Origin of the sequence: Acinetobacter sp. BWR-L5, assembly GCF_039655985.1 — a bacterium.
Classification (GTDB): Bacteria; Pseudomonadota; Gammaproteobacteria; order Pseudomonadales; family Moraxellaceae; genus Acinetobacter; species Acinetobacter johnsonii.
In genome coordinates this window covers 172,431-403,116 of record NZ_JAGFEV010000004.1, presented here as the reverse complement: position 1 = coordinate 403,116, position 230,686 = coordinate 172,431, and the positions used below count along the sequence as shown (strand labels likewise).

206 protein-coding genes, 13 tRNA genes, 1 pseudogene and 1 riboswitch (2 of these 221 only partly in view) are annotated in these 230,686 nt (G+C 43.3%); of the genes and pseudogenes, 127 read left to right on the top strand and 93 right to left on the bottom strand.

Annotated features, from left to right (window positions below):
• Positions 1–197 carry the 5' portion of a hypothetical protein gene (locus tag JZ787_RS09805; protein ID WP_005401008.1) on the bottom strand. 184 nt of this gene lie to the left of the window's left edge, so only the first 197 of its 381 coding nucleotides appear in the window; its start codon is at positions 195–197; its stop codon lies beyond the left edge, outside the window.
• Positions 198–304: 107 nt separating this feature from the next.
• Between JZ787_RS09805 and JZ787_RS09800 the strand changes: the two genes are divergently transcribed.
• Positions 305–709 carry an MAPEG family protein gene (locus JZ787_RS09800; RefSeq protein ID WP_005401007.1) on the top strand — a complete coding sequence of 135 codons (405 nt, stop codon included), beginning with the start codon at positions 305–307 and terminating at the stop codon, positions 707–709.
• Positions 710–826: 117 nt separating this feature from the next.
• Positions 827–1,351: an inorganic diphosphatase gene (gene ppa, locus JZ787_RS09795; RefSeq protein WP_004692877.1), complete on the top strand. Its 525-nt coding sequence runs from the start codon at positions 827–829 to the stop codon at positions 1,349–1,351.
• Positions 1,352–1,455: 104 nt separating this feature from the next.
• Here the strand turns inward: ppa and JZ787_RS09790 are convergent, their stop codons facing one another.
• Positions 1,456–2,748, bottom strand: a complete 1,293-nt coding sequence (locus JZ787_RS09790; RefSeq protein ID WP_346312202.1) for an OprD family outer membrane porin — start codon at positions 2,746–2,748, stop codon at positions 1,456–1,458.
• Between the two features lie 459 nt (positions 2,749–3,207).
• On the opposite strand from JZ787_RS09790, the gene JZ787_RS09785 reads away from it, so the two are divergent.
• Positions 3,208–3,978 carry a TorF family putative porin gene (locus JZ787_RS09785; RefSeq protein ID WP_346312201.1) on the top strand — a complete coding sequence of 257 codons (771 nt, stop codon included), beginning with the start codon at positions 3,208–3,210 and terminating at the stop codon, positions 3,976–3,978.
• A 347-nt stretch (positions 3,979–4,325) separates the two neighbouring features.
• Complete coding sequence (locus tag JZ787_RS09780; protein ID WP_058868716.1) at positions 4,326–5,096, top strand: TorF family putative porin; 771 nt, start codon at positions 4,326–4,328, stop codon at positions 5,094–5,096.
• Positions 5,097–5,167: 71 nt separating this feature from the next.
• Here the strand turns inward: JZ787_RS09780 and JZ787_RS09775 are convergent, their stop codons facing one another.
• Both JZ787_RS09775 and JZ787_RS09770 read right to left on the bottom strand, forming a co-directional pair.
• Positions 5,168–6,655 carry a YifB family Mg chelatase-like AAA ATPase gene (locus tag JZ787_RS09775; protein WP_159127021.1) on the bottom strand — a complete coding sequence of 496 codons (1,488 nt, stop codon included), beginning with the start codon at positions 6,653–6,655 and terminating at the stop codon, positions 5,168–5,170.
• A gap of 65 nt (positions 6,656–6,720) precedes the next feature.
• Positions 6,721–6,948 (bottom strand): accessory factor UbiK family protein, encoded by a 228-nt coding sequence (locus JZ787_RS09770; protein WP_004692854.1) that lies wholly within the window; start codon positions 6,946–6,948, stop codon positions 6,721–6,723.
• 275 nt (positions 6,949–7,223) lie between these two features.
• On the opposite strand from JZ787_RS09770, the gene glnK reads away from it, so the two are divergent.
• From glnK to JZ787_RS09735, 7 genes are all read left to right on the top strand, one after another.
• Positions 7,224–7,562: a P-II family nitrogen regulator gene (gene glnK, locus JZ787_RS09765; protein WP_004281042.1), complete on the top strand. Its 339-nt coding sequence runs from the start codon at positions 7,224–7,226 to the stop codon at positions 7,560–7,562.
• A gap of 59 nt (positions 7,563–7,621) precedes the next feature.
• Entirely contained in the window at positions 7,622–9,016 is a 1,395-nt protein-coding gene (locus JZ787_RS09760) for an ammonium transporter (RefSeq protein ID WP_346312200.1), read from the top strand.
• A 151-nt stretch (positions 9,017–9,167) separates the two neighbouring features.
• Positions 9,168–9,626: a transcriptional regulator NrdR gene (gene nrdR / locus JZ787_RS09755; protein WP_004692852.1), complete on the top strand. Its 459-nt coding sequence runs from the start codon at positions 9,168–9,170 to the stop codon at positions 9,624–9,626.
• Between the two features lie 14 nt (positions 9,627–9,640).
• Entirely contained in the window at positions 9,641–10,744 is a 1,104-nt protein-coding gene (ribD, locus tag JZ787_RS09750) for a bifunctional diaminohydroxyphosphoribosylaminopyrimidine deaminase/5-amino-6-(5-phosphoribosylamino)uracil reductase RibD (protein WP_346312199.1), read from the top strand.
• Positions 10,741–12,039, top strand: a complete 1,299-nt coding sequence (locus JZ787_RS09745; RefSeq protein WP_004692850.1) for a DNA adenine methylase — start codon at positions 10,741–10,743, stop codon at positions 12,037–12,039. The genes ribD and JZ787_RS09745 overlap by 4 nt, the downstream gene beginning before the upstream one ends.
• A 23-nt stretch (positions 12,040–12,062) precedes the next feature.
• A complete protein-coding gene (locus JZ787_RS09740) occupies positions 12,063–12,722 on the top strand; it encodes a riboflavin synthase (protein WP_183174697.1) in 660 nt (219 codons plus the stop codon).
• A 145-nt stretch (positions 12,723–12,867) separates the two neighbouring features.
• The gene (locus JZ787_RS09735; protein ID WP_004692848.1) at positions 12,868–13,416 is read left to right on the top strand and encodes a VTT domain-containing protein; all 549 of its coding nucleotides are present in this window, start codon (positions 12,868–12,870) and stop codon (positions 13,414–13,416) included.
• A gap of 86 nt (positions 13,417–13,502) precedes the next feature.
• Here JZ787_RS09735 and JZ787_RS09730 read toward each other — a convergent pair whose 3' ends face one another.
• The 3 genes from JZ787_RS09730 to JZ787_RS09720 are packed head-to-tail and all read right to left on the bottom strand — an operon-like array spanning position 13,503 to position 16,019.
• Positions 13,503–14,138: a hypothetical protein gene (locus tag JZ787_RS09730; protein ID WP_346312198.1), complete on the bottom strand. Its 636-nt coding sequence runs from the start codon at positions 14,136–14,138 to the stop codon at positions 13,503–13,505.
• A 32-nt stretch (positions 14,139–14,170) separates the two neighbouring features.
• On the bottom strand, positions 14,171–14,578 hold the full coding sequence (locus JZ787_RS09725) for a DNA polymerase III subunit chi (RefSeq protein ID WP_004692846.1): 408 nt from the start codon (positions 14,576–14,578) through the stop codon (positions 14,171–14,173).
• On the bottom strand, positions 14,571–16,019 hold the full coding sequence (locus JZ787_RS09720; protein WP_224467701.1) for a leucyl aminopeptidase: 1,449 nt from the start codon (positions 16,017–16,019) through the stop codon (positions 14,571–14,573). The genes JZ787_RS09725 and JZ787_RS09720 overlap by 8 nt, the downstream gene beginning before the upstream one ends.
• A 158-nt stretch (positions 16,020–16,177) precedes the next feature.
• On the opposite strand from JZ787_RS09720, the gene lptF reads away from it, so the two are divergent.
• From lptF to JZ787_RS09700, 4 genes are all read left to right on the top strand, one after another.
• Positions 16,178–17,278, top strand: a complete 1,101-nt coding sequence (gene lptF, locus JZ787_RS09715; RefSeq protein ID WP_004978580.1) for an LPS export ABC transporter permease LptF — start codon at positions 16,178–16,180, stop codon at positions 17,276–17,278.
• A gap of 2 nt (positions 17,279–17,280) precedes the next feature.
• Positions 17,281–18,351: an LPS export ABC transporter permease LptG gene (gene lptG / locus JZ787_RS09710; protein ID WP_058868725.1), complete on the top strand. Its 1,071-nt coding sequence runs from the start codon at positions 17,281–17,283 to the stop codon at positions 18,349–18,351.
• 122 nt (positions 18,352–18,473) lie between these two features.
• On the top strand, positions 18,474–20,021 hold the full coding sequence (gpmI, locus tag JZ787_RS09705; RefSeq protein ID WP_087014488.1) for a 2,3-bisphosphoglycerate-independent phosphoglycerate mutase: 1,548 nt from the start codon (positions 18,474–18,476) through the stop codon (positions 20,019–20,021).
• A gap of 18 nt (positions 20,022–20,039) precedes the next feature.
• Positions 20,040–21,215, top strand: a complete 1,176-nt coding sequence (locus JZ787_RS09700) for a S41 family peptidase (RefSeq protein ID WP_004692840.1) — start codon at positions 20,040–20,042, stop codon at positions 21,213–21,215.
• Between the two features lie 4 nt (positions 21,216–21,219).
• On the opposite strand, the gene JZ787_RS09695 is transcribed toward JZ787_RS09700, so the two are convergent.
• Genes JZ787_RS09695 through JZ787_RS09685 form a run of 3 tightly spaced genes read right to left on the bottom strand, consistent with a single transcriptional unit; the run spans position 21,220 to position 24,882 of the window.
• Positions 21,220–22,641, bottom strand: coding sequence for a sigma-54 dependent transcriptional regulator (locus JZ787_RS09695; RefSeq protein ID WP_346312197.1), 1,422 nt, complete (start codon positions 22,639–22,641; stop codon positions 21,220–21,222).
• Between the two features lie 15 nt (positions 22,642–22,656).
• The gene (locus JZ787_RS09690; protein WP_346312196.1) at positions 22,657–24,225 is read right to left on the bottom strand and encodes an ATP-binding protein; all 1,569 of its coding nucleotides are present in this window, start codon (positions 24,223–24,225) and stop codon (positions 22,657–22,659) included.
• 21 nt (positions 24,226–24,246) lie between these two features.
• The gene (locus JZ787_RS09685; RefSeq protein ID WP_004692836.1) at positions 24,247–24,882 is read right to left on the bottom strand and encodes a response regulator; all 636 of its coding nucleotides are present in this window, start codon (positions 24,880–24,882) and stop codon (positions 24,247–24,249) included.
• Between the two features lie 215 nt (positions 24,883–25,097).
• Between JZ787_RS09685 and JZ787_RS09680 the strand changes: the two genes are divergently transcribed.
• A complete protein-coding gene (locus JZ787_RS09680; RefSeq protein WP_153041792.1) occupies positions 25,098–26,153 on the top strand; it encodes a serine hydrolase in 1,056 nt (351 codons plus the stop codon).
• A gap of 87 nt (positions 26,154–26,240) precedes the next feature.
• Here JZ787_RS09680 and thrC read toward each other — a convergent pair whose 3' ends face one another.
• The 4 genes from thrC to xerD all read right to left on the bottom strand — a co-directional run bounded on the left by thrC (position 26,241) and on the right by xerD (position 30,731).
• Positions 26,241–27,380: a threonine synthase gene (thrC, locus tag JZ787_RS09675; RefSeq protein ID WP_004692833.1), complete on the bottom strand. Its 1,140-nt coding sequence runs from the start codon at positions 27,378–27,380 to the stop codon at positions 26,241–26,243.
• A 65-nt stretch (positions 27,381–27,445) separates the two neighbouring features.
• Positions 27,446–28,750 carry a homoserine dehydrogenase gene (locus JZ787_RS09670; protein ID WP_168159857.1) on the bottom strand — a complete coding sequence of 435 codons (1,305 nt, stop codon included), beginning with the start codon at positions 28,748–28,750 and terminating at the stop codon, positions 27,446–27,448.
• A gap of 127 nt (positions 28,751–28,877) precedes the next feature.
• Positions 28,878–29,687 carry a DsbC family protein gene (locus JZ787_RS09665; protein WP_004692830.1) on the bottom strand — a complete coding sequence of 270 codons (810 nt, stop codon included), beginning with the start codon at positions 29,685–29,687 and terminating at the stop codon, positions 28,878–28,880.
• Between the two features lie 126 nt (positions 29,688–29,813).
• Complete coding sequence (xerD, locus tag JZ787_RS09660) at positions 29,814–30,731, bottom strand: site-specific tyrosine recombinase XerD (RefSeq protein WP_010325702.1); 918 nt, start codon at positions 30,729–30,731, stop codon at positions 29,814–29,816.
• 180 nt (positions 30,732–30,911) lie between these two features.
• Here xerD and JZ787_RS09655 point away from each other — a divergent pair, with 180 nt between their 5' ends.
• The 5 genes from JZ787_RS09655 (at position 30,912) to ftsW (ending at position 36,029) form a co-directional block, all read left to right on the top strand.
• On the top strand, positions 30,912–31,172 hold the full coding sequence (locus tag JZ787_RS09655; protein WP_010325703.1) for a FeoA family protein: 261 nt from the start codon (positions 30,912–30,914) through the stop codon (positions 31,170–31,172).
• Positions 31,169–33,028 carry a ferrous iron transporter B gene (locus tag JZ787_RS09650; RefSeq protein WP_062033278.1) on the top strand — a complete coding sequence of 620 codons (1,860 nt, stop codon included), beginning with the start codon at positions 31,169–31,171 and terminating at the stop codon, positions 33,026–33,028. The genes JZ787_RS09655 and JZ787_RS09650 overlap by 4 nt, the downstream gene beginning before the upstream one ends.
• Positions 33,029–33,055: 27 nt before the next feature.
• Positions 33,056–33,307 carry a DUF6587 family protein gene (locus tag JZ787_RS09645; RefSeq protein WP_125273417.1) on the top strand — a complete coding sequence of 84 codons (252 nt, stop codon included), beginning with the start codon at positions 33,056–33,058 and terminating at the stop codon, positions 33,305–33,307.
• 159 nt (positions 33,308–33,466) lie between these two features.
• The gene (gene murD, locus JZ787_RS09640; RefSeq protein ID WP_078425932.1) at positions 33,467–34,813 is read left to right on the top strand and encodes a UDP-N-acetylmuramoyl-L-alanine--D-glutamate ligase; all 1,347 of its coding nucleotides are present in this window, start codon (positions 33,467–33,469) and stop codon (positions 34,811–34,813) included.
• A 19-nt stretch (positions 34,814–34,832) separates the two neighbouring features.
• Positions 34,833–36,029, top strand: a complete 1,197-nt coding sequence (ftsW, locus tag JZ787_RS09635) for a putative lipid II flippase FtsW (RefSeq protein WP_010325707.1) — start codon at positions 34,833–34,835, stop codon at positions 36,027–36,029.
• A gap of 152 nt (positions 36,030–36,181) precedes the next feature.
• On the opposite strand, the gene gluQRS is transcribed toward ftsW, so the two are convergent.
• From gluQRS to JZ787_RS09605, 6 genes are all read right to left on the bottom strand, one after another.
• On the bottom strand, positions 36,182–37,102 hold the full coding sequence (gene gluQRS, locus JZ787_RS09630) for a tRNA glutamyl-Q(34) synthetase GluQRS (RefSeq protein ID WP_256350782.1): 921 nt from the start codon (positions 37,100–37,102) through the stop codon (positions 36,182–36,184).
• 2 nt (positions 37,103–37,104) lie between these two features.
• Positions 37,105–37,632: an RNA polymerase-binding protein DksA gene (dksA, locus tag JZ787_RS09625; RefSeq protein ID WP_004692816.1), complete on the bottom strand. Its 528-nt coding sequence runs from the start codon at positions 37,630–37,632 to the stop codon at positions 37,105–37,107.
• 209 nt (positions 37,633–37,841) lie between these two features.
• On the bottom strand, positions 37,842–38,639 hold the full coding sequence (gene cpdA, locus JZ787_RS09620) for a 3',5'-cyclic-AMP phosphodiesterase (RefSeq protein ID WP_218289281.1): 798 nt from the start codon (positions 38,637–38,639) through the stop codon (positions 37,842–37,844).
• A 10-nt stretch (positions 38,640–38,649) separates the two neighbouring features.
• Positions 38,650–39,270: an NUDIX domain-containing protein gene (locus JZ787_RS09615; protein ID WP_346312195.1), complete on the bottom strand. Its 621-nt coding sequence runs from the start codon at positions 39,268–39,270 to the stop codon at positions 38,650–38,652.
• A 75-nt stretch (positions 39,271–39,345) separates the two neighbouring features.
• Positions 39,346–41,238: a phosphomethylpyrimidine synthase ThiC gene (thiC, locus tag JZ787_RS09610; protein WP_346312194.1), complete on the bottom strand. Its 1,893-nt coding sequence runs from the start codon at positions 41,236–41,238 to the stop codon at positions 39,346–39,348.
• A 144-nt stretch (positions 41,239–41,382) separates the two neighbouring features.
• Positions 41,383–41,510: riboswitch (TPP riboswitch) on the bottom strand.
• Between the two features lie 68 nt (positions 41,511–41,578).
• Complete coding sequence (locus JZ787_RS09605) at positions 41,579–42,631, bottom strand: hypothetical protein (protein WP_346312193.1); 1,053 nt, start codon at positions 42,629–42,631, stop codon at positions 41,579–41,581.
• Positions 42,632–42,911: 280 nt separating this feature from the next.
• Between JZ787_RS09605 and JZ787_RS09600 the strand changes: the two genes are divergently transcribed.
• Together JZ787_RS09600 and phoU are read left to right on the top strand one after the other, a co-directional pair.
• Entirely contained in the window at positions 42,912–44,240 is a 1,329-nt protein-coding gene (locus JZ787_RS09600; RefSeq protein WP_346312192.1) for a TolC family outer membrane protein, read from the top strand.
• Between the two features lie 89 nt (positions 44,241–44,329).
• On the top strand, positions 44,330–45,046 hold the full coding sequence (gene phoU / locus JZ787_RS09595) for a phosphate signaling complex protein PhoU (RefSeq protein WP_004692799.1): 717 nt from the start codon (positions 44,330–44,332) through the stop codon (positions 45,044–45,046).
• A gap of 501 nt (positions 45,047–45,547) precedes the next feature.
• On the opposite strand, the gene JZ787_RS09590 is transcribed toward phoU, so the two are convergent.
• Together JZ787_RS09590 and argH are read right to left on the bottom strand one after the other, a co-directional pair.
• Positions 45,548–45,820: an oxidative damage protection protein gene (locus JZ787_RS09590; RefSeq protein WP_004978611.1), complete on the bottom strand. Its 273-nt coding sequence runs from the start codon at positions 45,818–45,820 to the stop codon at positions 45,548–45,550.
• Between the two features lie 12 nt (positions 45,821–45,832).
• Positions 45,833–47,266, bottom strand: coding sequence for an argininosuccinate lyase (argH, locus tag JZ787_RS09585; protein ID WP_058868743.1), 1,434 nt, complete (start codon positions 47,264–47,266; stop codon positions 45,833–45,835).
• Here argH and JZ787_RS09580 point away from each other — a divergent pair.
• From JZ787_RS09580 to JZ787_RS09435, 30 genes are all read left to right on the top strand, one after another.
• On the top strand, positions 47,257–48,411 hold the full coding sequence (locus JZ787_RS09580) for a histidine kinase (protein WP_346312191.1): 1,155 nt from the start codon (positions 47,257–47,259) through the stop codon (positions 48,409–48,411). The two genes, argH and JZ787_RS09580, sit on opposite strands and share 10 nt — an antisense overlap.
• 51 nt (positions 48,412–48,462) lie before the next feature.
• Complete coding sequence (locus tag JZ787_RS09575; RefSeq protein ID WP_004978616.1) at positions 48,463–49,203, top strand: LytTR family DNA-binding domain-containing protein; 741 nt, start codon at positions 48,463–48,465, stop codon at positions 49,201–49,203.
• Between the two features lie 117 nt (positions 49,204–49,320).
• Positions 49,321–50,241: a hydroxymethylbilane synthase gene (gene hemC / locus JZ787_RS09570; protein WP_218289277.1), complete on the top strand. Its 921-nt coding sequence runs from the start codon at positions 49,321–49,323 to the stop codon at positions 50,239–50,241.
• 12 nt (positions 50,242–50,253) lie between these two features.
• A complete protein-coding gene (locus JZ787_RS09565; protein WP_346312190.1) occupies positions 50,254–51,033 on the top strand; it encodes a uroporphyrinogen-III synthase in 780 nt (259 codons plus the stop codon).
• On the top strand, positions 51,030–51,872 hold the full coding sequence (locus tag JZ787_RS09560; RefSeq protein ID WP_346312189.1) for a hypothetical protein: 843 nt from the start codon (positions 51,030–51,032) through the stop codon (positions 51,870–51,872). Before JZ787_RS09565 ends, JZ787_RS09560 begins: the two co-directional genes overlap by 4 nt.
• A 4-nt stretch (positions 51,873–51,876) precedes the next feature.
• Positions 51,877–53,070, top strand: coding sequence for a heme biosynthesis protein HemY (locus tag JZ787_RS09555; RefSeq protein ID WP_346312188.1), 1,194 nt, complete (start codon positions 51,877–51,879; stop codon positions 53,068–53,070).
• Positions 53,071–53,077: 7 nt separating this feature from the next.
• Positions 53,078–53,506 (top strand): thioesterase family protein, encoded by a 429-nt coding sequence (locus tag JZ787_RS09550; RefSeq protein ID WP_004978627.1) that lies wholly within the window; start codon positions 53,078–53,080, stop codon positions 53,504–53,506.
• A gap of 127 nt (positions 53,507–53,633) precedes the next feature.
• Entirely contained in the window at positions 53,634–53,981 is a 348-nt protein-coding gene (locus tag JZ787_RS09545; RefSeq protein ID WP_171056712.1) for an H-NS histone family protein, read from the top strand.
• Positions 53,982–54,178: 197 nt separating this feature from the next.
• On the top strand, positions 54,179–54,889 hold the full coding sequence (gene gspN, locus JZ787_RS09540) for a type II secretion system protein N (protein ID WP_078425920.1): 711 nt from the start codon (positions 54,179–54,181) through the stop codon (positions 54,887–54,889).
• On the top strand, positions 54,889–55,713 hold the full coding sequence (locus JZ787_RS09535; protein ID WP_238893712.1) for a type II secretion system protein N: 825 nt from the start codon (positions 54,889–54,891) through the stop codon (positions 55,711–55,713). Before gspN ends, JZ787_RS09535 begins: the two co-directional genes overlap by 1 nt.
• 39 nt (positions 55,714–55,752) lie before the next feature.
• Positions 55,753–58,110 (top strand): type II secretion system secretin GspD, encoded by a 2,358-nt coding sequence (gene gspD / locus JZ787_RS09530; RefSeq protein WP_346312187.1) that lies wholly within the window; start codon positions 55,753–55,755, stop codon positions 58,108–58,110.
• An 87-nt stretch (positions 58,111–58,197) separates the two neighbouring features.
• Positions 58,198–58,941 carry an FHA domain-containing protein gene (locus tag JZ787_RS09525; protein ID WP_346312186.1) on the top strand — a complete coding sequence of 248 codons (744 nt, stop codon included), beginning with the start codon at positions 58,198–58,200 and terminating at the stop codon, positions 58,939–58,941.
• An 85-nt stretch (positions 58,942–59,026) separates the two neighbouring features.
• On the top strand, positions 59,027–59,695 hold the full coding sequence (locus JZ787_RS09520) for an HAD-IA family hydrolase (protein ID WP_346312185.1): 669 nt from the start codon (positions 59,027–59,029) through the stop codon (positions 59,693–59,695).
• A gap of 111 nt (positions 59,696–59,806) precedes the next feature.
• Positions 59,807–61,300, top strand: coding sequence for an anthranilate synthase component I (gene trpE / locus JZ787_RS09515; protein WP_148826887.1), 1,494 nt, complete (start codon positions 59,807–59,809; stop codon positions 61,298–61,300).
• A 98-nt stretch (positions 61,301–61,398) separates the two neighbouring features.
• Positions 61,399–61,474, top strand: a tRNA-Thr gene (locus JZ787_RS09510).
• 54 nt (positions 61,475–61,528) lie between these two features.
• Positions 61,529–61,612 (top strand) — tRNA-Tyr (locus JZ787_RS09505).
• 41 nt (positions 61,613–61,653) lie between these two features.
• Positions 61,654–61,729, top strand: a tRNA-Gly gene (locus tag JZ787_RS09500).
• Between the two features lie 17 nt (positions 61,730–61,746).
• Positions 61,747–61,821 (top strand) — tRNA-Thr (locus JZ787_RS09495).
• A 147-nt stretch (positions 61,822–61,968) separates the two neighbouring features.
• Positions 61,969–63,159, top strand: coding sequence for an elongation factor Tu (gene tuf / locus JZ787_RS09490; protein WP_010325730.1), 1,191 nt, complete (start codon positions 61,969–61,971; stop codon positions 63,157–63,159).
• Positions 63,160–63,207: 48 nt separating this feature from the next.
• Positions 63,208–63,283, top strand: a tRNA-Trp gene (locus tag JZ787_RS09485).
• A gap of 76 nt (positions 63,284–63,359) precedes the next feature.
• Positions 63,360–63,800: a preprotein translocase subunit SecE gene (gene secE / locus JZ787_RS09480; RefSeq protein WP_004692774.1), complete on the top strand. Its 441-nt coding sequence runs from the start codon at positions 63,360–63,362 to the stop codon at positions 63,798–63,800.
• 7 nt (positions 63,801–63,807) lie between these two features.
• The gene (gene nusG, locus JZ787_RS09475) at positions 63,808–64,341 is read left to right on the top strand and encodes a transcription termination/antitermination protein NusG (RefSeq protein WP_004692772.1); all 534 of its coding nucleotides are present in this window, start codon (positions 63,808–63,810) and stop codon (positions 64,339–64,341) included.
• A 118-nt stretch (positions 64,342–64,459) separates the two neighbouring features.
• Positions 64,460–64,888, top strand: coding sequence for a 50S ribosomal protein L11 (gene rplK / locus JZ787_RS09470; RefSeq protein ID WP_004668262.1), 429 nt, complete (start codon positions 64,460–64,462; stop codon positions 64,886–64,888).
• A gap of 3 nt (positions 64,889–64,891) precedes the next feature.
• Positions 64,892–65,587 (top strand): 50S ribosomal protein L1, encoded by a 696-nt coding sequence (rplA, locus tag JZ787_RS09465; RefSeq protein WP_010325731.1) that lies wholly within the window; start codon positions 64,892–64,894, stop codon positions 65,585–65,587.
• A gap of 301 nt (positions 65,588–65,888) precedes the next feature.
• Complete coding sequence (rplJ, locus tag JZ787_RS09460) at positions 65,889–66,395, top strand: 50S ribosomal protein L10 (protein ID WP_010325732.1); 507 nt, start codon at positions 65,889–65,891, stop codon at positions 66,393–66,395.
• 48 nt (positions 66,396–66,443) lie between these two features.
• Complete coding sequence (rplL, locus tag JZ787_RS09455) at positions 66,444–66,809, top strand: 50S ribosomal protein L7/L12 (protein WP_004692767.1); 366 nt, start codon at positions 66,444–66,446, stop codon at positions 66,807–66,809.
• Positions 66,810–67,110: 301 nt separating this feature from the next.
• Positions 67,111–71,199, top strand: a complete 4,089-nt coding sequence (gene rpoB, locus JZ787_RS09450) for a DNA-directed RNA polymerase subunit beta (RefSeq protein WP_168159389.1) — start codon at positions 67,111–67,113, stop codon at positions 71,197–71,199.
• Positions 71,200–71,340: 141 nt separating this feature from the next.
• Positions 71,341–75,540 (top strand): DNA-directed RNA polymerase subunit beta', encoded by a 4,200-nt coding sequence (gene rpoC / locus JZ787_RS09445; protein WP_010325734.1) that lies wholly within the window; start codon positions 71,341–71,343, stop codon positions 75,538–75,540.
• Between the two features lie 168 nt (positions 75,541–75,708).
• A complete protein-coding gene (locus tag JZ787_RS09440; protein WP_218288810.1) occupies positions 75,709–76,248 on the top strand; it encodes a hypothetical protein in 540 nt (179 codons plus the stop codon).
• A gap of 149 nt (positions 76,249–76,397) precedes the next feature.
• On the top strand, positions 76,398–76,754 hold the full coding sequence (locus JZ787_RS09435; protein ID WP_058868762.1) for a DNA transfer protein p32: 357 nt from the start codon (positions 76,398–76,400) through the stop codon (positions 76,752–76,754).
• Positions 76,755–76,804: 50 nt separating this feature from the next.
• On the opposite strand, the gene JZ787_RS09430 is transcribed toward JZ787_RS09435, so the two are convergent.
• A complete protein-coding gene (locus tag JZ787_RS09430; protein WP_004692760.1) occupies positions 76,805–77,290 on the bottom strand; it encodes a DUF4442 domain-containing protein in 486 nt (161 codons plus the stop codon).
• 116 nt (positions 77,291–77,406) lie between these two features.
• On the opposite strand from JZ787_RS09430, the gene JZ787_RS09425 reads away from it, so the two are divergent.
• The 5 genes from JZ787_RS09425 to htpG all read left to right on the top strand — a co-directional run bounded on the left by JZ787_RS09425 (position 77,407) and on the right by htpG (position 83,206).
• Positions 77,407–78,291 (top strand): alpha/beta fold hydrolase, encoded by an 885-nt coding sequence (locus JZ787_RS09425; protein ID WP_346312184.1) that lies wholly within the window; start codon positions 77,407–77,409, stop codon positions 78,289–78,291.
• A 101-nt stretch (positions 78,292–78,392) separates the two neighbouring features.
• A complete protein-coding gene (locus tag JZ787_RS09420; protein WP_058868765.1) occupies positions 78,393–79,763 on the top strand; it encodes a Na+/H+ antiporter NhaC family protein in 1,371 nt (456 codons plus the stop codon).
• 314 nt (positions 79,764–80,077) lie between these two features.
• Positions 80,078–80,680, top strand: coding sequence for an OmpW family outer membrane protein (locus JZ787_RS09415; RefSeq protein ID WP_201953338.1), 603 nt, complete (start codon positions 80,078–80,080; stop codon positions 80,678–80,680).
• Positions 80,681–80,841: 161 nt separating this feature from the next.
• Positions 80,842–81,186, top strand: a complete 345-nt coding sequence (locus JZ787_RS09410; protein ID WP_087011149.1) for a lysozyme inhibitor LprI family protein — start codon at positions 80,842–80,844, stop codon at positions 81,184–81,186.
• A 100-nt stretch (positions 81,187–81,286) separates the two neighbouring features.
• Positions 81,287–83,206: a molecular chaperone HtpG gene (htpG, locus tag JZ787_RS09405; protein ID WP_346312183.1), complete on the top strand. Its 1,920-nt coding sequence runs from the start codon at positions 81,287–81,289 to the stop codon at positions 83,204–83,206.
• 180 nt (positions 83,207–83,386) lie between these two features.
• Here htpG and JZ787_RS09400 read toward each other — a convergent pair whose 3' ends face one another.
• The 4 genes from JZ787_RS09400 to JZ787_RS09385 all read right to left on the bottom strand — a co-directional run bounded on the left by JZ787_RS09400 (position 83,387) and on the right by JZ787_RS09385 (position 87,261).
• Positions 83,387–84,538, bottom strand: a complete 1,152-nt coding sequence (locus tag JZ787_RS09400; protein WP_346312182.1) for a hypothetical protein — start codon at positions 84,536–84,538, stop codon at positions 83,387–83,389.
• 77 nt (positions 84,539–84,615) lie between these two features.
• A complete protein-coding gene (locus JZ787_RS09395) occupies positions 84,616–86,634 on the bottom strand; it encodes a hypothetical protein (RefSeq protein WP_346312181.1) in 2,019 nt (672 codons plus the stop codon).
• Positions 86,635–86,644: 10 nt separating this feature from the next.
• Complete coding sequence (locus JZ787_RS09390; RefSeq protein WP_017397192.1) at positions 86,645–86,824, bottom strand: hypothetical protein; 180 nt, start codon at positions 86,822–86,824, stop codon at positions 86,645–86,647.
• Positions 86,825–87,099: 275 nt separating this feature from the next.
• Positions 87,100–87,261, bottom strand: a complete 162-nt coding sequence (locus JZ787_RS09385) for a hypothetical protein (protein WP_346312180.1) — start codon at positions 87,259–87,261, stop codon at positions 87,100–87,102.
• 458 nt (positions 87,262–87,719) lie between these two features.
• Between JZ787_RS09385 and JZ787_RS09380 the strand changes: the two genes are divergently transcribed.
• The gene (locus JZ787_RS09380) at positions 87,720–87,920 is read left to right on the top strand and encodes a dodecin family protein (protein WP_004978694.1); all 201 of its coding nucleotides are present in this window, start codon (positions 87,720–87,722) and stop codon (positions 87,918–87,920) included.
• A gap of 98 nt (positions 87,921–88,018) precedes the next feature.
• Here JZ787_RS09380 and JZ787_RS09375 read toward each other — a convergent pair whose 3' ends face one another.
• Positions 88,019–88,708, bottom strand: a complete 690-nt coding sequence (locus JZ787_RS09375; RefSeq protein WP_168159377.1) for a DsbA family oxidoreductase — start codon at positions 88,706–88,708, stop codon at positions 88,019–88,021.
• Positions 88,709–88,943: 235 nt separating this feature from the next.
• Here JZ787_RS09375 and JZ787_RS09370 point away from each other — a divergent pair, with 235 nt between their 5' ends.
• From JZ787_RS09370 to JZ787_RS09360, 3 genes are all read left to right on the top strand, one after another.
• On the top strand, positions 88,944–89,459 hold the full coding sequence (locus JZ787_RS09370) for a hypothetical protein (RefSeq protein ID WP_346312179.1): 516 nt from the start codon (positions 88,944–88,946) through the stop codon (positions 89,457–89,459).
• 144 nt (positions 89,460–89,603) lie between these two features.
• Entirely contained in the window at positions 89,604–90,353 is a 750-nt protein-coding gene (locus JZ787_RS09365) for a hypothetical protein (RefSeq protein WP_184117845.1), read from the top strand.
• 112 nt (positions 90,354–90,465) lie between these two features.
• Positions 90,466–90,738, top strand: a complete 273-nt coding sequence (locus JZ787_RS09360; RefSeq protein WP_005400961.1) for a hypothetical protein — start codon at positions 90,466–90,468, stop codon at positions 90,736–90,738.
• A gap of 57 nt (positions 90,739–90,795) precedes the next feature.
• Here the strand turns inward: JZ787_RS09360 and JZ787_RS09355 are convergent, their stop codons facing one another.
• Positions 90,796–91,494, bottom strand: coding sequence for a hypothetical protein (locus tag JZ787_RS09355; protein ID WP_058868774.1), 699 nt, complete (start codon positions 91,492–91,494; stop codon positions 90,796–90,798).
• A gap of 283 nt (positions 91,495–91,777) precedes the next feature.
• On the opposite strand from JZ787_RS09355, the gene tehB reads away from it, so the two are divergent.
• Positions 91,778–92,644: an SAM-dependent methyltransferase TehB gene (tehB, locus tag JZ787_RS09350; RefSeq protein ID WP_346312178.1), complete on the top strand. Its 867-nt coding sequence runs from the start codon at positions 91,778–91,780 to the stop codon at positions 92,642–92,644.
• 301 nt (positions 92,645–92,945) lie between these two features.
• Here tehB and JZ787_RS09345 read toward each other — a convergent pair whose 3' ends face one another.
• The 3 genes from JZ787_RS09345 to fadB all read right to left on the bottom strand — a co-directional run bounded on the left by JZ787_RS09345 (position 92,946) and on the right by fadB (position 97,952).
• Positions 92,946–93,509 carry a hypothetical protein gene (locus JZ787_RS09345; protein WP_346312177.1) on the bottom strand — a complete coding sequence of 188 codons (564 nt, stop codon included), beginning with the start codon at positions 93,507–93,509 and terminating at the stop codon, positions 92,946–92,948.
• 1,104 nt (positions 93,510–94,613) lie between these two features.
• Complete coding sequence (gene fadA / locus JZ787_RS09340) at positions 94,614–95,786, bottom strand: acetyl-CoA C-acyltransferase FadA (RefSeq protein ID WP_062035204.1); 1,173 nt, start codon at positions 95,784–95,786, stop codon at positions 94,614–94,616.
• 12 nt (positions 95,787–95,798) lie between these two features.
• A complete protein-coding gene (gene fadB / locus JZ787_RS09335) occupies positions 95,799–97,952 on the bottom strand; it encodes a fatty acid oxidation complex subunit alpha FadB (protein WP_346312176.1) in 2,154 nt (717 codons plus the stop codon).
• Between the two features lie 480 nt (positions 97,953–98,432).
• Between fadB and lpxO the strand changes: the two genes are divergently transcribed.
• The 6 genes from lpxO to pgsA all read left to right on the top strand — a co-directional run bounded on the left by lpxO (position 98,433) and on the right by pgsA (position 104,033).
• The gene (gene lpxO / locus JZ787_RS09330) at positions 98,433–99,347 is read left to right on the top strand and encodes a lipid A hydroxylase LpxO (RefSeq protein WP_346312175.1); all 915 of its coding nucleotides are present in this window, start codon (positions 98,433–98,435) and stop codon (positions 99,345–99,347) included.
• Positions 99,348–99,565: 218 nt separating this feature from the next.
• Positions 99,566–99,973: a PH domain-containing protein gene (locus tag JZ787_RS09325; RefSeq protein ID WP_010325754.1), complete on the top strand. Its 408-nt coding sequence runs from the start codon at positions 99,566–99,568 to the stop codon at positions 99,971–99,973.
• Positions 99,974–100,128: 155 nt separating this feature from the next.
• On the top strand, positions 100,129–100,473 hold the full coding sequence (locus JZ787_RS09320) for a DUF2185 domain-containing protein (RefSeq protein ID WP_346312174.1): 345 nt from the start codon (positions 100,129–100,131) through the stop codon (positions 100,471–100,473).
• A gap of 158 nt (positions 100,474–100,631) precedes the next feature.
• Positions 100,632–102,431 (top strand): excinuclease ABC subunit UvrC, encoded by a 1,800-nt coding sequence (gene uvrC / locus JZ787_RS09315; RefSeq protein WP_148826871.1) that lies wholly within the window; start codon positions 100,632–100,634, stop codon positions 102,429–102,431.
• A gap of 113 nt (positions 102,432–102,544) precedes the next feature.
• A complete protein-coding gene (locus JZ787_RS09310) occupies positions 102,545–103,339 on the top strand; it encodes a thioesterase family protein (RefSeq protein ID WP_183174664.1) in 795 nt (264 codons plus the stop codon).
• Between the two features lie 106 nt (positions 103,340–103,445).
• Positions 103,446–104,033 carry a CDP-diacylglycerol--glycerol-3-phosphate 3-phosphatidyltransferase gene (pgsA, locus tag JZ787_RS09305; protein ID WP_004692729.1) on the top strand — a complete coding sequence of 196 codons (588 nt, stop codon included), beginning with the start codon at positions 103,446–103,448 and terminating at the stop codon, positions 104,031–104,033.
• Positions 104,034–104,086: 53 nt separating this feature from the next.
• On the opposite strand, the pseudogene JZ787_RS09300 reads toward pgsA, so the two are convergent.
• Positions 104,087–105,881 (bottom strand): annotated as a pseudogene (locus JZ787_RS09300) (ABC transporter ATP-binding protein).
• A 128-nt stretch (positions 105,882–106,009) separates the two neighbouring features.
• Between JZ787_RS09300 and JZ787_RS09295 the strand changes: the two are divergent.
• Positions 106,010–106,642: an alpha-ketoglutarate-dependent dioxygenase AlkB gene (locus tag JZ787_RS09295; protein ID WP_346312173.1), complete on the top strand. Its 633-nt coding sequence runs from the start codon at positions 106,010–106,012 to the stop codon at positions 106,640–106,642.
• Between the two features lie 6 nt (positions 106,643–106,648).
• On the opposite strand, the gene JZ787_RS09290 is transcribed toward JZ787_RS09295, so the two are convergent.
• The gene (locus JZ787_RS09290; RefSeq protein WP_004692725.1) at positions 106,649–107,419 is read right to left on the bottom strand and encodes an IclR family transcriptional regulator C-terminal domain-containing protein; all 771 of its coding nucleotides are present in this window, start codon (positions 107,417–107,419) and stop codon (positions 106,649–106,651) included.
• 447 nt (positions 107,420–107,866) lie between these two features.
• Between JZ787_RS09290 and JZ787_RS09285 the strand changes: the two genes are divergently transcribed.
• Genes JZ787_RS09285 through JZ787_RS09275 form a run of 3 tightly spaced genes read left to right on the top strand, consistent with a single transcriptional unit; the run spans position 107,867 to position 111,200 of the window.
• Positions 107,867–109,948, top strand: coding sequence for an FUSC family protein (locus tag JZ787_RS09285; RefSeq protein ID WP_346312215.1), 2,082 nt, complete (start codon positions 107,867–107,869; stop codon positions 109,946–109,948).
• Between the two features lie 2 nt (positions 109,949–109,950).
• A complete protein-coding gene (locus tag JZ787_RS09280) occupies positions 109,951–110,157 on the top strand; it encodes a DUF1656 domain-containing protein (RefSeq protein ID WP_005400946.1) in 207 nt (68 codons plus the stop codon).
• 35 nt (positions 110,158–110,192) lie between these two features.
• Positions 110,193–111,200 (top strand): HlyD family secretion protein, encoded by a 1,008-nt coding sequence (locus tag JZ787_RS09275; RefSeq protein ID WP_346312172.1) that lies wholly within the window; start codon positions 110,193–110,195, stop codon positions 111,198–111,200.
• Between the two features lie 123 nt (positions 111,201–111,323).
• On the opposite strand, the gene ruvX is transcribed toward JZ787_RS09275, so the two are convergent.
• From ruvX to recN, 3 genes are all read right to left on the bottom strand, one after another.
• The gene (gene ruvX, locus JZ787_RS09270; RefSeq protein ID WP_062035179.1) at positions 111,324–111,767 is read right to left on the bottom strand and encodes a Holliday junction resolvase RuvX; all 444 of its coding nucleotides are present in this window, start codon (positions 111,765–111,767) and stop codon (positions 111,324–111,326) included.
• Positions 111,760–112,314 carry a YqgE/AlgH family protein gene (locus tag JZ787_RS09265; RefSeq protein ID WP_087527061.1) on the bottom strand — a complete coding sequence of 185 codons (555 nt, stop codon included), beginning with the start codon at positions 112,312–112,314 and terminating at the stop codon, positions 111,760–111,762. The genes ruvX and JZ787_RS09265 overlap by 8 nt, the downstream gene beginning before the upstream one ends.
• Positions 112,315–112,426: 112 nt before the next feature.
• Positions 112,427–114,088, bottom strand: coding sequence for a DNA repair protein RecN (gene recN, locus JZ787_RS09260; protein ID WP_346312171.1), 1,662 nt, complete (start codon positions 114,086–114,088; stop codon positions 112,427–112,429).
• 391 nt (positions 114,089–114,479) lie between these two features.
• On the opposite strand from recN, the gene JZ787_RS09255 reads away from it, so the two are divergent.
• From JZ787_RS09255 to JZ787_RS09245, 3 genes are all read left to right on the top strand, one after another.
• Positions 114,480–114,803 carry a pyrimidine/purine nucleoside phosphorylase gene (locus JZ787_RS09255; protein WP_004692718.1) on the top strand — a complete coding sequence of 108 codons (324 nt, stop codon included), beginning with the start codon at positions 114,480–114,482 and terminating at the stop codon, positions 114,801–114,803.
• 142 nt (positions 114,804–114,945) lie between these two features.
• Complete coding sequence (gene rlmB, locus JZ787_RS09250; protein WP_004692717.1) at positions 114,946–115,695, top strand: 23S rRNA (guanosine(2251)-2'-O)-methyltransferase RlmB; 750 nt, start codon at positions 114,946–114,948, stop codon at positions 115,693–115,695.
• A gap of 32 nt (positions 115,696–115,727) precedes the next feature.
• Positions 115,728–116,645, top strand: a complete 918-nt coding sequence (locus JZ787_RS09245; RefSeq protein ID WP_346312170.1) for a DMT family transporter — start codon at positions 115,728–115,730, stop codon at positions 116,643–116,645.
• Positions 116,646–116,659: 14 nt separating this feature from the next.
• Here the strand turns inward: JZ787_RS09245 and coaE are convergent, their stop codons facing one another.
• Genes coaE through pilB form a run of 4 tightly spaced genes read right to left on the bottom strand, consistent with a single transcriptional unit; the run spans position 116,660 to position 121,095 of the window.
• On the bottom strand, positions 116,660–117,259 hold the full coding sequence (gene coaE / locus JZ787_RS09240; protein WP_224216451.1) for a dephospho-CoA kinase: 600 nt from the start codon (positions 117,257–117,259) through the stop codon (positions 116,660–116,662).
• 6 nt (positions 117,260–117,265) lie between these two features.
• A complete protein-coding gene (locus JZ787_RS09235; RefSeq protein WP_346312169.1) occupies positions 117,266–118,126 on the bottom strand; it encodes an A24 family peptidase in 861 nt (286 codons plus the stop codon).
• Positions 118,126–119,352, bottom strand: a complete 1,227-nt coding sequence (locus JZ787_RS09230) for a type II secretion system F family protein (protein ID WP_159152946.1) — start codon at positions 119,350–119,352, stop codon at positions 118,126–118,128. The genes JZ787_RS09235 and JZ787_RS09230 overlap by 1 nt, the downstream gene beginning before the upstream one ends.
• A gap of 30 nt (positions 119,353–119,382) precedes the next feature.
• Positions 119,383–121,095: a type IV-A pilus assembly ATPase PilB gene (gene pilB, locus JZ787_RS09225; RefSeq protein WP_168159359.1), complete on the bottom strand. Its 1,713-nt coding sequence runs from the start codon at positions 121,093–121,095 to the stop codon at positions 119,383–119,385.
• Positions 121,096–121,374: 279 nt separating this feature from the next.
• Here pilB and tpiA point away from each other — a divergent pair, with 279 nt between their 5' ends.
• The 11 genes from tpiA to JZ787_RS09170 all read left to right on the top strand — a co-directional run bounded on the left by tpiA (position 121,375) and on the right by JZ787_RS09170 (position 128,626).
• A complete protein-coding gene (tpiA, locus tag JZ787_RS09220; protein ID WP_168159358.1) occupies positions 121,375–122,166 on the top strand; it encodes a triose-phosphate isomerase in 792 nt (263 codons plus the stop codon).
• Between the two features lie 13 nt (positions 122,167–122,179).
• A complete protein-coding gene (gene secG, locus JZ787_RS09215) occupies positions 122,180–122,509 on the top strand; it encodes a preprotein translocase subunit SecG (RefSeq protein WP_004692710.1) in 330 nt (109 codons plus the stop codon).
• A gap of 53 nt (positions 122,510–122,562) precedes the next feature.
• A tRNA-Leu gene (locus JZ787_RS09210) sits at positions 122,563–122,647 on the top strand.
• A 49-nt stretch (positions 122,648–122,696) separates the two neighbouring features.
• Positions 122,697–122,773 (top strand) — tRNA-Met (locus tag JZ787_RS09205).
• A gap of 75 nt (positions 122,774–122,848) precedes the next feature.
• Positions 122,849–122,925: transfer RNA gene (locus JZ787_RS09200), tRNA-Met, on the top strand.
• A 68-nt stretch (positions 122,926–122,993) separates the two neighbouring features.
• A tRNA-Met gene (locus tag JZ787_RS09195) sits at positions 122,994–123,070 on the top strand.
• An 89-nt stretch (positions 123,071–123,159) separates the two neighbouring features.
• A tRNA-Met gene (locus JZ787_RS09190) sits at positions 123,160–123,236 on the top strand.
• A 228-nt stretch (positions 123,237–123,464) separates the two neighbouring features.
• Positions 123,465–123,989: a ribosome maturation factor RimP gene (gene rimP / locus JZ787_RS09185; RefSeq protein ID WP_346312168.1), complete on the top strand. Its 525-nt coding sequence runs from the start codon at positions 123,465–123,467 to the stop codon at positions 123,987–123,989.
• 39 nt (positions 123,990–124,028) lie between these two features.
• A complete protein-coding gene (gene nusA, locus JZ787_RS09180) occupies positions 124,029–125,513 on the top strand; it encodes a transcription termination factor NusA (RefSeq protein WP_004692706.1) in 1,485 nt (494 codons plus the stop codon).
• A gap of 9 nt (positions 125,514–125,522) precedes the next feature.
• On the top strand, positions 125,523–128,222 hold the full coding sequence (gene infB, locus JZ787_RS09175; protein ID WP_010325772.1) for a translation initiation factor IF-2: 2,700 nt from the start codon (positions 125,523–125,525) through the stop codon (positions 128,220–128,222).
• A complete protein-coding gene (locus JZ787_RS09170) occupies positions 128,222–128,626 on the top strand; it encodes a ribosome-binding factor A (RefSeq protein ID WP_004978763.1) in 405 nt (134 codons plus the stop codon). The genes infB and JZ787_RS09170 overlap by 1 nt, the downstream gene beginning before the upstream one ends.
• Before the next feature lie 400 nt (positions 128,627–129,026).
• Here JZ787_RS09170 and JZ787_RS09165 read toward each other — a convergent pair whose 3' ends face one another.
• The 15 genes from JZ787_RS09165 to JZ787_RS09095 form a co-directional block, all read right to left on the bottom strand.
• Complete coding sequence (locus tag JZ787_RS09165; protein WP_004692702.1) at positions 129,027–129,425, bottom strand: Na+/H+ antiporter subunit G; 399 nt, start codon at positions 129,423–129,425, stop codon at positions 129,027–129,029.
• An 11-nt stretch (positions 129,426–129,436) separates the two neighbouring features.
• Positions 129,437–129,712 carry a monovalent cation/H+ antiporter subunit F gene (locus tag JZ787_RS09160; protein WP_004692700.1) on the bottom strand — a complete coding sequence of 92 codons (276 nt, stop codon included), beginning with the start codon at positions 129,710–129,712 and terminating at the stop codon, positions 129,437–129,439.
• Positions 129,709–130,230, bottom strand: coding sequence for a Na+/H+ antiporter subunit E (locus JZ787_RS09155; RefSeq protein ID WP_004692699.1), 522 nt, complete (start codon positions 130,228–130,230; stop codon positions 129,709–129,711). Before JZ787_RS09155 ends, JZ787_RS09160 begins: the two co-directional genes overlap by 4 nt.
• Before the next feature lie 2 nt (positions 130,231–130,232).
• The gene (locus JZ787_RS09150; protein ID WP_114836918.1) at positions 130,233–132,041 is read right to left on the bottom strand and encodes a monovalent cation/H+ antiporter subunit D; all 1,809 of its coding nucleotides are present in this window, start codon (positions 132,039–132,041) and stop codon (positions 130,233–130,235) included.
• Positions 132,041–132,406, bottom strand: coding sequence for a Na+/H+ antiporter subunit C (locus tag JZ787_RS09145; protein WP_004692695.1), 366 nt, complete (start codon positions 132,404–132,406; stop codon positions 132,041–132,043). Before JZ787_RS09145 ends, JZ787_RS09150 begins: the two co-directional genes overlap by 1 nt.
• A gap of 1 nt (position 132,407) precedes the next feature.
• On the bottom strand, positions 132,408–135,248 hold the full coding sequence (locus tag JZ787_RS09140; RefSeq protein ID WP_346312167.1) for a monovalent cation/H+ antiporter subunit A: 2,841 nt from the start codon (positions 135,246–135,248) through the stop codon (positions 132,408–132,410).
• 362 nt (positions 135,249–135,610) lie between these two features.
• Positions 135,611–136,975, bottom strand: coding sequence for an AAA family ATPase (locus JZ787_RS09135; protein WP_346312166.1), 1,365 nt, complete (start codon positions 136,973–136,975; stop codon positions 135,611–135,613).
• Between the two features lie 38 nt (positions 136,976–137,013).
• Positions 137,014–138,516: an AAA family ATPase gene (locus JZ787_RS09130; protein ID WP_346312165.1), complete on the bottom strand. Its 1,503-nt coding sequence runs from the start codon at positions 138,514–138,516 to the stop codon at positions 137,014–137,016.
• Positions 138,517–138,527: 11 nt separating this feature from the next.
• Entirely contained in the window at positions 138,528–139,310 is a 783-nt protein-coding gene (hisIE, locus tag JZ787_RS09125; RefSeq protein ID WP_087011214.1) for a bifunctional phosphoribosyl-AMP cyclohydrolase/phosphoribosyl-ATP diphosphatase HisIE, read from the bottom strand.
• A 189-nt stretch (positions 139,311–139,499) separates the two neighbouring features.
• A complete protein-coding gene (locus JZ787_RS09120) occupies positions 139,500–140,786 on the bottom strand; it encodes an NAD(P)/FAD-dependent oxidoreductase (RefSeq protein ID WP_346312164.1) in 1,287 nt (428 codons plus the stop codon).
• Between the two features lie 261 nt (positions 140,787–141,047).
• Positions 141,048–142,124, bottom strand: coding sequence for a patatin-like phospholipase family protein (locus JZ787_RS09115; protein ID WP_062035151.1), 1,077 nt, complete (start codon positions 142,122–142,124; stop codon positions 141,048–141,050).
• A gap of 162 nt (positions 142,125–142,286) precedes the next feature.
• Entirely contained in the window at positions 142,287–143,906 is a 1,620-nt protein-coding gene (locus JZ787_RS09110) for an AarF/UbiB family protein (protein WP_346312163.1), read from the bottom strand.
• Positions 143,907–143,918: 12 nt separating this feature from the next.
• Positions 143,919–144,590 carry a hypothetical protein gene (locus JZ787_RS09105; protein ID WP_168159349.1) on the bottom strand — a complete coding sequence of 224 codons (672 nt, stop codon included), beginning with the start codon at positions 144,588–144,590 and terminating at the stop codon, positions 143,919–143,921.
• Between the two features lie 23 nt (positions 144,591–144,613).
• Entirely contained in the window at positions 144,614–145,558 is a 945-nt protein-coding gene (gene ubiE, locus JZ787_RS09100) for a bifunctional demethylmenaquinone methyltransferase/2-methoxy-6-polyprenyl-1,4-benzoquinol methylase UbiE (protein WP_010325783.1), read from the bottom strand.
• 167 nt (positions 145,559–145,725) lie between these two features.
• On the bottom strand, positions 145,726–146,430 hold the full coding sequence (locus JZ787_RS09095; protein ID WP_279739478.1) for a hypothetical protein: 705 nt from the start codon (positions 146,428–146,430) through the stop codon (positions 145,726–145,728).
• 196 nt (positions 146,431–146,626) lie between these two features.
• On the opposite strand from JZ787_RS09095, the gene JZ787_RS09090 reads away from it, so the two are divergent.
• A complete protein-coding gene (locus JZ787_RS09090; protein ID WP_346312162.1) occupies positions 146,627–148,054 on the top strand; it encodes a phosphate--AMP phosphotransferase in 1,428 nt (475 codons plus the stop codon).
• A 56-nt stretch (positions 148,055–148,110) separates the two neighbouring features.
• Here the strand turns inward: JZ787_RS09090 and JZ787_RS09085 are convergent, their stop codons facing one another.
• Complete coding sequence (locus tag JZ787_RS09085; protein ID WP_234963127.1) at positions 148,111–148,653, bottom strand: hypothetical protein; 543 nt, start codon at positions 148,651–148,653, stop codon at positions 148,111–148,113.
• A gap of 178 nt (positions 148,654–148,831) precedes the next feature.
• Here JZ787_RS09085 and JZ787_RS09080 point away from each other — a divergent pair, with 178 nt between their 5' ends.
• The 3 genes from JZ787_RS09080 to recD are packed head-to-tail and all read left to right on the top strand — an operon-like array spanning position 148,832 to position 158,092.
• Positions 148,832–152,512, top strand: coding sequence for an exodeoxyribonuclease V subunit gamma (locus JZ787_RS09080; RefSeq protein WP_346312161.1), 3,681 nt, complete (start codon positions 148,832–148,834; stop codon positions 152,510–152,512).
• A 3-nt stretch (positions 152,513–152,515) separates the two neighbouring features.
• Positions 152,516–156,268, top strand: a complete 3,753-nt coding sequence (locus JZ787_RS09075) for a UvrD-helicase domain-containing protein (protein ID WP_346312160.1) — start codon at positions 152,516–152,518, stop codon at positions 156,266–156,268.
• A gap of 39 nt (positions 156,269–156,307) precedes the next feature.
• Positions 156,308–158,092 (top strand): exodeoxyribonuclease V subunit alpha, encoded by a 1,785-nt coding sequence (gene recD / locus JZ787_RS09070; protein WP_346312159.1) that lies wholly within the window; start codon positions 156,308–156,310, stop codon positions 158,090–158,092.
• 698 nt (positions 158,093–158,790) lie between these two features.
• Here the strand turns inward: recD and JZ787_RS09065 are convergent.
• Positions 158,791–160,089, bottom strand: coding sequence for a serine hydrolase domain-containing protein (locus tag JZ787_RS09065; protein ID WP_346312158.1), 1,299 nt, complete (start codon positions 160,087–160,089; stop codon positions 158,791–158,793).
• Between the two features lie 251 nt (positions 160,090–160,340).
• Here JZ787_RS09065 and rpsO point away from each other — a divergent pair, with 251 nt between their 5' ends.
• The 3 genes from rpsO (at position 160,341) to JZ787_RS09050 (ending at position 164,336) form a co-directional block, all read left to right on the top strand.
• Positions 160,341–160,610, top strand: a complete 270-nt coding sequence (gene rpsO, locus JZ787_RS09060; RefSeq protein ID WP_004692669.1) for a 30S ribosomal protein S15 — start codon at positions 160,341–160,343, stop codon at positions 160,608–160,610.
• 260 nt (positions 160,611–160,870) lie between these two features.
• Positions 160,871–162,958, top strand: coding sequence for a polyribonucleotide nucleotidyltransferase (pnp, locus tag JZ787_RS09055; RefSeq protein ID WP_171056729.1), 2,088 nt, complete (start codon positions 160,871–160,873; stop codon positions 162,956–162,958).
• A gap of 142 nt (positions 162,959–163,100) precedes the next feature.
• Entirely contained in the window at positions 163,101–164,336 is a 1,236-nt protein-coding gene (locus JZ787_RS09050; protein WP_004978806.1) for a magnesium transporter CorA family protein, read from the top strand.
• A gap of 120 nt (positions 164,337–164,456) precedes the next feature.
• Here JZ787_RS09050 and JZ787_RS09045 read toward each other — a convergent pair whose 3' ends face one another.
• From JZ787_RS09045 to JZ787_RS09015, 7 genes are all read right to left on the bottom strand, one after another.
• Positions 164,457–164,717, bottom strand: a complete 261-nt coding sequence (locus tag JZ787_RS09045) for a YdcH family protein (RefSeq protein WP_004692664.1) — start codon at positions 164,715–164,717, stop codon at positions 164,457–164,459.
• Positions 164,718–164,789: 72 nt separating this feature from the next.
• Positions 164,790–165,146 (bottom strand): chaperone modulator CbpM, encoded by a 357-nt coding sequence (locus tag JZ787_RS09040; RefSeq protein ID WP_004978810.1) that lies wholly within the window; start codon positions 165,144–165,146, stop codon positions 164,790–164,792.
• A 10-nt stretch (positions 165,147–165,156) separates the two neighbouring features.
• Positions 165,157–166,110, bottom strand: coding sequence for a DnaJ C-terminal domain-containing protein (locus tag JZ787_RS09035; RefSeq protein WP_346312157.1), 954 nt, complete (start codon positions 166,108–166,110; stop codon positions 165,157–165,159).
• A 145-nt stretch (positions 166,111–166,255) separates the two neighbouring features.
• The gene (locus tag JZ787_RS09030) at positions 166,256–166,708 is read right to left on the bottom strand and encodes a DUF2147 domain-containing protein (RefSeq protein ID WP_087011234.1); all 453 of its coding nucleotides are present in this window, start codon (positions 166,706–166,708) and stop codon (positions 166,256–166,258) included.
• 200 nt (positions 166,709–166,908) lie between these two features.
• Positions 166,909–167,784 carry an Hsp33 family molecular chaperone HslO gene (locus tag JZ787_RS09025; protein ID WP_346312156.1) on the bottom strand — a complete coding sequence of 292 codons (876 nt, stop codon included), beginning with the start codon at positions 167,782–167,784 and terminating at the stop codon, positions 166,909–166,911.
• Between the two features lie 50 nt (positions 167,785–167,834).
• On the bottom strand, positions 167,835–169,676 hold the full coding sequence (locus JZ787_RS09020) for a monovalent cation:proton antiporter-2 (CPA2) family protein (RefSeq protein WP_010325794.1): 1,842 nt from the start codon (positions 169,674–169,676) through the stop codon (positions 167,835–167,837).
• Positions 169,677–169,758: 82 nt separating this feature from the next.
• Positions 169,759–171,981, bottom strand: coding sequence for a primosomal protein N' (locus tag JZ787_RS09015; RefSeq protein ID WP_168159340.1), 2,223 nt, complete (start codon positions 171,979–171,981; stop codon positions 169,759–169,761).
• 152 nt (positions 171,982–172,133) lie between these two features.
• On the opposite strand from JZ787_RS09015, the gene gspF reads away from it, so the two are divergent.
• The 4 genes from gspF to JZ787_RS08995 all read left to right on the top strand — a co-directional run bounded on the left by gspF (position 172,134) and on the right by JZ787_RS08995 (position 174,930).
• Positions 172,134–173,339 (top strand): type II secretion system inner membrane protein GspF, encoded by a 1,206-nt coding sequence (gene gspF / locus JZ787_RS09010; protein WP_346312155.1) that lies wholly within the window; start codon positions 172,134–172,136, stop codon positions 173,337–173,339.
• Positions 173,340–173,372: 33 nt separating this feature from the next.
• The gene (gene gspG / locus JZ787_RS09005; RefSeq protein ID WP_010325797.1) at positions 173,373–173,810 is read left to right on the top strand and encodes a type II secretion system major pseudopilin GspG; all 438 of its coding nucleotides are present in this window, start codon (positions 173,373–173,375) and stop codon (positions 173,808–173,810) included.
• Positions 173,811–174,093: 283 nt separating this feature from the next.
• Complete coding sequence (locus JZ787_RS09000; RefSeq protein WP_004978824.1) at positions 174,094–174,429, top strand: hypothetical protein; 336 nt, start codon at positions 174,094–174,096, stop codon at positions 174,427–174,429.
• A 162-nt stretch (positions 174,430–174,591) separates the two neighbouring features.
• The gene (locus tag JZ787_RS08995; protein WP_346312154.1) at positions 174,592–174,930 is read left to right on the top strand and encodes a tRNA-binding protein; all 339 of its coding nucleotides are present in this window, start codon (positions 174,592–174,594) and stop codon (positions 174,928–174,930) included.
• Positions 174,931–174,996: 66 nt separating this feature from the next.
• Here the strand turns inward: JZ787_RS08995 and lnt are convergent, their stop codons facing one another.
• On the bottom strand, positions 174,997–176,556 hold the full coding sequence (gene lnt, locus JZ787_RS08990) for an apolipoprotein N-acyltransferase (RefSeq protein WP_346312153.1): 1,560 nt from the start codon (positions 176,554–176,556) through the stop codon (positions 174,997–174,999).
• Positions 176,553–177,392, bottom strand: coding sequence for a CBS domain-containing protein (locus JZ787_RS08985; protein WP_004978829.1), 840 nt, complete (start codon positions 177,390–177,392; stop codon positions 176,553–176,555). Before JZ787_RS08985 ends, lnt begins: the two co-directional genes overlap by 4 nt.
• A gap of 212 nt (positions 177,393–177,604) precedes the next feature.
• On the opposite strand from JZ787_RS08985, the gene tusA reads away from it, so the two are divergent.
• A complete protein-coding gene (gene tusA / locus JZ787_RS08980; RefSeq protein WP_004692640.1) occupies positions 177,605–177,862 on the top strand; it encodes a sulfurtransferase TusA in 258 nt (85 codons plus the stop codon).
• Positions 177,863–177,934: 72 nt separating this feature from the next.
• The gene (locus JZ787_RS08975; RefSeq protein ID WP_218288774.1) at positions 177,935–178,462 is read left to right on the top strand and encodes a hypothetical protein; all 528 of its coding nucleotides are present in this window, start codon (positions 177,935–177,937) and stop codon (positions 178,460–178,462) included.
• A gap of 153 nt (positions 178,463–178,615) precedes the next feature.
• Here the strand turns inward: JZ787_RS08975 and JZ787_RS08970 are convergent, their stop codons facing one another.
• Positions 178,616–180,328, bottom strand: coding sequence for an electron transfer flavoprotein-ubiquinone oxidoreductase (locus JZ787_RS08970; RefSeq protein WP_346312152.1), 1,713 nt, complete (start codon positions 180,326–180,328; stop codon positions 178,616–178,618).
• A gap of 191 nt (positions 180,329–180,519) precedes the next feature.
• Here JZ787_RS08970 and JZ787_RS08965 point away from each other — a divergent pair, with 191 nt between their 5' ends.
• From JZ787_RS08965 to JZ787_RS08945, 5 genes are all read left to right on the top strand, one after another.
• Entirely contained in the window at positions 180,520–181,131 is a 612-nt protein-coding gene (locus JZ787_RS08965; protein ID WP_183174630.1) for a DUF1285 domain-containing protein, read from the top strand.
• 47 nt (positions 181,132–181,178) lie between these two features.
• A complete protein-coding gene (gene murI / locus JZ787_RS08960; protein WP_224467591.1) occupies positions 181,179–182,048 on the top strand; it encodes a glutamate racemase in 870 nt (289 codons plus the stop codon).
• Between the two features lie 131 nt (positions 182,049–182,179).
• The gene (locus JZ787_RS08955) at positions 182,180–183,205 is read left to right on the top strand and encodes a DUF4062 domain-containing protein (RefSeq protein ID WP_087011252.1); all 1,026 of its coding nucleotides are present in this window, start codon (positions 182,180–182,182) and stop codon (positions 183,203–183,205) included.
• 68 nt (positions 183,206–183,273) lie between these two features.
• Positions 183,274–184,296 carry a ferrochelatase gene (gene hemH / locus JZ787_RS08950; RefSeq protein ID WP_234950771.1) on the top strand — a complete coding sequence of 341 codons (1,023 nt, stop codon included), beginning with the start codon at positions 183,274–183,276 and terminating at the stop codon, positions 184,294–184,296.
• A gap of 12 nt (positions 184,297–184,308) precedes the next feature.
• Positions 184,309–184,953: an MBL fold metallo-hydrolase gene (locus JZ787_RS08945; protein WP_004978841.1), complete on the top strand. Its 645-nt coding sequence runs from the start codon at positions 184,309–184,311 to the stop codon at positions 184,951–184,953.
• Between the two features lie 51 nt (positions 184,954–185,004).
• On the opposite strand, the gene JZ787_RS08940 is transcribed toward JZ787_RS08945, so the two are convergent.
• Both JZ787_RS08940 and JZ787_RS08935 read right to left on the bottom strand, forming a co-directional pair.
• Complete coding sequence (locus JZ787_RS08940; RefSeq protein WP_184117806.1) at positions 185,005–185,184, bottom strand: hypothetical protein; 180 nt, start codon at positions 185,182–185,184, stop codon at positions 185,005–185,007.
• A 165-nt stretch (positions 185,185–185,349) separates the two neighbouring features.
• On the bottom strand, positions 185,350–185,523 hold the full coding sequence (locus JZ787_RS08935; protein WP_004692619.1) for a DNA gyrase inhibitor YacG: 174 nt from the start codon (positions 185,521–185,523) through the stop codon (positions 185,350–185,352).
• Positions 185,524–185,608: 85 nt separating this feature from the next.
• On the opposite strand from JZ787_RS08935, the gene JZ787_RS08930 reads away from it, so the two are divergent.
• The 3 genes from JZ787_RS08930 to JZ787_RS08920 are packed head-to-tail and all read left to right on the top strand — an operon-like array spanning position 185,609 to position 187,952.
• A complete protein-coding gene (locus tag JZ787_RS08930; protein ID WP_346312214.1) occupies positions 185,609–186,268 on the top strand; it encodes an SAM-dependent methyltransferase in 660 nt (219 codons plus the stop codon).
• 3 nt (positions 186,269–186,271) lie between these two features.
• Positions 186,272–187,483: a TIGR03862 family flavoprotein gene (locus JZ787_RS08925; RefSeq protein ID WP_346312151.1), complete on the top strand. Its 1,212-nt coding sequence runs from the start codon at positions 186,272–186,274 to the stop codon at positions 187,481–187,483.
• A gap of 58 nt (positions 187,484–187,541) precedes the next feature.
• Positions 187,542–187,952 (top strand): GFA family protein, encoded by a 411-nt coding sequence (locus JZ787_RS08920; protein WP_062035103.1) that lies wholly within the window; start codon positions 187,542–187,544, stop codon positions 187,950–187,952.
• Between the two features lie 58 nt (positions 187,953–188,010).
• On the opposite strand, the gene JZ787_RS08915 is transcribed toward JZ787_RS08920, so the two are convergent.
• Both JZ787_RS08915 and JZ787_RS08910 read right to left on the bottom strand, forming a co-directional pair.
• On the bottom strand, positions 188,011–188,571 hold the full coding sequence (locus tag JZ787_RS08915) for a hypothetical protein (protein ID WP_346312150.1): 561 nt from the start codon (positions 188,569–188,571) through the stop codon (positions 188,011–188,013).
• Between the two features lie 12 nt (positions 188,572–188,583).
• Positions 188,584–189,363, bottom strand: a complete 780-nt coding sequence (locus JZ787_RS08910; protein WP_346312149.1) for a class I SAM-dependent methyltransferase — start codon at positions 189,361–189,363, stop codon at positions 188,584–188,586.
• Between the two features lie 122 nt (positions 189,364–189,485).
• Between JZ787_RS08910 and JZ787_RS08905 the strand changes: the two genes are divergently transcribed.
• From JZ787_RS08905 to JZ787_RS08895, 3 genes are all read left to right on the top strand, one after another.
• Entirely contained in the window at positions 189,486–190,772 is a 1,287-nt protein-coding gene (locus JZ787_RS08905; RefSeq protein ID WP_234950767.1) for a hypothetical protein, read from the top strand.
• Between the two features lie 120 nt (positions 190,773–190,892).
• On the top strand, positions 190,893–191,087 hold the full coding sequence (locus JZ787_RS08900; RefSeq protein ID WP_159152981.1) for a hypothetical protein: 195 nt from the start codon (positions 190,893–190,895) through the stop codon (positions 191,085–191,087).
• A gap of 124 nt (positions 191,088–191,211) precedes the next feature.
• Positions 191,212–192,168 carry a 2-hydroxyacid dehydrogenase gene (locus tag JZ787_RS08895; RefSeq protein ID WP_346312148.1) on the top strand — a complete coding sequence of 319 codons (957 nt, stop codon included), beginning with the start codon at positions 191,212–191,214 and terminating at the stop codon, positions 192,166–192,168.
• A gap of 48 nt (positions 192,169–192,216) precedes the next feature.
• Here the strand turns inward: JZ787_RS08895 and JZ787_RS08890 are convergent, their stop codons facing one another.
• The 6 genes from JZ787_RS08890 to glyQ form a co-directional block, all read right to left on the bottom strand.
• The gene (locus tag JZ787_RS08890; protein WP_159152983.1) at positions 192,217–192,780 is read right to left on the bottom strand and encodes a hypothetical protein; all 564 of its coding nucleotides are present in this window, start codon (positions 192,778–192,780) and stop codon (positions 192,217–192,219) included.
• 169 nt (positions 192,781–192,949) lie between these two features.
• Positions 192,950–193,471 (bottom strand): hypothetical protein, encoded by a 522-nt coding sequence (locus tag JZ787_RS08885; protein ID WP_159152984.1) that lies wholly within the window; start codon positions 193,469–193,471, stop codon positions 192,950–192,952.
• A gap of 299 nt (positions 193,472–193,770) precedes the next feature.
• A complete protein-coding gene (locus tag JZ787_RS08880) occupies positions 193,771–194,160 on the bottom strand; it encodes a hypothetical protein (protein ID WP_004978867.1) in 390 nt (129 codons plus the stop codon).
• A gap of 272 nt (positions 194,161–194,432) precedes the next feature.
• Entirely contained in the window at positions 194,433–195,269 is an 837-nt protein-coding gene (locus tag JZ787_RS08875; protein WP_168158030.1) for a hypothetical protein, read from the bottom strand.
• A 411-nt stretch (positions 195,270–195,680) separates the two neighbouring features.
• Entirely contained in the window at positions 195,681–197,750 is a 2,070-nt protein-coding gene (gene glyS / locus JZ787_RS08870; RefSeq protein WP_346312147.1) for a glycine--tRNA ligase subunit beta, read from the bottom strand.
• A complete protein-coding gene (gene glyQ, locus JZ787_RS08865) occupies positions 197,750–198,739 on the bottom strand; it encodes a glycine--tRNA ligase subunit alpha (protein WP_010325817.1) in 990 nt (329 codons plus the stop codon). The genes glyS and glyQ overlap by 1 nt, the downstream gene beginning before the upstream one ends.
• Before the next feature lie 260 nt (positions 198,740–198,999).
• Between glyQ and JZ787_RS08860 the strand changes: the two genes are divergently transcribed.
• Together JZ787_RS08860 and JZ787_RS08855 are read left to right on the top strand one after the other, a co-directional pair.
• Positions 199,000–199,413, top strand: a complete 414-nt coding sequence (locus tag JZ787_RS08860; RefSeq protein WP_346312146.1) for a lysozyme inhibitor LprI family protein — start codon at positions 199,000–199,002, stop codon at positions 199,411–199,413.
• Positions 199,414–199,523: 110 nt separating this feature from the next.
• Positions 199,524–200,621: an HPP family protein gene (locus JZ787_RS08855; protein ID WP_346312145.1), complete on the top strand. Its 1,098-nt coding sequence runs from the start codon at positions 199,524–199,526 to the stop codon at positions 200,619–200,621.
• A gap of 94 nt (positions 200,622–200,715) precedes the next feature.
• On the opposite strand, the gene JZ787_RS08850 is transcribed toward JZ787_RS08855, so the two are convergent.
• Complete coding sequence (locus JZ787_RS08850) at positions 200,716–200,991, bottom strand: PspC domain-containing protein (protein WP_004692583.1); 276 nt, start codon at positions 200,989–200,991, stop codon at positions 200,716–200,718.
• A 284-nt stretch (positions 200,992–201,275) separates the two neighbouring features.
• Between JZ787_RS08850 and JZ787_RS08845 the strand changes: the two genes are divergently transcribed.
• Entirely contained in the window at positions 201,276–201,920 is a 645-nt protein-coding gene (locus tag JZ787_RS08845; protein ID WP_346312144.1) for a hypothetical protein, read from the top strand.
• Positions 201,921–202,063: 143 nt separating this feature from the next.
• Here JZ787_RS08845 and JZ787_RS08840 read toward each other — a convergent pair.
• The 5 genes from JZ787_RS08840 to JZ787_RS08820 form a co-directional block, all read right to left on the bottom strand.
• A tRNA-Lys gene (locus tag JZ787_RS08840) sits at positions 202,064–202,139 on the bottom strand.
• Between the two features lie 102 nt (positions 202,140–202,241).
• Positions 202,242–202,317, bottom strand: a tRNA-Lys gene (locus JZ787_RS08835).
• Between the two features lie 19 nt (positions 202,318–202,336).
• Positions 202,337–202,412, bottom strand: a tRNA-Lys gene (locus JZ787_RS08830).
• Between the two features lie 130 nt (positions 202,413–202,542).
• Positions 202,543–204,384, bottom strand: coding sequence for a long-chain-acyl-CoA synthetase (locus JZ787_RS08825; RefSeq protein WP_346312143.1), 1,842 nt, complete (start codon positions 204,382–204,384; stop codon positions 202,543–202,545).
• 170 nt (positions 204,385–204,554) lie between these two features.
• The gene (locus JZ787_RS08820) at positions 204,555–208,037 is read right to left on the bottom strand and encodes an Rne/Rng family ribonuclease (RefSeq protein WP_346312142.1); all 3,483 of its coding nucleotides are present in this window, start codon (positions 208,035–208,037) and stop codon (positions 204,555–204,557) included.
• 758 nt (positions 208,038–208,795) lie between these two features.
• Between JZ787_RS08820 and JZ787_RS08815 the strand changes: the two genes are divergently transcribed.
• Both JZ787_RS08815 and JZ787_RS08810 read left to right on the top strand, forming a co-directional pair.
• A complete protein-coding gene (locus tag JZ787_RS08815; protein ID WP_114392489.1) occupies positions 208,796–209,734 on the top strand; it encodes an RluA family pseudouridine synthase in 939 nt (312 codons plus the stop codon).
• Between the two features lie 271 nt (positions 209,735–210,005).
• Complete coding sequence (locus tag JZ787_RS08810) at positions 210,006–210,674, top strand: HAD-IA family hydrolase (RefSeq protein WP_078425254.1); 669 nt, start codon at positions 210,006–210,008, stop codon at positions 210,672–210,674.
• Between the two features lie 260 nt (positions 210,675–210,934).
• Here the strand turns inward: JZ787_RS08810 and JZ787_RS08805 are convergent, their stop codons facing one another.
• Entirely contained in the window at positions 210,935–211,612 is a 678-nt protein-coding gene (locus tag JZ787_RS08805) for a DUF1345 domain-containing protein (protein WP_004692572.1), read from the bottom strand.
• Between the two features lie 306 nt (positions 211,613–211,918).
• On the bottom strand, positions 211,919–212,818 hold the full coding sequence (hcaR, locus tag JZ787_RS08800) for a DNA-binding transcriptional regulator HcaR (protein WP_346312141.1): 900 nt from the start codon (positions 212,816–212,818) through the stop codon (positions 211,919–211,921).
• Positions 212,819–213,136: 318 nt separating this feature from the next.
• Here hcaR and JZ787_RS08795 point away from each other — a divergent pair, with 318 nt between their 5' ends.
• The 4 genes from JZ787_RS08795 to JZ787_RS08780 all read left to right on the top strand — a co-directional run bounded on the left by JZ787_RS08795 (position 213,137) and on the right by JZ787_RS08780 (position 218,476).
• Entirely contained in the window at positions 213,137–214,075 is a 939-nt protein-coding gene (locus JZ787_RS08795; protein WP_346312140.1) for a cation diffusion facilitator family transporter, read from the top strand.
• Positions 214,076–214,145: 70 nt separating this feature from the next.
• The gene (locus JZ787_RS08790; RefSeq protein ID WP_346312139.1) at positions 214,146–215,201 is read left to right on the top strand and encodes an MBL fold metallo-hydrolase; all 1,056 of its coding nucleotides are present in this window, start codon (positions 214,146–214,148) and stop codon (positions 215,199–215,201) included.
• A gap of 433 nt (positions 215,202–215,634) precedes the next feature.
• A complete protein-coding gene (gene katG, locus JZ787_RS08785; RefSeq protein WP_346312138.1) occupies positions 215,635–217,827 on the top strand; it encodes a catalase/peroxidase HPI in 2,193 nt (730 codons plus the stop codon).
• A gap of 139 nt (positions 217,828–217,966) precedes the next feature.
• Positions 217,967–218,476, top strand: a complete 510-nt coding sequence (locus tag JZ787_RS08780; protein WP_218288749.1) for a hypothetical protein — start codon at positions 217,967–217,969, stop codon at positions 218,474–218,476.
• A gap of 120 nt (positions 218,477–218,596) precedes the next feature.
• Here the strand turns inward: JZ787_RS08780 and JZ787_RS08775 are convergent, their stop codons facing one another.
• Positions 218,597–219,214, bottom strand: a complete 618-nt coding sequence (locus JZ787_RS08775) for a TetR/AcrR family transcriptional regulator (RefSeq protein ID WP_346312137.1) — start codon at positions 219,212–219,214, stop codon at positions 218,597–218,599.
• A 78-nt stretch (positions 219,215–219,292) separates the two neighbouring features.
• On the opposite strand from JZ787_RS08775, the gene JZ787_RS08770 reads away from it, so the two are divergent.
• Positions 219,293–220,945, top strand: coding sequence for an acyl-CoA dehydrogenase family protein (locus JZ787_RS08770; protein WP_346312136.1), 1,653 nt, complete (start codon positions 219,293–219,295; stop codon positions 220,943–220,945).
• A 6-nt stretch (positions 220,946–220,951) separates the two neighbouring features.
• Here JZ787_RS08770 and JZ787_RS08765 read toward each other — a convergent pair whose 3' ends face one another.
• The gene (locus JZ787_RS08765; RefSeq protein WP_346312135.1) at positions 220,952–222,088 is read right to left on the bottom strand and encodes a DUF389 domain-containing protein; all 1,137 of its coding nucleotides are present in this window, start codon (positions 222,086–222,088) and stop codon (positions 220,952–220,954) included.
• Between the two features lie 267 nt (positions 222,089–222,355).
• Positions 222,356–222,808 carry an Lrp/AsnC family transcriptional regulator gene (locus tag JZ787_RS08760; RefSeq protein ID WP_346312134.1) on the bottom strand — a complete coding sequence of 151 codons (453 nt, stop codon included), beginning with the start codon at positions 222,806–222,808 and terminating at the stop codon, positions 222,356–222,358.
• A 151-nt stretch (positions 222,809–222,959) separates the two neighbouring features.
• On the opposite strand from JZ787_RS08760, the gene JZ787_RS08755 reads away from it, so the two are divergent.
• Together JZ787_RS08755 and JZ787_RS08750 are read left to right on the top strand one after the other, a co-directional pair.
• Positions 222,960–223,574, top strand: a complete 615-nt coding sequence (locus JZ787_RS08755) for a LysE family translocator (RefSeq protein WP_346312133.1) — start codon at positions 222,960–222,962, stop codon at positions 223,572–223,574.
• Between the two features lie 188 nt (positions 223,575–223,762).
• Positions 223,763–223,951: a hypothetical protein gene (locus tag JZ787_RS08750; protein WP_004978921.1), complete on the top strand. Its 189-nt coding sequence runs from the start codon at positions 223,763–223,765 to the stop codon at positions 223,949–223,951.
• A gap of 6 nt (positions 223,952–223,957) precedes the next feature.
• Here JZ787_RS08750 and ptsP read toward each other — a convergent pair whose 3' ends face one another.
• Entirely contained in the window at positions 223,958–226,255 is a 2,298-nt protein-coding gene (gene ptsP, locus JZ787_RS08745; RefSeq protein ID WP_004978924.1) for a phosphoenolpyruvate--protein phosphotransferase, read from the bottom strand.
• Positions 226,256–226,336: 81 nt separating this feature from the next.
• The gene (locus tag JZ787_RS08740) at positions 226,337–226,819 is read right to left on the bottom strand and encodes an RNA pyrophosphohydrolase (protein ID WP_004692547.1); all 483 of its coding nucleotides are present in this window, start codon (positions 226,817–226,819) and stop codon (positions 226,337–226,339) included.
• A gap of 182 nt (positions 226,820–227,001) precedes the next feature.
• Here JZ787_RS08740 and JZ787_RS08735 point away from each other — a divergent pair, with 182 nt between their 5' ends.
• The 3 genes from JZ787_RS08735 (at position 227,002) to JZ787_RS08725 (ending at position 228,681) form a co-directional block, all read left to right on the top strand.
• Positions 227,002–227,652 (top strand): HAD family hydrolase, encoded by a 651-nt coding sequence (locus JZ787_RS08735; RefSeq protein WP_004692545.1) that lies wholly within the window; start codon positions 227,002–227,004, stop codon positions 227,650–227,652.
• 212 nt (positions 227,653–227,864) lie between these two features.
• Complete coding sequence (locus tag JZ787_RS08730; protein WP_346312132.1) at positions 227,865–228,110, top strand: DUF2789 family protein; 246 nt, start codon at positions 227,865–227,867, stop codon at positions 228,108–228,110.
• Between the two features lie 70 nt (positions 228,111–228,180).
• Positions 228,181–228,681: a DUF2628 domain-containing protein gene (locus JZ787_RS08725; protein ID WP_346312131.1), complete on the top strand. Its 501-nt coding sequence runs from the start codon at positions 228,181–228,183 to the stop codon at positions 228,679–228,681.
• Positions 228,682–228,739: 58 nt separating this feature from the next.
• Here the strand turns inward: JZ787_RS08725 and JZ787_RS08720 are convergent, their stop codons facing one another.
• Complete coding sequence (locus tag JZ787_RS08720) at positions 228,740–229,597, bottom strand: LysR family transcriptional regulator (protein WP_218288742.1); 858 nt, start codon at positions 229,595–229,597, stop codon at positions 228,740–228,742.
• Positions 229,598–229,756: 159 nt separating this feature from the next.
• Positions 229,757–229,993 carry a DUF2061 domain-containing protein gene (locus JZ787_RS08715; protein WP_004692541.1) on the bottom strand — a complete coding sequence of 79 codons (237 nt, stop codon included), beginning with the start codon at positions 229,991–229,993 and terminating at the stop codon, positions 229,757–229,759.
• Positions 229,994–230,493: 500 nt separating this feature from the next.
• On the opposite strand from JZ787_RS08715, the gene leuC reads away from it, so the two are divergent.
• Positions 230,494–230,686 carry the 5' portion of a 3-isopropylmalate dehydratase large subunit gene (gene leuC / locus JZ787_RS08710; RefSeq protein WP_346312213.1) on the top strand. 1,241 nt of this gene lie beyond the right edge of the window, so 193 of the gene's 1,434 nt are visible here — the first part of the coding sequence; the start codon lies at positions 230,494–230,496; the stop codon falls past the right edge of the window.

Sequence of the window (230,686 nt, the reverse complement as noted above, 5' to 3'; positions counted from 1 at the left end):
ATCCCGACCATCCAAAATGCAATGATCAGCATGACCAGTGTGCCAAGAGTCGAACCAATATTCATATTGGCACAAATGACCGCCAATAAAAATGCAGTAACGGGAAGCACAATCTTTAAAACACGATCCACTTGGCGTTGATGTTGACGCTGAATTTCGAGCACGTCGAACATTTCTTTTTGATCAGGGCTAGCCATGCAGGAGTCTCATCGGGAAATTATAAAAACACTATAATTTAACCAAATTTATCCTCGGAATGCCATGCTATGATAGCCTTTGAAATGATCTTGATGAGAAAAAACCAATGCAAAGCATTAGCGGGATTATTTATCTCATTTTAATTGCTTGTTTACTGCCTTACGTATTTACAATCATTGCTAAAAAAACAGCAGGATTTCGCGCCAAAGATAATCAACATCCGCGTGAATTTCTCGCCAAAACGACTGGTCTGGCTGCACGTGCCAATGCGGCACAGCAAAATAGTTTTGAGAGTTTACCGTTATTTATTGCCGCTATCTTAATGGCTGAATATATGGTGATTCCGCAAGTGGTCACCATGACGTTTGGTATTGCCTATCTTGTCTTTCGTGTGGTGTATGGCATTTGCTATTTGGCCAATTGGTCGACGCTTCGATCGATCGTTTGGCTGTTGTCACTGCTTTGCCCAATTTGTTTATTATTGTTGGTCATTCGACTGACGATGGGCTAAGTGCGAAACATACATATTTTCACCCAGTGGATGTATAATCGCAGAAATATTTTTTTCTCAAAAACCGTTATAATCGATGCGGTTTTTAAAAGATTTAACTTGTTAAAGAGTGATGTTATGAGCTACAGCAATATCCCTGCGGGTAAAGATGCACCGAACGATATCTACGTGATCATCGAAATTCCTGCAAATGCAGCACCAATCAAATATGAAATTGATAAAGATTCGGATGCACTTTTTGTAGATCGTTTCATGGGGACAGCAATGTTCTACCCAGCGAACTATGGTTATGTACCAAACACCTTGTCTGAAGATGGTGACCCATTAGATGTACTTGTTGTAACGCCACATCCAGTTGAACCAGGCTCAGTAATTCGTTGCCGTCCTGTGGGTAAATTGAACATGGAAGATGACGGTGGTATCGATGCGAAATTAATCGCAGTTCCACATGACAAGTTAACGCCAATTTATAAAGACGTGAAAGAATATACCGATCTTCCACCTTTACTCATTCAACAAGTTGAACACTTCTTCGCTCACTATAAAGACTTAGAGCCAGGGAAGTGGGTTAAATTAACAGGTTGGGAAGGTTCTGAAGTTGCTAAGCAAGAAGTGCTTAAAGCAATCGAAGCAGCAAAATAATCCTGTCTGTGAAGCCTTGATTGAACTGTGTTTGATTGTAGGCTTCAATAAAAAAACCTGCACAATGTGCAGGTTTTTTTATTAGATTAGCTTTTCCGTAGAAATTAGAAGAATTTCACAGGAATGTCTAACCAAATACGCCATTCGTTGGTGTCTGGCATGTAGTAATCGTTTGCGTAAGCATCATCATTACGATAGTGAGAGTAACGTAAACGTAAGCTTGCATCTTTAGCAAAACCAGATTGAACTGTATATTTCACTTGGTTAAAGAGTTCGCTTTCTTTCGCGTTGTCATCAGTTGCTGTATCAATATCCCAACCATAAACATATGCAGTCGTCCAGCTTAGACCAGGAACGCCGTAACCTGCAAAATCTAGGCTATATTGAACTTGCACAGACTTCTCACCACGACCGTTAAAGTCTGAAAGGTAAGAGTTTGGTAGATAAATACTTTGGAAACCGTCGGCATTTTCACCGTATGCATAGCCTGTGTTACCAGTGCTTTGTTGGTAAGCAAGCATAACATTGTGTGCATCTTGGTTATATGTACCAGACAATGCCCAAATATTGTTACTGCGGTCAGATGAAGTGCTAGGTAACGTAGAAGATAATGTGCTCGCGCCTTTATCCCATTCAGTGTGATAGCCACTGAAGTCATAGGTCAAAGAGCTGTTGTTTGCCAAAGCTTGCTTATAGTTGGCATTCACATAGTGACGATCTAATGTATCTTTGCTGTCTAAGCCAAAGTAAGATGCATTGAATGCATCATTAAACTTATATTTTGCACCCCAAACCACAGCACGGTCTAAATGGTTACCATCAGTATTGATTTGGTGTGACATTTGGTCTTTAGTAAATTTACCCGCTGTTAATTCAAGACCATTAATCTCACGACTTGTAGCCAAAACACCTTCAAAGTATTCAGGCACTAAACGTGTTGTGTTACTTGCTAGTACTGGTAAGTCTAGAACGTGTGTACCGTAACGTACTTCAGTATTTGAAATACGTGCTTTTACGATACCGCCACCACGTGTCCAGTAGTCATACGCATCTTTTGTGCCATCAGCATTGTTTTGCGGATGTGTTGGGATCATTTGGTTGTCAGTGTGACCATTTTTCCCCAATTTAAATGATGTATCGCCAATAATGCCGACACCAAAGCCAACGATACCTTGAGTATAACCAGACTCAATTTTAACCATTGCGGTTTGAGCTGCTGAACTTGTATCAGCTGCACCATTTTTCTTGTCACGGGTTAAATAACCTGTACGGAATAGCACTGATCCTTCAGCGTCTTCAACGAAACCTTTAGATTCACTTTGCTCACTCGCAAAAGCTGTTGATATCAGTGCAGTTTGTACTAAAACTGCTAATGCTAATTTTTTTGTGTTTTGCATTGGGGAGCGAACCTTATACAAATTGGATGGAAAGAGAACAGCAATTGTATAAGTAATCGCTGAAAAATTGTCATTTTTATTTAACATATTCAACTAAAGTAATGCATTTTTTTGTAAGTGATATGTTTGAAATATTTTAATTTTGGTTAAAATATTTGGTTTGCTAAAATAAATCTTTATAAAACATTGAATTATTTTTCTCTTCTTAATTCTGTTTTTTGCTATGTATTGCAGAATATAATATATAGACTGTGAGGTCATTTTAGCTTATGAATCAAAGTGTTCAGTCATTTCTAATCTTTTGGAATCAGCTCAAAATCACCCATAGCTAGATTGGCAAACGATGAATTACACAGCAGTTACCTAAGTAAAATTGACCCATTGTTAAAAAATGGCTTTAAAATTTATGGGTATGGAATCAGTAAATGATTCATGTCTAAAGAGATTTTGAGAGCTTAAATGCATAAAAATTCACATAAAACTGCACTATTTTTAATTTTTTTCACTGGCAGTGTGTCGGTCAACGCAAGCGAGCCCCAGCAACAAAGCTCAAAAGGTGTGCTCAGTGGAAGCCTTGCTGTGCTCAGTCAGTATATCTATCGTGGGGGGATTGAAAATGACCAGCCTACCTTGCAAGCAGGGCTTGAATATGAACATGCATCGGGTCTATATGCCGGTTATTGGGTTTCCACACTGAATTATGATGCAGCGGATATCAGCAAAGATCACGGTGTTGAGCATGACTTTTATATGGGTTATGCAGGCACACTCAGTCCAGATGTAAGCTACCGCTCGCATATTGTGACTTATTTATATAATGATGGCGGCTCGGTCTATAGTGAGGATCGCACAGAACGCCGAAGTACAACTGGAGCGGAATTTGTAAATAGTCTGAGCTATAAAGACTTTGATGTAGGCGTCACGGTGGCTTTAGTGGATGTGAGCTATGCCAACGCGGGCGATACTTATTTAAGCCTTGCACATCATTATGCCTTTCCACAAAACTTTCAATTCAATAGTTCAATTGGTGCATCGATTTATCGTCAGCATGATGATGCCATACTCACTACAGAGAAGAACTTTACTGTTAATGAAGTTCGCTTAGGCCTGAGTAGGCCCTTTGCAGAGACAGGGATCGAGATGTCTGCGGATTATATTTATGGTGTGCATAATCGTATGGGCGAGGATTTAGAAGACCATCTGGTGCTAGGTTTAACTTACAACTTTTAAATGTTACAGATATAAAAAGTGCATCCAGATCGGTTGGGGATGCACTTTTTTTATGCACTTAAAAACGTACGTTCCAAAGATGAGTCTCAAAATAGCGCATATTGTAAACAATTATGTTTGCTTGATGGGCTTGGCTTCAATTCACCGCGAAGATGTTTAACGATCAAGCTGAGGGTGAGCTCAATTTTTTATATTTTATATAATTTTAACAAAAACAATAATTTATGATTATTTTGTAAAAGGCGTATCTGATGTTGAGTTGAATGTGGCATAGCTATTGCTACTACCTACATGAGTTTATCGAAATAACCAAAAAAACGTCGGATACGATGTGGGGGAATCAAACAATGAAATTTGCACTTAAAGCATTATCTTTAGCTGTGGTGGCTTCAGCTTCTACATTCACTTTCGCAGATGACGAGCCAGCATTACCGTTTGGTTTCTCTTTTAGCGGAAGTGCTGCTGTAACAACCGACTATCGTTTCCGTGGTTTAACTCAAACCCAAAATGATCCAGCGGTACAAGCGGGTTTTACTTTGGCACATGACTCAGGCTTGTATTTAGGTCTTTGGGGTTCAAATGTTGATTTTGGTGAAGGTTCACCGAGCTTAGAGCTCGATCCATCGATTGGTTTTGCAACAACATTAGAAAGCTTTGCCAGCAAGCCAGTGCTTGATGTGGGTATGGTGTACTACAACTATCCAAGTGCAGATGATCTGAACTGGTTAGAGTTTTATGGCAAATTAACCTTTGCGAGTGTCTTCACTGAAGGGGACAGCCTACTGACTAATGTAAACTATACCAATGACTATGTTGCAGCAGATACAGACAGCTGGAACATCAATGCTGGTTATGCAATTCCATTTGGTTCAACGGGCTTTGGTGGTGTCGCGAATGTGGGTTATACCGTGGTCAGTGATGAAGATAAATATTCATTTGGTGATGATGACAATTATGTCGATTGGAAAGTGGGTGTGACCTATGCATTCCAGTCTATTCCTGGTGCAACAGCAGAATTGGCAGCAGTAGGAACAAATATCGATACTGATAATCTGGATCATGTGACAGCACGTGGTGTAGAAACAGGTGCAGTATTTACTTTAACTAAAACGTTCTAAGTTTTCGCATCTTCAAACCCCCTCTAGTCCTAAGGACTAGAGGGGGTTTTCTATGTGGAATTTAGCGATTTTTAGGCATTTTGCTGTCGGTAGGAGAGAGCTTCAGTCAAATGTCCTGTTTGGATGTGCTCTGACTGGGCCAAATCCGCAATGGTTCTGGCCACTCTTAAAATCCGATGATAACCCCGAGCAGACAAATTTAAACGCTGCTGTGCTTTTTCAAAGATTAAAGCCGCTTGTCCATCTAGTGGTGCGAACTGTTCGAGTTGTTTGGGTGATAATGCCATATTGAGACAAGCTTGGCGCTGCATTTGCCATTGATAAGCTTGAATCACACGTTCACGTACAGTTGCTGAGTCTTCCACAGCTTGTGTATCTTGCAATTCAGAAGCATGCAAGGGTGGTACATCAATATGTAAATCAATTCGATCCAGCAAAGGCCCGGAAATACGGTTTTGGTAGCGCTTAATCGCCTCGGCTGAGCACTGGCAACGGCTATCTTGATTAAAAGCATAACCACAGGGACACGGATTCATTGCAGCAATCAGTTGGAAATTGGCAGGAAAGGTGATCTGCCGTGAAGCACGTGAAATCACAATCTCTTTGGCTTCAATCGGCTGTCTTAAAACCTCTAAAACTTTGCGGTCAAACTCTGGTAGTTCATCTAAAAACAGCACGCCTTTATGTGCCAAAGTAATTTCACCAGGTTTGGGTTGTGACCCGCCACCGACTAAGGCAACCGCAGAAGCTGTATGGTGTGGTGCACGAAATGGCCGCTGTCCAAAAGGATGTTGATGATTGGCCACCGAGTAAATACTTGCCACTTCTAAATTCTCTTGCGTGTTCAAGGGCGGTAAAATACTGGCTAAACGTGAAGCCAATAGGGTTTTCCCTGTCCCTGGCGGTCCTTTAAATAGCAAAGAATGACCACCTGCCGCCGCAATCTCTAAGGCACGTCTCGGACGCAGTTGACCTTTAACATCGGCCAAATCAAATTTGTAGTGCTGTGAGGCTTTTAGCGCCGTGGGTTGAAACTGTTGGATGAGATGGTTTTGCGACAGATGCTCACAGACTTGTTTTAAATGTTGCGCTGCAAATACTTGAAAGTTCGGCAGTTGAGAGGCTTCTTGCGCATTGGCCTCCGGTAAAATCAGTTGATGTCCAGCTTGCTGGCAGGCAATCGCAATACTTAAAGTACCTGAAATCGGTCGCAGTTGCCCATCAAGTGCCAATTCACCTATAAATTCAAAATTTTCAGTTCCTTGTTCGGGGAGCTGACCAGAGGCAATTAAAATACCCAGTGCAATAGGCAAATCCAACCGTGAGCTGTCTTTGGGCAGATCTGCAGGTGCAAGGTTGATGGTGAGGCGTTTAGTCGGAAACTGAAAGCCACTATTGATAATGGCGGAGCGTACCCGATCTTTGCTTTCCCGAACGGCTGCTTCAGGAAGCCCCACAATGGTTAAAGAGGGTAGTCCTTGGCTCAGATGAACTTCAACTTCAACCGAAGGTGCGTGTAAACCGAGCAAAGCTCGAGTGTAAATTTTGGCAAAAGACATCTTTTGTTCCATTATAGTGCATTATTTTAATTCGTTATGCGTCTTTTGTTGCACCAAACAGGTGCTCATTTTTTGTTCTGAATGCGTAACTCTAAAGCTTCCACTTGTTTCAATAAATCATTTAAACGCAAATTGGCATTATTCAGTGCAGTACGTTGACGTTCAATTTCATCTTTGGAAACCAAATCCATCTTGGTGACTGCTTCATTGAGCAGTGCGCGTAAATTATGTTCTAAGTCTTGTTTAGGTTGTTCGACTTGTTCCAGTATGGCTTGTAATAAAGTTTCAATCATTTCTATATCCAACAGTTGGAGAAGTGACAGCAGTGTACCATTGCTGCTTCTGACTCTATAGCCTTTCAGATGAAATATGATTTCATCGATTGTAAAAAAATCATAAATCTTCGACTAAAAAACCTGAATTTTGAAGCTCAAAACGCATTTAAATGTATAGAATAGGGTATAAAGAAAACTCATGTCAGACTTTCTTTTCCCCCCAACCTAAGAATTTTTGGCATGAAATTTGAACATAAAACCTTACTGGTGAAATAAGCCGAAGGAAAACAAACATGAAGCTCGTAACTGCAATTGTAAAACCGTTTAAATTGGATGATGTGCGTGAAGCACTGTCTGAAATTGGTGTTCAAGGAATCACGGTAACTGAAGTCAAAGGCTTTGGTCGTCAAAAAGGTCATACTGAACTTTATCGTGGCGCTGAATATGTTGTTGATTTTTTACCAAAAGTAAAAATCGAAATCGCGATCAGTGATGAAATGGTCGACGCGGTGATTGAGTCAATCACACGTGTGGCTAGTACAGGAAAAATTGGCGACGGTAAAATTTTCGTCACGAATTTAGAGCAAGTCATCCGAATCCGTACAGGTGAAACAGGTGCCGATGCCGTTTAATTTGGCATGAAGTTTGCTGAGTAACACATAACTCGCACAAATTAGGTTGGGGGATACGAATGAAAAAGATGCTATTCGCGCTGAGCTTATCTGGCGCACTTTTAGGTGGTTCTGTTGCTTGGGCTGAAGAAGCAGCAACAGCGCCAACGCCATCAGAACAAGTCACAGTGGTTGAAACAACGGATGTGGCTGCTCCAGCGGTTGAAGCCGTTGCTGCTCCAGTAGAAGCACCCGCACCTGCAGAAGAAGAACCAACATTAGACACAGGTGATACGGCGTGGATTTTAGTTTCCACAGCACTGGTTTTATTAATGACCATTCCAGGTTTAGCGTTATTCTACGGCGGCATGGTTCGTAAGAAAAACGTCTTAAGCACAATGGCACATAGCTTTGTTGCTGCGGCAGTAGTGAGTATTGCATGGGTTATCATTGGTTATACATTGGCCTTTGGTGAGGGCAATGCCTTTATCGGTGGCTTAGATAAGTTCATGCTGACTGGGATTACCACAGACGCACTCACAGGGACGATTCCTGAAGTTCTATTCGTTATTTTCCAAATGACCTTTGCCATCATTACCGTTGCCATTATTAGTGGTTCAATTGCAGAACGGATGAAATTCGGCGCATTTATCGCTTTCATCTCGATTTGGGTAGTCGTGGTTTATGCACCAATTACTCACTGGGTATGGGGCGGTGGCTGGTTAGCAAATGATGGTGCACTCGACTTTGCTGGCGGTACCGTTGTACACATCAACTCAGGTGTGGCAGGTTTGGTTGCTGCATATATGCTCGGCAAACGTATGGGCTTAGGCCGTGAATCAATGGCTCCACACAACTTGGCATTAACCGTTGTGGGTGCAAGCTTACTGTGGGTCGGTTGGTTTGGTTTCAATGGTGGTTCTGCATTGGGTGCAAACGGCTCAGCAGGTTATGCATTGCTCGTGACTCAAGTAGCAGCAGCAGCAGCGGCAATCTCTTGGTTAATTACTGAAAAAGTTGCACGTGGTAAAGGCTCAGTACTCGGTGCTGCATCTGGTGCGGTTGCTGGTCTGGTAGTGATTACACCAGCAGCAGGCTTTGTGACTGTCGGCGGTGCACTGGCGATGGGTTTAATCGGTGGTGTGGTGTGCTTCTGGGGTATCAGTGCATTGAAACGTGCTTTAAAAGCCGATGACTCTTTAGATGCGTTTGGTTTACACGGCGTGGGTGGTATTGTCGGTGCAATCTTAACAGCATTCTTTGCAAGCGATTTCATCATGGGTGACAAAGCACCAAGTGATGTGATGTATCAACTTTGGGTTCAAGTTGAAGGGGTATTGGCAACGATCGCATACTCAGCAGTATTAACCTTCATTATCTTAAAAGTGATTGATCTGGTGATTGGAATTCGCGTTGAATCTGATGATGAACGTATGGGTCTAGACTTGAGCCAACACGGCGAACGCGTGGACTAATCAATAGAATAATAAATCAACAGTATAATCAATATATTGTGTGAAACAGCCCGAAAGGGCTGTTTTTTTTCTATATCTAGCGTAAAACTCTACAAAACAGCGAATTTTTGCTACACTCTAAAACCATTCAAATTTGTTCAATTTAACCACTATGCATTGTCCATTTTGCAACGCCGAAGACAGTAAAGTGATCGACTCACGTTTGGCCGCTGAAGGTTGTCAAATTCGTCGTCGTCGTGAATGTATTAGTTGTGGTGAACGATTCACAACCTTTGAAAGTTATGAAGTGGTCATGCCTCGTGTGATCAAGTCGGATGGCAAAAGTGAACCTTTTGATGAAGCAAAATTGCGTCGTTCCTTGATGCATGCTTTACAAAAACGTCCCGTGACGCAAGAGCAAATTGAAACCGTCTTGAGCGATATTCAGCTACAAATCCGCCGTTTAGGTGAGCGTGATGTGAAATCACGCACCATTGGTGAAATTGTCATGCAATCTTTATTTTCGTTAGATCATGTTGCGTATGTGCGTTTTGCATCGGTCTATCAAGACTTTCAAGATGTCGACGCCTTTCGCCACCAAATTGAACAAATGCAACAACGTGAACATTAAGCGAGTTGGCATCCATGTCTGAATTACAGTCTAATGCTTTACATGCTGACCAAGCTTGGATGAAACAAGCGATTGCTTTAGCACTGCAAGGTCAATACAGCACCAAGCCAAATCCAAATGTAGGCTGTGTCATTGTCAAAGATGGGCTGTTGCTGGGGACAGGTTATCACCCTAAAGCGGGTCAGCCACATGCAGAAGTTTTTGCGATGCGCGAAGCGGGCGAACAGACCCAAGGCGCAACGGCTTATGTCACTTTAGAACCTTGTGCACATTATGGGCGTACACCGCCGTGTGCCAAAGGTTTGGTCGAGGCAGGTGTGGCGCGCGTTGTGATTGCCTGTCCAGACCCCAACCCCTTGGTGGGTGGTAAAGGGGTACAAATTTTAAAAGAAGCAGGCATTGAGGTCGATGTCGGTATTTGTCAAACCGAAGCACATCAGTTGAATGCTGGTTTTTTAAAAGCTATGGCTACTGGCATGCCTTATGTGCGTTTAAAAGTTGCCTCTAGTTTAGATGGTCGAACGGCGATGGCTTCGGGCGAGTCGAAATGGATTACAGGCCCAGACGCACGTTTAGATGTTCAGCATTTTCGTGCCATTTCTGGCGTCGTGATCACGGGGATTGAAACCGTATTGGCCGATGATCCTCAGCTCAATGTTAGACAGCTTCAGGGTGTTGCGGATCTGACAACGGTTGTACAACCGAAACGTCTGGTGTTAGACCGTCAAGGCCGCTTGCCGCTGACGGCCCAAATTTTACAGCAGCCTGATACCGTGATGGTGATGGGGCCTTATCGGCAAGCATTGGCCGATGTAGGCGTGATACAGTTTGCTGTACAGCCTTTAGATCAGTTATTAAAGCAGTTGGTTCAATCGCATCAGATTTACGATGTCATGGTTGAAGCAGGTGCAACGTTATCGACGGCTTTTTTACAAGAGAAGTTGGTCGATGAAATGATTAGTTATGTAGCACCGACCTTATTGGGTCAGTCTGCACGTGCAATGTTCAATGCTGAGTTTTCTCAGATGGCAGAGCAACTCCGCTTTAAGCTTATGGATGTCACACAATTGGGTGATGATGTGCGCTTAACGCTTATCCCTTCTCAAGAGTCATTATGAGTTCAGAGTCTACGGTTTATCATAAACGTCGTCACGCGGCACGTACCACCGATGAATATCTCTTTCATCAACTTGTTCCTTATTTGGGGAATAAGCGCCGTCTGTTGCATCTGATTTTAGAGGCGCTTGAGAGTACAGGGACTTTAAACCGTGCAGATGGTCGTGCGCCTATTTTTGCCGACTTCTTTGCGGGTTCGGGCGTGGTCTCGCGTTTGGCGCGTCAAAATGGTTATCGCGTGATTGCCAACGACTGGGAACCGTATAGCCATGCGCTGAACCATGCCATTTTGGCTTGTACCGAAGCGCCTGCATTTAAAGAGTTGGGTGGTTATCAAAAAGCCATTGATTATTTAAACCGATTGCCTGAAGTTAAGGGCTGGGTAACGCATAATCTGTGCCCGCGAAATGATGAAATCTATGATCCAAGCCGAGATCGTTTGTTCTTTAAGCGTCGCAACGGCATGCGCATTGATGCGATTCGTCAGCAAATTGCCACATGGCAGGCACAAGGGGCAATCGATGATGTGGAGATGTCTGCTTTACTGGCACCGCTGCTGTATTCAGCCAGTTTTGTCAGCAATACTTCCGGCGTCTTTAAAAGCTTCCACCACGGTTGGGGCGGTAAAACCCAAACAGCGCTAGAGCGGATTGAATCCTTGTTGTGGTTGACTCCAAGTCGTTTTAGTGAAGTGGGTGATAATAAACAAAAGAACCCGATGGCTGAAATGTGGTGTGTCGATGCGCAGCATTTGGCAAACCAAATGAGTAGTTTTGAGGTCGATGTGGCCTATCTAGATCCACCCTATAACCAACATGCTTACAGCAGTAACTATCATGTCTTAAATGCTTTAACGCTATGGGATCAGGTGGATTTGCCGACACCAGACACCAAAGGTTTTAAAAGCGGAATTGACCGTGCGTGGCGCAAAGAGCGCCCGAGTCCTTATAACTCGTCAAAGTACGCCAAAGAGGCATATGAAAAATTACTGTCCACCATCAATGCACGTTACATTCTGACCAGTTATTCAACCGATGGTAATATTGAAGCAGGGGACTTGCTCAAAGCCAATTTGGAGCGAGGTCGCGTGACTTTATTAACGCAGGATGTACCGCGTTATCGCGTGAGTAAGCAGCGTCAGTCTGAGCGTGCGCGTGTGTTAGAGTTTATTGTGATCACCGATACCCATGCCAAGTCAGGTCCGCCAATTCGTCAACTGCTTGGGCAGTTGTACCATTATGCCGAATTGGGCGGGGTCGATACATCTGGGGTCACGACACAGTTGGCGCTGTGGTAAAAATATAGAGGTAGAAATCAGAAATGTTTACAGGGATCATCGAAAGTCTAGGCACAGTTGAAAGCGTACAAAATGTCGGTGGCGATGTGCGTTTGCGCATTGGTACGGATCTGGATATGTCAGATGTACATTTGGGTGACTCGATTGCCACCAATGGCATTTGCCTCACAGTGATTGACTGGGGTGAGCACTGGTATGCTGCCGATGTCTCACGTGAAAGTTTGAACCGAACCACACTGACCCACTGGAAAGTTGGACAACGTGTCAATGTGGAAAAGGCGATGTTGCCCACCACACGTTTTGGTGGACACATTGTGTCAGGTCATGTCGATGCTGTGGGTGAAATCACGGTTGTGCGTGAAGATGCGCGTTCGCTTTATTTTGAAGTGACTGCGCCAGCTGAGATTGCACGTTACTTGGCAGAAAAAGGCTCGATTACGGTCGATGGGATCAGTTTAACCATTAATCATTTGCGTGGGCGTATTTTAAGCCTCAATTTAATTCCGCATACGGCTGAACGAACCAACATTGGAACGTGGAAGGCTGGCAGTCAAGTGAACCTTGAAGTGGATGTGTTAGCACGCTACATTGAACGTCTGATGATGGGTGACAAAGCTGCGGAAACTCCCTCACAATCTAAAATTAGTTTAGACTTTTTGGCACAAAATGGTTTCTTGAAATAGAAAAATCGTTTAGATTGCAGCAAGAATAGACAAAAGATGAGCTCCCTATTTGCCCAAAATGAGGGAGTTTTTCTTTTGAAATGAATAGGTAAGCAATTGAGTATGATGAAAGATAGTACGCAGTTCATTGCACGGATAGGTGACAATGATTGATTTTTTTCTCCATCTAGAACAATTATTGCCCGTACTGCTTGCAGAATACGGCCTTTGGATTTATGCGATTCTTTTTCTGATTATTTTTGCAGAAACGGGCTTCGTTTTTATGTTCTTTTTGCCGGGTGACAGTTTACTGATTGCCATTGGTGCCTTATGTTCCAGCTCGGATTTAATCCATATCCATACCATGGGTATTTTGATGATGATTGCTGCGGTGTTGGGTTATATCGTCAATTATTATACCGGTCAGAAGCTGGGCTTTAAATTTGCCCATCAGCATTCGCGTTGGCTGAAACCCGAATATATGATGAAGACCAATCAATATTTCTTAAAGCATGGCGGTAAAACCATTTTAGTGGCACGTTTTATTCCTTTTGTACGTTCTTTCGCGCCTTTTGCTGCGGGCGCAGGGCATATGAGCTTGGCGACTTTTATGTGGTACAACGTGACCGGTGGCCTGATTTGGATTGGTAGTTTGTTGGCGATTGGTTATGGTGTGGGCAATACCTTATCGTTTATGGTTGATGTGTTGGTTTGAGATCGAGACAGACCACATCAGCCGAGAAAAAACAAGGGTGCATAAAAAAACTCACCGAAGTGAGTCTGAGTGGAAACCAAGGCCTGTTAGGCAGAGTTGGATACCACTTCATCAGAAAAGTCTGAATTTTTCAAAATATAGTCAATTTCTTCTTGAGCCGCGGCTTGTAGCTTACTGCGATAGCTGGCGACGGACTCTTCAATTAAGGTTTCCGCTTCAAGCTCTAAACGTAAACGCACACTTTCTAACTCAGACAAAATTTGTGAATCATCAATACCAAATTTACCTTTGGCATAGTCCAGAGCTTGTTCAGGTGTTTTCTCGTAGCGTGCGGTGTAGCTCGAAATTTCCTGATCGACACTTTGACGCATCACATTTAAAGCTTGGGTTTGCTCATTGAACTGACGGATCTCATCTTCTTTGAGGCTATCCGCATAAGCTTCCTGCGCTGCGCGTTTGTCTGCCAGTGATTTTTCCAACGCTTGTTGTTTACGAATTCGTGCTTCTTCAATCAGCTGTGCTTTCAGATCGGCATACGCTTGTTCAATTCTTTGGGTAGAGACGGCTTGAGCGCGTTGGTCTTGTTCAATCCAACTGTGTAAACCTGTTTCAGGTTTGAGTACATCGCAGACGCGACTCAGGTCATCAATAAAGGCCTGACGAACAGCATCAGGTACATTTAACCAGCGCTGTTTAAAATCTGGACCAACATTCAATGCCACTAAGCATCTCCTTATTTAGACGGGGGAATCATTTAAAGCTTGAAGGTTCGAGCTTCAACCCCGAGACGTCTATATTGTTTAAATTTTTCACGACCTTGTTGTTTGGCCGATTCGTTATTTTCAATAATTTCTATAATGTGGCTAAATTTTTCGAACTGTTCAAGAGCTTGATCGTTAAAATTGAACACAATCCAATCGGATTGCTCAGGCAGTTGGGCTGAGATACAAATGCGCGCATCGATTTGATCAATGCCATGCGGAATAAAGCTCGTGTCATCAAAACTCCACAAACGTTCATCCAATTGCTGTTGTAGTTCAGGGTCGCTTGCATACAGCCAGATTCGCTCTGGCTGACGCAAGATTTTACGACATAAACGACAAGCACTTTCGACTTGTCGTTCAGGACTTTGTTCAAATAGATAAAAGCTAATATTAGCCATTAGACTGCGCACGATGAGCTAAGAATTGCATCAATAAGGGTACTGGGCGACCGGTTGCCCCTTTATTGGCACCCGAGTTCCATGCTGTACCTGCGATGTCCAAATGCGCCCAGCGGTAATCACGGGTGAAACGTTGCAAGAAGCACGCTGCAGTTACAGCACCAGCTTTAGGCCCGCCAATATTGGCAATATCGGCAAATGGAGAGTCTAGCTGTTCTTGATAGTCATCAATCACAGGCATGCGCCAGACGCGGTCAAAGCTATTTTGACCTGCTTCAGATAGTTCGGCCGCAAGTTTGTCATCTGGGGTAAACATACCTGTTAAGACTGAACCGAGTGCCACGACACAGGCGCCCGTTAAGGTTGCAATATCAATGACCAGTTCAGGGTTAAAGCGTTTTACATAGGTCAATGTGTCGCACAGCACCAAACGACCTTCTGCATCGGTATTTAAAATTTCAACGGTTTGACCGCTCATGGTGCTCACGATGTCACCCGGACGTGTAGCTTTGCCTGAAGGCATATTTTCAGCTGCCGCAATCGTACCTACGACATGAATGGCTAAACGTGATTCACATAGAGCACGGAGTGTCCCTAGAACGGATGCTGCACCACACATGTCATATTTCATTTCATCCATACCAGCGCCCGGTTTCAATGAAATGCCACCTGTATCAAAGGTGATTCCTTTACCGACCAAGACCACTGGGGCTTCAGTACGTTCAGCTTGATACTCAAGGGTAATGATACGACCTGGGCGGTCTGAACCTTTGCTCACCGCAAGGAAGGAATGCATGCCCAGATCAGCCATTTGTTGCTCATCAAGGACATTAACACGGAGTAGGTCAGGATATTGGGCTGCCAGTTCTAAGGCTTGCTCTGCCAAATATTCAGGGAAGCAGATATTGCCCGGACGGTTGCCTAAGTCACGTGCAAAGCTTTGACCTGACTGCACAGCTTCAATCAGTTTAAGTTGTGCAGCATTCAGCGGCGACTCAGCGGCAATCAGGCTGATCTGTTCAAGCGCGTTGTCGGCTTTTTTCGATTTGAATTCATCAAAAGCATATGCCGCTTGCGTCAAACTGAGGGCAAATAAATAATGGAGTTCAGCTGGAAGAGCTGAAAGGTCAAGACTGATGTGTTTGAATTTTTTTTGTGAAGCTTTGATAATGGTTTGAGCAATTTTCACCAGCTTTGCTGCTTGTAATTCAGCGGCTTTACCCACCCCGATCAAGGCTGCATTGGGGCTTGCTGGAATTTGACCAATGAGGCTCAAAGTTTCATTGAATGCGGCTTTAAACTGAGTCGCTTCAATTAAGTTGTTTAAATCATTAATTTGATAAGCATTTGCAAGGTGTTGCGTGTTTTCAGAATCTACTAATATCAACAAAAATTGGCTAGACGTATTCTCTGTGAATGACGTATTAATAGAGAGTTTCATAAGTTTTATTTAAGCCTTATAAAGTTTGAAAATGATTAAACCACTGAAACATTAACATGAATAGAGTTGCAAAGTGCAACAAGAGTACAGGTTTTATATTTTCACTATTCGGGTAAACTAGCGCTAGTTTTTATTCACCTATTTTTGGAAGAATTAATTTGATTATTCGGCGTTATCTGGTCAAACAAGTGGTGTCGACATCCTTGGTTGTGATCGCCTTATTGACCTTGATCATGATGGGCGGTCGTTTGATCAAGTATTTTGGCGTAGCCGCGCAGGGTCGCTTAGATGCAGGTATTTTATTTAGCATTATTGGCTATCGTTTGCCTGAATTTTTAACACTGATTCTTCCTCTAGGCTTTTTTATTGGGCTGATGCTGGTTTTTGGTCGTCTGTATGTCGATCATGAAATGGCAGTACTCAATGGCAGTGGCGTCAGTCGTAATCAATTGGGGCGACTGCTGATTCCTATGACCGTGGTGTTTCTTGCTGTTCAAGCCGTGCTGATGCTTTGGATGGCGCCGTGGGGTGTTCGTCAGTTTGAGCAGCTCACCACCAGTCAGGCGGTGCGTACTGGTTTTGATTTGGTTCGACCCAAAGAGTTTATTTCATCGGGGCCTTATACCATTTATGCGGGTGACTTATCCGAAGACCGTAAGAACCTCAAAGATATCTTCTTCTATCAACGCGCTGAAGCAGAAGGTAAGCCTGATGTGATGATTTTGGCCAAAGAAGCCACGCGGGTTGAAATTGAAAATGATCCCGCCAATGTGGTGGATTTGGTGCAAGGTCGCCGTTATGAAATTTATCCGGGACAGCCGCGTTATAGCCAAGCCGAGTTTCAGTCTTATCGCCTACGTTTAGAAAATGATAAAGAAGCGAAGTTTGAAAGTGCCGATGTTGAAGCACTGTCCACCATGAAACTTTGGGATAATCGTCATGATCCTGTCGTGGCGAGTGAGTTGGGCTGGCGTATTTTTGTACCGTTTGCCATTGTAGTGGCGTTGCTCCTCGCTGTGGCTTTATCTGAAGTGAGTCCACGCCAAGGACGTTACTTAAAGCTGTTCCCTGCATTGCTTATTTTTGCCAGTTTAATCGTGGCGCTGATGGCCATTAAAACCCGAGTCAGTAAAGAAGAAATGGGGATTTGGGCTTATCCAATGATCTTGGTGATCTATGCGATAGCAGCGGCTTTGTTTTCGCGTAAACAAAAGCTGGCCCCGAAAATTAAGAAAACATTACAACGAGCGGGGTCTTAATCATGTTCGCACGTCGTATAGTCGCAAAACATGTGACCAAAACCACCGCGATGGCGATGCTGGGTGCTACCGCTATTTTATCGGTCTTGCAAATTCTGTTTACCTATTTGGGTGAGCTAGGCTCCCTGAAAGAAGGTTATGGTGCTTGGGATGCTTTACGTTATGTACTGTGGGGAGCACCGCAATATCTCTATGAGATTCTACCGATTGCCGCGTTAATTGGCTCGGTATTGGGCCTCGGCACTTTGGCTTCAAACAGTGAGCTGATTGTGATGCGCTCGGTGGGGGTGAGTCTTTGGCGGATTGTTGGTTGGGTGATTCGTTCGGCTTTAATTTTGGTGGTACTGTCATTCGCTTTAAGTGAATGGGTGATTCCTTATACCAATGAGCAAGCCAAAGGTGTGAAAAGCCATCGAACTGCGGCTGAACTTGGTGAAGTACGTGGTTACTGGACACGAGAAGGGCAGCGTTTTATTTATGTCGATTATGCCAACTCTCAAGGTCAGCTGAAAAATGTGCAAGTGGTCGACTTTGATAATAATGCTCGTTTGAAAGGCGTTTTAAATGCTGAGCAAGGTCAGTTTGTGCAAGATGGTCATTGGATTTTAGAAAATACGGCCCAAGTTGATTTGCTGCCGACAGGCAATGCTACGGCACAAAAGGCCGCTGAAACGCCTTTGGCACTGGCACTGCAGCCGAAATATGTGCACATGGTGACGATTGACCCTGAAGACCTTTCACCGAGTCAATTGGTCAGTTTCATGAGCTATATGCATGAATACAGCCAAGTGCCTAAAACTTATCAGTTGGCTTTTTGGCAGAAAGTGGCCTCTCCATTTGCCTTAATTGCTTTGGTGTTGATTGCTTGTTCCTTTATTTTTGGCCCACTGCGCCAACAATCGATGGGCTTTCGTTTGGTGATTGCACTGTTTACAGGCCTAGGTTTCTTTTACCTACAAGACTTCTTGGGTTATGCAAGTTTGGTGTATTCACCTTCACCCGCATGGTTTGTTTTTGTGCCGATTTTACTGATGTTTGTCGCAGGTGGTTATTTGTTACAACGTGCACGATAACTGTACGATATTGAAGAAAACAATGCGGATGATGGTGTTAAACCATCATGCCTGCATAGAGTCTTGACCGAAAATTCGGTAAGATAGAGCGATGAATTTGTAGACAAAAAAGAGTGCTTATTATGGCGGATGCAACTGCTGGCAAAATCCCTCACGTACTGGTCATTATGGATGGTGTGGGACACCGTGAAGCGATTGAAGACAATGCTTTTTTAGCAGCGAATCGACCGAATTTAACAGCGATTGAAGCAAAGCATCCGCATAGCTTAATTTCAGGTTCTGGTGAAGACGTGGGTCTGCCAGATGGCCAAATGGGCAACTCTGAAGTGGGCCACATGAACTTGGGTGCAGGGCGTGTGCTCTATCAAGACTTTACCCGAATCACCAAAGACATTCGTACGGGTGCTTTTTTCGAGCATGAAGTTTTGGTTGATGCTGTTGAAAAAGCCAAAGCAGCGGGTGGTGCGTTGCACATTATGGGGCTATTGTCTGAAGGTGGGGTGCATTCACACGAAGATCATATTGTTGCCATGGCTGAACTTGCTTTAAAACGCGGTGCAACCGTGTATCTCCATGCTTTCTTAGATGGTCGTGATACCCCGCCGCGCAGCGCACAGCCCTCTTTAGAAAAATTAGATGCATTGTTTGCTCAATATCCAAATCAAGGTCGTATTGTGAGTCTGATTGGTCGTTATTTTGCGATGGATCGAGATAACCGTTGGGACCGTGTGGAACAAGCCTATCGTTTACTCACTGAGTCTGAAGCAACACGTACTGCAGCTACAGCAGTTGAAGGTTTAGCCTTGGCGTATGCCGCAGATGAGTCTGATGAATTTGTCAAAGCAACACGCATTGGCGATGCCGTGAAAGTTCAAGATGGTGATAGCATCGTCTTTATGAATTTCCGTGCGGATCGTGCGCGTGAAATTACCAAAGCATTTGTTGAAAAAGATTTTGCAGGCTTTGAGCGTAAAGTCGTACCAAACTTATCTAAGTTTGTGATGTTGACACGCTACCAAGCCAGTATTGATGCACCTGTGGCGTATATGCCTGAAGCATTAAAAAACTCGATTGGTGAATATCTTTCAGACCTTGGTAAAACCCAATTGCGTATTGCTGAAACTGAGAAATATGCACATGTGACATTCTTCTTCAGTGGTGGTCGTGAAGATGAATATCCAGGTGAAAAACGTATTTTGATTCCGTCACCGAATGTGGCTACTTATGACCTCAAGCCAGAAATGAGCGCATATGAAGTAACCGATGAATTGGTGGCTGCGATTAACTCAGGCGAGTTTGATCTATTGGTGGTGAATTATGCCAACGGCGATATGGTTGGTCATACGGGCGTGTTTAATGCTGCAGTGAAAGCAGTGGAAGCTGTTGATTTATGCTTAGGCCGTGTCTATGAAGCGGTGATGGCACAAAAAGGCCATATGTTAATTACGGCTGACCATGGTAATGTTGAACAAATGCAGGATTATCACAGTGGTCAGGTGCATACCCAGCATACGACAGAATTGGTGCCTTTTATCTATGTCGGCCCAACTCAAGCAACCATTGCTGAGGGTGGCGTACTGGCTGATGTCGCACCAACCTTGTTAAGCTTGATGCATCTTCCTGTTCCAGCAGACATGCAAGGTCGTAACTTAATTACATTAGACGTATAAATCAATTTGGGTGGGTAAATGGCAAAAGCATCGTGGACTTCAATAGGTGTAGTGATTGCTTTAGGTCTGAGTCTGATCCACCCGATGGGTGCTGTTGCAAAAACAGCCGCAGCACCCGCTTTTGATGATGAACTGGAACAAGGTTATGTTGAGGTTCCGATTGAATCAATTCAACAATTTGTACAAATCTACGGTTTAGTCAAAGACAATTATGTGGCTGAACGTAGTGATGAAGCACTGTTTCAACAGGCCATTAAAGGTTTAGTCAGTGGCTTAGACCGTTATTCTCGCTATTTATCTCCTCAAGAATATAAACAACTGGTGCAATATACTGAAGGGGATTTGGCTTCAGTTGACTTCAGTTTAGAGTTCGATTCCCGTTTACAACAATGGCTGATTCGTGGATTAAAGCCTGACTCAGATTCCAGCAAACTGGGCTTAAAAAATGGGATCTCTGTTTTTAAAGTGGATGATCAAGAGCTACGCAAGCTCAACCATGCTCAAGTCAACGAATTACTCAGTGGGGCGATTGGTAGTACCATCAGCCTACAGTTAAAAGCCAATTCAACGCCGATCAATTTAGTTCGAACCAAAAAGGTTGAAACCGATATTCAGGCACAACTGTTGAATAACCAAGTTTTGGTGCTCAAGGTGCGGGTGTTCCAACAGGATACGGCCAATGAAATTCAGCAACTGATTGAAGAACATCAGTCTTCGCGTTTAAAAGCGGTCTTGATTGACCTCAGAAATAATCCCGGGGGGTTGTTGTCTGCCGCAGTTGAATCTGCCGATTTATTCTTAAACCAAGGGGTGATTGTTTCAACCCAAAGTCGTTCCGAAGGGGATCAACAGTTCCAAGCTTTACCAAGCCTAGAGTTTCAAAACTTAAAAGTGGGGATTCTGATTAATGACCGTTCTGCATCGGCCGCGGAGGTGTTTACCGCTGCGCTGAAGGAGCATGGACGGGCGTGGGTGATTGGTGAAAAAAGTTATGGTAAGGGCGTGGTACAAAAACTATTTCCGTTATCGAATGGCGCAGCTCTGCAAATGACCGTATCGCATTATTACACCCCAAGTGGTCGGATGATTGAAGGGGTAGGGATTGCGCCAAATCAGGTGTATCCAATGCCACATGAACTCAAAGATGAAAGTTATGTTGAACATGTGGCAGAGATTCTAATTAACCGTCGTTAAGTCTCTAAACGGAATCGTCTTCGCCATCTAGCCCGAATTTCTTCAAGCGATAACGTAAAGAACGAAAAGACATGCCGAGCTTTTTAGCCGCTAGGGTTCGGTTCCAGTGGGTGAGATTGAGCGCATTCATCAAAATTTCTTTTTCAATTTTTTCTAAATACAGCTCTAACCCCTCTTCGGGTAATTTACGCGAAGGCACATGACTGAGTTGATCATTGCCAACAGTACCTTGTTGCGTGGCATTGGCATAGTTGGTCTGAGCAATGGGTCGCAGTGGGGCTGTTTGCAAGTGCGGTAAGTCGATACTGCTTTCATCACTTAAAGTGATGGCACGTTCCATCATATTGCGTAGTTCACGCACATTGCCTGGATAATATTGGGCCAATAAAAACTCACGTGCACGTTCACTCAGTGGTTTGACTGGGATGTCCCATTCTTGGCAGATTTTTTGAATGAAATGTTGTGCCAAAAGAATAATGTCATTGCCACGCTCACGTAGGGCAGGCAGCACAATGTCCATGACATGGATGCGGAAGTATAAATCCTGACGGAACTTGCCTTGTTGCACCAGTGCTTCTAAGTCTTGATGGCTGGCACTAATCACACGGAAATCGACATCAATTTCGGTATCACTCCCAATGGGACGAATACGTTTTTCTTGTACCGCACGTAAGAGTTTGACTTGCATGGTTAGTGGCAGTTCTGCAATTTCATCTAAAAATAAACTGCCGCCATGCGCAGACAGAATCAGCCCTTGTTTGTCTTGAGTCGCCCCTGTAAAGCTACCCTTACGGTGTCCAAACAATTCACTTTCCATCAGTTCAGCCGGTATCGCACCGCAGTTAATGGCAATAAATGGCCCTTCATTACGATTGCTCAGGCGATGTACCAGATTCGCCACCACTTCTTTGCCAGTGCCTGATTCACCCGTAATAAAGACAGGGGCTTGCGAGCGTGCAATTTTCTTTAAGGTGATGCGTAGCTGTTGAATAGGAAGGGACTGACCAATCAACAGACGATGTTCAAGCGTATCTTCTTGGATATGCAGCTGACTGATGGGCTGATTAAAGGCTTTTTGTAAAAGTTGCTCTAAATGTTTTTGGTTGATTGGTTTACTGACAAAATCAAAAGCACCGGCTTTAAGTGCTGCAATCGCAATATCCATGTTGCCGTAAGCTGTCAGCACCGCAACAGGTAAATTAGGATAATTTTGAGCAATAAAATCGACCAAGCTCAGGCCATTACCATCGGGTAAATTCAGATCGGTTAGACAGGCATCATATTGATGCGTTTTCAGGGCTTGAACCGCCTCTTGTAAGCGATAGGCAATATGTGTATCAATCCCCATCCGACTTAAAGACATTTGCATCAGTGTACATAAGTCTTGTTCGTCATCCACCAATAAAACAAGTGGTTTTTTTTCCACGATTAACCCCAAAAATTACACGTCATTGTTTATACGGGGGCATTCAATCCGAAAGCATGCCCCTATTTTTTGTTCTACATAGTATAGCTTAGCTTGGTTGGCTTCGCAGAAACTATGGGATAAATATAATCCTAACCCAGTTCCATTGATGGAGGTACTAAAAAACGGTTGAAACAGGGCGGTTTGATCCTGTTTGGCGACCCCATCACCAAAATCACGGACTTCAATGTGGACGAGGTTTTTATAGCTATAGACACGAATTTGAATGTGATCGGCTTCATCTGCATTATGCCGAATGGCATTTCGAATCAGGTTGATCAGCACTTGTCTCAGTTGTTGTTCATCAAACTGAATCTGAGCTTGATCGGAAATGCGGTAATCAATTTGATCTTTGACATCGAGCAAATCTTCTACGATAAAACGTTCTAAAAAAGCGGCGACATCAATCAAGGTCGGATAGGTTTCTTTACTGCGTGCCATGCTCAGTGTATCGCCAATAATTTTATCAATCCGTGAGGCTTGTTTGGTAATCATGTTCTGCAACAGTTCTTGTTGTGGATCATTGGTTTGCATTAGTTCATTAGCTTGTGTGATGGCTGCCAGTGGGTTGCGAATTTCATGTGCAATGCTGGCAGAAAGTTGACCCAGTGCAGCCAGCTTGAGTTGTTGTACACGTTGATTAATTTTTTGTGCATCTTGCAGCACGAATAAGGTCAGTGTCTGATTCGGGACTTGAAGTTTTTGAATTTCGATCTGAATCTGAAAGCGACTCAGTTGCGATGTAAATTGGAATTTTTCCCCATTTTTCAGTTGGTCGAATTTGAGGAGTTCAAATAAATCAGGCTGTGCCTTATATAAAGGATATTTGTCATAGGCATAAATCGGGGAGATGCCCAATAATGCACATGCGGCAGGATTACTTAGCACCATGTGGCAGTTTTCATCGAGCACCAAATAGCCGAGCTCGGTTTGCTCTAAAATATAACGGTTAATGTTTTGCAGTTGATCCAATTCTTGGGATTGATAGAAGTTTAAGTTTTCAAGGACTTGAAAACGTCGTACTGCAATTTGTCCAGACCCATAAACCACAAAGAACAAAAAGGCGAGCACGGCACTGTTGCCAATGGTATTCAGTGAACTAATTGAAAATAGTGTTCCAATAAAGTGTTGATAAACCAGTGTAATTACAGCAATCAAGGTAATGATGAGAGCTTTTTGTTTATCGACCAATACACAAGCGGCAAAGATCGTGATCACAAACAATAAGCTTAACTGTAAGTTCGGACCATCGGTGGCAAAAGTGAGTAAACTGAGGCTAATGACATCGACGATAAACAACAAGGTGAGCTGAAGTGGTATGCGCTTGCGCACATGCTTGAGGCTCAATAGCTGAAAGGCACTGATAAAAATAAAGCCAATCAGCACAGAACGATACAATACTGGATATTGATAATTTGAAAACAGCTGCTCATAGGTCAGTAGATAAACCAACAACAAACAACAGCCAATAAACAGTCGATAAGACGCATACCAAACACCTAGACGGTATTGATTTAACTGAATATTGGTTGAGTATTGCAGCATGCGGGTGTTAGTCAGCTTGCATCAGGGTTTAATTAAACCATAGCGAATAGCAAGGTGAGTCAGCTTCACATCACTGTCGATGTTGAGCTTTTCAAAAATTCGGTAACGATAAGTATTGACCGTTTTTACGCTGACAAAAAGCTTGTCAGAAATTTCCTGTGCACTAATGCAATTCACGACCATCATCGCCACCTGCATTTCACGTTCAGACAGAGCATCAAAAGGCGAGGTTTGTGTATCCGATAGATAAGAACTGGCCAGTTGTTCAGCAATATCAGCGCTGAAATATTTGCCGCCTTGCATCACTTTATTAATCGCACGTACCATTTCGGTCACAGGTGCACCTTTGGTAATGTAGCCTTTGGCGCCAGCCTTGAGTAACAGGGAAGGATAAGGTTCTTCAGCTAGACCACTGACCGCCAGTACTTTGGTCTCGGGTGCAGTTTGTAGTAAGCGGCGTGTGGTTTCAACGCCACCAATCCCTGGCATATTGACATCTAACAGAACTACATTCGGGTGATGTTGACGGACGAGGTTAATTGCTTCTTCACCAGATTCAGCTTGGCCAATGACTTGAACATCGGCATGGTCCTCGAGCATTCGACAAATCCCTGTACGTACTAACTCATGGTCATCTACCACTAAAACTGTGATCACCTAGCTCTTCCTCACTATAAAAACCATATTTTTTGTTACATAAAGCAAAATAAGCTTGCAATGAAACGACAAAATTAGCAATCCTATTCTTAGGCTTATTTGAAAAGATATGCACGCTGTTGACGGCAATGCTGTTCGCATTGTGTACAAATGTAAGGCATATTGGCGTGAATACGCAAATGTATCTTATGGGTTATGAAGTTGAGTGAAGAAAAGTGAAAAAATCAAATAAATTTTTAATGCATCTATTGGGATGGTCGATTGCAACGACGGTCAGTACCCATAGCTTTGCAGACTTGGTGATGAATCCGGGCTCGGGCCCTAGCCAAGCAAGCATGAGCTGGTCTGCAGCAGATGCAGAACAGCTTCTGAATGATGATCTAATGGAAGATCCTGAAGAGTACGCTCCTCAGGGTTCAACAAAAGTCACCACCAGTATTCGCAGTTCTAACGGTGTGGTGACGAACAATAGTACCTCAAAAACGGTACAAATTTTCGATACCTCCAAATATTCAAACCAACCTAGTGTCAATGCTCGTGCAGCACTGGTGATGGATGGCAATACAGGTGAAGTGCTTTACAGTAAAAACAGTAATACCGCGCTGCCGATTGCCTCGATTACTAAGCTGATGACGGCGGTGGTGATTTCAGATGCGCGTTTAAATATGTCTGAAAACATTACTTTACAGCAAGCGGACTTTTCGTGTTCGGGTTGTAAAAGTTCAAGCTCGTCCCTGCGTGCAGGGGACAGTATGAACCGTGCAGAGGCCTTGTTATTTGCATTAATGAAGTCAGAAAACCCAGCAGCATCAGCGCTTGCACGGACGTATCCGGGTGGTCGCTCAGCCTTTGTTTCGGCGATGAATGCCAAAGCAAAATCTTTGGGTATGAATTCAACCCATTATATGGAATCGACTGGTCTGCATCCAGGCAATGTCGCTTCAGCACGTGACTTGGGTATTTTGGTCAATGCTGCGTCTCAGTATGGTCTGATTCGTCAGTTCTCAACCACAGCAAGCTATGACTTTAACTTGGGCTATCGTGTATTGAAATCAAACAATACCAATGCCTTGGTTCGTAATGGTGGTTGGAATATTAATATTTCAAAAACAGGTTTCATTAATGAAGCCGGTCGCTGTGTGGTGATGCATACCACTTTAAATAACCGTCCAGCAGTGGTGGTGTTATTGGGCGCGGACTCATCTGCAGCACGTACCAATGATGCAACGCGCCTAATGAACTGGGCAAGCCAATTACCAAAACGTATTTAACCCGACTTTGTTTTTGTTCACTCAACAACAAAAATTGAGTCATAAAAAAAGCCCTGCATATGCAGGGCTTTTTTTGTCTTCTCTCAATTACATGTTTGAAAGAATGGAATCGCGAACTTGTTCTAAAGTTGCATCGATTGACAGCATGACCGCATCAGAACATTGTTTGATCGCAGTATCAGGGTCTTTCAGACCATTACCTGTCACGGTACAGACAATCACAGAACCTTCCGCAATTTTTCCAGCTTTGATGTCACGGATTGCACCGCCAATCGACGCTGCAGAAGCAGGTTCTACAAAGACACCTTCATACATTGAAAGCAAACGTTGTGCTTCTAAGATTTCAGCATCAGTCAGTTCATCGAACCAACCTTGAGAGTCACGAACCACTGCTTTAGCATGGTTCCAGCTTTGTGGATTACCAATACGGATTGCCGTTGCAACTGTTTCAGGGTTCTCAACGGGTGCACCACGTAAGAATGGCGCAGCACCTGCTGCTTGGTAACCAACCATGGTTGGTAAGCCTTCAGGTTTAGGACCTGTGAATTGATCTGTTTCAGCGTCGTAAATCACTTGCTCAAATTGATCTGCCGGTTGGTTGGCAACGGCTTCGGTATAACCCATCCAGTGTGCAGTAATGTTCCCTGCGTTACCCACTGGTAAGCAGTGGTAATCTGGTGCACGGCCTAACTCATCTACGATTTCGTAAGCAATGGTTTTTTGACCTTGCAAACGGTACGGGTTGATTGAGTTTACGATCGTTACAGGGGCTTTATCGGCAATTTCTTTAACCAGACGCATACCGTCATCGAAGTTACCACGGATTTGCATGGTGATGGCACCATACATCATTGCTTGCGCCATTTTACCCATGGCAATTTTGCCTTCTGGGATTAACACAAACGCTTTGATGCCTGCGCGCGCTGCATAAGCCGCAGCCGCAGCTGAGGTATTACCTGTAGAGGCACAGATAATCGCTTTTGAGCCTTCTTCAACGGCTTTAGTGACTGCCATGGTCATACCACGGTCTTTAAATGAACCAGTCGGGTTTAAGCCCTCGTACTTCACATAAATTTCAACATTTTTGCCAATTAAACGTGGAATGTTCTCGAGTTTAATCAGTGGCGTATTACCTTCACCTAAAGAAATAGCGCGAGTAGTTGCAGACACTGGTAAACGGTCGCGATAACGGTCAACTAAACCAGTATAACGATTGGCATTCGACATGATGATGTTCCAATTGTGTGTAGAGCTTGGTGAGGAAGAGAAGAGCGTTCTTTTCCTCAACCCGATTAATTATCAAGCGATTCTAAACGAATTCGCACGATTTCGCCATGAATGACGGGTAAGGCTTGAATTTGGGCAAGTGCCTCGTCCATTTTTGATTCAATGACTGGATCAGTCAAAATCACGATTGGAATAAGGTCTTTTAAACGCGGTTGCTGCATGATGGCATCAATACTGATGCCTGCACGACTGAGAATCGTGGTCACATCTGCCAAGACGCCCGTTTGATCTTCTGCATTAATCCGGATGTAATAACCGGTGGTCATTTCTTCACGGCTTAAAATGGGCACATTGGTTAGTGCTTCGAAGGCCAATTGTGGAATTGTACCAGCACCATCTTCGGTATAAGAGATATCACGAACGATATCAATGACATCTGCAACGACTGCAGACGCGGTTGGACCTGCACCTGCGCCTGCGCCATAGTACAAAGTTGGGCCGACAGCATGTGCTTGTACCAAGACGGCATTTTTAACGCCGTTGACATTGGCAATCAGTTCTTCCGCAGGGATCAAGGTTGGGTGAACACGAAGTTCGATGCCATTCGCTGCGCGACGCGCAATCCCCAAGTGCTTAATACGGAAACCCAGCTCTTCAGCATACTTCACGTCTTGCGCTGTGATTTTACTGATGCCTTCGGTATAGACTTTGTCAAACTGTAGCGGAATACCAAAAGCACACGATGCTAAAATCGTGAGTTTATGTGCAGCATCAATGCCTTCGACATCAAAAGTTGGATCAGCTTCGGCATAACCGAGTTCTTGTGCTTCTTTTAATACGTCTGCAAAGGCACGACCTTTTTCACGCATTTCAGTCAAGATAAAGTTGCCTGTACCATTGATGATACCCGCCAACCAATTAATCTTGTTTGCCGCTAGGCCTTCACGCATCACTTTAATGATGGGAATACCCCCTGCAACCGCAGCTTCATAGGCGATTTGCACGGCATTGTCATCCGCCAGTTTGAACAGCTCATTACCATGTTCTGCAAGTAAAGCTTTGTTCGCGGTGACCACTTGTTTACCATGTAAAATGGCTTCTTTAATCACTTCATATGCAGGGTGGATGCCACCCATTACTTCAACCACAACATCGACATCAGGCTGACGCACAATGTCGAGTAAGTCAGCACTTTGCTTGACCTCATCGCCTAAATCTAAGTCTGGACGAGGGCGGCGTGTGCCGACATAGGTAATTTGAATTTCACGACCGGTGCGACGTTTAATCTCAGCAGCATTTTCTTTTAGTAGTTTAAGGGCACCACCACCCACAGTACCAAGACCGAGGATTGCCAGACGAACTGGTTTCACGTCACACTCCAATTTACTTATATATTGAACCAAGCCTAGATCATAGCTAAAAAAACTGTGAGACTCTAGGAAAGAAATCATTTTATGTTCAACTATAAATATTAGTTAAATAACAAATAAAAATTAGTTATTTAAGGCGATTTAATAATTCACTTGGGGCCAAATAACCACCGAGATATTCACCATCTTCATTATAGATCGCAGGTGTACCATTTACGCCCATGTTCAGACCCAATTGGTATTGATCTCGCACTGGATTTTTACAGGTCGCCGGTGGAAGTTGAGCACCTGAAATTGCTTGATCAAAGGCAGCTTGACGGTCTGCACTACACCACACACTTTCCATGGCTGGCATGAACTGTTCACCACGCGGCCATGCAATGTAACGTACTTCAATGCCTTGGGCCGTGATTTCAGGGATATGCTCGTGCAGTTTATGGCAGTAAGGACAGCTGGCATCAGTAAAGACATAAACCACATGTTTGGTCTTGCCTTTGGCTTTATAAACCAGAAGATCTTCAGTTTTCAGTCCAGCTAGAAGTTTTTTGTTGGCTTCAGCTTGCAGGTTGTCGCTGACGTTGTGGAGGGTTTTATCGCCCAAGCGAATCACATCACCTTGGATAATATATTTACCATCTGCCGTGGTATAAACCGAGCTCATCCCTTCAAGATTGACCCAAAATAAGTTTGGCACTTCAGTGGTTTTGATATCGATGATTTTGGCATTGATATTGGCTGTTTTGAAATGCTTTTGAAGAGTGTCAATTAAACGTTGCTTTGCATTACGTTCCGTCAAAGTTGACGCTTCACCTGTGGCTGGCGCGCTTGCCGTTAAAGAGTCTTGTTTTTTTTCTTCAGTGTTATTTGAACATGCTGTAAATAGAACACTTGAAGCAATGGCACAGGCAATGAACAGTGGTTTACGGGTAAATAACATAGATAACCCTTTTTCTTTTGACTTTATAAAAACAGAGCGCCAAGCATAGCAAAAAAAGTACAGGACTCGGTAATACTTCGTAGTCTTCGTGCTAAAAACAGCCTTAAGTTATGGATGATCAAGACCTTAAGCCCTTGGGTGATGGCTGGCATGTAGTTGTTGCATACGCACTTGTGCGACATGGGTGTAAATTTGTGTCGTGGACAGATCACTATGTCCCAATAACATTTGTACTACACGCAAGTCGGCGCCGTGATTGAGTAAATGCGTTGCAAAAGCGTGTCGTAAGGTATGTGGAGACAGTTCAGCCTGAATTCCTGCTTGTAAGGCATAGCGTTTAATGGCGTACCAAAAGTTTTGCCGACTCATAATGCCGCCATGTTGAGTTAAAAATAGATAGTCAGTTGCAGATTTATATAATTGCGGACGGGATTCAATTAAGTATTTTTCGACCCATTCCACTGCGATTTGCCCCAAAGGTACCAGTCTTTCTTTATTGCCTTTACCCGTAATTCTTAAATAGCCTTGTTTTAAATTGATTAAGTCTAACCGTAAGTTTAGTAGCTCAGATACACGCAGTCCACAGGCATATAAGACTTCAAACATGGCACGATCACGGAGTCCGAGAGCGGTTTCAATATCTGGAGCTTGAATTAAGGCATCCACGTCTTGCTCAGACAAATCTTTAGGCAGTGCGCGGCCAATTTTGGGTGTTTTATGTAGCGCGACAGGGTTGTCTGAACGCAGTTTTTGTTCCCGTAGAAATTTAAAAAAAGAACGCAGAGCAGACAGACAGCGCGCAATGGAGCGCGGGCTTTTGCCTTGCTTGGTGAGGGTCAGCAGAACATCGGCGACATCATCACTGCTCCATTCAGGCATGCTCACCCGACTACACTCGCTGCACTGCAATAAGTCAGAGAGATAAGCATTTCGGGTGTGTGGGCTGACGGTTTGTGCAATGAGATAATCTTTAAAGCCGTGTAAAAAACTGAGCTGAGTTGGGATTTGAACAGGCGCAGGCACACGCGGTTTTTTATTTAACATAAAGCTCTCAAGCACATCATCACGGAAAGACAAAAACAAGGAATAGGGGGTTTATTCAATGTAGTGTAATCATTCTCGCTTGTCGATGTGTTATAACAGATGCGAATCATTATCGAATCTGATTTGGTAATTATTCTCATTTGTTTGTATACTGTTCAAAATATTAAAGGGTTGGATGCGGTGCGTTTATCTGATTTAAAAGTCAAACAAACTGCCATCATTAACAAAGTGAATCATACTTTGGATGGCGAAGCTCAGACTGATTTGGTGGCTAGTCGTCTTGAAACATTAGGCTTTGTCGCAGGTACAAAAGTACAGGTGATTACCAAAGGTGTTTTTGGTGGCGATCCAATTTTAATCCAAGTGGGTTTTACACGTTTCGCCTTAAGAAAAGTTGAAGCTGAAAAAATTGAAATTCAAGTCGAAGGAGCACCTAGATGAGTGATGCCTTGCGTGTTGCCCTTGTAGGTAATCCAAACTGCGGTAAAACTTCGTTATTTAACCATCTCACTGGAACACGCCAAAAAGTAGGTAACTATGCGGGTGTAACGGTTGAGCGTAAAGTTGGTCAATTTACTCTTCCTTCAGGTCAAGCAGTTCGCGTGCTGGATTTGCCAGGGACGTATAGCTTAGATGCGACCAGTCCTGATGAAATGATTACCCGCGACGTGGTGATGGGGAAAATTGCAGACGAAGGTCAGCAAGATGCTTTCTTATGTGTGGTTGATGCAACCAACCTCAAACTTCACCTCGGTTTAGTGATTGAACTGATTGCATTGGGCCGTCCAATGTTAATCGTTTTAAATATGATGGATGAAGCACGCCGCCGTGGCATGCAAATCAATACCCAAAAGCTTTCTGAGCGCTTGGGTGTGCCGATCGTTGAAACCGTTGCGGTGCGTAACTCGGGTATTGAAAGCCTGCTCAGCGCTTTAGAGCAGGGCAAATATGCCGTGCCTTATACCGAGTTGACGGGTCTAAAAGGCGACACTGCACATGAGAAAGTCGAAAATTTATTACATGATGCCGTGCAATACGTCGATGAAGAAGACAAGCGAACTGATTTTCTGGATAAAATTTTCCTACATCCAGTTTTGGGTTTAGTTAGCCTTGCAGTCATGATGTTTATTGTCTTCCAAGCCGTTTTTGCTTGGGCAGCGCCGTTTATGGATGGGATTGAAACCTTCTTTGGCTGGCTGGGTGAAACCATCGGTGGGTCTATTAGCCACCCTTTACTTAACAGTTTGGTGGTAGACGGGATTATTGCGGGTGCGGGCGGTGTCGTGGTGTTCTTGCCGCAGATTTTAATTTTGTTCTTCTTTATCTTGGTATTGGAAGAGTCGGGTTATTTACCGCGCGCCGCATTTTTGCTGGATAAGCTGATGTTTAAAGCAGGTCTTTCTGGGCGTGCCTTTATTCCATTGTTGTCTAGCTTTGCCTGCGCAATTCCGGGCATCATGGCATCGCGTACCATTAGTGATCCGCGTGACCGTTTGACTACGATTTTTGTGGCACCGTTAATGACGTGTTCTGCACGTTTACCTGTATATGCCTTGTTAATTGCTGCTTTTATTCCTGAACAAACTGTTTGGGGGATCTTCAATCTGCAAGGTTTGGTGTTGTTTGCTTTATATATGGCCGGGATTGTGAGTGCACTGTGTGTATCTTTCGTTCTGAAATTCTTCCATAAAGACAAGTCACAACATATGTTGATGATGGAGTTGCCAAGCTATCGTTTTCCTGACTTAAAGAATATTTGGATTGGTTTACTTGACCGTGCCAAGATCTTCTTGCGTCGCGTGGGTGGCATCATTTTCGCGTTGTCTATTTTGCTGTGGTTCTTATGTACCTTCCCGCAAGCCCCTGAAGGCGCGACTTTACCTGAAATTGATTATTCATTTGCCGGTATGCTCGGTCATTTACTGCAACCAATTTTTGCACCGCTGGGCTTCAACTGGCAGATTTGTATTGCCTTGATTCCAGCCATGGCCGCTCGTGAAGTGGTGGTGGCAGCTTTAGGTACGGTATATGCCTTATCCGCTGTTGATGAAGATGCCATGTCACAAGGTTTGGCTTCACTGATCAGTAGTGGCGGTGAGCTCGGCTGGTCGGTGGCGACTGGTCTGTCTTTATTGGTGTGGTTTATTTATGCACCGCACTGTTTGGCGACTTTGGCGACGGTCAAACGTGAAACAGGTTCATGGAAAACCGTGAGTTTTATGACCATTTACTTGTTTGGTTTGGCTTATTTAATGTCATTCCTGACCTATCAAATTGCAACGCACTATTTGGGCTAATCGGCGTAAATAGGCGAGGAGATTGAGATGATTGAAATTCTAATTGTTGCTGCTCTAGTGATCTGGAGTGCAGTGGTGGTATTTAAGAAAGTATTTCCTAAGACATCGGGTTCAGTTTTCATGTCCTTGTCCACGCTGTGTGAGGCTCGCGGTTGGACTCGTTTGGCGACGTGGTTAAGGCCGTCAATGGCTGGCGGGTGTGGCGGAAACTGTGCCTGCCCAGCAACAGAAGACAGCAATGCGAAAAAGCCTGAAGTTCAAGCGGTGAAGTGGAAATAAAACAATTTTTGTTCACAAATAAAAAAGCCGTCCAAGAGGGACGGCTTTTTTACGCACTGACACAAAAAAAGTGCAGGAAAGTCAAAACAGAAAAAGCATTCAAAACAGCAAAGTGCTAACATTTCCGCAGATAAATCTCAGACCAAGCATGGGGCGAAAATGTTAATACAACGTGGTGGACTTAAGGTCGTTGCAGGGCTCGGCATTTCTGGTGTTGCAGCGGTCAATTTTTTACATAACCAAGGCTACCGCGTTGCAGTAACGGACTCTCGATCGACCCCGCCCGGTCATGACCAAATTCCAGCAGAGGTACAAACCAGTTTTGGTCAGTTTGACGCAGAACTGTTGTTGTCTGCTGAAGAAATCGTTATTAGCCCTGGGCTCGATCCGAAACTACCTGAAATTCAAGCTGCGATTGCCAAAGGCATTCCCGTTGTGAGTGAAATTCAGATTTTACGCCGTGCAACTGACAAGCCAATCATGGCCATTACTGGGTCTAATGCAAAAAGTACTGTGACGACCTTGATTGGTCTGATGGCTGAACATGCAGGCGTGAAAGTCGCGGTAGGCGGTAACCTTGGTCGCCCAGCCTTGGACCTAACCAAAGATCAGCCAGATTTATACATTTTAGAACTATCTAGCTTTCAGTTAGAAACCACTTCAAATTTACAAGCTGAAGTTGCGGTGGTGCTGAATATGAGTGAAGACCATCTTGACCGTCATGGCGATATGATGGGCTATCACACCGCGAAGCATCGCATTTTCCAAGGCGTGAAAAAAGTCGTTCATAACCGTGATGACTCACTTACTCGTCCTTTGGTCCCTGATGCTACGCCAATGCAAAGCTTTGGTTTAAATGCGCCTGATATGAATCAGTACGGTGTATTAAGAGATGACGACGGTACGATCTGGTTGGCTCGTGGTCGCACACGTTTATTGAACAGTGCAGAGATGTATATTCAAGGCACACACAATGTGGCCAATGCTTTGGCCTGTTTGGCTTTGGGTGAGGCAATCAACTTGCCACTGGAGTCTATGTTGGAAACGTTGAAAAGCTTTAAAGGCTTAGAACATCGCTGTGAGTTTGTGAAAGAAGTTGAGGGTGTCCGTTACTATAATGACTCTAAGGGTACCAACGTCGGCGCAACACTGGCTGCGATTGATGGTCTAGGCGCTGCGATTGAAGCCAAAGGTGGTAAGGTCGCGATCATTTTAGGTGGTCAAGGCAAAGGGCAAGACTTTAGCGCTTTACGTGAGGCTTTGAGCAAATACGTGAAAGTGGCGGTATTGATTGGTGAAGATGCGGCGTTGATTGAACAAGCTGTGGCAGGAACAACGACCTTGCTGCATGCTGAGACTTTAGAGCAGGCGGTTGCACTTTGCCAAGCCCATACCCAAGCCCATGATGTCGTGTTATTGTCACCTGCATGTGCAAGTTTTGATATGTTCAGTGGTTACCCACAGCGCGGACATCAGTTTGTCGCTTGTGTGCAAGAACTCCACTAAAAATAATAAGGAAATTGAGATGGCTGAGTTTGCTCAGACAACGATCAATAAAATTAACCAGTTTTATAGCCGTTGGGCGCCGCGTGTACCCAGCGAAGTGACACCACGTAATGTGTTGATCTTCTGCGTCATTGCGTTGTTGTGTTTAGGTTCGATCATGGTCGCATCTGCGTCTATGCCTTATGCTGAACGCCTTCATGAGAATTCATTTCACTATGTCCTTCGTCACGGCATTTCAATTGCCGTGGCTGGCGTTTTGGCCTATGCGGTATACCGAGTTCCGCTCAATGTTTGGTTCAATAATACCTTTCCGCTGTGGATTTTGACTATCTTACTGCTGGCTGCCGTGCTTGTTGTCGGGACAGAGGTCAATGGTTCGACCCGCTGGATTCGTGTTGCGGGCTTTACGTTACAGGCTTCTGAGGTCGCCAAAGTAATGATGGCGATCTTCACAGCGGACTATGTGGTACGCCGTGCCGAAGAAGTAAGAAATAACATCAAAGGTTTGATCCGTCTCGGCATCATTATGCTTTTGACGGTGGGTTTGATTATTGCGGAGCCCGACTTGGGTGCAACCGTGGTGATTAGTTTGATGATGCTCGGTATCTTCTTCCTTGCTGGCGCGCCGTTGATTCAGTTTGGTATGGCTTTTGGTGCAATTTTTGCGGCCTTTGTCTTTCTGATTGTATTTGAGCCTTACCGTTTTGAACGTCTAATGTCTTTCTCAAACCCTTGGGAAGATCCGCTAGGCACTGGTTACCAGCTTTCCAATGCCTTGATGGCCTTTGGGCGTGGTGAATGGTTTGGTGTAGGACTTGGCCACAGTGTACAGAAAATGGCCTACTTGCCTGAAGCGCATACCGACTTCATGTTGGCCATTTTAGGCGAAGAGTTTGGCTTTTTCGGGATCACTACGGTCTTAATTCTGTCCTTTACCATGTTGCTGTGCTGTATCAAAGTCGGTCATCGTGCCTTGAAAAATCAGTACTTGCGTGCGGGTTATTTGGCTTATGGGGTATCGATTATTTTCTTACTGCAAATTTTGGTAAACGCAGGTATGAATATGGGGATGCTGCCAACCAAAGGTCTGACGCTACCTTTCATTAGTTATGGCGGTTCATCACTGATTATGTGCGCAGTGATGATCAGTTTGATTTTGAAAATTGATGCAACAACACAAAGTGCCAATCCAACCAAAGAAGAATCCAGCTTCTAAGCGGGTTGTTCTTTCATGACGCTTTCCGCAGACTAAACGTACTTTTCGTTTTATGCGGATAGCGTTTGAGCCCTTCCTAAATTTTTGAATTTCTTTCAATTACAAACGTTGCGCGCTATATCTAGAGTTGAGTTTCTGTCGCAATCGTTTTGCTATAAATAGATACCATGCAGGGTAGTACGGTGCGGAATCAGTGAAACATCCCATTGTGCGATGGCTTGTTGTAACATTCGTTCAGGGTGGTCTAGTTCGACAACTGGCTGATTTAAAGCGCGTATTGCTTGAGCGAGTAGTGTGGGGGCTTGGTTAAGATCCAGTGCCTGTGCCATATTTTGTTTAGACAACTTTTGCCCTTGATCATTCATGGCTAAAGGCAGGTGCATATAGCTAAGACGTGGGTAATCTAGTAGTTGACCTAAATAAATTTGGCGCTCGGTATTATCCAATAGATCTGCACCACGAACCACATGGGTGATGCCTTGTAGGTAGTCATCTACCACGACCGCTAATTGATAGTTGATAATGCCATCCCGGCGTTTCAGTACAAAGTCACCGAGCTCATGTGCCAGTTGTGAGCAGTGTCTGCCTTGCAGAGCATCATCAAAACAAATCTCGACATCTTCCACTTTGACGCGAATGGCTTGTTGCTCAAAAGGCAGAGCAAGGTCACGGCAGGTGCCTGCATAAATGTGGTTAGAACCGAGCATTTTGCGGGTGCACTGACAAGCATAGACCAGTTTGAGTTGATGCAGTTGTTGAATCACGTCTTCATATAGGTCGAGACGATCTTTTTGGAAAATGATCTCCGCATCGGGCTGAAAGCCGAAAGCCTCGATACAACGCAAGATATGGCTTTCACTGCCAGGGTAAATACGCGGGATGTCGGTATCTTCGATACGAACCAACCATGAGCCTTGATGTGCTTTTGCTTCACAGTAACTGGCAACGGCGGTGATGAGTGAACCAAAATGCAAAGGGCCGGTTGGCGATGGCGCAAACCGACCCACATAAGCCATCCTGTTGTCCCCCTCCTTATGTAAAGGAGGGGTTGGGGGAGGATTATTGAATAACATGATTAACCGTTATTTTGCTTCTCTTTGATTTCTGCCAGTGTTTTGCAGTCAATACATAAAGTCGCAGTTGGACGAGCCTCTAAACGGCGCAGACCAATTTCGATACCACAGGTTTCACAGAAACCATAGTCATCGTTTTTAATCGCTTCAATTGATTGTTCGATTTTGCGGATGAGCTTACGTTCACGGTCACGTGTACGTAGTTCAATTGCAAACTCTTCTTCTTGTGTCGCGCGGTCATTCACATCAGGCAAAGCGGTGTTTTCGTCTTGCATGGTGTTGAGTGTGCGGTCAACTTCTGACATCAACTCTGCTTTCCATGCCAACAAAATTTGGCGGAAGTGCTCAAGCTGACCTTCAGACATGTATTCTTCATTTTTTTTCGGCTGATAAGGTTCAATACCAAATAAGCTTGCAGTAGAACCACCGTCAGTCGCTTTAGGCTTAGTTTTGCGCACACGTTTTGTAGATTTTTCATCTACAACATCAGTTTGTTCGTCTAAGACAGTATTTTGGTTGTCATTCGCCATTTAGGGCAATCCTCATCATATACGTATCTTTAATACGCAAAAAATATGGTGATATGCAAGTGTTTTTATCCACCCTCGAGGAGATTCACCCTCGGGGGTCGTCATCATATAGACTTTTTAAGTATTTTGATAGTCTTTGATGTTTGGATTAAATTGATCACTTTTTCGTAAGAGCAACTAAGGTAATTGAAAACGATAAAAATGAAAAGTTAATAACCTGAAATTTCAACATTTATTTTTTGCTGTGCATGTAAGACACGTTCTACGTGGGTTTCATGGCTGCCATCTGCGTTTAATTGTAAAATACGATAACCTGGTGCTTGCTCATCTAAGGCGAAATGATCGCTTAAAGGCTTAAATTGGACACTGGTAGACGGCGTCGAGTAAAACTGAATACCATGCCATTCACGCCATGATTCTTGATGGACATGTCCCGACAGCACAATTTTGACATTGTGGTATTTCGCAAGAACCGCAGTGAGGTCTTGGGTGTTCTTGAGTTTATGTTGATCAATCCATTTTGACTGCATTTCAAAAGGATGATGATGACAGGCAATCACAATGTGTTGCAGGGCAAATTCTTGTAGGATTTGTTCCAGTTGGTTCAATTGTGCTTCATCGACCCAGCCATCGATTTTACCTTTGACAGCACTATTAAGTAAAACCACGCTCCAAGGGCCGAAGTGAATCACATGAACTTTGTTTTGCTGCTGATGAAAAGGGAAGTGTTCGGCATTGTCATGATTGCCCGGAACCTGATAAAACGGCGTCTTTAAACTCTGCATAAAGTCTAAATAGCGTTGATAGGTTCGAGGCACAGGTACTTGTGCCAAGTCACCTGTATGGACGATGGCATTCAGCTGTGGGTGACGCTCAACAATATGTTGCATCACATGATGAAAGCTTTGCTCTGGATTCATACGTACAAACTCCAGATGATCTTGATCCATCAAGTGCGTATCTGAAATTTGGATAATGGTCCAATTTTTCTCATTATTTAAAGTCATGCCTGACCCCTTAGACATTCCTTGTCGTTTTAATCTGTTGTTGTAGCCATTGCAAGGCCATTATGACAGGCGCATTTCTGAGCCGACCATTGGAAAGTAATGTATCGATCTGCGCATAATCAATCAGGTGTAATAAAATATTTTCACCTTCATCGGGCATACCAAATACGCCACCTTGTTCGGGTAAATTGGCCGCAGCACTATACAGATGAAACAGTTCCGCACAGGCACCTGCTGAAGGATAAAAGCTAAACAGATGTTGTAAGTGTTCAATCTGACAGCCTGATTCTTCTAATGCTTCACGGCGAATACAGCTTTCAGGTGATTCATCACCATCGAGTACTCCCGCAATAATCTCCAGCTGCCAAGCTGAATCTTGATCATCCATAGCACCAATACGAAACTGTTCAATCAAGGCAAATTTTTGTTGTGCATCATCATAAATTAAGACACCCGCCGCTTCAGGGCGCTGAATAAGCTCACGTGAAATCACAGCGGTGTACTCAGCTTGATTAAACAGGCGATGACGTAAATTTACTTTTTCTACTTGAACAAAACTCTGAAAAACAAAGGCTCTGTCTACAATTTGGACATCTTCACGGTGATATGTAGCTTGCTTAATTATGTTCATAAAGCGCAATCAGGATGAAATTTATCATTTCATCCTAACTGAGAATCGCATGATTACAAAAGGTTTTTTATCAGCTTACACTTTTTGGTACAAGTTTTGTCCGCTTGCATGGAATTGTTTTTTCATGCTATCGAGACCGGTTTCGACCTCTTCTTGCTGAATTTTATTCAGTGCAGCGTTTTGCTGGTTTTGTGCATAATCACGCACGTTTTGTGTGATTTTCATCGAGCAAAACTTGGGACCGCACATCGAACAGAAGTGCGCAGACTTGTGCGCTTCCTTCGGCATGGTTTCATCATGCATGCTACGCGCCGTGTCTGGATCAAGGCTGAGATTAAACTGATCTTCCCAGCGGAATTCAAAACGTGCTTTAGACAGAGCATTGTCACGAACTTGCGCACCCGGATGACCTTTGGCCAAATCTGCCGCATGTGCTGCAATTTTATAGGTGATGATGCCATCTTTGACGTCTTTTTTGTTCGGCAGGCCCAAGTGTTCTTTTGGCGTGACATAGCACAACATGGCAGTCCCATACCAACCAATCATCGCCGCACCAATCGCAGAAGTAATATGGTCATAACCCGGTGCAATATCGGTGGTTAATGGCCCTAAAGTGTAGAAGGGCGCTTCTTGGCAGACTTCAAGTTGTAGATCCATATTTTCTTTGATCATATGCATAGGCACATGCCCTGGACCTTCAATCATCACTTGCACATCATGTTTCCATGCACGATGGGTCAACTCACCTAAAGTGCGTAATTCAGAGAACTGTGCTTCGTCATTGGCATCTTGGATACACCCTGGACGTAGGCCATCGCCGAGGCTGAATGACACATCATAGGCTTTCATGATTTCGCAGATTTCATCGAAATGCGTATAGAGGAAGTTTTCTTGATGATGGGCCAAACACCACTGTGCCATAATCGAACCACCACGAGACACAATACCGGTGAGGCGATTCGCCGTCATTGGAACATAACGTAATAAGACACCTGCATGAATGGTGAAGTAATCTACGCCTTGCTCCGCTTGCTCGATCAGCGTGTCTTTGAAGATTTCCCACGTCAGGTCTTCCGCCACCCCATCAACTTTTTCTAAAGCTTGATAGATCGGTACCGTACCAATCGGAACAGGTGAGTTACGAATAATCCATTCTCGGGTTTCATGGATGTTCTTTCCTGTGGAGAGGTCCATGATGGTGTCTGCACCCCAACGGGTTGCCCACGTCATTTTTGCGACTTCTTCATCGATTGAAGAACCGAGAGCCGAGTTGCCAATATTGGCATTGATTTTCACCAAGAAGTTTCGGCCAATGATCATCGGTTCGATTTCAGGGTGGTTAATATTGGCAGGGATAATCGCCCGCCCTTCAGCCACTTCTTTGCGCACAAATTCAGGCGTGATTTCCATCAAGTTATGCGCACCAAAGTTTTGCCCCGCGTGCTGACGTGCATCGACCCCTTCACGTTGACGCTGATTTTCACGAATAGCGATGTATTCCATCTCAGGAGTGATGATGCCTTGTTTGGCATAATGCATCTGCGTGACATTGAGGCCTGCTTTGGCACGACGTGGTTTTTGAATATGGGCAAAACGAATATCAGCGGTACGAATATCCCGTAAACGCTCTTGACCAAAGCGTGAACTGAGGCTGTCTAACATTTCGGTATCGTTGCGCTCTTCAATCCAATTTTCGCGGACATTAGGTAGACCTTTGTTCAGATCAATACTGACATTGGTGTCGGTATACACACCAGAGGTGTCATACACCATCACTGGTGGATTGTACTCACCGCCTAAGCCTGTTGGGGTTTCGGTCAGTTCAATCTCACGCATGGGAACTTGAATGTCTGGGCGCGAACCTTGGATATAGACTTTTTTAGAGGCAGGCAAGATACGGGTCAGATCTTTGGCATCTTGTTCATGTTGTGCTGAAATTTCAGCGGAAAGATTCGTTAACTGGTTCATTGCAATGATCCTTATGAATGACATCAACGAATCAAGCACGACCAAAAACGATGGCAATTGAAGCTACTTCTGTGTGTTGTTGATTTGGTGATACAAATGCAACGGATGTATTTCTACTGGAAATAGTTCAATGAAAGGCGTTCAGTTTTTAGATGGCTTGATTCCTACGCAGGTCTTAACCTGATCAGGTTCAACGGTACTCAGCTTCAAAACTTTATTGAAAAGTCTTAGCTGATCTCAGCGAGCAATTACTCGCGCTCCGTCAAGCGATGCATCATCTTAACATGCACTGTTGTTAAAAACAGCGATCTTTTTATTCAAAGTGTGAAGGGATATCTGTTCAACGTTCTAAGCAAATGGCATCGCTTAAGCAGTCTTTGCCTTGATCGGGTTGGACCATACGTAGTTGAATAAAATGCGCCAATTGTCTTTGTAATAGTTGATCTGCACCGAGGCGCTGCGCATGAGCGGAAGCAGGCAAGATGATTTGAGCCGCTCTTTGTTCAGGGCTGAGCGCCACGAACTTTAAAAATAAGCGCGCTTGATCTGTCACAATTGAATTTTTCAGTTCAGCGAGGCGTTTAATTTCTTCCAAATAGTTGCTTTGCACGGTATAGCCATCGTAAACGCGTTGAGTATCGAGTCCGATAAACAAGAGGGTGCAGTATAGATTCAATAGATGACGTGCATCTTGGTGGTAGCTACTTTTCGGATATTGCTGTAAATAGCTTTCCCAATACAGCGCACGATCCGCAATTTCTTTGGCGTCAATTTTGACCTGACTACCAATCACGGCAGGGTATTGATTTTGTGTTGCCAGATGTTCAATAAACTCTTGCTCTGCGACAGGGAGATAAGGCGCAAAAATTTTGGCTAAATATTCAGGGCTACGGCGGTAATGCACTTGTCCTTCGCCTGCATCAAACAGCTCGACATAAGACTGCCCTTGGTGTTTGATTAGGTATTGGTCGCGAATGGTGAGTTGCTCAAAAAGACTTTGTTGAATGGTCGGATGTTGAGCCATTTCTAGGGCATAGCTTTCAAAAGCGCGCTGCTGTTGCGGCGTACGTTCAACCGATAAAAAGTCATGGTACATTTTATTGGATAAACCCAATAAATGCTTTTGTTGTTGAAAGCCGAGTAAAGGTAAACACAGCTTAAGATCTTGATTGATTTGCTCTAGAGCAAAAGTCGTACGTTGTGCATCTATTTCCGACATGTTTTTATCAATTTTTTGGCACAAATCGGTTAAGTCCAAGGTTTGAGTCGAAGATGCTTCTATTTGTGCGGGCTCTTGAAAGCTGACAGGTTCAGGTTTCTGACAGGCAGCCAACAGCGCACACATAAAAATCAGTGCGTAAGGTTTAAGCGAAAATAAAGAAGAATGATTCACAGCGACTCGATCAAAAAACTCAGTTCAGCGACAACACAGTAGAGAAACTCCTTTTCTCCGTGGCTCATTTTATAGGGGGAATGGAATTTTTAATGTGTAGTATTGTGAATGAGTTTGTTGAACGGGCTATGACACTATTCAATATTTACTTCATAATGAACAGATTAGTGCGCGCTATTGTAACCAGTGCAATAAAAAATATACGAAAATAATGACAACTCGTTTTAGTATAGCGTTGCTTAGAACGAGGCCAGTGAGGCGGAAAGGTGGACCAAAAACAATGAAGATTAAATGTGTTCTGGCCAGCTGTGTGTTGTTTTTCGCGCCGTGGAGTCATGCCTTGGATTTGGTCGACGCATTACAACGCGCCAAAGTCAATGATCCTAACTGGCAAGCCAATTTACTCCAATATGAAGCAGATCAACTCAATTTAGGCATTGCTCAAGGTAACTTACTACCTACTATTAGTCTGTCTGGCAATGTGACTCGAAAAAATCAACCCATTGGGCAGGTGAGTTCGGTTCTTTCCATGCCCGATACGACCACCACCAAACAAGTGGCGATTACGGCGCGCCAACCCCTTTTTCGTTGGGATGCGTGGGAAGGGTTGAAACAAGTCAAGACCTCCCTCAGTTTAAGTGAAGTCAATTTACAGCTACAGCGTCAGCAGCACATTTTAGAGGTGACGGAAGCCTATTTTAATGTACTGCGCCAACAAAGTTTAACCGCAGCCAATTTACAAGAAGAACAAGCCTTACTTGAACAACTGAATATGATGAATGCCAAACTCAGAGAGGGTTTGGTAGCAAAAAGTGATGTGAGTGAAGCTAATGCACAGTACCAAAGCGCACAAGCTAACCGCATTGCGACGCATGTACAACTGGTCTTGGCGCAGGAACAACTGGCGCAAATGATCGGGCCTTATCAAGAAAACTTGGCAGTGTTGCGAGAAGACTTTCAGTTTCAAAAGCCTTATCCAGCAGAGCTTTCGGCATGGACTAATTTGGCTCTCGCACAGAACTTAGGCATTCAGCAGGCACGCTTGCAACAGCGCTATGCTGAAGATCAAAAACGGGTTGAACAAGCTGCGTTGTATCCGCAAATTGAAGCTGTGGGAAGCTATGGTTATAGTGAGCAGACTCCTGAGAATATTATGTCGGCCAAAGGCAACTTTGATCAGATTGGTATTGAGATGAATTGGAATGTCTATACGGGGGGGCGAACCAAGAAGTCGATTCAAAAAGCTGCCGTCAACGTCAAAAAATCTGAAGCCGAATTGGATGCTGCCATCCGTAAAGCCAACACCGAGGTGAAAAAGTCTTATTTGCAAGTGGAAACAGACCAAGCCAAGTTGCAAGCACGTAAAGCTGCTATGGAGTCATCCAGCCTCGTCTCTCGTGCCTCCCAAGCGCAGTATCAAGAGGGCTTAAAAACCATGGTCGATGTTTTACTGGCACAGCGCAATGCCTTTTCGGCCAAGCAAGATTATGTCAATACCAAGTATGACTACTTGATCAATGTCTTGCATTTAAAGGCATCTGTGGGTAAGTTGACTGAACAAGATATTCAAGAAATGAATGCATGGTTGGTGGACAAAGCACGCTTATAAAAGGGTCTTGTCATCAAATCTTCACAATTGCTATGCTTTAATATCGCTCAATCTTTAGTCCCTCATGATGTTGCTGTGGAGTGCGTCCTTTGCCAAATAGTCCTGTTTTAAACCATCACATTTCTTCGCAGTTCAATGAAGATTTGCAGGATGTGAACACTAAATTTATGACCATGGGTGGTTTGGTAGAGCAACAAGTGGCAAATGCAATTCATGCGCTACTCGACACCGATGCCAACTTAGCGGTCGATGTTCAGTTTAAAGACAATGCGGTGAATCAGCTCGAACGTGAAATTGATGAAGCTTTGACCTTGATTTTGGCGCGTCGTCATCCTGCTGCGATTGATTTGCGTATGGTGATTGCGATGTCGAAAGCCAATACCGACCTAGAGCGTATTGGTGATGAAGCTGCGAAAATTGCTCGTATTGCGCAAAGCTTATGTGAAGATGGTGAATCCCCTCGCGGTTATATGGAAACGCGTCATATTGGTAACCAAGTCCGTGTCATGATTCATGATGCCCTAGATGCTTTTGCACGTTTAGATGCAGAACAAGCGCTACGTGTGATGATGGCCGATGCTGATATTGACCGTGAATATCAGTCTGCAACACGTACTTTGATGACTTATATGATTGAAGACCCGCGTCATATTGCCCGTGTGATTAATGTGATGTGGGTATTACGTTCATTAGAGCGTATTGGCGACCATGCACGGAATATCTCTGAGCAAGTGATTTACATGGTGAAAGGTTTGGATGTACGTCATACCAGTTTTGAAGAAGTTGAAAAACATATCCAAAAATAAAAAAAGCGAAACTTATTTTTCAAGCACAACTTCGGTTGTGCTTTTTAATGGTTGCTTAATTTTCGGATAAAAAAAATCTCAGACTTTGGGGGAAATCTGAGACTAAAATCGGGGATATTTATCGTTATCGATAAGAGGTTTCCCTCTATCCTTGAATGCCATTATAGGAAAGATGTTTTTCTGCGTCATGTAGGTTCTTGTAGTGTAATGTTGAGTTTTGCAATGGTTGTGTAGCGCTATGTTTACACTTAATTATTTAGATACAAATAACGGCTTTATAACGTCATTGGGTCATCAATATGTCATCTATTTGGGGGGTGGTCATCCCTGTGCTTGGATAGAACATTGTACGAATAAAAATGAAAAGCCCCGATGTCGGGGCTTTTCAAATGTGAAACTGTGTGCTTCGCTTAGTTTAGATAATTTTCAGAGTAATACTCTATTGGTCACGCCAAGCATAGCTTTTCATCTTGCAGCGTGGCGGAGCAGTGCTCCGCTTTATCACGCCTCAGGCTTTAAGCCTTCTGCTTTTTCTAAGCTTTCATCATTGTTAAAGAACTTCTCACGTTGTTCTTCAAGAAACTTTTTCGCATCAGGTTCAAACACATTTAGGCGTTTTTCATTGATTAAAGTGGTTTGGTGCTTTAACCATTCTCCCCAAGCTTGCTTGGAGATGCTTTCAAAAAGTTCTTGGCCTTTTGCACCAGGAAACGGTGCAAAGTCTAAACCTTCCATTTCTGTTTGATATTTACGGCAAAAAACTTGTCGAGTCATATCTAGACGTCCTTATTGAGCATAAAGTTTTTCTAAACGCGCATGGGCACGTTCAATTGCAGCTTCTACTTGCGCAGGTGCAGTTCCACCAATGTGGTTACGTGCATTGACTGACGCTTCAAGGGTTAGTGCTTTTTCAAATACATCCGCTTGAATTAAGTCAGAGAACTGTTGAAGTTGTTCAAGAGTCAATTCAGAAAGATCTTTTGACTCTTGAACACCTAAAGCAACGGCTTTACCCACAATTTCATGTGCATCACGGAAAGCTACGCCATTTTTTACAAGGTAATCAGCCAAGTCGGTTGCGGTTGAGAAACCACGCAGCGCTGCTTCACGCATGATTTCAATGTTTGGCACCAAAGCAGGAATCATGTCTGCAAAAGCCATGAGCGATCCACGCACGGTATCAATCGCATCAAACAACGGTTCTTTGTCTTCTTGGTTGTCTTTGTTATACGCCAACGGTTGACCTTTCATCAGTGTTAACAAGCTCATCAGGTCGCCATAGACACGGCCTGTTTTACCGCGCACTAACTCTGGAACATCTGGATTTTTCTTTTGTGGCATGATTGAAGAGCCAGTACAGAAACGGTCTGGAATGTTTACAAACTTAAACTGTGCAGATGTCCAAAGAATCAGTTCTTCTGACATGCGTGATAAGTGCATCATGATCAGAGACGCCGCAGCATTGAATTCAATACCAAAGTCACGGTCAGATACTGCATCGAGCGAGTTTTCAGAAACCGCTTCAAAACCCAGTAACTCTGCTGTAAATGCGCGGTCGATTGGGTAAGTGGTACCCGCAAGTGCTGCTGAACCTAAAGGCATACGGTTAGTACGTTTACGACAGTCAATGAGACGTTCAGAGTCACGTACTAACATTTCAAACCATGCCAACAGATGGTGACCAAAAGTCACGGGCTGTGCCGTTTGTAAGTGGGTGAAGCCCGGCATAATGGTATGTGTGTTCTGCGCAGCAATACTCAAAATACCTTTTTGTAATTTTTTCAGTAATTCTAAAATGGCATCGATCTCATCGCGGACATAGAGGCGAATGTCGGTTGCCACTTGGTCATTACGGCTACGACCGGTGTGGAGCTTTTTACCTGTGATGCCAATCCGTTGAGTCAAACGTGACTCAATGTTCATGTGCACATCTTCTAGGTCAATACGCCATTCGAACTGACCCGCTTCGATTTCAGCTTGAATGGTGTTTAAGCCATTAATGATGTCATCGCGTTCTTGTTCAGTCAGAACGCCAACTTTTGCAAGCATGGTCGCATGAGCAATAGAACCTGCAATATCTTGTTTATAAAAGCGTTGGTCAAATTGTACAGATGCTGTAAATTCAGCAACAAAGGCATCAGTAGCTTCAGAGAAACGACCGCCCCACATACCCGAAGTTTGGGCTTGTGACGGATTTGAGGAATTAGAAGATGTGGTCATGTCGGCTCAATAAGATAAAAAGCGGTAGAACTCGCATGAGTATAACAAATTCAAGACAACTTGCCGAAGTTCAAGATGCGCAAAGTTTAACTTCCAGTATGGTTAAGCCAAATATCTCTTATTTATTTAGCAAAATCGTGCAATGGCCGCATTTGTTGGAATTATTTGTTGGGGGAAATTTGTTGGCCATGCTGTTGGCTTTGGCCGAGGCACAGTCTTGGTCAAACTTGGTGTTTGAGCATGTGCTGGGCTATATGCTTTACATTAATTGGGTTTTACTGTCTTTTGCTGCGCTAATGCAATATGGACAAAAAAAGTTGCAGAATTTGGGTCTGGGTATGACTTTATTGTCAGGCTTTTTTCTATTGCAGATCATTGTGTTGGTGACCACGCTCAGCCTTAATATACTGATCTTCTTTGGAGCTAATTTTAGTTTCAAAGGTTTGACTTCAGTCATCTTATGGAATGATGTGGCTTTGCATTTGGGTTATGGCTTGTTGTTAGGCAGCTTTTGTTTTCGTTATTTGTACCTAAGAGAGCAATGGTTTAGGCAGCAAAACAGTGAGCTGAATGCACGGGTACAGGCGATGCAAGCCCGTATCCACCCGCATTTTTTGTTTAATAGTTTAAATAATGTGATTAGCTTGATCGCGATTGATCCAGATAAAGCCGAACAGATGTTGCTCAATCTATCGCGTCTGTTTAGAGCCAGTTTCCAAGAACTCAAACTGGTCAAGCTCAGTGATGAAATTGAGTTGTGTCAGCGTTATTTGGCGATTGAGCAAATTCGTTTGGGAGATCGTTTACAGGTTGAATGGAAAATCGAGCATGCCGAATTGTGTAAGCAGGTACAAATTCCACTCTTAACTTTACAACCTTTACTTGAAAATAGTATTTTTCATGGTGTTGAAAAATTTTTAACTAAGAGTACGATAAGTGTACTGATTGAAATATTGCAAAATCAAGTTAATATCGTCATAACCAACCCATTTACAAAGGAAACAATTCATAAACGACAAGGACATGGTATTGCCATTGAAAATGTGAAGCAGCGTCTAGAAGCATATTTTGGGCGAACTGTGAGCTTTCAAACCTATGCAGGGGAGGGAATGTATACCACTGTTGTGCAGTATCAATATAAATAAGCCGCAGTGAACCTATAAAAATAAACAAGGTGACTGTTGGGGAGGAGATAAATGGACATCCTAATTTGTGATGATGAGCCTTTAGCAATCGAACGTTTGTCTAGATTGGTGAGTCAGCTCGGACATCAAGTGGTGGCAACAGCCTCACATGGTCAACAAGCAATTGAATTAACTCAACAATATGAACCAGATGTGGTGCTTTTAGATATTCAAATGCCAGAAATGGATGGGTTGACCTGTGCGCATTATTTGCGACAGCTTGAACCGATGCCTGCTTTGGTGTTTTGTACGGCTTATGATGAACATGCGCTCGATGCATTTAAGTCACATGCAGAAGGTTATTTATTAAAACCAGTGATGCAACAGGAATTGCAACAGGTGCTTGGTCACCTCACTAAATTAACCCAAGCTCAAATGAGCGAGATAAAACAAAAAGAAAATATGGACGAATTTAACGTAAAGCGACATCAAATCGCAGCGAAAACCTATCGTGGTGTGGAATTGGTGCCCATTGAAAATATTTATTATTTTTTGGCGGATCAAAAATATGTCACGGTACGCCACAAAAACGGCAGTGTCTTAATTGATGAAACCTTAAAAGACTTAGAGCATGAGTTTGGGGAGGCCTTTATTCGTATTCACCGTAATGCCTTGGTTTCAGTTCACTTTTTAGAAGGGCTTGAAGTGGTCAACTCTGGGCAGTATCAAGTGCGTTGCCGTGAGTTAGATGAGCGTCTAGCGGTGAGTCGACGGCATTTACCAGGTTTGCGTGAGCGCTTACATAAGCTTTAGCACACCAATTTAATGACTCTGCTGCTGATGAGACGGGGCGCTTTGGGCTGAATACATTTCCAATGGGGGAAATTCAGTTTAAGATAGTTTCATTCTTATTGGCACATACTAAAATTTATGAAAACCCTAAAGATCGCTACTCGACAAAGCCCGCTTGCTCTTTGGCAAGCTGAACATATTCGTGCTCGTTTAGAAGCACTGCATGCGGGGCTCACAGTAGAGTTGGTGACTTTTGTTACCCAAGGGGACAAAATTTTAGATACACCATTGGCAAAAATTGGTGGCAAAGGTTTATTTGTCAAAGAGCTTGAAGCAGCGTTATTGGATGGTCGTGCCGATTTGGCGGTGCATTCGATGAAAGATGTTCCAATGGCTTTGCCTGAGGGTTTATCGCTGGCCGTCATTTGTGAGCGTGAAGATCCTTTAGATGCTTTTGTGTCGAATAGTTACGCGAGTTTTGATGCATTGCCACAAGGAGCAAAGGTCGGCACTTCGAGTTTGCGCCGTAAATGCCAAATTTTAAAACAACGACCCGACCTAGAGATTATCGATTTACGTGGCAACGTGGGAACGCGTTTATCTAAATTGGATGCGGGTCAGTACGATGCCATTATTTTGGCCAGTGCGGGATTAAAACGCTTGGGGTTGGCAGAACGTATCCGTCATACCATTCGACCTGAGTTGAGTTTACCTGCCGTGGGTCAGGGCGCTTTAGGGTTAGAGTGCCGTGCAAATGATCAAGCGGTATTGGATTTGATCCATCCTTTACTGCATGTAGAAACCGATACCTGTGTTCGCGCTGAACGTGCTTTCAATGCTTATCTTGAAGGTGGATGTCAGGTACCCATTGCAGGCTATGCCACTTTAGCAGACAACCGTATTCAGCTCGAAGGGCGTGTGGGGAGTGTCGATGGGCAAACGCTACTCAAAGCACAAGTGGCGGGTGATGCCGCTGAAGCCGAACATTTGGGGGTTGTCCTTGCACAAGAGTTATTGGCTCAAGGTGCAGGTGATTTACTCAAAGCCTTTTATCACTAATATGTCTTAACGATGCTGTTTATTAATACGCGCCCTGTTGATCGCGCGGCAAGCCTCACGATGGCACTAGAGCAACAGGCTGTTGAGGTCTATCCATTGCCGTTACTGGAGTTGTTGCCTAGAGCATGGGATCATGATCTGGCACGCTTGTATCGACAGTTAGCGCACACCCAAGTGATTGTGGTGGTCAGCCCCAGTGCTGTGCAGTTTGGTATGGCACATTTGCTGCAAAACGGTTTAACGGTGTCCGATTTACAGCATATTCAATGGATTGCGGTTGGACAAAAAACAGCGCAGGCTTTGGCTGAATATGGTGTGGACAGTGTGGTGCCTGAGGTGGAAACCTCTGAAGGGATGTTACAACTGCCTGTTTTGCAGAACTTAGCCAGTGATGCAAGTATTGCATTTTGGCGAGGAGAAGGTGGGCGTCAGTTTATGATGGACACCTTAATGCAACACGGGCGTCATATACTGAACTTTGTTTTGTATGAGCGCCATTGTCCAAATGAAACGATGCAGCAACAGGCTGAACTAATTCAATGTTTATCAGAACATAATCACTACGTCGCACTGATCAGCAGTGAGGCCAGTTGGCTGAATTGGTTAGCGCTGCTGGACACAAATATTCAGCTCCTGCAAAAAGGACACTTTTTGGTGTTGGGTGAGCGTTTGGCACAGATCTTGAAACAGTATCAACAGCAAATGCATGTGCCGTTTAAAATGAGTGTACTGAAAGATTTAAAGACAGCCGCGATTGTACAGTTGTTACAAAGTGAGCAAGGGAACGCATGAAGAAGATTCTTATCATTGTATTGATGGCTGCATTGGCGTGGATTGCGAAGCTAAGTTATGACGTGTGGGGGCTGAGTACACAGCAAGCCACGTTGCTCAATGAAATGCACCAAATCGAACAGCGCAGCGCCAATTTGAACGATCAAGTCGTGGCTATGCAGCGTCAAAAAGAAACGTTGAAACAAGACCCAACAGCAGCGAATGCGACGATTAGCCAACCTGCCGAATTGGTGGTTGAAGGCATTGATCCAATTTTGTTTATTAAGCAACAGCTGGACTTGGTTGAGTTTGCCTTAAAGCAACAGCAGTATGTGGTGGCCACTGATAAGCTGGCCTTTTTAGATATGCAGCTGGAAAAATATAACTTGGCTGTGGCGTTGAAGCAAAGTTTGCATCAGGTCATAGCGCGAGATATGCAAACCATTCAGAAGTTTGTGGCTGAGCGCAATGAGCAGCAAGCGCTGATTAACCGCCAGCTGCAACAGATTGATCAGGCTTTAAGTCGAGAAATACAACAACCTCAGTTAAACACCACGCGCGATACGTCCGAATCCTTTTGGAAGCAATGGTTGAGGCTCGAACCTGCGCAAGCACCTGCAACAGCGTTAATGCAACGACAAATCGTGCTTAAAGAAGCTCAGTTACGTTTACTGTTGGCACGCCAAGCCTTAGCTGCAGGGCAATATACCGAATATCAAAAAGACTTAACCGAAGTGATGCTGTTGATCCAACAACTTCCAGACCCTAAAGCCAAAGAGCTGTTGAAACAACTGAATAAGCTGAAAACATTGGTGGTTGTCCCAACGCCTATTTTAAGTACGCGTGCGTTGTTGGGGTAATGGAATGAAACAAATACTGATTGCTTATGGTTTGGTGAGTTTAATTGCAATTGCTGCGTTGAGTGTCTTGAGTTATGGGCATGGTGCAGGTTATGTCTACGTGTTTTGGCATGACTGGCAGTTACAAACCAATCTCTGGATCGTATTTATTGCGCTAGCGTTGCTCAGTTTTAGCTTGCATTTGGTTTGGTTGGGGCTAAAGCGTTATCTCAGTCGAGAAAAACGCAAAGCGGAAACCGTTTTTGATTTTAAAAGTTTGCATCCTTATGAACAACTGGCTGTGATTTGGTTGTTGGATGCAGGCCGAGATCAACAAGCCTTTATTCAAAATGCCTTCACGCAGTCGGGCTTGCTCAAAAGTATTATCGATGCACGTTTATATTTGATGCAGGAGCAGTTCCCTGAAGCCTTAAGCGCCTTGAGCCAAAGCAATGCCATGGCCTTTGAGTTGGCTGAACTGCAACGTATTGAACTGTTTTTAGCACAAGAAGATGCAGAACAAGCTTTAACTCATCTAGAGTTTCTCAATCAACATGAACTGTCACCTTGGCTTAAAGATGTGCAAACCGCTTATGAAGCGTGTTTAAAAGAGCTATGGGGGCGTTTTGCGATTCAGTTTCCATGGCTTTATTTACGCTCAACGCAATATGGTCATTTAGATCAAGATGTGAAAAAAGCATGGCTGAAGCGTTTGTTGATAAAATTTGATCAAGCTAATTATGAAAATTTAGAGGATTTAAAACAACGTTATTTGGACTTGTCTGATCAGATTTTCAGCCGCAGTTATGATGTTCAACTGCTGTGGCTTAAGTTATTAGCACGTATGCCAGACATGAGTGAACAGCACGAACACTTGTCGATTTATTTGCTCAATCAGCAGTTTAATTCGGAAGTATTTTATTTGTGGTTCCAGCAGCAACTTTTGAAACAGCAACCCGATTATGTGGACTTGCAGCAACACATTGAAGCATGGGAGGCGAAGTATACGAGTGTGCCGGTTTTGAGTTTTGCCAAGTGGCATATTTATACTGCTTTAGGCATGCAAGAGCAGGCAGATGCGTTATTAAGTTTATATCCAGATAATGTATTAATGAACTATTTAAGAATCAAATCGACTTTAAATGGTGATGAAGATTTAATTAAACAGTTAAATTTAATTTTTGAAAATAATGCAAATTTTGTAGAAATGAAAATATAGGTGCATAATGCAGAGCGTTTTAGATTACCCATTGGTTTATACTCAACACGTGGCTTGGGGAGATATGGATGCCTTTGGTCATGTTAATAATGTCATGTATTATCGTTATGTTGAAAGTGCGCGTTTGGCTTATATTGAACATACGGGTATTTTATCTGCTGATGTGCTAACTGTTGTTGCATCAAATCAGTGCAAATATTTAAAACCAGTATTTTATCCAGACCAATTAAAAATTAGTGCACGTATTGAAGAACTCAGAAATAGTGCATTTCGTATGCACTATTTATTATGGAGTGAACAGCAACAAGCATTCGTTGCGGAAGCAGAAGCGGTCATTGTTTGTGTCGATAAAACCAATATGCAGAAAACATTAATTCCTGAACTGGTGCGTCAAAAACTCAAAGAATTTGAGTTAACGGTCGGTCATCAAATATAAATATCTTTTTATTTATTTTAAAAGTCGCTAGACTATATAAATACTGTCTAAGTATTGTTGTTTAAGTCATGGATGAGTTGAGTCTTTGGTCTAATCAAAATATTATTAAATAGACTCAGTAAATAAAATGTTGGTTAATGGAGTTAATGTAATGCCAGATATTAGTAATTTATCCGTAGAAGAGTTAAAGCGTCTACAAATCGAAGCGGAAGCTTTAATTGCATCTAAAAAAGATCAAGCAATTGAAGATGCTTATACCCAAATTAACGCGATTGCGGAAAATGTAGGCTTAAGCATTGAACAAATTTTAGAGTTTGGCGCGACTAAGCGTAAAAAAGGCACACGTAAGTCGGTTGAACCGCGTTACCGTAACAAAGGCAATGCTGCTGAGACATGGACTGGTCGTGGTAAGCAACCACGTTGGTTAGTGGCTCAGTTAGAAAAAGGTGCGAAGCTTGAAGATTTTCTAATCTAAGTCATCACCTTGTCACAGATGTGACATAAGCTTAAAAAACCAAGCATCATCTGCTTGGTTTTTTTTATAGTTAAAGTTTGGTGTTGTTGTAAAATTATGCATAATGTCTATCAAAGAAAGACAAGAAATGAAGCAAGGAAGAATAATTGAAAGTTCGTGGTGGGAGAATCACAAAACCTAAATACATCACGTGGTGGATGTTTGCAGTCGTTGCCTTTTTAATTTTTGTTTTGCTGCAAATTCCTGCGGCATGGCTCATTGCAAAATTTTATAAAAACAACCAAGTTTTACATAACGTCAGCGGTAATATTTGGCATGGACAGGCCGATTGGCAAACTGGAAAATTGCGTGGAACTGTGCTTTGGACCACCCGACCTTTAGATTTACTGCTCCTTCGTGCAGGAGCCAATCTCGAAATTTATAGTGCCAATACCAAGCTTGAAGGCGTTTTGGCCTATGGGTTTGGAAAAAAAATAATGGTGCGTGATTTAAACGGACAAATTGCACCCGAAACGTTAAAGTCGTTGGCCAATTGGCAATGGCCGAGTAATGCAATTCAGTTACAAGAAATTGATTTTAATTATAAAAAAGAGCAGGGATTTGACCAAGTAGATGGGGGAATACAATGGGCAGGCGGCGAACTCATGTATATCTTTGCGCAGCGCCCACAACAAATGCAGATTCCATCGTTGGCGGGTCGTTTGTCGCAGGAGCAAAATAAGCTGATGGTCGATTTACGCGATCAACGACAACAGAAACTGATGAACCTGACCATCGACCCAAGTCTGATGCTAGATGTGCAATTAACCCAGCGTCTCATGTTGAATGTCCCGTCATATCAAGGCAAAGCAGGCCTAGATAGTTATGTGGTGAGTTCACGTCAGCCTTTACTTAGTGGGGGCTTTTAATGGGTTTTGATCTGCAAAAATTACCAGAAGTGAATCTCAAACAGTTTGAACGTATAGCGCCACTGTGCTTAATGCTTTTGATCTTGGCACTATGCTGGAAGTTGGCTGGCTTATTTTGGCTTTGGGTAGCGCCACCACAAGTCATGCAAATGCCACGCGTTGAATTGGGTTCACAGCAACCACAAGTTCCGAATATTACCAATTTTGCGTTATTTGCAGAGCAAAGTAAGAATCCTGCAGATGATCAGCTCAATTTACAGCTACAAGGGGTGGTGGTTGGGCAACCTAGTCAGTTCTCATCGGCTGTGATTAAGGCAAATAATGTGGCAGAGCGTTATCGAGTGGGGGAAAACATCGAAGGCAGCGCTTATTATTTGGCAGAGGTGTATTGGGATCGCGCGATTCTCAAAAATAACAGTGGGCAAACCCGAGAATTGTTTTTTCAAGGGATTGATAATTTAGATCAGCAAATTGTGCCCCCATCAACAGCACCCGTTGCAGCGCCTGCTGTGAGTCAAGAGCAGCAAGCATTAGGCCAAGCAGTACAGAACTTACAACAAGATCGTGAGCAATATTTAAAAGATTTGGGTGTAAATACCAATAATACAGGGCAAGGTTATCAAGTCACTGAGCAAACACCAGCTGCACTGCGAAGCCGTTTAGGCTTGCAGGCAGGGGATCAGATTATGTCTTTAAATGGTCAAACGATCGGACAGGGACAAAACGACGCGCAGTTGTTAGAACGTGCGCGCCGTGAAGGACAAGTAAAAATAGAAGTGAAACGTGGTGATCGTATCATTACGGTACAACAGAATTTTCAGTGATCGAACATCACCAATATTAGTTAGGAATGACTTGGATTTATGGCTTTATTGAATCACCGCCCTGTTTGGGCACTGACAATCGCAGCGCCTTTGCTTGCTATGGTGAGTACAGCCAGCTATGCACAAACATGGAAAATTAATCTGCGTGATGCGGACTTAACTGCATTTATTAATGAAGTTGCGGATATCACTGGGAAAAACTTTGCAGTTGATCCACGGGTACGCGGCAATGTCACGGTGATTTCAAACAAAGCGTTGAATAAGCAAGAAGTCTACGACTTGTTCTTAGGGGTCTTGAATGTCAATGGTGTGGTCGCGATTCCTTCTGGACGGACCATTAAAATTGTGCCTGACAGTAATGTCAAAAGCTCAGGCATTCCCTATGATGTTCGTCATCGTGCCACAGGCGATCAGGTTGTGACGCGGGTGATTTGGCTGGAAAACACCAATGCCAATGACTTGATTCCTGCACTGCGTCCATTGATGCCGCAGTTTGCGCATTTATCTGCGGTGAATGGCACCAATGCACTGATTGTGTCAGATCGCGCCAGCAATATTTATCAGCTTGAGACCATCATCCGTAACTTGGATGGGACGGGACAAAATGATATCGAAGCGGTGTCGTTGCAGTCGAGTCAGGCTGAAGAAATGATTGGGTTACTAGAAAGTATGAGCGGAACGGGCTCGATCAAAGATTTAAAAGGTTCCAGAATACGAATTATTGCAGATAATCGAACCAATCGGATTATTCTAAAAGGAGATACCGCGACGCGTAAACGTATTCGCCAAATGATCGAGATGCTGGATGTACCTGCTGCGGAGCGTCTAGGCGGATTGAAAGTGTTCCGCTTAAAATATGCCAGCGCCAAAAGTTTATCCGAAATTTTACAAGGTTTGGTCTCAGGGCAGGCTGTTAATTCTAGCCAGTCTAATGACAGTAATAACAATAGTAATTCCAGCTATAACCAAAATAATAGTTCGAGCGAAGGTTCATCGTCTCAGATTTCCACGCCAAGTATTAACTTAAATAGCCAGTCCAATCGCAATCAGAACAACATCACCAGCTTTAACAGTAACGGGGTCAGTATTATTGCCGATAGTTCGCAAAATGCATTGGTGGTCAAAGCAGACCCTCAGTTGATGCGTGAAATTGAGTCTGCTATTCAACAGTTGGATACCCGTCGTCAGCAAGTCCTGATCGAGGCGACTATTCTCGAGGTGGAAGGTAACGATGCCGACCAACTGGGCGTGCAATGGGCGATGGGTGATTTAAGTAGTGGTGTTGGGATTATCAATTTTGACAATATTGGTTCGAGTCTCAAAAGTATTGCTGCAAACTATTTAACGGGGGGGGGTGCGGGGGCTGCAAGTGCAATTGGCGCGGGTGGTTCGTTAATCCTTGGGGATTATAAAGAAGGCAGTGATGGCTCGCGTCAGTTATATGGCGCGATGATCCAAGCATTAAAAAGTAATACCAAGTCGAATTTGCTGTCTACCCCATCGATTGTCACCATGGACAATGAAGAAGCCTATATTGTCGTGGGTGAAAATGTGCCGTTTGTAACAGGCTCAGTTTCTACCACCTCTTCAGGTACAGCCAATCCCTACACCACCATTGAACGTAAAGATGTGGGTGTAACGCTTAAGGTGGTGCCGCATATTGGTGAAGGGGGCACCATCCGCTTAGAGATTGAACAAGAAGTTTCGGATGTCAAAACCAATAAAGGTGAAGCGCAGGATTTGGTCACCAGTAAACGTGCGATTAAAACCTCGGTCTTGGCTGAACATGGCAATACCATCGTTTTAGGCGGCTTGATTTCAGATAATACCTCTTATTCACGCCAATCGATCCCAGGTCTTGGTGCAATACCCGGATTGGGACGTTTGTTCCGCTCAGATGGTAAGTCAGATCAGAAACGCAATTTGCTGGTTTTCATTCATCCGACGATTGTGGGGGATGGGGAGTCTGCACGTCGCCTTTCTCAGCAGCGTTACAGTCAGCTTTATAGTTTGCAGTTGGCCATGGATAAAGATGGTAGCTTTGCTAAGTTGCCTGAAAATGTCGATGATGTCTTCCAACAGCGTTTGCCTGTGACATCAACCAAACCGACCTTGCCACAATCGTATCAACAGGTGCCAAGCAGTCCAACCTCAACGCAACCGATGGTTGAAACAACACCTGTGGCTATTGAGCCTGCGATTCGTAAACAGCCGATTGCTAATGTTCCTAAAAATACCACCTCGCGTCAGCTATACCCAAGGGTTTATCCCCAGATTGGCTTGAACCTAATGGAAAATGTTCAAGGTGCTCGCGTGGCACACATGGCTCAGGCGGTATCGACAAGCTATTCCATCCCTGAGCGATATACTGAGAATGTCTCGATAGGTTCAGCCTAGCTGTCCAGCCATTCATCTGTGAGGGAAGGTGAAATGGTAAAGAATATTCTCTGTGTTATCATAAATCAGCACATAGAGAGATAAGTCATGACTTGGAAAATACAAGCAATTACTGGCGAATTAACGGGTCAGGAAATTAGCATTGACCGTGATATGTTGGTCGGTCGTCATCAAACAGCGGATATTGTATTACAACAATCTGAAATTTCGCGTAAACATGCGGCCTTTTTACTGAAAGAACAGGCTTTGTGGCTACAAGACTTGGGTTCTTCAAATGGCACGTATGTGAATGATGTGCAAATTGCGGCAGAAACGTTGTTGAAGCAGGGTGATATCGTCCAGTTTGCAAGCTTAAAATTTTCGGTCTTTGAGCCTGCGAAAGCGTTAGAAGACGTGGTGGAATCGGTAGAGGCGGCAACTTTGGGTGCAGCTGTGGTTGAAGCGCCGATTAGCCAGCCATCAGAAGCGGTAGCTGCTTCAGAAACGGCCCAAGCGGAAGTGAGTGCTGATGCGCCTGTTGTTGAGCCAGTACAGCCGAAAACGGCAGCACAGCATATGAACGATCAGGGCATGCCTGAGCTAAAAGAACGCGATGGTAATGTGAGTTTAACGCGTGACGGTATGCCGCAAAATGTCGGTATTCCGAAACCCGCTCCTATTCCTGCAGGGGTGGATTTGACTGCGCCTAGCGTGCCTCAGGTTGAGAACAACGAGGCTCCAAAAGTACAGGTTGAACAAGAGGCTGAAACTCAGAAAAATGCCTCGCTGGGGTTAATCTCGATTATTGTCTTGATTATTTTAGCGATTATTGCTTGGCTGATGTTCAAATAAAACGCAGATCACACTACAATCAAGGCATGCACAAGCATGCCTTGATTGTTTTTGGGCAGTACACGATAAAATTGGGTGAGGGTGAATGAATATTGCAAATGTGGCACAGCGAGAGGTTTTACTTTTCGATCTAGATGGAACCTTGGTGGATTCAGCAACAGATTTACATCGTGCCATGAATATGAGCCTGAATGCTTTACAACTGCCTACTGTTACTGAGGCGCAGGTGAGGGTCTGGGTTGGTAAGGGAACAGCGCTGTTTTGTCAAAGTACCTTGCAGCATTTAACGGGTAAAGTTGATCCTGCCCAGCAACAACAATTGTTGGATACGTTTTTAAAAATTTATAATGCCGACCCATGTGTGGAAACTCAGCCTTTCGATGGCATTCTTGAGTTTTTAGAATGGGGCTTGGCGCAAAAGAAAACCATGATTTGCGTGACCAATAAACCTGAAGCGCCTGCACGTGCTATTGTCGATCATTTAGGTATGAATCATTATTTTGCGGATGTCATCGGCGGCGATCGTTTCGAAGAGCGTAAGCCGCATCCACGTCAATTGTTACACTGTGTTGAGCAATATGCGCAAAGCAAAGATCAGGTCTTAATGATTGGGGACTCATCCAATGATGTTGAGGCTGCACGCCGTGCGGGTATTGATTGTGTTGTGGTCAACTATGGCTATAATCATGGTGAAAATATTTTAGACTGTCAGCCACAGCAAGTGGTGGATAATCTGTGTGAACTGATCGGGTAACTTTGCAAACGAAGGAATAAACATGAGTAAACATATGACTTTTCGATGGCGAAACTCCAAGCACTAATTTTAAAAACTGATCACGCCATATTGAAAAAATAGAGAACACTCATGACAACGCAAACTCAATTCGATCAACTCAAAACAGCGGGTTATAACCTGATTCCTGTCTATCGTCAGCGCTTAGCCGATACTGAGACACCATTGTCCGTCTTTGCGCGCCTAAAAGAGCATAAGCAAGCCTATTTGTTTGAATCTGTGGAAGGTGGGGAGAATTGGGCACGCTATTCTATTATTGGTTTAGGTGAATCTACCGTGTTCTCATGCAACGCGGGTGAGCTAACCATTCAACAAGCCGACGGCACCATAGAAAAACAACCTTGTACAGATCCGTTTCAATTCATCCGGGATTTTCAGTCGCGGTATAAAGTACCTACTCAAGCTGATTTACCTGCTCTGCCAAGCTTTACAGGGGGCTTGGTGGGCTACTTTGGTTATGATGCGGTACGTTATATTGAACCGCGTTTAAACAACGCGCCAGAAGCAGATCCAGTGGGTTTGCCTGATATTTGGATGATGCTGTCTAAAACAGTGATTGTGTTTGATAACTTAAAAGATACGCTATTCCTGATCGTGCATGCCGATGTGGTTGACGCGGATGCATATAACCAAGCCCAGCAGCAACTGGATGCATTGGAAGATTTACTCGCAACGCCAATTAGTCTAAAAGCCACGCCGCATACTGCACCGCATTTTGAGTCACTCACGGGCAAAGCAAAATTCTTAGAATCGATTGAAACGGTGAAAGAATACATCCGTGCGGGCGATGTGATGCAGGTGGTACCAGGGCATCGCATGGTCTCTGACTTTGATGGTGAGCCTTTACAAGTCTATCGTGCGCTACGTCATTTGAACCCATCGCCTTATTTGTTCTTGGTACAAGGGCAAACTTTGGAAAATAATCAGCCTTTTCATATTGTCGGTTCTTCCCCTGAAATTTTATCTCGCCTTGAAAATGGGATTGCAACCGTACGTCCGCTGGCAGGAACACGTCCACGTGGTAAAACCAAAGAAGAAGATTTAGCGCTTGAACAAGACTTGCTGTCGGATGAAAAAGAGATTGCTGAACATTTAATGCTGATTGACTTGGGTCGAAATGATGTCGGTCGTGTCTCGAAAATTGGCAAAGTGCAAGTGACTGATCAAATGGTGATCGAACGTTATTCGCATGTCATGCATATTGTTTCCAATGTGCAAGGTGAAGTTCGTGATGATGTGGATGCCTTGGATGTTTTTAAAGCAACTTTCCCTGCAGGCACACTTTCAGGTGCGCCAAAAATCCGTGCGATGGAAATTATTGACCAAGTTGAGCCCGTAAAACGTGGAATTTTTGGTGGTGCTGTTGGTTATTTAGGCTGGCATGGCGAAATGGACATGTCGATTGCAATTCGTACCTGCGTTATTCGTGAAAATAAGGTGTATGTTCAGGCAGGAGCGGGGCTTGTTTATGACTCAAATCCTGAATCTGAGTGGAATGAAACCCAAATAAAAGCTCGCGCAGTGATCAAAGCGGTTGAATTATCGTCAAACGGATTGATTTTGTGAGTTTTTGACGTTTTTTTTGAAAAAAACACTTGCAAGGATTTTGAGTTTTGCTAAACTGCACACCGTTCCGATACGAAACGTACGAAACACTAAGAAACGCCGGCATAGCTCAGTTGGTAGAGCAACTGACTTGTAATCAGTAGGTCCACAGTTCGAATCCGTGTGCCGGCACCATCTTAGAAAGTTGAGTAGGTTGAGTAAAGAGCGACACTGAAGTAAGTGTAAAATGGTGAGGTTCCCGAGCGGTCAAAGGGGGCGGACTGTAACTCCGCTACGAAAGTTTCGAAGGTTCGAATCCTTCCCTCACCACCAATTTTAAGACTTCAAGAAAGTGGTCTTTGTACCAACATCGTGCGGGAGTAGCTCAGTTGGTAGAGCGGTAGCCTTCCAAGCTACATGTCGCGAGTTCGACCCTCGTCTCCCGCTCCATTTGAAGTTTTATATTTGCTCTTATAGCTCAGTGGTAGAGCACTCCCTTGGTAAGGGAGAGGTCTCGAGTTCAAATCTCGATAAGAGCTCCAGATTACAGTTTAGTAGAATTTCTACAAATTTTTTAAAGAAGCAGGCTTATTAGTCTGCTTTTCAAGTATTTGGTGTTTGATTTTTTAGGCGATGTGTCGATACTGAGTTGTTTATACCTGTGTTCGACGTAAACGAGGAAGATGAACATGGCTAAGGCTAAGTTTGAACGTAATAAGCCACACGTTAACGTGGGCACAATCGGTCACGTTGACCATGGTAAAACAACTTTAACAGCTGCAATTGCAACTGTATGTGCGAAGAAATTCGGTGGCGAAGCGAAAGACTACGCTGCAATTGACTCTGCACCAGAAGAAAAAGCACGTGGTATTACAATTAATACTTCACACGTAGAATACGATTCTCCAACTCGTCACTACGCACACGTAGACTGCCCGGGCCACGCCGATTATGTTAAAAACATGATTACTGGTGCTGCTCAGATGGACGGCGCGATCCTTGTATGTGCTGCGACTGATGGTCCAATGCCACAGACTCGTGAACACATCCTTCTTTCTCGTCAGGTTGGTGTACCTTACATTCTTGTATTCCTTAACAAGTGTGACCTTGTTGATGATGAAGAACTTCTTGAATTAGTAGAAATGGAAGTTCGTGAACTTCTTTCTACTTATGACTTCCCAGGTGATGACACTCCAGTTATCCGTGGTTCAGCTCTTCTTGCACTTAACGGTGACGCTGGTCAGTATGGCGAAGAAGCAGTTGTTGCGCTTGTTGACGCACTTGATACTTACATTCCAGAGCCAGTACGTGCAATCGACCAAGCATTCTTAATGCCAATCGAAGACGTATTCTCTATTTCTGGTCGTGGTACAGTAGTAACTGGCCGTGTAGAAACTGGTATTGTGAAAGTAGGCGAAGAAGTTGAAATCGTTGGTATCAAAGATACAGTTAAAACAACTGTAACTGGCGTAGAAATGTTCCGTAAACTTCTAGACGAAGGTCGTGCGGGCGAGAACTGTGGTGTTCTTCTACGTGGTACTAAACGTGAAGACGTACAACGTGGTCAAGTACTTGCTAAACCAGGTGCAATCAAGCCGCACACTAAATTTGATGCAGAAGTATACGTACTTTCTAAAGAAGAAGGTGGTCGTCACACTCCATTCCTTAACGGTTACCGTCCACAGTTCTACTTCCGTACAACTGACGTAACTGGCGCGATCAAATTGCAAGATGGCGTTGAAATGGTTATGCCTGGTGACAACGTAGAAATGTCAGTAGAATTAATCCACCCAATCGCAATGGACCCAGGTCTACGTTTTGCGATCCGTGAAGGTGGCCGTACAGTTGGTGCTGGTGTAGTTGCTAAAGTAACTGCATAATTATAAAATAAAATTACAAATTGGGGTTTCGACTCCAATTTGTTTTGCAGGTCAGTAGTTCAATTGGTAGAGCGTCGGTCTCCAAAACCGAATGTTGGGGGTTCGAGTCCCTCCTGGCCTGCCAACTTTTTTATAAAAGACGCTTGATGTCGGCAAAACTGGTCATATAATAAGTCGCGAAACCTACGACGAGTACAAAAATGTCGAATGAAAAATTACGCGACGCACAAAGCGACGCGGCAATCCCTCAAAGAAATAATTCTGCTGAAGTAGTTAAATCTGGTTCTCCCCTAGACGTCGTCTTATGGATTATCGCATTGATTTTATTAATTGGTGCGACCATGGTGAATCAACACCTACCAGCGTATTGGGCACCAGCCAACGATATCTGGGTGCGCGTTGGGGTAATTTTGGCTTGTATCATCGTGGCATTCGGTTTATTATACGCCACCCATCAAGGCAAAGGCTTTGCTCGTTTGTTGAAAGACTCACGAATTGAGCTGCGTCGAGTGACTTGGCCAACGAAGCAAGAGACCATGACCACATCTTGGCAGGTGCTTGCGGTTGTAGTTGTTGCATCCATTTTATTATGGTGTTTTGACTACATTTTGGGCTGGTTAATGAAGTTTATTATCGGGTAAGAGAGCTATGAAACGTTGGTACATTATTCATGCCTATTCAGGTTATGAAAAACAAGTGATGCGTTCACTTAATGATCGAATCCAGCGTAGCGCTGTAGCCGATAGCTTTGGTGAAGTCCTTGTTCCTACCGAAGAAGTGGTAGAAATGAAGGATGGTAAGAAACGTAAATCTGAGCGTAAGTTCTTTCCAGGCTATGTATTGGTCGAAATGGAAATGAATGATGAAACTTGGCACATTGTTAAAGAATGTCCAAAAGTTTTAGGTTTTATTGGTGGTACGGCTGAGAAACCGGCGCCAATTACCCAACGTGAAGCAGATGCGATTCTTGCTCGTGTACGCAATACTGGTGAAGCACCACGTCCGAAGACGATGTTTGAACCAGGCGAAGAATTACTCGTAATTGACGGTCCATTCACAGACTTTAAAGGTGTGGTGGAAGAAGTTCTATACGAAAAGTCACGTTTAACGTTGACCATTAATGTATTTAATCGACCAACTCAGGTTGAGCTGGAATTTCGCCAAGTCGAAAAATCAGTTTAATTGGATGTGGTTGAAAAACGCCTGGCTTATTGATAAGTCAGGCATTGTTGTTGTAACGGTATCGTTACTTAGAAATTGGGGAGCCTTCATCGGCGTTTGTACCCAGAGGTAATTTGAAATGGCTAAGAAGATTGACGGCTATATCAAGCTGCAAGTTCCAGCTGGTAAAGCGAATCCATCTCCACCGATTGGTCCTGCATTGGGTCAACGTGGTGTTAACATCATGGCATTCTGTAAAGAATTCAATGCTGCGACACAAAAACTTGAAGTTGGTTTACCAATTCCAGTCGTGATCACTGTGTACAACGACAAGTCGTTCACATTCATCATGAAAACTCCTCCTGCATCTATTCTTCTTAAGAAAGCTGCTGGTATCCAAAAGGGTTCTGCTGTACCTAACAAAACTAAAGTTGGTAAGTTGACTCGTGCTCAATTGGAAGAAATCGCGACTACTAAAGAACCAGATTTAACTGGTGCTGATTTAGACGCACGTGTTCGTACCATCGCTGGTTCTGCACGTTCTATGGGCTTGGAAGTGGAGCTATAAGACATGGCAAAGTTAACTAAACGTCAAAAAGCCATTGCTGCTGCTATTGAAGCAAACAAAGTTTACACTTTAGAAGAAGCCGTAGCTGTTCTTGCTGGTCTTCCTGCTGCGAAATTCAAAGAATCTTTGGATGTTGCGGTAAACCTAGGTGTTGACCCTCGTAAATCTGACCAAGTTGTTCGTGGCGCGACTACACTTCCTGCAGGTACTGGTAAAACTGTACGTGTAGCTGTGTTTGCTCAAGGCGCTGCTGCTGAAGCTGCTAAAGCTGAAGGCGCGGACGTGGTTGGTTTTGATGACCTTGCTGAAAGCATCCAAGCGGGTAACCTTGACTTTGATGTAGTGATTGCTGCTCCTGATGCAATGCGCGTTGTGGGTAAGTTGGGTACGATTCTTGGTCCACGTGGCTTAATGCCAAACCCTAAAGTGGGTACTGTAACTCCTGACGTAGCTGGTGCAGTTAAAAATGCAAAAGCTGGTCAAGCACGTTACCGTGTAGACAAAGCGGGTATTATCCACGCTGCGATCGGTCAAGTAGATTTCTCTGCTGAAGCTGTTCGTCAAAACGTTGAAACTTTGATTGCAGACTTGAAAAAGTTAAAGCCTGCGACATCTAAAGGTGTATACATCAAAAAGATCACTTTGAGCTCAACTATGGGTCCAGGTCTTGTTGTTGATGTAAACAACGTTTCTAACTAAGTTTAACTTAGACAGAATTTTAAAGCCCTGAGTAATATTTGAAGCACTGCTTCAAATATTACGCAAGAGAAACCGGTTTCGGACTACTTGCAAACTTAGGCAAACTTTGAATTGGTAAATGTAGATTTATCAGCGTCAAAGACCTCAGGCGAGAGTAATTTCGATTACTTTCTTAATTTCCCAGCCTGAGTAGACGCGGTGGTGTGATTTGTTCATCCTCCGCGTGTAAGTTCAGTGATGAACTTGCGAATTGGGAGTGTACTTCGCGTAAGTACATAAATCACCGTTAGGAGGTTTTACAATGGCTCTTCTTATCGAAGGCAAAAAACAGATCGTTGCTGAAGTAACTGAAGTTGCTTCTACTGCGTTTGCTGCTGTTGTTGCTGACTACCAAGGTTTAACTGTTGAGCAATTAACTGCTCTTCGTGTTGAAGCTCGTAAGTTAGGTGTTGCTACACGTGTTGTACGTAATACTTTGGCTAAACGCGCTCTTCAAGATACTCCATTCAATATCTTGAACGACAACCTTGTTGGCCCAACAATTTTAGCTTTCTCAACTTCTGCAGATGATATGGGTGCTGCGGCACGCTTATTCGAAGAATTTGCGAAAACTAACAAAGCATTTGAACTTAAAGCTGCTGCATTTGAAGGCAAACTTTATCAAGGCGCAGAAGTTAGCGTTATCGCGAATCTTCCAAACCAAGAGAAAGCGCTTACTATGCTTGCAAATGTTCTTCAAGCTCCTATTTCGAAATTGGGTCGCTTACTTACAGCGCTTCAAGAGAAAAACGAGTCAGAAGCTGCATAAGCTCAAACTTAAACACACATCATTCAATACCCATTTGGAGTTACTCTCATGGCTTTAACAAACGAAGAAATCTTAAACGCAGTTGCTGAAAAAACTGTTCTTGAACTTGTTGAACTTATTTCTGCTTTCGAAGAAAAATTCAACGTATCTGCTGCTGCTGTAGCTGTAGCTGCAGGTCCTGCTGCTGCTGCTGCTGAAGAGCAATCAGAATTCAACGTTGAGTTGACTTCTTTCGGCGCGAACAAAGTAGCTGTGATTAAAGCAGTTCGTGAAATCACTGGTCTTGGCTTGAAAGAAGCTAAAGACATGGTTGAAGGCGCTCCTTCAGTTCTTAAAGAAGCAGTTTCTAAAGAAGAAGCTGAAGAACTTAAGAAAAAACTTGAAGAAACTGGTGCTACTATTACTATTAAGTAATGTTACCAGGGGGGGAATATTAATTTCACCCCAAAAATTGGCTGATGGCTCTTGGGTCATCAGCCTTTTTGCGTTACAATAATCGGCTCGATTTTTGTTTGCTTGGTGGAAAATCCATCAAATTAAAATAAAGAAAAGAATCAAACGCTTACCAATATTTTTCAAATTTAAAAATATTGGTAAGCGTTTCAATACCACTGAAAATTGCAGCATTTGTAAAAAGTGGTGGCCATATCGGCCTGCGTAATTCCTTCTGAGCCCGTTCTGCAGGCGGGCTCGGTTTACTTTCCGAGGACTCCAGATGGCATACTCATATACCGAAAAGAAACGGATCCGTAAGAATTTTGGTAAATTGCCTAGTGTTATGGATGCTCCGTACTTGCTCGCGATTCAAGTCGACTCGTACAGAACATTTTTACAAGATGGCAAATCACCAAAAAACCGCGAAGATATCGGTCTGCAAGCCGCGTTTCGTTCAGTTTTTCCTATAGAAAGTTATTCTGGCAATGCTGCTTTAGAATTTGTTGAGTATAGTCTTGGTAAGCCTGAGTTTGATGTACGCGAATGTATTCTTCGTGGGTCAACTTATGCAGCACCAATGCGCGTAAAAATTCGTTTGATCTTAAAAGATCGCGAAACTAAATCAATTAAAGACGTGCGCGAGCAAGAAGTGTACATGGGTGAAATGCCACTCATGACCGATAACGGTACATTCGTTATTAATGGTACTGAGCGTGTAATCGTATCTCAATTACACCGTTCACCGGGCGTGTTCTTTGACCACGATAAAGGCAAAACTCACTCTAGTGGTAAAGTGCTTTATTCTGCGCGTATTATTCCTTACCGTGGTTCATGGTTAGACTTCGAATTTGACGCAAAAGACCTTGTATTTGTGCGTATTGACCGTCGTCGCAAATTACTCGCGACTGTGGTTCTTCGTGCTTTGGGTTATAACAATGCGCAAATCTTAGACTTGTTCTATGAAAAAGTGCCTGTATACCTAGACATGGGTAGCTACCAGATTGACCTTGTTCCAGAACGCTTGCGTGGCGAAATGGCACAATTTGACATCGTAGACAATGATGGCAAAACCATTGTGGAGCAAGGCAAGCGTATCAATGCGCGTCATGTGCGTCAAATGGAAGCTGCTGGCCTAGAAAAGCTTTCTGTGCCTGATGAGTACTTATACGAGCGTATTACTGCAGAAGACATCCCTCTTAAAGATGGTGATGTGATTGCAGCAAATACCTTACTCAGCCATGAAGTGATGGTGAAATTGGCTGAAGGTGGTGTTAAACAATTTAACATTCTATTCACCAATGACATCGACCGTGGTTCATTCGTTGCAGATACTTTACGTGCCGACACCACGACAGGCCGTGAAGAAGCATTGGTAGAAATCTACAAAGTAATGCGTCCAGGTGAGCCACCAACGAAAGAAGCGGCTGAAAACTTATTCAATAACTTGTTCTTCTCTTCAGAGCGTTATGACCTCTCTCCAGTGGGTCGTATGAAGTTCAACCGTCGTTTGGGTCGTCCTTACGAAGTGGGTACCGATCAGAAGTCTCGTGAAGTTGAAGGCATTTTGTCGAACGAAGATATCACTGATGTACTCAAAACATTGGTTGAAATCCGTAACGGTAAAGGTGAAGTCGATGATATCGACCACTTGGGTAACCGTCGCGTGCGTTCAGTAGGTGAAATGACTGAAAACCAATTCCGTGTTGGTCTAGTTCGTGTAGAACGTGCTGTTAAAGAACGTTTAAGCCAAGCTGAAACAGATAACTTGTCTCCGCAAGATTTGATCAATGCGAAACCAGTGGCTGCTGCAATCAAAGAGTTCTTTGGTTCAAGCCAATTATCTCAGTTCATGGACCAAAACAACCCATTGTCTGAGATTACGCACAAACGTCGTGTATCGGCGCTTGGTCCTGGTGGTTTGACACGTGAGCGTGCGGGCTTTGAGGTACGTGACGTACACCAAACTCACTATGGCCGTGTATGTCCAATTGAAACGCCTGAAGGTCCAAACATTGGTTTGATCAACTCGCTTTCTGTTTATGCGAAATGTAACAATTTCGGTTTCTTAGAAACTCCATACCGTAAAGTGGTTGATGGTCGTGTAACGGATGAAGTTGAGTATTTATCTGCAATTGAAGAAGTAGGTACTGTGATTGCACAGGCCGATTCTGGCGTAGATAAAGACGGTAACTTAACAGAAGAATTTGTTTCTGTACGTCACCAAGGTGATTTCGTACGTATGCCGCCTGAAAAAGTGACGCATATGGACGTTTCTGCACAGCAGGTTGTTTCTGTTGCTGCATCACTAATTCCATTCCTTGAACACGATGACGCCAACCGTGCATTGATGGGTTCAAACATGCAGCGTCAAGCTGTGCCTACATTGATTGCTGACAAACCGCTTGTAGGTACAGGCATGGAAGCAAATGTAGCGCATGACTCTGGTGTGTGTGTGATTGCGGGTCGTGGTGGTCGTATCGAGTTTGTCGATGCTTCACGTGTCGTGATTCGTGTCAACGAAGACGAAATGGTTGCAGGCGAGGCAGGTGTAGATATCTATAACCTGATCAAATATACACGTTCGAACCAAAACACTTGTATTAACCAAAAAGTTCTTGTGAAACTTGGTGATAAAGTCGGTCGTGGTGATGTATTGGCTGACGGTCCATCAACAGATGGCGGTGAGCTTGCACTCGGTCAAAACATGCGCGTTGCGTTCATGACGTGGAATGGTTACAACTATGAAGACTCGATCTTACTTTCAGAGCGCGTACTTCAAGAAGACCGTTTAACGTCAATTCACATTCAAGAATTGTCGTGTGTTGCTCGTGATACGAAGTTAGGCGCAGAAGAAATTACTGCGGATATTCCTAACGTAGGTGAAGCTGCACTGTCTAAGCTTGATGAATCAGGTATCGTATATATCGGTGCTGAAGTGACTGCGGGCGATATCCTTGTAGGTAAAGTAACGCCTAAAGGTGAAACGCAGTTAACACCAGAAGAAAAATTGCTTCGTGCAATCTTCGGTGAAAAAGCAGCTGACGTAAAAGACTCATCTTTACGTGTTCCATCGGGTACGAAAGGTACAGTCATTGACGTTCAAGTGTTTACACGCGATGGTCTTGAAAAAGACGAACGTGCGCAAGCAATTGAAAAAGCTCAGCTTGATTCATACCGTAAAGACTTGAAAGAAGAATACAAAATCTTCGAAGAAGCAGCACGTGAACGTATTGTTCGTTTGTTGACAGGTCAAGAGTCTAACGGTGGTGGTACAACAAAGCGTGGCGATAAGCTTTCTGCAGAGGTATTGTCTGGTTTAGAGTTGGTTGATTTACTTGAAATCCAACCAACAGATGAAGCTATTGCAGAGCGTTTAACTCAAATTCAAGTGTTCTTGAAAGAGAAGAGCTTTGAAATTGATGAGAAATTTGCAGAGAAAAAACGCAAACTTTCTACAGGTGATGAATTAACAACAGGTGTATTGAAAGTTGTTAAGGTTTACTTGGCTGTTAAACGTCGCATCCAACCGGGTGATAAGATGGCGGGTCGTCACGGTAACAAGGGTGTTGTTTCTAACATCTTACCTGTTGAAGACATGCCGCACGATGCTAATGGTGTTCCAGTCGACATCGTATTGAACCCACTGGGTGTACCGTCACGTATGAACGTGGGTCAGATTCTAGAGACTCACTTAGGTATGGCAGCGAAAGGTCTTGGCGAAGAAATCGACAAGATGTTAAAAGCACAACGTACTGTACTTGAGCTTCGTGGCTTCTTAGACAAAATTTATAACAAAGTTGGTGGCGAGCAAGAAGATCTTGATAGCTTAACTGATGATGAAATTTTGGTGCTTTCAGGTAACTTGCGTGCGGGTGTTCCACTTGCAACGCCAGTATTCGATGGTGCTGAAGAATCACAAATTAAAGACTTGTTAGAGCTTGCGAACATTTCACGTACTGGTCAAACAGTATTGTATGATGGTCGTACAGGTGAGCAGTTTGACCGTCCTGTAACTGTAGGTTACATGTACATGTTGAAACTGAACCACTTGGTAGACGACAAGATGCACGCGCGTTCTACTGGTTCTTACTCATTAGTAACTCAACAGCCGCTTGGTGGTAAAGCACAATTCGGTGGTCAGCGTTTCGGTGAGATGGAAGTCTGGGCGCTTGAAGCATATGGCGCAGCTTACACGCTTCAAGAAATGCTTACTGTTAAGTCGGATGACGTTGAAGGTCGTACCCGTATCTATAAGAACATTGTAGATGGTAACCATTATATGGACCCAGGTATGCCTGAATCGTTCAACGTATTGACCAAAGAGATCCGTTCTTTAGGTATCAACATTGAACTGAAAAATGGTGACTAAGTTTCTCCATTGAATCTCCCCAACCTCTCTTGTTCAAAGAGAGGCTTCCTCGAAAGGGAAGCGGGGAGATTTCTCAGTTAAAAAACAATATTTGTGACCCAGTTGTGTAGTGAAAGTCTCCACAACACACGGAGAAAAAAATTGAAAGACTTGCTCGATATCATGCGCAAAAAGACGGATTCAGACGGTCATGCTCCAGTTGAGTTTGATCGCATCCGTATTGGTCTTGCGTCACCAGAAATGATTAAGTCATGGTCTCATGGTGAAGTTAAAAAGCCTGAAACCATTAACTATCGTACGTTCAAACCAGAACGTGATGGTTTATTCTGTGCCAAAATTTTTGGTCCAGTCAAAGATTACGAATGCTTGTGTGGTAAATACAAGCGTATGAAATACAAAGGCGTCATTTGTGAAAAATGTGGCGTTGAAGTAACAACTGCGAAAGTTCGTCGTGAGCGTATGGGTCACATCGAGCTGGCGTCTCCAGTTGCACATATTTGGTTCTTAAAATCACTTCCGAGCCGTATCGGTCTATTATTAGACATGACTTTACGTGATATCGAACGTGTATTGTATTTCGAATCTTACGTAGTAACTGACCCAGGTATGACTCCATTTGAGAAATACCAACTTTTAAACGATGAAGAATACTTCAACGCTTTAGAAGAACACGGTGATGAATTCACTGCGAAAATGGGTGCAGAAGCTGTTCAAGACTTGTTAAAAGACATCGATCTTGAAAACGAAATTTCACGTTTACGTGAAGAAATTCCAAACACAACGTCTGAGACGAAGCTTAAAAAAGCGTCTAAGCGTTTGAAGTTGATGGAAGCGTTTAAAGAGTCAAACAACAAGCCAGAATGGATGGTGATGAATGTACTTCCAGTACTTCCACCAGATCTTCGTCCGTTAGTACCACTTGAAGGTGGTCGTTTCGCGACTTCTGATTTGAACGACCTTTACCGTCGTGTGATCAACCGTAACAACCGTTTGAAGCGTCTTCTTGACCTTGCAGCACCAGACATTATCGTACGTAACGAAAAACGTATGTTACAAGAGTCTGTAGATGCATTGTTAGACAACGGTCGTCGTGGTCGTGCAATCACGGGTTCGAACAAGCGTCCTCTTAAATCTTTGGCTGACATGATCAAAGGTAAACAAGGTCGTTTCCGTCAAAACTTACTTGGTAAGCGTGTTGACTATTCAGGTCGTTCGGTAATTACTGTAGGTCCTACTTTACGTCTGCACCAATGTGGTCTTCCGAAGAAGATGGCACTTGAATTATTCAAGCCATTCATTTTCGCGAAGCTACAAGCATCTGGTCAAGCAACAACCATTAAAGCTGCGAAGAAAATGGTTGAGCGCGAAACTCCAGAAGTTTGGGACGTTCTTGCTCACGTGATTCGTCAACACCCTGTGATGTTGAACCGTGCGCCTACACTTCACCGTTTGGGTCTTCAAGCATTTGAACCGATCCTGATTGAAGGTAAAGCGATCCGTCTTCACCCACTCGTTTGTGCTGCGTTTAACGCCGACTTCGACGGTGACCAAATGGCGGTACACGTACCATTAACACTTGAAGCGCAGTTAGAAGCGCGTGCGTTAATGATGTCGACCAACAACATCTTGTCTCCAGCGAACGGTGAGCCAATCATCGTACCGTCTCAGGACGTTGTCTTAGGCTTGTATTACATCACTCGTGATGCGATCAATGCCAAAGGTGAAGGCATGGTGTTTGCAGATACTCACGAAGTTAACCGTGCACTTGCAACAGGTCAGGTAAATTTACACGCTCGCGTAAAAGCACGTGTACACCAGACTGTGATTGATGAAAATGGTAACCGTGAACAGCAAACAATTGTTGTGGATACAACACCAGGTCGCTGCTTACTTTGGGAAGTTGTGCCAGAAGGTATGGATTTCCAACAAATCAACGTTGAGATGACCAAGAAAAACATCTCTAAATTGATTAACTCTTGCTACCGTAAATTAGGTCTTAAAGATACCGTGATCTTTGCTGACCAATTGATGTACTTAGGTTTCCGTCAAGCGACACGTTCAGGCGTATCGGTAGGTATGGAAGACATGGTGATTCCACCTGCGAAGTACTCAATTATTGAAAAAGCAGAAGTTGAAGTTCGTGAAATTGAGCAACAGTTCGAACAAGGTTTCGTAACTGCTGGCGAACGTTACAACAAAGTTGTCGATATTTGGGCACGTACCAATGACCAAGTAGCGAAAGCGATGATGGACAACTTGTCTTTTACCACTGTTAAAAACAAACAGGGTGAAGATGAGAAGCAAAAATCATTCAACTCGATCTATATGATGTCTGACTCAGGTGCCCGTGGTTCGGCAGCTCAGATTCGTCAGTTAGCGGGTATGCGTGGTTTGATGGCGAAACCAGATGGTTCGATCATTGAAACCCCAATTAAAGCGAACTTCCGTGAAGGTTTGACAGTACTTCAGTACTTCATTTCAACACACGGTGCACGTAAAGGTTTGGCCGATACAGCACTGAAAACAGCAAACTCTGGTTACTTGACACGTCGTCTTGTAGACGTAGCGCAAGACTTGGTAATTACTGAGCCTGACTGTGGTACTTTGGGCGGTCTTGTAATGACTCCGTTCATTCAAGGCGGTGACGTGATCGAGAACTTAGGTACTCGAGTACTTGGCCGTGTTGTTGCTGAAGATGTGAAGAAAGCAGGTTCTGACGACGTTATCCTGCCTCGTAACACTTTGATTGATGAGAAACTTGCAAACTTCCTAGAAGAGCAAGGTGTCGATGAAGTTAAAGTACGTTCAGTGGTTGCGTGTGAATCTACATTCGGTGTATGTGCGAAATGTTATGGTCGTGACCTTGCACGTGGTCATCAGGTGAACCCTGGTGAGTCTGTGGGTGTTATGGCTGCACAATCGATTGGTGAGCCAGGTACACAGTTAACAATGCGTACCTTCCACGTAGGTGGTGCTGCAAGCCGAACTTCTGCTGCAAACAGCGTACAAGTACGTAACAAAGGTACTGTACGTTTCCACAATGTGAAAACAGTACAACATGCCAAAGGTCACTTGGTATCGACTTCTCGTTCAGGCGAAATCGGTATTGCGGATGATTTAGGTCGTGAGCGTGAGCGTTATAAACTGCCATATGGTGCGTCTATCTTGTTGAAAGATGGCGAAGCTGTAGAAGCTGGCGGTATCGTGGCGACTTGGGATCCGCACACCCACCCACTTGTAACAGAAGTTGCAGGTAAAGTACGTTTCAGCCAAATCGCTGATGGCGTCACTGTTACCTCGAAAACTGATGATGCAACAGGTATGACGACGATTGAAATCTTACCTGTGACTGCACGTCCTGCATCTGGTAAAGATTTACGTCCTGCGGTTGTTCTTGATACGACGGATGGTGGTGAGCAGTTCTACTTCCTACCACAAAACACGATTCTTTCTGTCCGTGATGGTGAAACAATTGGTGTGGGTGACGTTATTGGTCGTGTACCTCAAGAAACTTCACGTACGCGTGACATTACCGGTGGTCTACCGCGTGTAGCTGACTTGTTCGAAGCACGTAAACCGAAAGAGCATGCAATTCTTGCTGAAATTTCAGGTGTTGTGAGCTTTGGTAAAGAGACTAAAGGTAAGAACCGTTTAGTAATTACTCCAGATGATGGTTCTGAGATTTACGAAGAACTGATTCCAAAATGGCGTACCATGAACGTGTTCGAAGGCGAACATGTGAACCGTGGTGAGACTGTTTCTGACGGTCCACAGAACCCACATGACATCTTACGCTTGAAAGGCGAAGTTGCGCTGACCAACTACATCGTGAACGAAGTTCAAGACGTTTACCGTCTGCAAGGTGTAAAAATCAACGACAAGCACATTGAAGTGATCGTACGTCAAATGTTGCGTAAAGTTGATATCACTGATGGCGGTGATACAAGCTTCATCAAAGGCGAGCAAGTGGATTACATCCGCGTGATGCAAGAGAACCAAGCTGTTCTTGCGCAAAACAAGTTCCCAGCGAAGTTTGAACGTCAATTGATGGGTATTACCAAAGCGTCGCTTTCTACTGACTCGTTTATCTCTGCTGCATCGTTCCAGGAAACAACACGTGTGTTAACTGAAGCGGCTGTAACAGGTAAAGAAGATGATTTACGTGGCTTGAAAGAGAACGTAGTTGTAGGTCGTTTGATTCCTGCAGGTACTGGTCTTGCGTATCACTTAGAACGTCGTCGTCAAGAAGCTGAAGCTGCAGAGCATGAGCTTGTAAATGACTTCTCTGATGTTGATCAAGCATTAAGCCAAGCATTTAGCGATGAGTTTAACGGTCTGTAATTAGCCCTTTAAATGCATGAAAAAGCCACCTTCGGGTGGCTTTTTTTTGTCCTTTTGTTACAGAAGCGGTTTTAAGCTTTTATAAATTTCACATTTTTCCTATAGTAAAAATATAAGTACACAAATCTCCTTACTTCATTAACGATTAAAAAATAGAGGTGGTTACACATGAAATTGACATCGAAACTATTGGGCTTAAGCATCTTCGCATTTGTGAGCCAAACGATGGCAGCACCGATGCCAAATACCATCACCGTGGAGGATAAGGCGGTTGTACCGATTGTCAAAACACAGATTATTCGCAGTGTCGCGGGTCAAGAGCCTGTGCGAACGACCGAAGCGACTATTTTTGAAGTGAAAAATGGTGGTAAAGATATCGTGGCGCGTGAAGTGGTTCTCGAGGAAAATGCCAGCCAATTTTCAGATAAAAAAATGTCGGCACCGATGGTGCAAAAGGGTAGCGTGATTGTTCCGACATCCAAAGTTGAAGTGAAATCGACCTTGAGTCAAGGTGGTGTAGTCCTTGCAGAAGGTAAGCAAGTTGACGCACAAGGGGTTGAGTTTAAGAAAGGGCAGGAACCCGTACGTAAGGAGCTGAAACTGGATCAAGTGAAAGACCCGAACAGTCAAGAAAGTGTGACGCGTGCGGTGCTCCAAGAAAATGGCACCACCACCAAAGATGTGGTTGTGGTGAAAGAGCCTGAATAAGCTTGAATTGAATGCGGTATGAGGCCCTCTAAGGAGGGCTTCTTGCTTACAAATTTTCAGCAATAGCAGCTGTAACCGTAACATTTCACGGGTTTTAAGTTCATACTGATCTTTTATGCTGTAAGAAATAGCCAATAAGGACAAATCTCATGAAAAAATATATGAGCATTATTGCAGTGGCATCTCTTTCGACGATGCTGTTGGCAGGTTGTGAAAATATGAGCGCTTCTGAGCAACGTATTGGGACAGCGGCTTTAGGCGGTGCAGTAGGTGGTGCTGCGGGGAATAGCCTCGGTGGCGGTGTAGGTGCAGCCGTTGGTGGTGGTGCTGGTGCGGCTGTGGGCAGTAAAGCCCAAGGTGGATCAAACCGTAATGCAACCTACAGTGGTGTTGGCGGTGCGATTGGTTCAGCAGTGGGTAAAAGCGTGTTTGGTGGTAATACTGGCGCTGCCATTGGTGGTGCCATCGGCGGTGGCGCAGGCGCAGCAATTGAAGAACGTAAATAATGTCTTAAGTTCAAATTTCCAAAAAAAAGCACTTCATGGAAGTGCTTTTTTTATAGCTGTGCCGGTTTAGGTTTTTTACGACGGATATATAAAGTCTTTTCCACTGCTGCAATTCGAATGCCAGCTTCATCGTAAATATTTAAGGTATAAATACGATGTACGGGGGCATAGTTGTCGGCCAGTTGTTTCACAGTCGCGATTTCTTGGGCATCGAGGTGAAAGTCTGCATAGACTGTACTTCGCCCTGGGCTGAGAAATTGGATAGAGGCGGCTTTGTCCCAGACAATATACTTATTGCCTAAGTGGTGCATCAGTAGGGTCATATAAAACGGGTCGACCATTGCATATAAGCTCCCGCCAAAATGGACGCCGACAATGTTTCGGTTTTGTCGAGTGAGGGGCATTTTGACGCGAATGTGGTAGTGTTTAAGGTCAAATTTTTCAATTTGAATCCCTGCACCTTTAAAGGGGGCAAAATGATTGAGAAAGTATTTCGCGACAATCGGTTGTGTCACAAGTTTTTTTAAAATGCTCATTTCGGTCAATGGTATCTGATGAACTTCTATCCATACTAGAGAAGATCAAATCAATTGGCATTGATCGTTTTGCCACTAAAGTATAAAAAACAGTCAATAACAATAAGGAGCTGAATATGGAGCAGCAAAGTTACTGGGTACAAACTACAGATCAGCAAAGACTTTATGTGAAAACATGGGGCAATGCGAACAATCCTGTGCTGGTCTTGGTGCATGGCTATCCAGATAATCAAGAGGTCTGGGAGCCTGTGATTGGGCATCTGGTGCAAGAGTATTATATTGTGACCTATGACGTTCGTGGTGCAGGTATGTCGAGTATACCGCGTCATATAAGAGCCTATGCCTTGCCTCAGCTATCGCTAGATTTGGAAAGTGTGGTGAATAGTGTGATCCCACAGCGTAGCTTTCATCTGGTTGCGCATGACTGGGGGTCGATTCAGTCATGGGAGTCCGCGACTGAGCCAAAATTTAGAGAGCGTATGCTGTCATTTACCACCATTTCAGGCCCATGTTTAGACCATGCCGCATTTTGGATGCGTGAACAGTTCAAACAACACAAGCCTCAATTTTTTAAGCAGTTAACGAAGTCTTGGTACATTGCGGCCTTTCAGTTGCCTTTTTTAGCACCAACCGTATGGCAGTTTTTTAGTCCTGAGCATTGGGGCAAAGTTTTATCGCGTTTAGAAGGACGCTCAGACTTACCGCTGAATCATCACATTGCTGCCGATGGTAAACACGGGGTTGCGCTTTACCGAGCTAACTTTATTCCACGCCTGACGAAACCTCGGGAACGCTTTGCAATTTGTCCCGTACTAGCGATTGTGTTGGAGCAAGATCAGTTTGTGAGTCCAGCGTTAATCGATGAAATGCCGAAGTGGGTCGAGGATTTTCAACGGGTGAATATAAATGCCAACCACTGGGCAATCTTGAGCCAGCCTGAGGTAGTTGCTAAAGAAATCAAAAGGTTTGTTCAAAACTGGCGTTGTGTTGAAGCCAGCTGAAATGATCTGTGAAAGAGAAAGGCGCTAGCGACCTGTAAGGGCAGAATTTTTTGGTTATTTTCTGATAAAATGCGCCTTTCTTCCAAGTCACTCTTTTCACTATGTTCGCAATTCTTGCCGCTATTGGGGTCATGTTTGGACTTTCATTAGCTCGTGTGCCTGTAGTATTTGCATTAATTATTGGTGCTGTCACAGGCGGTTTATTGGCTGGTTTAGGGCTACACGGTACCCTCGAAGCATTTAATAATGGGCTTGGGGGCGGCGCAAAAATTGCGTTGGCTTACGGGGTCTTAGGTGCATTTGCTTTGGCTTTGGCACGCTCAGGTTTACCTGACTTGTTGGCCTATAAGCTTATTAAAACATTGAAAGGTTCGAGCAATGAAAAGGCACAAAATCGGGTTAAATATCTGATTTTTATAACCGTCGCGTTAGCAGCCATTTGTTCACAAAACGTCATTCCTGTGCATATTGCGTTTATTCCAGTCCTGATTCCTCCTTTATTAAGTGTGTTTAACCATCTTCAGTTAGACCGTCGACTAATTGCTTGTGTTCTAACCTTTGGCTTGGTTGCCACTTATATGTTGGTACCATTTGGATTTGGTGCGATTTTCCTGAATGACATCTTAGGTCAAAATATTAATACTTTTGGGCAACCCTACGGCTTTAAAATCAACTATGCCGATATTCCTTCAGCAATGGCTATTCCTGTTTCTGGTATGTTTGTCGGTTTATTGGTTGCTGTATTCTTTAGTTACCGTAAGAAACGTGTATACGAAGAAGTACATGTGGAACCAGTGCAGCAAAGTATTTCTTCTGAACTTGATATCACGGGTGAGAAGTCTAAGCCCGAAATTTCAAAGTTTACGTTATCTATGGCCCTTATTGCGGTAGTGGCAACGCTTTGGGTACAAATTGCATCAGATTCCATGATTTTAGCGGGTCTGGTTGGTGTTGCAATTTTGAGCTGTGCGGGCATTTTTAAATGGAAAGAAGCAGATGATGTGATTATTAGCGGTATGCGAATGATGGCATTAGTTGGTTTCATTATGATTGCAGCACAAGGTTTTGCATCTGTTATTTCTGCGACCAATCAAGTGCCAGCATTGGTAGAAGCATCAGTGCAATGGATTGGTTCTAGCCAAGGACTCGCTGCATTTTGGATGCTATTGATTGGCTTACTGATTACTTTAGGAATCGGTTCTTCGTTCTCTACCATTCCAATTTTAGCAATTATTTATGTGCCTTTGTGTATCCAGTTTGGTTTCAGTCCAGCGGCAACCATTGCGATTATTGGTACGGCTGCGGCACTCGGTGATGCGGGTTCTCCAGCTTCTGACTCCACTTTGGGACCGACTTCGGGTTTGAATATGGATGGTCAGCATGATCACATGAAAGACAGTGTGATCCCGACCTTTATTCACTTTAATATTCCACTCATGATTTTCGGTTGGATTGCGGCCATGGTGTTGTAATTAAAAATCCAATGATTATAAAAAGGCGATTTTAAATCGCCTTTTTATTATTTATTCAGATTAAAATAATCGGGTTTATAATGTTAATTCGGATTAAAAAGGTTGGAATTAAAATATATTTATTTTGATTTAATGTTATTAATTTAAAACCAACTAAAACAGTGTATTTAATATTTAAATCAATTTAAAACAATTACTTAAAAATAGCATTTAAAATACATTATTATTATAATTGCATATTAATTACACTCTTGCTTATGATGAGTTAATGTTAATTTTTATATTAATTATTTTACAAACAGAGGTTGTTTGAAATGTTGAAGCAAATTGCTCTAATTACATTAATGGGTCTTTCTGCATCTGCTGCAATGGCAGGTCAATGGCAAGTCAAAGTCGGTGGATCTGCAATTGCGCCAACGCAGGACACGAAAATTGCGAATGGTACATTAACGGTTGAAGCAGATAGCGAACTCGCGTTTACGCCATCGGTTGAATATTTCTTTAATGACAATATTTCTGCAGAGCTGCTATTGGCGACGCCAATTAGCCATGACGTGACAGTAAATGGTAGCAATGCTGTAAAACTTAAGCATTTGCCGCCAACAGTGACTGCAAAATATAACTTTAAAAATTCAACAGGTTTCACGCCTTATATTGGTGTCGGTGCAACAGCATTTATTGCTTGGGATGAAGAAACTTCAGGTGTACTCGCAGGCACTAAAGTTAAAGTCAAAGACGACTACGGCTATGCTGCACAACTTGGTTTTAATTACCAACCTGCTGATGCGAAAAACTGGGGTGTGTTTGTCGATGTTCGCTATGCGGACTTAAACCCAAAAGTTGAAACTGTGGTTGAAAACTTTAAATTAGATATCGATCCAGTGATTTATACCCTCGGTTATAGCTACAAATTTTAATAATCAAAAGTAGCTTTTTTAAGAACCTCATCAATGATGGGGTTTTTTTATGCAAAGACTAAAGTTGAATAGTGGTCAATGCTGAAATAAATCACGATGATTCAGTATTAAAAGAAAATCATCTATAGAATGGATAGAAACAGAATAAGAGAGTTATAAAAATGAAATCTATGCTCGGGATCGGTTTAGTCTGTGGTTTGGCGTGGAGCATGCATGCTCAAGCGGCCAGTTTTAATTGTGATAAAGCGAAAACGACGACGGAGCACGCGATCTGTGAACATCGCCAAATCAATGACGCCGATGTGAAAATGGCCACCACTTATACCATTTTAAAACGCCTTGTTCCGATGGGGACGCGTGGCATGATTCAGGATGAGCAAGTGAAATGGTTGAGTCTCCGTGACCGTTGTGGTGCTTCACAAAGTTGCCTCATGGATGTGTATAAAATGCGCCAGCAGCAGTTAGAACTACATCTAGATCGTATTTACCGTCAGGGCCCATTTTAAAAAAAGGACAAAAAAACTTGCGATTGCTATTGAAAAACGTACCGCTCACTCCAATTCATTAAGCATTCTCTATAAGACTTAATACATTAAGGAGCGATTGATGAGCGAGAAAAACGCACATAAACATAGTTTCCAAGCTGAAGTGGCTCAGCTATTACATTTAGTGACGCACTCACTGTATTCAAATCCTGACATTTTCCTACGTGAATTGATCTCAAATGCGTCCGATGCCTGCGATAAACTGCGTTTTGAAGGCATTAATCATCCTGAATATTATGAAAATGACCCAGACTTACATGTGCGCGTCAGCTTTGATGAAGCCAATCAAACACTGACTATTTCAGATAATGGGATTGGTTTAACTGAACAAGAAGCGATTGATCACTTAGGGACGATTGCTAAGTCTGGAACCAAGGACTTTATGTCTAAGCTCACAGGTGACCAGAAATCAGATGCACAACTGATTGGTCAGTTTGGTGTCGGTTTTTACTCAGGCTTTATTGTGGCTGACAAAATTACCGTAGAATCACGCCGTGCAGGTGTGGATGCTGATCAGGCGGTACGTTGGGTCAGTGCGGGCACGGGTGAGTTCGAAGTCGAGCAGATCCACAAAGACAGCCGTGGTACCGATATTATTTTACATTTACGTGAAGATGCGTTGGACTATTTACAATCGCATAAAGTGAAGCAAATTATTAATAAATACTCGGATCACATTAGCCTGCCGATTGAGATGCAAAAAGAGGTTTGGCAGCAAGAAGAAGCGGTTGAAGGTGAAGAACCAAAACCGGGTCAGTATGTGAAAACGGGTGAGTGGGAAGCGATTAACTCAGCTAGCGCGCTGTGGACACGTAATAAAAATGAAGTGACCGAAGAGCAGTACGTCGAGTTTTATAAGAATCTCAGCCATGATTTTGAAGCCCCTCTGGCATGGGCACATAACCGTGTTGAAGGCAGTACCGAATATACGCAGTTGTTGTATGTACCGAGTAAAGCTGCTGCGAATATCTTTACCCGTGAAGCCAAAGCCGGAATTAAGCTCTATGTAAAACGGGTCTTCATTATGGATGACGCGGATAACTTGATTCCAAATTATTTACGCTTTGTTCAAGGGGTGGTCGATAGTGCCGATTTACCACTGAATGTCAGTCGTGAGCTGTTACAAGAAAGCCGCGATGTGAAAACCATTCGTGAAGGGAATGCACGCCGTGTATTGACCATGCTGGATGCTTTAGCCAAATCGGAAGATGAAAAAGATCAAGAGAAGTTCAAGACCTTCTACCGTGAATTTGGTTCAGTGTTGAAAGAAGGTCTGGGCGAAGACTTGGGTAACCGTGAGCGTATTTTAAAACTTTTACGCTTCTCAACTTCAAACAATGATGCGGTGAGCACTTCTTTGCAGGACTATAAAGCGCGTATGCCTGAGGGGCAAAAAGCGATTTACTATGTGACTGCAGACAGTCTCAATGCTGCGAAGAACTCGCCACAACTTGAGCTGTTTAAGAAAAAAGGAATTGAAGTCTTACTCATGGCAGACCGTGTCGATGAATGGGCAATGGAATTTGTACATGAGTTTGATGGCACACCAATGCAAAACGTGGCCAAAGGTGCAGTCGACTTAGGTGATTTACAAGATGCCGAAGAGAAGAAAGCACTTGAAGCAGCCGCAGAGCAGTTTAAACCTGTGGTTGAAAAACTGTCTGACTCATTGAAAGCCAAGACCAAAGAAGTACGTGTGACCACACGTTTGGTGGATTCACCTGCATGCTTGGTGACAGGTGAGGGAGAGCTTTCACCACAATTGATTCGTATGCTGCAACAAGCGGGTCAGGCTGTACCTGAAAGCAAGCCAATTTTGGAAATTAACCCAGAGCATCCATTGGTGAGAAAATTAGAAAATTCGGCACAGTTTGATGACTTGGCCAATGTAATTTTTGACCAAGCGGTGATTGCTGAAGGCGGCTTACCTGATGATCCTGCCGAATATATCAAACGGATTAACAGCTTATTGCTTCAATAAGCTATTAAATGTTTAAAAAAAGCCTATCGCCAAGATAGGCTTTTTTATGTCAACCCATTGGGTCAAGCACCTTAATATCTGTTGAACGCATCGATTAAATCGGTGGAAAAGAACTTAATGTGGATATCCGTGGATAAGTGAGAACTTATCCACAGTTCAGCTTAAAGATTCACCATGGCCTTAAAATAAAGCTTCAAAACGCACCAAGGCACTGACGTAGTGGCTGCGGTCTTCACGGTGATCGTTAAAATAATTTAAATCGCCTTGGATATAAAACCACTCGCGTAAGAAGGGTTGACGCCATGAGACAAAAGGCCCCCAACGGTTCAAACGCAGGTCGTCGTTGTTGTAGAAACCGCCAGTGTAAATGCCGTAGTTAAAACGATTGCCATGAAAGAATTGGTGTTGTCTAAAGCTATAGTTATCCCAGAGCAGATCATCATCTTGATCGTCTGCATAGGTCAGGCTGAACTGATTGGATAAAAAGGCTTGATTGGGGCGTGCATGGGTCAGCTCTAGGTTGGTACGTAAATAATTTTCACTGTCGATACCATAACGATAAATCTGTTCAGCATAAGCGCGAAAATCATTGTCGAGTTTCCATTCTCTCGATAACTCGATCCGCGCATAAATATCATCCCCTGAACGTACACCCAAGTCGAAATCGGTTTCAAAAGGCAGACGATCTGACAGTTGAGACCATCTTAAAGCCAGTGAGCTATTGGCATCACGGGTTTGGCGGCGGTCAAATGTTTTATCGTTATTCGCACTTGGTGGATTTTCATTGGTAATCGCGACATTGTTTTGTAGTTCGTTATCTAAAGAATCATCCCCAAACACGACACTGAGTTTATGTTCTAAGGTTGGAAGTTTGACTCGACCCCGAATACGTGGTTTTAAATCATATTCATCATGTTTATTCCAGCGGTTATCGACCAAGACCCGTAAGGTGGCTGTAGCCGGTTTTTTAGGATCGGTTTCACCAAACCAATTGTCCATTTTGGCGGCTGTTCGGTCTGCCCAGTTTCGAACTTCTTTTTGCTGGCGGTCGACCCACGTGCGTTCTTCAGTGAGGTCTGTCGTGGGCACAATCAGCTCGTTCGATTCTTCAGGTAGAACGGTTGGAAGTGAGTCGATCCACTGCGGAATTTGGTATAAAAGTCCATTACCTTTGGGGGGAGATGCGATTTTGTCAATTTCAGCCACGTCGTGAGGTGGCACAAAATGTTGTGTGCTGTTGGTATTGCTTTCCGCCCAAGCCACGTTGACGTATGCACCTAAACTTAGGCAGAAAAATAAAGAGATAGATCCCACATGTTGAGTTCTTAGCATGCTTTCGTACTTTATTGTTCTTCGATGTTTTAGTGTTGTAAATTTCACATAAGAACACAAGTAGAAAATACAAAACTCTACAACTCGCTACTCAGTTGTTTTTGAATAGAATCAAATAATTGAAACACAGTAATAGGTTCAGGCAAAGTAGAAATGGTATTTTGAATCAGCTGCCAGCTGACGCCGTGCTGTCGGTCTAAGACCAAGCATGGATAGGCGATCTCAGTACGTGAGAGTTCAACCCGCTTTTGGCCATGAATCACTCGAATTTTTTGTCGCTCTTTTAACACTAAAATGGGGGTATTTACGTCTGCGGAGCTTTCTTCAAACTGGATGAATTTACGGCTATTGAGTAGATCGGCCAGAATAAAGGGGTGATAGTCCTCAATATGCCATACCAGTTTGGCTTGTTGGGTATACAACTGAAAAATCGAAAACAGATCCTGCATGTGATCCTGTAGCTGGTTCCATTCAATTTCGCGGAGGGCTGCGAGTTGATGCTGACCACTCTGGGCAAATTGTTGGCTCAGCCGAATGGCTTCCGTAGGACTCTCAGCACCGAATAGAGCCAGATATCTAATAAACCTTCCGTGCTGATTAGTCTGTTCTGCCAAATAGATGGGATAGTCCAAGCAGTGATCGAGTTGGTCGCTGTGGATCAGAAACTCGATATTTTGATTGATCTCAATGTGCCCTGAAATGTCGAGGCCATACAGCTTAGGGTCTAAATTTGGTTGATGCAACGTGTGCAATTGCGCTTGATATTGCCCCAAATGAATCTGTGTGGGCAGTATAGGTTGCGGCGCAGCAAGTGCCATTGTTTCTGAGTTGTCTGTATGGCTGTCCTGCACAGCAGGGCATGGTGCTGTCGTCTCACTTTCAAGTGGATTTTGATGATGAGGTACAAATGAAATGTCTGTGAGTTGTGGTTCAGCTAAGATCGATCGCCTTTGGAGAAAGTCCTGAATGGCAAGTGTTGAAATAGATGCACTTGGCTTAAGGTCAAATCGAATGGGTGCAACGGCATCGATTATAGGCTCTTCCTGAGGTGGATATAGCTCATCACTTAAAAGAGGTAGATTGCTGAGAATCGAATAATTTTTTAGTAACACTTCGGGTTGAAGATCTAAATCTGTTTGTACAATATCGACCTGATTTTCAGGTTCCTTATCTCGTTTGATACTTGGCTCAATAGCATTAATAGAGATCACTTCTTCTCCAGTGCTTTGTTTAAAAGAGCTGAGTTCCGTTTCTTCAATTTGAGTTGCATTTGGGCTGCTGTCAAATGTAGGTTGTATTTCAGTTTCGACTTGAAGCTCTGCTTCAACCTTAGATAAAACTAGACCAGAATCTGGGCTGACTTCGGTGAGCAATGACTCAGAATCTTGGGGCTGTTTAGCCAATGTATCATCACCTATAGCAATGTTTAAAAGCTCAATACCCGTGAGAACAAAAGCATTGCTAACCACATTGTCCTGTGCCTGCCCGATGGCAGTTTTTTCATCCAATATTGTTGCAACAGGGATGATAAACTGATTTTTTGCAACTTCTGCAACTTCTGCAACTTCTGCAACTTCTGCAACTTCTGCAACTTCTGCAACTTCTGCAACTTCTTCGGATATTTCTGGTGTTGTAATAAAAGGTACGTTCTCGGGCTGTTGAGCGCTTTGTACATGGCTCAAAAACCATTGGTAAGCGTGTTCAAACTTTAAGTGCCATGGGCTGCTATACAGTGTAGGTGGGGTGCTTTGAAAAGCAATTTGCCAACCTAAACCTGATTTATATAAAACACCCCATGCGAAAGCCGCCTGCTGTTTTAAGGCATCGGTTAAAGCAGACTCATATTGAAATAGTCCAATATAGGCATGCTGGTAGGGGCTTTGCTGTATCCAGCGTTCAGCCGCCGCTTGAGGCTGAGTCAATGCCTTATACGCTTCGAGTTGTTTTTGAAAAATGGGTTCATCACAGAGTGCAAAGATTTCACGAATGCGTTTTTTCGAGCGCGCAATTTCAAAAAAAGACAGAGGTTGATGTTCCAAACCATCAATCAATTGATGTAGTTCTTTGATCAGCAGTGCTTTTTCGATTGCTTTCATGCGCTGAACTCTAAAGTTGTTTTTGTGCTTGTTCCAAGTAGCTTGCTAAAACCATATTGATGGCCAGTTCAAGTAATTTATATTCGGCTGAAGTCGGTTGCGTATACTGCTGTGCAAACGCAATCAATTGATCAAGGTCAATGGCTTGGGGTGTAATACGACCTTGGATGAGGGCTTGTAAATTTTGCATAGGCATGTGCTATTGAGTGCATTTAATTTATTGGTTTTGGAATTCGGACTTCTTGTTTGATCATAATTAGAAAAGAATAAATAGGCAAAAATTATTCTGCTCTCGATACGAGAAAAGGGTGGTGAAAAATGTAGATAATTTCGATTTCAGCACAGATTGAATTAAATATTTTTGCCCTAGAGGGTTCATAGTTGAAATTTTTTGTCAGTTCTTTGCAATTTTGGGCAAAAAAATAGGCAATCAATATTGCCTATTTTTGACCAAGTCAGCGCAAATTACGCTTCTTGATGTGGTGCAGCCGCAAGAGCATCAGCCGTTGCCGTTTGAGTATCTGCTGGTTTTTTTACAGGAAAATCTGGAACAAAAACAACTTGTGCAGAAACAGTTGCAGAAAGAGCCATTACAGCGACAGCCAAAGCATATTTAACAGCGTTCATGATATTTCCTCTAAAAAGGAGGTCTCACTAAGGAGACTGGGAGTTTTAAAAAGATAAATTTCGCATGAATAATATCAAAAAATGATCGATTTAAGCGCTGGTTTAGACCAGTAAAAGATGAATGGTGAGTTCATTTGTTGTTAAAAAACAATAAATTAGAATAAATACTCTAGTCTATTGTAGAGTTTTTACTTCAGGGCTAAGCTATTTGAATTTAAAGTGAAAATTTAGATTTTCAAGTTTGAAAGGAAGCTTGAAAGTAGGTCTTTTTTGTCTGAAATGAGACCTGAAAAAGGACGTAGAGTTACATGATTAGTTGTTTAAATATTCACCATTTTGAAGTCTTTTGATTGTGCATACTGTGTAAGTTTTTGCTGTGGAATGTTTAAGTCATCTATTTTTGATTAAAAATTCATCTAAGATGAACAGGCAAAACAACAATAGCTGAGGACAAGTAGATGGCCATTGCAAAAGTGGTAGAAGTCAATTCAAGCAGTGCGAAAAGTTTTGAAGATGCGATTCAGACAGGCATCGCAAAAGTCACCGAGACGGTGAAGAATGTTCAAGGTGCTTGGATCAATGAACAAAAAGTGGTGATTAAGGATAATCAAATTGTAGAATATCGAGTTAATCTTAAAATTAGTTTCTTGGTCGATTAAACACAAGTCCATTTTTTTATAACCTATAAAAAATCCCCGCAGATCGGGGATTTTCTTATCTATGGATAGGGCTCAGTTAAGCTCTGAATCCAGTATCCTTATGATTGTTTCGGTGTTTCACAAGACTCATCTGAACACTGTGCCGCATTATTTTCTTCTGCTGGCATTTGTGCTTTTTCAAGGACTTGTAAGAATACTTCACGCGGCTGCGCACCCGCTAAAGCCACACGTTGATCGAAAACAAAGAAAGGCACGCCTGTTACTTTCAGTTGTTCACGTGCCACTTCTTGGTCAAACTTCACGAAATCTGCGTATTCGTCAGAATCCAGCACATCATCTACTTCAACTGGGTTTAAACCAATACGAGAGGCCACATCTTCAATGGTTTCACGTTCACCAATCGGTAAGCCTTGCGTCATATAACTAAAGAAAAAGGCTTCTTTAGCTTCATTGCCTAAACCGTGGCTTTGAGCAAGGTGGATAATACGATGTGCATTGAAACTGTTGCCTGAGTTGGCATTTTCCCAGTTAAATTCAATGCCTTCTTCCGCAGCCATTTTGGCAATATTACGTTGCATCTCTTCAACTTCAGCCACTGTGCGGCCATATTTTAGTGCGAGACGTTCTGAGTTTGAAATTTCTTGGCGTACTGGTGCATCTGGATCCAGTTCAAAACTGTGCCAGTGCACTTCCAATTCCACACCAGCTTGTTCAGCCGCCGCTTCTAAACGTTTTTTGCCAATATAACAAAAAGGACAAACAACATCTGACCAAATATCTACACGCATGCGATTTCTCAAAAATAGTAAAAAGAGCAATTAAGGAAATGATGGGGATGAGTTATAAAATTTAAAGCAGGCCCATTAAAAAAAGCGGTTTCGCTATGGATTCAATCAGTTGAATCTTCTGGGCTTGACCGCTTATCTGACAACTACGCAACACAAAGATCGAAAAATATACAATAGGGTGAAGACGCTCAGTTTGAGCATGTCTTTTATATCTCTTATTGTTTGGGATTGTTTTATGAAATTTTTAAATTCTCTTCCCGTTTTTTGTTACGCTCTTCTTTTTATGCCGACTTTGTTGCAAGCCAATGGTGAGATTGTAAGTCTACCGACTTTTAAAACCATGGCGGAATCAGAGCTACGTGCTGAAACGGGCGTGATTCCTTATCAACAGGATGAAAATATTCGTAAAGCCTTGCAGCACCGTATCGTTCAGTTGCAGGATGATGCACAGTCTTTTGTGGTCGATCCGACTATCACTCAAAACATCGATATTTTGCCCCCTGCGGTCACCGCAGATCTAAATTCTGTGCCACCTTTGTTACGTGAGCATGTCTTGAACATTGCCGCTGGTTTGCAGTCGTCTAATCCAACTGAAGGTTTGTATATCATGTTGCAGCCGTTTGGCATTGACCGTAATGCGACCAATGTACAAATTGCCCGTGAACAAATTTCGATTGGGCAGATTGATCGGAATTTTATACAAGGGATTCAACAGAATAGCCAGCAACCAAGAATAGCTCCAGCGAAATAATACTTCCTAATTCTATCGCCAGTACATTCCTCATCAACTTGGGGAAGGTACGGTCTTAGCATCCTCAAAGATCGATAACATGTTGAAATATTGATCATGTGCCTTTATTTGCTATGATGAAAAAAAGTGAAGAGGAAGCTGAACATGCGACGTATCGTGTTGATTTTAGTTCTTGCGACCAGTGCCGTTTTTGGTTGGATGTTTTATCAGTATTCTCAGCAACAAAAAGAGCAGCAGCAGCTACAAAGCTATGAAACGGTGCTGTATGAAAAGACCGAACAAATCTACAAACAAGCTCAAGATTGGACCACACCGATTCAAGTCGATGTAAAAGACCCACGTTTGACAGGTGACTATCAAATTATGGCGGAGTTTGTGCTCAGTCATATGCTGCAAAATGCCGAAGCGCGTAATCAATATCTGCGAGATTTAAAAGCCTTAAATTGGGATCAATTTTTAAATATCGACCGATTAAGCAAAGACAAAAAGAACAATTATGCTGAAACGGAGCAAATGCTGAAAGACGTACATGCCGTTGTTGAGAGCTATGCACAGCAGGTTGAACAACGTCAAAAAGATGCCATTGCTCAGGCCAAAGATTTAGCAATATCTTCGCGGTTCCGCCATCAACTGACTGACAGCATGAAAGCCAGTGAAAAAAGCCATGAAGCTACCCGCCTGTTTAGTCTTGAACAGCAGAATTTAGCCAAAGCGGATCAAATTTTCTTGGTGCTGAAAAATAACCAATGGGAAAAGAAAAATAACACCTTTATGTTTTATGAAGATGCACCACTACAGCAGTTTAATGCGCTGTATAAAGAGATTTTGGCATTGAATAGCCAAATGCAGCAGGTCGAAAAACAGACCCAAAAAGAGGTGGAACAGAAGTTATAACACCGTGCAAAGATGACAGTCTTGTAAGCGGACTGTCATCTGTTGTTCAAAATTGGCTGCTAGAGTAAAAGCATCACAACGATGACGACTTTTCAGTGCAGGCAGGTGAGTCATGAGAACCATACACGTTTTTGATGATATTCAGCATGTGTATAGTGAGTTTGTAGAAAATAAAAACTATCCAAAATTAGAACGTTTAAGCAACTGGGGGAAGAATCGTTTTTTCTTCAACCAATATTTCAAAATGATCGAAGACTGGCACCACACCGAACAAATCGTGATTCAGTTTAACCAACAGTATTTCAGTCTAGATACGGGCAGCGCGCCTGACTTTATGGACAAAGAAAAGTATATGGCTTGGTTGATGGGCGAACTCTTAATTTAAATCTTTCACAAAACAGCACAGCGCCTGATTCGTTCTAGGCGCTGTGCTTTTATTGTCTTAATCAAAAATTTTATCGGCCGCTTGGAAGGGTAGACTGACCACATCAATTGCGACGGCAAAAGGCAGTAACACTAATTTTTCAAAAGGATTCATACCCGACTTCGATTTATAACTTTCCTCTTGATGGGTATAAATGCTCACCTGATAAGGTTTACTCAAGGCTTTTAACGAGGCTAAATTGTTCGCCGCAGGATAGACTACACCTGCCAGTTTGATCTCGAAACAGAAACGCTGTGCAAACATGCGTTCATCACTGGAACTTGAACATTCCTTCGCGCCATTTTCAATAAAAAATTCCAGATCTTTCTTACTGATGTCTTCTTTGAGCTTCACATAAGACAGTGGCAGTGTCCCTGTAAAATGACCATCATTCTTTTCTGAGTAGAAGCTCAGTTCTCGGGTCACTTGAATATTTTTCGGTTCCAGTTTCCCAATCAAGCTGACAAATTGAGGTCCACCTTGGGTAAGGACATAACTTTTTTGTTGCCCCGCAATCACTAAACTATGCGCAGGTAAATTCGGCAGAGGCTGAGCAGGTTTGCCAAAAGCCACCACTTGGTCTTCAATCAAGGTGACTTTGTTGGTACGGGTATAGGTTTTATTGTCTTTGGTCATCAGGGTTTTTGTGGCACAGCCTGTGAATAATGTCCCCATGACGCCTAAGCAAATGATGGTTTTTAAAGGTGATGCAAACATCGATAGACTCCGAATCATTTGAAATATAGCTAAGCTGAATTTTTATTGTCTTTAAGCCTATCATTAAAATGTTCAAAAAGTCGTCAAAGCTCAAAAGTTTAAAGTCATGAAAGCTCTATGAGCCGCTCAATACAGGGGGGCGACAGATTTTATTTCTTATCCATCTGCGGTTTCTAGACAACGAATGAATGTTCATTTGAGTAGGAACTGGATATGATCATGTAAGAGCTTGATAAAAAGTATGGACTAGCGAATACGTCATAACAAGGGTGGGAATCGGCTGATGCAAGACTTGATTTGTTATAAAGAACTGCCTGTGTGGACTGCGCAGACCATTCCGCAAGGGTTTAAAAATCAACACAATACCAAAGCAGGCACGTGGGCAAAGCTAAAGATTTATCAAGGTGAGCTGAGTTTTGCTTTTCTAGATGAGGCAGGTCAAGTGCAATCTGAACATCTGTTTACCCCTGAGCAACAGCCACCGTTTATTGAACCGCAAGCATGGCACAAAATTGTTTCGACCAGTGACGATATAGAGTGTCAACTACAGTTTTACTGTACTCCGCAGGATTATTTTAATAAGAAATATCAGCTTTCACCTACGCACTCAGAAATTTTGGCGGCTACGCCGTATTTACACGGTGGTCGGGCTTTGGATGTCGGCTGTGGACAAGGGCGTAACAGTCTGTATTTAAATCAGCAGGGCTTTGAGGTGGATGCTTGGGATGTGAATCCGCAAAGTTTGCAAAAACTACAGCAGATTATAGATGCCGAAGGTATTCAAAAGATTCATCTGCAACAGCGTGACCTCAATGCTGACCCAAGCATTACAGGTACATACGACTTTATTTGCTGTACGGTGGTGATGATGTTCTTGCAAGCGCCAACGGTGAAACCATTGATTGCGCAGATGCAGCAAGCTACCAAAGTGAACGGGTTGAACTTGATCATCTGTGCGATGGATACCGATGATATTCCTGTACAGCCTGACTTTCCATTTGCGTTTAAAGCCGGAGAGTTAAGTGCGCTATACGATGGCTGGAACATTGTGAAATACAATGAAAATGTTGGGGAGCTGCATCGGGTCGATAAGCAGGGCAATCGGATTAAGCAGCATTTTGCGACGTTGTTGGCGCAGCGGGTTTTATAATTGTATGACTAGGTTAGTTATTTTTTTAAATTTTTAGCTATTTGATAGAAGCTAAAACAAAGATATCTAAATTTACCTAAATATATTTTGTTGCCTAATGGTTTAATAATTCTGTGAAAGAAGATAAATTTTCCGTACTCACTTTTAGATTCTATCCCATCATTTGAAATATTGAAGATCTTTCCATCAATTTTTTCATCGAGTAGATGTGATGAATAAAGATATTCAATTCCAGGGTAATGCCCTATGAGCTGAACCAAATACAGGTTTTTATACACATGTGCAGTTCTTATAGTGTTTTTTAATATTTTTTTTCTTTGTAATCTTTGGAATTTTTATTTGCACAATTAAAAACATTATTTCCAGCTGGATCATTGTCTACAAAAATAATTGTTGGATATCTTGGGATATCTACTGACTTATATATTTCTAAATAAATTTTAATAAAATGACATAAATCACCAGTACCTCCTGAAATTTTCAAAGGTTGGGAAAATGATTTTAAATGTTTTTCAAAGCTAATTAATTCAAAATTATCTTTTTTAAATAGTGTCGTATTTCTTAAGTAGTTGTAAATGTGTTGTGGGTCAGTTTTTCCCTCACAGATAATTTTAATTTTGGAGTGATGTACAAAATGAATGTGAAATAATAGCTCTATGTATGATTTACTAAAACCTTTTAAATTTTTGTAAATTTGTAATGGTTCTAAATCTTTATCAATTGCGTTAGTGTGGGAATAGTCAAGTTGCTTAATATTTTTAATATGATTCGCTATTCCAATTAATGATTTTTCACTAAAATCAATACCCAAGGAATGATAGGCAGATCTTTCATATAGCCCTGATTTACAATATTTATCTATCATTGCTCTTGTGTATTTATAATAGTTTTTATTAATGTTTGCCTTTTTATTAACTGTTAAGCCAGTAACTTGTTGCCTTTGGTATTGATCTCTAATTATAATTTTATTTTTGTTTATTTTAAATTGACATGAATTTATAGTGTTTATAAGAGTTTTATTTAGAGTCCATATATTTCCATTTTTTTGAACAATATCTTGTGGAATTGAATTTGTAGTAAACGAAAAAGTTAGATCGTCAGAATATCTTGAGTAAATAAATTTTTTTCTTTTGGAAAGTTTGAATAAACGTTCATCTAAGATAGTACCTAAAAAGTTTGATATTATAGGTGAACAAGGACTACCTTGTGGAAGATAGCTATCACTTGTATTAGGATCTCTATAACAAGCGATCTGAGCGATAGCAATACAAATATCATAATTTATTTTTAAGTTTTTGTTCTTATGAAAAAAACCTACAATTCGACTAAATGTTATGTTTGTAAAAAAATTTTCTAAATCTATATTGATGACTAATTTTGATTTTGTATGTAATTTTGCATTTTCATGAAAACCATATTTTTTTCGGAATCTTTTCGGTAACTATAACAAAGCTGAGTTTTTCGAAAGTTTATTTCATCAAATATATCATTTAATAACAAAGCTAATTTTTGCTGTATAAATTTTAATTGTTTATTTGGTGCTAAAATTTCTCTAGGGGAACCATTCTTTTTATATATAATTGCCTTCTTATAATTGTTATGAATTGGCTGAGAGTATAGTGTGAAACAGAGTAATTTATAATCAAGAATTAGTAAATTAGCTAAATCCTGTCTATTTTGGCATTGTTTTAATAGTTGTAAATTTGAAGACATATTAATAAGCTATCTGTGAAAACTCTTATGGCGTATAACCTAAGCAATCTCCAAGAAAAGAAGAAAGCCTCAAATAAGTATAAAAAATTTCTATTAAGAAAATATCTAAGAAGATAATAAATTTTAGCTCATTACCTGACCCTTAGAAATCAGATTGCGAAACACAATCCATGAATCTATTCATAGATAGCTTATTGAAAATAATATAAAAAATCCTCGCATAAAGCGAGGATTTTTTTTATATCTTAGTGTTTAATTAAACACGTTCGATAATGGTCGCGATACCTTGACCCAAACCGATACACATCGTCGCAAGACCGATTTGCGTATCTTGTTGTTCCATCACGTTCAACAACGTCGTTGTAATACGTGAACCAGAACAACCCAATGGGTGACCCAGTGCAATCGCACCACCATTTAAGTTAATGATGTCTTGCTTCTCATAAACACCTAAGCCTTTCATCACTGATAAGCCTTGAGCAGCAAATGCTTCGTTTAACTCGATGGTTTGGATATCCGCCATCGTTAAGCCAGCACGTTTAAGCGCTTTTTGAGTTGCAGGTACTGGACCATAACCCATGATTGCAGCATCACAGCCTGCAACCGCCATAGAGCGAATCACAGCACGTGGCTTAAGACCTAAAGCTTGAGCACGTTCAGCAGACATCAACAACATTGCAGATGCACCATCAGACAACGCTGAAGAAGTCGCAGCTGTTACTGTACCGCCTTTCGGGTCAAATACAGGACGTAAACCTTTGAATGCTTCAAGGTTTGCATCTGGACGAATCACTTCGTCGATATCGCAAAGGATTTTGAAGCCATTGGCATCATGACCTTCAACACCCACGATTTCATTTTTGAAACGACCTTCTTGTGTTGCAGCCCAAGCGCGGCGGTGAGACTCAACACCGAACGCATCTTGTTCTTCACGCGTAATGCCGTTCATACGACCTAACATTTCAGCCGTTAAGCCCATCATGTTAGACGCTTTTGCATAGTGCTTAGATGCTTCTGGGTTGAGGTCGATGCCGTGCATCATCCCAACGTGACCCATGTGCTCTACACCACCGATGATGAAGATATCACCTTGGTTGGTTGCAATCTGTGCAGCAGCCGTGTGCAGCGCTTGCATAGATGAACCACAAAGACGGTTAACCGTTTGACCTGCCACAGTTTTTGGAAGGTCAGCCAATAAACCAATGTTACGGCCAATGTTCATACCTTGTTCTAGAGTCTGGTTTACACAGCCCCAGATTAGGTCTTCAACTTCATTGGTGTCAAACTGGTTACGAGCAACTAAAGCACGAACCAATTCAGCCGATAAGCTGTCAGCACGTACATTGCGGAACATACCGTTTTTGGTTTTACCCATTGCTGAACGTACGCCATCAACGATGACAACGTCACGTGGATTTAAAGTAGCCATTCACGTTGCTCCTTAACCGTAGAATTTTTTGTTGTTAGCAGCCATGTCACGCAACATTTGTGGCGCTTCATAAGCCTTACCTAAGTGTGCGTATTTGTCGCAAAGTGCAACGTATTCAGCAACACCTGTTTGGTCGATGTAACGGCATGGACCACCACGGAATGGAGGGAAACCTACACCCATAATCATCGCCATGTCTGCTTCAGAAGCAGTCGCAACGATGTTGTCTTCTAGGCAACGAACAGTTTCGTTACAGAAAGCCAGCATCATACGGTCAATGATTTCTTGAGCATCAAACTCGCGTTTTTCTGCAGTTGCCACAGTAGCCACAAGTTCATACGCAGTTGGATCAACCACTTTGGCTTTTTTGCCCTTACGGTCAAGTTCGTATTTGTAGAAACCAACGTCGTTCTTTTGACCCAAACGTTTGTTTTCGTACATGGTTAAAGTCGCGCCTTTGAAATCTGGCTTCATACGGTCAGGGAAACCTTCAGCCATGACTTCTGCACCGTGAACACCCGTGTCGATACCCACCACGTCGATCAAGTAAGCAGGACCCATAGGCCAGCCGAATTTCTCCATCACTTTGTCGACTTGTTGGAAGTCAGCACCGTCTTTCAATAGAAGGTCAAATGCACCGAAGTAAGGGAACAAGACGCGGTTTACAAGGAAACCTGGGCAGTCGTTCACTACGATTGGTGTTTTACCCATTTTCTGAGCAAGAACAACCGTGGTCGCAATCGCTTCAGCCGAAGTCTTCTCACCACGGATCACTTCTACCAATGGCATCATGTGTACTGGGTTAAAGAAGTGCATACCGACAAAGTTTTCAGGACGTTGTAGGTTTTCAGCTAAACGTGTGATTGAAATTGTTGAAGTATTTGAAGCAATGATCGTGTTATCACGAACATTCTTCTCAGTTTCAGCAAGTACAATGCCTTTTACTTTTGGATTTTCAGTTACTGCTTCAATCACGATGTCCACTTCTTTAAACTCGTCATAGCTTAAAGTTGGACGGATGCGCGCAAGCGTTTCACCCATTTGAGCAGGTTTCATCTTCTTACGTTCAACTTGTTTGGTCAGTAAGCCATTGGCTTCTTTCATACCCAAAGCAAGTTGCGGGTTACCAATGTCTTTCATGATGATTGGTGTGCCTTTGCTTGCCGCTTGGTAAGCAATACCACCACCCATGATACCCGCGCCTAATACAGCCGCTTGGTTGACAGGGTGCGCACCTTTTTCATATTTCTTCGAAGTTTTCTTCACCACTTGGTCATTGATGAATAGACCAATTAACGCATTTGCTTGTGGTGTAATGGCTGCTTTTGCAAAACCAGCCGCTTCAGCTTGAAGTGCTTCATTACGTGGAAGGCTTGCACCTGCTTGTAATGAGTCAAGAAGAAGTTTAGGCGCAGGGTATTGCGCAGGATTTGCTTTTGCAAGTACCGCACCTTTTGCCGAGTTGAACGCCATCATTTGTTCGATTGGGTTCAATTTAACTGGGTCAAGTTTTTCTTGGCGTTTTGCTTTCCAGTCTACACGGCCAGCAAGGGCTTGTTTAACCAAGTCAATTGCCGCGTCTTGTAGTTTATCCGCAGCAACAACCGCATCAACCGCACCGTCTTTCAGTGCTGCAGCTGGTTTTTTAGGATTAGCCATCGCCATCCATTCAACTGCATTGTCGATACCAATTAGACGGCTTAAACGAACCGTACCACCGAAACCAGGGAAGATGCCCAGTTTGATTTCAGGAAGACCGACTTGAGCCGCTTCTGACATCACACGATAGTCACACACGAGGCACATTTCAAAGCCGCCGCCCAATGCCATACCATTGATCGCTGCAACTTTAGGAATCTCTAAATCTTCAAACGCGTTGAAGATGTCGTGAACAGGCAATGCCCAATCCACAATCGCTTGTTCGCCTTGAGCGAAGTTTGCACCAAATTCAGTAATATCTGCGCCAACGATAAATGTAGATTTAGCCGAAGTAACGATTAAGCCTTTGATGTCACCGTTTGCTTTAACAGCGTCAATTGCAGCTTTAAAATCTTCAATCGTTGCACGGTTAAATTTGTTGACCGACTCACCTTGTAAGTCAAAGCGGAATTCTGCAATTCCGTCCGAAAGCATTTGGACGGTAATGGCATTGCCAGCGTGGATCATGCCTGATCTCCTTTATTTTGGAGGACTTCTAAGTTGATGTTGTGAAGCGAGTACGTCATTCCTACGTACATCTATGCTCCGCCAATCTTACGATAACTATATCGAAAAAGAACATAACAAGTTGTATCAAGCCGTGACGCAAGGGTCATCTATTTTTATTCAATTATTTCGTGTGCTTGCGTGATGTATTTTTGAATGATGCGGCCTAAATAGAGTGAAGTTTTTGTTTCATTTAGGATTTTTTATGGATGAGTGCTCAAAAAATGATTAGACAGCGCCCTTATGTTTCAAGTCAACCTTTGCGCCGATTTTGGCAATTTAGTCAATGCTGCACTTGCAGGTAAACCCAAACAGAATGAAAACTTGTGATGAAAAGCTGGAAATAGGACGTACTTTGCAGCCTATGTTACAATTTGCAGTCTAGACCGAATACCGGTCTTTTTCTGTTATTTCGTTTTTCTTTGGTTTCCAGGTTTTCATATGATTAAGTGGATCATTCTGGCGATTTTTATTCTTTCTGCACTTTATATTCAGCAACGTGGGAAGGTTCGTCACTCGTTTTATCGTCAATTTTTCGATCATTCAACGATTCTTGCACCGATTAACTATCTCATGTACATGTTTTCAAAGGTGCCGAATCAGCCGTATATCGACACTCAGCATTTTCAAGACTTAAAAGTGTTGGATGAAAACTGGGAAATGATTCGTGATGAAGCAAAAGCTTTATATGAAAAAGGCGGAATTAAAGCATCGAGCAGTTATGATGATTTGGGGTTTAACTCCTTTTTCAAAACAGGATGGAAGCGTTTTTATCTGAAATGGTATGACTCTGCGCATCCTTCAGCCGCTGAACTTTGTCCAAAAACGACGGCATTGCTGAAAACCTTGCCGACCATTAAAGCTGCGATGTTTACCGAACTGGCACCAGACAGCCGTTTGGTTCGTCACCGTGACCCTTATGCGGGTTCATTGCGTTATCACTTGGGGCTGATCACACCGAACGATGACCGCTGCTTTATTGATGTGGATGGTCAGCGCTATTCATGGCGCGATGGTCAAAGTGTGGTCTTTGATGAAACCTATATTCACTATGCAGAAAATAAGACCGATCAAAACCGCATTATTTTCTTTGCCGATGTCGAGCGTCCATTAAAGACACGCTTTATGGAGCGTTTCAATCACTGGTTTGGTAAAAAAGTGATGACCGCTGCTAGCTCTCCAAATGAAGCAGGGGACCAAACGGGTGGACTGAATAAAGTCTTTGGTTATGTCTATCAAGTGCGGATCAAAGCCAAAGCTTTGAAGAAAACCAACCGTCAACTGTACTACTTCTTAAAGTGGTTCCTGATGCTCGGAATTTTCTTCCTGATCTTTGTTCGACCTTATGTGTTTTAAAGTACATTAAACGCCCTGAGTGGCGTTTTTTTATTTGGGCAGAAAAGGGGAAGCCTATCTGCCCTTTTGATTTTTCTATTTATTTCAAGGCTTACAGTGGATTCGAACCACGCATGGCTTTATGCTTTATCCAGTTAAAACTAAAAACAACATGAGCGCGTATCTGTGTCATTTTTAAGATCGCAACTTATAACTTAGATAAAGCATGAGGTTTCAAGGTGCAAAAGTTTCGTTCTAAGATGGACTGGTGGTTTTTGGGGTTTATTATTGCCATGTCAGGCCTGTTAGCCCAATTGATTTTGACCACCTATGGCAAAGGCATTTTGATGCAAAATCTTTTGTTCGTTGTGGTCTATGCTTTGACTATTGTTTTACTGTGGTGGCCGCTGTGGAGTACCCGCTATGTGGTCGATCAGGAGCAACTGACAATTCGCAGTCTCTGTTTTAAATGGATCATTCCCTTGACTGCGATACAGTCTGTTTCTGAAACAGATAATTCCATCAGTTCACCAGCCTTGTCCTTAGATCGTCTAAAGATTGAATACTTAAAAGAGGGCCAAACCAAAACCATTTTGGTGTCACCGAAAGATAAAGTAGCGTTTAAAGCTGCGTTAAAATTGTCATAAATACAGTCTTAGGCAAGTTGTATGCTTTACGGGCCTAAGCGAGTGAAAGCCTTGCTCAAATATGCCGTGAAGACTAAAGTAAAATAAACTTGAGTTCTGTTCATCCCACAAACCTCCACATGCAAAACGTCTACTTGCCGTTGAAGGATATTCTTATGAAGTCGTATCAATTCAGTCCGACACAAATTCAAACTTTAGTGCCGCATATGGGAAGTTGTATCGCTTCAGATATGATTACGGTGCAAGGCCTAAAAGTGGCCTACATGTACCGTGAAGAAGCACAATCTAGTGAGGAAAGTGGTTGGGTGTTTTTATCGGGTGAAGAAGGGGATGACTATATTGAAGACCCTGAAAATTTAGGCCTTTATGAGGTCAATGTGATTGCCAACTATGATGCGGACATCATTGCTCACTTAAATGCGCCTGCGGGAAGTCACTTTGCCCGCAATGAACAAGGTGTGTTTGAACGGATCGATTTTGAAGAGATGGATCTGGAATAAGCCTTCAATCTCAGTATCAATGTCTTTTGCCAGCCAGACTGGTTGAACGCACTAGCAATGAGCTTGAAATGCGTCAGACCTGCCCAATCTAAAAGACAGATCAAAGGCTAAGCCTGCACAGAACAGTTGACGGCGAGCCGAGAAAATTAGGGAACCCTGTGAACGAAAACGCGCGAGAACATATCGAAAAAATTTTAGCCAATATGACCACACTGCCGGGCGTTTATCGCATGCTCGGCAAAGACGGTGAACTGCTGTATGTGGGCAAAGCGAAAAATTTAAAAAATCGTGTTTCCAGTTATTTTGTCAAAACCATTGAGCACCCGAAGACGCAGGCTTTGGTGGCGCGTATTTATGACATCGAAACCTTAGTCGTTCGTTCCGAAACTGAAGCGCTGCTGCTTGAACAAAACCTGATTAAGCTGCACCGTCCACCCTATAACATCATGCTCAGGGACGATAAATCCTATGTGTATATCTTTGTCTCTGCCGACAAACCTTATCCACGGATTGCATCAGGTCGGGGCAAAGGCAAACACCAAGTTGGGAAGTTTTTTGGACCGTATCCGAGTGCTTATAATGCACGGGATACTTTGTTGGTTTTGCAAAAACTGTTTAATGTTCGCCAGTGTGAAAATAGCTATTTTTCACAGCGTAAGCGTCCTTGTTTGCAGTATCAAATCAAGCGTTGTTCAGCACCGTGTGTAGGACTTATTAGCCCTGAAGAGTATAAAAATGATGTCGATAACTCGATTCGTTTTTTACAAGGGGACACCAAAGAGCTGAATCAAGAACTGATTGCGAAAATGGAGCAAGCGGCCGAAGCCTTAGAATTTGAAAAAGCGGTGTTTTACCGTGACCGTATGGCACTGTTACGGGATGTCCAGTCTCAACAAGCTATTTATAAGCTCAAAGGTGAAGCCGATATTTTAGCGATTGCCTATCAGGCGGGGGTGACCTGTGTGCAGATTATGCATGTGCGCAACGGGAAAATGCTCGGAGGAAAAAGTTATTTTCCAGATATGCTCGGAGAGGGTTTGGGGCAAATGCTGGCTGACTTCATAGCGAACTTTTATTTCCAAGTGGCAGATGAAGTACCCAGTGAGGTGATTGTAAATGTCGAATTGCCCGATCGAAAAGAACTGGAACAAGCGTTACAACAACAGTTTGATAAGAAAGTACAGATTAAACATAGCGTGCGTGAGACACGTGCAGAGTGGTTAGAGCTGGCACAGATGAATGTGCAGCATGCGATCAAAGGGCAATTGGCCAATCACTTTGAACTGAATGAGCGTTTCCATCAACTTGAACAAGTGGTGGGGCGTCCGATTGATCGGATCGAATGTTTTGACATCTCACATACCATGGGCGAAGAAACCGTGGCTTCGTGTGTGGTGTTCGACAGTGGCGGCATTCGTAAGCGCGATTATCGTCAGTTTTCAATTCAAGACATTACCGCGGGTGATGACTATGCCGCAATGCGTCAAGCGCTGACCCGTCGTTACAAAAAAGCCATGCTGCCTGATTTATTGCTGATTGATGGTGGCAAAGGGCAGTTGCATATGGCGATGGACGTCATGCAAGAGCTGGGTTTAGAGGCCTTTATGGTTGGGGTGTCAAAAGGTGAAGGGCGTAAACCGGGCCTTGAAACCCTACACTTTACCGATGGAACTAAAATTCAGTTGCCTGAAGACCATAAAGCATTGCATTTGATTCAACAGGTACGTGATGAGGCGCATCGCTTTGCGATTACTAAACATCGAGCTAAACGTGATAAAAAGCGGGGTTCATCGATTTTGGAAGTGATTCCGGGGTTGGGGCCGAAACGCCGCCGCGATTTATTGACGCACTTTGGTGGGATTCAAGGGGTGTTGAAAGCCTCCGAAAAAGACTTAACCCTAGTCCCCGGTTTGGGTGAAGTGATGGCCCGTACTATTTATAAAGTCTTGCATGAATAGAACCGCACCTACTGCGATGGCAAAAGTGCTCATTGACGCATGGGTCATTGATCATTCACATTGGTTGAATTGTGTTGTAAAGATATAGACGGAATTTAAAACAAGGATGCCACATGTCACTTCAACACAGTTATCAAGCTTTAGCAGAACAAGAATGGATTGATATTCCTACAGGTTGGTTACAAGGACGCACGATCTATGGGGGACTAGTCGCAGGTTTAATGATGCAAAAAGCATTGTTGACTCTTGCCGATGACACGAAGCATTTACTCAGTTGTAGCGTGACTTTTGTTGGCCCAGTACAACAGGCCAAAGTTCGTTTAACCAGCGAGATTCTACGTCAAGGCAAATCGGTGACGACCTTGGAAGTACGTTTATGGCAAGATGATGCAGTTCAAAGCATTTTGGTGGCAAGCTTCGGGACACAGCGTGAATCGAGTATCCATGTGCATCAAGAACCTGTAGCACCAGCGTTTCCATCGGTTGATGGTCTGACAACAGCGCCGCATCATCCGCTTGCGCCTGAGTGCTTTAAGCAGCTAGATATGGTTTGGGTGACAGGGCAGTATCCATGTACAGCCAGCCCAAAGCCTGACTTTTCTGGCTGGTATCGCTTTAATCCAGACTTACATGAAAATCGAGACATGACTGTAGCCGACCTTATGGTGTCGATGGACATTTGGCCACCAGGGGTGCTACCGATGTTTAAAAGTATGGCACCTGCCAGTTCGCTAACATGGCATTTGACCTATGTGCATCCACTGAAAAATCAGTTACACGATTGGATGAAGTACCATGTTGAAACGCAATATGCTGCGGATGGATATTCTACCGAAGCCGCCTATTTGTGGGATGATCAGAATCGTTTAATTGCAATTTCACGTCAAACAGTTACCGTGTTTGCCTAGTGACACCTTAGGTCAATTCGTATAAAGTGGGCGCTATTAACGATGGATTAAACCTCAAAAAAGTGTGCATTTTCATCGTACATGAGGGAAACAACTGGCGGTGTTTATGACTACAGGTCGCATCCTGAATATTCCTAATATCTTGACCTTGGCGCGTATTGCCTTAATTCCGGTCTTTTTGTTGGTGGCCTATTGGCCCCCTGTAATGGGTATCGCTGAACAAGCGGTAAGTATGTCTCGTCATATTTTGTTGACGTCTATTTTTGTCGTTGCAGCGGTGACAGATTGGTTCGATGGTTATTTGGCGCGGACTTTAAATCAGACCTCTGCATTTGGGCGTTTCTTAGACCCTGTTGCGGATAAATTGATGGTGGCAGCAGCACTGATCGTGTTGGTGCAGTGGAAACCAGAAATTTCGATGGCATTTGCGGCGATTGTAATTATTTCCCGTGAAATTACGGTGTCAGCACTGCGTGAATGGATGGCAGAGTTAGGTGCACGTACCAATGTAGCCGTGTCTACGGTTGGGAAATATAAAACCGCTTTTCAAATGATTGCAATTACCGTGTTCTTACTGAATTGGCAGCCGCTTGAAATGTTGGCTTATGCATTGTTGTATACCGCAGTAATTTTGACTTTGTGGTCGATGTTTATTTATCTCAAAGCAGCTTGGCCGTATTTAAAACAGCCTTGATTGTTAGATTTTTAAAAAGCTCCTGCGGGAGCTTTTTTTGTACCTGAGATACATTAGCTATGCGTTTCTTCCTCAGTATCATCTTCAAAAGTCTTGGCAATTTTTTCAATATTGAGGCTCTTGGCCATGGCATCGAAAATTTCCTTATAGACGCCATCCTGACGGTACAGCGCTTCATGTTCCCCATGTTCAGCAATACAGCCTTCCTTCATGACATAGGTATAATCGGCATCGATAATTTGCGACAGACTATGCGAAATAATAATCACCGTTCGCCCTTGTTTAATCTCATCGAGGTTCTGTTTAATTTGCTCGCTAGCAATGGCATCGAGGCTGGCGGTTGGTTCATCGAGAAAAATAATCGGTGGGTTCTTGAGGAACATCCGTGCCAGCGCAATGCGTTGTTGTTGCCCGCCTGAAAGCATCAGTGCATCGGATTGGTAAGCTGCGGGGAGCTGCAAAATTTGTTCATGAATAGAGGCTTTTTCTGCGGCAGCATAGACCTCTTCATCACTGGCATTGATTTTTCCATAGCGAATATTGTCTAAAATACTGCCTTGGAAAATGTGATTTTTCTGTAAGACGAGGCCAATGTGATCGCGTAAATAGGCGGTGTCGATGTCTTGTAAATCAATTCCATCGAGCTCAATTTTTCCTGCATCAGGCTGATAAAATTTATCTAATAGGCTAATTAAAGTGGATTTTCCTGCACCAGATAAGCCCACCAAAGCCGTGATTTTGTTGGGTCGAATTTCCATGTCGATTTGTTTTAATGCGTGATGACCATTGGGGTAGAAAAAATCGACATTCTTTAAGGTGAATTTACCCTGAATTGTGGGTTTGAGCGCACCACTTTGCTCGATTTCATCATCTGCTTCTAAAATTTTAAAAAAGCTTTCCGCGTAAATCATTGCATCATTGACTTCATCATAAATACGGTGCAATGAACGAATTGGCGCAGAGACATTATTAAACAGCAAAATATGAAACATGATCATGCCAATGCTCATTTGTCCATCGAGTACAAAGTACGCCGTGAGGATGATGATCAGCACAATCCCGATTTGTTCAATAAAGGTCTTTAAGCCATCAAATAAAAAGCTGAGTTGACGCGTTTGCATCTGGTTATCGGTCAGTGCTTTTTGTAGTTTCAGTTGTTTAGTCGATTCAATGGACTCTCGGTTAAAGGACTTAATCACGCTAATCGACTGGATAATACTGAGAATGCCTTGGCTCTTTTTTTCACGGCCATCACGCAGGTTGCGCCGCCATCCGCCCAGTTTCTTAGCTTGTTGGAAGGTCAGCCAAAAGTAAATTGGGATAATACTGGTCGCCACCAAACCGACGTAGAAGTTGGCATAGTACATCAGCCCCAGTGCCACTGCTAAAAAGTGGCAAAATATCGATAAAAAAGATTTGTACCAGACGGGTCAGTGAACCAATGCCACGGTCAATTCGCGTTTGTAGCTTACCCGCTTGGTTTTGATCGGCATTAAAAAAAGCCAAACGGTAGCTAAGGAATTTTTCGATAATACTTTGCGCCAAGTCTTGTGATACCAGAATGCGGAGCTTTTCCCCATAAAACTTTTGACCAAACTGCACCAAGGCACTGATGATTTCTTTACTGAGTAAAATCATAGAAATGGTGATCAAAATATGGAGGCCTTCGGTCAGTCCTTGGCCTTGTTCGACCAGACGGTTGATACTATCGACGGCGTATTGCAAAGTTAGAGCATTGACCTGCGCGGTGAAGGAGCCAATCAGCGTCAGGATCAAGGTCGCAATCACCAATATCCGATAGGGACGGACAAAGGGGCGAAGCTTTTGAAACAACTGCCAAAGGTTCATACATGCTTCTTTTTATTGTGAAAGTTCACATGAGTGTATGCATAAGGATGCTAGGCGACAAGCTGTGACTTTGTTTTGATTTGTGTCGCTCTGAATTCAGTTAAACTGTTTGCAGAGGAGGAAAAGTCATGACCTTAGATCTGTTTAGTCCTGAACCGCAAGCAAACTTGCTCCCATTCGATGGGCAGGTGCAGGACTTGGGTTTGATTTTAACTGCGGAGCAAAGTGCGAAATATTTGGATTATTTTTTAGCACATTTGACATGGCAACCTGACGAAGTCGTACTGTATGGCAAACGTTATGTCACGGAACGAAAAGTGGTGTGGTATGGCGATGCCGAGTACCAATATCACTATTCGGGTAGCGCTAAGCAAGCACTGTTATGGAATCCCGCTTTGTTTCGTTTAAAACACCATATTGAGCAATTGGTGGGACATCCATTTAACTCGTGCCTAGCCAATTTATATGAAAATGGCAGCCAAGCCGTGGGCTGGCATAGTGATGATGAGCCTTCACTACGTTCACCGCAGCAAGAAAATGTGGTGATTGCCTCACTCAGTTTTGGTGCAACCCGTAAGTTTTGCTTTAAGCACAAGTTTAAACAGGAAAAAATCGAGCTGATGTTGCATAGTGGGCAATTGATCGTGATGCGTGGACAGACCCAGCGCTACTGGAAACATGCTTTGATGAAATCCAACAAAATCACTGAGCCGCGTCTGAATTTAACCTTTCGCTATTTCTATCCAACGCTTCAACGCTAAGTATAATTAAGCTTCAATATTATGCAGCAGATGGCATTTCTGTTCGATCTGTAAGGCACTATGTCTTAATATTTCGACCATTTTTTTCAAATCGACAAATTCAAACCGGTTTTTCGAAGCCAATAAGGTCAGTGCCAACGGTGTATCTTTGGGTGAAAATTTGACTGGTACAGACAGACTGGCAAGGTTGGGGTCAAACTCGCCATTGGAAAAATAATAGCCCTGTTTCTTAATGGCTTTCATTTTCTGTAAAAATTCATCTTGGCTCGCAGCAAAATTGACCTCGGCCAGCTGAGCCGAAAATTTTTGATAATATTCAATAATTTTAGCTTTGCTGAGCTGTGAAATCACCACTTTAGGCGATGAACCCAAATACACGGGACGTGGGCAACCACGCCCATAAGAAAATAACTCAAGGTCTTTAAAGACTTCACCATATAGGTCAATACAGTGTTCTGCGTTGAGCTGGGTGAGGATACAGCAAAACTCCGTTCGCTCAACGATGTCTTGCATAAAAGGAATGCTGATTTGTAAGAGTGGGTCTGTCGTTCGAGAGATATAGTCCAACACAGCAATTTGAGAGCCTAAAGTATAGTCGCCGCTGGTTCCGCTTAAGCGCTGTAAAAGTCCTGCGGATACCAATTCCTTTAAATAACGATAACTGGTGGGCTGTGAGAGTCCCAGTTCGGCACTGATGATATCGACATTGATAATCGGGCGTGACACAGAAAAGAGGTCTAAGACAGTGAGAATTTTACCGAAACTTGAAAGTGCCATAAGAACCTACTTAGTCAAAATAAATGCCATTTGAACGACAGTTACTATATAACAAAAACCCTAGACTCGACATGGCTTTCGTTCTGGACGCATGGCTTTCGTGGACTTTTATCAGCATTTGCAACGCAATAAAAAGGGTGAAATATGATCTTAAAAATATGTAAATTATCATATTGAGATATTTTTATTGACAAAAAACTATATTTTTGGAAAAATTATCATTACAAATATCTTTTAATGAATAATACTTTTGTTATTTATTGAGCTATTTTCTTTCCTTTCAACATGGCGCTGTCTTTGACCATGTCAGTAAAAGACTTCATTTATTGAATTATTTTTTCATCCGTCTTCGCATGAGGTGAGGACGAAGTGATGCTGTTTGTCTGAGCAATGCTGTGTTGAAGAGTTGTTTAAATGTTGTCATTCAGCGCATTTAGAGATGAATTTATGTTCCTCACCAAACAGTTACTCGCATTCCGTCCAAATAAATTGGACTGGATTTTTGCGACGAAAACCTTTTTGGCAGGCATGCTTTCACTTTATGTCGCATTTTCTTTAGATTTGGCTTATCCCATTTGGGCGATTGGAACGGTCTTCGTCATCGCAAACCCATATGCGGGTATGACCTCCTCAAAAAGTCTTTATCGGGTGTTGGGAACGTTGTTGGGAGCAATCGTTTCGATTGCAGTCACGCCAAACCTGATCAACACTCCAGAATTGTTCACATTATTTTTAGCCACATGGGTCGGGTTTTGTCTATATTTTTCATTGTTGGATCGGACGCCGCGTAGCTATATTTTTATGTTGGCGGGTTATACCACGGTCATTATTTGCTACAACATTGTCTATAACATTGAAACCACTTCCATGTTTGATATGGCGATTGGTCGCTGTATTGAAATCACAGTGGGAGTACTGTGTAGTGCAGTGGTGAATGCGGTACTGTTTCCCATGCATATTGGTCCCGTAGTCAAAACCCGTGTTTCACAGACTTTTCAAGACACCCGAGCGGTTTTTGATCAGATCCTGACAGATGATGTTAAGGCCATTAATTACAGCACTACGCTTAGTCATATCACGCGGGATATTGCCGATATTCATGTGATGGCCGTGCACTTGAGCTATGAAAAATCGACCTTGCAGGGCATGACCAAACCGCTCCAAGAAATGCTGCATCAACTCAGTATGTTGGTGACAAACTTGGTGGCCATGGCCGAGCGAATTCAGCAGTTAGATCACATTGACGCATGCTACCGTCCAGCTTTAGAAAAGGCGCATGCAGAGATTGTAAAATTTTTACAAAGTGATCAGGTCATTTTAGAGCAGGACTTAAACCAGCTACCTGAGCAGTTTGAGTCGAGTTTTCAAGCCGTGTTTGACAGTGCCTTGCCACAGCAGCAAGTCATGTTGGCCAGTTTAAAAATGGATGTGCGTCATTTCACCCAAAATATACGTGCCATTAAGTTGATTTGGCAGCGTATCCAACAGGGGGATGACAGCTTACCCGCAATCGTGACCCCAATTAGTACAAACTATCCCAACTTACATCGAGATCATGGCGTAGCCGTGCGTGGCGGCATTTCGGCTTTTATTGTGGTGCTTGTGGCGACTGGCTTTTGGATTATCAGTGGTTGGAAAGCGGGTTTTATGATGGCAGAGATGGCCGCTATTTGTGCCTGTATTCTGACCAGTATGGACAATCCTGTTCCTGCCTTAAAAATCTTTATCCGTGCCAGTCTATATGCGGCGATTATTGTCTTTATTTATGCTTATGGCATCTTCCCACACATCAGCGCTTTTTGGATGTTGGCTGTGGTGTTGGCCCCTTTTTGTATGTACTGTCTGATGCTGTTTTTACACCCACCACTCACAGGTTTGGCGCTCCCTTTGATAATGGGTGTGGTCATGGGCTTAAACCTGCAAAACCGTTATCACCTTGACCAAGTGATGTTTTTTGATGCATCGATTGGGACGGTGCTTGGCCCCATCATTTCTGTCTATGTGATTCACTTGGTGCGTGCGATGTCGCCAGACATTACCGCCAAGCGAATCCTGTCTTTACATTATAAAGCGATACGACAAGCGCTTTACTTGCCTTATGGGGTGGAATTTAGAGTGCATTTGCGCAGTATGTTGGATCGGATAGGCGTACTGAATACCAAATTGGTACAGTCCGATCGTTTGAAGCAAAAAATCAATTTGGCCCTGATTGAATCCAGTGCGGTGATTGATTTAACTCGGGTGCAAGAACTGATTGAAAAAATGCCTGTGCAGGCCTCTATCACGCTGCATCTACAAGAACTACAAAGCCAAATGGATGCTTATTTCTACGCTAAAGAATTAGACCATAGCGACCTACAGGTCAGACAACACATTTTGGACAAAATTCAGATCATTCAGGCCGAGCTTATACAACTGCAAGACCTAAGCATTGCTCGGCGTTTGCAAGTTTCACTGAATAATATTCAAAGCAGTCTTTGTCATGCGACATGGGATGAAATGTCTCAAGTCCGTTTGTTGGGAGCATAACGATGGGCGAACTTAATATCTATGGTGTGTATGTGCCAGTTTTGGTCATTCAGGCGGTATTGGCCTACATCGTATTACGGTTACTCATGCGGGTGACCGATCCTTGGGTCGACAAAGGCTGGATTTTTTTACCCAGTATTTTTTATTTATGCCTCTACATTACAGTGCTTGGCATGGTCCATTGGGGTTTTATCGTGAGCTTTGCCTAAGCGCACATCTGATTGAAATGAATGAGGTAAAAGAAATGGCATCCTTTGATTGGCGTAAACTGAGCCGTCCCATCACTTTAGTGCTGATTGCGGGTATCGCGATCGCGGTACTCGTGCATCTTTGGCATTATTATAATGCTGAACCGTGGACACGTGATGGGCGGGTTCGTGGCGATGTGATTCAAGTCTCTTCCGATGTTTCAGGCTTAGTCACTGAAGTTTTAGTGCACGATAATCAAAGCGTCAAACAAGGGCAGGTGCTGTTTAAAATTGATGTGGCGCGTCAGGCGCTTGATGTGGAACAAGCCAAATCAGACTTGGCTAAAGCCAAAGCTAGTTTGGCCGCCGCCGAAGCGGAGCTGTTTCAAAGCAAGGCCAATTTGACCAAATCACAAGCCAATAGTCACTTGGCCGATAAAAATGCAGAACGCTATGCCAATTTGATGGATGGTGCTATATCAAAGCAAGAGCAAGATCAGATGTTTGCCGTACGAGATCAATCACATGCCGAACATGAACAAATGCAAGCGGCGATTCAGCAGGCCAAAGCCAATATTGCGCAGCAACAGGCGTTAATCGATGTAGCCACCAGTCATTTACATTTGGCTGAATTAAACTTGAACCGCTCCGAAGTCCTAGCACCAGCCGATGGCACACTGTCTAATTTTGAGATGAAAGCAGGAAATTATGTCAAAGTGGGGCAGGCGGTAGCGGCGCTATTAGATCGCTCGCAGCTTTATGTGGTCGGTTATTTTGAAGAAACCAAGCTAAATAAAATTTATCTCGGTGCGCCTGCGACTGTACAGTTGATGGGCGACTCAAACATCTTAAAAGGGCATGTGCAGGGGATTGCTTCAGGCATTGAAGATCGTGAACGAACCACAAGTACAGGTTTATTGGCCAATGTAAACCCAACTTTTAGTTGGGTACGTTTAGCGCAGCGCGTTCCTGTGAAAATTGCACTGGATGATATTCCGAAAAATGAATTGGCATTTGTCGCGGGGCGAACCGTGACAGTACATATTACCGAGTCACAGCACTAAATTGGCCTCTGCTCATTTCAAAAAAAGCATCCTCATCGGATGCTTTTTTTAGAACGCTATTTGATGTGTTGAGGTACAACTCCAATCATAAAACCCATGTCATCTGTTTTAAGGAAGTCTTGGTTAAGGTGTAAGGCCTTCAGGATCGCGATACCAACTTTCAATAAACAATGTTGCGGCAAGGCTATCAGCAGAAAGTTTTTTACCTCGGCCTTGCGCATGGTAATGGCTCAGCTCATCACGGGCTGCACGAGTACTTAAGCGTTCATCCACCATCCATGTTTCAATATTGGTTTGATGACGTAAACGACGTGCGAACTTACGTGCTCGAGCAGATAATTCCGACTCGCTATCATCCATATTGAGTGGTAAACCGACTAAAAATACATTGGGTTGATATTGCTTAATAATTTTATGCAGTTCATCCCAATTAGGAATGCCATCTTTCATTGGAAACAAAGCCAAAGGTGTTGCACTTTCAATCAGTGCTTGACCGACTGCCATGCCCATTTTTTGTGTACCAAAATCAAATGCCATAATCATTTGGGGCGTGTTTAAATCAGGCATGTCCAATCTCAGAAGACAACCATGTTCGATCCAGTCCGAGCTTTTTATAGGCAGCATCCCAACGGTCGTCATAAGGAATATTAAAAATCAAATCCATATCAGCATCGCAGACTAACCAATCACCACGAGACAGTTCATCTTCCAGTTGATTTTTGGTCCAACTGGCATAGCCCAAAGCAATTTGATAGCGACCCACACCTTCATTATGCGCAATCGCATCTAAAATATCTTTAGACGTGGTGATACAGATATTTTCCCCCACCGCAATGGAAGAGTGCCATGTCGGCTGGCCCGTATGTAAGACAAAGCCAGCTTCTGGACGCAAAGGCCCACCTTGGAGAACATCGTGTGGTCGGACGTGATCGGCTTCAATTTCAAGATCATTGAGCAGTTCTTTGACTGAAAGCCCTGAAGGGCGGTTGATGATGATGCCTTGAGCACCTTCCTCATCGTGTCGGGCCAAATAAATCACGGTATGGGCAAAGACTTCATCTGCCATATCGGGTGGGGCAATGAGACAGCGATGCGTCAGATATTGTTTGCTCACCTAAAGGCTTCTCCTTGAAATTAAAATGCTTCTAGTCAAATGTTGTTATCTACCACGTTACTAGACTAATGCACTTTCTCCAAATCTTTTTTTGTGATCCAGTCTACATAAATTAGGCGGATTGAAACTTCAACTGACGTAATTGCTTGGCATGTTGTAGTGTAGTGTCATTGATTTCAACGCCGCCTGTCATGCGTGCGAGCTCATCGATACGCTCATCTTCTTCTAAGTTTAAAATGGTGCTACTGGCAGGATCGGTCTGACGTTTTTTCACCAACAAGTGCTGGTCAGACTGTGCTGCAACTTGAGCTTGGTGGGTAATACACAGAATTTGCACATGCGAACCCAAGTCGGCCAAGAGACGACCGACAATTTCGGCTGTGCCACCACTAATACCGACGTCAATTTCATCGAAGACTAAAACTTCAGCTTCGGTTTTTTCAGCATTCATCACTTGCATCACCAATGCGATACGTGACAACTCTCCCCCTGAGGCAACTTTGGCCAAAGGTTGCGGTGGGATACCTTTGTTGGCGGTGAACAGTAATTGGATAAAACTTAGACCTTCACTAGAAACCTGCTCCATTGGTTCAAACTTAAACTCAAAGTGCGCTTCAGGCAGAGCCAATTGTTTGACCTGTTCGGTTAAATGTTTCGCCAATGGTGCGGCTGCATCGCGACGAATTTGGTCAAGGTGCTGGGCTTTATTTAATAGGTCCTGATGCGAGACTTCAACTTGCTCAGCTAGTGTTTCTGGATCTTCTAATAAATGGAGCTGTGCCAGTTCAGATTGCCATTGTTCATGTGCTTGTTTTAAGTGTTCTGGCTGCGTGCGGTACTTACGGGCAAAACGGTGGAACATCTCAAGCTGGGTGTTCAACTCTTCCATACGTTCTGGGTCATAACTTTGACGGTCAATAAACTGACGGAGATTAGCCGTGGCATCGTCAAGCTCACTTTGTGCATTCAGCAAAGAAGTATGAATCTCAGCCAACTGTTCACTGCGTCCTGCATGTGATTCTAAGCGGCGAATAATACTGGAAATTTCTTGATTAATATTTTGTTCAGCATCATCTAAGGCCGTAACGGCATAACTACAGTCCTGCATGATATTTTCATGATGGGATAAGCGGTCGAACTCTTGTTCAATCTCTTTATAGTCGATTTGCACCACATCTTCGAGTTCTTCTAATTGTAAACTCAAAGTATCCATACGTTGTTTACGCGTGGCTTGAGCATCCAATGCGGCTTGGTGCTGACGAATGTCTTTTTGCCATGTGCTATAGGCTTCACGCACAGCTTGCGCTTCTGGGTAGAAGTTATGATAGAGGTCTAACCAGCGTCTTGGATATGGCGGCTCTAGTAGTTGTTGTTGACTGTGTTGACTATACAGCTGTACCAGCAAACGCCCGATTTCTTTCAATTCAGCTAAGCTGCTCGGACGACCATTAATCCATGCTTTGCTGCGGCCAGTGGCAAAAATAACCCGTCTTAGATGAATTTCTCCTGACTCATCATCTAACTCATGTGCCTTTAACCATACGGCTTCAGGGCTATGCTCTTGATAGCTGAAAATAGCCGTGACATCGGCTTTGTCTGAACCGAAACGGACATAGTTGGTATCGGTACGTTCACCCAGACAGGCGGACAGTGCATCTAGCAATAATGATTTGCCTGCACCTGTTTCCCCGGTCAGGACATTAAAACCTTGATCGATATCAAGTGCTAAGTGATCGGCTAAAGCAAAATTAATTAAAGTTAAATGTGTCAGCATAAACGCATCCGAGCTGCGAAAAGTTTTAGTTTAAGATAGTGAAGTTTTATTCAGCCGACAAGACGGCAACGCTATTCGTTTTGTGCAAAGTCGGCTTATTTTAGCGTGAATCTGAAAGTCGACCTAGCAGATTTTTTAAATCCGACTGTTATAGCAAACACAGCACAAACTTGTGGGTATGCGGTGTATACAGAAAGAGCACGACTCAGTGAACGGATCGCATTGGCAAAAAACACGCCAAAATGGGCTGGAAATTGAGGCAATTGTACGATGGTCGGACTTTAACAAAATATTGATTGAGGGGAATAAAACATCGATTGATTAGTTAATCGCACATCTTTAAACTAGCGAATCAATACGAATATAAATGCGCATTATCTGGAGTGTACGCATGTCAACTCAGTTCGACCATGTCTCTGTCATAAAAAAATCCAATGTTTATTTTGGCGGTTTATGCATCAGTCATACTGTGCAATTTGAAGATGGCACCAAAAAAACGTTAGGGGTTATTCTTCCGACAGAGCAAGCTTTGACGTTTGAAACACATGTGGCAGAGCGTATGGAAATTATTTCAGGCGAATGTCGTGTACAAATTGCTGACAGCGAAGAGAGCGAATTGTTCCGCGCAGGTCAGTCTTTTTATGTGCCTGGCAATAGTCGTTTTAAAATTGAAACTGACGAAGTGTTGGACTACGTGTGCCATTTAGAAGGTTAAGCTTTCAACTGATACTCGCCAAGTAATTTCAAGCGAAATCGGTTAAACTATCCGTTGCACAGCAATCCTGTAAAGTCAGCTTTACAGGATTTTTATTTTTGGCACATCGTGTCGATGGTCATTTATCTTTTAGAGGTCCTACATGGCTAAACCTGAATATTTCTATGGCGTTCATTCGGTGGAGTCATTGTTGGAACTTGAACCTGAGCGCGTACTGACGCTTTTTACCTTAAAAGGGCGCGACGACCAGCGTTTAAAGCGTGTACTTGAGTTGGCTGAACCGTTTGGTATTAGCGTACAACAAACCGGTCGTGATCGATTAGAAAAAATGGCGGGCTTGCCATTTCACCAAGGGGTTGTGGCTGCGGTCCGTCCTAATCCAGTTTTCAATGAAAAAGATTTAGAAGCCTTACTGAAACAATCGCCAAATTGTTTATTGCTGGGTTTAGATCAAGTCACCGATCCGCATAACCTAGGCGCATGTATCCGTACCGCGGCTGCAATGGGTGTCGAAGCTGTAATTGTGCCTCGTGATCGTTCTGCAAGTTTGACCCCGACCGCGCGCAAAGTTGCGGCAGGTGGTGCTGAAAAAGTTAAATTTATCCAAGTGACCAATTTGGCTCGGACTTTAGCGCAAATTAAAGATGAGTTTAATGTGCGTGTGGTCGGTACCATGTTGGATGAAAAAGCCTTGCCGCTACAACAGTTCGATTTTACTGGAACGGCTGTATGTGTGGTGATGGGTGCTGAAGATACTGGTCTGCGTCCAATTACCCAGTCTCAATGCGATCAAACGGTTTATATTCCGATGGCAGGCAATCTACAAAGTTTGAATGTCAGTGTAGCAACGGGTATGGCTTTGTATGAAGCATGCCGTCAACGTAATGTCTAAGATTTTTTAATTCCCAATTTAATTTAAGCTCAATGATGACCCCTCAAAAACAAGGCTATGTATTTATTGCCATCACCATGTGTATTTGGGGGGGATTTACCTTAACTGCGCGGCTCAGTGCCAATTGGGGTATTGGTGCGTGGGATATTACCGCCTTACGCTTTCTCTTGGCGTTTTGCATCTTAATGCCAATCTTGATCTATAAAAAAGATACCGCCTTTTTGTGGAAGAAAGAGCCTTTTATTTTGGCGATGATTGGTGGGGTGTGTTACTGCATCACCGCTTATAGCGCTTTTCATTATGTGCCTGCGGCACATGCTGCAATCTTTCTCAATGGCTGTATTCCGCTTTGCACGGCTGTCGCAGCTTATCTTTTATTTCGACAACCATTTGATCGGCATACTTGGCTCAGCCTCAGTATTATGTTGCTGGCACTGGCGGCCATGAGTGGGCTGATGTATCAAGAAACAGGTATCGCCTTTAGTTTAGGTGATGGCTTGTTTTTCCTCAGTGCCGTGCTGTGGGGAACATTTACCGTTTTATTAAGACAATGGAAACTGTCGGCATGGCACTCCATGGCAGGTGTTGCGATTTGGGCTGCGATTATTTTTGTGCCGATTTATATTTTATTTCTACCCAAAACCCTAGCGCATGTGCAACCTGTGCAATTGATTGCTCAGGTTGTATTTCATGGCGTGTTCGTAGTCATCGTGGCGACCCTCACTTATGTGGAAGCGATTAAGCGTTTGGGGGCATTTAAAACAGGCAGTATTGTGACTTTGGCGCCTTTTATTGCTGCGATTATTGCGGTTCCTTTGCTCAATGAGCCTTTGAGTGTTGCGATTTTATGTGGTCTTCTGGGAATGGGGATCGGGGCCTTGCAGCCATGGCGTTGGATACGGCAGGACAGTTTGAAAGCCCAACTCGCACAACAAAAAAAGCAGTCATAATTGACTGCTTTTTTTTAGACTTCTGAATGGGCCAAATACTTTAAATGCAACGGTCTGAGCTGTGCGTATAAGTGTTCCAAGTGTCCATCATTTACCACAATATCATCGGCCAACGCTTGTTTTTGTTCACGGGACATTTGCGCTTTAATGATGGTTTGAATTTGCTCAATGGTTTGATGGTCGCGCTGCGAAGCACGAAGAATCTGGATATCAATTGAAGCATCGATCAGAAGTGTATGTTGTGTTAGTTCATGCTGATTGGTTTCAAAAAGTAGCGGTGAAACCAAAATCGCATAAGGGCTGGTCGCAGCTTGTAATTGTTGCATGATGGACTGACGAATTGCAGGGTGGGTGATCTTTTCCAATTGCTTACGGGCAGACGGGTCCTGAAAAATGTGTTCACGTAAAGCGCGTCGATTCAGTTCGCCATTGTCCAGTAAGACCCACTCGCCGAAGCTGCTTCGAATTTGCTGAAGTGCGGGTTGCCCTACAGCAACAATCTCTCGAGCAACCACGTCAGCATCAACTACCTGTATGCCTTGTTGTTCAAACCAGTGGCTTGCAGCAGATTTTCCACTGCCAATCCCGCCTGTCAGACCTAAAATAAATGACATATTATTTTAATTGCCTAAGTATATTTTCATAATTTGCTCACCCCACAAAAAGGCAATCCATCCTGCGATGGCAATATACGGACCAAAAGCAAAAGGCTGATTTTCTTTGCGCACTTTGAGCAGGATGATGCCGATAATGGCACCTACAAAAGAGGAAAGTAGCACAATCAGCGGCAGTAGCAAAGGGCCCATCCATGCGCCTAAAGCTGCAAGTAGCTTAAAGTCACCATAACCCATACCTTCCTTGCCTGTGATGAGCTTAAACAGATAGTACACGATCCATAAGCATAAAAAGCCAATGATATAACCCCAAATGGCCGCTGTCGGTGTGGTGTAAATCGCATAACTATTGACCCCTAAACCCAGAGCTGCAAGGGTGAGGGTATAGCGATCAGGTAAAAGTTGAGTGTCAAAATCAATAAAAGTTAAGGCGATTAAAATGTAAGTGAGTACGAGACCAAACAACATTTGGATTGTTGGGCCAAAGGCAGCAACCACGACCAATGCACAAATTACGGTCAGGAGTTCAATCGCAGGGTAGCGAATGCTGATCGGATTATGGCAAGTGCCACACTTTCCTCGTAGCAGTAACCAACTCATCACAGGGACATTTTGATACCAGTGTATGGCACTTTTGCATTTGGGGCAGGTCGAAGTAGGCTTGCTCAACGAGAGTTTCGTTTCATCAATAATCGGCTGTTCAGGATGAAGCAGAAGTTGGCAGTCGGTGCGCCATTCTTGTTCCATCATTTTTGGCGTGCGATAGATCACCACATTCAGAAAACTACCGATGCACAAACTAAAAACTCCAACGGCGAAATAAAGCGCCATTGGAGTATTGATCAGATAGGAAATTATTTCTTGCATTAAACCACAGAACCCATTTGGAAGATTGGTAGATACATGGCAATCACTAGGCCACCCACAAGTACACCCAAGACCGCCATGATCAGAGGTTCCATCATTGCCGTTAAGCCATCCACCGCATTATCGACTTCATTTTCATAGTGGGTTGCAACTTTATCCAGCATGGCATCGAGCGCACCAGATTCTTCACCAATCGCTACCATTTGTACTGCCATTGATGGAAATTTATTGGTGGCACGCATCGCGAATTGAAGTTGTTGCCCTGTTGCGACATCTTCACGGATCTTCATCACAGCTTCTTCATAGACCACATTGTTGGTTGCACCCGCGGTAGATTCGAGAGCATCAATTAAGGGTACACCCGCAGCAAAGGTGGTAGACAGGGTGCGGCTATAGCGCGCGATAATCGCTTTATAGACTAAATCACCAAAAATCGGGGCTTTCAGTGCGGCTTTATCCAGCATGTCACGAAACTTTTTACTGCGTTTTTTGGTTTCGAGTAATGCGGTAATTACCACACCAACGACAATAATCAAAATGAACCAGTATTTCTGCATCCATTCAGACATATTTACCACCATTTGGGTGAATGCAGGTAAATCCGCACCAAAGGAACTGAATAAATCTTGGAAAACAGGGACAACTTTGACCATCAAAATAATAGTTACGATCACCGCAACCACAACTACGGTTGCTGGGTATTTCATGGCTTTTTTAATTTTTTGTTTTAGTAATTCACTTTTTTCTTTATAGACCGCTACACGGTCCAGCATGGTCTCAAGTGCACCCGATTGTTCGCCTGATTCAACCAATGAACAGAATAAGTTGTCGAAATATTGTGGATATTTTCTGAGTGCTCCAGCAAAGGTATTACCACCTTCCACTTCGCCTTTAATGCCCAGTACGACTTCACGCATAGACGGGTTTTCTAAACCTTCAGCCACAATTTCGAAACCTTGTACTAGTGGTACACCCGCTTTCATCATGGTTGCGAGCTGTCGAGTGAAAATCGTGATGTCCAGTGTCGTCACTTTTTTCTTCATTATGCCTTCAAGAATATTCTTTTTCTTTTCTCGAATACTCTTGATGGTAATCCCTTGTTTGCGCAAAGTAACTTTGGCGAGGGCAAGATTACGTGCAGGCAATTCCCCTTTAATTTTTGCCCCTTTACGATCAATCCCTTCATAATTGAAGGTTGGCATCATCTGTGCTTTTTTGACAGCCATGCATTTATCCTTATTCTTTCAATATTTCAACTATTCGCTGGTTACACGATTCACTTCTTGTAAGGAAGTGACCCCCTGCATAACCTTGAGTAAACCTGAACGACGTAAATTGTTAAATCCTAATTTTGCAGATGCTTCAGCAATCTGCAACGCATTGCCATCTTCCATAATAATTTTTGAAATTTCTGGCGTGACTTTCATGACTTCATAAATACCAACACGCCCTTTATAACCTTCACGGCACTCAGTACACCCCACCGGTTGATAAACTTTGAAGTCTGGATCTTGGATATCTGTTGAAGTAAAGCCCATTTCGAGCAAGCTTTGTTCGGGAATATCAACAGCGGTTTTGCATTGGTTACATAAGCGGCGCGCTAAACGTTGTGCAATCACCAAATTGACCGAGGTTGCAATGTTAAAAGAGGGAACCCCCATATTGCGTAAGCGTGTCAGGGTTTCAGGTGCACTATTGGTGTGGAGTGTCGACATGACCATGTGACCTGTCTGTGCAGCTTTAATTGCGATTTCAGCCGTTTCAAGGTCGCGAATCTCACCGACCATCACAATATCAGGGTCCTGACGTAAGAAGGACTTTAGTGCAGCAGAAAAGGTGAGGCCGACTTTATTGTTTACATTGACCTGATTAATACCTTCTAAGTTAATTTCAACAGGGTCTTCCGCTGTTGAGATATTAGTGTCTTCTTTATTTAGAATATTCAAACCTGTATACAACGACACCGTTTTACCTGAACCTGTCGGGCCAGTAATTAACAACATGCCTTGCGGTTTGTCTAAAGCCTGCATAAACAGGTCTTTTTGATCTGGTTCATAACCTAAAGCATCGATCCCTAGCATAGCACTAGATGGATCGAGAATACGCAGAACCAATTTTTCACCAAATAAGGTTGGAAGTGAGTTGACACGGAAGTCAATGGCTTTACTTTTTGACAGCTTTAATTTAATACGACCATCTTGCGGGACGCGCTTTTCAGAGATGTCCATTTGTGACATAACTTTTAAACGTGAAGCAAGACGAGTCGCCAGTTGTAGTGGTGGGCTGGCAATGTGACGCAGAACCCCATCTACACGATAACGGACACGGTAAGATTTCTCATAAGGCTCAAAGTGTAAATCTGATGCGCCCATACGAATCGCATCGATCAGTAATTTATTGATGTATTTGACGATCGGTGCTTCATCGCCTTGAGGTGAATCGTCTTCTTCGTCATTGGAGTTCTGAGGGTCTTGTTCTAAGTCTAAATCAATATCTTCATCAGAAAATTCAAAGCTATCGGCCTGCGCAAAATTTTGTTCGATCAGTTTTTCAAGCTGGGGATGTTCAACAATAATTGCTTCAATATTCATTTTAGAATTGAAGCGAATTGCGTCCATCGCATCCATGTTGGTTGGATTGCTGGTAGCGATATAGAGGATATTGCCACGACGGTAAATCGGCAACACACGATGCTTGGTGATAAGTTTGTCTTCGACCAGATCCCGTAGAATTTGTACAGAATCATAGACACTTAAGTCAAAAACGGGCTCGCCAAATTCTAAAGAAATCGTCTCAGCGATCATTTGTGGAGAGAGTTTATGATTTTCAATCAGGTAAGGGACGATGTCTTGCTGAGCCTTTTTTGCAGAGAGCATTGCCTGCTGCATATTTTCAGCAGTCACGCGTCCGTCTTCGACTAAGCGTCGAATGAAGCCTGTGAACTTAGGCAAACCATTTGATACTGACATTCCCCAGATCCTTAACTTCTCAATTGTTTATAATTGGTATCGTAAAATTATACTTTTGTTGCACAAAAATACCATATCTGAAAGTGTTGTCACCACCTTAATATCGATTAAAAGCATGAACTGGTCGTAATAGCAGGCGGTTTTTTTACAAAAAGATGTCTTTATTTTCATTCGTATTATTTTGATTGCCGAAGAAATTCTAGAAGAAAACTATCTTTGAAAAATAAATACCGTGTAGAATGAGGCCGTTTTAATGAACTGTTTTGAATAGGGTGCTGTATGTCGGGTTCGACGATTAAGCCATGGGTTGTCGGCAATTGGAAGATGAACCCAATGCAGGCAGATGCCAAGCAATTGCTTCAAGAATTTAAACAGCTCTTGCAAGAGAATGAAATAGCAGAAGAAAAATGTAACATTGGGCTTGCGCCTGTGACGCTGGCTTTGACTTCAATGCAGACTGAATTGGCGAATGCTGCACGTGCAGTTTTTACTGTAGCGCAGGATGTTTCGCGTTTTGGCAACATGGGTGCATATACCGGTGAGGTGAGTGCAGAGCTGCTTAAAGATAGTCAAATTGAATATGTTTTAATTGGTCACTCAGAACGTCGTGAATATTTTGCTGAAAGCGCAGCAATTTTAAATGCGAAAGCTCAAAATGCCTTAAATGCGGGTTTAAAAGTCATTTACTGTGTCGGTGAAAGCTTAGAACAGCGTGAATCTGGTCAGGCAGAAGTAGTGGTTTTACAACAAATTTGCGACTTAGCCAGTGTGGTAAAGGCAGAGCAGTGGCCTCATATTGTGATTGCCTACGAGCCAATTTGGGCCATTGGTACAGGAAAAACTGCTTCACCAGAAGACGCGCAAACCATGCATGCTAAAATCCGTGAAGGCCTCACGCAAATTACCAGTCATGGCGCGAACATGGCCATTTTATATGGTGGTAGTGTAAAAGCTGAAAATGCAGTAGAGTTAGCGGCCTGTCCAGATATCAATGGTGCACTCGTCGGTGGGGCATCTTTAAATGCAACGTCGTTTTATAAAATTGTCGAAGCATTTGCAAATACAAAATAATTAGGAGTTCAGCATGCAAACTTTTGTGCTGGTAGTACATATTATCTTAGCTGTGTTGATGATCGTGCTGATTTTGGTCCAGCATGGTAAAGGTGCAGATGCTGGCGCTTCGTTTGGTGGTGGCGGTGCTGCAACTGTATTTGGTGCATCAGGTTCAGGTAATTTCTTGACCCGATTGACTGCGGTTTTGACGGCCTTGTTTTTTATCACCAGTTTGTCACTTGCTGTGTTTGCCAAAAAGCAAACCACAGATGCCTATAGCTTAAAGTCAGTGCAAACGACAAGTTCTGCACCTGCACAATCGACTGAAACTTCGCCAGCTGCACCTAAAACAAGCGAATAATTGGAATTAGTCCTTTCTTTTTTGTGACGATGCTACTAGAATGCGTCACAGCTGCGGTGGTGGTGGAATTGGTAGACACGCTACCTTGAGGTGGTAGTGCTTTCGGGCGTGGGGGTTCAAGTCCCCCCTTCCGCACCAACTTATGAATCCAGAAGATTAAGTTGGTGTATGCAGCGAATTCTATTGATGCGGGATGGAGCAGTCTGGTAGCTCGTCGGGCTCATAACCCGAAGGTCGTTGGTTCAAATCCAGCTCCCGCTACCAATCAATCTTATTTTAGAAGCAAACTAAGGTGAGTAACTTAATAATCATTAAGTTAAGAATATTTTTGCGTTTTGATGCGGGATGGAGCAGTCTGGTAGCTCGTCGGGCTCATAACCCGAAGGTCGTTGGTTCAAATCCAGCTCCCGCTACCAATCTTATTTTAGATGCAAACTAAAATAAGCAGTTTAAGTAATTAAATTGAATAATTTTTGCGTTTTGTTGCGGGATGGAGCAGTCTGGTAGCTCGTCGGGCTCATAACCCGAAGGTCGTTGGTTCAAATCCAGCTCCCGCTACCAATTTGATTTAGGTGCAACTAAATCAGAGCAAGTACGAAGTATTTAGATTGAAAAATAGTTCATATTTGTATATAATTTTTGCACGTTGATGCGGGATGGAGCAGTCTGGTAGCTCGTCGGGCTCATAACCCGAAGGTCGTTGGTTCAAATCCAGCTCCCGCTACCAAGTTTCTAAAAAGAGGCTCACAACAAGGTGGGCCTTTTTGCACAGTGGATATTAATTTTCTGTGCAATAATTGGGGCGATTACGCCCTTTTTTATTGGCTATCGTGTAGTGTCGATGTGAGCCGGATACGCTGAAAGTCAAAGTGTCATGTTCCACTACTACTATAGTTTGTATCGGCTTGTAGTGGTCTGTTTCGGCCATTGAATCGCACAAAAATGACGAGAGTAAATGAAGCTATCAAATAAAACTCAAGCACTCCAAGACTTAATTGCTCCTGCAGTGCAAGCCTGTGGTGTTGATCTTTGGGGAATTGAATTCCTTCCTCAAGGAAAACGTTCTTTATTGCGCATTTATATCGACAAAGCTGTCGACGAAAATGCAGAACCCATCATCAATGAAGATGGTGAAGAAGAGCAGGGCCGTGGCATCGGCGTACAAGACTGTGTACGCGTGACTCAGCAAGTCGGCGCAATGATGGATGTCCATGATCCAATTTCAGGTGAATATGCACTTGAAGTGTCATCTCCGGGTTGGGATCGTCCATTTTTCCAACTTGAACAATTACCTGCATATATTGGTCAACAGATCGCTTTCCGTTTGATCAGTGCGGTCGATAACCGTCGTAAATTCCAAGCTAAATTGGTTGCTGTAGATCTTGAAACTGAAATGATTCAAGTCGAAGTGGAAAAGCAACAGGTGCTTGAAATCGATAGTAATAATATTGATAAAGCCAATTTGGTCTATCAAGATTAATTCATTTAATAAATAAGAATCTGAACGAATAGGTGGCTTATGGCACGTGAAATTCTTACCGTAGTTGAAACGGTTAGTAATGAAAAAGGTGTACCTCGTGAAGCGATTTTCGAAGCCTTAGAACAAGCGCTTGTTGCTGCGACTAAAAAGAAATTTTACGAAGGAACAAACTCTGAAGAAGCTCAGCTTCGTGTAGAGATTGATCGTAAAACGGGCGAATACAGCACTTTCCGTCAATGGGAAGTGGTTGCGGATGAAGATCATGAAATGCCAGCATGTCAAGATGCGATTTCTGATGTTGATCCTGCACAATGGTCGATTGGTGATATTCGTGAGCTTGAAGTGCCTTCAATTGACTTCGGTCGTATTGCGGCGCAAATTGCAAAACAAGTCATTGTTCAAAAGATTCGCGAAGCTGAACGTGCGTTGATTGCAGATGCCTACGAGTCTAAAGTGGGTGAGTTGATCTACGGTGAAGTGAAAAAGCAAACCAAAGATGGCTTTATCATTGACCTTGGCGATAACGCAGAAGCGTATCTTGCACGTGAAGAAATGATTGCAAAAGAAATTTTGCGTCCGAAGCAACGTGTAAATGCGATTTTGTTTAATGTGAACCGTGAAGGTCGTGGTGCACAACTACAATTGTCACGTGCCAAGCCTGAAATGCTTATCGCTTTGATGAAGAAAGAAATTCCTGAAATTTCTGAAGAAATCATTGAGATTAAAGCGGCAGCGCGTCAACCCGGTGTTCGTGCTAAAATTGCTGTGAAAACCAATGATCATCGTATTGATCCAGTGGGTGCATGTATTGGTATGCGTGGTACACGTATTCAAGCAGTTCAGCAAGAATTGAACGGTGAGCGTATTGATGTTGTTGTATGGTCTGATGATCCTGCACAGTACATTGCGAGTGCTTTAGAGCCAGCAGATGTATCGGGTATTGTGATTGATGAAGAAGAACGTACAGCGGACATTATTTTCGCAACTAGCGATCAATTAGCGCGTGCGATTGGTTCACAAGGTCAAAACGTACGTTTAGCCTCTGAACTTACAGGCTACAAACTCAACATGATGCTTGAAGATGAGTATCATGCTCGTCAGCAAAATGAAGCACAACAATACTTAGACCTATTTGTATCGCGTCTAGATATTGAAGAAGATTTGGCAATGGCATTGGTTGAAATGGGCTTCACTTCTTTAGAAGAGATTGCTTATGTTCCAGCTGAAACATTTGACGAAATCGAGCTAGATGCTGAAGTTGTTGAATTACTTCAAAGTCGTGCCAAAGAAGTTGCATTGGCTGATGCATTACAGCAGCAAGAAAACATCCAAGATCCAAGCGCGGAACTCGTTGCAATGGAAGGGATGACGCAAGAGATTGCTTATGCACTTGCAGCACGTGGTGTCATCACAATTGATGACTTGGCTGACCAAGCGACTGACGATATTGCTGATATTGAAGGTCTGGGTACAGAGAAAGCGGGTCAACTTATTATGAAAGCGCGCGAATCATGGTTTAACTAGGAGATCTACATGACGGATAAGACGATACAAGAGTTAGCTCTCAGTGTGAACCGCCCTGTTGAGAAGCTCCTAGAGCAGGTTCGTGATGCTGGTTTACCACAGCGTAAATCGGACGATATAATCTCTACTGAACAACAAGATGCCCTCGTGCACCATTTGAAGAAAATTCATGGTCAAGACGATGGTCAGGCAGGAAAAATCACGTTGAAACGTAAAACGACCAGTACCGCTAAAGTAGCGAGTACCTCAGGTAAGGCAAAAACGATTAATGTAGAAGTTCGCAAGAAACATACATTTACCAAGCCAGATCCAGAACAAATTAAAGCGGAAGCTTTGGCGAAAGCGCAAGCTGAGCAACAAGCTCGTGCGAACGTACAAGCTATGGTTGAACCTAAAGCTGAAACGCCAGTAGTAAATAAAGCGGCTGCAAACTTTGAAGCGATGCGTGCTGCTGCAAAGCAAGAAACAACGAAGCAAGAAGTAGCAAAAGCTGCGGTAGTTGTGAAGCGTAAATCAAACAATAAGCCTGTGGTTAAAGCACAAGTTAAAGTTGTTGAAACACCTGAACAGAAAAAAGCACGTGAAGCTCAAGCCGCTCAATTAAAAGCGACTGAAGAAGCAGCACGTCGTAAGGCAGCTGAAGAAGCGCAGCAACGTACACTTGAACAAATGCGTCAAATGGCATCTAAGTATTCAAACGAAGATGCAACTGCGACCATTCGTGTAGTGGATGATTCTCCACTTGCTGCGGGTCTGGTTGGTCAAGCATATGAAGACTCATTTGCGAAAGAAGACCGCGAAATCAAACGTGGTACCAATACGCCAGCTACACGCGCACCGAAGAAAGGTGGTCGTCGTGGTGAAGAGCAATCTTTCCGTGATAACTCGCATAAACGTGGTTTAAAAACAAGCTCTGCAAACAAGCATGGTTTTGAAAAACCGGTTAAAAAGCAAGTTTATGATGTTGAAATTGGTTCAACCATTGTGGTTGCTGACTTGGCTGCAAAAATGGCAGTTAAGGTACGTGAAGTAATTAAGTCACTCATGAAAATGGGTGAGCTTGTCACTCAGAACCAAGCGATTGACCAAGAAATTGCAGCATTAATCGTAGAAGAAATGGGCCATAACCCAGTTCTTGTATCGGATACGCAAGCTGAAGATAACTTACTTGAAGCAGCAGAAGAAGCACGTGGCGCTCAAACGACTCGTCCTCCTGTTGTGACCATCATGGGGCACGTTGACCATGGTAAGACATCGTTACTTGACCGCATTCGTCGTTCAAAAGTGGCAGCTGGTGAAGCGGGTGGTATCACTCAGCACATCGGTGCGTATCATGTTACGACGGATAAAGGCATTATCACATTCTTAGATACTCCGGGACACGCAGCATTTACTGCAATGCGTTCACGTGGTGCGAAATCGACAGACATCGTGGTATTGGTTGTTGCAGCAGATGATGGTGTAATGCCACAAACAGCTGAAGCGATTGATCACGCACGTGCTGCAGGTACGCCAATTATTGTTGCAATCAACAAGATGGATAAAGAATCTGCTGATCCAGATCGCGTATTGAATGAATTGACTGTGAAAGAAATCGTGCCTGAACAATGGGGCGGTGACGTTCCTGTTGCAATGGTTTCAGCACATACAGGTCAAGGTATTGATGAGCTTCTAGATATTATTTCAATCCAAGCTGAATTACTTGAGTTGAAAGCATCTGAAGAAGGTGCTGCTCAAGGTGTCGTGATTGAAGCACGTGTAGACAACAGCCGTGGTGCGGTAACGTCTATCCTTGTTCAAAACGGTACATTGAAAGTAGGTGACCTTGTTCTTGCCGGCGCATCTTATGGTCGTGTACGTGCGATGACAGATGAAAACGGTAAACGTATTCAGTCTGCAGGTCCTTCAATTCCGGTTGAAATTTTAGGTCTACCTGAAGCGCCAATGGCGGGTGATGAAGTTCTTGTTGTGAATGACGAGAAAAAAGCACGTGAAGTTGCCGATGCGCGTATGGATCGTGAACGTCAAAAACGTCTTGAGCGTCAAAGCGCAATGCGTCTTGAAAATATCATGGCGTCTATGGGCAAGAAAGATGTGCCTATCGTCAATGTGGTATTGAAAACTGATGTACGTGGTACATTGGAAGCATTACACGTTGCACTTGCTGACCTTGCAACAGACGAAGTTAAAGTCCGTGTTATTGGCTCAGGTGTTGGTGCGATCACTGAATCTGACGTAACACTAGCTGAATCTTCTGAAGCGGTACTTCTTGGCTTTAACGTACGTGCGGATAATGCAGCGCGTCAAAAAGCGGATGCTGATGGCATCGACATTCGTTACTACTCAATCATTTATCAATTGATTGATGATGTGAAAGCAGCGATGAGTGGTAAGCTTGCGCCTGAACACCGTGAAACAATTCTGGGTGTGGCTGAAGTACGTGAAGTGTTCCACTCAAGTAAGTTTGGTGCAGCAGCAGGCTGTATGGTGCTTGAGGGTATGTTACACCGTAATAAACCAATTCGTGTCCTTCGTGATGATGTGGTGGTGTTCCAAGGTGAGCTTGAGTCACTTCGTCGCTATAAAGAAGTGGTTGAGGAAGTTCGCGCAGGTATGGAATGTGGTCTTGCGGTGAAAGGTTATAAAGACATCAAAGAAAAAGACAAGATCGAAGTCTATGATGTTCAACTGATCAAACGGAGTCTTTAATGGCGGGTAGTCAACGTCTTAAGCGCATGGCGGATACAGTACAACGTGAGTTGTCTGAACTGATTCGTCAAGAGTTGAAAGATCCACGCTTAGGTGGTCTCGTGACCATCTCTGCGGTGAAGGTCAGTCCGGACTTAGGTTATGCTGAAGTATATGTGACTGTGATGGGCCGTGAGCTTGGCGATGAGCAAAGTGAAGCAGCCAATAAAGAAACCCTAGATGTGCTGAACAAAGCATCTGGTTTCTTGCGTCACGAACTCGGCCGTCGTATTAAGACACGTATTACACCGCGTTTGCGTTTCCATTACGATAAAACCAATGCATATGGTAACTATATGTTTGGCCTGATTGCTGAAGCAGTAAAGGATTTACCCGCTGACGAAGCAAACAAAGATGATGAATAATTCAGTCTAACTGAATCAAAAAGCCACCTTCGGGTGGCTTTTTTTTATGCGGAGTAATGGCTGAAGCTAGATTAAGACTTGAAAGATATTGCATAGGATTATGATAGGGGAGTAGAGGGTTGAGCTTTTAGGGATTATTTTGATCATTAAGTTGCTGTGGACTGGATTGATATGGGCAATGATTTACTAGCGGGACACTTTGCTCATTTTAATTATTGAGTGGATTGAGTATCAATTAGCTTGATCAGTCCACCTGTGTTGGTCAATGTAATGGATGCGACACCATCTAATACGTTAGAACATTATCGTTATTACAATGTTCAAATTAGCGCAACATCACCATGTCAGTGCTGAAGCGCTAGAAATGTATTTATTTTTATATCTTTAAGGACACAAGCATTTAAAGACGATGTTCAGTGTCTTCATGCTTATTGCTAAAAGCTCTGCGACGAGTACGTTGCCAAGGAAGTGGACGGTTGAGTGCTTCTGGAACGTCACCGCTCAGCGAGCGTAAGCGCAAATGTAGCGCCGCTTGCGCCATCAAATTTGCCGATACAGGTGCAGTTAAGAAGGCAAACAGCGTTAATAACAGCTCAGCAAAACCAAAGCGTCCTTGAAATGCAGAATAGATCATTGCCGCGATCAAGAAGCTCCCTAAGCCTAAGGTACTGGACTTGGTTGGGGCATGCAGGCGCATGAATAAATCGGGCAGGCGCACCATTCCAATTCCTCCGACCAGCATGAAGAAAGTGCCGATCATGAGAAAAATGGAGACTAAAATTTCCATCGTAAGTTGCATCGATCTTGCTCCTAGTCAATCACATGACCTGAGGTGAAGTAGCGTGCTAAAGCGGCTGTAGAGACAAAGCCGAGCATCGCAACCAAAAGAGCACCTTCAAATAATGAAGTGCTGGCCCAGTAAATGCCTAAAATAATAATGAGGCAGATTGCATTTAAAAAGAGTGTATCGAGTGCTAAGAGTCGGTCTACAATCGATGGGCCGATGATTAAGCGAATTAAGCACAGCAACATTGAAATGGTGACGGCGATTAAACAAATCCCGAGGGCATAAGGCAAAATAGTCATGCTTTGTCTCCTGCTTCGACACCAAAAATTTGCATCAACGGTTTTTCATAACGCGCTTTGATATTTTCAATCTCGGCATTTTCATCATCGGTGCTGAGGGCGTGAACTAAAATGTCCCCGCGATCTTGATCGATGCCTGCTGAAACAGTGCCTGGTGTAGTGGTAATAATCATCGCCAGTAAGGTGTTTACTTCCTCATGTTGTGTTTCCAGCGGAACGCGAAACCATTTGGGTTGTAGACGATCAATTGGGCCGAGGACCAATTTAGCCACTTGAATATTCGACATCACAATGTCGTATAACACCACAAAAAATAGTTTCACCGCCGCTTTCCATTCAATATTTGGAGTATACGTAATGAATGGTCTGATCAGACGCGGAATAAAAATAGCCAGTAAAAATGCCATCACTAAGCTGGCTGCATCGACACTATGTGCCAACATCACCCAGCTCAGCGCAACAATCACCGAGACAAAAGGGTGGGGTAACCAACGCTCCAAAAACGACGTTTTTTTCATGTTTAAGGCTCCACCATGGGTTGTAGGCTTTCAGCATCGGGATTCACTTCAGCCTGTTGTTGCTGTTGCATTTGGCGTTTTTTGTATTCGGAAATATGTTCGCCTTCCAGTGTTTCCTCTGAAATTAAATATGGAATCAAATGTGCATTCGGATCTACGCGTTCGCCACCATATTTGGTCTCGGGTAAATTTTCACTGTCGAAAGGTTGTACGCTAATGGTTTGCCCATGCTCATCAGTTTTGAGTAAAGTCTGTTCATAGAGCACATTATTTTGGATTTGCTCAGCCGTTTGGTAAGTGTACTTTTGAATTGGACCTGCAAACACCATATAAGCGATTAAACCGACCAACAAGAGATAGATGGTTTTGTCATTGCGCTTCGGTGCTTGTTCAGGCAAAGCTTGGTACGCGGCATAAGCAGCTTCATCAGGGTTGTCTTCTGGTTTAGTTGCGCGCCAAAAAATCACGAAACCCACACGTGTAAACGCAATAATACTTAATAAACTCACCACTAAAACGGTCACAATAATCAGCAATTGATACGGTGAGTGTGCGGTGGCTTGAAGAATAAACACTTTGCCTAAGAAGCCACTAAAGGGTGGTAAACCTGCCATCATCAAGGCAATGGTGAAATAGGTTAACGCCACCACCTTATGCTGTTTCATTTGCGGTGCAATTTTAAAGTGATCTTTAAACTCACCACGTTGAGAGGTAATCCAACCACTTAAAATATAGAAAGCTGCCGCAATAATGGTACTGTGCACCAAATAATACAGTGCCGCTGCCCATGCCAAGGTATTGAACAGGGAAATGGCGATTAAAATCGTGCCGACAGAAGACAAAATCATAAAGCCAATGAAACGACGTAAGCGTTCCGCACCCATCGCGCCAATCACACCATAGACTGAGGTAATTAAACCAATCGGCAATAGAATGTATTGCAGAATCTCACGGCTAATCGCATCGTCAAATACGGTGCCATTAACACGTAAAATGGCATAAATACCGACTTTGGTCATGATGGTGAACAGTGCCGCCACAGGCGTGGTCGCGACCGCATAGGTTTTCGGGAGCCAAAAACCGACAGGTAGCATGGCTGCTTTAATGCCAAAGACTGTAAACAACAATAGCCCACCAGCAACCGCGATACGATGTTGATCGCCTTCCAATAGAGGCATCAGACGTGCAACATCCGCCATATTGAGGCTGCCGACGCTGCCGTAAATCATGCCAAGGCCAATCAGAAATAGGGCTGATGCCAACAGGTTAATGGTGACATAGTGAATGCCGAGTTGAAAACGCGCTTTGCCTTGGCCATGCAGTAACAAAACATAAGAGGCCATCAACAAAATTTCAAAGAATACGAACAGGTTAAATAAGTCGCCTGTCAGGAAGGCACCGGTTAAACCCATCAGTAGGAAATGGCACATGGCATGGAAATAACGGCCACGTTCATCCCATTCTTTACTGGCAAACCACATCACTGGAACAGCTAAGCCGTAGGTTAAAACCAGCATCAGGGCAGACAGTTGGTCGAGGACCAAAACAATGCCAAATGGCGCTGCCCATTCACTCAGGTTATAAACACTGATTTGCCCAGAGCTGGCAAAGATCAGATAGTTGACCGCTGTAAATAAGCCCAACAGGCCAGAGGTATAACTAATGCCTCGACGCCAAGGTTGTCGCCAGTCTTGTGCTAAAGAACCTGATCCAGGATTACCCAATAACACCAAAATAAAGGCAGTAATGGCAGGAATTAAAATACTAAAAATTGGGGTGTGTTCGGTCCAAAATTGGATGAAGTCATTCATTATGGCTCATCCTCACGTGGGTCAATTTGTGGTATTTCTTCTTTAGAGTCAACGTGGTCGGTTCCTGTTTCATAACGACTGCGTAAAGCCAGTTGTACAATAAACGCCGTGGTAGCAAAGCCAATCACAATCGCGGTTAACACCAAGGCTTGTGGCAAAGGGTCAGTGGCTTTGCTGGCTTCCGTGAGTACCGCGGGTGCATTAAGTTGAAGTCGCCCCATGGCAAATAAAAATAAATTGACGGCATAACCAATCATGGCCAAGCCAAGTACCACAGGGAAGGTACGGGCACGTAAAATCAGATAGATGCCTGTGGCAGTCAACAGACCAATAGCGGAGGCAAGTAACAGTTCTAAACTAATCATATTAATCCCCCTTTGGTACTGGACCAGACATACTAGAGTGACGCGAGTCCCCAAGTACTGAAATAAGTAGCATGGTTGCACCTACGACCGTGATATAAACCCCGACATCGAACAGTGCAGCTGTTGCTAGGTGCATTTCGCCTAAGATCGGTGGCGACACATAAAAGTGTGCACTGGTGAGGAAGGGACGTCCCCAGAACCATGCGCCTAAGCCTGTTAATCCTGCAATGACTAGACCTGTTCCAATCCAGATTTCATACAAACGACCAGACTTGGCTTTGAGCAGTTGTTCTGCATGATCTTGACCGAGTGCCATGTACTGAATAATTAAGGCCAAAGCGGTAATTAGACCCGCGATAAACCCGCCCCCAGGCAGATTGTGTCCACGCAGGAAGATATACAGACTGACCACCAAGGCAATCGGTAAAATCCAAGATGCAGTAATACGAAGCATCAATGGCGATGGATTAAAACGGTAACTGAGACCTTGGGTCATAGTCGTGCCGTGGGTACGCATACCATCCATTAGGCACAGCGCGCCAATGCCTGCAATGCCGAGGACTGTAATTTCACCGAAGGTATCGAAACCACGGAAATCGACCAAAATCACGTTGACCACGTTGGTACCGCCGCCTAATGGAATCGACTGCTGCATGAAGAACCATGAAATGGAGTTGTGATCACGGGTCAAGATGAGCCATGTGATCCATGCAATGCCGAGCCCGCCGCCAATCGCAATCAGGGCATCTCGCCAACGGCGTGAGACACTCGACTCATAGGGAGTGAGTTGTGGTAAAAGTGATAAACTCATCAATAACAGTACGGTGGTGACCACATCGACGGTGATTTGTGTCAAAGCCAAATCAGGTGCAGAGAAGCAGATAAAGACCATAGTCACGACTAAACCAATCGCGCCACTGATCAATACTGCTTTAATCCGTTCGTGGTGGAACCACAACATCATCCAGCACGAAGAGAATAACAGTAGCCATAGTACGACCGCTAAAGCAGGGGCATGGGTGAGTTCACGGGTACCTGTGGTTAGCCCTTGTCCTAAAAATGGAAGTGAGACTATGGCAATACTGAAGATCACAATCCAAAGAATATAGCTTTGTAATTTACCGTTTTCAGTCAATCGTTTAAATTTGCGCGAGTTGAGCAGGAGTGACTTCAAGAATAAGTCAAAGGCAACTCGACCTTGTAGACGACCTAAATATGGATCGAGATCAATTTCTCGAATTTTGCCACCCTTCGCTAGACTGAAATAGAAAATCAGACCGCCAATCGACGCAATCACGCTCATCAATAAAGGCATGTTAAAACCATGCCATAGGGCAAGATGTGCACCTTCAAAGTCCATCACTTGGGTGCTGGCGCGTGCTGTACTGTTGACGATATTTTCAACCAATAGAGCAGGGAACAAGCCGACTAAAATACACAAAATCGCCAGTAAAGTGGCCGGTGCACGCATGCCAAACGGCGGCTCATGCGCATCTTTGTTGGGAACTTGCTTGCCTAATGGGCCATCGAAGAAAACCCCATGTACCAAACGCACCGAGTAAGCGACTGCAAAAATCCCCGCCAGGGTCGCGACAATCGCGGAGCAGATGAGCACAGGACCAGACAGATTGCTGAGCAGTTCAGTAAAGAACATTTCTTTAGATAAGAAACCGTTGGTCAAGGGCACGCCGGCCATCGATGCTGCAGTGACCATCGTCAAAGTGGCTGTATAAGGCAACAGTTGCCATAACCCACTAAGCTTGCGTAAATCACGTGTGCCTGACTCATGATCGATAATACCTGCGATCATGAACAGCGCTGCTTTAAAGGTGGCATGGTTAATAATATGGAAAATAGCCGCAGCCACAGCCAATGGTGATCCGATTCCCAAGAGACACATGATCAAGCCGAGATGGCTAATGGTTGAATAGGCCAATAAACCTTTCAGGTCTTCTTTAAAGATGGCAAAAAACGCAGCCATACACAGGGTAAATAGGCCAATAAAGGTGACCAAATTATGGAACAGTGCCGCACCTGCAAAAATTGGTAACAGTCGTGCGACCAAGAAGATGCCAGCTTTTACCATGGTTGCTGAGTGTAAATAAGCAGACACGGGGGTCGGGGCTGCCATCGCGTTGGGTAACCAAAAATGGAATGGAAATTGCGCACTTTTGGTAAAAGCACCGAGTAGAATCAGCAGCAACGTAGGAACAAATAAAGCATGACTTTGAATTTGTGTTGTCATCGTCAAGATTTGATCAATCTCGTAGGTGCCTGTGATTTGGCCGAGCAAGATGAAACCACCCAGCATGGCTAATCCGCCCATACCCGTAATGGTCAATGCCATGCGTGAGCCACGTTGCGCCGCGTCGTAATTACTCCAATAACCGACCAATAGGAAAGAGGAGATACTGGTCAACTCCCAAAAAACGAGGAGTAAAATTAAATTATTGGAGAGAGAAATTCCGAGCATGGCTGCCATGAACAACATGAGCAGTAGATAGAGTTTGTTGAGAGAGTTTTTTGGGCCTAAATAAAAATAGGCATAAATATAAATGAGCGTTCCGATGCCACTAATCAGTAAGGCAAAGAGGAGGCCTAATGCGTCTAGACGGAAGCTGAAGTCAATTCCAAGCTGCGGCAACCATGACCACGACTGCGTAATGACAGCGCCATTAAACACCTCTCGTGCTTGGGTCAGTAATAAGCCTAAACTTGTCATACTGACCCCAACAGCTGCGAAGGCGGTTAGCCTACGTGAGCTCTGCTTCAGTAATGAGACAAGGGTTGTGCCAAGTATTAACGGTAACAATATAATAATCGGTAGCACACTCGTTTCCATTGTCGTGAATAGGTCAAAACCTATTGGTGAATCTCATCTTTCAAGGATTACAGGACTGCAAAGAGCAGCCCAAGAGTCTCAATCTTGAAAGCCAATGTGAAATTTAAAAATAATGAAGTTGTGTTGCGCAACTCATGAAGCGTTATAGCAAAATCCGATTTCAGTTAGAAATTTGCAAGTAAAACCGATCATATAACATGACTAAAACAACATCAATCTTTTTTGCGCTGACGCAAAACATTATACGCGTGATGGTCGTTTCTTGGTGGATGACAGGCACTTTCTCAGTGCAAGAAATGTAAAAAAAGCGACCGTTGGTCGCCTGTTTTTGAGGGTTTAAATGGCTATGTTTATTAAGCAGGCTAAGTTAATGGATTTGCCGATGAAGCATCATCCTCAGCACTGAGTAAAGCAATCAAATGCTGTTGCTGTTCGGGAGAAAGCTGCTGTTGAATCTGTGTGAATAATTCAGCCACACTTAAATCTTGGGGTTCAGCCGCAATCGGTTCGATAGTTCCACTCGTTGCTTCGTGATTGGCAAGGTTTTGGTAAATCACATCGAACTGATGTTGCAGTGGTTCGAGTTGGATAGGACTTAATTGCTTATTTTCCAGTTTGAGGCATTGAAACTCGCTGGCTTGTTCCAGCAACTCACTTCGGTTGCCTGAGGCGATAATTTGTAGTCGAGGAAAAGCCTGATTTAAACGTTTTAAAATGACTTGCGCCATATTTTGATCCAAGTGATGATCAATTGCATCAATCAACAGTACGCCGTCACCTTCTAAACAAGGGAACAGGCTTTCAGGGTTGAGTAGGCATAAACGCCGCACAATATCGCCAACGAGCGCCACCCAGTTGCGAATACTATTGGACAGCTGTTGATAGAGCATGCTGTTGCCATGGTAGCGCACCATCAGTTGTAACTTGGGATGATATTGCAGATAAAGATCTTCTATTTCGGGCAGAACAGTTGCTAACGCTTGCTTGAGCGCTTGTAGGCTGGGTGACTGGATGTGTGCTTGAGCCTGAGCCAATTTATAGCTTAAGGGGATATCGGGTGGCATGCTTTTAGGCTGATGCAATATCGTTTGTAAAAACTGCGCAGTTTGCGCATTTTCAATATCGCTGATTTCACGAAACCACTCAAAGAAACGCGCAAAGGTGGTATAGGGAATAGCTGAAATTTCATAGGCATGTGCATGTTGGAAAATCAGGGGATTGTTCTTGCTGAGAATATTCATCTCATTGACAAAACGTTCCGCAGGATAATACGCAATCAACGGTAAACCTTGCAGCGGATCTTGTAACGTTGCTTGCTGATATAGATTGACCAGTTGTTCGAGTTCTAATGTTTCAACTCGGCTGATGCCAATGCCATGTTGGTTTAATGTTTTGTAGAGTTGCCATGTATAGGGTTCGGGCGCAGTATCGGCTGCCGTAGGTTTGAGAGCATACAACTCAGCGGGCACAGCAACTTGAATATCAATTTTGGACTGTAGGCGGTTCATCATAATGTCGTGATCTAACATCACCACACCTGCAGAGCGTAAATCTTTATAACGGGCTGCAAACCAAGTCAGAGCCTGATAGCTAAAACGTAAGATTGAGGTCTTGCCTGAGGCTTGATCTCCTAAAATTAAAGTGACGGGTTTATCGTGATAAGAAAAATCGACTTTAAGGTCAGCAAAATGCAGGATGTGTTTCAGGTGAATCGATTGAATTTTCATAGAACACCCGCAGCGGTTGTGACTATTTTTACATTCGACTATCCAACAACTCTACGTAATGAGCTTGGCATTTGTTTTTTTAGCTGTTGCATCAGGTCGTAAATGTGATGGATATTTAAACTTACTTTAGCACGTGTACAGGCCACGTAAAGCAGTCTTAACTCTTCATCACTAATTTGATGGTCTTTGTCGTTGACCTTGAACTGATAATCATCTTCGATGTGAACGCGGTTCCACTCTAAGCCTTTGGCTTTGTGTGCGGTGGAAATAATATAATCCGCTTGTTCAATCGGCGTAATCTTCGCGAGGGCTTTTTTGAGTGGATCGGTGCCATGATCATCTACCAATTTTACTAAAGGTTTGATGTCACTGCCGTCATTGGTTTCGCAATATTCATGTACATCATGCCAAGAATTAAACCAGGCCAGTTCAGGCACATCGGTGACGCGCTTACCTTGTTTAAGCATCGCTGCGGCATCGACAAAGCGGTTCAGTTTGACATGGTCGGCTTGTAAGCTGACTTTGTCGCCATGGAGCAATCCTGAGAGCAGCAATTCCATGGCGCGCGCATTGGTGCGACATAAAATCGCATCGCGCATTTTGGTATGAGGTTTGTTGACCACTTTGGAGTTGAGCAGAGGGTTACCCATGAGCGGCACGGTTTCATTCAAGGCGCCTAAAATAGCATTGGCATGCAATGCAATCTCTTCACCAAAACGAAACGAGGTGGTGAGACGGGACTCAGGCAAAGGCAGTTGTTGCATGGCATTGACTGCGCCGCGCCATGCATAAATCTGTTGGTGTGCATCTCCGACATAGATCACTTGCGTATTGCGCTGTTTCAATAAGATGCCCAACATCAGCGGATCAGCGTCTTGTGCCTCATCAAACAACACATAGTCACTTGGGATATTGGGTTCAGACAACGCCCACAGTTTTAAATAAATATCATGACCAATCCCAGCCTGATGGTTGGGATCGATGGACTCTAACCAACGACGTTCAATGGCAGGGTAGAGGTGCTTTTGTAGTGAATCGATATCATCGGGATGTAACCAGCTCGGTGCTTGTAAATGTCGCGGTGCTGGGTACTGAGAACTGGTTGAGCAGAAGTGACTCACGGCATTCGCCACAAGGCTGGCCAAGCGTGATGGCATCAACACATATTTTTCATAACGTCCGCCCATCATCCGTCTTAAGGTAATCGGTTCAAGACGGTATTCTTTGGCGATAAAACTCGGACTTAAACGAGGTAGACGAAGTTTGTCCGTCACTCCACGTGGAACACTGCGAAAAGCAAGCGAGTGGAAGGTTCGGCAGTCGACATTGCCATGAAACTTCGTTTGCGCTTCGCTGGCAATGGCTTTGTTGAACGCTAAATACATGCCACGTCTTTGTGGCATGGAGTCGCTAATCATTTGCAGTGTGGTGGTTTTACCTGTGCCTGCATAAGCAATTACTTTAAACGATTTGCCCAGACGCGCGTTATCAATGGCAATGGCTTGCTCATAAGTCGCGCTCGGTTTGATGATATTCGACACAGGCAATAAACTTAGTGGCTGCGGTTGGCTTTTTCAAGCAAACCAGAAAGCCCTTGACGACGTGCCAATTCATTGAGAACCACTTGAGGGTCTAAGTCGAAATAGCCTAAAACCACAATCGTATGGAACCAAAGATCCGCCACTTCATAGATCAAGTCATTTTTATGGTCTTCGTTGGCTTCAGATTTAAAATCTTTAGCTGCGATAATGGTTTCAACCGCTTCTTCACCGACTTTTTCTAAAATTTTGTTGAGACCTTTGTGATACAGCTTCGCGACATAAGACGAGTCTGGATCCGCTGCTTTACGCTCAGCCATCATTTGACCGAGGTAGGATAAAACTTCAACTTGCTCAGATTGCGCCGTTGAGGCATTCATTGCCAATGTATGTGGGTTGGTTGATTTTTCACCATAAATCGCGTTCGGGTCTTTGAGCTGTGCATCCACAATTTCCCAGCCATTTGGCGTGAGTTTACGGTAGAAGCATGATTCGCGACCTGTGTGACAGGCAATTCCGCCGTGTTGTTCAATTTGCAGCACAATTACATCGGCATCGCAGTCGAGACGAATTTCGTGCACGGTCTGGAAATGCCCAGATTCTTCGCCTTTGTGCCATAACTTGTTGCGTGAACGAGAGAAATACACGGCTTGGTTTTTCTCAGCCGTCAAAGCCAAAGCTTCACGGTTCATCCATGCAACCATCAAGACACGTCCCGTTTGGTGATGCTGTGCAATGGCAGGGACTAAACCTTGTTCGTTAAATTTTACTTCATCGAGCCATTGCAAATTGTTCATAAGATTTCACCAAGCGAATAAATATTGAGAGTGTTACGATGTTAACGTAGCGCGCTATAGTCTACGTGATTTAAACAGAATAGAGGAGAAACTTTCTACAGTTATCTCACAGCGGCTTAATTGATGTATTTTAGAAACTCAACCATCAGTCACCCATCCAAAGCGGATGGCGATGATTGACGTCGCATTCTACACAGAATGATTGTTTTGTTTTGCAATATCCCGATAGTTCATTTGACTGAACATGCCTAATTTTAAACCTGAAATCGTCACCGCCATTTCTTTACGGAAATAGGGAATTCGATACATCCAAGCAAAGCTAAAATCACGTAAACCACCTGCCCACCATAGGTCAGATTGGTAAAGTGGTGTGAGTAAACGACTTAAAAATTGATAGAAAGCTGTCGAACTTTGACGGTGTTGATGATACGTTTGCCAGAGTTGGACATAATCAAGGGCTTCATTTTTTCTTGCGCTTTGAACCGCTTGCCCCAAAGCCCATGCATCTAAAAGGGCCATATTTGCACCTTGCCCCAGTTGTGGACTCATGGCATGTGCTGCATCACCCATGACACCAATACGACCCTCACCAAACTTAGACAGTACTACATCACGATAATTTGCCGTCAACCATTGTGATTTTTGTTCAGGCTGGGCAATGACTTGTTCTAACCAATCCGCAGCAGGTTTCCAACGCTTAGACACTTGGTTTAACCAGTCAGAATGCGCTTGTGAATTGTGTAGAAAATTATTCAGTTGATGGCTTGGAAGACTCCAAAACACACTCGATAGTCTTTGCTTGGGTTCATGTGGCACTGTACCGGTCGGTAAGATGCCCATCATCATTTTAGAGCGATCATGAAACTGATGTAAAATTTCTGTATCTAATTCAAGGCATTCGGGAACAATTGTCCATTTGGCTCCCCAAGGATAAGCTTGATCAACCTTCACCCATTCTTTCGGTCTTAAGAGGCTGCGTGCGCCATTGGCAATGATCACAGCATCAAAAGCTTGATCAAATGATTCACCATCTTTTGTACCCGAAACCCGAACTTGATTGGATGTTTCTTTTAATTTTTGAATGTCGGTATTCATTTGCCAAGTAATGAGTTCGGAATATTCACGGCATTTATTTTCTAAAACATGACATAACGTTGCTCGATGGATACCGACACCATAAAAATCAGGATGCGCTTGTTGATAATGACTATTGACCAGTAAATTGCCACTCGGTAACTGACCTTTGAGCCCAGTGACTTTTGCACCCAGTCTTAAAACCTCATCTAAAAGGCCTAAATGCTCAAAAACAGCTAAACCAGAAGGCTGTAGTAACAGTCCTGCGCCGACAGGTTCGAGTTCTGAGGCTTTCTCTAAAATACTGACTTGAATATTTTGTCGAGCCAGTAAAATCGCAGTGGCTAACCCTGCGGTTCCAGCACCGATGATGGCGAAGTGGGGCGGGTGATTAGAAATCATAGATCGAATGATTTAACCATTGTCTAAAATGAATGCGTAACGAATATCATCAGATTTTTTTAATTGGTCGATGTTGATTTGAATGAAATCTTCTAACGAGCTTGCAATCACATTTTTTCCCACGATTCATTTTGTAATTCAATGACTTGACCATATTTTTTTTTGTTCACTTAAAATTATTGTTAGCATAGAAAAAATGTAATCTCGATTTTTCTTTATTTGGTCAGATTAAACAAGATTACATTCATGCGCAAATTTTGTTTATAAATCTTGTATCGCCTGTGCAAAATGCTGTTTTTCCAACATTTCCAAGAATTCATCACCTAAGCGCTGACTTTCAGAAATACATTGGTTCCACATTTGAATGCGCTGTTTTTGGTCGAGCCCTTTGAGGGTGAAATCTTTACGATCGGGCAGGCGTCCTAAAGGTAAACTCCGTAAATAGTCTTGGGACGGAGACAGGAGTAGCGTGCGGGCTTGGTTTTCAGGGTTGGCGCGACGTTTAAACAGTTTATCAAACCAACCGGGCGTAATGCTGTCCGTAAAGTGCGGATAAAGCACAATGCCTTGACTCTCAAAAGGCAGATCGATGTGATAGTCAATCAGACCACCATCGCGATAACTGCCTTGTGGCGCATCTGGAATATCGCGAATTGCGGCCATCACGCCTGGAATAGAGGCTGAAGCAATCAGCCAAGGCAGAACGTTTGCAGCGGTGAGACTGTGATAATGAGTGAGGAAATCATCTTCCACTTTAAATTGTTTACCATTGCTGGGCTGACTAATCACCCGTTGCATAAAGTGGCGACTATGCTTTCGCGAAACAGCGGTTGTTCCGATGATACCTGCCACAGAGGCCAATAGCGGGAGAACTTGGTCACTTTGGAAGATGTGCTGTGCTTTAATCGACAGCACTGTGAGGTGGTAATCGGGATGATTGACCAATTCCGCTTCTTTGCCTTGCACCAAGTCGAGCAGCATGCCACGGCAAATATCACTGACTTCTTGACGCTGCATTTTTTTGTCAAAATAGAGGTTGGTATAGAGTTCACCTAAACGTTCGGTACCTGCTTTCGCACCGTGCGCTAAGATGCTGGCAAAGCGCCAACTGCCAATGGATGAACCAATCAACGTTCGTCTTTGCGGTGCACGAGCAAAGAATTCACCAAAAATGGCTTGGTCTAAACCTTGAATCCCGATGCCTTTGGGCCCACCTGCGGCACCGGGTACAATATCGACCTGTTCAGCTTGTAAGCCTTCACTTTGAATGAGTTGACGTGCTAATTTACCTGCACGAATGCTTAAAGCTGGAGGGTGTTTTTGCAGGATTTGAGTCATCGTGATCATTCAAAATAGACAATATGTATTGTCATTTTAACTTGCGAGAGAGCGAGCGCATTGGCAAAAGTGATCCAAGAATGACTTGGGAGTCACTTCCTACATAAAACCTAAACATAAAAAAGCCTGAGAGACTCAGGCTTTTAATATAGCAGAAAGCGTCTATTTAAACACGCGCCACACCGCCAGTAAGCTGGTGAGTACAATTAAAATCACTGAAATAAACCAAGGCGAGATAATCGCAATCGACAGCAAAATGGCCATGAGACTGCCAAAAATCCAACTGCGTTTTTGCTGATGCTCCATTTGTAGGCGCATACTTTGCAGTTCATTGAGCTGTTTAGCATGCCAAGCTGATTGGTTTTTGAGACCATTTAAGCTATCGACCAACAGCGTTGGGAAGTCTTGTGCCCCTAAAAGTAAGTCCGGAATTTTTTGTCCTAACTCTTTTAGGTTCTTTTGTGGATTCATTTGTGCTTTGATCCAATCGGTCAGGATTGGCTTAGCTAAACTCCAAATGTCCAGCTCCGGGTAAAGGTCAGTCCCTAAACCTTCAACATGTACGAGGGTTTTAAGCAGCAGCATCAGTTGTGGCGGAATTTCCAAATGGAAGCGTCGTGCAATATCCATCACTTGAATCAAAATGCCCGCGAAGTCCAATTCATGCATGGGTTTGGACACCATTGGCCCGACCGTGCGACGCATTTCACGTGCTAGTGCATCTTGGTCTGTGCCCGGTGGAATCCAACCAGCTTGATGCACGATTTGAATCAGTTGCATAAAGTCGCTGTTCATGACCGCAAGCAGCATACGTGCCACGGTCATTTGGTCGTGCTTCGACAACTCACCCATAATGGCACAGTCCAGCGCAATATAGCGGGGTTGGCTTGGGTTTAGGGTTTCAACGAAGACATTGCCCGGATGCATGTCGGCATGGAAAAAATTGTCACGGAAGACTTGGGTAAAGAAAATGGTTAAGCCTTTTTCCGCCAGATCTTTACGATCCATCCCCAGCTTTTCAAAGGTTTTAATGTCTGAAATGGGAACGCCGGTAATGCGTTCAGCCACCATCACGTCTTTGCTATCCATATAGACTTCAGGCACATACATCATGCTTGAGCCTGTAAAGTAATGGCGCATACGACGGGTATTGTCGGCTTCTAAGGTCAAATCCAGTTCATTTAAGATGACCTGACGATAGTCCTGAATAATTTCAGATAAGTGCAGTGCACGCGCGGCTTCTAGGCGTTTTTCAAGAAAATCGCCCAACCATTCTAAAATTTCAAAGTCTTGTAAAATTTGACTACGAATAGCGGGACGGGTGACTTTCACCACCACTTCGCGACCATCATGTAAAGCGGCTGTATGTACTTGAGCAATTGAGGCTGCTGCCAAGGGTTGTTCGTCGAAGCGTGCAAACAGCGTATTTACATCGGCTTTCAATGAGTCTTGAATACGCATTTTCGCGACATCAGAACCAAAGGGTTTGACACGGTCTTGGAGTAGAACCAGTTGTTGTAGTACTTCAGGTGGAATTAGGTCACGACGAGTAGACAGCAGTTGTCCCATTTTAATCGCCAGTGGTCCCATTTCCTCTAAAGCTTGTTTGAGCTTCAGTGGGTTTTTACGTTCACGACTGGACCATGCCGCAGGGTGCATACGAATTACACCCAGCGCATGACGCGCTTTTTCAGGTAATTCTTCCGCAGGAAACAACGTGTCGAGTCTATAGTGCGCGGCAATGCGCCAAAGTTCGAGTAAACGTGAAACGTGCGGAATCATATATGTAAATACCTAGTTCTGAGTTGAGTCTTGAGTGTCAATCTGTGCTTGAAGCTGTTGAATTTTGGCTTCGGCACGATCTAAGTTTTGATTAAAAATGCGGGTATCTTGATGCAGATCATCCATTTGCCAACGCGGGGCAAATAGACCACTGTCTTCTTTCAAGGCATCTTCAGCAAAAAACAAATGACTTTGTAAGGCCTGTTTGATGTGTTTTGGTGCCAGCTGAATTTTAGCCAATTCATGCGCCAAACTTGGGCCAATCCATGGGCTTAAATGCGCAGCCAAGTCAGGCTCAGCGTGTTGCATAATCCATTGAATATCCTGTAGAAGGTGATAATCACCTTGGAGCGGGATATTGCCGACATCATCCGCCAGTAATAGCTTGAGCAGCTCAACCACATTGGCCACCGTTAAAGTTGCGGTTGCTGGGGTGTGAGATTGAGCTTGGTCAAAAGGGCGTTGTTCGAAAATGGACGCTGTTTCACTATGCCCTGTAACGGTAGGTTCTAAGCGCACTTTGGCTTGGTCAAAGAACACATCTACAGACAGTTGCGGGGATGCGATCACCACACGTAACATCTTGCCTTGTAGTTCATTGAGCTGGATGCGAGTGATCGCATCCAAATTAATCACATGATGAATTAATCGTTCAATTGCACCGAGTGCCAGAATCGACCACATAATTTGCCCTTAAACGTTTAATTTTAAAGTTTAAAACCACGGTGTACAGCAACGATACCGCCTGTCAGGTTGTGATAGTCACAGTTTTGGAAGCCTGCATTTTCCATCATGCCTTTTAGCGTGCGTTGGTCTGGGTGCATACGAATGGACTCGGCTAAATATTTATAGCTTTCTGAGTCATTGGCAATAATTTTGCCCATGATCGGCAGTGCGGTGAACGAATATAGATCGTACAGTTTTGAAAATGGTTCAAACACAGGTTTAGAGAACTCTAATACCAGTAGGCGACCACCTGGCTTAAGCACGCGGTACATCGCTGCAAGTGCTGCATCTTTATCGGTCACATTGCGTAGACCAAACGAGATCGTGAGTAGGTCAAAGCTGTTGTCTTCAAATGGCTCGAGGGTTTCAGCATTGGCTAATACGAAGTCAACATTGGTGCAGCCTGCATCGATTAAACGATCTCGACCCACATTCAACATCGATTCATTAATGTCTGAAAGTACTACATGACCTGTAGGGCCAACTTCGCGGCTAAACACTTTAGCCAAGTCGCCTGTCCCGCCAGCAATATCTAGCACGTGTTGACCACGACGTACCCCTGACATATTGATCGCAAAGCGTTTCCATAGACGGTGAATACCAAAAGACATCAAGTCATTCATAATGTCGTATTTGCTGGCAACCGAGTGGAAAACTTCCGCCACTTTTTGCGCTTTATCTTCGCTGCTCACCGTCTGGTAACCAAAGTGTGTGGTACTGCCGACGTTGCCTGTATTGGCACCGCGAGGAAGATTGTATTTGGGTACAGAACCCGTTACTGGGGTATCAGTCAACTGTTGTTGTAATGATTTTTGCTGACCTTGCGCTGTGCCTTGGGGTAATGGTTCAGTTAAAAATGGACTCACTTTGTCTGTGTTTTGTGCCGACTCTTGAGTAGCGGTAGGCGTTTGATTTTCATTCGACATGGGAGTCACTCCTAACATAGCAATAGGGTAAATGTTGCAGTGCATGCATGATGACAGATTCTAGGACGTTGTACAGTAACCATCATGCAATTGTGCTGAATAATATACAGAAAAACAGCAGAGCAAAGCTGCTGCTGGCTTATTTTTATCAAGTCATTCGTTGAAATTTACTGAAAAGGATACAAATGCCCCGCATGGACTTTATCAATAATTTGACGTTCCACCGCCGTAAAGTCTTTCACAAATTTCTCTGCCGACTTTAGCGGTTTCATGGCCAAAAAGCCATCCTGCATAAATTCATACATGACATTGAAGTTATATTTGTTGGCTGTCCCTTTACACATCTTAAAAGCGGTATAGACCATAAAAGAGCGCATGTATTTATCGAGGTTTTTACCTAATTGATCGAGTAAATACAGTTGTTTCAAGCGTTCTTCGCCTTGTTCTAGTTTTAAATAGGCTTGGCGCATCAAATCATCGCTTAAGGCTTCAGAGGGATGGTGATCTTTCAGCAATTGCATTGCCACTTGTTCATCCAGTCGCACCGCCAAAATCGCCAACTCAACCCCAGAGGTACCGGTTTTAATGGCATTTTCAGGAATTAATTTCTCTGCTTTGTGCGCATATTTGCTCAAGCGCGCGATTTGTCCTGCCAAAGCGTCAAAATCTGGGCCACCATATAAACGGTTGATAAAATACTCGGCCATCAAGAGGTTCTGTTTTTCTGCGAAAGCACGGTTATGCGTGCGTTGCATCCGTTGCTTTTGCCAGACTTGCACATCTTGTAAACGTTGGAAGAGCACCGAATCTTGATGATAATGCAATTGGTAATACTGTTCTAAAAGCTCATCGAGGGCGGCGAGTTTGGACATTTGCTGTCTCAGTTCTATTTAAAGATAGCTAAATCTTAGTGCGTGATGACGGAACTCGCTATGACAAAGTGACAAAAAAACTATTTATTTGTGGTCAGTTTGATGTAGAAGTAGTCAAAAGGCGCGTGTGAAAATCATCTAGACCATCATCTTTTAGGATCTAGTGATTTGATTAAATAGAAAAAAGGAGGGGGCAATGGATACAGAAACGATCGCCAGTACAGTGCTGAATGAAGAACAGCTTTCACTGGACTTAATTGAAGCGCAATATGCGTTGATGAATACCCGTGATCAGAGCAATGCAAAAAGTTTAGTGATTTTGGTCAGTGGAATTGAACTTGCGGGTAAAGGCGAAGCGGTGAAACAGCTGCGCGAATGGGTCGATCCGCGTTTTTTATATGTCAAAGCCGATCCACCGCATCTGTTTAATCTAAAACAGCCTTTTTGGCAACCGTATACCCGATTTGTACCTGCCGAAGGGCAAATTATGGTGTGGTTTGGTAACTGGTATGGGGACTTGTTGGCTACGGCCATGCATGCTTCAAAGCCTTTAGACGACACTTTGTTTGATGAATACATTAGCAATATGCGGGCTTTTGAACAGGACTTAAAAAATAACAACGTAGATGTCTTAAAAGTTTGGTTCGATTTGTCGTGGAAGTCTTTGCAAAAGCGTCTGGATGACATGGACCCGAGCGAAGTGCATTGGCATAAATTGCATGGGCTAGACTGGCGCAATAAAAAACAATACGACACTTTGCAAAAACTACGTACACGTTTCACCGATGACTGGCAAATCATTGATGGTGAAGATGAAGATTTGCGTAATCACAATTTTGCACAAGCGATTTTAACGGCGCTGCGTCACTGTCCAGAGCATGAAAAAAAGGCCGCGCTAAAGTGGCAGCAAGCGCCGATACCAGATATTCTGACTCAGTTTGAAGCTCCTCAAGCTGAGGATGCAAACTATAAAGCAGAGTTAAAAAAACTCACCAAACAAGTGGCTGATGCCATCCGCTGTGATGACCGTAAAGTGGTGATCGCTTTTGAAGGTATGGATGCCGCTGGGAAAGGGGGGGCGATTAAGCGCATTGTGAAAAAGCTCGACCCGCGAGAATATGAAATTCATACCATTGCCGCACCTGAAAAGTATGAGTTACGCCGTCCTTACCAGTGGCGTTTTTGGAGCAAATTGCAGTCGGATGACATCACTATTTTTGATCGAACGTGGTATGGACGCGTTTTGGTAGAACGGGTAGAAGGCTTCGCAACCGAGGTGGAGTGGCAACGCGCTTATGCGGAAATCAATCGTTTTGAAAAAAACCTCAGCAACAGTCAAACCGTACTGATTAAGTTTTGGCTGGCGATTGATAAAGATGAACAAGCGGCGCGTTTTAAAGCCCGTGAAAGTACCCCGCATAAACGCTTTAAAATTACCGAAGAAGATTGGCGCAATCGCGACAAATGGGATGACTATTTAAAGGCAGCCGCAGATATGTTTGCACATACCGATACAGGTTATGCGCCTTGGTATATTATTTCCACCAATGATAAACAACAGGCCAGAATTGAAGTCTTAAGGGCAATTTTAAAACAGCTCAAAGCGGATCGCGACACCGATTAAAAAACTTAAAAAAAACGGTCATTTGACCGTTTTTTTATAGAGGCAGATTTAGTTCTTTAACCCAAAGGAATTTGGGTTACTGGCGCTGCAACAGGGACTCCTTGTTCAACGGCTTGTTTTAGTTGAATGCCTTTGGCAAGCTTATACGACTCTTCCACATGGGTTTCCGCAATTTTTTTCATCACGACATAACCCAAGCTGGCCGCAATCATTTGTCCGCCAAGAGGAATGAATTTGGTGACTTGTTTGGTGATGTATTTGGCTGCCATGTTGTTGAGGGATTTCTTCACGGCTGTACGTGCCACCACCAGTCCAGAGAACTCCACACCACGTTTACGTAGTTCTGACCAATGTATTTGCTTGGTTTCTGGGTCGTAGACACTGACTTGTTCAGGGGTTAAACCAAAGCGGGCGTTAATTTCGGGAATCAACTGCGACAATATGCCCACATCAATCACCACATCGAGGAAGGGGACTGGAATAACCGCAGCACCTGCGGAAAAATAGGCGCGCTTTTTAACTAAGTCCAAACATTCTTCGCGGATTTGTTCTAAATTTAAAGAGGGATCAATTTTTTCTGGAATGTGCTCTAATTTCATCTTCTAAACCCTAAAATATCCTGATTCACATTGATTCTAGTTTTGCTTAAAGTACGTATTTTAAAGCAAATTTTAAATAGAAATATGTCATCAAAGTGACATAGACAGAACCAGAAGTATAGTCAATAATCTGTGTGCTTTTGTAGATTTTTCATAAGACGGTCATTTGAGGGGAAACATGGCAATACACGTAATACAAAGTCAGCGTATTGATGTTCTGTTGCAAGCCATGCAAAAAACCGTCTTTAAACCGGCCAAAAATGCCTTTCAAGTGCTGCAAGCACAGCATTTTATTGTACCTTCACCTGCGGTTGAGGCGTGGCTAACGCAAAAGTTGGCAGAACAGCAGGGCATCAGTGCCAACACGCAGTTTCATCATCGTATTCGTGGTTTTCAATGGTCGGCTTATCAGTGGGTTTTGGTCGACCAAAAAGATGAAGTCCGTAAAGCCAATATTCCGCGATTGATTATTAAATGGCGTGTCTTTCAAGCCTTAAAAGAATTTATACAAGCCGAGCTGAATCCTTTAGAGGTTGCTCATCCGTTGTATCCGATTATTCAGCGGATCTATGCCAGCGCTGACCGTTTGCAACAAGGCATCGATAAACAGCTCAAAAAGCAAAGCATGCTGTATTGGGTCGCGGAGCAGGTTTCACGGCTGTTTAGTTTTTATATGGATTATCGTGGGCATTGCACCAAAGGCTGTCCACCGCAAAGTTGCCGTTGCCAGACCAATTGGTTACAAGCGTGGGGCAAAAACCAGCCGCTCGATTTGGAGCAGATGTTCTTTAAAACTCAGCAAGAACTCAGTGCTTTTCAACTCAATCAAGCTTATGAATTGGAAGCATGGCAACGTTGGCTCTGGCAAGTGGTGTTCCATGCTGACTTTGAACAAATTCAGCGTATTGATACTGCATTTTGGGACTTACTCGATCAAGCAGAGACCCGAGATGCTGCACTGAAAAAATTGCCTGCACAGTTGGTGGTGTTTACTGTCTTAGATTTACCGCCAAAACAATTGGAGTTTTTGCATCGATTGGGGCAATACCTCGATATCTTTATTTTTCACTATAACCCTTCACAAGAATACTGGGCAGACAGTGTCGATCCCAACTGGAAAGCGCGTTATGACGCACGGGTGAAGCAGCGTTTTATTGAAAAAAACCCAAATGCCAATGATGCAGAGATTCAGCAGTTTTTTGATGAGTTTACCCTCAATTTTAATGCAGAAACCCGAGAGTCTCGCCATCCTTTACTGACCCGATTTGGTAAACAAGCACGCGACCATTTCTCTTTACTTTCCAGCCTTTCTTCAGGTGAAGACGGGGTGTGGGCCGATATCTTTGTCGATGAATATCCAGAAACTCTACTCGGTAAAATTCAGTCTGATGTACTGTATTTGGTAGAACCTGAACAGCATCAGTATGCTTTGGCTGAACAAGATGATTCGATACAGATTCATGTCTGTCACTCCAGCCTTAGACAGCTTGAAGTCCTCAAAGATCAACTGACGCATTGGTTGGCTCAGGGCACGGCTGAAGCACCACGACGTCCAAGTGATATTTTAGTGTTGACGCCCAGTTTGACTGAGCTAGAACCTTTTATTCGCAGTGTTTTTGCACCTCCTCCCCATGAGCGTGAGGCTTTGAAAAAGGGCCATCAACTGAGTAAAGACAGTATTTATTTGCCTATTAAGCTAGCTGGCGTGACTCAGCTCGATGCCTTAAATGCATGGCGTGCTGTGTTGGGACGGATGGTCTTGGTACGGGGGCGTTTCAGTATTGAGGACTTTGCCGATTGGCTCAGTTTAAATGCAACGCAGCAACGTTATGGCTTAGACATGAATATGATTGAGCGGATGACGGAGCTGTTGATCAACGCAGGCTTTAAGCGTGGATTGGATGCCGAACATTTAAAACGCAGTCTGGCCGAAGGGGATGATGACTATCGTTATAGTCTGAAGTTTGCTTTAGATCGTTTGGCGTTAGGCGTCGCTGTACCAGAGCATGTGCTGTTTCATGAGACTTTAAGCTATGCCCAAGTACAGTCGAGTGATTTTGAACTGATTGGTGTTTTGATAGAAATCTATCAAGATTTTAAACATCGTTCCGAGTGGATGATCGCGCATGAAACTGGACAACAGACGACTGCTGAAACTTGGCTGAATCGTTTGATGGAAGATATTCGCGAGTTTGAAGGTGCGGGTGTCGAGTCTTTGGCCGCAGTGTATAAGATGGTCAAAAAACAAGAACGTATGCTGACCTTGGCGAGTTTCTATGACGAACACGACCATCATGCACTGCGCAGTTTAAGTTTACCTTTGCCTTATGTATTAGAAGAAGTCCAAAAGACCTTAGAAGCGCAACTGGACTATGCAGAACCCACGGGGCAGATCACGTTTAGTCAAATTGGTCAGATTCGACCTGTGCCATATAAGTTGATCGTGATGTTGGGCTTGGACAGTGGCAAGTTTCCCAACCGTAGTGCGCATTTGCCTTTTGACCTAATGGATTTACTGAAACCACAACTGGGGGATCGTTCCCGTTTGGAAGATGATCAAGGGGCTTTTCTAGATGCCTTGTTGTTGGCGCAAGAGAACTTATGGTTATTTTATAATGGCTTTGATATCAATGATGGTGAAGTCCGTGATCCGTCTACAGTGTTGCAAGAACTGATTCAGCACATGGCATTTATTGTGCAGCCTAACACACAGACCAAGAGTGCTAACGCAACGGTTGATCAGCATGGCGTGACTGTTCCTGCACAGTTGGCATCGCTGTATCATGTCCATCCTTTATTGCCTTTTGATCCGTGTGGTTTTGAGTCTGAGCACAGTATCCGTTTTCAAGATCAATGGTTTCAGGTCGCGAAACAATTGCAACATGCATCAGGACAACGGAGTAGTTGGGTCAACACGCCTTATCCAAAATTAGAGCAAGACATTCAAGTGCTCGACAGTCAGCAGTGGATTCAAGACATCACTTTCCCTGCAAGGCTGTATCTCAAGACTTTAGGCGTGGAAAACTTAAAACCAGAAGAGATTCCTGCAACGCAAGAACCTTTACTGCTCGATGGTTTAGGACGTTATGCCATCCGTCATTTTTTACAACAACATGAGGCAGCGGCAGATGCCAATCTTCTGATGGATCAACTGCCGATTGGTAAAGTTCAAGATGGGGTCTGGCAAATGAGCGTGCTTGAGCAGCAGCGCTTGCTGACACGCTTACAACGCTATGCACCCGAGGCTACAGCCACGACCCAACAAGTATGGAAGGTGAATGAACATTTACAGATCAATGTCACCCTAGCCAAATACAGTGCTGAAAAATGGGTCAGTGTAGAAGCGTCTAGTGCGCGGGCAAAGCGCCGTGCCAAAGTTTGGTTGGAGTATTTACTGTGGCTGGCTTATGTCAATTTGGGTGAGGGCGGACAGCAATATCAACGTATCGTGGTGTTTAGTGACCGAACCATTTTATGTACTGGTGTGAGTTCAAATCAGGCGCGTGAATGGCTCAAACCTTGGTTGAAAGCATGGGAGTATGCACAAACTCAGCCCTTAGTTTTACCTGCGGCCTTGTTATTGAAAATTGCAGAAAAAGATAAAACCCATGAATGGCAACTGAATGATCAGGAACAGATGGTGATCGCGGACATGGACGCCATTTATAAAGTGTGGGAAGAAGATGGTCGCTTTAGTGGTTTTTCAATGACTGAAAACGAAGCCAATAAAGCACACCGCGACTGGCAGTTTATTCTACAAGAGCAGGATGCCAAAGCATTACTTGCCCATGCCTGCGAGCAGTTTTCTTATGAACTATATCATCCGATTTTTTTGCATCAGCAAAGCCTTGAGGACTAAGTCATGACAGCACAGTCTCAGGCCACCACATCGAACATGTCTTATCAACCCATTGCCGATATGAGCTTTCAGGGCTTACATTGGATTGAAGCTTCAGCAGGCACAGGCAAAACTTTTACTTTATCCAGTTTGATGGTGCGTATTTTTCTTGGGGCCTATTTGCCGAATCAGGTCATTGCAACCACCTTCACCCGTGCTGCCGCTGCGGAGCTGAAAAGTCGCGTTCGGGCACGTTTGATTGAAACTTTACGTTATTTTGAAGGTTGTCAGAGTCTGACCGAGCGAGAAATACAGGCCAAAATAGCCGCTGAACAAGATCCGCTTTTTATCAAAGTACTCACAGACTATGCACAGCGGGTCGGTTTTGCCCAAGAGCGTTTGAAGTTGGTGATCGATCAGTTAGATGAGCTGTTCATCGGCACACTGGACAGTTTTAGTCAAAAGTTACTGCGTGAGTTTTCTTTTGAAAGTGGCAAGATTGAGCGTGCAGATATCACCGATGATGCGCAGAGTTATACTCAACAGCTTATTCATGACGTATTACGCGAGTGGATTCAGGCACAGCCGCAGCCTGTGGTGAATTATTTACTGTTAAAACAAAAATTAAAAACCGAACAGGCTTATGTGCCAATTGTTGAAAATAGTTTGAACTTTGCATCGGCACAGTTTCAACAGGTGGAAAAACCTGTGCTTGATTTGACGCAATTTGAGCAGGCCATTGATCAATTTACCGCGCTGGATGTGGCGCAGCTTGAACGCTTGAAAGACTATTACGCACCCGAAGGGCAATACCACGCAGTGTTGGGGAAGAAGTGGCGCACCGATGCCTTGATGCAACGCATTCTATGTCAGGATTTACCAGCTTTTTTGACTGCACTGAAAGAGCAGCGGGCTTATGCCTTATTTGCGCCACATTTTGAAAAAACCTTAAAGCACCTGACTGACCTTGCAACGAAAAAAGTCTTAAACAAATGTGCTGTAGATGTGTTGGAACAGTTTGAGCAGCATCCTGTGTGGCGACAGGTCCGCATTTTCTTAGACGCATTGGCAGAGCTAGGGCTCAATTTGGATGTGCTGGATGCGTATTTAAAATATCACTTAAGTTCTGAGGTGAAAAAGCGATTACCACAAGTCTTGCAGCAAAAGAGTGAAACGACTTTTGCCCAGCAAATCCGTACCTTGTCAGAAGCCTTACAGGGCGAACAAGGCCGGCGCTTTGCCCAGTTTGTACAAGCACGCTATCCACTCATTTTAGTGGATGAGTTTCAAGACACCAACCAAGACCAAGATGATATGTTGGCGCGAATTTGGCGTGATGCACAGCGCTATCATCAAGGTTGTATGATTATGGTCGGTGACCCAAAACAAGCTATTTATGGCTTTCGTGGTGGTGACATGCTGACCTATAACAAGGCACGTTTAGATGTTTTGGCAAAGCAAGGTCGGCAGTATAGTTTGAAATATAATCATCGTTCTGTACAAAAACTGGTACAGGTGGTGGATGCTTTATTTCAACGCCAACAGGACTTTGGTGAGCAGGTCTATTACCAGCCTGTAGAAGCAGGGACTCGACCACATCCCGCTTTGGTCGATGCACAGGGTGAAAACCATGTACCGCTGCGCTGGCTATTACTTGAAGACAAAAAAAATGAAGCTCAACAAGTAGCATGGAAAATTCGTGATTTAATCAACCAAGGCATTCAACAGCAACTGTATGTGGCAGATGATCCGCCACGGTTTATGGGGGAAAATGATATCGCAGTGTTGTCGAAAAACCATGATGGCTTGGACAAAGTTCAGTTTGAACTAGAGCGTTTGGGAATTTTGGTCAATCGTCCGTCTAAACGCAGTGTGTTTGAAAGTCAGGTCGCGAAAGATGTCGGTGCGTTATTGACCGCAATGATGCATCCTTTTGATGAAGCCAAAGTTCGCCGTGCGCTTTTGAGCCGGCTGTTGGCGATTGATTTAAAACAGTTACTAGAAGTGGAAAAGCAAGCCAACGGTCTGAGCCAGTTTATGGCGGATTTTGATGACATCCGCGACATGTGGATCAATAAAGGCTTTTTAAGTGCATGGCAGTACGCTTTAAACCTGTTTAAAGTGTGGAAAAACTTGGTGGCTTACCAAAGCCGAGACAACGAACGGACTGTGGTTAATCTGCGACATTTGACTGAGTTGTTGAGCCAACATAGTGAGCAGTTCCAAGGCGCGCAGAAACTGTATCATTGGTATCTCAAACAGTTACATTTGCCTGCGGAACGTGAGTGGGAGTTGGAACGCAAACTCTCCAATGCCACAGGCGTACAGCTGATGACTATTCATCAGTCCAAAGGTCTAGAGTTTAAAATTGTGTTCTTGCTGGGTGCCGACAAAGACTTTAAGGAAATGAATAAAACCTTAAACTTTTCAACACTGGAACAGATCAATCCGACGACAGGGCAGAGCGAGTTACAGCGCATCGTGGCAGTAAATGATGCCAACCTGTTAGACCCAGCCGCGATTGAGCAACACAATGAGCGAGCCGAAGCAGAACAGCATCGCTTATGGTATGTCGCACTGACCCGCGCCAGCCACCGCGTGTATGCCTTACTGCAAGATCAGGAATATAAATCAAATACGGCATTGGCATTTTGGCGTGGTCAAGCAGGTAATCTGTTTGAACATCCTGCCAGTGGTAATGAGGTGCTGCTGACTGAAAAGCCGATCCGTTTACAGCCAGCCCAGCAGCAAGAGATCATTCAACTGCAAGCCTTGGCCTTTCCTGAACAGCGTTTTTATCCACGTTCCAAAACCAGTTTTAGTGCGTTGGCACAGCATTTGAGTCGCAAAGAGGCAATGGATGCCTTAGCGGTTTTGAGCGAGAAAGTGGGTAGTGCGGATGACGAGATTAATCATCCTGTGCTTGAAGATGTGGAGCTGAGTCAGCCTTTGGCGTGGATTAAACGGCAGTTTCCAATGGGGACGACTGCGGGAACCTTCCTGCACGAAATTTTCGAGCATATTGACTTTCAGGACTCGGGTGACTGGGGACTGGAAATTCATCGTCGTTTTAAAAATGATAGTCCCTTACTGTGGCAAGAGTTATTGGGCAAATATCAAAATGAGTTTGGACAGGATGATGAAACTCAATTGGTGCTGTGGATGCAAGCGTGGTTAGCAGATGTACTAGAAACGCCTTTGCATGCAGGTTTTCAGTTGAAGCAACTGAAAGCCGATGAACACTTGGCCGAATTTCCTTTTTATTTGTCATTGTCCGATCATGTACTGGCGATTAAACGCATACAGGCATTGTTTCAAGAATACGGCATTGATCTACTCGACTTAAATGAAGCCAATTCTGCTCGTTATCTGACAGGTTCGATAGACTTGGTTTATTTTGATGGTCAGCGTTATCACATTGCCGATTATAAAAGTAACTTCTTAGGGGCGGATCAGCAGAGCTATAATCATGACGCAATCGAATTGAATATGTCACATGCCAGTTATTGGTTGCAGGCGGGTCTGTATTTGGTGGCTTTGCATCGCTATTTAAAAGTGAATTTGCTGGACTATGACATTGAAGAACATCTGGGACAGGCGAGTTATCTTTATTTGAGAGGGATGAATGGGCAGCCCGATCAAGGGGTTTTAAGTTGGCGTGCTAGCCCCGAGTTTATTTTAAGATTAGATGCCATCTTGGGTCATTTTGCTGAGGATACTTCTACTGAAAATCATGTAGGCAAAACTTCTGAATTAAGTGAAATTAGTCACTCATAAACAAAGAATTAAGTTGTGGATAACTTTGAGGATAACCGTGTGGAAAATGTTCATAAAGCCAGTATTGATCAGGCTGTCGTGGTAGACACATGGTTAACGCGTTGGAGTCAGTTTATTCAGCAGTCACCGCTGAGTAAAACAGGGGTCACTGAAGCACGTAGTGAAATGATTCAACAGGTCCTTGAAGCCATGCTACGCGGTGAGAGTTGTATCTCGGTTGCAGCTGAAGCTGTGACTGCCTTAGATGATTTGGTGATGGATGAACAGCAGGCACAGCAACAAAAAGCGCCGTTTGTTTACGATCAGCAGCAATTATATCTGTATCGTTATTGGGCTTTAGAGCAGTCTTTGGCCGAGCAAGTAGCACGGTTAAAACTGCAAAATTTAACGCAAGTGGATATTTCAGCTTATGCTCATTTACTAGAAGATCCACACCAAAAACAGGCTTTGGCTATGGTGGCCGAGCAGGCGCTCGCGATCATTACAGGTGGTCCGGGCACAGGGAAAACGTATACCTTGGCGCGTATTATTGCAGTGCTCAAACAAAGTCTGCCTGATATTCGTATTGCGATGGCTGCACCGACAGGTAAGGCGGCGCAGCGGATGAAAGAAGCCCTTCAGAACTCTTTTCAGGATGAAAAGTTACAAGACTTAGTTACCCCAGATTTGAAAAACTTAAACCCTGTGACGCTACATCGCCTTTTGGGGCTTGGGAATACGCAGCAACCGCGTTTTCATAGCAGACAACCTTTACCTTATGATGTGATTGTCGTTGATGAAGCATCCATGCTGGATTTAAATTTGGCACAGATGCTCTTTGCTGCCATGCCGAATCAAGCTCGTTTGATTTTATTGGGAGATGCCGATCAGTTGGCTTCGGTCGATGTCGGCTCTGTACTCGCCGATCTACAACAGGTTCCAGCTTTGGCTGAAAATAGAGTCAATTTGGTCAATAGCCGTCGTTTCAAATCAGATGCACGGATTGGAAAGTTGGCACAATTTATTCAGCAGCAATCTTGTTTTGACTTAATGACGCATCCTGCTGAAAAACAGAGAGTATTGCACACTTTTCAACAGCAAGTGGTACATGCCATGACGTTGAAGGCGGTTGAGTTGGATCAGGTCAAGGTCGATTATTTACAACTCGAATTGTTGCCCGAGCAGGCTTTATCTGTAGAGCAGTTGCAGCATTATTATGATCTGTTGATGCTTGGCTTTCAGGGCTATGTCGAGGCTTTAAAGCAATATCAGCAAAATCCTAATGAGTCTCTCGTACCCAAAGTGATTCAACATTTTGATGATTACCGTATTTTGGCAGCCATACGTCACGGCCATTTCGGCTTAAAACAGCTCAATCTGCAAATCGAGCAACGTCTATTAGAACAATCAAAACAAATCAAGCAGGGTGAGTGGTATTTAGGACGCCCTGTGATGATGACCTATAACGACTATCAGTTGGGGGTGTCGAATGGCGATATTGGCCTGTGTTTACAGCGTATACAACAAGGTAAGTTGCAGTTTGAGGTGTATTTCCCTAGTTTGGATAAATGGGTGGCCGCGACACGGTTACCCAAAAATATTGAAACGGCTTTTGCACTGACCATTCACAAATCTCAAGGCTCTGAGTTCACCCATACCGCGGTGGTTTTAGATCGGCAGGCTGAAAAATTACTCAGTAAAGAGTTGATTTATACCGCAATTACGCGGGCGAAAAAAGTTGTTAGTTTACTGGTCGATGCCGATGCATTCGTACATGCTATGGTGACTCGAACCACTCGAGAAAGTGGTCTATCAAGAAAAATTAATCAACAAATTCAATTGTGAAGATTTAATAAACAAATAGGAGCTTTGTACGAAATGGCTTACAGGGATTCAGGAGATTTGCGCATAGAGCTTTGCTGAGGATTTTGAGAAGATGGCTTCACATAAAGAGCTCAACACGGAATGTTGAGTATAATCGCAAAAAGATAATAATAACGTCAGTAGACAGCGAACTTACAGTGAAGTAGGTGAAAGAGGAAACTTACAGCCGCTAAGCCTTGTAGTTTTGGGAGAGACTACAAGGCTTTTTTATATCTGATAAATTGGCAAAATGTGACAAAAAATAGCCATTCATTCATTGAAGCATAAAATACAGTTATAGATTGAATATTGAAGAGATACTGTCTCAGTATTGCACGGCTTATGCTTTTTTAAATTTAGTTCTTATGTATTTAAGAATTTGTTTTTAATAAATTAAATTTTTAATATTGCATTTTTTAGAGAAATTTAAGTTGAATAATGGAGAAAATGAGGAGTTTATGTAAGAAATCGCTTACATGAAGATGAGTGAAATGCGACTTTTTTCTTCTGTGTGATGTGGCAAAATCTGTCACATAAGGATGTAAATGATTAAACATGGAATGTTTAATACAAGACGCGGAAAAGCGCATTATTATAATGATAACCAAAACAACAAGAACAAAAATAAAAGAACACTACAGCGCAAAAAAGCCCAAGTTTACTTGGGCTTTTTTTTATGCTCAGACTAAGTCTGTTTCGCTTCGATCGGTTGCAAATAATGAGCGACGTTGGTGCTTTAAGATTTTGGGACAATGCTTTGAGATTTGATAAAGCGTTTTCGCTAAAGCAGGTAAGTGGGTCCCGACGACAGATTTTCCTGTGGTTAATAGCGATACGCTAATATCACGTTCTGGATCGGCCCAGCAGAGAATATTGGAAAACCCGAGATGTCCAAAGGCTTGCCCAGTCATGGGTCCAAATAACCCAATAGGATTGCTACCTAACATTGGGCCTAAGGCATAACGCATCGGGACTAATAATGTCCGATCTAAACTGACTCCTGACGTGGCCAAGGTCGAGCGAAATACCGTTTGGGCACTCATGATTTGTTTGCCTTGGTATTCGCCACCACTCAAGAGCATTTCAAAGAAACGACCAGCTTGTTCCGCACTGGTATAAATGTTGCCCGCTGGGCAAATCGTGTCCATAAAGCGCGCATCATTGGTCACATCGACCGCCAACTGTAAACCACCACCCAGTACCCGATTAAGATAATGGTCTGTGCCTAAACGTGGATGTAGACCTGTAGCATAGTTTAAAGCGACATCCGCTCGATACTCAGGTTTTAGGCCATAGTTAAAGTAATCTAAGCCCATGGGTTTTTCGATATTTTCAGCAAGAAACTCGCGGGCTGTTTGACCCGTTACCCGCTTGATAATTTCCCCTAAAATATAACCCGACGTCACGGCATGATACGCCAGATGCGTGCCCGAAGCTGAAACGGGTTGTGCCGCATAAAGACGTTCTAAAATTTGATCTTGATTAAACAACAGTTCAGGTGTGACTTTGCTGTCAATGCGCGGAATGCCACCACGATGAGCGAGCAAATGGAAAATGGTGGCACGACGTTTACCGTTTACGCGATATTCGGGAATATAGTGGCTAATCGGATCGAGTAAATTCAGATCGCCGCCTTCATCCAACATATGAATCAGCATGGCTGTAACGATTTTAGAGGCGGAAAATAAGCAAACTGGGGTGTCGGGTGTGCCAATTTTTGCATCTACCGCTAAACCATCGGGTGAATTGCCTTGCGCATAACCAATGCTGCGGTTTAACAATATTTGTCCCTGACGACGTAAACAGAGGCTGATGAAAGGGTAGTTTCCTGTTTTATATAGGGACTCTATACTGGTCCAAATGCTTTGAATTTGTGCGTCATTCATGCCACCCAAGGTAGCGGAGACCTCATCCTTAGAACGAATCACGTGGTTGAGGTCATGGGGGACATAACAGGTATTGGCAGATAAAATTTTCACAAATTTCTCTCTATTTTTCGTTTTTATTGGATTTGAGCCTGATACTGAAAATCAGAATTGTCATGATTGTGCATGATTTGTGCAAAGCCGTCAGTTGCCGAATTGACTGCGAACATAAAACATTTTTGCAATATAGCGCTAGATCCCTTAAAATAATGCCTTGCTGTAGTGATGCACGGCAGTCAACTTGGTTTTGAAGAATCAATTTGATTTGTATCAAATGTAACTTATAAGCATCTCGGAGAAATCGAATGGCTTTAACAAACGCAGATCGCGCAGAGATCATTGCTAAATTTGCTCGCGCTGAAAACGACACTGGTTCACCAGAAGTTCAAGTAGCTCTTTTAACTGCTCAAATCAATGATTTACAAGGTCACTTCAAAGAGCACAAACACGACCACCATAGCCGTCGCGGTCTTATCCGTATGGTTAACCAACGTCGTAAGCTTCTTGATTACCTTAAAGGTAAAGACGCTACTCGTTACAGCGACTTGATTGCTGCTTTAGGTTTACGTCGTTAATTCGATTAAACTTTTATTTTCGGACTATCGCATTTTGAATGCTTTATTACTGAAAAAGAAAGTCTACCTTGCTTCTGTGAGGTAATGGGGAAGGGGCGAATGTTTCGCTCCTTCTTTGTGTCTTAAAATCATATTTTTAGTCTCTGGTGAGGTCGGCTTCTAAGCTTTGTCATTTATACAGTTGCCTGAAATGGCGATGTGAATGCCAAACCTTAGGGGTCTCCACTAGAATAAAAATCAGGAAAGAAAAATACATGTCTATGTTTAATATTATTCGTAAAGAATTCCAATATGGTCAACACACGGTTGTTTTAGAAACTGGTCGTGTTGCTCGTCAAGCAAACACTGTTGTGATCACCATGGGTGGTGTACAGGTTCTTGTTGCAATCGTTGCTCAACCAAAAGCAAAAGCAGGCCAAGACTTCTTCCCATTGACTGTTAACTACCAAGAAAAACAATATGCTGCAGGTCGTATCCCAGGTGGTTACGGTAAGCGTGAAGGTCGTCAGTCTGAAGCTGAAACTTTAATTTCACGTCTTATTGACCGTCCAATCCGTCCATTGTTCCCAGAAGGTTTCTACAACGAAATCCAAGTAACAGCGACTGTTATTTCTTCTGACAAAACCATGGAAGGCGATATCGCTGCAATGTTGGGTGCTTCAGCTGCGATGTCTATTGCTGGTGTTCCATTTGCAGGCCCAATCGCAGGCGCACGTGTTGGTTTAATCAACGGTGAATACATCCTTAACCCAACTTTAGAACAGCTTAAAGAATCTGATCTTGACCTTGTGGTTGCAGGTACTGAAGCTGCTGTATTGATGGTTGAATCTGAAGCGAAAGAACTTTCTGAAGACCAAATGTTAGGTGCTGTACTTTTCGGTCATGACGAAATGCAAATCGCAATTCAAGCGATTAAAGAATTTGCTGCTGCTGCGGGTGCGGTTGAATCAACTTGGGTTGCGCCAGTTAAAAATGAAGAGCTTCTTGGCAAATTGAAAGAAGCATTCGAAGCGAAAATCTCTGAAGCATACACAATTGCTGTTAAGCAAGAGCGTTATGCAGCATTAGATGCGCTTCACGCTGAAGCTGTTGCTCAGTTTGTTCCTGAAGAAGATGAAACTGGTATTGCTGCTGAAGTTGACGAATTATTTGAAGACTTAAAATACCGCACAGTACGTGACAACATCTTGTCTGGGAAGCCACGTATTGATGGTCGTGATACAAAAACTGTACGTGCAATTGACGTTCAAGTTGGCGTGTTAGATCGTGCTCACGGTTCTGCATTGTTCACACGTGGTGAAACTCAGGCATTGGTAACAACGACTTTAGGTAATACACGTGATGCGTTGATGGTTGATACTCTTGCAGGTACGAAAACTGACAACTTCATGTTGCACTACAACTTCCCTGCATACTCTGTCGGTGAAACAGGTCGTGAATCTGGTCCTAAGCGTCGTGAAATTGGTCACGGTCGTTTGGCACGTCGTGGTGTTCAAGCAGTTCTTCCTGCGGCTGATCGCTTCCCGTACGTAATTCGTATCGTATCGGATATTACTGAATCAAATGGTTCATCTTCAATGGCTTCTGTGTGTGGTGCTTCATTATCACTTATGGATGCAGGTGTTCCATTGAAAGCGCCAGTTGCAGGTATTGCAATGGGTCTAGTGAAAGAAGGCGAGCGTTTCGCAGTTCTTTCTGACATCTTGGGTGACGAAGATCACTTAGGTGACATGGACTTTAAAGTAGCTGGTTCTGCGAACGGTATTACTGCACTTCAAATGGATATCAAGATCGAAGGTATCACTGAAGAGATCATGGAAGCGGCATTGAACCAAGCGTATGCGGGTCGTATGCATATCTTGAATGAAATGAACCAAGTGATTTCACGTGCTCGTCCTGAAATTTCAATGCATGCGCCGACATTCCAAGTGATCAACATCAACCCTGATAAGATCCGTGATGTAATCGGTAAAGGTGGTGCGACCATCCGTGCCATTACTGAAGAAACCAAAGCTGCTATTGATATTGAAGACAACGGTACTGTTCGTGTATTTGGTGAAACTAAAGCTGCTGCTGCTGCTGCGGTTGCAAAAATCCAAGCACTTACTGCTGAAATTGAGCCGGGTACAATTTACGTCGGTAAAGTCATTCGTATCGTTGAATTCGGTGCGTTTGTAAACATCCTTCCAGGTACTGATGGCTTACTTCACATTTCACAAATCTCGAACGAGCGTATTGCAAACGTGGCAGATGTGTTGAAAGAAGGTCAAGAAATTAAGGTACAAGTTGCGGATGTAGACAACCGTGGTCGTATCAAATTGACGATGAAAGACATCGAACAAGTTTAATCTCTTGTCAATTCACATGGTGTTTGCCATGTGAATTGAGTTGTCTTAGAAAAGCCTTGAGCTTGGCCAATGTAAACTTTGGCTTGCTCAGGGCTTTTTTTATGGCATCATGCTGGCTAAGACAGACAATAATAAATGAGATATGCAAAGCTATTATTTCTATCAACATCCCACTGCACAGCATACTTATGTGCAGAAACAGCCGATTGCAGAGCAGGAAGCCGAGTTTATTTGGGTGGAGTGTAGCCGTGACGATGTGGTCAATCGGGCAGAACATTGGCAGCAGGACATTTATGCGGCAACGGGACTGTGGATGAATGAATATCATCTGCGTGACATTCTCAATTTAGAACATCCTTGTGCCTTTGACACTTTGGAAGATTATGACTTACTGATCTTTCGTAAGCTGATCACACCTGATGATCAAATCAAGCTTGATACGCAAGCGGCTGAAAAACATGAACGGGTTTTTGGTCTGGCGACGACCCCGATTAGCTTTATGCTTACGCCGCAAGTTTTGATTACGGTTAGAGAGCAGGGCAATAAAGAAGTTGAAAGCTATATTCAGCGTATGGAAACGGTGTTGAGCCGTCCGATTGAAGAACATAATAAACCCCGAAAACTACCCGCAACGCCTTTAGATTTGACCTTGAGACTGCTTAATAATATGGTAGATGGTTATCTTGATTTACGTGTGCCGTTGACACGTCGAGTAGAGTTTTGGCAGCAAGAGCTTTTACAAGGGCATCGTCGTTTTACCAAGTGGCATCAACTGTTGCAAGAGAATATGGCTTTCCAACAAGTGGAAAATTTGTGCGAAGAACAAATCGAAACTTTGCAGGAATTACGCGATGAAATTGTCGATAACTATTCGCACTTGAAAGGGAAAAAGCGTAGCGAAAAACAAGACATCATGCTAGTACGTGTCGATGATTTAACCAGTCATATTGAACGTATTCAAAAGCATACCATTCGCTTGAGAAATGCAGTGCAAGCAGCTATCGATCTACATTTTTCAGCCATTGCCAATCAAACCAATGAAAACATGCGGATTTTAGCCATTATTACCGCGATTTTTGCGCCGCTAACCTTGTTGACAGGGGTGTATGGTATGAACTTCGAGTTTATTCCGGGGCTGAAGTCTCCAACAGGGTTTTGGATCATGTTGGGCATCATGTTAATGACGACATTGATCTTACTGTATTATTTTTATCGACGTCATTTGGTCGGGCGTGGCGAAAAAAGTGTCATTGATATGTTGGCACAGCAGCATGCGGATCAACATATGAATTTATTTTGGTTCATCGATTATGAGCCGATCAAGCAAACCGTGAAGGGCACCATCAAAGATTTAGAGAAAATCACCAAATTAAAATAATTCGGTGATTTTCCACATAGACCATTAAAGCAAATGGGCTTTAAGGTGTTTCTTTACATGCTGACGCTATCCTTGTTCAATTTATTATTCGGATATGTGGGCGTCGCAGGGAGATTTAATTTAAGAGGTTTTTAACTGGGCTCCTTTTAAAATCCGGTAAAGCTGATCTTTAATGAACAACTTTTTGCGTTTGAGGGGCTCAATCTCTCCACGATGAATCCTGACAGGGTCTTGTTCGAGTAAACAAATTTCCTGATCGAGAGCTTCATGGTCGTCAAACATTTTAGAAAAATGCGGATTGTCTTCTCTAAGCTGTTGAATCATGTCTCGGTATTCAGGAAACATGAGCTTAGTCTTTTTATTACAAACTTTGAGTTTCATGGTTGCCGTCTAATCCTCTTATTCAAAAATAAAAAAAGAAAGAAAGGCATGCGCCAATCTTTCTTTATAGAACTAGTGTTGAGTCGTTTGAACTGGGTCAGTGAGATGTAAATGTTTTACTTCACGACGAAGTTTTTGAACTTCCTCAATTAAATCCAGCATCATTGCGACTGCAGTAAAGCTGGCATCAAAGTCACGTTGTAAGCGATAGGCTCGCCGTGCACGTGAGACATCATCACCAAAAAATTGGTGAATGCGGTTATCGGGTCGGTTAGGCAGAATGTCATATTCCAACAGCTGTAAAACCCATTCAGGACTTTGTCCGCAGGCTTCAGCAAAATGCTTTAAATCAAAGCTATGTTGTTCATCAACAATTTCAGCGTGTCGACATCCGTCTAAAATAATTTCACGATATTGAATAGTCGTCATAATTTTCTCCTTAAGACTGACGCGGCTTAAAGTGAGGGAAAGCTTCAGCAAAGGCTTGGTAAGCTTGCTGTTCTTGCTCACTCTGCGCAGGAGGTTGAACAATGTTTAAAATTAAATATAAATGTCCTGCCGTTTTGGCTGGAATCCCCTGATCTTTTAAACGGAGTTGCTGCCCCGTTTTGGCATTTTTCGGAATTTGAATTTGTAATGTCCGACCATTGGGTAGCGCGGCGGTGATGCTTTGCCCCAAAGCAGCTTCCCAAGGACTGATATTCAGTTGGTGATAGACATCAACTCCTTCAATGCGTGTGGTCTCCGTATCTTTGTAATAAATTTCGATATACAGGTCGCCATTTTCACCACCCTGAATACCTGACTGTCCTTGACCACTTAAGCGAATTTGTTGCCCTTCTTTCATGCCTTTGGGAATTTTAACTTCCAGCGTTTTGCGCTGAATTTCCGCTTCACCATAGGCATTTAAAGTAGGAATTTGTAAGGTAATAGTTTGGGTGGTACCGTGGAACCCAACCTCAAGATCGACCTCTAAACGCGCATGTTGGTCTTCGCCTTTATGGCGAGTGCTATTTTGGCGTTGATATTGATAGTTTGATCCTCCAAAACCTGAACCAAAACGGCCAAATAAGTCTTCAAACCCTGAAAAATCATGTGCCTGTTGTCCGCCTTGAGCGTTCCGAAATGCTTCTTCAAAACCGCCAAAGCCTGAATTGGGGTTGAATTGCTGTGAGCCTTGCGGATGATCGAGTTCAAAGTCATATTCTGCTTTTTTCGTTTCATCACTTAAGGTGTCGTAGGCGACATTTAATTCTTGCATCCGTGCCTCAGCATCAGGCTCCTTACTGACATCGGGATGATACTTACGTGCCAATTTTCGATAGGCTTTTTTAATTTGTTCGGCGGTCGCATCTCGCGTTAAACCGAGTATTTCATAATGGTTCTTCGGCATAAATAAGATTAAATAAGTTGATTAAGTTTTAATCATTATTCAGCCTTTCAGCAGATTTCAACAGTAAAGATATGTTCCTTATTGTTTCAAAACATGACAATAAAGAAGCCCCCAATGAAAGGGGGCTTTGATGGATGAGGAATACTTAATATTTGACCCATGTGATGTTGCGCCCACCGCCATTTTCGGTCGACGTTCCTCGAATTCGTAAGTGCTTACCATTATTGCTGAGTCGTGCATATGCGTCATAGCGTAACCCTGTGAAAGGGTCGAGGAACTGTCCATGGCTATAGGTCGAATCATTGGCATTGTCTAACTGCAAATGGCTGAGCGTTGTCATGCCGACGATGGGTTGATTTTTATTGACCCCATCACACTTGCTACAGTTTTCTATTTTTACCGCACCTGGAATTTCACGCGTACTTACGATGACTGCTTTATAGCTATTGTTTTTGTCTTTTTCAATCATGACATCACTGAGCGAGTATCCTGTTTTATCATCGATGGTTTTCCATTTGCCGACCAAGGGATCAGTGGCTGCAAAACAGGAGAAGGCGCATAAACTGCTGAGTACGAAAAGACTGCCAGAAAATTTCATGATGATAAAACCCCAATGGAAGAGAAAAATAAAGACATATAAAAATTATGGGTTTATTTATAACGAAATTTAAGCGGTGTGACCAGTGAAATATCTATGAATAAAAGTGATGAATCATTTGAATTATCTTGTTTTTATGAGAACAAAGGCATAAAAAAAAGAGCAATTTAGTTGCTCTTTTTTTATTGCACATGATGTGCTTAGCTTAAGTGTTCACCAAATAAACCCAAGGCTTCTTCTGCACTAAAGCTGTATTGCGTGTTACAGAACTGGCAGTCCATGGTAATTGGGTTCTGATGTTCTAGCGTTTCACGAACGGCTTCGGCGCCAATTTGTTCAAGCGCTTGAGCACAACGTTCTTTCGAACAGGTACAGCCAAATTTCAGTACTTCAACTTCAGGTAAGCGTACTTCTTCTTCGTTGTATAAACGGTAAAGAATTTCACTCGCTTCTAAGTCGGTTAACTCTTCGGTTTTGAGCGTTTCAGTCAACATGGTTAGACGTGGCCATAAGTCTTGATCGACACGTTCTTGTTCTTCTTCACTGTTACGTGGTAACAGCTGAATGAGTAAACCGCCAGCACGTTGGGCTGAACTGGCCAAAACGATACGCGTTGGAATTTGGGCAGACAGGTCATAGTACTGCATTAAACAACCTGCAAGATTTGGCTTGTCTAAAGCCACAATCCCTTGATAACGCTCACCAAATTCAGGCTCAATATTAATAAATAGTACAGGGCTAATGAGGGTGCTCAATACCGTACTGCTGCTGTCGGCAGCATTAAAGCGTGGATCTGCTTCATAATCCGCCAAGGCACGCACTTCACCAAGGTGATTACATTCAGCCATGGCCCATTTGAAACTACCCGAAGCCTGAATTTGTAAACTAATACGGCCTTTAATTTTTAAAGTACTGGCAAGTAATGCCGTGGCACTGAGCATTTCACCTAACAGCACTTGTACTGCAGGTGCATAATCACGCTGCGCCAAGATGGTTTGTAGGGTTTCTTCTAGATGAACCACTTCACCACGAACAGGACTATCTTCAATATAAAAGCGTTGACGCAAATCAGACATAAATTTCTCCAATATCCTGTCTTAATGGTGACGATATTGTAAAACACAAGTCATTTTACTTCATCCCGTGTGACATCTATTCGGTCATGTTGTAACTCGCGTTGTAGGTCAACGCCGACAGGACTCTGACGGAGCTGCGTATCACTTTCAAATAAGTGTTCTAATTCGGCCAAAGCATTACGATGTGTTTCATAGACCTTCTGTTCGTCGTTATAAATACTTTGCTGCTGTGCGAGCAGTTTTTCATCATAATCGCGAAATAACTCAATGCTCTTATAAGCATCTTGTTCTGCAATGCCTAAATTACGCAGGGCAAAATAAGCCATCCCTAAAGACGATAAATAGGTTTCACGCCAAATATGCTCTACCCCCAAGTCACGCAGCAAATGCACATGATGTCGGTCACGGGCACGGACCAGCAAGTTTAAATCTGGATAATTGAGTCGGATATGGCGTGCCACATTCATCGAGTCTTCAATATCATCAATGGCTAATACAAACACTTTGGCATGTTCGATACCGGCTGCACGCAGGATATCGGGTTGAGTGGCATCACCATAGTAGAGTTTGCCGCCATAGTTGCGAACGAAATCGACCTTGTCGATATTGCTGTCAATCGCCGTGAAGGTTTGGTGCTGTAAGTGAACCAGTCGTGCCACAATTTGGCCGACACGGCCAAAGCCAGCAATGATCATCGGGTTATGCTGTTCAGGAATCTCATCATAGACAGGTGTAGCCTCTTTCTCGAATAGAGGCACCACCCACGAACTCATCAGCCAGTATAGAATAGGCGTCAGAATCATCGACAACGTCACGATCAAATTGATCGGCTCTAAAATGGCTTGCGTAATCACGTGTTCACTCATGGCAACATTGAGCACCACAAAAGCAAATTCACCGCCTTGTGCCAAACAGGTTGCCAGCATCAAACTATTGCGCCATGAAAACTCGAAGTAGCGAGCGATGGCGGTTAAGGCCAGTAGTTTGACCAACATCAGCAATAACGCACCGCCAATAATCAGACTTGGGCTTTCCCACAGGAGCGAAACTTGCGTGCTCATCCCGACGGTCATGAAAAATAGACCGAGAAGTAGACCTTTAAATGGTGCAATACTGGCTTCCAGTTCATGACGGAATTCAGAGTCAGCAAGTAACACCCCAGTTAAAAATGCGCCCAAGGTGGTACTGATGCCTAAGACATCCATCAGCGCGACTACGCCTAAGACAATAAACAAACCGACTGCAGTAATCAGTTCATGCGCGCCACTTTTGGCCACAAAGCGGAAAAAAGGGCGCATGAGATAGCGGCTAAATAAAAACAAGCCTGTAAAGGTGGCCACAATTGCTGCAAAGTAGGCCACGCCATGATGGGTTGAGTTTGTTCCCGCAAGCAGGGGGATAATCGCAATCAGTGGAATCGCAGCAATATCTTGGAAGAGTAAAATAGAAAAAGACTGCTGACCAAAAGTGGTATTGAGCTGCTGTTTTTCGCTTAAAAGCTGTAGCACAAAAGCGGTAGAAGAAAGGGCAAGGGCAAAACCAATCACAACACTGGCCGAAATCTGTTGCTGCAGGGCAAAAAAGACGATGCACGCCAGTAGCACGCCACAGAGTGTTACTTGTAAACTGCCCATCACAAAAATGGATTTACGCATTTCCCATAAACGTTGCGGGCGAAGTTCTAGTCCAATAATGAACATCAAGAAAATCACGCCGTATTCAGCGAGTTTATGAATGTCTTCAGGGTCATGGACGACATTTAATACACTGGGGCCGAGTAAGATACCCGTGAATAAATAGCCGAGTACCGTGGCAATCCCCAGCCGTTTTGCCAACGGAACGATCATCAGTGCCGCAGCCAAAAAGAGGGTGATTTGAAGCAGTAGAGACATTGCCCTGTCCTAAATTTTTTTCTTTATGTTGGAAGTTTAAGGGAGAACGCGACTCAGGTCTAAACCTTATTCACGTCAAGTCTTAACTTAACTCTTGTGGATCAATATCAAGGCTCAATTTCATACCATGCGGTTTGTTATGCCAGACATTTTGCCACCACTGACGAATGTAAAAATGCATACGCGCCCGATCTTTGGACAGTAATACCATATGCGCTTGATAGCGGCCTGCTTTACGTTCCATCGGCGCAGGAATAGGCCCCCAAATATCAATACTGTTTTCGGAGGCTTGGCGCAGTGCTTGTGCATGCTCTTGTAAAAAGCTTTGGTTCAGTTCTTGGTCTTTGGATTCACAGCGCAATAAAGCCGCATAGCGATAAGGTGGCATCCATGCAGCTTTACGCTCTTTCAACGTTTGCTTGGCAAAGCTACGATAGCCAGATTCCAGCAGGGTATTCAGCAAAGGATGATCTGGACGTAGAGTCTGTAAATAGACTTCGCCTTTTTTCTCGCCACGCCCAGCACGTCCAGCGACTTGGATGATGAGCTGTGCAGTACGTTCTGTGGCACGAAAGTCAACACTGAGTAGGCCTGAGTCGATGTCTAAAATCGCCACTAAAGTCACATAAGGAAAGTGATGTCCTTTGGCCAGCATTTGGGTGCCGAGCAAAATGATGGGTTCACTTTTCTGAATCTTGTTATAGATTTTTTGCCAGCTGCCGACTCGACTGGTCGAATCACGATCAACCCGAATTACGTCAAAATTTGGGAACAGTGCTTGTAGGTTTTCTTCAACTTTTGCGGTGCCTAAACCAATTGGTTTCAGTTCGCTATGCTGACATTGCGGGCAGTGTTCAGGCATGCGGTGGATGGTGCCGCAGTGGTGACAGTGCAAATGCTGGTAGGGCTGTCGATGCACGGTAAAATTGGCATCGCAGTGGGGGCACTTCGCCTGCCAGCCACAACTTTCACAAATCAACACAGGCGCATAGCCGCGACGGTTTAAAAAAATCAGCACCTGTTCTTTTTTGTCTAAGCGCTTTTGTACTTCATGAATCAGCTGTTGGCTGATGCCATTTTGTTTTTGTGCCACTTTCAGATCGATCACATGCATTTTCGGCATCACGGCCACACCTGCACGTTGGTCCAACTCCAAACGGGTCATTTTACCTTGTTCAACCAATGCATAACTGTCGATACTTGGCGTTGCAGAACCGAGGATAATCGGACAGTTTTCTAAGTGTGCACGGTATAAAGCCACATCACGAGCGTGGTAGCGGAAGCCCTCTTGTTGCTTGAAAGATAAGTCATGCTCTTCATCTAAGACAATCAAACCCAAATGCGGAAGGGGGGTATAGATGGCAGAACGTGTGCCAATCACAATCGAGGCTTTGCCCGTTTGTGCGCTTTGCCAGGCTTGCAGGCGCTTAGAATCATTTAAACCTGAATGTAGTAGCGCAATATGACAGTGAAAACGTGACTGAAAACGGCTCACTGTTTGTGGGGTGAGACCAATTTCAGGCACTAATACCAAGACTTGTTTGCCTTGTTTTAAAACCTCTTGCATGACTTGCAAATAGACTTCAGTTTTCCCACTACCGGTTAAACCATCCAGTAAGAAAGCGTGGTAGCTATGACGAGCTTTGAGAATGTTTTGAATGGCGCGCTTTTGTTCATCATTGGGCGTGAGAGGCATTTGCGCCAGCGTCATCGCTTGCGGTTTAAAGTCTTGAGCTTCAAGTATGCACTGGGTGATTTGCTTTTTTTCTAAGGCTTTTAAGGTCGCAGTTTCAATACCAGCCAAATTTAAAATGTTTTCAGACGTTCCGGTGGGATGCAGCTTTAAAATTTTATAGGCATCTTGTTGTTTTTCTGAACGTTTTAATTTGTCTTCGGCATGATCATCAATCAGCTTCCACATTCGCGCCAGTAGGTTATAAGGTTTGCCTTGGCGTAAAAAGCTGGGCAAAGCAGCATGCATCACTTCACCAATGGGAAATTGGTAATATTGCGCTGACCATGTCAATAAACTTAAAACTTTAGTATCTAGAATAGCGTTGTCATCGAGCAACTCAGTTATGGCTTTAAGTTTAAAGCCTAAATCGAGTGGTTTCTCATCAGTGAGTTTCTCAACAATGACACCGACCACATTTTGGCGACCAAATGAGACAGCCACACGTGCACCCACTTCAGCTTGGTGGTATTGTTCAGCCGTTAAACTATAGTCAAAACAGTCATATAGATAAACGGGAACAGCCACACGAATACGGTAGCTTGGTGTGGTGGAAAGTGTATTTTCTGGCATAAAAAGCTCAAACTGTCCTGATGAAATTGTCGTTGTGCGATGAATGAGTTGTGTTAGAGTGATGACATAATTTATAACTTAGAATATGAATGATTTTGGTGCTGACATGCAACAGCGCCAAATGACTAAATGGACAATTAGAAAGCGTAAACATGCCAGCATATCAATTTACCGCACTCGATGCCGCAGGAAAGCAGCAAAAAGGCGTGCTCGAAGGGGATTCAGCGCGTCAAATTCGGCAACAACTTCGTGATAAAGCGCTGATTCCAGTCTCGGTTGATCCTGTTGAACAAAAAGATAAGCACAGCAGTAAAACATGGTTTCAAAAACAAATTACCGCCTATGATTTGGCTTTATTGACACGTCAACTTTCTGTACTTGTGGCGGCGGCCATTCCGTTGGAAGAAGCCATTCGTGCGGTCGGAAAGCAGTCAGAAAAAGCACATGTACAAAATCTATTGATGTCAGTGCGTTCTAAAGTATTGGAAGGTCACTCATTGGCGCAAGGCTTACAGCAATCTGGACGTTTTCCAGAGTTGTACATTGCCACGATTGCCGCTGGCGAGCGTTCAGGGCATTTAGACTTAATTTTAGATCAGCTGGCAGACTACACCGAAAATCGCTTTGCAATGCAAAAGAAAATCCAAGGCGCGATGATTTATCCGATTATTTTAATGCTGATGTCTTTTGCCATCGTGATGGGACTTATGACCTATGTGGTGCCTGACATTGTCAAAACCTTTGACCAAAGCAAAGATGCCTTGCCATGGATTACCGTTGCCTTGATGAAAGCTAGTGATTTTATTCGAGTGGCATGGCCATTTTTATTGGTGGGCAGTGTACTGGGCATCGGCTTATTACTGCGATTTTTAGGAACCACAGCAGGGCATTATGCCTTTGATCGTTTAACACTCAAACTGCCATTATTCGGTAAACTTTCACGTGGTATAAATGCCGCACGTTTTGCCAGTACCTTATCGATTTTGACACAGTCTGGTGTGCCCTTGGTAGATGCATTAAAAATTGGCGCGGCGGTGAGCAATAACTGGGTGATTCGCGATGCGGTCAATCATGCCGCAGAAAAAGTGACGGAAGGTGGAAACCTTGCGACCCAGCTGGAGCGCAGTGGTTATTTCCCACCGATGATGGTACAAATGATTAAAAGTGGTGAAACGTCGGGTGAATTGGATCGGATGTTGGAGCGCGCATCGACCATGCAAGACCGAGAGGTGACAACGCTCATATCGACCTTGCTGGCTTTACTTGAGCCACTGATGTTGGTTCTGATGGCAAGCATTGTCTTGGTGATTGTGATCGCAGTGATGCTACCGATCGTCAACATGAACAACATGATTTAATTTTAAAAATATAAGATGAAAGAGAAAACTCACATGCAATCAAAAATCTATAGACGCCAAGCTTCAGGCTTTACCTTAATTGAAGTCATGGTGGTGATTGTTATTTTAGGTGTGTTGGCAGCCTTAATTGTACCCAATGTGATGGGACGCGGTGAAAAAGCCAAAGTTGATACCACTGTCATTACCCTTAAAGGGGTCGCTGCGGCATTGGATCAATATAAATTGGACAATGGTAAATACCCTTCAATGCAAGAGGGTGGACTCGACGCTTTGGTGAATAAGCCTGAGTCTGCAAAAAATTGGTTGCCAGGCGGTTATGTGAAAGGTGGATATCCGAAAGACAGTTGGGATAATGACATTCAATATGTTGCACCTGGGACCGATGGACGACCATTTGATTTATATTCTTTTGGCGCAGATGGACAGCAAGGTGGTGAAGAAACCGATGCTGATATTCAGTATCAACCTTAATTGAGAATTATTATATATTGGGGTTAATTGAATATATCATTACAGTGCATAGGTTATGTCGATGTGGACTGTAATGATAATACATCTTAATTTAAAATTAATATCTAAGATTATGATTTTAAAATATTAAATATAATAAGCATCAGCTGAGATTTATAATAAGAATTATTCCCATATTTATTGATTACAAATAATGTAAATTATGGATAAAAATAGGCTTTTTATTTATTTAAATCCTTGCATAATGTTCTCAATGGCAACTGATTTGCCTGAGGAGAATAGAATGAAAGCATTAACCTTGTTGGATGAAATGAGCCAATTCCATTGGTCGATGCTCAAATCTGTTCTTTTGATTTTGAGTATGCTTCCTGTTGCTCAAGGTGTTTTAAGTGTCTGGCAGTCGACTGAAGGCAGCAGCCAAATTATGGTGGGTTTCTTTGCAATCAGTCTGTTCAGCACATGGGCGGTTTTGAGCTTTTGGTCTGCGTTAAAAGCAACCGTACTCACACTCGATCAAGTACAGATTACAGCATTAGAACAAAAAGTGGTCATGTTCTACCGTTATACCCCGATGCTCTTTTTAGCCGGTATGGTGTCTTATTTGGTCAGTCAAATTTAATACTGACATTTATAATAGTTGTGATAAAAACCGAGCACATACGCTCGGTTTTTTATTGCGTCATGAAGAATGGCGGAAAGATAGGATCGCTTGTCTGTTTCGTTGTATATGATTCTAGTATTCGCTCCCTATACTGTAGAAAATATAAATATAGAGTGAAATATGGAACAGATTGATTGGGCAGATTTTTTAAAAGTCGAGCTTCGAGTCGGGCGAATTATTCAGGCCGAAGTGTTTGAGCAAGCACGTAAGCCCGCTTATATTTTACATGTCGACTTTGGTCATGACATTGGCATTAAGAAATCGAGTGCGCAGATTACTGAGCGTTATCAACCTGAACTGATATTGGGTAAATTAGTTGTGGCAGTGGTTAACTTTCCAAACAAACAAATTGGTCCTATCCAGTCTGAGTGCTTAGTGACTGGCTTTCATGATTCAGACGCAGGCGTGGTACTGTGTGTGCCTGATACAGATGTTCCAGTAGGTACCAAGCTACTATAATTGAAAAAGAAAAACCCAAGCTCAGCTTGGGTTTTTCTTTGGAACAGTCTGATCTAACAATAGCAACTATCGACGAGACTTAAACGATACATCGACTTTACGTGGACGATAGATCCAGCCCAAGATCAGTAAAAAGACTGAAAAACCTAAAATTGGCCAGTCACTTAAACGGGTATATAGCGTTTGACCTTGCATAGCAGGCAGTTCGCCGCGAAGCACGGTTGCCACATCTTGTGGGGCACGTTTTACGATATGCCCTTGATGGTCAATAAACGCCGTCACGCCTGTATTAGTGGCACGGATAAACCAGCGTCCATTTTCTTTGGCACGCATTTGAACCATCTGTAAATGCTGTAAAGGGCCTGCGGTTCCTGTAAACCATGCATCGTTGGAAACTGTCACCAAGAAATCACTTTGGCTGGCATTACGACGCGTCAAGTTCGGATAAGCCACTTCATAGCAAATGGCTGCGCCTAAATGCTGCTGATGAATAGAAAGCGGTTGTTGCTGTTGTTCACCACGCGAAAAACCACTCATCGAGGGATCATTCTGCATGGCTGGCAAGACCCATTTCAGTAAACCAGATAGTGGAATATATTCACCAAAAGGCACTAAACGTTGCTTTTTATAGAGTCCTTCGGCTTCAGCACCATTGGCTATAATACTGTTGTAGTACAGTGGTCGACCTGCTGTTTCAGAGCCTGAAATATCCCAGTATGGAATACCCGTGACCCACGCCGTGTTGGTTTTCTTGGCCTGTGCCGTCATTGCAGCTAAAAAGGGTTCGATATCACTTTGGAACATCGGAATAGAGGATTCAGGCCAAACAATGAGGTCTCGTCCCCATTCTGTTTTGGTTAAATCAGCATAGATTCCAAGTGTTTTTAGTTGATACTCAGTGAGCCATTTTAAGTCTTGTGGGATATTGCCCTGAATTAAAGAAACCGATAATGGTGGTGTATTTTTTGCGGAGACGAATTCAATTTTTGATGCGCCCCATGCACCAAGTACCAATAAGGCAGAAGGAATGACCCAAAAGACGCGGCGGTTTAAAATTTCGACCAGTGCGCAGGCCAACACCAAGACTACAAACGACACCCCGAAGATACCAAATAATGGCGCATAACCATCCAGTAAACGTTCGGTAAAGGCATAGCCTGCAAACAGCCACGGGAAGCCTGTGAAAACCCACGTTTTCGCCCATTCAAAAAGCACCCAAAGCGGAGCGAAGGTTAGTGGCGTTTCAGGGAAAAAACGGCGGTAAATAAAGCTTTGAACAGCCGTGAATAAGCCCATAACCAAGGCCATAATGCCGATCATGCCCACACTTAAGGCACTATTGGTATCGCCATAGACATGGATGGAAGTGTAGAGCCAAAAAGCCCCCACGAACCATAGGCCAAAACCATAGGCCCAACCAATACCAAAGGCCTGCTTTGCACTGCGCCTGCGTAAAGTGGCATAGAGCAGTGCAGGGGATAAGATTGCCAACCACCAATAATAATAAGGGGCGAGTGCAAAACTAAAGACAGCCCCTGAAAATAAGGCAATTAGAAGCGGATAAATTAAAGGTAACTGTTTTTGTTGTGGATTGGGGGTTAACAGTTTGTCAAAGTAAGCTCTCATTTACGAACGGCTCGAATCAGATGAATAGAACGTGCATCTGCTTCTACAATGGTAAATTCCCAATTTTCAAGATCAATCACCTGACCTTGTAAATCACTCACTAAACCAATTTCTTGAAGCAATAAACCGCCCACAGTTTCAACCTCATCATCAGAAAAGTCTGCATCTAAAAGATTGTTAAAGTGTTCGATTGGTGTAAGTGCTTGAACCAGCCACGTATTTGCGGTCGTTGGGTCATTGTCGGGAATAATATATTCCGCTTCTTCATCGATCTTGTCGTGTTCATCTTCAATTTCACCGACGATCTCTTCCAAAATATCTTCTAACGTCACTAAACCTGAGGTTGTGCCATATTCATCAATTACTACTGCAATATGCGTTTGGGTGTTTTTCAACATGCGAAGCACTTGGTCTGAGCGTGCGCTTTCAGGGACATATAAAGGTTGGCGCATCAGCGCACGTATATCCACTTTATTGTTTGGTTCAGTCAAAAAAGGCAATAAGTCTTTGGCCAATAAAATGCCCACGACATTGTCTGGTTGATCTGATGAAAAGACAGGGAAACGTGAATGTGCCGACTCAACCAGAGTATGCAAAATGTCGAGTAACTCATCATCTTCTTGTAGGCTAATCATTGATGTACGCGGTGTCATGACCTCGCGGACTTTGGTTGCTGGAAGGTCTAATACGCCTTCTAACATCGCAACAGTATCGGGTTCTAAAAAACGACGTGAATCTTGAACTAACTTTAACAGTTCATCGCGAGTTTCTGGCGCGGTACCTAACCATTTGCGTAAGCCACGCATTCCCCACGACGGGCCTGATTCCTCGTGCATGATCTTTCCTAAAGACGCTTAATATCTAAAAAACTTAATTTTATCATACCGTAGAAAACACAGTTGTCTATTGTAATTAAGCAAGGATTGCATGAATGATTAGATCAATACTTTTATACATGAGGTTCATCAACCATCAAACTATGCAAACAGATATGCGAAATGGGCAGTTGTGTTAAAATTGGCAAGTTTTTAAATTTTTGAGTTTATATATGTCTGATTTGGAAGTGAGCCCAAGCATCCAATTAAACACCCGTGGTTTACGCTGTCCAGAGCCTGTGATGATGTTGCATCAAGCCATTCGCAAGTCTAAATCGGGAGATGTAGTGGAGGTGTTTGCAACGGACAACTCCACCTCATGGGATATTCCGAAATTTTGTATGCATCTTGGGCATGAACTTTTGCTGCAAGAAGAGCGTTTAGACGAAAACGGTAATAAAGAATTTCATTATTTAGTTAAAAAGGGTTAGGACATTTGTCTTAGCCTTTTAAAATGAGCTTGAGTAAAGAAAAAGAAATCAAGTTCATCCAAGGAAATCAGAATGAAAAGAATAAATGTGTTCTTATGGGCTCATATTTTTGCATTATTTTGTTCAATTTCTTGGGCAAAATCTTGTGAAGTTCCTGTAGGCACGATGAATGTTGCAGGTTTAAAAATTGGACAGCATATTCGTGAATTTCAACAGCATCATCCCACTGCAAAAACGGTTATTTTAGGGGGTGATAATTATCAGTTTGAATTTGCACAAGGTATAGATACACAAATTAAAAAAGCTGGTGTGAGCTGGGTTCAGCATATTCGTTACGATCCGCATTCTAAAATGATTATTTCATACAGTCTAAGTTTTCTAGATGGGCCACTTGCGACGTATGAAACCGATTTAGATGTTTTTAAAAGCCGAGTATTAAAACGCTTTCAGGTGGCGCAAAACGGCTGGAAACAAGCTGAAAATAAATATGTCTATCAGTGTGATGATTATCGGATTGAAATTTATCAAGATCATGGGGTTGGGCATACTGCGATAGGGCCAACGGTGATGGTTTTTAGCAAAAAGTCAGATGCCTATTAATTAAAAAAATCCCTTCAGTGCTGAAGGGATTTTTTTAATCTAAAAAGCGATTACTTGCTCGGAAATGTACTTCAGCGCAACCCCGTTTTAACATTACATGTTCGGGTATGAGACACGGTTAGCAAAGCAACCGCTTTGCCGTGTCGTAAGGAATTACATATTCGGGTAATTCGGACCACCACCACCCTCAGGAGTTACCCAAGTAATGTTCTGAGATGGATCTTTAATATCACACGTTTTACAGTGTACACAGTTAGCCGCGTTAATTTGGAAACGCTTCGAACCATCATTCTCTTCCATAATTTCATAAACACCAGCAGGGCAGTAGCGCTGAGCTGGCTCGTCCCATTTTGGTAAGTTTACATTTACAGGAATAGAAGCATCAGTCAGTTTCAAGTGTGCTGGCTGATTTTCTTCATGCACCGTATTCGATACAAATACTGAAGATAAACGGTCAAAAGTCAACTTACCATCTGGTTTTGGATAGTTCGGTTTCACTGTTGCTGCATCTACAGTTTTCAGTGTACTGAAGTCAGGCACTAAGTCATGCAGTGTAAACGGAACCTTAAACACATTTTGGTCGATGAAGTTAAATGCACCACCACCGAACGTGCCAAATTTGTGCATTGCTGGACCAAAGTTGCGAGAACGATATAACTCTTCTTTTAACCAGCTGTTGTTGAACTTGTCTGTATAAGCGGTTAACTCTTTTGCAAAGAAGTCTTCACCTTCAAGCACACGTGCAATGGCAAGGTCACCACCTTTTTCAACGCCAGCTTGAATCGCTTCGAATACCGCTTCGCCACACAACATGCCCGATTTCATGGCCGTATGTGAGCCTTTAATTTTAGCGAAGTTTAGGAAGCCGGCATCATCACCAATTAAAGAGCCACCTGGGAAGGTAAACTTCGGCAGCGAGTTGAAACCACCTTTCACCACAGCACGTGCGCCATAAGAAATACGCTTACCACCTTCAAGATATTGCTTAATCAGTGGATGCGTTTTCCAGCGTTGCATTTCTGCAAATGGATACATGTGTGGGTTTTCATAAGATAAATCCACGATCATACCCAAAGTGACTTGGTTATTTTCAGCGTGATATAACCACCAACCACCAGAAGAACCGGTTTCAGCTAGAGGCCAACCTGCACCGTGCATCACCAAACCTGGCTTGTGTTTTGCGGGATCAATTTCCCACAGTTCTTTGATGCCGATACCATAGTGTTGAGGATCTGCATTTTTATCGAGATCAAACTTGGCAATCAGACGCTTACCTAAATGACCACGGCAGCCTTCCGCAAAAATCGTATATTTGGCATGTAGTTCATAGCCTGGGGTAAAGTTATGTGTTGGTTCACCATCTTTACCAATTCCCATATCCCCGGTTTGGATACCTTTAACCGTACCATCGGCATGATAAAGAATTTCAGATGCAGCAAAACCTGGGAAAATAGAAACTTCTAATTCTTCAGCTTTTTGACCTAACCAACGCACCACGTTACCGAGTGAAATCACATAGTTGCCATCATTATGCATGGTTTTAGGAACCATCCAGTGCGGCGCTTCTTGTGACTTTTCAGCAGACATTAAGAAATACGTTTTATCTTCAGTTACTGGAACATTTAAAGGCGCGCCTTCTTCTTTCCAGTTTGGGAACAACTCATTGATCGCACGCGGTTCGAGCACAGCACCTGAAAGGATATGCGCACCAACTTCAGAGCCTTTTTCTACGACACAAACGGACAGATCATTAAGGTTGTTTTCAATTGCAAGTTGACGAATTTTAATCGCAGCAGAAAGGCCTGCAGGGCCTGCGCCAACGATGACTACGTCAAACTCCATCGATTCACGTTCGATGTGTTCCATGTAGGACTCCTCATATGGTTAAAGGTGGCAACCGTTTTGACTCAAAGAACGGTGCTGCCATGAGTGTTCTTAGTTCCCAGACACAAAATTTATCATCGTGTCTTTTATATTGTGAGCTAGTATAGGTTTAAACCGAGTTCTAGCCAATTGGCTGAATCATATTATTTTTCCGTCAGACAGGCATGAATTTTATGGATAAGCAGCACAACTCAGCAAATCCGACGAAAAAAGTAGCTATTGCTGATAATAAAAACTTAACCGATATTGCACAATACATAAAAGATGGACAGTCCGGTCACAAAAGGTCAATCCCCCCTTTAGATCAATGGCACCCAAAGCATTGTGGTGCAATGGATTTGAAGGTTTTAGCCAATGGAGAATGGTGGCACGAAGGTCAATTGATCAAACGTCCAGCCATGATTGAGCTGTTTGCAACGGTACTTTGGAAAGAAGAAGATAAGTTTTATCTCAAAACTCCGGTCGAGCAGATTGAAATCGAGGTTGAAGATGAACCTTTATTTGTCAATCAGGTCGATCAAGTCGAAATCGCAGGAAAAATCTACCTACAACTGACGACGACCACACAGGATGTAGTGATCGTCGATGAAGACCATCCCATTTTTATGCGTACCTTCCAAGGGGAGCTACGCCCTTATGTACATGTTCGCTTTGGCATTAATGCACTGATTCAGCGTGCTGCTTTTTTTCATTTGGTGGAAATGGGTGAGCTAAGCGACGATGCGGAGGGCCAGGTCAAACTGAGCTTACAAAGTGGTGATTTGCTATTGCAATTAGGCACCTGAGGTTTAAGCTTGATTGATCTTTTAACTTTATACTGCAACGAGTTCTCATGAGTGCCATTCAGCCCTTATTTCCTCTGATCAACCCCATGCCAAAAGCGACAGCCGATGCGCCAATCGGGATATTTGATTCGGGGATAGGCGGCTTATCCATCGCTCAAGAAATTGCCAAGCATTTACCGCATGAACGATTTATTTATTTTGCCGATACAGCACATGTGCCTTATGGGCCGCGCGATGATCAAAATATTCGCGAATTGACTGCACAAGCGATTGAGTGGCTTTACCGCAAAGGCTGTAAGGTTGCAGTTGTGGCGTGTAATACCGCTTCAGCCTTTAGTTTGGATTATTTACGCGAGCACTATGGCGACAATTTCCCGATTATCGGCCTGGTTCCGGCCCTAAAACCTGCGGTATTGCAAAGCAAATCCAAAACCGTGGCCGTTCTAGCGACCCCTGCGACCTTTCGCGGGCAGCTGATTAAAGATGTGGTGGAAAAGTTTGCACAACCTTCGGGAGTCACGGTGATTCCAGTGACCTGCTTAGATTTAGTGCCTTTTGTTGAAAGCGGCGCACAGATGAGTGCGGCATGTTTAGCCACGTTAAAAGATATTTTACAACCGGTTGTTGATCAGGGTGCAGATTACTTAGTTTTAGGCTGTACCCATTACCCTTTTTTGAAAATAGCGATACAATCTATTTTTGGTCAGAAACTGACATTAATTGACTCTGGACTGGCAGTTGCACGACAAACAGCCCGTATTTTAATCAAAAATGAGTTATTATTTGAACAAAATCATGATGGTGATGTTCGAATTGAGTGTTATGTCAGTGGAAATAATGCAGAAAGTTTGAGACCTATCTTACAACTTTTGCTTGAACCAGAACTAAATTGGACTATTTCAAACATATATGATTAATTTTTAAACAAATAAGTCGAGTATTTTGATATATAGTCAAAAATTGCAACCTAATATGCTTGAGTTAGTCGCAGTGTCTATCTAATGGAATTTGGGGGATGGGATGCTGCGAAGAATAATGAGGATAACCGATGCTCGATAAGCGTTATCAAGTGTTTATAACCACTTCTGGAAGCGAGATGCAACCAGAGCGGATCATTTTGGCCCAAACTTTAGTGGGCATGGGATTTTTTTCTTGGGGATTAGAACAACGGACACCACTTTCAACGGCTTTTGCACGTCGTCAGATTGATGACTGTGACTATGTCATATTGTTGCTGGGCAGTAAATATGGTGAACAGTCCGTGTCAGGGGTGGGATATATGCACCTTGAATACATTTATGCGGTCACCAAACAAAAGCCGATTATTGTATTTATGCATGATGATCCTGATGCACGTGAGTTATGTTTACATGACGACAAAGCTGAGCTGCGTGAAAAATTCAAAGAGTTTCGGAAACTGCTGCAAAACGAAGTTGATCAGGTTTTCACTTATCGCACCATGCGTGACTTGGAAATGGCCGTTCGCTTGAATATGACGCAAATGCTAGAGCGCTATCCTGTGTCCGGTTGGGTACGTCCGCAGAATACTCAAGTCTTGCATGACGAAATAGATAAACTCAAAGCCAAACTGGTGCAACTTGAAACTGAAGCGGGTAAACGTGAAGTCGATCCATTTTTGTCTCTACCCAAAGTGGCTATGCATGAGTTTTTTGCATTTGATTATCGGATGCATGCCTATCAAGATGGCAATTTTAAAGAGCTGAAAATTCAAAAGCAGATGACTTGGGCGCAATTACTCTCGGTTTTGGGGACAACCTTTATTCACCCAACTCCTGAAGAGTATTTCTCTAAACGTATAAATGAGTATTTAAACGAAACTGGTTTGAATGATGCACGCCTAGAAATGCCGCGTGCCCATGCTGTTGCACGCTCGCAAATTAATATTCGTGCTTTGCACAGTATCAAAATGCAAATGCGTCAAAATGATTGGATTGTTCAGTCGGGTCGAGATGATCGTCAGCGCATGCTTTGGCAGTTGACCCCGAAGGCGACTAAACTTTTGGAGAGTAATTTATTGGAAAAGGATCGGCCTTTTCAATTTCAATCTTCGTAGTTATCCATTTAGAGAATGAACTGAAAACTGTTACAGTAAGACATTCGAAAACGAGCCACGAGGGCTGAATGTCTACTGCAACAAAAGCAAAAGTTACTGTTATTTTGGCAAATTTGGGAACGCCTGATGCACCGACGGCTTCAGCAGTGCGTCGCTTTTTGGATCAGTTTTTGTCAGACCAGCGGGTGATTGAAATTCCCAAACCGCTTTGGCAAATTATTCTCCGTTTATTTATTTTGCCATTTCGCCCGAAACGCGTTGCCCATGCTTATGCCATGGTGTGGGGCAGCGATTCTCCAATGCGAGAAATTTTACTGACTCAAGTGGCTGCGTTACAACAACAGTTGATTTTGCAATACCCTGAGTTTGAGCTGAATATCGTCCCTGCGATGACCTATGGTAATCCCGGCATTCAGCCTTTGCTTGCTGAGTTGAGTCAAAACCCGCAAGATCATATTGTCCTTTTTCCTTTATTTCCGCAGTACTCTGCGACATCCAGCGCGCCTTTATATGATGCTTTCGCGAAGTGGATTCCAAAGCAGCGTAATTTGCCGGGGCTGAGCATTATTCGTGATTATTATCAGCACCCTTTATACATTCAGGCTTTGGCGCAAAGTGTGCGTGATTTCCGTGCTGAACATGGGGGGACTGAAAAGCTGTTAATGTCTTTCCATGGTATTCCACAGCCTTATGCCGATAAAGGTGATCCCTATGCCGACCGTTGCCGTATCACAGGACAGTTGGTGGCAGCCGAATTAGGACTGGCAGAGAATGAATGGGCAATCAGTTTCCAGTCCCGTTTTGGCAAACAAGAGTGGGTGAAACCGTATACCGATGTATTACTGGCCGAATGGGCGGCGCAGGGGGTGAAATCGGTACAAATTATGAGTCCGGCGTTTTCAGCGGATTGCTTAGAAACTTTAGAGGAACTGGCGATCCAGAATGCTGAATTGTTTTTGTCTCAAGGTGGAGAGCGGTATCAATATATTCCAGCCTTGAACAGCCGTGGAGATCATTTGCAATTGCTCAATACACTGGTTCAGGCTAATCTTGATGCCTTAAAGCAGACATTAGCCAGCAAAACGAATTGAGGTTGACACTCTATGTTGCAAGTTAAAATTGTGCCTGTAACGGCATTTCAGCAGAACTGTTCCATTGTTTGGGACAGTGACAGTAAAGAAGCAATTTTAATTGATGCAGGTGGAGAGCCTGAGAAACTTAAAGCAGAAATTGAAGCGTTGGGTTTGACAGTAAAAGCACTGTGGTTGACGCACGGGCATTTAGATCATGCTGGAGCCGTGGGAGCATTAAAAAAACTGTGGGATGTCCCTGTGATTGGCCCGCATAAAGAAGATGCCTTTTGGTTGGATATGATCCAAGAAGTCTCGCAGCGTTATGGTTTTCCTATTCCTGAAAAAGTGGATGTCACGACATGGCTTGAAGGCGGTGAAGTCCTTAAACTGGGCAATGAAGCGTTTGAAGTACGTTTTGCCCCTGGACATACCCCGGGTCATGTGATGTTTTATAACAAAAACTATGGTCTGCTTTGGACCGGCGACGTGTTGTTTAAAGGCTCCATTGGTCGTACCGACTTCCCGCGTGGCAATCATCAGCAGCTGATTGACTCTATTCAGCGTGAATGCTTTAGCTTACCCGATGAGACGCAGTTCATTTCAGGACATGGTCCAATCAGTACCATTGGTTTTGAAAAACAACATAACCCTTTTGTGGCAGGAAAAGCAGGCTAAATGCTTTGAGGTCTCATTAAAAAATAAAAAAGTCAGCAGCTGCTGACTTTTTTATTTGCGAAATGGATTATTCAAAATGTGTTGGGTTTCGAGAGCCAACACGATGGAGAATAAGGCCACTAATAGTCCAACCGAGAGGATCAACAGATCTTGCATATAGATGCCAAAACTGAATAGACAGATCGCAAGTAAAACGCCAATTAAAACAATAGTCTTACTCAGGATGTTCATCTTATCCCCCTTTAGGATGTTATTTTTGTGACTTGATCATGCTGTGAGCATGTACCAATTTTTGGGGGAGTATAGTCGACGAATGATCCTTTTAAGCGAATATTAAGATATTAAATAATGAACAATTTCTCTTAAAATATGAAAAATATCATGAAATTAAACATTTTATTCTTCTGAGTTTTCTGCTTGCGGTGCATCTTGCGTTGGGAGGCGATATTCATCATTGGCCCATGCACCTAAGTCGATCAGTTTGCAGCGTTCAGAACAAAAAGGACGAAAGGCGTTGTCTTCCCATTGACTCATTTCTCCACAACGGGGACAAGGGAAAGTGTGTGGCATGATCGACTCCAGATAAAATTTTCGGATTGAAATAGGCAAAAACGTTGGCAGTTGTTAGACTGATGCGGTTTTTTCTTAGTTTGATCTGATTATGCCGATTCGTCAATTTCAAGCCCAGCGTATGCATGCGCCTCGTGATTTTCAAATGATCAGTCCTGATCCACTGTGTGTGGAAATTGGGGCGGGCAAGGGTAAACATGCTTTATTGTTTACGGCCAATCATCCTGAGAAAAAGCTGATTGCGGTTGAACGTACCCGTGAAAAGTTTGTGGCGATGCAGAAACAACATGGCTTAGAAGGTCAGCAGAATTTACAGCTGGTACATGCCGATGCCTTGCCGTGGGTGGTACATGCCTTGCAGCCGCAGCAGGTTGAACAGTTTTTTATTCTTTATCCCAACCCTGAACCGCATAATCCTGCACAGCGCTGGTTGAATATGCCATTTTTTGAGTTTCTGATTTCACGTTTACAAGTGGGCGGACAAATTACTTTAGCCAGCAATATTCCAGAATATATTGAAGAAGCACAGCAACAGTTGATTGAGGTGTGGAAGTTACCGTTTGTGAAAGAGCGCATTGTAGATAGCTCAGCGCGCACGCATTTTGAAATTAAATATTTAGAACGAGGCGAGCTCTGCCAACAGTTAATCATCACCAAACCTGAAGGTTATCGCACGCGTTTTGACGCGTTTCAGGCTTTGCAAGGTCAGAACCCGCAGGCGCAAGCTTCGGATCAAGCTGAATAAATCATGCCAAAGCGTATTGCAATTATTGGGGCGGGCCCAGCCGGTTTGATGGCAGCAGAAGTGTTGAGCCAATATGATGTTCAGGTCGATGTGTATGAACAAAAACCATCTGCTGCACGTAAGTTCCTGATGGCGGGTAAAACAGGACTAAATATCTCTCATGCTGAACCTGTGGAGCAGTTTATAGGTCGTTATGATCAAGCAGAATGGTTGGCACCTTGGATTCGTAAGTGGGATGCCAACTGGATTCAGGCATGGATGAAAAGTTTAGGCATTGTGTCCTATGTCGGAACGTCTGGTCGTATTTTCCCGATTGAAATGAAAGCCGCGCCTTTATTGCGTGCATGGTTGAAACGCTTGGTTGAGTCAGGCGTCAAGTTTTACTATCGTCATCAATGCCTCAGCCTCAAAGAACATACACTTGAAATCAAGTCTTTGCTTAGCGATCAAGTGCACAGCCAGAACTATGATGCGATCGTCTTGGCTTGCGGAGCAGTGTCATGGTCTCAGCTCGGTAGTGATGGCGCATGGCAAAACTGGTTGGAGGCCGATGAAATTGAGCCTTTTCAAGCCAGCAATGCTGGGGTAGAACATCAATGGTCTACCTATATGCAACCCGTCTTTGGGCAGCCACTGAAACGTATCACAGCATGGGTGGGCGATGCGGAAAAAAGTATGGGCGATATCGTCATCACCCATTATGGCCTAGAAAGTGGTTTGGTCTATAAGCAAGGTCGAGCGCTGCGTGCGCAGCAAAAACAACTCCAACCTTTAGCGTTAACGCTTGATTTACTGCCTGATGTCACGGTTCAAGAATTGGCTGTGCGTTTGAAACCCACAAAAAAACAGTCTTTAAGTAATATTTGGCGTAAAGCAGGTTTAGATGCAGCCAAGGCAAGTTTAGTGCGAGAGTTGGTTGCAAAAGATCACTGGAATCACCCTGAACAATTGGCTCAGCAGGTGAAGCAATTACAGGTTCCTTTAACTGGTTTTCGTCCGATTGAAGAAGCCATTAGTTGTGCTGGCGGTGTGCGCCGTGAAGGCCTAAGCTCGCAGCTACAATTAAAATCCAATCCTGCCGTTTTTTTATGTGGGGAAATGTTGGACTGGGATGCACCCACAGGGGGCTATTTACTCACTGCATGTTTTGCAACCGGACGTGCCGCAGGTGAGGGCGTGATGCAGTATTTGAATGTGGCAAAAAATTCGCCATAAGCGATGCAACTGAAAATCAGCTGTGCTAATTTGAATAAAAAATTCAAGGAGCATCATGATGTCGGATCTTCAGCAGTATGTGGGCAGCTGCCTATGCGGTGCAGTGACTTATCAAATTGATGGGCCGATTGGCGATATTATTCAATGCCATTGTCAAAAATGTCGCAAGGCCAATGGAACGGCATATGCAACCAATGCACCGATTGCTAAGGCGGATTTTAAACTGACCTCTGGTCAGGACGTTGTAAAAAAATATGCATCGAGTGCAGGCACAGAGCGCTGTTTCTGTGGCAACTGTGGTTCACCTCTTGTCAGTATTAAAGCTGAAACACCTGACTTTTACCGTTTGCGTATTGGAACTTTAGATACCCCGTTACAGCAAAAGCCGACGCAGCATATTTTTGTGGCATCTCAAGCCGAGTGGGACAACATTTGTGATGCATTACCACAATATGCTGAACGCCCATAATTAGAATAGATATAAGTAAAAGGGATCATCGGATCCCTTTTCTTTGTCTGCGATTGAGTTAGTAGCCTGTCGACATCGTATCTTGAGCTTTAGGATACTGCGACTGCCAGTGTTCAAGCTGCTCTTGAGCATGAATGAGCTCACCGAGGCCTTTCACGTTGTCATGTGGTGCTGCGGCTTTATCTTGGATGATTTTGGCTTGGTTATCCCAATATTGGTACATCAAAGTTTGAATGTAGCGCCCTTGTTCTGTTTTTAAATCCAGTGCCTTCAGCATATTCAGTGCAGACTGAATGTTGTCTTGTTTGCGTGTTTTTGCAAATTCATCCGTGAGCGTGCCTGCCTCACGCATTTTCATGAGTTCATCTTCCATTTCATCACTCATGCTACTAAAGCGCTGGTCATAGTCGACCAAGAGCGCAATATCGTGCGGATCATTGGCTGTTTTTGCAAAACTTTTGACAGGTTCTGAGCTGAGTTCTTGCAGAATTTTATCATCGCTTGAAAGCGTGTCTTGCTCAGCAGATTGATTGGCTTTGTTACAGCCTGTGAGGATTAAGCTGCCACCTAAAAGAAGCGGCAGTAGAACCTGTTTCAATGAAAGAGTATGTGGGTTCATATCGGTGTCCTATTATTCTGCTATTTTTTGAAAGTGATAGGCATAGGTGATGTAAGGAAAACTGATTTCGTCCTGTGGCTGTTTACCTGTGTACTGCAGCACAATTTGCTCAAACTGATGTTTTAAATCCTGCTGTTGCGCCTTAGGCATTGCGGCAATAAAGCTGGTCGAAAGGAGACGTTTTGAGACGACTTGTTCTACTGTACCTGTTTGCTGCTGTGCAAACTGATGCAGGCTTTTGAGTTGAAATAAGTGTTGATGTTCAAAGACTTTTTGCCACAATCCACTATGATAACGTGGAGTCCCTCCTTCTAATGGAGAGAGCCGTTCTGCCAGAGCATTGACCCAGTCGACTTGAGTATCGCGTTGGTTCCAGACCAAGCCCAAATGCCCTTGCGGTTTTAGGACACGGTGAATTTCCTTTAAACTGTCCAGATTGGCAAACCAGTGGAAGGCCTGCGCAGATAAAACTGCATCGATACTTTGCGATGGTAGGGGAAGATGGTCACTAAAGGCTTGTAATGTTTCGACCTGTGGATAGGCTAGTTTGAGTTGAGCTAACATTTCGGTAACAGGTTCGATGGCAGTGAGCTGTCCACTATGTGGAATCAGATAAGGCAGAAACTTTCCTGTACCCGAGGCAAGATCAATCACACGTGAATTTACGTTTAAATGCAGTTGCTCGGTGAGCCAAGCATGGATCTCTTGTGGATAACTTGGACGCACTTGTTGATAAAGTTCAGCAGCTGCGCTAAACCCGTGTTGTGCTGCAGGATGGAGTAATTGTGTCATATTTTGCGCTTTTTTATCTGCTCTGCATCTATAAAATAACACATTTGGTTCGATGAAATCGCTTATGCTGTATGGAACGAACATGACCTCACTTTATAGGAATGAAATCTCTCAGCATGGACATGGCGAAACAAATTATTTTTGAAGACGAACAGATTCGTGTCATTTTTTTACAGGGTTCATCGGACGAACTTATTTTCTCTTTTGGCGATCTGATTACTCGCGCCAAGGGAACGTCGATCAATGCAGAAAAGTCGCTAGCGAAGTTTGGCTTCAATGTGGTTGGCATTATGCCAAAACAAAAGTCATGGTTTCCAGAGTCTTCGATGTTGGCGATGTTAGAGGCAATTCGCGCTTGGATTGCCCCCTTTCAAACCCGCATTGCCTATGCAGGGTCAATGGGCGGCTATGCTGCGATTAAATATTCTAAACTGCTTGGTTTTAAGCGCGTAGTGGCTTTGGTGCCGCAGTATTCGATCGACCCTGAACAGGTGGCGGATAACCGCTATAACATGTTCTATCAGCCTGAGCTGAACCATGATATGCAGGTTCAGCCGAAGGATGTCTCGGCAGAGTGTGAATACATTGTTATTTATGACCCTTACTGCCCTGAAGACCGTGCGCATTATGAAAAATTACAAACGGTCGTGCCGAATCTGAGAACGTTGAACTTGCCTTTTACAGGGCATGATGCGATTGCGGTTTTGGCCAGTTCAGATTTGTTGCACGATTTCTTACGTCATGAGTTTGATGCGCCGTATTTTTATAAAAAAATTCGTGAAGTGAAAAAGAACAGTAAGTTTTACTATCGTAAAGTGATCGAAAACTTGTTGCCGCGTCATCGCTTTTCTTTAGGACGAATTCTGAAAAATAATGAGCTTGAGTTAGATGGTCAATTTTTTGATGCCAAGCTAAAACAAAGCATTATCCGCGAGTTACTCAGCAATCGACAAGTGAGCCAGACCGATCTGCTGAAACTGGGTATTCAGGTCAACTTGCCGCAAGAAAATAGCTGTCAGTTGATGGATAGTTTTGGACATGGTTTGGTGTTCAATATGATCAGTCAAAAGATTGAAAGCTATGCACCAGATGCCATTGCGCTGAATCATAAGTTTCTGCTGCCGATTTTTGCCAAGGGTAATGGACTAGTACACATTTACTATAACGATATGCGCTATACCATCGTCATGAATGACAGACAGATCATGAAGTTGGTGCATGAACAAGCCGAATTGGGCGCTGGAATGCATCCATTGTTAATGAAAAAATACAGTGATTATTATCTGATTAGTTATAAGCAGTTTAACTTTAGCTGTGATGAATATGGTGGCTTTGATTTGGTCGAAGATATTCCAGAAACAGCGCAGTTTTTGGTGTCAAGCGATGCTGAGTCAGATGTGTTTATGTGATTTATTCATATAGGGCTTTGGTCTAAGGCCAAGCGCTTGTTTTCCGTCCTATTTGCTTTAATATGAAAGTATTGTTTATCTTTTAAACAATACGGATAAAGATCAAATAGGGTGGAAGCAATGCAAAGACATTGGTCGGCTGTATTTATAACATTACTGTTTATTTCAACATCACAAAGCGTACAGGCACAAAGTTTAGACCCAGCTTATCTGACATTCGGTGGTGGCCTGATTCTCTTACTGATCCTGACGTTTTATGTGATTAAACAAATCAGTATTTCTATTCGTATTCATCGTAATAAGCCCGTTAAATAGCAGGCTTTTTTTCTGTATGTGGCGGATATTTTTAGGTGGTCAAGACAGTGTTTACATTGAAAAAAGGGGCTGAGTTAGTTTAAATAAGCGCTCTATCATTATGCAGAACAATTGGACGTGAGCAATGAAAGCCGTATTTTTAGATTATGCATCCTTAGATAAAAATGATTTGGACTTTCAAGCACTGCATGCTGTTTTTGATGAACTGATCCTTTACCCAAGTACCGATGCTGAGACACTTGTCGCCCGTGTACAAGATGCAGATGTGATTATTAGCAACAAAGTAATGGTGGATGCCGATACCCTAAAACAATGCTCTCAGTTAAAGTTGATTTTAATCTCTGCCACTGGCACCAATAACATCGATTTGCAGCAAGCCAAAGCGCAAGGTGTTGTGGTGTGTAATTGTCAGGGTTATGGCACGGCAGCGGTGGCACAGCACACTTTGATGTTGATGCTTAACCTTGCAACCTCATGCTTGCAATATGACCGTGCGGTGCAGCAGGGCGAATGGAATAGAGCTTCTCAGTTTTGTCTATTAGACTACCCAATTATCGAACTTTCCGGCAAGACATTGGGCATTTTAGGTTATGGCGAATTGGGGCAGGCAGTGGCTAAACTCGCTGAAGCATTTGGCATGCGGGTTTTAGTGGGCAATTTGCCAAACCGTCCACATGCTGACTCAACACGAGTGGGCTTTGATGACTTGCTGGCGCAATCGGATTTTGTCAGTCTGCATTGTCCATTAACCGATGACACACGTGACCTGATCGATGCTCAAGCTTTCGCAAAAATGAAAAAAAGTGCCTTTTTAATTAATTGTGCACGGGGTGGAATTGTGAATGAAGCTGCCTTGGCAGACGCATTAAAACAGGGTGAAATTGCAGGCGCAGCAACTGATGTACTAACCGTTGAGCCACCTAAAGAGGGCAATGTTTTATTGGAGGTTGGTCTGCCGAATTTAATCATTACACCACACAGTGCGTGGGGCAGTGTCGATGCACGTCAACGCATGGTGCAGCAGTTAGTGGAAAATGCTCAAGCTTTTCAAGCAGGGCAGCCAATCCGTCGGGTGAATTAAAGCAAATAATGACAACGAAAAAGCCCGTCAGATGACGGGCTTTTGCTATTAAAGCTTAGTCACTTTAATTTCTTCTTCTGCTTGGGCTGGTGTAAAGGAAGATGGTGCTTGGGTAATCGTGGGTTCATTCACTGTTTGGGGGGTGACAGGCTGTGGAGATGAGGCTGACGGTGTTTGAACCGCAGGAGCATCTACGGGTGCTGATGACGGTTGACTTAAACTACCTTGGTAAATGGGGGCGGGTTGATCCGTTTGACCAGTAATCACTTGCTTGGTTTCATGCAGCTTTTTATTCACATTTTGGGTAACTTGCTGTCCTGTTTCTTTGGCTTGTTCTGCGGTGTTGTTGGTGATGGTTTTTGCACTGTCTAAGGCTTGGTGTGCAGAAGGGCGAATTTTTTGGATGCCTTTTTCTGTTGCTGTCCCGACTTTTTCCGCCGTGTTAATCACACCTTCTTGAGTTTTATAAGCCCAGACATGAAAGATATTGGGGTTTTTACCATAAGGTGTAATTGGCTTTTGTGCTTGCTGAGTGGTGGTTTCTGTTTGTGCCCATACACCTGCTGTTGTCATTAAAAGAGCGCAGAAGAGTGTTGTTTTCATCATGTTCATAGAGCAGTGTACCTCTTGGGCTATCGTGCATAAATCAGCGTTTTAGCATAAAGCCTCTTTGTGTGAATTTCATGTGCTTGGTTGTAAACAAGCTTAGTTTGCAAACGTATATAGCTAAAAAAAAGAGCCCAGCATGTGGGCTCTCTCAACTCTGGAGGAGTTTAACTTTCTACTTCGCGCCAACAGCAGCATCGGTCGATGAACCGACTTTGGCTTTAGCAACAGGTGTATCTAGTTCCACTTGGGCTTGCCCATTTACGTCAGCACGTTTAGGTTGACCACTGACAGCCTGCTTAGTTTCCTGCCATTTTTGTTTGGTCGCTTGTTGGCCTTGTTTCGCTTTATCCGCTATATAGTGACCACTTTTTTTGGTGTTATGCTCAACAGAGTGTTTAACGTCACCAGCCTTATCTTTTACGACAGCAGATTTTTCAGCTGAAAATTCTTTGGTGTCTTGCCATTTTTCTTTGCTGAATGCTTTGGTTTTGTCGACACCATGCTCAACCGTTTCACCTGTCGCATGCGCGGCATGTTTGACATCATGTTTTAAGTTTTGCAATACGCTTGGCTGCGAGGTTTGAACTTGAACATTGGCCGATGTATTGGCTGTGGTATTTGCAAATAGGGAAGTGGAAGCTAAAAGTGCAGTGGTTAAAGCCGAAGCGGTGAGTGTCTTTGTTAAAACTTTCATCTTTGATTTTCTACCTCTTATGACAGAACCCGATGAGGAGTTCAGAACAGCAGTCATCATAGACAGAAATGAGCTCAAAAATAGCGTTTGATATGAAAGTCGCACAATGCGGCAACAGCGCATGAACAATGGGCTGAAAATTGTGTCGTTCAGTTAATTCATTAGAATTATGTAAGTTTATGCGTGGTCGTTGTTTTAAATGTAAAGAATATGGAGAGTGGTATCAGAGTAAAGGACACGAAGCGAAAGGCATTTGAGAGAAAGTCATCACTGATATTGCACCAGTGATGACGATTTGCTTAGTTACATTGAGCTAAGGCTTCTTTTGCAAAGTGATTACGTAGTGCGAGGAAGTTTTTCTGTACTTCTGCATCGTGTAATTCAAATTTGGTTGCTGTGCTGGTGCCATCGAGTGCAAAGGTTGCTGAGCCACCTGTGATGAGGGTGTAGTCACGGAACGCCCACTGTTCTACGACTTTGCCTGCTTTGAGGTTGCCAGTAAATTCGATGACGCATTTGTCTTCAAATTTGGTCAGTTTTGCTTTGTTATTGGTTGTGTCTGGATAAACTTCAATATCTTGGACTTCTTGTAATACCCCCGCTGTCAACTGTGGAATCGTTGGTTGAGATGTACATGCTGTAATAGAAAGGGCAGCAAAAGTAGCGAAAAGTACAGTTTTTAATTTCATAAGGTTCGTTCTTGTTGCGAGTTGTTAGGTTGAGTATAGGGAAATGAGATAGGGTTGGCTATAAATTTTAATGACATCACTATTTTACTGTTTACTAAAATATGAGCGATTTTGATATTAAAGAATTAGAAAAAGTTACTTCTATTTTTCTTTGTGTTTTCTGAAATAGATTAAATGATGAATGAATTACATAATTAAAAGCGCTTATAAGCATTCGGCATAAGAAGACACTGAATATAGTATCTTCTTATGCTTGAAGAACCTTTTTAGGCTTATTGTTCAACTACAAAAAGTAGACCTTCAAAGGTTTTGCCTTTCTTATCTTTTAATACACCAATACAGATATCCTCTGGCGCCTCGACAAAGCTTAAGTTCAGTCCATCTTTGTTATTTTGGCAAGTTTTTTGTTTCGATTCACTGAAAACACTTAAGTTTAATTGATGTTGAGCATCTAAAATAAATGCTTTAGCTAAAGCATTGAAAGCCTGATCTGCTTTTTGATTAAAGAGTGCATTGTTGCTGCTATCCCATTCACTTAAAGGAACACTGGTTTTACTCATATAACTATAAAAACGTTTTGCCGATGATTGGTTGCTTGCGGAATTCTTAAATTCCGTTTTCAAACCAAAATTAACAGAAACTAGAGGTGTTTCTTTAAATGAGATACGTGCATATGGAACAACTTTAATTTCTGAGACTTGGTTGATCGCAAGAATTTTGAGAGAAGGATCAACAGTATGTTCCGCTTGAGCTTGATTGATTTTAGCATTTGTTAAATCATCAAATTTAATTGCTTGTTTTAAGCTACTTTTAGAAATAGCAGAAGCATTTGTATTTTTCTCTATTGCTGTCGCAATACCCATACCAATTAAACCAAATGCACTTGCCGCAGGATTAGACGTAGCCTTACTTGCATCTCCAACGGTGATTTGGCTATCACTAATAAAATAATCTCCAGCGCCTGACTCTGTCATGGCAGATATTTGTTCTGAAGATACGGAAATGGTTGTGTTCTGTCCATGGACTGGATATTTGATTGATTTTGTAGTGGTACACCCTGTGATTACGAATGTAGTTGCGAGTAAAGAAAATAAGATGTGGTATTTCATATAAATTAACTATGCTGGATTTTAAAGTATAAAGTTTATAACTAGCTATTTTTTAAATAGTTATAGTATTGAATAGTAGAAGGAAGGAGGTTTCATTGCAACTTATTGTTAATGGTTCTTATTAATTATTTTTAAAGTAAGCTCATTAAAAAGTAGGCCTTAAAGCAAATCTTTTATTTCAACAATTCAGATTAGTGCTGCAACATTGAAATATCGGAAACACCAGTAAAACAAATCCCGCAATTGAACTAATAAATGTAAGCAGTTAGCTTCCAAGACACTACGAGATCAGCATCTTTTGCTTAAAAGTTTTTAATTGGTGAGGTTTATTATGATTACTGCTGATTTATTCTTAGTATTAAAAAAACCCGCTATTTCTAGCAGGTTTTTTAATTCATAACCAATTAAGGCTTAGTGCTGCAACACTGAAATATCCGCAACACTGGTAAACAAGCCACGTAACTGCGCCAATAAACGTAAACGGTTTGCTTTTAATTCAGCATCATCTGCCATCACCATGACACCATCGAAGAAGGCATCAATTGGCGCACGCAGCGCAGCTAACTTAGAAAGTGCAGCGGTGTAGTCTTTTGCAGCCAAAAGCGGTTGAACCACAGGCAGGATAGCTTGAATCTCTGCATAAAGTGCTTTTTCAGCATCTTCAACTAACTTAGATTCGACAATTTCACCCGTAGGTGCAGCTTCTTTCGCCAAGATATTCGCAACACGCTTATTCGCAGCAGCCAAAGCAGCAGCTTCAGGCAAACTACGGAAATGATTTACCGCAGTCACGCGCTTATCAAAATCAAGTGGTGATTTTGGAGAAAGTGCTTGAACCGCTTGAATCACATCAACTGCAACGCCTTGGTCTTCATATTTCGCACGGTAACGGCCTTCAAGGAACGCAACAGCATCTGCCAAAGTCTTGTCATGGTCTTTCAATACATCGCCATAAGCAGCCAAAGCAAGCTTGATGAGTTCTTCAATTGAAACATCAAGATTGTTTTCAGTCACTAAACGCAAAATACCAATCGCAGAACGACGTAAAGCAAACGGATCTTTCGAACCTGTCGGCGCTTGACCAATACCGAAAATACCAGTCAGCGTATCTAAACGGTCAGCAAGGGCAATCGTAGTGCCAGTTTTAGTTTGCGGTAAAACATCGCCTGCAAATTTAGGTAAATATTGCTCACCTAAAGCTTCAGCAACTTCATCATTCTCGCCTTCAATACGTGCATAGTAAGTGCCTGCAATCCCTTGAAGTTCAGGGAATTCACCGACCAATTCAGACGTTAAATCACATTTTGCAAGAAGTGCCGCTTTTTCAGCATCCGCAGGATTTGCACCTGTGATTGCAGATAAAGCCACAGCCAATTTAGCAATACGTTCAGATTTATTCCAAAGCGTACCTAACTGTGCTTGGAAAACCATATTGGCTAATTTTTCTTTACGAGATGCAAGTGGTTGTTTTTGATCTTGTAAGAAGAAGAATTCTGCATCAGACAAACGAGGGCGTACAACTTTCTCATTCCCTTCAATGATTTGAGTCGGATCTTTAGACTCAATATTTGAAACAGTAATGAAGTAAGGTTGAAGTTTATTGTCAGCATTTACCAAACAGAAATACTTTTGGTTGTCTTGCATGGTGGTGATCAATGCTTCTTGAGGCACAGCAAGGAAGCGTTCTTCAAAGCTCGCACGAAGCGCAACAGGCCATTCAACCAATGCGGTTACTTCATCACGAAGGTCGCTTGGAACGATCGCAATTGCATTCACTTCATCAGCCAAAGCTTTCACTTGTTGATCAATGATCGCTTGGCGTTCTTCAAAATTCGCTACAACTTTTGCAGCGCGAAGCGCATCTAAATAAGCATCTGCATTGGCTAAAGTAATCGCTTCAGGTGCATGGAAACGATGACCATAAGTCACATTACCTGCTTTATGATCCTGAATGGTTGCATCAACAACATCATTGTCTTTAAGCAACACAACCCATTTTACAGGACGCACGAATTCAGTACGGCTTGCCGCAGAACGCATACGTTTTGCGATTGGAAGGTTATCCAAAGCGGTTTGTAAAATTTGTGGTAGTAAAACATCAAGGCTTTGACCTTGCACATCTTTTAGGTAGCAAACTTTTTCAACTTTACCTGCTTGGAACGTTGAAACTTGATCCGCAGTAATGCCTTGACCACGCATAAAGCCTTCAAGCGCTTTGGTTGGCTTGCCTTCTGCATCATAAGCAGCTTGTACAGCAGGGCCGTCAAAACGTTTTTGAGTATCTGCTTGCGCAGCATCGACATTGATAATTTTCAATGCCAAACGACGAGGCGCTGCATAGGCTTCGATAGAATCAAAAGCCAAGCCTGCATCTTTTAAACCTTTTTCTGTTTCAGCTTGCAAGGCATCACGTAAAGTTTTTAAGCTTTTTGGAGGAAGTTCTTCACAGCCAAGTTCAAATAAAACTGTATGTTTAGACATTATTTGTTCTCCGCTGATTTTTCTGCTTGAGCTGCTTCTGCTTCAACCTGAGCTTTCAGTTGCGCTAAAACTTCATCACGTAAATGTGGTTCTGCCATTGGGAAACCAAGTTTGGCACGAGCCGCCACATAACTTTGCGCAATTGAACGCGCCAAAGTACGTACACGTAAAATATAGCGTTGACGCTCAGTCACAGAAATTGCACCACGTGCATCGAGCAAGTTAAAGCTGTGTGATGCTTTAATCACTTGTTCATAGGCAGGAAGTGGTAATTCTGCTTCAATTAAACGAGATGCTTCGGCTTCATAGAAGTCAAATAATTCAAACATTTTGTCGACTGGTGCGTATTCGAAGTTATAGGTTGATTGCTCAACTTCATTTTGATGGAATACATCACCATAAGTGACTGTACCAAACTGACCTTTCGTCCAAACAAGATCGTAAACTGAATCGACACCTTGTAGGTACATTGCCAAACGTTCAAGACCGTAAGTGATTTCACCCGTCACTGGGTAGCATTCAACACCACCGACTTGCTGGAAGTAAGTAAACTGAGTCACTTCCATACCGTTGAGCCAAACTTCCCAACCTAAGCCCCAAGCGCCGAGAGTTGGAGATTCCCAGTTGTCTTCTACGAAACGAATATCGTGAGTAAGGGTATCAATACCAATGGCTTTTAACGAGTCTAGGTAAAGTTGTTGGATATTATCTGGGTTTGGTTTCAGTACCACTTGGAACTGGTAGTAGTGCTGTAAACGGTTTGGGTTTTCACCATAACGACCATCTTTAGGACGGCGTGAGGGTTGAACGTATGCTGCGTTCCAAGTTTCAGGCCCAAGTGCGCGTAAGAATGTTGCAGTGTGGAATGTTCCTGCACCCATTTCCATATCGTAAGGTTGTAAAATGACACAACCTTGTTCAGCCCAGTAGTTTTGTAAGGCAAGAATTAAGCCTTGGAATGTATCAATATGCGATATGGCGCGACTCATGCAGCATCCATTATAAATATAAGAAAAAATTGGCTCTAAGTATAAGGATTTTGCAGAGGAGTGGCAAAGGGTTCAGCAGGATTCATTCATTTAAAAATTTAACTGTGGTGGTTGCGTGAGAGAAGTCAGATAGCACGATTTTTGTATGTTGAAAAAGATTGAGCTGCGTGTATTACATAGACCGTCTTTTCTCTGGTTTGAGCCAAATTGCCCGAGTTTGCTATATTAAATTTCTGCACAATAAAACCAAGAGCACCCCCATGCCAAAATTTTATCTTCAGATCCTTGTTCTGCTGGCTACGTTCAGTGGAGCGGTTCACGCACAGCAGCAAGAGGCCGAGCTGGATGTTTATAATCAATGTGTCGAGCAAACCATTCAAGAGCAGCAACTGGCAGGGATTAACAATAGCGTGGTACAAATTTGTGCGGATCAAGCCAAACAGGGCTACGAAAAGCAAATTGTGGCATTACTCGATCAAATACGGGTGCAAAGTGCCGAATGGCAGCAGCCTGAACGTTATCAAGCCATTTTGAAATCACAACGCTTGTGGAAAGCCTATGTTGAACAAGAGTGTGATAATGCAGGCCAGTATGTTGGATCGCCTATGTATGCTTTTTGTCCTATGCAGCAGTATGCTGAACGGGTTGTACAGTTACAGCAATACGTTCACTAAAGAATTCAGTAGAATTACTCATAAAAATAAGATGTAAAATAGATGCATCTTATTGGTGAGACCACGTATAATTTTGCACCGGTTAAGTGCGAAAAAGTAGAAGGGTGGCTGTGTTTCATATGCAACTTGAATGGTTAAATACCTTAAAACCGAATTTTAAAGTGTTACCGCTAAAGGAAAGAATGCTCTGTGGTTTAGGTGCATTGTTGGGATTAGCACTGTCTTCACTCATAAGTTGGTGGCTTTTGGGTGGGATCAATGCATGGTATATCGCCCCGATGGGTGCGTCCTCGGTATTGCTTTTTGCTGTACCAGCCAGTCCTTTGGCTCAGCCATGGAATATTGTGATTGGGAATACGATTGCAGCCGTCATTGGGGTGACCTGCGCACTCTATATTTCCAACTTAACAGAAGCATTTAGTGTTGCTGTGGCTTTGTCGATTATTTTGATGATGACGACAGATTCTTTGCATCCACCGAGTGGTGCTGTGGCGATTACAGCGGTGCTGGGAGGTGAGACGGTACACGAGTTAGGGTATCAATTTGTGTTTTATCCTGTTCTACTTAACTCGATCTTGCTTCTCGTGATTGCGATTGCGTTCAACCGATTGCTCGGGAAACAATACCCAACTGTGGCACAAGTCAATACGCGTAGCACCGACCCGACCCCAACCCAGAAGGTCACGATTCAACCTGAAGATATTCATCAAGTTTTAGCCCAAGAAACACAGTTGCTCGACATCAGTGAATATGATTTACAAAAACTGATTTTAAAAGCTCAAGCACAGGCCGATACTCGCTTTCATATAGACCTACGCTGTCGGGACATTATGAGTAAAGATGTCCTGTGTTTATATGAAGATGAAGACATTCAAGTCGCTGTGGAAAAATTTAAACAGGTCAATCTGATGAGTTTACCTGTGTTAAATCGAGCTGAACAAGTATGCGGTACCTTGGCTTTATATGAAGTGGTCGAGTGGTTCCAAAAGGCAACGGATTTACGTACTTCTTGGCAAGATCAAGTCAAACATATTATGAAGCGTCAGGTAGTCACGGTACAGCCAGATCAAGAACTGCAAGATCTGATCCCATACTTTGTTGAACGTTCTTTTAACTATATTCCTGTGGTTGAAAACAAGGCTTTGGTCGGTATCATTAGCCGTGCCGATATGATTGCAGCCTTGTATCGTCTGTTACAACATCGTTAAGTCATGTGAGTGTCGTAGGCAAAAAAAAGCTACGACACTTTGGGGGAAGTTGTCGTAGCATAAAAAGAAACTTTTTGAGACGAAAGATGTGCGCTTATGGGTTGCGATGATCTGGATTAACGGTACGCATTGTATTGCTATAACCAGATCGGGCCTGTGGAGAATGCTCGATTTGGTCTTTTTGTTTTGGCATCACCAACCAAAGAATCAGGTAAACCAAAATTCCGGGGAATGCTGCACTTAACAGTGAAATGGTGATGAAAACAATACGAAGTAAATTTGCGTTCCAACCAAAACGTTCAGCAATACCGCCCATCACACCAGCAATCATGTTTGAGCGGTTTGAGCGATATAAACCAACATTGGCCATCTAGGTCTCCTTAAAAATTAAAATCTAATAAGTGGCTTTTTGCACTCATAATTTAAAAATGGAGATGGAATTAAGTTTTTAAAGGTGACGGAGCTAATTAAAAAGTAAAGTTATGTAAAGAGATAAAAGCTGGGGTTTTGATCAGGATTAAAATGTGCTCTATTTGGCGTTTAGCCAGCGGCTTAAAGTCAGCAAGTCATTTGAATCTGAAAAAACACAAAAGGTCAGGATGGAATATTCGTGATGGTTATGGAGATTAATCACGTGCAGGAAGTGAGTGTGGAATGAAGTTGAAACGAAAGCATCAGGGTTTGATTGGCGCATTACTGCAAGGAGCGGTGGCGCTAATCGGTGTATCGTTAGCTGGCTGTGATGGTGGGCTGTCGGAGGCGTCACAACAACATGAAAATAGCACGGTAGAGGACGCTGCTGTTACGGCTGAGTCGGGGAAGAGGCTGACTGAGGTGGCAGGACGGGCAACCATGCAAGATGATTCGGAGTATGCACCTCGTACGCTTGATATTCGTGAACAGCAGTTCATTGGGCGTTATCGCACACAAATTCAATGTGATGGTTATTTTTTCCCTTGTGAAACGGGAAAGGCTGATTTTATTCTCAATTTTTTACCCGATGGTACGGTGCATCGTAGTATTGTGCGCTTAGGTAAGGTCTTTTCGGAAAAACAGCGCCCTGGACTTTCAAGCTTAAGTTATCGCCGTGATACATGGACCATGAATAAAGAGCGAACCGAGCTGATCGTCCATCGTAAAGAGGGGATTAATTTTTATTATCGCGTGGTGGATTCGCAAACGCTGCAAATGGATTTAGATAAAAGTAATAATCTAGATGCCACTAACCAAAAATTGTATGCACGAGGTTTTCCGAAATTAGAGCGTGCGTATACCTTAAAGCGTGAGCCTAAGTCATAGTTAAAATGGAATTGGGTAAAGCAACAGAATAAGACTGAAGAATAAAAATAGTGAAGAAATGAACAGCGTGCGAATTTTATGACTTAAATAGCGTGTCGCTAAATAAATGTCATATCAATGCAATTAAAGAGGATTTAAATAAATGGTGGGTCGTCCGCGATTCGAACGCGGGACCAACGGATTAAAAGTCCGCTGCTCTACCAGCTGAGCTAACGACCCTGAGCAAGGTGTGCGAAAGAGTATTCGCTGAAAGTTTAAAAAAGAAATTTTTAAAGCATTCGAACCTGAGCAGGTTTGTAAAATTAGATTTTACAAGAAAGATGGTGGGTCGTCCGCGATTCGAACGCGGGACCAACGGATTAAAAGTCCGCTGCTCTACCAGCTGAGCTAACGACCCATCAAGGGTATCAAAGGAATGGTGGGTCGTCCGCGATTCGAACGCGGGACCAACGGATTAAAAGTCCGCTGCTCTACCAGCTGAGCTAACGACCCATATCATTTGATGGAGCGTATTGTAGCAAGATATGCATCGAGCGCAAGTAAAAAATCGCAAACTTGTTGATGTTTGATTATAAATACAACAAATTTGCGATTAGGTAGCTAAAAAACAAGCAATTCGAGTTTAGAAGCGATATTGATAGGCTTGAATGTTATCAAAGACTTGTTGCGTTAAATCTGCATAGGCACTGCTGTTGGGTAACAGGACCAGCAAGCGTTCATCGGTTTTTTTCGGGTCAAAGGCTTGTTCTTTGAGCTTGTTCTTTTGGTATTTAAACGTTCCTGTAGTTTCAACTTGCTTTTGTACGCGTAAGAAAACGGGTATAGCATAGGCAGGCAGACATTTTTTAAAGCTCACGAGCATTTGGGCTAAATCCTGCTCATTCAGTTCAGCGCCGTCTGCCAGTGTAATCGCAGCCATTCCCGCACGGCCATTGGTGTTTGGAATTTCAACACCATACACTACAGCTTCGGTGATTTTGTCATATTCACTGACCATATTTTCAACTTCAGTCGTGGACACATTTTCGCCTTTCCAGCGGAAGGTATCGCCTAAGCGGTCGACAAATTGGGCATGACGAAAGCCAATGTCGCGGACTAGGTCCCCTGTGTTGAAATAAGCATCGCCGGATTTGAAGACATCTTTAAGAATCACTGATTTATTTTTTTCAGGATCGGTATAGCCATCAAATGGAGAGCGGCGGGTAATTTTACCAATCAATAAACCAACTTCGCCTTTTTTGACCTTGATACAGCCACCCTTGGTATCATAAACAGGCGCATTTTTTTCTTTATCAAACTGGATAATGGCATAAGGCGTAGGTGAAAAGCCGACAGTGTTGTCAAAGTTAAATACATTGCTAAAGCCGACATTGCCTTCGCTCGATGCATAAAGCTCTAAAATTTCTTCAATACCAAATCGCTGTTTGAATTTGTCCCAAATGTTTGGACGCATGCCATTGCCGATCATTTTGGTGACACGGTGCCCTTTTTCTAACGCTGAAGGTGCTGCATCCATGAGGTAGCGACATAACTCACCGACATAGCCAATGGCCGAGGCATCGAACTTTTGCACATCTTTCCAAAATGCAGAAGTGGAGTATTTACGGCGCAAAGCCAAGGTGCCCGCACCCGCAATCACGCCACACCAACACACCACAATACCTGTTGCATGGTACAGCGGCAAGGTGACATACATCACATCGTCTTTGCCGAGGTTGAGTACGTGCCCGTAGGTTCCATAAGCCAATGTCCAGCGGCTATGCGTGAAAATAACGGCTTTAGGCAAACCAGTTGTGCCTGAGGTATAAATATAAAACAAGCCATCTTTACCCAGCACACTGTGTGTGGTTGGTGTATTGAATTTGGCAAAGGCATCAATTTTTTCAGCAAGATTACTAAAACCTTGTGGTGCAAGGCCTGCATCTTTTTGGGTTTCTTGGTCAGCAAACCAATAGAAACGATCCGCAGAGAGATTTAAATCATGACGGATTTCATCAACTGCGGCACGGCATTCTTCACCCACGATTACTGCGATAGGTTTGACCAGATTAATACTATGCGCCAGCACTTTACCGACTTGCGAGGTATTGATTAAAGCCGCAGTAACGCCGATTTTGGCAAGTGCAATCACGGTTGCAACCAATTCAGGACGGTTTTCAATCATCACTGTGATGACATCACCCTTTTTTGCCCCGATGGATAAAAAATAATGCCCGATTTGGTTTGCCCATTCGTTGAGGGCTTGATAGCTAAATTTTTGATCTTCAAAAAGCAAGGCCATACCGTGAGGGTTGCGCTTCACTGCTTTTTCAAAAGCAATCCCGAGGCCTGCTGGGGTGTTTGGGGTACGTAAATATGCTTGCTTTAATCCACTGAGTAAGTTGGGAACTTTACTGATGAATTGAGGAAGTTTTGTTGCAACGTCGGTAATACCAATGAGGTCATGTGATGGGTGTTGGCTCATATGAATCCTAATTATTTTATGCAATCCAATGCGTTTGAATAGTGCTCAGTTTCTACACTTGTTCTTTTAATCGTTTCGGTCTAGTGCAATCAACCTAATCTGACGAAAATAACAAAAAAACCTAGCCACTGACATGACTAGGTTTTTTAAATTTACAACTCTAGGGCGAATTACGACTCAGTCGGGCTCGCTTTTTTCGGTGGACGACCACGTGGACGACGTGGGCGAACTGGCTTGTCCGAGTCTGATTTGTCTGACTCATCCGCAGCTGTTTCCGCTACAGTTTCAGTTACTTCTACTTTTTCAGCTTGCTTTGACGCTCTAGGCGCTTTGGCTTGAACTGGAGCAACAACAGCTTCTACTTCTTCAACCGCAGCTACATCAGCCAAGCTTTTCACGTCACTGCTTTCAACGGCAACAGGCGCTTCGCTTTCTGTTACAAGAGCAGGCTCGTTTTCCTCTGGAGTTACAGCAGGCGCAGCTTCAGCAGTAGGCGTTTCTGCAACAATCGCTGTTTCAGGCGCTGACGATTCAGCAACAGGCGCTGTTTCGCGTGCTTGTTTAGCTTGTTCAGCAGCAAGTTTAGCTAGACGACGACGCTCACGCGGGTCATTTGCAACACGTTGTTCAGATACAGGTGCAGGCGGTGTCAGGTCCAATACTGGAACTGGCTCTGCTTCAGGCTGCGCTTTTGTGATTTCAACATCACGGGTGACCGGTTTTTTCTCTGCTTCAACAGCAGGCGTTGTCACAGTTTTGCTCAACGTTGCTGCATACTCTTCAGTAAATTTCTGAAGGGCACGGTTGAAGGTTGGAATTAAACCAAACTGCTCAATCAGCACTGAACAGTCTTCACCATAGACATGGCGAATCAAGCTGCTGATGGTGTACTGACCTAAAGTTGGCACCTGTGAAGGTGTGAGTTTAGGTATTTCAGTTTGCTGTGTATGTGCAGCGCGTTGTTGGCGACGGCGTTGACGTGGGTCATTGCTGGCACGTTTTACGCTTTCACGTGGTTTTTGCTCTGCGTGTTGTTCAGTAGGTGCTGCTACAACTTCAGCTGCTTTCTCCTGTACCACTTTCTCAGCTTTTACTTCAACTTCGGCTTTCGCAACAGCCGCTTGCTGAGGCTTGGTTTCGGTTGCAGTGTGTATGGTCGGAGTTAATGCCACGATTTCACTTTGCGCTTGATCGACATTGACCACATGGGCTGTTGTGATCATTTCTTGACGCGGTGCTTCAATTAACTCAACTTTAACTTGAGGTTCTTGAACCACAGCTGGCGCTGCTTCAGTCACTTGCTCATTCAGTACACTTGGGTCGCGGTGGCGATTTGGGCGTTCTGGACGAGGTTGGTTACGGCGGTCACGACGTGGCATTGCATTTTGCTGTTCGTTTTGAACATCAGTGTTTTGCTGTTGCTCACCGTGTTGGCGACGTGATGAACGCTTGTTTTCACGCGGTTCCTGACGTTGCTGTTCACTGCGCTCTGGACGGTCTTGACGTTGGTGTTCACTGCGCTCAGAACGTTGTTCATGACGGTCTTGGCGTTGTGGTTCATTGCGTTCAGGACGTTGTTCATAACGATCTTGACGCTGTTGGTCTTGACGAGAGACCTGCACAATTTCTTCATGAACTTGGTTGTCATGTTGCGCATTTTGCTCACGTGACTCTTTGTGCTTATTAGGGCGCTTTTTGTTGTGGCGTGTGCCACGTTCTTCTTTCTCTACATGCTTATCTTCACGGTGTTCAGATTTTGCATGAACAGGTGCAGCGCTCATGTAGACATTGTTGCTTGGTGCAACTGGTGCCGCAGCAGGCGTGCCAACTTGACCAAACTGACCACGGCTCACTGCACCGCCATTTACCATTTGCTCAATGGCCGCAGCAGCATTATTTGCAGAACGTGATTGATCGACAGTCGCAGCTTGTTTTTGCACAAACAAGTTTTCTAACCATGCACATGGGCTGCTTGAAGGTGCAGTCTGAGCAGGGGCTTGTTGCGCAACTTGTTGTTGTGGCGCGTTGTTACGAGGTTTTTTGTTGCCTTTTTCTTGTTGTACAGGCACAGGAGCGGCATGTTGATGCACATGATCTGCACCATCTAAATGCCATTCTGATGACTCGTAACCCAACTCTTTTTCGCTTGAACGTGTTGCTTCTGTACGTTCATAGCTGGTTGGTGCAAAGCCTTCAGGGTTATACGAAATTTCGTAATGTGGGGTTTCTAAGTGTGGGTGCGGAAGCACAGTCACACGAACACCTGAGGTTTGTTCGAGGTAAACCAATGTGTGACGCTTTTCATTCAATAAGAATGCTGCAATTTCAACTGGAACCTGTACTTGAACTTCACCATGACGTTCACGCAGCGCAATTTCTTCTACTTTACGCATGATTGAAAGCGATAATGAACGCAAGTCACGCACCATACCTGTGCCATGACAGCGCGGACAGACATAACCTGTTGCTTCTTCAAGTGAAGGACGTAGACGTTGACGGCTCATTTCCATCAAGCCAAAACGAGACAATTGACCGAATTGGATGCGGGCACGGTCGCTTTGTGTTGCTTCGCGAAGTTTCGCCTCAACCATACGTTGGTTGCGGTCTTTGGTCATGTCGATAAAGTCGATCACGACCAAACCACCAATGTCACGTAAACGTAGTTGACGTGCAATTTCTTCTGCTGCTTCAAGGTTAGTATTGAGCGCTGTATCTTCAACGTCACTACCACGGGTTGATTTTGCAGAGTTAATGTCGATAGACACTAATGCTTCGGTTTGGTCAATAACGATTGAACCGCCTGAAGGAAGTTTAACTTCACGTTCATAAGCCGTTTGAATTTGGCTTTCAATACCAAAATGCGCAAATAACGGTTCATTTAGCGTATAAGTTTTTAGCTTGTCGATTTGACGAGGCATGACTGCTTTTACGAAGTTATAGGCTTCGTTATAGGCTTGCTCTGAATCAATTAAGATTTCAGCAACATCATCACGTAAATAATCACGAATCGCACGCGTCACCACGCCTGCTTCTTGATGCACCAACATTGGCGATGGACCAGAACTTGCTGTGTTTTGGATTTGCGCCCAAAGATCCAGTAAGTGCTGTAGGTCGAGTTGTAACTCTTCTTGAGAACGGCCAATACCCGCAGTACGTACAATCACGCTCATGCCACGAGGTACATTTAACGACGCCAACATTTCTTTCAATTCTTCACGTACTGAACCTGAAATTTGACGGCTAATACCACCACCTTTAGGGTTGTTTGGCATGAGTACCAAGTAGCGACCAGCTAAAGAAATGAAGGTAGAAAGAGCAGCGCCTTTGTTACCACGCTCTTCTTTTTCAACTTGAACCAAAAGCTCTGTGCCTTCAGTGATCAATTCACGAATGTTTGAAGTTTGGCGTGGGTCTGCTTGGTAATATGAATTTGCGATTTCACGCATAGACAAGAAGCCTTGACGTCCCGCACCATATTCAACAAAGACGGCTTCCAAAGAAGGCTCAACGCGAGTCACGTGACCTTTATAGATATTGGATTTTTTTTGTTCACGGGTACGATTCTCTAAGTCAAAATCGTAAAGACGCTGCCCAGTGACAAGTGCAACGCGAATCTCTTCTGCATGTGTTGCATTAATCAACATACGTTTCATGGGTGTAACACCTAATAGTGATACACAGCAAACTATCGCTAAACACGTAGCGAACATCAAACATCACGGACCAATTTTGCTCAGATCTCAAATAAACCGATTGTGGTCTGAGTTTTATTACCTGCCTTTTTGATCGGCTTCGGTTTTGATTCACATATTGATGATGGCAATACGGCTTCAATCTTTAAACGATTGAAAGTCTCCTGCGCGTTTCACTGGCGGACAAGCGGTGCATTGGATGTAAGTAACTTTCACTGTCACATTTGCTCGAAGAGCAACCCTTCTTTTTGGATAGGGTGTCTTGATACGGAATTATCATCGTACCTTTACAACTGAACAGATCCATATGCATCAACGCTGTGGCCTGAATACGACATCAGGGAGCGACTAATCTGATGTATATCAGTTTACGTTTAAAAACCAACCTTCGTTGGTCACATATTTTTTTGGGGCAAACTGATTTATGTGCAGATGCACAATTAAACCTAACAGTTTGCTGTTTTGCCGATATAATAAGCCTTCGGCGTCGGCATAATTCTTTTGGGACCGTTCCAAGCTGAGTTGAGTTATTTTCTTAACTATTCAATTTAAAATTGAAATGATTAAGCTTTTGACTCACTTATGGTGGTATCCGTGCGCTGACTATATCAAACCTTGTATCATCTGCCTATGGGCTAAGCTAGTCTTTCTTGTGTAAAGCATAGCCTAAATGGTCATTTTTTATTCAAATTCCGTATTTTTTAGGTCGCAGTAACTGTATGAATTCTACCCAACAATGGCAAAACGTGACGTGGTTTGAAGTGGACGAGCATCAAGCAGGGCAACGGATTGATAACTTTTTATTTAGCCGTTTAAAAGGTGTGCCTAAAAGTCGTATTTATCGCCTGATTCGTGAAGGTCAGGTTCGCGTGAATAAAAAGCGTATAAAAGCAGAAACTAAGCTGTCTATTGGTGACCAGATTCGTGTGGCGCCGATTCGCTATGAACAAAAAGATGAAAATGCGGTGCCTGTTTCTGACAAAGTGGCACAGAGTTTACTCAGTCGTGTGGTGTATGAAGATGAAGGCTTGATGGTCGTCAATAAGCCATCAGGCATTGCCGTACATGGCGGCAGTGGCGTGGCTTATGGTCTAATTGAAGGCTTACGTGCGGCAACAGGTAAAAAATATTTAGAACTGATTCATCGTATTGACCGTGATACCTCAGGTTTGGTGATGATTTCTAAAAAGCGTAGTGTGTTAAAAAGTTTGCAAGACATGTTGCGTGAACACAAAATTAAGAAAACTTACGCTGCTGTAGTTAAAGGTGTGGTGAGTTTAGACAAGCAGTTAATTGATGCGCCTTTGCACCGTTATGAACTGGCCAATGGTGAGCGTCGTGTGCGTGTGTCGAGTGAAGGTAAAGAGTCTAAAACGCAGTGGAATGTGGCTGAGCGTTTTATGCATGCAACCTTAGTTTATGCATCGCCGCTTTCAGGGCGGACCCATCAAATTCGTGTGCATGGTTTAAGCATTGGTCATCCATTGGTCGGTGATGATAAATATGGTCATGAAACAGAATATAAAGGACCGAAACCGCGTCGTTTATGTCTGCATGCAATGCGTTTAGACATTCCTGGTTATGCGCCGATTGAAGCGCCGTTACCTGAAGATATGCAGAGTATTGTGGCGCAGTTAAGAGCACAAAAGAAGGACTAAGTCTTTTCCCTTTCATTTTGGGAGAAGTGATAAAGCCATGACTTTTGTTGGTTGTGATTAATTTAAAATGATGCTGTATTGGTCATCTTTATTTTTAAAGATGCAAAGTAACAAAAATCTTTTGTTGAGCTGATGGAACATCCTGAACGCGCTTTAAGCACTGCTCTAAAGCGAAGTGCAAGTCAGCTCAACGGCCCCATCCTTGTCGCCATTGTGTAGCAAATGCATCGTGTAAAATTGTCTTTATAAAAGTAAATATTGGAATCCCAGCATGAATAAACCTGTAGAACTGATTATCTTTGATTGGGATGGGACATTATTTGATTCAGTGGGGCAGATTGTGGCGAGTTTATTGTTTGCCGCGCAGCAATTTGCACAGCCTTTAACTGCTGATGCAGCAAAAAGTATTATTGGTTTAGGTTTGCCAGAGGTCGCGCAGCGATTATTTCCTCAAGTGCCTGAGCTACATACAGAGATTCTGCAATGCTATGCAGAACATTATGTGGCGAACTCGAAAGGTGATGTCTGGTTCGACGGCGTGGCCGATATGTTGAATGGCTTACGTGAAGCGGGTTTACAGTTGGCGGTGGCGACAGGTAAAAGTCGTAAAGGCTTAGATCGAGTATTAGCGCAAACACAGAGCCAAGCACTATTTGTGACAACACGTGCAGCCAGTGAGACCAAATCTAAACCGCATCCTTTGATGTTGGAAGAAATTTTAGCTGAAACGGGTGTATCTGCTGAACGCGCGATTATGGTCGGTGATACCAGTTATGACCTAGAAATGGCACGTACTATTGCCATGCCGAGAATCGGGGTGAGTTATGGGGTGCATACACCTGAAACGCTCAGACAATATCAACCTTTGGCCATCGCGGATGATGTGCCGAGCTTGCAGCAGCATTTATTACAATATGTTGACCTTAAACAAGTGATTTAACTTGAGTAGTCTAAATATATAACCTGTGGAAGATGGTCAGAGTGAGCCTGCCTGTTTTGGGTCGATCATCTTCAAAGCTTTTGTCTTTAGTATGTTTTAAGGCTGATGAACTGTTCATTGAATTGTTGGGTTTGTGATTTGAAAAAGCTCTTTGATGGGGGCTTTTTTTTTGTGATGTTGTCGTTGAAAGGACTTCAGTCATCGTCTTTATATTGGATAGTTGTCATTTGTGAGGATGACCAAGAAATGAAAAAAAACGTTTAAAGCGTGATAAAACCCGCCGCGACATTGATGCTAATGGCGAGAATAGAGGTATTAAAACCATAAGCTAAAATAATGTGCAGAATATTGAGAATACGCATCGAACGTGAGGTAATGGAAACATCCGCGGTTTGCGCAGAAGTGCCAATCACATAACTAAAATATAAAAAGTCGGGATAGGTCGGTTGAGCCGTTTTGGGAAAGTCTAAGCCTGCATCTTGTTGGTCTGCGAGGGCTAGATAATAGTCATGTGCATAATGAATGGCAAACACGGTATGCATAAAGAACCATGCACTAATAATGGTGAGTAAGGACAGCGCTAAGTGCCCATATTTGATGGTTGGGTCATTCGGAAGATGAGTCAACTCTAATACAATCGCAATTAAGCACATGAGCAAAGTCAGGATCACCAACAGTAGAATGATCCATTTACTGGCATCTTGCTGTTGTGCATGTTGCAGGATGTGTCGATGATCAACGGACCACAGGGTGGTCATGGTTTTGACTAAATAACTTGAGACGGCAATATTCCAACTGATCAATAAATTGGTCGACCAAGACCAGTCGGTAAATGTATTCAGCAGCGTATAAAAAACAGCAGTTAGCAAAAAACTAATGAAAAAGAAGGGGCGAAATTTCATTGCTGTTTTTAAACGCTGCAAAGTGGGCATCGGCATAATTTTCTCCTTCTTCGTTTTATTTTTTTCGTGCAGCTAAAGTCGCAAGATCTACTTCAGTACCAGTCTGTGTTCGGACTTCAGCTGTAGGGAACTTGACAAAAGCCTGTTTTTCTTAGCCTATCCTAGCTTAAAAAGAATGCAAAATGAAAAAGCGAGATGTCATTGACATCGCTTAAAAACAAAAGGGTGAAAATACGCTTATCTTACAGCGTATAGTTCTATGAGAAAGGCGCGTAACTATTTATTTTATTCAGAAAATAGTGGCGCGCCGAATGAGATGAGTAATTAGAACTCACTGCGGATTTATTCGCGGTTAATATCCAAATAAAATACCCGAGTCAGTAATTCTAAAAATTTAGTCACTGCCAGTGAGCTGTTATTTTTACGGTAGTTCACATACAGATCCAAATATGGCAGCTCAACCTCAAGTGGACGAATTACCGTGTTGTTCATGCTAAGTGGCGCAACATAACCAGGTAAAATTGTACAGCCGAGCCCCAAGCCAATTGCGTTGATATTGAATAGGATGTTGTCGGCTTTTTGCACAATATTAAATTCAATATTATGCGCTTTGGCAAATTCCAAAATGGTCTGGTACAAAGTCTGTGACTGCTCAGCTGCGGGAATAATAAAATCAATGCCATCTAATGCTTTAACCGGAATTCGCTCGTATTGGGCCAAAGGATGATCTTTCGGCAGCAGGAAAATGAGTGGTTCACGTAGTACAAACTGGCTTTCAATTTCATCACTATGGACATTATTTCGCGTAAAGCTAATGTCCAGCTCCCCTTTTTTCAGCAAACGTAGTTGCTCAGTATTGTTCATACTGAATAACTCAATTTTTAACTCTGGGTTTTGTACTCGTAAATTGGGCAGTACATAAGGAAAGATTTTCATTTCCGCCACAGGGACAAAACCAATGCGGAGCATCTGCTGTTTGGCTTGTGACACTTGGCGTGCCATAGCGACCGCTTTGTCTGCCTGAGCTAGGGTGAGACGCGCTTGTTCAAGGAAAACAGCGCCTTCTTCTGTGAGTTCAACTTTTCGCTTGGTTCGATACAGTAACTGCACACCGACATCTTCTTCAAGGTCTTTGATTTGCTGACTTAATGAAGGTTGAGCAGTATAAAGTTTCAGTGCTGCTTTACTAAAGTTCAGTTCTTCAGCAACAGTAATGAAATAGCGAAGGTGTCTAAGTTCCATATAAATAACCCACTGACTAATCCAAAAAATGTCTTACCATGACTGCGGTAAAGTATAATCGATAAATAATGATGCCGTGAAGATGATTCAATTATTGAGAAAATAAATGATCTTGGGTTGATTTTTGAGACTTTCGTATATGAAATAACAGGTTTAATAATTGCTAAAAGGTATTAATTAAATATTGAAAATAGTTCATTCCAATCACCTGAAAATCGGGTGAGGTGAACTACATAAAAATACAATTGCGTTTTGCTGAAATTGGATATGATAAAAACATAAATATATTTTAATTGAACATACGGGCTAAAAATCGATATGGCAGATTCAAATAAACTGGTGGTCTATGCCGCGCTGTTGGGGAATTTAGCCATTGCGCTGGTAAAATTTATTGCGGCTTATTTGACCAACAGCTCTGCCATGTTGAGTGAAGCGATTCACTCTGTTGTGGATACCTTAAACGAAATTTTACTGTTATATGGACTGAAGAAGTCAAATAAACCTGCCAATTTTAATCATCCTTTTGGCTATGGGCGAGAGCTGTATTTTTGGGCCTTCATTGTATCTCTTATGGTCTTTGCCTTAGGGACATTGGTGTCTATGTACAATGGGATCATGCACATTTTGCACCCTGAACCCATTTTAAACCCGACCATCAATTATGTTGTACTTGGCTTTGCATTTGTAAGTGAAGGTATTTCATGGTGTGTTGCTCTGAAAGTGTTTCGTAAGGCGAAAGGTCAGCAAGGTTATTTTGAGGCCTTTCGTCGCAGTAAAGACCCCACCACGTTTACGGTTTTGTTTGAAGACTCTGCTGCATTAATTGGTCTGTTGATTGCCTTTCTGGGTATTTATTTGGCGCATCGTTTAAATATGCCTGCACTGGATGGAGTGGCGTCCATTCTGATTGGGCTGGTTTTGGCGGTGTCCGCTTTTCTTTTGGCACGAGAAACCAAAGGTTTGCTGCTCGGTGAGACCGCAGACCTGCATGTACGTCAAAATATCTTAAAAATTGCCCAAGACGATGAAGGCGTACTGTCGGCCAACGGCTTACTGACCGAGCAAATGGGTGCCAAGCAGGTTTTGGCCTCGTTGAGTGTAGAATTTGAAGATCACCTCACTACCGATGAGATAGAAGCGTGTGTTAATCGCATTGAAGTAAAAATTAAACAAAAACATCCTGAAATTGTGGCACTCTTTGTGAAGCCACAATCAAAAAAAGTGTGGTTAGAGCGAATGCAAGGACGCTTGGAATAGGTTAAGGTAGAGGTCAGTTTTCAAAACTGGTCCTGTTACTGGTGTATTGCAATAAAGATAACGACGTTAAATGAAGCCAAAATCAACTGAACTCCATTATCAAATTCCGACTGAAAATACCATGTCCCATACATGGCGACAGCCCGAATTTCAGTTTCTACATTCCGACCATTATAACGGGACTCGCTTTGTCAATTCGGTTCGTCGACCTGAGGGCCGTAGCCGAGGCGACTTGCTGAAATGGTTGATTAAGCGTAAATCTTCGACATGGAATGTAGATTTGGCGCAAGAGTATGCGCACTTTCATGCCGATAAAAAAAGCTTGCCGCAAGATCGCCCCCATGCCGATTTAAAGGACTGGCAGGTGTGGTTTGTGGGTCATGCCACGGTATTACTTCAAATTGGGCCCTATAATTTATTGACCGATCCTGTGTGGGCGGAACATGTCAGTCCGAAGCAAGGGCGGGGACCTCGCCGTGTTATGCCTGCTGGCATTGCCTTGGAAGATTTACCGACCATCCATGCGGTGCTCTTGAGCCACAACCACTATGACCATATGGATATTGCCAGTCTGAACTGGTTGTATGAGCGTTTCGCCATGCCCATTTACACAGGGCTAGGCAATGGATGGTATTTACCCAAGCACTTACAAGTGCTGGAAATGGATTGGTGGCAGTCGGCGCGTCTGCATGAATTAAAACTGGTCTATACCCCAGCCCAGCATGGTTCTGGCCGTGGGCTGCGCGATCAGAACCGTGCGCTATGGGGCGGGTTTAGTATTCACTGTGGCGCTGACTATGCTTATTTTGCGGGGGATACGGGTTATTCACCGCACTTTAAAGAGCTGCATCAACGTTTTGGCGCACCGCGAATTGCGTTACTGCCTATCGGGGCGTATGAACCGCGTGAGCTGATGCGCTATATGCATATGAACCCGCAAGATGCCTTTCAGGCGCATAAAGACCTGCATGCCAAATGTTCGATGGCCATTCACTATCGCACCTTTCAGCTGACCGATGAAAGTCGTGAACAACCTGAGATTGACTTAAAAGTGGCGATGAAAAATAGCTCAAAGCTCATGAATCCGTTTGTTTGTTTAAGAGAAGGTCGACGTTTAAGCGTGTAATTTACTTTATGTGTAAGATCAGGTGGTGGCTGGGACAAAAACAGTCATCACCGAGACCATAACAACATCATAAAAATATCTTTCAAATAAATCTAAAAACAGAAAGTATGCTTCTTTTTTGTTTGATTTTTACTCAATTTGAGCCGCGCTCATTGCTACTAAGGCTTGTCTGAGTTTTGATCGATAAACTCAATTGAAAATGCCCATCAATCTCGCATCAAAAGCCTTTCTTTTTGCTGTATTTTCATCGGATCTTATCTTGTTGAAAAGTTAAAACTCTTTCTTTCTTAAATATTTACATAGAAGAATCCGATTGTTTTTATTCGTAAAACTTGCTTTAGATTGTCATCAAAAGGGGCTATGTTAGAACAGTAATAATTACTTTAAACGGTTCATGATAATCATAATTTGATGATCAAATTTGGAGCTCGACATGACACAGAATATGCAAGCATCAGGTTGTCCATTTCACCAAAAAGATGGTGGACAAACGAGTTTAGCCAGCACCAATAATTCTGATTGGTGGCCCAATGCGCTCAATCTAGACATCCTGTCGCAACACGATAAAAAAACCAACCCGATGGATCCTGATTTTGACTATGCAGCTGCATTCAAATCATTGGATTTAGAAGCGGTGAAACAAGATCTTCGTGAACTCATCAACAGCAGCCAAGAGTGGTGGCCATCTGATTATGGCAGTTACATTGGGATGTTTGTGCGTACCGCATGGCACTTGGCGGGTTCTTACCGTAAACAAGATGGACGTGGCGGTGCAAACACAGGAAACCAACGCTTTGCCCCTCTCAACAGTTGGCCTGATAACGTCAACACCGATAAAGGCCGTCGCCTGCTTTGGCCAATCAAACGTAAATATGGCAACAAAATTTCATGGGGCGATTTAATCGTTCTTGCAGGGACCGTGGCTTATGAAGAAGCTGGTCTAAAAACCTTTGGCTTTGGTGGTGGTCGTCTAGATATTTGGGCGCCAGAAAAAGACATTTACTGGGGTGAAGAGCGTCAATGGCTGGCACCAACGGCAAACCGTTATGCCAATGACCAAGACCGTAAATCGCTTGAAAATCCATTAGCAGCGGTACAAATGGGTTTAATCTACGTCAATCCAGAAGGGGTTGATGGCGTCCAAGATCCACTTCGTACTGCACAAGACATGCGTGTCACTTTTGACCGTATGGGCATGGATGATGAAGAAACTGTCGCACTCACTGCGGGTGGTCATACCGTAGGTAAAGCGCACGGGAATGGTAAAGCCGAAAACTTAGGGGCAGATGTTGAAAGCGCAGACGTGGAGTTCCAAGGTCTCGGTTGGCATAACTCTGAAGGTACAGGCAATGGCGCGAACACCATGGTCAGTGGTTTAGAAGGGGCTTGGACCACACACCCGACCAAATGGGATAACGAGTTTTTCTATCTGCTGTTCACTTATGAATGGGAAAAAACCACCAGTCCTGCGGGTGCGAAACAATGGGAACCGATTAACATCAAAGAGGAAGATAAACCTGTTGATGCACATAACCCCAATGTCCGCCGTAATCCAATGATGACCGATGCCGATATGGCACTCAAAATGGACCCTGAATACCGCAAAATTTCAGAGCGTTTTTATGCAGATCCAGCTTACTTGTCTGAAGTGTTTGCGCGTGCTTGGTACAAGCTGACTCACCGTGACATGGGACCAAAATCCCGCTACTTAGGTGCAGATGTACCGAATGACGATCTGATTTGGCAAGACCCAATTCCATCGGTCGATTACGTTTTGTCTGAAGCTGAAATTGAAGAGTTAAAAGCGAAGTTGCTAAATAGTGGTTTAACTTCAGTTGAATTGATTAATACCGCTTGGGACAGTGCACGTACTTTCCGTGGTTCAGACTACCGTGGTGGCGCCAATGGTGCACGTATCCGTCTTGCACCACAAAAAGACTGGGTGGGCAATGAGCCTGAGCGTTTAGCCAAAGTTTTGGCGAAGCTTGAAGAAATTCAGGCGGGTCTGGCAAAAAAAGTCAGCATTGCGGATTTGATTGTACTGGGTGGTACGGCAGCTGTTGAAAAAGCGGCGCATGCTGCGGGTGTGAATATCAAAGTTCCGTTCCTTGCAGGCCGAGGTGATGCGACTCAAGAGCAAACCGATGTGTATTCTTTTGAAGACTTATTGCCTAAGCATGATGGTTTCCGTAATTGGGTCAAAGAAGATTACAGTGTACAACCTGAAGAAATGTTGTTAGACCGCGCACAATTACTCGGTTTGACTGCGCCTGAAATGACGGTTCTAGTCGGTGGTATGCGTGTACTCGGCACAAACTATGCAGGTACATCAGAAGGTGTGTTGACGGCTCGTGTGGGTATACTCAGCAATGACTTCTTTGTGAACTTAACGGATATGAAATATAACTGGAAACCCGTGGGTAAAAACCGTTATGAAATCGTAGAACGTTCTACAGGGGCAACCAAATGGACGGCGACACGTGCAGACTTAGTGTTTGGTTCAAACTCGATTTTACGCTCATATGCAGAAGTGTATGCGCAAGATGACAACAAAGAGAAGTTTGTAAAAGACTTTGTTGCGGCTTGGGTGAAAGTAATGAATGCTGACCGTTTTGACGTGAAGTAGTTTTCACTGGAATAAAAAACCGCTCAAAAGAGCGGTTTTTTATAGATCATAAGGTGCTGATATTATTTAATTTAAAAATTTTGGTTTTGTATAGTATGTATTATATTCATTTTATGGAAATTTAAATTTAGAATTACTTATGTCAAACGCTTTTTTGATATTGATGGCTTTCATTTCACTTTTTACTAATAATTTATTGCATGCAGAGACCAATACACTGAATCAAGATAAAGTACTAAAACCGTTTATATTTGAAATTGGTTCAGATTTTTCAACTATTCAGACTAAATTCAATTTAGAAAAACATACTCCAAACGTGAATTTCATCAAAGAATCAAACTGGTATAAATTGGCAACCCCAGTTGGATCTATTTCACTTCAAGAATGGCAAGGTAAGCTTCATTGCATCGCTTATGATATTGATACAAATGATATAGAGTTAAAAAAGAAAATTATCGAATTTCTATTTGAAAAATATAAAATGAATTTCGAATGGGTGAATAGAGTTGATAACGGATTCTATATCTCATATGAATCATCTAATGATTCTATCCAAGGAATCTATGCCTATTCATTAGGAACAACTATTTCTTTTACCAGTAATGAAATTAGAAAAGCTGAAACAAAAATTCGCTTTCCAAATCTTTAGTGACTAAAACTTCAATTTAACATAATAGAGCTTATGCAAATCATGGCTTAGTATTATTTTATATATCAAACATCTATAATTTAAATGTAAGCGCGAAAATGAATAGAAAGCTTATTTTTATTAAAAATTAAGCTTTCCTAAACTTTGAATAATATCTCCTTCCAACATTACCCATTCTGCAAACTCAGGCTCGACCAACAAGGTCTGCGACACAAAGCCATAACATACCCGCTGCACATTTAAACTCATTTGCTGGAGTTGAACTTCATCTCCAACATAAGGCTCAAGGATACTGCGCCACATCTGCACCATCATGGTATAACTTTTACGGTAACTTTCAATGTTTGAAACCTGCCGTTCGAGCAAAAAAGTCTGTGCCCAGAGAAACTGTCGAGCCTGAATCTGCTCAAGCTGAAAGTGAATAATTTGCTGTAAATAGTCTTCATCAGTTAATTTTGTGGATAACTCTATTAGGCTTTGTGCATAACTTTTTAAGGTTTCAGCATTACTTTTCACATGCTGATGAATGGTCAATGCAACCAAATCTTCCTTCTTTGAAAAGTACTCATAAAAGGTACCCAAACCGACTCCGGCCACATCGGTAATCTCCCGAATGGTAATTTCATGTGCATGACGCTCATGCAAAAGCCGAACAAAACTTTCTTGCAAAGCTTCTTGGGTGAGTTTAGCTCGCGACTGGCGCGGCCTACGGCGAACTTGGATCTCGGGATTCTTCATAGCACAAAGCTGAACATGGCAGACTCAATTTTTCTCTATACTGAAATGAAAAGCACAGCATAACAAGAGCAAAGTGATATGAATACGGCATGGATGACCCATCAAATCAGTAATCAGTTTGATGAACTGGAAAATTACAACTTGTTTGAAACCGATACCGTTTTACAAGAAATTCTCACTCGTTATGGCAGTCAGGATCAGGCAAGACTCACAGAGATGGGTAAAGTCGTTGGTTCAGCAGAATATTATGATTATGCCGATCTCGCCAATAGGCATACGCCCATATTACATGCCTTTGATGCCCGCGGACGCCGTAAAGACTTTATCGAATTTCATCCTGCATGGCATAAATGGATGGGATTGAATCGTCAGTTCGATACCCACGCACATCCGTTTAATCATCCCAATTCATCCTCAAAATGGGTTGAGTGGGCAGCACGTTTTTATTTGGCAGGGCAGGTGGAGTGTGGAAACTTGTGCCCAAATTCGATGACATTAGGCAGTATTCCACTGATTCAACGCGAACCTGAACTGTGGGCCAAAATCGGTGATAAGTTGCTTTCTACAGAATACGATGAACGTGATGTGCCGATCAGTCAAAAAAAATCGATTTGGCTGGGCATGGGCATGACCGAAAAACAGGGCGGTTCGGATGTGCGTGCCAATGAAACCATGGCTGTACCAGTCGCCGAGTCGGGACGCGGTCAAGCCTATTTACTCACAGGGCATAAATGGTTTTTTTCTGCACCGATGTGTGATGCACATTTGGTGGTGGCAAAGACGGAACAAGATGGTTTGGCCTGTTTCTTTGTGCCGCGCTGGCTAGAGGATGGCACCAAGAATCCAATTCATGTGCAACGCTTAAAAGAAAAAGTGGGCAACCGAAGTAACTCCAGTTCCGAAGTCGAATTTAAAGAGGCGTGGGGCATCATGATTGGGGAAGCTGGGCGCGGTATTCCCACCATTATAGAAATGGCGAATTACACCCGTTTAACCTGCTCAGTGGGCAGTACTGCCATGCTCAGACAAGCCTTGGTGCAATGCATTGCCTATACCCGTCAGCGTAAAGCCTTTGGTAAGCATTTGGCTGAACAACCGCTGATGCGCGCCGTACTGGCAGATTTAGCCTTAGAAACCGAAGCGGCGATGCAACTCAGTTTCCACTTGGCGCATTGTTATGAAACGGATGATGCGTTGTCCGTGGCGTGGAAACGCATTATGACCCCAGCTTCGAAGTTCTGGATATGTAAACGTGCGGTTGAACTCACAGGGGAGATGATGGAAGTTTTTGGCGGCAATGGCTATGTTGACAACGGCGTCATGGCACGTATTTTTAAAGAAGCCCCAGTCAATACCATTTGGGAAGGCTCAGGCAATGTCATGTGTTTGGATGTGCTGCGTGCTATCAGCCGTGATGTAGAGTCGATTGAAATCCTGTTTCAAGATTTGGCTACCACGGCTATGCAAGATGAACAGTTGAAACAAGAGCTGCAAAATCTATTTCAGTTGTTCCAACAGACACCTGAAGAACTACAATTTATGGGGCGCAGTGTGGTCAGCCGTTTAGTGATTTTGGCACAAGCAGTCCTGCTGAAACGGCATGCACCAGACTATGTGGCTGATGGCTTTATTCAAAGCCGTTATAGTCTATTTCATGGTCGGGTTGTCGGGATGCTTGAGATGAAACAACCCGACGTAGAACGACTGCTGCATAGAGCATTTGCAGCTTAAAGCTCTTTATTGTACGGAAAGCTTTTGCGCTTCATCTTGTTCGAGTTTGACGTTGGGGCTGTCTTCAGCCTGAATAATATCAATCGGAATAAAGCGGACTTGAACAATGCTTGGGTTATCGTTCAAGTCTGGCAATAGCTTTTGATTGAGTGCGGCAATTTGCGCTGGGCTAGGCGGGATATCTCCACGGATAGAGACACGGACTAAAGTGAAATCATCTCTTTTATCGTATTGGATAGTATCAATAATATTATTGGCATGGTTCAGCTCAGTACTAATGGTCGCCTCGGTACTGCTTTCGTACAGCCGTGTATTGAGCAGCGCATAAAAGTTGAGTGAGAGATAAATCCCTAAAAGTGCCAAGAACATGAGGCTAACAGCATTACGTTTGAGAAACTCTTTGACATTACTCTGCACTTCTTCGGTGGAACCCCGTCTAAAGCCTGCAATCCACAGGACTAAAGATGAGCTAATCTGAATGGCGAAGATGTTGGTCACCGCCAGTAAAAAAGCATTGGCTGAGTTTTTCCATTCCATATGCGCGAATAAAATCCCGCTAGCCACCAAGGGCGGAACTAAGGCTGTCGCAACGGCAACACCCACCACGGCCACAGATAGGCGAGGGGATACTGAGGCAAAAGCACCTGCGGCACCACCAGCTAAAGCGATCATCAAATCCAAAATGGTTGGCTGAGTACGGGCTAAAATTTCGTTGGTCATGGGCAGGTCATAATTCACTAGCCCTAAAATGATCCCAATGCTATAAATCATGGCAATGCCAAGTAACAAAGTGGACAACGCGGTTTTAAACAGCAACCAGCGGCTATCAATTAAAGCCAAAGCAATACCCGAAATTGGCCCCAGCATCATGGCAACCAGCATCGCACCAATCACGACCGCAGCCGAGTTGGACAATAGTCCATAGCCTGCAATGACGGCAGCCAAGGCATTCATAATAAAAAAGGTTTTACTTGGTAGAGCATCGGCTTGGATATTCAACCGGACTTTTTGGTGGTCAATTTTTTTTGAATTTTCGCGTAAGGCCTGCTTGTAACGAATTTTCTCTTTTAAAAACTCATACTTTTCTTGGTCAGGTGTGTCTTTGACCACAATGGTTGCATCTTTGTCTTTTTCGAGTGGCATGGTGATGCTCTTATTTTGTATGTGATTAAGATTTAATCTAGCGCTTTTATCACGGGAAGCAAACAAAAAAATGGTGAGAAATAATATGATTTACGCTTCAATTTAGAATATGTGCTAATCACTTTCTTTTTATTGAAGCGAGGCTTCTCGATTTTGCTGAACATCATTCATTAACAAGGACTTTTAGAACAGAGCGGATCTGGTCGAAATCACCCATAAAAAGACAGATCAATTATAGATATTTAGCTGACCCTAGAACGTGTTCTTTTAGAACAGAACGCTACGGTTGGAAATAATATTTTTCATTACCATGGTGGAGATAAGGCGTTGCACATTGGGCAGTGCGGACAAGTGCTCATCATAGAGTTTTTGATAACTTTCCAAGTCATAGGTCACGACATGCAGCAAGTAGTCGGGGTCGCCAAAAAGTCGTTGCGCTTTCACAATTTGAGGAACCTTAAGAATCGCTTCTTCAAGACTTTGCACTGAATCTTTATCGCCATTTTTTAGCGTCACAAAAACAATGGTTGAAAAATTCAAGCCGAGCTGGGAGATATCCAACTGTGCGCGATAGTCTTTGATAATACCCGCATCTTCTAAAGCTTTGACTCTGCGGTGACAAGGGGAAAGGCTAAGCCCCACCTTATGGGCCAGTTCTGTAACAGATAAACGACCATCGGCTTGCAGTTCAGCAAGAATCTTCTTATCAATTTTATCCATGTGGAAGAATCTCCCCTTTTTTAGGCGTTATTGCACAAATATTTGAAAGCACATTTTAGAGCCTAAAGGATATCCTTTCAAAATTATTTGATACAGATCATGTTTTGATTGGATTAAACCCCAAAACGGTGATGGATAAGAGAGGAAAGGGATGTCATTGAATATTTTGATTGCATTTTGGGGTGTTTCGATCCTGTTTGTGATGACACCAGGTATCGATTGGGCCTATGCCATTTCATCCGGAATACAGGGCAAAAGAGTCTTGCCTGCAGTGACCGGTTTATTAACAGGGCATTTGATGGCGGCACTGATTGTTGCGGCGGGTGTAGGGACATTGGTGACCAGTCAGCCCGTATTGCTTCAAGTACTCACGGGTGTTGGGGCTGTTTATTTGCTGTGGATGGGGCTGAGCCTGTCGATGCGTCCTGCGAGTATTAGCAGTGATCAGGTTACCATTGCTTCTTCAAAGGCATGGTACATTCGAGGCGTTTATTTAAGTGGCTTAAATCCGAAAGTCCTGCTGTTATTTTTGGCTTTATTACCGCCTTTTATCGACCCGCGAGCGGCTTTGTCACCCACCTCTCAAATTGTTTTATTGGCGGGGATTCACCTCATGAGTTGCGCGGCTGTTTATTTCTTGGTTGGATTTAGTGCGCAAAAAGTTTTGGGCACACGCCCACAGGCTGCTAGGGTGGTCAGTCGAGTGTCAGGGGCATTGATGATGTTGATTGCGATGATTTTATTGTTAGAACAGTTTTATGTCTAAGCGACATTTTAAGCATATGGATCAAAGGCAGTGCAAAATATAGCATTGCCTTAACCTGTAATTGAATTGAAAAATAGTGCATGAGCTGGGGATATAGGTTCAGCCAAAATCGCTTGTAATACGTTCAAAAAGGCGTAAAATTTCTAGCGCATCATCAGTGAGATGATCGCATCAACAAGGTGAAAAAAATGGCAAAGAAGAAAGCTGAGCCAAAAGTTGTGATTCACAACTTCGTGGCTAAACATATGCATGAAGTTAACCAAAGCCAAGTCTTTGTAGACCGAAAGAAAAATGCAAAACGAGGCTATGACAAGCACAAAAAAGGGAGATATTCAGATGATTATCTCCCTTTTTTAATGTCCGTTCTTTGGGTTTAAAGACCTTTAAGCCGTCACGATACGTGTTGCGGATTTGACCATATCGGCCAAACCATGTGTTTTAAAATAATATTCCATCTGACTTTTCACAATGAGTGGATTACTCATTTTCAAGGCACGCTCTAACAATTCGACCGCATCTGGCATTGGGACATGACAAATGGCTTTGCGTACACGCAGAATGTTACTTGAGCTCATTGATAGGGTATTGAAGCCCATTGCCATCAATAATATCGCAGACAAAGGATCGCCCGCCATTTCCCCACAAATACTGACTGGTTTGTTGTACTTATGACACTCTTTGACTAAGCGGGTGAGCGCACGTAAAACCGCAGGGTGGAAATGTGAGTAGACATTGGCAACCCGTGGATTATTACGGTCAACGGCTAGTAAGTATTGTGTCAGGTCGTTTGAACCTACCGAGAAAAAGTCAACCAACTCGGCAAACTCTTCAATCTGCAATAAGACACTTGGTACTTCGACCATGATCCCGATTTTCGGTTTGGTGATTTTGACCTGTTCTTCTTCTTGTACCGCGACCCAGTCACGCTCCAGTAAATACAACGCTTCTTCTACTTCGCTGACACTGGTTACCATCGGCAGTAGAATGTGTAGGTTATTGAGACCAATACTGGCTTTGAGCATGGCACGAATTTGTGAAGAAAAAATTTCAGGGTGGTCAAGCGTAAAGCGAATACCGCGCCAGCCGAGAGCTGAGTTTTCTTCCTCAATTGAGAAATAAGGCAAGTCTTTATCGGCACCGATATCGAGGGTACGCATCACCACAGGTTTGTTGGCGAAGTGACTCAACTGTTGACGATAAATCGCACGCTGTTCTTCTTCACCCGGGAAGCGATCACGCAACATGAACGGAATTTCAGAGCGATATAGACCAACACCTTTAGCACCGCGTTGTACACCACGGACCACATCAATCATCAGACCAGTATTGACGAACAGTTTGACTGCGACACCATCAGGGGTGATGGCATCTTTGGTTTCATACTGTTTTAAATCTTTGGCAATCAGTTCTTCTTCTTTTTGAATTTCTTTATAGCGACTACGTAAACGGCGAGGTGGATTAATAAACACGCGCCCTTGGTGCGCATCGACGATCATTTCCACATCATCAAGGGTATTAATCGGCAGTTCAGTCACGCCGACCACGGTTGGAATACCGAGTGCGCGCGCCACAATCACCATATGCGAGTTCATGGCGCCTTCGGTGGTTACGATGGCTGCAATTTTATCGACGGGCAGTTCAACCAAGGCTGCGGTTGAGATTTCTTCCCCAATCAGAATACTTTCATCGGTAAGTTCACGGTGGCTGGAGTCAGCTTCTTGTAAATAAGCCAAAATCCGTCGCCCGAGATCTTTTAAGTCCGCGGCACGTTCACGGAGGTAGTCATCTTCCATTTGTTCAAACAGATCGATGTGATTATCGATGACGATACGCACCGCACCTTGTGCCCAGTTACCATCACGAATTTGTTCTTTAATTTCCGCTGGCAGTGCATTTTCATCCAACATGCGTAAGAACACGCTAAACAGTGCGCGTTCTTCCGCCATGAGGGCATCTTGCATTTTGTCGTCAAGCGATTTGATTTCATCACGCACTGAGGTGAGAGCACGATCAAGCAGTTCTAATTCCTCACTGATGTCATCGGCTTCACGGTCAGGGACAGCGGCCAAATCCGCAGGAGGATAGAGAATGACGGCACGCCCTAATGCAATTCCACCTGAACCCGGGACACCTTGGAAAGTTTTGTAGGCAGGTAAATTACTCGGTTTACGAAATACATCGATATTACCCACCGCATGCGCATGTGCAATGACCCCTGAAAGCTGAGCACAGAGCGTGACGAGGAAGGATTCCGCAGCTTCACTAAAGTCTTGCGACTCTTTGTTTTGCACCACGAGCACGCCCATGACTTTACGGCGGTACATGACGGGTACACCGAGGAACGAGTTATAAATTTCCTCACCTGTTTCAGGTAAGTACATAAAACGTTCATGTTTCGGTGCATTGTCAAGGTTGACGATTTCTTCACGCTGACCCACCAGGCCGACCAAGCCTTCACTGGTATGCAGTGAAACATGGCCGACCGAATCGGGGTTCAAACCTTTCGATGCCATCAACAAATAACGTTGATTGCGTTCGTCGAGTAAATAGATGGAACAAACGTCAACATGCATGGCTTCCGCCACATGGTTGACCATAATGTCGAGTGATTCATGCAAACTGGTGGACGCATTGATTTCTTGTACAATGCGTCGAAGGGTATCCAGTTGCATATTCGACATCGCGTCTACTCCAAAAATAATGTGCGTCCAACTTATTTATAACAAGAGATCCTTAAAAAATCTGTAGGACGTCTAGATTTTTTAAGGCTTTTTTTGAGGGAGCTGATTACACAGCTCCACCATCGCTTTGCGGTATACATCGCGTTTAAAATTTACAACTTGCCCCAGCGGGTACCAATAACTGACCCACTGCCATTGGTCAAACTCAGGCGGATCAGACAAATTCAAACGAATATTCTGAGCGGGAGCAGTGAGTTTGAGTAAAAACCACTTTTGTTTTTGTCCAATACATACGGGATCAGAATCTGTACGAATGTATCGGTGCGGCAAACGATAACGCAGCCAACCCTTAGTTTGCGCTACAATTTGGACGTGTTCGGGCAGTAAGCCAACTTCTTCTCTCAGCTCACGATAAAGTGCCTGTTCAGGGGTTTCTCCATATTGGATACCTCCTTGTGGAAATTGCCAAGCATTGTGTCCAATGCGTTTTGCCCATAAAACTTGTCCAAACTCGTTTGCCAAAATGATCCCGACATTGGGTCGGAAACCTTCCGAATCGATCATTTGGCTACCTAAATATTGTGTAATTTATGACTTTGCGATCGGGGATTTTTATTTCTGTATCCAACTCGAAAAAAGCAAAGTTTAAAAATGTTAAAATTGCTATGATCTTAACGAATTTCTATCGACTAGCGGAGATAGATTTACAAATTTTTTCTTAAATTTCAGTTTTTACGAGTATTTTCATGAAATTGGCGCTATTTGATCTCGATCACACCTTGTTAAACACCGATTCAGATCATTCTTGGGGAGAGTTTTTGGTGAATGAAGGCTTGGTCGATCCAGTTCGCCATCGCGCCATGAACGATAAATTTTATGAAGACTACAAAGCAGGGCAGCTCGACCCGATTGCCTATAATGAATTTGTATTTGAATTTTTAACTCAACATGACAATGCCTACCTTACTGAACTGCATGAACTGTTCATGCACAAAGTGATTCGCCCGCAAATGCGTCCCGAAGGTTTTGCCGCCATTGAAAAACACCGCGATGCTGGACATGCTTTGGTTGGCATTACCGCAACCTCAGATTTTATAACGGCACCGATTTTCCGTGAATTTGGGATTAGCGAAATTATTGCGACCAATGCCGAAGTGGTTGAGGGTAAATATACGGGCAAAGTGATCAATACACCATGCTATCAAAAAGGCAAATTGACGCGTTTAGATCAATGGCTTGCAGGGCGTGATGTTAGCGAGTCTTGGGCGTATTCAGATTCCATCAATGATCGCTTTTTACTGGAATACGCAGACCATGCCATTGCCGTCAATCCAGATGACCGCCTAGAAGCATTGGCTAAAGAGCAGGCATGGGAAATCCAAGACTGGTCGATTTAAGTATCTGTCTTTAGTTGTTTGAAAAGGCTGCTTTCGGGCAGTCTTTTTTATTTGAAAGGCATCGACTTAAAAAATGAAAAGTGCGTAAAGTGATAATAAAATATCGGGCTATAGGTGGGCTGATCTTGGAAAATTAACCAAATATGCTATGTTGAACCTTGGCTAAAACTATTTTGACTATGAAAAATTAGAACATAAGCGTGGAGAAAAATATGAGTGTACGACCAAGAATGACCCACCTGTTTGAGCAACTCGGTTTAGATGCGAGTGAAGAGGCCATCGCGTTGTTTATTGTAACGCATCAGCTCAATGCACAAACCAAGATTGTTGACGCAGAGTATTGGAGTGAAGCGCAACGTCAGTTTTTGGCAGAAAAAATTAAATCGGACGGTGAGTGGGCTATTATTGTAGATCAGCTGAATGAATCCCTGCATGAAGATTCACTCGTCCAAAAATAAGTAGAACTCAAAGAGGCTGAGCGTCGAAGCTTTGCCTCTGTTTATAAAAATAAGATAAAAGTAGAAATTTATGTCTTTCGATCATCAAGCTTTTCCTGACTCTACGTCTTTAGACTCTTCAGTTAATCAACTAGAACAAGATCGTGCCCTGTTTGTCGGTGCGAAATATGAGTCTTACTATCAAGCTCAATTTGAAAAAATCACGCCCAAGAAACAATATGCAGGTTTTAATATTGCCGCCTTTTTCTTAGGTGTGGTCTGGTTGTTTTATCGAAAAATGTACAGTTATGGCTTTATGGCCATTGGTTTGATTGTGGTCATAGGGATAGTTGAAATACTTTTAGGGATTGAAAGTTCTGGTGCAAATATTGGCTTGGCCGTAGCATTTGGAATGTTTGGGAATACCTTGTACAAGCATCATGTCGATCAGCAGATTGCCAAGATTCGTCAGTTGAGAATTGGAAGCATCAATACTGAATTAGAAAATCGTGGTGGTACAAATCTCATAGCAGGTTCGATCTTGCTGGTGATTTGGCTTGGGCTGGTTGCACTGGCTATTAGTGCTTCTTAATTCGCTCGCGCAAAATAAAAAAACCATCCTTGTGGATGGTTTTTTATGTTTGCAAAGCTTAGTTCATCATTGCAATTAGTTCTTGCACCGCACGAGATTGGGTTCTACCCGGATGCCAAACCATACCGAGTTGACGGTTCATTTCGAACTTCACATTCAACTGCTGTAGGTCTTGGTTAATCATCGTTTTTGGAAGCACTGACCAGCCCAGTCCAATCGATGCCAGCATACGAATCGATTCGAGTGGATTATTGCTCATGGTGATTTTAGGTTTGAGGTTCTGTTTCTCAAACTCTGCCAATGTGATTTGGCTGGTATAGGTTTGTGATGCAGGCAATAAACTTGGGTACTGAATCAGGTCTTCGAGTTGTAAGTTTTGTATTTGTGCCAGCGGATGAAATGGTGCTGCAACAAAAACTAAAGGATCTTCCCAAATGGTGACGTACTGTAAACGCTCATCGAGTTTGGGTGGAAGCGTCAAAAAAGCCAATTCTAAGTCGCCAGCCAGTACTTTTTCATGCGCTTGCTCGGAGTCGACAAAGTGCACATCTAAGGTGACATTTGGAAAGCTTTGCACATAGCTACGTAAATGGCTCGGCAAGTGATGCAAACCAATATGGTGACTGGTGCCAATTTTGAGTTTGCCTTGGACCATGCCTTGTTCATGACTCAAGGTATGGTGAATGTCACCCAGTTCATTGAGCCAGTTTTTAACTTTAGGCAGCAATGAATGTGCGGCATGCGTGGCTTGTACACCACGACCCGCAGACTCAAACAGTTTCACACCAAAATATTCTTCTAAACTATGAATACGTTTGGTTACAGCAGGTTGCGTAATGAAGAGCTGATCTGCGGCTAAAGAAATAGAGCCGGTTTCCATGACTTTTACAAAAGCTTCGAAGGCTGCAAGATTCATAAGGATAATCTAGTTATGAAAGTATAATTAAATTATAAAATAATTTTATATGAATTGCGATCTTTAAAATGAATAGTAGGTTATTTGGTCTGGACTGAAATAAAAAAAGATCACTTGATGTGATCTTTTGAGAGTTGAGAGGGTGCTTGGTATAAAGGCTTAAGCGGGAATATTTTCTTCGGTGGTACGGTTCTTTTTCTCCCAAATACGTTCATGGAAAAAGAATGCGAAGGCTTGAACGGTTGGTTCTAATAAGCTGAGGGTGACCGCCATCCATAAGTTACCTGTGACAAAGTAAGCCACAATCATGGCCACAGTAATGTGCATGATGTAATAGCTTAGGGTTTTTTTGAATATGCGCTGATTGTTCGCTACAAATTTCTGAATGTTCGCCATGATAAATACCCTCTCAATAATGCCTTTCATTTGTAAATGGTAATTATTATCATTAATAAAGTCAAAATGAAATTTTGATTGCTCATGATTGGGTTTTTGAATGTAAGGTGACGTAGTCGATTGTTTGGAATGTTTGACGTGAGAAAACAAGCTTCTGTAGATTTCACTCTTTAGTCTATGCATAGGTCGCTGTCTTACTATTCACATCAACGAAGCGAGCCTTAAAAAGTATTGGTCTAAATAGGGAAGATAAACCTTGCATGGCTGAGCAGAGACATATACTGCGAGACCTACAACAGGTTGATAAATAGGCGTATAGAGTCTGAATTAAAACCAGCGGTGAGGGCCTGCAATCAAAGGGATTGAAACAAAGAGGTATGAATTTAAAATAATTCCAAAAAGTTTTTAAATTAATAAAAATGATAAATTAGATTTATGTGAAATCGTCGTTATAATCGATTTTAATGAAAGAATTACCCAGTCCAGTGGAGTCAATCGACATGGCAGGCGAAAACCAACAAGCAAAAACATTGTATGACAAATTGTGGGATGACCACTTAGTAAAACAACGCGACGATGGCTCGGCTTTACTCTATATCGACCGTCATTTATTACATGAAGTGACTTCTCCGCAAGCCTTTGAAGGTTTACAACTTGCGGGTCGTAAACCATGGCGTTTAAGTGCGAATGTGG

Bases quoted from the DNA above. Each gene is read 5' to 3' on its own strand.
- nrdR (WP_004692852.1), top strand. From the start codon at position 9,168: ATGCATTGTCCATTTTGCAACGCCGAAGACAGTAAAGTGATCGACTCA.
- dksA (WP_004692816.1), bottom strand. From the start codon at position 37,632: ATGGCGAATGACAACCAAAATACTGTCTTAGACGAACAAACTGATGTT.
- JZ787_RS08880 (WP_004978867.1), bottom strand. From the start codon at position 194,160: ATGAAATTAAAAACTGTACTTTTCGCTACTTTTGCTGCCCTTTCTATT.
- JZ787_RS08935 (WP_004692619.1), bottom strand. From the start codon at position 185,523: ATGCCACACACTTTCCCTTGTCCCCGTTGTGGAGAAATGAGTCAATGG.
- JZ787_RS09390 (WP_017397192.1), bottom strand. From the start codon at position 86,824: ATGCAAAATTTACAAGCCCTCATCCAAGGTCGTATTACACCCCAAGCC.
- JZ787_RS09520 (WP_346312185.1), top strand. From the start codon at position 59,027: ATGAATATTGCAAATGTGGCACAGCGAGAGGTTTTACTTTTCGATCTA.
- JZ787_RS09615 (WP_346312195.1), bottom strand. From the start codon at position 39,270: ATGAACATAATTAAGCAAGCTACATATCACCGTGAAGATGTCCAAATT.
- JZ787_RS09545 (WP_171056712.1), top strand. From the start codon at position 53,634: ATGTTGGTTAATGGAGTTAATGTAATGCCAGATATTAGTAATTTATCC.
- nusG (WP_004692772.1), top strand. From the start codon at position 63,808: ATGAAACGTTGGTACATTATTCATGCCTATTCAGGTTATGAAAAACAA.
- tuf (WP_010325730.1), top strand. From the start codon at position 61,969: ATGGCTAAGGCTAAGTTTGAACGTAATAAGCCACACGTTAACGTGGGC.
- rplA (WP_010325731.1), top strand. From the start codon at position 64,892: ATGGCAAAGTTAACTAAACGTCAAAAAGCCATTGCTGCTGCTATTGAA.
- JZ787_RS09090 (WP_346312162.1), top strand. From the start codon at position 146,627: ATGGATACAGAAACGATCGCCAGTACAGTGCTGAATGAAGAACAGCTT.
- JZ787_RS09275 (WP_346312172.1), top strand. From the start codon at position 110,193: ATGGCATCCTTTGATTGGCGTAAACTGAGCCGTCCCATCACTTTAGTG.
- JZ787_RS09590 (WP_004978611.1), bottom strand. From the start codon at position 45,820: ATGACTCGACAAGTTTTTTGCCGTAAATATCAAACAGAAATGGAAGGT.
- hisIE (WP_087011214.1), bottom strand. From the start codon at position 139,310: ATGAACAATTTGCAATGGCTCGATGAAGTAAAATTTAACGAACAAGGT.
- lnt (WP_346312153.1), bottom strand. From the start codon at position 176,556: ATGAGAGCTTACTTTGACAAACTGTTAACCCCCAATCCACAACAAAAA.
- lptG (WP_058868725.1), top strand. From the start codon at position 17,281: ATGTTCGCACGTCGTATAGTCGCAAAACATGTGACCAAAACCACCGCG.
- JZ787_RS09360 (WP_005400961.1), top strand. From the start codon at position 90,466: ATGAGAACCATACACGTTTTTGATGATATTCAGCATGTGTATAGTGAG.
- JZ787_RS08765 (WP_346312135.1), bottom strand. From the start codon at position 222,088: ATGCCACTCGAAAAAGACAAAGATGCAACCATTGTGGTCAAAGACACA.
- glnK (WP_004281042.1), top strand. From the start codon at position 7,224: ATGAAGCTCGTAACTGCAATTGTAAAACCGTTTAAATTGGATGATGTG.
- JZ787_RS09075 (WP_346312160.1), top strand. From the start codon at position 152,516: ATGACAGCACAGTCTCAGGCCACCACATCGAACATGTCTTATCAACCC.
- cpdA (WP_218289281.1), bottom strand. From the start codon at position 38,639: ATGACTTTAAATAATGAGAAAAATTGGACCATTATCCAAATTTCAGAT.
- rplK (WP_004668262.1), top strand. From the start codon at position 64,460: ATGGCTAAGAAGATTGACGGCTATATCAAGCTGCAAGTTCCAGCTGGT.
- rlmB (WP_004692717.1), top strand. From the start codon at position 114,946: ATGGCTAAACCTGAATATTTCTATGGCGTTCATTCGGTGGAGTCATTG.
- JZ787_RS08890 (WP_159152983.1), bottom strand. From the start codon at position 192,780: ATGAACATGATGAAAACAACACTCTTCTGCGCTCTTTTAATGACAACA.
- JZ787_RS08940 (WP_184117806.1), bottom strand. From the start codon at position 185,184: ATGAACATCCTGAGTAAGACTATTGTTTTAATTGGCGTTTTACTTGCG.
- fadA (WP_062035204.1), bottom strand. From the start codon at position 95,786: ATGGCTACTTTAAATCCACGTGACGTTGTCATCGTTGATGGCGTACGT.
- JZ787_RS09310 (WP_183174664.1), top strand. From the start codon at position 102,545: ATGTCACTTCAACACAGTTATCAAGCTTTAGCAGAACAAGAATGGATT.
- katG (WP_346312138.1), top strand. From the start codon at position 215,635: ATGACACAGAATATGCAAGCATCAGGTTGTCCATTTCACCAAAAAGAT.
- tusA (WP_004692640.1), top strand. From the start codon at position 177,605: ATGTCTGATTTGGAAGTGAGCCCAAGCATCCAATTAAACACCCGTGGT.
- recN (WP_346312171.1), bottom strand. From the start codon at position 114,088: ATGCTGACACATTTAACTTTAATTAATTTTGCTTTAGCCGATCACTTA.
- JZ787_RS09420 (WP_058868765.1), top strand. From the start codon at position 78,393: ATGTTCGCAATTCTTGCCGCTATTGGGGTCATGTTTGGACTTTCATTA.
- JZ787_RS08715 (WP_004692541.1), bottom strand. From the start codon at position 229,993: ATGGCGAACATTCAGAAATTTGTAGCGAACAATCAGCGCATATTCAAA.
- JZ787_RS08720 (WP_218288742.1), bottom strand. From the start codon at position 229,597: ATGAATCTTGCAGCCTTCGAAGCTTTTGTAAAAGTCATGGAAACCGGC.
- JZ787_RS09560 (WP_346312189.1), top strand. From the start codon at position 51,030: ATGAAGAAGATTCTTATCATTGTATTGATGGCTGCATTGGCGTGGATT.
- JZ787_RS09575 (WP_004978616.1), top strand. From the start codon at position 48,463: ATGGACATCCTAATTTGTGATGATGAGCCTTTAGCAATCGAACGTTTG.
- JZ787_RS08795 (WP_346312140.1), top strand. From the start codon at position 213,137: ATGGCAGATTCAAATAAACTGGTGGTCTATGCCGCGCTGTTGGGGAAT.
- JZ787_RS09535 (WP_238893712.1), top strand. From the start codon at position 54,889: ATGGGTTTTGATCTGCAAAAATTACCAGAAGTGAATCTCAAACAGTTT.
- JZ787_RS09725 (WP_004692846.1), bottom strand. From the start codon at position 14,578: ATGGCTAATATTAGCTTTTATCTATTTGAACAAAGTCCTGAACGACAA.
- ubiE (WP_010325783.1), bottom strand. From the start codon at position 145,558: ATGTCGAATGAAAATCAAACGCCTACCGCTACTCAAGAGTCGGCACAA.
- JZ787_RS08915 (WP_346312150.1), bottom strand. From the start codon at position 188,571: ATGAACCCACATACTCTTTCATTGAAACAGGTTCTACTGCCGCTTCTT.
- JZ787_RS09790 (WP_346312202.1), bottom strand. From the start codon at position 2,748: ATGCAAAACACAAAAAAATTAGCATTAGCAGTTTTAGTACAAACTGCA.
- JZ787_RS09365 (WP_184117845.1), top strand. From the start codon at position 89,604: ATGCGACGTATCGTGTTGATTTTAGTTCTTGCGACCAGTGCCGTTTTT.
- argH (WP_058868743.1), bottom strand. From the start codon at position 47,266: ATGACCACATCTTCTAATTCCTCAAATCCGTCACAAGCCCAAACTTCG.
- JZ787_RS09385 (WP_346312180.1), bottom strand. From the start codon at position 87,261: ATGAACGCTGTTAAATATGCTTTGGCTGTCGCTGTAATGGCTCTTTCT.
- gspD (WP_346312187.1), top strand. From the start codon at position 55,753: ATGGCTTTATTGAATCACCGCCCTGTTTGGGCACTGACAATCGCAGCG.
- infB (WP_010325772.1), top strand. From the start codon at position 125,523: ATGACGGATAAGACGATACAAGAGTTAGCTCTCAGTGTGAACCGCCCT.
- JZ787_RS09160 (WP_004692700.1), bottom strand. From the start codon at position 129,712: ATGACTATTTTGCCTTATGCCCTCGGGATTTGTTTAATCGCCGTCACC.
- JZ787_RS08755 (WP_346312133.1), top strand. From the start codon at position 222,960: ATGTCATTGAATATTTTGATTGCATTTTGGGGTGTTTCGATCCTGTTT.
- gspF (WP_346312155.1), top strand. From the start codon at position 172,134: ATGCCAGCATATCAATTTACCGCACTCGATGCCGCAGGAAAGCAGCAA.
- JZ787_RS08750 (WP_004978921.1), top strand. From the start codon at position 223,763: ATGGCAAAGAAGAAAGCTGAGCCAAAAGTTGTGATTCACAACTTCGTG.
- JZ787_RS08770 (WP_346312136.1), top strand. From the start codon at position 219,293: ATGAATACGGCATGGATGACCCATCAAATCAGTAATCAGTTTGATGAA.
- JZ787_RS09235 (WP_346312169.1), bottom strand. From the start codon at position 118,126: ATGCAAGAAATAATTTCCTATCTGATCAATACTCCAATGGCGCTTTAT.
- JZ787_RS08740 (WP_004692547.1), bottom strand. From the start codon at position 226,819: ATGATCGATTCGGAAGGTTTCCGACCCAATGTCGGGATCATTTTGGCA.
- JZ787_RS09020 (WP_010325794.1), bottom strand. From the start codon at position 169,676: ATGTCTCTACTGCTTCAAATCACCCTCTTTTTGGCTGCGGCACTGATG.
- JZ787_RS09720 (WP_224467701.1), bottom strand. From the start codon at position 16,019: ATGAAACTCTCTATTAATACGTCATTCACAGAGAATACGTCTAGCCAA.
- JZ787_RS08925 (WP_346312151.1), top strand. From the start codon at position 186,272: ATGCCAAAGCGTATTGCAATTATTGGGGCGGGCCCAGCCGGTTTGATG.
- coaE (WP_224216451.1), bottom strand. From the start codon at position 117,259: ATGTCATTTATTTTAGGTCTGACAGGCGGGATTGGCAGTGGAAAATCT.
- JZ787_RS09740 (WP_183174697.1), top strand. From the start codon at position 12,063: ATGTTTACAGGGATCATCGAAAGTCTAGGCACAGTTGAAAGCGTACAA.
- JZ787_RS09565 (WP_346312190.1), top strand. From the start codon at position 50,254: ATGCTGTTTATTAATACGCGCCCTGTTGATCGCGCGGCAAGCCTCACG.
- murD (WP_078425932.1), top strand. From the start codon at position 33,467: ATGTTAATACAACGTGGTGGACTTAAGGTCGTTGCAGGGCTCGGCATT.
- hcaR (WP_346312141.1), bottom strand. From the start codon at position 212,818: ATGGAACTTAGACACCTTCGCTATTTCATTACTGTTGCTGAAGAACTG.
- JZ787_RS08920 (WP_062035103.1), top strand. From the start codon at position 187,542: ATGTCGGATCTTCAGCAGTATGTGGGCAGCTGCCTATGCGGTGCAGTG.
- JZ787_RS08725 (WP_346312131.1), top strand. From the start codon at position 228,181: ATGTCTTTCGATCATCAAGCTTTTCCTGACTCTACGTCTTTAGACTCT.
- htpG (WP_346312183.1), top strand. From the start codon at position 81,287: ATGAGCGAGAAAAACGCACATAAACATAGTTTCCAAGCTGAAGTGGCT.
- JZ787_RS08910 (WP_346312149.1), bottom strand. From the start codon at position 189,363: ATGACACAATTACTCCATCCTGCAGCACAACACGGGTTTAGCGCAGCT.
- JZ787_RS09150 (WP_114836918.1), bottom strand. From the start codon at position 132,041: ATGAATGACTTCATCCAATTTTGGACCGAACACACCCCAATTTTTAGT.
- JZ787_RS09550 (WP_004978627.1), top strand. From the start codon at position 53,078: ATGCAGAGCGTTTTAGATTACCCATTGGTTTATACTCAACACGTGGCT.
- JZ787_RS09375 (WP_168159377.1), bottom strand. From the start codon at position 88,708: ATGCGTGTAGATATTTGGTCAGATGTTGTTTGTCCTTTTTGTTATATT.
- JZ787_RS09000 (WP_004978824.1), top strand. From the start codon at position 174,094: ATGAAAGCATTAACCTTGTTGGATGAAATGAGCCAATTCCATTGGTCG.
- lpxO (WP_346312175.1), top strand. From the start codon at position 98,433: ATGATTAAGTGGATCATTCTGGCGATTTTTATTCTTTCTGCACTTTAT.
- xerD (WP_010325702.1), bottom strand. From the start codon at position 30,731: ATGTTAAATAAAAAACCGCGTGTGCCTGCGCCTGTTCAAATCCCAACT.
- JZ787_RS08790 (WP_346312139.1), top strand. From the start codon at position 214,146: ATGAAGCCAAAATCAACTGAACTCCATTATCAAATTCCGACTGAAAAT.
- JZ787_RS08985 (WP_004978829.1), bottom strand. From the start codon at position 177,392: ATGCACGAGGAATCAGGCCCGTCGTGGGGAATGCGTGGCTTACGCAAA.
- trpE (WP_148826887.1), top strand. From the start codon at position 59,807: ATGACAACGCAAACTCAATTCGATCAACTCAAAACAGCGGGTTATAAC.
- gluQRS (WP_256350782.1), bottom strand. From the start codon at position 37,102: ATGTTATTCAATAATCCTCCCCCAACCCCTCCTTTACATAAGGAGGGG.
- ruvX (WP_062035179.1), bottom strand. From the start codon at position 111,767: ATGCCTGATTTAAACACGCCCCAAATGATTATGGCATTTGATTTTGGT.
- JZ787_RS08850 (WP_004692583.1), bottom strand. From the start codon at position 200,991: ATGGCCAATGTTGGTTTATATCGCTCAAACCGCTCAAACATGATTGCT.
- JZ787_RS08860 (WP_346312146.1), top strand. From the start codon at position 199,000: ATGCCAAAATTTTATCTTCAGATCCTTGTTCTGCTGGCTACGTTCAGT.
- JZ787_RS09025 (WP_346312156.1), bottom strand. From the start codon at position 167,784: ATGTCTGATTTGCGTCAACGCTTTTATATTGAAGATAGTCCTGTTCGT.
- rpsO (WP_004692669.1), top strand. From the start codon at position 160,341: ATGGCTTTAACAAACGCAGATCGCGCAGAGATCATTGCTAAATTTGCT.
- thiC (WP_346312194.1), bottom strand. From the start codon at position 41,238: ATGAACCAGTTAACGAATCTTTCCGCTGAAATTTCAGCACAACATGAA.
- JZ787_RS08885 (WP_159152984.1), bottom strand. From the start codon at position 193,471: ATGAAAGTTTTAACAAAGACACTCACCGCTTCGGCTTTAACCACTGCA.
- JZ787_RS09115 (WP_062035151.1), bottom strand. From the start codon at position 142,124: ATGACTCAAATCCTGCAAAAACACCCTCCAGCTTTAAGCATTCGTGCA.
- JZ787_RS09430 (WP_004692760.1), bottom strand. From the start codon at position 77,290: ATGAGCATTTTAAAAAAACTTGTGACACAACCGATTGTCGCGAAATAC.
- rplL (WP_004692767.1), top strand. From the start codon at position 66,444: ATGGCTTTAACAAACGAAGAAATCTTAAACGCAGTTGCTGAAAAAACT.
- JZ787_RS09600 (WP_346312192.1), top strand. From the start codon at position 42,912: ATGAAGATTAAATGTGTTCTGGCCAGCTGTGTGTTGTTTTTCGCGCCG.
- tpiA (WP_168159358.1), top strand. From the start codon at position 121,375: ATGTCGGGTTCGACGATTAAGCCATGGGTTGTCGGCAATTGGAAGATG.
- ribD (WP_346312199.1), top strand. From the start codon at position 9,641: ATGTCTGAATTACAGTCTAATGCTTTACATGCTGACCAAGCTTGGATG.
- JZ787_RS08735 (WP_004692545.1), top strand. From the start codon at position 227,002: ATGAAATTGGCGCTATTTGATCTCGATCACACCTTGTTAAACACCGAT.
- JZ787_RS09050 (WP_004978806.1), top strand. From the start codon at position 163,101: ATGCAAAGCTATTATTTCTATCAACATCCCACTGCACAGCATACTTAT.
- JZ787_RS08820 (WP_346312142.1), bottom strand. From the start codon at position 208,037: ATGAAACGTATGTTGATTAATGCAACACATGCAGAAGAGATTCGCGTT.
- hemC (WP_218289277.1), top strand. From the start codon at position 49,321: ATGAAAACCCTAAAGATCGCTACTCGACAAAGCCCGCTTGCTCTTTGG.
- JZ787_RS09555 (WP_346312188.1), top strand. From the start codon at position 51,877: ATGAAACAAATACTGATTGCTTATGGTTTGGTGAGTTTAATTGCAATT.
- JZ787_RS09245 (WP_346312170.1), top strand. From the start codon at position 115,728: ATGATGACCCCTCAAAAACAAGGCTATGTATTTATTGCCATCACCATG.
- JZ787_RS09760 (WP_346312200.1), top strand. From the start codon at position 7,622: ATGAAAAAGATGCTATTCGCGCTGAGCTTATCTGGCGCACTTTTAGGT.
- JZ787_RS09320 (WP_346312174.1), top strand. From the start codon at position 100,129: ATGAAGTCGTATCAATTCAGTCCGACACAAATTCAAACTTTAGTGCCG.
- JZ787_RS09045 (WP_004692664.1), bottom strand. From the start codon at position 164,717: ATGAAACTCAAAGTTTGTAATAAAAAGACTAAGCTCATGTTTCCTGAA.
- JZ787_RS08780 (WP_218288749.1), top strand. From the start codon at position 217,967: ATGTCAAACGCTTTTTTGATATTGATGGCTTTCATTTCACTTTTTACT.
- JZ787_RS08760 (WP_346312134.1), bottom strand. From the start codon at position 222,808: ATGGATAAAATTGATAAGAAGATTCTTGCTGAACTGCAAGCCGATGGT.
- JZ787_RS09435 (WP_058868762.1), top strand. From the start codon at position 76,398: ATGAAAAAATATATGAGCATTATTGCAGTGGCATCTCTTTCGACGATG.
- fadB (WP_346312176.1), bottom strand. From the start codon at position 97,952: ATGATCCACGCTGGCAATGCCATTACCGTCCAAATGCTTTCGGACGGA.
- rimP (WP_346312168.1), top strand. From the start codon at position 123,465: ATGAAGCTATCAAATAAAACTCAAGCACTCCAAGACTTAATTGCTCCT.
- JZ787_RS08805 (WP_004692572.1), bottom strand. From the start codon at position 211,612: ATGCCGATGCCCACTTTGCAGCGTTTAAAAACAGCAATGAAATTTCGC.
- JZ787_RS09095 (WP_279739478.1), bottom strand. From the start codon at position 146,430: ATGTCCAAACTCGCCGCCCTCGATGAGCTTTTAGAACAGTATTACCAA.
- JZ787_RS09395 (WP_346312181.1), bottom strand. From the start codon at position 86,634: ATGAAAGCAATCGAAAAAGCACTGCTGATCAAAGAACTACATCAATTG.
- JZ787_RS09735 (WP_004692848.1), top strand. From the start codon at position 12,868: ATGATTGATTTTTTTCTCCATCTAGAACAATTATTGCCCGTACTGCTT.
- JZ787_RS09290 (WP_004692725.1), bottom strand. From the start codon at position 107,419: ATGGCACTTTCAAGTTTCGGTAAAATTCTCACTGTCTTAGACCTCTTT.
- JZ787_RS09080 (WP_346312161.1), top strand. From the start codon at position 148,832: ATGGCAATACACGTAATACAAAGTCAGCGTATTGATGTTCTGTTGCAA.
- JZ787_RS09040 (WP_004978810.1), bottom strand. From the start codon at position 165,146: ATGACGACTATTCAATATCGTGAAATTATTTTAGACGGATGTCGACAC.
- JZ787_RS09285 (WP_346312215.1), top strand. From the start codon at position 107,867: ATGTTCCTCACCAAACAGTTACTCGCATTCCGTCCAAATAAATTGGAC.
- JZ787_RS08975 (WP_218288774.1), top strand. From the start codon at position 177,935: ATGAAAAGAATAAATGTGTTCTTATGGGCTCATATTTTTGCATTATTT.
- JZ787_RS08775 (WP_346312137.1), bottom strand. From the start codon at position 219,214: ATGAAGAATCCCGAGATCCAAGTTCGCCGTAGGCCGCGCCAGTCGCGA.
- tehB (WP_346312178.1), top strand. From the start codon at position 91,778: ATGCAAGACTTGATTTGTTATAAAGAACTGCCTGTGTGGACTGCGCAG.
- ppa (WP_004692877.1), top strand. From the start codon at position 827: ATGAGCTACAGCAATATCCCTGCGGGTAAAGATGCACCGAACGATATC.
- JZ787_RS08895 (WP_346312148.1), top strand. From the start codon at position 191,212: ATGAAAGCCGTATTTTTAGATTATGCATCCTTAGATAAAAATGATTTG.
- pilB (WP_168159359.1), bottom strand. From the start codon at position 121,095: ATGTCAGTATCAAATGGTTTGCCTAAGTTCACAGGCTTCATTCGACGC.
- rpoB (WP_168159389.1), top strand. From the start codon at position 67,111: ATGGCATACTCATATACCGAAAAGAAACGGATCCGTAAGAATTTTGGT.
- glyQ (WP_010325817.1), bottom strand. From the start codon at position 198,739: ATGAGTCGCGCCATATCGCATATTGATACATTCCAAGGCTTAATTCTT.
- JZ787_RS09355 (WP_058868774.1), bottom strand. From the start codon at position 91,494: ATGTTTGCATCACCTTTAAAAACCATCATTTGCTTAGGCGTCATGGGG.
- JZ787_RS09415 (WP_201953338.1), top strand. From the start codon at position 80,078: ATGTTGAAGCAAATTGCTCTAATTACATTAATGGGTCTTTCTGCATCT.
- JZ787_RS09030 (WP_087011234.1), bottom strand. From the start codon at position 166,708: ATGAAATTTTCTGGCAGTCTTTTCGTACTCAGCAGTTTATGCGCCTTC.
- JZ787_RS09370 (WP_346312179.1), top strand. From the start codon at position 88,944: ATGAAATTTTTAAATTCTCTTCCCGTTTTTTGTTACGCTCTTCTTTTT.
- JZ787_RS09140 (WP_346312167.1), bottom strand. From the start codon at position 135,248: ATGGAAACGAGTGTGCTACCGATTATTATATTGTTACCGTTAATACTT.
- JZ787_RS09170 (WP_004978763.1), top strand. From the start codon at position 128,222: ATGGCGGGTAGTCAACGTCTTAAGCGCATGGCGGATACAGTACAACGT.
- JZ787_RS08815 (WP_114392489.1), top strand. From the start codon at position 208,796: ATGAATTCTACCCAACAATGGCAAAACGTGACGTGGTTTGAAGTGGAC.
- JZ787_RS09690 (WP_346312196.1), bottom strand. From the start codon at position 24,225: ATGCTGCAATACTCAACCAATATTCAGTTAAATCAATACCGTCTAGGT.
- JZ787_RS09280 (WP_005400946.1), top strand. From the start codon at position 109,951: ATGGGCGAACTTAATATCTATGGTGTGTATGTGCCAGTTTTGGTCATT.
- JZ787_RS09440 (WP_218288810.1), top strand. From the start codon at position 75,709: ATGAAATTGACATCGAAACTATTGGGCTTAAGCATCTTCGCATTTGTG.
- JZ787_RS09085 (WP_234963127.1), bottom strand. From the start codon at position 148,653: ATGAAATTAGAGCACATTCCAGAAAAAATTGATCCCTCTTTAAATTTA.
- JZ787_RS09295 (WP_346312173.1), top strand. From the start codon at position 106,010: ATGACCTTAGATCTGTTTAGTCCTGAACCGCAAGCAAACTTGCTCCCA.
- JZ787_RS09770 (WP_004692854.1), bottom strand. From the start codon at position 6,948: ATGATTGAAACTTTATTACAAGCCATACTGGAACAAGTCGAACAACCT.
- JZ787_RS08730 (WP_346312132.1), top strand. From the start codon at position 227,865: ATGAGTGTACGACCAAGAATGACCCACCTGTTTGAGCAACTCGGTTTA.
- JZ787_RS09665 (WP_004692830.1), bottom strand. From the start codon at position 29,687: ATGTTATTTACCCGTAAACCACTGTTCATTGCCTGTGCCATTGCTTCA.
- JZ787_RS08900 (WP_159152981.1), top strand. From the start codon at position 190,893: ATGCAAAGACATTGGTCGGCTGTATTTATAACATTACTGTTTATTTCA.
- JZ787_RS09380 (WP_004978694.1), top strand. From the start codon at position 87,720: ATGGCCATTGCAAAAGTGGTAGAAGTCAATTCAAGCAGTGCGAAAAGT.
- JZ787_RS09145 (WP_004692695.1), bottom strand. From the start codon at position 132,406: ATGATTAGTTTAGAACTGTTACTTGCCTCCGCTATTGGTCTGTTGACT.
- JZ787_RS09800 (WP_005401007.1), top strand. From the start codon at position 305: ATGCAAAGCATTAGCGGGATTATTTATCTCATTTTAATTGCTTGTTTA.
- JZ787_RS09785 (WP_346312201.1), top strand. From the start codon at position 3,208: ATGCATAAAAATTCACATAAAACTGCACTATTTTTAATTTTTTTCACT.
- JZ787_RS08945 (WP_004978841.1), top strand. From the start codon at position 184,309: ATGTTGCAAGTTAAAATTGTGCCTGTAACGGCATTTCAGCAGAACTGT.
- JZ787_RS08810 (WP_078425254.1), top strand. From the start codon at position 210,006: ATGAATAAACCTGTAGAACTGATTATCTTTGATTGGGATGGGACATTA.
- JZ787_RS08970 (WP_346312152.1), bottom strand. From the start codon at position 180,328: ATGGAACACATCGAACGTGAATCGATGGAGTTTGACGTAGTCATCGTT.
- pgsA (WP_004692729.1), top strand. From the start codon at position 103,446: ATGACTACAGGTCGCATCCTGAATATTCCTAATATCTTGACCTTGGCG.
- JZ787_RS09580 (WP_346312191.1), top strand. From the start codon at position 47,257: ATGTGGTCATGTCGGCTCAATAAGATAAAAAGCGGTAGAACTCGCATG.
- rplJ (WP_010325732.1), top strand. From the start codon at position 65,889: ATGGCTCTTCTTATCGAAGGCAAAAAACAGATCGTTGCTGAAGTAACT.
- ptsP (WP_004978924.1), bottom strand. From the start codon at position 226,255: ATGTCGAATATGCAACTGGATACCCTTCGACGCATTGTACAAGAAATC.
- JZ787_RS09425 (WP_346312184.1), top strand. From the start codon at position 77,407: ATGGAGCAGCAAAGTTACTGGGTACAAACTACAGATCAGCAAAGACTT.
- JZ787_RS09155 (WP_004692699.1), bottom strand. From the start codon at position 130,230: ATGAAAAAAACGTCGTTTTTGGAGCGTTGGTTACCCCACCCTTTTGTC.
- JZ787_RS09035 (WP_346312157.1), bottom strand. From the start codon at position 166,110: ATGCCGAAGAACCATTATGAAATACTCGGTTTAACGCGAGATGCGACC.
- JZ787_RS09230 (WP_159152946.1), bottom strand. From the start codon at position 119,352: ATGGCTGTCAAAAAAGCACAGATGATGCCAACCTTCAATTATGAAGGG.
- JZ787_RS08825 (WP_346312143.1), bottom strand. From the start codon at position 204,384: ATGAGCCAACACCCATCACATGACCTCATTGGTATTACCGACGTTGCA.
- gspN (WP_078425920.1), top strand. From the start codon at position 54,179: ATGTTTGCAGTCGTTGCCTTTTTAATTTTTGTTTTGCTGCAAATTCCT.
- gpmI (WP_087014488.1), top strand. From the start codon at position 18,474: ATGGCGGATGCAACTGCTGGCAAAATCCCTCACGTACTGGTCATTATG.
- murI (WP_224467591.1), top strand. From the start codon at position 181,179: ATGAGTGCCATTCAGCCCTTATTTCCTCTGATCAACCCCATGCCAAAA.
- JZ787_RS09255 (WP_004692718.1), top strand. From the start codon at position 114,480: ATGTCAACTCAGTTCGACCATGTCTCTGTCATAAAAAAATCCAATGTT.
- nusA (WP_004692706.1), top strand. From the start codon at position 124,029: ATGGCACGTGAAATTCTTACCGTAGTTGAAACGGTTAGTAATGAAAAA.
- thrC (WP_004692833.1), bottom strand. From the start codon at position 27,380: ATGTCGAATGCCAATCGTTATACTGGTTTAGTTGACCGTTATCGCGAC.
- ftsW (WP_010325707.1), top strand. From the start codon at position 34,833: ATGGCTGAGTTTGCTCAGACAACGATCAATAAAATTAACCAGTTTTAT.
- glyS (WP_346312147.1), bottom strand. From the start codon at position 197,750: ATGTCTAAACATACAGTTTTATTTGAACTTGGCTGTGAAGAACTTCCT.
- JZ787_RS09135 (WP_346312166.1), bottom strand. From the start codon at position 136,975: ATGAAAATTCAATCGATTCACCTGAAACACATCCTGCATTTTGCTGAC.
- JZ787_RS09410 (WP_087011149.1), top strand. From the start codon at position 80,842: ATGAAATCTATGCTCGGGATCGGTTTAGTCTGTGGTTTGGCGTGGAGC.
- JZ787_RS09400 (WP_346312182.1), bottom strand. From the start codon at position 84,538: ATGCTAAGAACTCAACATGTGGGATCTATCTCTTTATTTTTCTGCCTA.
- JZ787_RS08955 (WP_087011252.1), top strand. From the start codon at position 182,180: ATGCTCGATAAGCGTTATCAAGTGTTTATAACCACTTCTGGAAGCGAG.
- JZ787_RS09165 (WP_004692702.1), bottom strand. From the start codon at position 129,425: ATGCAACTTACGATGGAAATTTTAGTCTCCATTTTTCTCATGATCGGC.
- JZ787_RS09110 (WP_346312163.1), bottom strand. From the start codon at position 143,906: ATGATTCCGCACGTTTCACGTTTACTCGAACTTTGGCGCATTGCCGCG.
- pnp (WP_171056729.1), top strand. From the start codon at position 160,871: ATGTTTAATATTATTCGTAAAGAATTCCAATATGGTCAACACACGGTT.
- JZ787_RS08995 (WP_346312154.1), top strand. From the start codon at position 174,592: ATGGAACAGATTGATTGGGCAGATTTTTTAAAAGTCGAGCTTCGAGTC.
- hemH (WP_234950771.1), top strand. From the start codon at position 183,274: ATGTCTACTGCAACAAAAGCAAAAGTTACTGTTATTTTGGCAAATTTG.
- JZ787_RS09525 (WP_346312186.1), top strand. From the start codon at position 58,198: ATGACTTGGAAAATACAAGCAATTACTGGCGAATTAACGGGTCAGGAA.
- JZ787_RS09120 (WP_346312164.1), bottom strand. From the start codon at position 140,786: ATGATTTCTAATCACCCGCCCCACTTCGCCATCATCGGTGCTGGAACC.
- JZ787_RS09700 (WP_004692840.1), top strand. From the start codon at position 20,040: ATGGCAAAAGCATCGTGGACTTCAATAGGTGTAGTGATTGCTTTAGGT.
- JZ787_RS09645 (WP_125273417.1), top strand. From the start codon at position 33,056: ATGATTGAAATTCTAATTGTTGCTGCTCTAGTGATCTGGAGTGCAGTG.
- JZ787_RS09745 (WP_004692850.1), top strand. From the start codon at position 10,741: ATGAGTTCAGAGTCTACGGTTTATCATAAACGTCGTCACGCGGCACGT.
- JZ787_RS09105 (WP_168159349.1), bottom strand. From the start codon at position 144,590: ATGTGGTCGATTCTGGCACTCGGTGCAATTGAACGATTAATTCATCAT.
- JZ787_RS09345 (WP_346312177.1), bottom strand. From the start codon at position 93,509: ATGATAGATAAATATTGTAAATCAGGGCTATATGAAAGATCTGCCTAT.
- JZ787_RS09780 (WP_058868716.1), top strand. From the start codon at position 4,326: ATGAAATTTGCACTTAAAGCATTATCTTTAGCTGTGGTGGCTTCAGCT.
- JZ787_RS08875 (WP_168158030.1), bottom strand. From the start codon at position 195,269: ATGAAATACCACATCTTATTTTCTTTACTCGCAACTACATTCGTAATC.
- JZ787_RS09775 (WP_159127021.1), bottom strand. From the start codon at position 6,655: ATGTCTTTTGCCAAAATTTACACTCGAGCTTTGCTCGGTTTACACGCA.
- gspG (WP_010325797.1), top strand. From the start codon at position 173,373: ATGCAATCAAAAATCTATAGACGCCAAGCTTCAGGCTTTACCTTAATT.
- secG (WP_004692710.1), top strand. From the start codon at position 122,180: ATGCAAACTTTTGTGCTGGTAGTACATATTATCTTAGCTGTGTTGATG.
- JZ787_RS09015 (WP_168159340.1), bottom strand. From the start codon at position 171,981: ATGCCAGAAAATACACTTTCCACCACACCAAGCTACCGTATTCGTGTG.
- JZ787_RS08845 (WP_346312144.1), top strand. From the start codon at position 201,276: ATGAAGTTGAAACGAAAGCATCAGGGTTTGATTGGCGCATTACTGCAA.
- JZ787_RS09650 (WP_062033278.1), top strand. From the start codon at position 31,169: ATGAGTGATGCCTTGCGTGTTGCCCTTGTAGGTAATCCAAACTGCGGT.
- JZ787_RS08965 (WP_183174630.1), top strand. From the start codon at position 180,520: ATGGATAAGCAGCACAACTCAGCAAATCCGACGAAAAAAGTAGCTATT.
- secE (WP_004692774.1), top strand. From the start codon at position 63,360: ATGTCGAATGAAAAATTACGCGACGCACAAAGCGACGCGGCAATCCCT.
- JZ787_RS08905 (WP_234950767.1), top strand. From the start codon at position 189,486: ATGGCGAAACAAATTATTTTTGAAGACGAACAGATTCGTGTCATTTTT.